This is a genomic window from Inquilinus limosus DSM 16000, from assembly GCF_000423185.1.
Lineage (GTDB): Bacteria > Pseudomonadota > Alphaproteobacteria > DSM-16000 > Inquilinaceae > Inquilinus > Inquilinus limosus.
Genome location: NZ_AUHM01000009.1, coordinates 1 through 223025 on the forward strand (window position 1 = coordinate 1; position 223025 = coordinate 223025).

Consider the following 223025-nt stretch of genomic DNA (forward strand, 5'->3'; position numbering starts at 1 on the left):
CCGAGGACGAGGTGCTGGACGTGCAGCTCGACACCCTGTCGGCCGGGGAGTTCGTGCGGGAGGTCTGCCGCTGGCTCGGCCGCCGGCTGGACCCGAGCCGGCTGCCGCAGGGCTGGGACGATGTCGCCAAGGCCAATGACAACGCCTCCGGCAGTCCGCCCGACGCTGGCACGGACATCACTGCTGTGAATCCTGACACCGGGCACGGCTGGCCTGAACCGCCGGACGAGTCCGACGACGGCCGCCCGCCGTCCGGGCCCCGGAAGCTGGACAGCAGTTGAGCGCCGATGCTGCCGGGAACCGCTATCCGAAACATATAGCCGTCATGGCGAGCCCCGCAGGGGCGTAGCTATCCAGTGGCACCGTCCTCTGGATCACCACGACGCTGCGCGCCTCGCGATGACGAGGAGGTCGCCATCAAGGCGCATTGCAAGTCCTGGCGCTACAAAAAAGCCCGGCCTCTCGCGAAGCCGGGCTCGTCGTCATGGCCGCATCGGCCACTCCGTGTCGGCTCAGGCTTCGCCGACCGTGTCCAGGATCGCGGCCGAGACCGCCTCGCCGGCGCTCTTGCCGCCCCAGAGGACGAATTGGAAGGCCGGGTAGAAGCGCTCGCATTCGGTCAGCGCAATGTCGACCAGGTCCTCCAGCTGCTCCTGGCTCGCGGCCTGGGCGCCGCGCAGCAGCGTGGTGTGCCGGAACATCGGCGTCTGCTCCTCGGAGTCGACATCGAAATGGCCGAGCCACATCCGCTCGTTGATGATGCCGAGCAGCTCCGCCACGTCGCGGCGCTTCTTCTCCGGCACCTTCAGGTCGAACTGGCAGGAGAACTGCATGGCGCTGATCTCCTCCTGCCAGAAGAAGAACAGGCGGTAGCTGCACCACCGGCCGGCGACCTCGGCCAGCATCTCCTCGGCGCTGGCGCGCTCGAAGCTCCAGTCGTTGGCGCTGACGATCTCCTCGAGCGTGTCGAGGGGGTTTTGGGTGAAGGCGGCTTCCTCGAAGGTCTGGGACGCTGTGGTCATGATCCTCCGCTCCCGTACCGCGGCGAGGCGCATCTATGGCCCTCGCTCTCGGCCAATACCCAACGTGTAGTGGTGTTGTCCATTACAGCCTTTCCAAGACAACGGTCGCACAAGGGGTTGTTGGGCGCAATCCGATATGCACCGCCGTCACGATAAAAGTTGTGGATGATTTGTGACGAAAATCAGTCCGCTGCCTTGGCGCGGGGCCTGCGGCCCTTCGGCGCAGGGGCCCCGGCCGGTGATGCCGGCACGGCCGCTTTGGCCTTGCGGGCAGGCTGGGCCGCAGCCGCAGGGGCAGCAGCGGGCTCCGGCGCCGCCGGCTTGGCCGCGGCCTCCAGCGCCGCCACCCGGGCGGCCAGCAGTTCTTGCTCCTCGCGGGCCCGCTGGGCCAGGGCGCGGACGATCTCGAACTCCTCGCGGGTGACCACGTCGAGGCGCGACAGGACATGCTCGAACTGCTCGCGCAGGCGGGTCCTCGCCTCCTCGCGGACGCCGGCGACGGCACCGAAGGCTCCGGTCGCGACGCGGACCAGATCGTCGATCAGCTTGGTGTCGAAGGGCATCGCAGGCGGCTTTCAGCAAAGGTCGTCATCATCGGGCAATATGGCGGCCGGCCCCCCGCGTTGCAACGCCCTGGACCGCGCGCCTATAAGGGCACGCTTCGCCCCCCGAACGGGAACAGAGATGGGTTGGTTCGATCCGGTCGCCCTGCAGATCGGCCCTGTCGCGATCCGCTGGTACGCCCTCGCCTACATCGCCGGCTTCCTCCTGGGCTGGCGCTACGCCCTGTGGCTGACCCGCCGCACCACGCTGCCGCCCGACCGTCTGGCGCTGGACGACTTCCTGACCTGGGCGGTGGTCGGCACCATCCTGGGCGGCCGGCTCGGCTATGTCCTGTTCTACAATCTCGACGAATATCTGAAGGAGCCGCTGTCGATCCTGGAGATCTGGCACGGCGGCATGTCCTTCCACGGCGGGTTCCTCGGAGTCACCGCCGCGATCATCCTGTTCGCCTGGCGGCGCGGCTTCTCGCCCCTGCTGCTGGGCGACGTGGTCGCCGCGGCCGCGCCGATCGGCCTGTTCTTCGGCCGCATCGCCAATTTCGTGAACAGCGAGCTGTGGGGCCGCGTCACCGACGTGCCCTGGGGCATGGTCTTCCCCAATGCCGGGCCGGAGCCGCGCCATCCGAGCCAGCTCTACGAGGCGGGGCTGGAGGGGCTGCTGCTGTTCCTGATCCTGCTGCCGCTGGCGGCGAATCCGCGGATCCGGGCGAAGCCAGGCCTGGTGCTGGGCGTCTTCGCCATCGGCTACGGCCTCTCGCGCTTCCTGGTCGAGTTCGTGCGCCAGCCGGACGCCCAGCTCGGCTTCCTCTGGCTCGGCGCCACCATGGGGCAGCTGCTGTCGCTGCCGATGATCGCCGCCGGCATCGTCGTGGTGCTGTGGGCCGCCCGGCGGCCGGCGGTCGAGGCCCCTGCCCCGTCGCCGACCGCGACGTGACCGCGCTGCTCGACCTGCTGCGCCGCCGCATCGCCGTCGACGGGCCGCTGACGGTGGCGCAGTACATGGCCGAGGCGCTGGGCCATCCCCGGCACGGCTACTACGTCAAGCAGGACCCGCTGGGCGCGGCCGGCGACTTCACCACCGCGCCGGAGATCAGCCAGATCTTCGGCGAGCTGATCGGGCTGTGGTGCGCCGATCTGTGGCAGCGGATGGGCGCGCCCGGCCCGGTGCTGCTGGTGGAGCTCGGCCCCGGCCGCGGCACGCTGATGCAGGACGCGCTGCGCGCCATCCGCCGTGCCGCGCCTGCCTTCCGCGCCGCGCTGCGGCTGCATCTGGTCGAAACCAGCCCGGCCCTGCGCGCGGCCCAGGCGGCGCGGCTGGCCGATGCGGCTCCCGCTTGGCTCGACCGGCTGGCCGACCTGCCGGACGGGCCGGCGCTGGTGGTCGCCAACGAGTTCTTCGACGCTCTGCCGATCCGGCAGTGGCAGCGCGGGGCCAAGGACTGGCACGAGCGGCTGATCGGCTGGGACGAGGAATCGGGCCGGCTGCGCTGGGAACTCTCGGCCCGCGCCGATCCGGGCCTGGCCCTGATCCCCGAGGCGGTGCGGGACGCGCCGGAAGGGTCGATCGCCGAAGCCTGCCCGGCCGGGCTGTCGCACGCCGCCCTGCTCGGTCGCCGCCTGGCGCAACAGGGCGGCGCCGCGCTGATCGTCGATTACGGCCCGGCCCGCAGCGCGCCGGGCGACAGCTTCCAGGCGGTGCGCCGCCACGCCTTCGCCGACCCGCTGGAGGCGCCGGGCGAGGCCGACCTGACCGCCCATGTCGATTTCCAGCCCCTGGCCGAGGCCGCGACCCAGGCCGGCGCCGAGGCCCATGGGCCGGTGCCCCAGGGCGCGTTCCTCGAGGCGCTCGGTCTGCGCGCCCGCGCGGCTCAGCTGAAGGCGGCTTCCCCGGCGCGGGCCGCCGAGATCGACGCCGCGGTCGGGCGGCTGGCCGGCCCGGAGCAGATGGGCACGCTGTTCAAGGCGCTGGCCCTGACCGCACCCGGCCTCGGCACGCCGGCGGGATTTCCCTGATCCGGCCGGCGATGCTATTCCGTCCCCATCCGCATCGGCCGGAGCCCGCACCGTGATCACCATCGACGCCCTGTCCGCCCTGCCCGGCATCGGTCACGGCTTCTTCCCGCGCACCGGCGGCGTCAGCGAGGGCATCTTCGCCTCGCGCAACTGCGGCTTCGGCTCCGGCGACCGGCGCGAGGCCGTCGCCGAGAACCGCGACCGCTGCCGGCGCGAGCTGGGACAGGCCGAGGCGCTGCTGACCGTCCATCAGGTGCACAGCCCCCGGGTGGCCACGGTCACCGGGCCGTGGACGCCGGAGACGGCGCCGCAGGCCGACGCCATGGTGACCGACCGGCCGGGCCTGGCGCTGGGCATCCTGACCGCCGACTGCGCGCCGATCCTGTTCGCGGATGCCGAGGCCGGGGTGGTCGGCGCCGCCCATGCCGGCTGGAAGGGCGCGCTGGCCGGCGTCACCGATGCCACCATCGCCGCCATGCGGGCGCTCGGCGCGGAGCCGGAGCGGATCTCCGCCGCCATCGGCCCCTGCATCGGCCCGAGCAGCTACGAGGTCGGCCCCGAGTTCCGCGACCGCTTCCTGGCCGAAGACCCGGACAGCGCGGGCTTCTTCCACACTCCCCGCAACGGCGCCGAGCCGCGCCCGCATTTCGACCTGCCGGGCTATGTCGCCCGGCGCCTGCGCCGGGCCGGGCTGCGCGACGTCACGGTCACGGGGCTCGACACTCTGGGGCGGGAGGACCTGTTCTTCAGCTATCGCCGCACCACCTTGAGGAAGGAGCAGGATTACGGCCGGCAGATCTCGGCCATCCTGCTGACGGGCTGACGGAGATGCCGCATCTGATCACTCTGTTCCTGTTCATCATCGTGGCGCTGCTCGGCGGCTGCGTGCTCCTGATGGTGATGTGACAATTCGGGGTCAGGATTGCGTGAAGTCCGTTTACACCCCGAAGCGCGCGGGATATACGCAGCCGCATCCGGCCCCGGCCACCGCCCGAGACCACCGAGCCGCCCCCCATGAAGATCATCGCCTGCAACAGCAATCGCCCGCTCTGCGAGGCGATCGCCGCCTATTTGCAAATCCCGCTGACCAAGGCCCAGATCCGGCGCTTCGCCGACATGGAGGTCTTCGTCGAGATTCTCGAGAACGTCCGCGGCGAGGACGTGTTCGTGATCCAGCCGACCAGCTTCCCGGCCAATGACAACCTGATGGAGATGCTGGTCACCATCGACGCGCTGCGCCGCGGCTCGGCCCGCCGGATCACCGCGGTGATGCCCTATTACGGCTATGCCCGTCAGGACCGGAAGACCGGCCCGCGCACGCCGATCTCGGCCAAGCTGGTGGCCAACCTGATCACCCGCGCCGGCGCCGACCGGGTGCTGACCCTCGACCTGCATGCCGGGCAGATCCAGGGCTTCTTCGACATCCCGCTCGACAACCTGGTGGCCGCGCCGGTGTTCGTGAAGGACATCCGCAGCCGCTTCCCCAGCGACAACCTGGTCATCGTCTCGCCCGATGTCGGCGGCGTGGTCCGCGCCCGGTCGGTGGCGCAGCGCCTGGACGCCGACCTCGCCATCATCGACAAGCGGCGCGAGCGCGCCGGCGTGTCCGAGGTGATGAACGTGATCGGCGACATCGACGGCCGCCGCTGCATCCTGATCGACGACATCGCCGACAGCGCCGGCACGCTGTGCAACGCCGCCGTCGCGCTGATGGAACGCGGCGCTTCCGAGGTCTTCGCCTATATCAGCCACGGCGTGCTGTCGGGAGGCGCCGTCGCCCGGGTCGGCGCCTCGCCGCTCAAGGAGATGGTGACGACCGACAGCATCCTGGCGACCGAGGCGGTGCGCCTCAGCCACAACATCCGCCAGCTGACCATCGCCCCGCTGATGGCCGAGGCGATCCTGCGCATCGCCGAGGAGAAGTCGGTCTCCAGCCTGTTCCAGTAAGGCATTCCTCGGTCCGGTCCCCTGCTATACTCCGCCGTCACGGCGACAGGCAGCAGGGCCGGCATGACCGCCACAGCAGAGCTTCCGCCCTTCTTCGACCCGGCCCGGGCCGGGGACTGGTCGTATCGGCCGGACATCGCCGGGCTGCGCGCCGCGGCCGAGGCGTGGCTCAGCCGGGTGAAGCCGGCCGAAAGCGGCCGCATCGACCTGCTGCTGATCGACCTGCAGCGCGATTTCTGCCTGCCGGAAGGCGCACTCTATGTCGGCGGACGGTCCGGACGCGGCGCGGTCGAGGACACGGCCCGGATCGCCGCCTTCATCCATCGCAACCTCGGCGCCATCGACCGGATCGTCCCGACCTTCGACACCCACACGCCGCTGCAGATCTTCCACCGCTCGTTCTGGGTCGATGCCGGCGGCCGCCCGCCGGAGCCGTTCACCGTCATCACCGAGGAGGCGCTGGCCGGCGGCGCTCTGCGGCCAAGCCCCGGCGTGCCGGCGCTGCTGCCCTCCGACGTCGCGGCGGAGGGCGCGGCCTGGGTGGAGCGGCAGCTCAGGCACTACATCCGCAGCCTGGAGCGGCAAGGCCGCAACGCCCTGATCATCTGGCCCGACCACTGCCTGATCGGGTCGGAGGGCCATGCCATGCCGGGGCTGGTCCAGGAGGCGTGGCTGTTCCATGCCATGCTGCGCGGCGCGCCGACGCCCGTGATCGTCAAGGGCGACGATCCCTGGAGCGAGAGCTATTCCGCCTTCGCGCCGGAGGTGCCGGACCGCTGGGACGGCGGGCGGCTGGTGAAGCCGCAGGACGATTCGGCGCTGCTGGAGCTGCTGCGCGCCGACCGGATCGTCGTGGCCGGCCAGGCCTCGAGCCACTGTGTGCGCTGGTCGGTCGACGACCTCCTCGGCCGGATGCGGGCGCTCGACCCCGCCCTGCCGCGCCGGGTCTATGTCCTGAGCGACTGCATGTCGGCCGTGGTCGGCCTGGATGCGGAGGGCCGGCCGATCCCGGCGCTGGACTTCACGCCGCATGCCGAGGAGGCCTTCGCCCGCTGGGCGGAGCTCGGCGTCCATATCGTCGAGTCCGCCCAGCCGATGGCGGAGTGGCCGCGCTGATGCGTCAGGCGGCCGGCGCCAGCCCGCCCGTCACCGCCTTGAGCCCGAGCCGGTCCAGGAGCTGCGCATCGCGATCCACGCCGGGATTGGCCGTGGTCAACAGCACATCGCCGAGGAAGATCGAGTTGGCGCCGGCGAGGAAGCACAGCGCCTGCATCTCGTCGCTCATGTACTGCCGGCCGGCGGAAAGGCGCAGCACGCTGCGCGGCAACAAGATCCGCGCCACCGCCACCAGCCGGACGAAGTCGATCGGGTCGGGCTTCGCCGCCATGGCCATGACCGGCGTGCCCGGCACCTCGTTCCACAGATTCAGCGGCACGCTCTCCGGATGCGGGTCCAGCCCGGCCAGGAGCAGCAGCATGCCCAGCCGGTCGTCCACCGTCTCGCCCATGCCGACGATGCCGCCGCAGCAGACCTTGATGCCGGCGGCGCGGACATGGCCCAGCGTCTCCAGCCGGTCCTGCAGCGTCCTTGTGGTGATGATCCGGCCGTAGAACTCGGGCGAGGTGTCGACGTTGTGGCTGTAGTAGTCGAGCCCCGCCGCCTTCAGCCGGTCCGCCTGCGGCCGGGTCAGCATGCCGAGCGTGACGCAGGTGGACAGGCCGAGCGCCTTGACTCCCGCGATCATCTCGCAGACCCGGTCGAGGTCGCGGTCCTTCGGGCTGCGCCAGGCCGCCCCCATGCAGAAGCGCCCGGCCCCGCCGGCCTTGGCCTGAGCCGCGCGCTCCACGACCGCCTTCGGGTCCATGAGCCGCGTGGCCTTGACCCCGGTGTCGTGGCGGGCGCTCTGCGAGCAATAGCCGCAATCCTCCGGGCACCCTCCCGTCTTGATGCTGAGCAGGCTGGCGGTCTCGACCGCCGCCGGGTCGAAGCTCTCGCGGTGGATGAGCTGTGCTTGGTGCAGCAACTCCGGGAACGGCAGGCTGTACAGCGCCTCGGCCCGCGTCCGGTCGAACCGGACGGCGGGCTTCGCACGGGAGTCGACGGCGGCCGCCGTCACGCGGCCCTCCGCAGGCGGCGCAGGGCGATGGTCACGGCCGCGGCCAGCAGGACCTTCAGCACGTCACCGGCCAGGAAGGGCGCGACGCCGGCGGCAATGACGGCCTGCCAGCCGGTGAACTGCGCCAGCCAGAGGCAGCCGAGCAGATAGATCACGCCCAGCCCGGCCAGCATCGGCACGGCGGTGCCGATCAGCCCGCCGGGGCGGCGCCGGATCCACTCGCCGGCCAGGAAGGCGGCGACGGCGAAGCCGAGCAGATAGCCGCCGGTCGGGCCGACGAGCGGCGCCAGCCCGGCACTGCCGCCGGCGAGGACCGGCAGGCCGACCGCCGCCTCCGCCAGATAGGCCACGACCATCGCGGCCGCCAGCCGCCCGCCGGCCAGCCCGGCCAGCAGGAAGGTGGCGCAGACCTGCATGGTCATCGGCACCGGCCAGAACGGGATCGTGATCTGGGCGCTGAGCGCCATCAGCAGGCTGCCGCCGATGATCGCGGCGGGGATGCGCCAGCCGGCGAGGGCGGGAACGGACAGCGACGCTTCAACCGAAGGCTTCATCACAGACTCCTAAATTATAGATAATCTCTAACAGGCGATCTATGATCACCGATGCAGCCGAGCTTAATCGCTCGTTCGGGCGAATTCACCGCTTAATCCAATAGATAATCTATGACCAAGATGCCAAAAACCGACACCACCCCGCAGACCATCGCCGACCGGATCGCCAGCATCCTGGCCGAGCGGATCGTGACCGGCGAGCTGCCGCCGGACGCGCCGCTGCGTCAGGACCACGTCGCCCATGAGTTCGGATCGAGCCATGTGCCGGTCCGCGAGGCGTTTCAGCGCCTACAGGCCCAGGGCCTCGCGGTCAGCGAGCCGCGGCGCGGCATGCGCGTGGCGCCGCTGGACGAGCGGTCGATGCGCGAGGTTGTGGAGATCCGGGCGGCGCTGGAGGTGCTGGCGCTGCGGCACGCGGCCCGCCGGCTGACGCCGGCGCAGATCGAGCGGATCGCGGAGGCCGTCGCCGCGGGCGACCGGGCGCAATCCTTCGCCGAATGGGAGGCGGCCAACCGGACCTTCCATCGCGAGCTGGTGGCCGCCTGCCGCATGCCGCGCCTGCTGGCGATGCTGGAGGAGCTGCAGCTCGCCAATTCGCGCTTCGCCTTCGCGGCGACCCGGTCGGCGGTGTGGCAGCCGCGCTCGAACCAGGACCACCGCCAGATCCTGGAGGCGCTGCGGCGCGGAGCCGTCGATCAGGCGGTCGCACTGCTGGGTCGGCACATCCAGACCTTGGAGCGCATCGGCGGCGGTCCCGCCGAGATCCCGGAACCAGCCACAGCCGCCAGCCGGACGACCGCCCCCCGCTGACGGGCGGTCAGGCTCGGCGCCGCCGGCGGCCCTCGCGCTCGCCGCCGCCTTCGGCCGGGCGGCCGGACTGGGCCTTGACCGGACCCAGCAGCCGCTCGACGGTCTCGATGTCCGGCACCGGGCCGCGGGCTGTGTCGTTCACCGCTGCGACCATGGCCCGGATGTGCTCGGGCGTGGTGCCGCAGCAGCCGCCGATGATGCGGGCGCCGGCATCGCGCGCCAGCACGGCGTAGGACGCCATGATCTCCGGCGTGCCGTCATAGACGATGGCGCCCTCGCGGTACTGCGGGATGCCGCAATTGCCCTTCGCGACGATGATGTCGTCGGCCTCCGCCGCGCGCACCAGGCCGAGGATGCTGTCCAAAAGCTGGGCCGGGCCGATGCCGCAATTGGCGCCGAAGGCGCTGGGCCGGCAGGCGCAGTTGCGGCCATGGGTGATCGCCGCCTCGGGCGTCAGCCCCATCATGGTCCGGCCATTGGTGTCGAAGGTCATGGTCGAGACGATCGGCAGGCCGGTGCGCGACGCGCCCTCGATCGCCGCCGCGATCTCCTCCGCCGCCGAGATGGTCTCGATCCACAGCACGTCGACGCCGCCCTCGGCCAGCGCCTCGGCCTGTTCGGCGAAGGCGGCGACACCCTCCTCGTGGCTCAGCACGCCGACCGGCTGGAAGATGTCGCCGGTCGGCCCCATCGAGCCGGCGACGACGATCGGGCGGTCGAACTCCTCCGCCACCGCGCGGGCAATCCGGGCGCCGGCGACATTCAGCTCGCGCACCCGGCCCTGGGCGCTGTGCAGCGCCAGGCGCCGCGCGTTGCCGCCGAAAGTGTTGGTCAGCAGGATGTCGGAGCCGGCTTGGGCGAAGCCGCGATGCACCGCCTGTACCCGTTCCGGCCGCTCGATATTCCACAGCTCTGGGCTGTCCCCGGTCTCCAGCCCCTGGGCGAACAGGCCGGTTCCCATGCCGCCGTCGGCGAACAGGATCGGCTTGGCGGCGAGAAGATCGTGGAAACGGGTGCTGGACATGGCCGGACCTTCTGAAAAACCGCGGCAACGACGGAACGGTACCGCCGGGCCGACGCGAACACCACTTAAATATAAGGATATCGTTATGAATTTATATCTCGCCCGCGACGCCGGCCGGCTCGGCCCCGCCGCGCTGCGAGTCGTTCGTCGTTGCCTTCGCCCGCGCCCGGGATGAGAAGCGAAGCGGAAGCCGGGATGGAGGCGATGAATGAAGGACTTCTCGGAGCTGACGGAGCGCGAGCTGCTGGCGCTGGCGATCTCGCTGGAGGAGGAGGACGCGCGGATCTACGGCGATTTCGCCGAGGGCCTCGCCGCGGATTTCCCGGCTTCGGCGGCGGTCTTCCGCGGCATGGGGCGCGAGGAGGATGGACATCGCCACCGTCTGCTCGACCTCTACAAGGCGCGGTTCGGCGACCACATCCCGCTGATCAACCGCCATGTGGTCCGCGGCTTCATCCGCCGCAAGCCGGTGTGGCTGTCACGGCCGCTGTCGCTGGACACGGTGCGCAAGCAGGCCGAGGCGATGGAGGCGGAGACGCGGCGCTTCTACGAGCGCGCCGCCAGCCGCGCCACGGACGCCTCGATCCGCCAGCTGCTGGGCGACCTGGCGGCGGAGGAACGGCGCCATGAGCACGTCGCCGAGCAGCTGGAGGCCAAGCACGTCCCGGCCAAGGTGCAAGAGCGCGAGGACGAGGACGAGCGGCGCCTGTTCGTGCTTCAGGTCGTGCAGCCGGGCCTGGCCGGGCTGATGGACGGGTCGGTCTCCACCCTGGCCCCGCTGTTCGCCGCGGCCTTCGCGACGCATGACAGCTTCGACACCTTCCTGGTCGGCCTCGCCGCCTCGGTCGGGGCCGGCATCAGCATGGGTTTCGCCGAGGCGCTGTCGGACGACGGCAGCCTGACCGGCCGCGGCCGGCCCTGGATGCGCGGGCTGGTCTGCGGCGGCATGACCACGCTCGGCGGCCTCGGCCACACCCTGCCCTATCTGATCCCGGAGTTCCGCATCGCCACGGCGGTCGCGGTCGCCGTGGTGGCGGTGGAACTGGCGGCGATCTCCTGGGTCCGCCACCGTTTCATGGACACGCCGCTGCTCGCGTCCACCTTCCAGGTCGTGGTCGGCGGATTGCTGGTGTTCCTGACCGGGATCCTGATCGGCAGCGCCTAGTCGCTCGGTGCCCCGCCCTCCTCCTTCCGCTTCGCGACGAAGGCGTCGAGCTCCTCGGCGATGGCGGGGTCGAGCGGCGGCGGCTCGTATTCCGCGAGAATGCGCTTGTACAGTTGGTGCGCCCTCTGGGTGGCGTCCGGCGCCCCCACCTCCTGCCAGCTCTCGAAGTTGCGCCAATCGGACAGGATCGGCGCGTAGAAGGCAGTCTCGTAGCGGGCCAGGGTGTGCTGCGCTCCGAAGAAATGGCCGCCCGGCCCGACCTCGCGGATCGCGTCCAGGCCAAGCGTGTCGTCGTCGACCACCAGCGGCTTCAGGAACTCGACCATGGTCTGCACCAGCTCGGCATCGACGATCATCTTCTCGAAGCTGGCCCGCAGCCCGCCTTCGAGCCAGCCGAGGCTGTGCATGATCATGTTGGCGTGGCCCTGCACCGCCGCCCACAGCGACACCATGCTTTCATAGGTCGCCTGCACGTCGACCGCGTTCGAAGCATTGGTGTTGGAGGACCGGTACGGCAGGCCGTAACGCCGGGCGAGCTGACCGCCGGCCAATGCCGCCTTGGCGTATTCCGGCGTGCCGAAGGCCGGGGCCCCCGACTTCATGTCGACGTTCGAGGTGAAGCCGCCATACATCACCGGTGCCCCGGGCCTGACCAGCTGGATCAGGGCGATGGTGGCCAGCGCCTCGGCGTTCTGCTGCGCCAGCGCCCCCGCCAGCGTCGCCGGTGCCATGGCACCGGAGAGGGTGAACGGCGTGACGGTGACGATCTGGCCTGCCTTCGCCATCTCGATCAGGCCCTCGATCATCGGCCCGTCCAGGCGCAGCGGCGAGGAAGTGTTGACGACGGTGAACAGGCTGGGCTCGCGCTCCAGCTGCTCGCGGCCGACGCCGCGGACAATGCGGACGATCTCGATGCCGTCGCGCATCCGCACCCGACCCAGCGCATAGGCGTGAAAAGGCTTGTCGGACAGGGTGACGAAGGCGCGCAGCGCCTCGAGATGCCGGGTCGCGGGATGCAGATCGACGGGCTCGACCGGATAGCCGCCGAAGATGTGCATCGCATTCAGCGCCTGGCCGAGGCGCAGCAGGTTGCAGTAGTCGCGGTAGTTTCCGACCCGCCGCCCGCCCTCGATGTCGGAGACGTTGGGGGCGGAGCCGACCGAGGCGAAGACGATCGAGCGGCCGCCGATCCGGACGTTCCGCTCCGGGTTGCGCGCATGGAAGGTATAGGCCGAGGGCGCCTTCGCCACGGCCCCGAGCACCAGGCCGCGGTCGAAGCGGACGCGGCGGCTGCCCGGGGTGGTCTCGGCTCCGGCCCGGCGCAGGATCTCGATCGCCTCGTCGTGCAGGAAGTCCATCCCGATCTCTTCCAGGATGGTCAGCGAGGCGTCGTGGATGCGCTCGATCTGGTCCGGCCGCAGCACCTCGACCGGCGGCATCGGATTCTCGACGAGCTGCCAGGGGAGCTGATGGAGCCCGCCCGCGCCGTCGCGGCGGCGGCGGGGGGTGGTACGGCTGCGGCTCATCCTGACCTCGTCTCGACCTCGGGCGAATCCTCGCGCTCAACCGTGGCACAGCAGGACGACCGAAGCGCCGCCCGGATTCGCCGTGCAGCAGCCTCGGCGCGACATGTGACATGAGGCACGACGGCGGCCACAATCCTGCGATAGTATGCGAGCGGATCTCAATTGCGATCGTATTTTCGTGGAGGATTGAATGCCCCGACTGCTGGAGCCCGGCGATCCCGCGCCGCTCTTCGTGGTCCCGACGCCGCAACGGCCGGATTTCCGCTTCGACACTGTGGCCGGACGTTACATCGTTCTCAGCTTCTTCGGTTCGGCCGGCGATGCCCAGTCGGCGCGGCTCCTGTCGACGATCGCGGCCGAGATCGGGCCGTTCAACGACGCCCATGCCGCCTTCTTCGGCGTCAGCCAGGACCGGAACGACGCCCAGCCGGGGCGGCTGCCGACCCGGGTCCCGGGGCTGCGCCACTTCTACGATTTCGACCGCAAGATCAGCACGACCTACGGCGCCGAACAGCGCAAGGTCAGCTATGTGCTGTCGCCCGGCCTGCGCGTGCTTGCCCGCTTCCCGATCGAGGACGGGGCCCAGCACGCCAGGATCCTGGCGGAGTTCGTCAGCAAGCTGCCGCCGCTGACCAGGCTGGGCACGGCCACGCCCGGCGCGCCGGTGCTGCTGGTGCCGTATCTGTTCGAGCCGGAGTTCTGCCGCGCCCTGATCGACTACTACAAGAAGGTCGGCGGCGAGGAGAGCGGCTTCATGCAGACCCTGCCGGACGGCCGCACCGCCGCCGCGGTCGACCATGCGCACAAGAAGCGCAAGGATGCGACGATCGAGGACGAGACGCTGCGCCTGGGCATGAAGGCCCGGATCGAGCGGCGCCTGGTGCCGGAGATCAGGAAGGTCTTCCAGTTCAACGCCACGCGGATCGAACGCTACATCGTCGCCTGCTACGATTCCGGCGAGGGCGGCTATTTCCGCGCCCATCGCGACAACACGACCAAGGGCACGGCGCATCGCCGCTTCGCCGTAACCATCAACCTGAACGCCGAGGAGTTCGAGGGCGGCGAGCTGCGTTTCCCGGAATACGACCGCCACAGCTATAAGGCGCCGACCGGCGGCGCGATTGTGTTCTCCTGCTCGCTGCTGCACGAGGCGCTGCCGGTGACCAAGGGCACGCGCTACTGCACCCTGCCCTTCCTCTATGACGAGGAGGGCGCCAGGATCCGCGAGCAGAACCTGTCCTATTTCGCCGACGAGAAGCTGCGCGGCGAGCTGGAGCGCAACCTGCTCGGCAAGGAGGCGACGGCCGCCGGCTGAGACACCGGACGGATCGGCCGCTTCGGCGGCCGATCCCGAACGGACGGCCACCGCGATCGGCCCGCGGGATCGGGCCTTCGCGACGACAATGAGGCTCTGTGGCCTTGCGCCTCATTCGCCCAGGCAGCCCGGCGGGGCCTGCATCAGCCCGACGCCATAGACCGAGTCACGGCCTGGCGCGCCGAGATCCTGGGCCCGCGCCGCCAGGCCGCGCAGCGCGGCCCTCTCTCCATCCATCGACTGCGGATCGGCGGCCAGCGCGGCGACCACGAAGGGAACCGCGAAGGATGTGCCGGTGACCAGGCGGGTGCTGCCGGACGCATCGGTCACAGGCACCCGAACCCCGGGCGCCGCCACGTCGACATAGGCGCCGCGATTGGCCGCCGCATAAACCGCCCGGTGGTGATCGACCGCCGTCACCGCCACCACCTCCGGCAGGGCCGCCGGATAGGCCGGCGGCGCGCCGGGCCCGTCATTGCCGGCCGCCGCCACCAGCACCAGCCCCGCGCGGGACGATCGGCGGACCGCCTCGGCCAGGATCGCGTTCTCGCGGCCGGCGAAGCTCAGGGCCACCACCTTCACGCGCTGCGCCACCATCCAGTCGAGGGCGAGGGCCACGGCGACGACGCTGGCCACGTCGCCGTTCGCGTCGCCGGGCTCGAAGGCGTCGGCGGCACGCAGCCGGGCCCGCGGCAGGAGGGCCGGGGTCCGGCCGCCGCCGGCCAGCAGCGCGGCCACGGCATCGCCATGGCCATGATCCTCGGGTCCCGAGGACGAGAAATCCGCCGACACCAGCCATCGCCCCAGAGCCCGGCGCATGTCGGGGGACAGCCCGGTGTCGATCATGCCGACCGCGACGCCGTCGCTGCACATGGCGAGGTCGTCCCGCCAGCCGATCAAGGATCGGGCGAAGTCGAGCGGCGGCAGCGCCACCGTGCCGGAGGGCCGGTACAGATGGTGCAGATCCAGCAGCAGGTCGGGGAAGCGCCGCTGCAGCACGGACCGGGCCGTCTCGGGCGTCATGCCGCCCGGAATGCGCAGGCGGATCAGCAGCAGGTCCAGCTGCCGCAGCGGCCGCTCGTCGATCGGCCGGAAGCCGATCCGCCGCAGCTCCGGCAGATGCGACCGGGCCGCATCCTCGACCACCACGATCTCGTCGGCGACGATGTCGTGACCGCCGTCCTGGCGCGACGGCCGCGATGCCGGCGGACGGCCGGCCGCGTCGTCGCGATCGTCGGCATCGTCATCGCGATCATCGTCCGCGCCGCTGTCGTCGTCGCCGTCGTCATCCCCTCCCCCGCCGTCATCGTCCCCGCCGCCATCGTCGTCCCCGCCTCCGTCATCGCCACCCCCGTCATCGCCGCCGCTGTCGCCGCCGCTGTCGCCGCCGTCGTCATCCGCCCGGGCCGACCAGTCGAAGGCCGGGCCGAGGTCCGGGACCAGGAGACGCGGCAGCTCCGTCGCCAGCAGGGCCACGGCAACCAGAAACGCGGCGCGGATCATCGGTCGCCGCCCGGAGCGGCCGGCAGGGTCAGGACCGCCCAGGCGCCGTCGGCGCCGCGGCAGGCAACGCCATCCTCCGCCGCGGGGGACAGGATGCGGAAGGCACGGCAATGGGCGGGGAAGCCGGGATCCACCGGCCCGATGATGCGGATCTGCCGATCGCCCGCCGCCACCGTGCCGCCGTCGGGCCCGGTCTCCAGCGCCTGCAGCAGCGCCGCGGCCGCGGCCTCGTCTGCCGTGTCCAGTGCCGGACCGCCGGCGGTCCGGACGACGCCCGGCTCGTCGTTGCGGGGGATCATGATGCCGAGGCCGAAGGCGACCACAGCGGCCAGGACGGCGACGGCCACGCCGCGCCAGCCGGCCAGGCCGAGCCATCGCGCCAGGTCGAAGGCTCGCCCGGCCGGCCGGGTCGCACCCGGCTGCGCCAGGGCCGCGAGCCCGGGCGGTAGCGGGGCGGCCATCGCCTCGGCATAGGCACCGCGGGCGGCCTGCCCGCCGAGTTGCATCAGCCGGGCGGTCTCCGCCGCCACGGGGTCCTCGCGCAGGATCGCCTCGACCCGCGCCGCCTCCTCCGCCGGCAGTTCGCCGTCGAGATAGGCGACGATCAGGGCGTCATCCCAGGATTTCGACCGGTCGTCCGCCATCACCTTTCCCCTGTTCTCCTGTACCGTCCAGCGCCCGCCCGAGGGCCAGACGCGCCCGCGCCAGCCGGCTCATCACCGTGCCGATCGGGATCTCCAGGATCTCTGCCGCCTCGCGATAAGAGGCCCCGTCGATCGAGACCAGCAGCAGCACGCTGCGCTGGTCCTCCGGCAGCGCGGCGATGGCCCGTTCCACCGTGCCCAGCGCCAGCCGCGCCTCGCCGGCATGGCCGCGCCCGTCCGGCACCGCCGCGAGGGCTTCGTCGTCCGCCTCGGTGCGCCGCGTCCGGCGCTGGCGCAGCCGATCGACCCAGGTGGTCTGGACGATCCGGAACAACCAGCTGTCCAGCCTTGTGCCCGGCGTGAACTGATGCGACCGGGCCAGCGCCTTCTCACACGCCGCCTGCACCAGATCGTCGCCTTCATCCCGCGACCCCGCCAGGCCCCAGGCGAAGCGCCGAAGCCGCGGCAGATGGGCCGCGAGGTTGGACCGAACCTCATCCCCCACGCTGTCTCTTCCCCTTCTCGACACCGGAACAACGGCCGGGGCCGGTTCCTATTCCCCTGCCCCCATCTATGGCGGCAGGCGGACTTTCATCCCAGGACGCCGTCATGACCCCGACGCCTAACCGGCAGGCCAGGACCGATGTTCCTGCATGGCTTGCCTCTGGCCTTGCCGCCCCGGGCGTCGTTAGCTTCCCCGCATCGTTCGGCACGACGCGCTTCGGAGACGGCCATGCAGCCCCTCGACACCATGATGACAGACGACCTCCGTGCCTTCCGGCGTCAGGCGGGGGACCGGCACGCCGCCTTCCGCGCCCGCGGGCTGAAGCTGGACAGCAGCCGGGGCAATCCGTCGCCGGAGCAGCTCGATCTCTCGAATGCGCTGCTGTCCCTGCCCGGACCGGACGGATTCCGGTCGGCGGAGGGCAGCGACGGACGCAACTATCCCGGCGACATGCGCGGACTGCCGGAGGCGCGGGCCCTGTTCGCACCGATGCTGGGCGCCCCGGCCGAGCAGGTGCTGGTCGGTGGGAATTCCAGCCTGCGGCTGATGCACGACCTGATCGTCTTCGCCCTGCTGCACGGCCTACCGGACGGCGAGAAGCCCTGGGCCGCACAGGCCCCGGTCACCTTCCTGTGCCCGGTTCCCGGCTACGACCGGCATTTCGCGATCTGCGAAAGCTTCGGCATCCGCATGGTCCCGGTGCCGCTGACCGGGCACGGGCCGGACATGGACGTCGTCGAGCGGCTGGCGGCCGAGGACCCGTCGGTCAAGGGCATGTGGTGCGTGCCGAAATACAGCAACCCGACGGCCGAGACCTATTCGCCGGAGACGGTGGAGAGGCTGGCGGCGATGCGCACCGCGGCCTCCGACTTCCGGCTGTTCTGGGACAACGCCTATGCCGTGCACCATCTGACCGAACGGCCGCATGCGCTGGCGAACATCCTGGAGGCCTGCGCCCGGCATGGGCACGGCAACCGGCCCTTCGTCTTCGGCTCGACCTCGAAGATCACCTTCGCCGGCGGCGGCCTGGCGCTGTTCGCGAGCTCGGCCGCCAACATGGACTGGACGCGGAGGCATCTGGGCCGCCAGTCGATCGGCCCGGACAAGGTGAACCAGCTGCGCCATGTCCGGCTGCTGCGCGACGACGCCGGCATCGCCGCGCATATGGAGCGGCACCGGCAGATCATCGCACCGAAGTTCCAGCGCGTGCAGGCGGTGTTCGCCGAGCTTCTCGGCGGCGCCGGCGTGGCCCGCTGGAGCGAGCCCGAGGGCGGCTACTTCATCAGCCTCGACGTGCGCCGCGGCTGCGCCAAGCGGGCCGTGGCCCTGGCGCAGGAGGCCGGGGTGACGATGGTGCCGGCGGGCGCGACCTTCCCCTATGGCCGCGACCCGGACGACCGCAACATCCGCATCGCCCCGACCTTCCCGTCGATCGAGAATGTCGGCCTGGCGGCGGAAGGCGTGGCGCTGTCGGTGCTGGTGGCAGCCAGCGAGGCGATTCTGGCCGAACGCGAGGCCGGCGGCGGCCACTGACGAGGGGCCTCATGCCCCCTTCCCTCACGATCGAGCGTTCGGCCGGGGCTGGATCCTGCCGAACTCCTCGACGATGAAGTCGATGAAGGCGCGGACCTTCGGGACGAGGTACCGCCTGGACGGGTAGATGGCGTAGACCGGGGTCTCGACCGTCGACCAGCCGTCCAGAACCGCGGAGAGGGTCCCGCGGGCGAGATCGTCGGCCACGTAGTGGCGGGGCACGAGGCTGAGGCCGAAACCGGCGAGCAGCGCGTCGCGCACGGCGATGCTCGACGTGACCTTGTACCGGCCGTCGACCGGCACCCGGACGGACCGCCCGTCCCTTCGGAACTCCCAGTCGCCGGCGTGGCCGGAGAGGGTGAACTGGATGCACTCGTGCCGGCCGAGGTCATCCGGCTCCCGGGGAACACCCCGGCGGCGAAAATAGTCCGGCGCCCCGCAGACGACGTGCTCGATCGTGAAGATCCGCCGCGCCACCAGGCTCGACTCCTCCAGACTGTCGCTGCCCCGGATCGCGACGTCGTACCCCTCCTTCACGATGTCGACCCGGCGGTCGTCCAGGTTCAGGTCGAGCGAGAGCTCCGGATATCTCGCCAGGAAGGCCGGGATCGCCGGCGACAGGGTGAGGAGCGTGAAGGAGACGGGAGCGGCCACGCGCAGCAGCCCGCCCGGCTTGTTCTGCAACGCGCTGAGCGACCGGTCGGCGTCCTCGATATCGTCGAGGATGCGGCGGATCTGCTGGTAGTAGATCGACCCGGCCTCGGTCAGGCTCATCCGGCGCGTGGTCCGATTCAGAAGCCGCGCCTGGACGTGCCGCTCCAGCTCGCCGATGTTCTTGCTGATCGCGGCCGGGGAGAGCTGCAGGGCCTTGGCGGCCCGGGCGAAGCTCTCCAGCTCCACCACCTTCCGGAACACCCGAAGCGCGACCATGTGGTCCATAGCATTCACTCTTGGTAGCGAGTGTCGCCACTATTCCAGTCATTATCTCGCACGGGTGAAGTTAGTACGCTATCGGCGACGAGAGGCCGTGGGCCTCCCATTCGCGTGAGACATCCGTGACCATCATCCCTATTGCCCAGAAGGACGCGACAGCGAATGCCGGCCAGGCGGCGGCGATCCTGACGACCGCCATCGCGCCGGCCATCTGGGGCAGCACCTATTACGTCACCACCGCGTTCCTGCCGCACGGCTACCCGCTGACGGTCGCGATGCTGCGCGCCCTGCCCGCCGGGCTGCTGCTGCTCGCCTTCGTCCGGACCTTGCCGACCGGCATCTGGTGGGGCCGCTCCTTCATTCTCGGCGCCCTCAACTTCTCGTTCTTCTGGGCCATGCTGTTCGTCTCGGCCTACCGCCTGCCGGGCGGGGTCGCGGCCACGGTCGGGGCAATCCAACCGCTGATCGTGATCGCGCTGGCGCGCCTGGTGCTCGGCAGGGCGGTGCGGCCGCTCGCCGTCGCGGCCGGCATCGCCGGCGTGATCGGCATCGCGCTTCTGGTGCTGACGCCGAAGGCGGCGCTGGACCCGATCGGCATCGCGGCCGGCATCGCCGGCGCGGCCTCGATGGCCTGCGGCACGGTGCTGACACGCCACTGGCGGCCGCCCGTCGGCAACCTGACCTTCACCGCGTGGCAGCTGACGGCCGGCGGCATCCTGCTGGTCCCGGCGGCGCTGTGGCTCGAGCCGTCCCTGCCTGCCCTGACCATAGCCAATGTGCTCGGCATGGCCTGGCTCGGCCTGATCGGGGCCGCGCTGACCTACATTCTTTGGTTCCGCGGACTGGCGCGAATCGAGCCGAGCGCGGCCGCCTCGCTCGGCTTCCTCAGCCCTCTGGTCGCGACGCTGCTGGGCTGGCTGCTGCTGGACCAGAGCCTGACGCCGCTGCAACTGGGCGGCTTCGTCCTGGTGGTCGCCAGCGTCTGGCTCAGCCAGCGGGCCGCCATGGCCCCCTAGGGGCAGCGGATCGCCGACAGCCCGCCGCGCCCCTCCTCCGCCACCGGCTCGAACTCGCCGGTCTCCGGGTTGCGCACCAGCAGGCGGCCGGAGGCGACGCCGAAATAGGCACCGTGCAGCTTCAGCTTGCCGCGCTCGACCAGGGTCGCGACGCACGGAAAGGTCATCAGGTTCTGCAGGCTCAGCTCGACCGAGGCGAATTCCAGCCGGCGCAGATAGTCGTCGCCGTCCTCCGGCCTGCGGGGGCCGAGGCTCTCCGCCGCCGGGGCGATCTGCGACATCCAGCGGCCGATGAAGTCGCCGGGCGACAGCGGCTCCTGCTCGTCGGCGAAGGCGCGGATGCCGCCGCAATGGGCATGGCCCAGCACCACGATGTGCTTCACGCGGAGCGCCTGGACCCCGAATTCCAGCGCCGCGCTGGTGCCGTGCTGGAACTCCCGGTCCGGCTCGTAGCGCGGCACGATATTGGCGACGTTGCGCACCACCAGCAGCTCGCCGGGCGCAGCATCGAAGATGACCTCCGGCGACACCCGCGAATCGACGCAGCCGACGATCATGATCTCCGGGCGCTGGCCCTTCTCCGCCAGCATCTCGTAGCGGCTGCGCTCGGCGGCGAACCGGCCGCTGAGAAAGGCGCGATAGCCTTCGGTAAGCCGTTCGGGAAACATCACCGCTCTCACATCAACATCGCCGCGACAACGAATGCGGCAGAGGTGTGGCAATAGCAAACGGAGCCGCCCGCGCCAATACCGGCCGCATCCGCGGATCGCGGTTGGATCGGCTTCGGGTCTGCTCTAAGCAGGATGGGCCATTGTTCACGGGGTGAGATCACGGTGCGGATGGAATGCTGACGCTGGAGCGCATCTGCCGACGCTTCGGGACCGTCCAGGCGCTGGACGACGTCTCGCTCTCGATCGCGCACGGGGAGATCGTCTGCCTGGTCGGCCGGTCCGGCTGCGGCAAGTCCTCGCTGCTGCGGATCATCGCCGGGGTCGACGCCCCGGACAGCGGCCGGATCCTGCTGGACGGCGTCGAGATCGCGGGACCGGGCGGCTTCATCGAACCCGAGGACCGCAACGTCGGCTTCATGTTTCAGGACTATGCGCTGTTCCCGCACCTGACGGTCGAGGAGAACGTCGCCTTCGGCCTGAAGCGGCTGCCGCGCGAAGCGGCGCGCGCCCGGGCGACGGAAGTGATCGGCCGCATCGGCATCCAGGCGCTGGCCGGCCGTTATCCGCACACGCTGTCGGGCGGCGAGCAGCAGCGCGTGGCCCTGGCGCGGGCCCTGGCCCCAAAGCCCGTCATCCTGCTGATGGACGAGCCCTTCTCCAACCTCGACCGCGGGCTGCGCGAGCAGGTACGCGACGAGACCATCGCGACGCTGCGGGCCCTCGGCACGACGGCGATCATGGTGACGCATGATCCGGAAGAAGCCCTGTCCGCCGGCGACCGCGTCGTGCTGATGCAGAAGGGCCGGGTCGTGCAGGTCGGCACCGGCTACGAGATATACGACCATCCCAATTCGCTCTACGCCGCCGAGTTCCTGTGCCCGCTCAACCGGATCGCCGGCACCGTCCGCGACGGCCGGGTCGAGACTCCGCTCGGGGCATTCCCGGCCCGACCGGGCCTGCCCGAAGGCAGCCCGGCCGTGGCCTGCATCCGCCCGCAGGCCCTGTCCCTGGCGAAGCCGGGCGAGGGCCTGCCGGGGCGCATCGTGAGTTGCTCGTTCCTCGGCGAGATCGAGCAGCTGTCGATCCGGATGGAAGGCGTTCCCGACCTCCTGCGCCTGCGTACCACCGGCCGGATCGAGCTGAAGCCGGGCGAGCCGGTCGGCCTCGTCGTCGATCCGGGCGGCGTCATGGTGTTCGCCGCCGAGTGAAACCTAGCGGCTTGACGGCGCGAACTCATATATGCTGGAGCAAATGCGTCTTGGTTGCAGCTGATATGCAGCTAATGCGTCTTGGTCGCATCCAGTCCGACCAGGCGATAGAAGGGGGTTCCGCATCATGAAGGACGTTTCCATGTTCCGGCTCGCGCTCCTGACCGGCATTGCCGCCGTGATCGGCGGCGCCGGTGCCGCCGCAGCCGAGGTGAACATCTACACGACGCGGGAGCCGGGGCTGATCCAGCCGCTGCTCGACGCCTACACCGCCAAGAGCGGCGTCAAGGTGAACACCGTGTTCCTCAAGGACGGCCTCGCCGAGCGCGTCGCGGCGGAAGGGACCAGCTCGCCCGCCGACCTGCTGATGGCGGTCGATGCCGGCAACCTGGCCGATCTGGTGGAGAAGGGCGTCACCCAGCCGATCGAGTCGAGCGACCTGACCGCCGCGGTGCCCGCCCCCCTGCGCGATCCCGGCAACCACTGGGTCGCCCTGTCGGTGCGCGCCCGCGTGCTCTACGCCGACAAGGACCTCGACCTGACCGCCTTCAACTACGAGGACCTGGCCGACCCGAAGTGGAAGGGCAAGGTCTGCATCCGCTCCGGCCAGCACCCTTACAACACCGCGCTCTTCGCCGACTACATCGCGCATTACGGCGTCGAGAAGACGGAAGCCTGGCTGACGGGGGTCAAGGCCAACCTGGCCCGCAAGGCCGGGGGCGGCGACCGCGACGTGGCCAAAGACATCCTCGGCGGCATCTGCGACATCGGCATCGCCAACTCCTACTATGTCGGGCTGATGCGCTCCGGCAAGGGCGGCGAGGAGCAGGTCGCCTGGGGCAATGCGATCAAGGTGATCCTGCCGACCTTCAAGGACGGCGGCACCCAGGTCAACATCAGCGGCGCTGCGCTCGCCAAGAACTCGCCGAACAAGGCCGAGGCGGTGAAGCTGTTGGAGTATCTGGTGTCCGACGAGGCCCAGAAGATCTACGCCCAGGCCAATTTCGAGTATCCGGTGAAGGCCGGCGCCGAGGCCGATCCGATCATCGCGTCCTTCGGCGAGCTGAAGGTCGACTCCATCCCGCTGACGGAGATCGTCAAGCACCGCAAGCAGGCGAGCGAGCTGGCCGAGAAGGTCGGCTTCGACAGCTGATGCAGGATCCGGGCGCGGGCGAACCCGCGCCCGGATCACTCCGATGGTATCGCAAATCGTCCTGCGCCAGCCCCCCGCCCCAGCCATCGACCGGCGCCACCCCGGGCGGCGCTGGCTGTCGGCGGCTGCCGTCATCGGCGGGCTCGCCGCCATGCCGGTCCTCGCCCTGGCCTGGGAGGCGCTGCAGGGGTCAGGCGGGCTCTGGTCGCATCTCTTCGCCCATGTGCTGCCGCCGGCCCTCGGCCAGACGGTGACGCTCCTGCTCGGCGTCGGCATTCTCGTCACCGTGATCGGCACCTCGACCGCCTGGCTGGTCACGGCCTACGACTTCCCGGGCCGCCGGCAGCTCGAATGGGCGCTGCTGCTGCCGCTGGCGGTGCCGACCTACATCATCGCCTACGCCTATCTCGACATTCTCCACCCGCTCGGCGTGGTGCAGGGGGCGATCCGGGCGATCCTGGGCTATTCCAGCCCGCGCGAGTTCCGCCTGCCCGACATCCGGTCGATGGCCGGCTGCATCGTGCTGCTGGGCTTCGTGCTGTACCCCTATGTCTACATCACCACCCGGGCGATGTTCCTGACCCAGGCGGCCAATCTGGTCGAGGCCTCGCGCACGCTCGGCACCCGGCGCGGCCAGGTGTTCCGGCGGGTGGCCCTGCCGCTGGCGCGGCCCGCCATCGCGGTCGGCGTCAGCCTGGCGCTGATGGAGGCACTGAACGATGTCGGCGCGTCCGAGTTCCTGGGGGTCCGCACGCTGACCATCTCGGTCTACACGACCTGGGTGACGCGCTCCGACCTGCCCGGCGCGGCGCAGATCGCGCTCGCCATGCTCGTGCTGGTGATCGCCCTGGTGATGATCGAGCGCTGGGCGCGCCGCCGGCAGCGCTACTGGACGGCGGCCCAGCGCACGCGCAGCTTCACCCCGCACCGGCTCGCTCCCCTGCCCGGCCTCGCCGCCTTCGGCCTCGGCCTGGTTCCGATCCTGATCGGCTTCGCCGCCCCGGCGCTCTACCTCGCGGTCGAGGCCTGGAAGCGGTTCCGCTTCAACGGGGTCTCCGACCGGCTCCTGTCCGAGGCGCTCAACACCGTGGCCCTGTCGGCGGTCGCGACGATCGCGGTGCTGCTGTTCGGTGTGATCGTCGCCTATACGGCGCGGTCCCGGCCAGGCCGCGTGGCGGCGGCGCTGCAGCGTCTCGCCACCGTGGGCTACGCCATGCCGGGCACGGTGATCGCCATCGGCATCCTGGTCCCGGTCGCCGCCCTCGACCAGGTGATCGACCGGACCGCTGCCGCGTGGCTCGGCATGTCCACGGGGCTGCTGCTGATCGGGTCCGGTGCGGCGCTGATCTACGCCTACGTGGCGCGGTTCCTGGCGATCTCCACCGGCGCGGTCGAGGCCGGTTTCAGCCGCATCCCGCGATCCTTCGACCATGCCGCGCGCAGCCTGGGGCAGACCGTGACCGGGACCTTCCGGCACGTGCATCTGCCGCTGTCCAAGGCCGCGCTCGCGGCGGCCGGCCTTCTGGTGTTCGTCGACTGCATGAAGGAGCTGCCGGCGACGCTGCTGCTCCGCCCCCTCAATGTCGAGACGCTGGCGACGCATCTCTATGGCGAGGCGGCACGCGGGACCTATGAGGAGGCGGCGATCGCCGCCCTCGCGATCGTCGTGGTCGGGATCCTGCCGGTCGTCCTGCTGGCGCGGATCGGCCGGCCGAGCACGTAGCGCCTCCAGCTCAGCCGCGCCGACGCCGGCGCCGGCCTCCTTCAGCGTCGCCGCCCTCGATCACCTTCGGGGCCGGCAGGTCGACCACGGCGGCGAGGTTCGGAAAGGCGGCGGTCTTGTGCGGCAGCGCCATCGCCTCGACGAAGTGCTGCTGGAACATCGGCTCGACCGCGGTCTCGATCTTCTCGACCCGGCGCACCACCTGCTCGATCTCGGCCCGCGCCGTGCGATTGACCAGCGCGATGCGAGCGCCGGTGCCCGCGGCGTTGCCGCCCGCGACCACCTTGGTCAGGTCGCAATCCGGGATCAGCCCCAGCACCATCGCGTATTTGACGTCGATATGGCTGCCGAAGGCGCCGGCCAGGGTGATGCGGTCGACATGGTCGACGCCCAGCTTGTCCATCAGCAGGCGCACGCCGGCATAAAGTGCCGCCTTGGCCAGCTGGATGGCGCGGACGTCGTTCTGGGTGACCCGCAGCTCGCGCTCGCCATCGCGGTGCAGGACGTAGCTGAAGGTGCGGCCGTCGGCGACGATACGGTCGCTGCGCGCCGCCATGCTGCCGTCGATCACCCCGTCCTGCGTGATGACGCCGGCCAGGAACAGCTCGGCCAGCACCTCGATGATGCCGGAGCCGCAGATGCCGGTGACGCCGGTTCGCCGCACCTTCTGGGCGAAGCCCTCCTCGTCCGACCACAGCTCGCAGCCGATGACGCGGAAGCGCGGCTCCAGCGTGTCGCGGTCGATCCGCACCCGCTCGATCGCCCCCGGCGCGGCGCGCTGGCCCGACGAGATCTGCGCGCCCTCGAAGGCCGGTCCGGTGGGGCTGGAGCAGGCCAGGAGGCGGTCCTTGTTGCCCAGCACGATCTCGGCATTGGTGCCGACATCGACGATCAGCCGCAGGTCGTCCGACTTGTGCGGCTCCTCCGACAGGATCACGGCCGCGGTGTCGGCGCCGACATGGCCGGCGATGCAGGGCAGCGCATAGACCCGGGCGTTGGGATGGACCTTCAGGTCGATCTCGGTGGCCCAGATGTTGATCGCCTGGTCGGTCGCCAGGGCGAAGGGCGCGCCGCCCAGCTCGATCGGGTCGATGCCCAGCACCAGGTGATGCATGATCGGGTTGCCGACCAGCGTCACCTCCAGCACGTCCTCGACCTCCAGCCCCGCCTGGGCGGTGACCCGGCCGGCCAGCTCGTTCAGCGCGCCGCGCACCGCCTCGGTCAGCGCCTTGTCGCCGCCCGGGTTCATCATGATGTAGCTGACCCGGCTCATCAGATCCTCCCCGAAGCGGATCTGCGGGTTCATGGCGCCGCCGGAGGCGACGACCTCGCCGGTCTCGATGTCGCAGAGATGGCAGGCGATGGTGGTGGAGCCGACGTCGTAGGCCAAGCCGTAGATCTTGTCGCGGAAGCCGGGCCAGACGGCGAGAAGGCGCTTCACCCGCTGCTCGCGGACCGCCACGGTGCAGGTCCAGCCGCCTTCCCGAAGGGCCTTCTGCAGCCGCTGCACCACCCGCAGGTCGCAGTCGAGACCGGTGATGCCCCACTGCTCGGCCAGCGCCTCCTCCAGCCGACGCAGGTCGCCGGAAGGGTCATGCATGTCGGGCTCACGCACCTCGACATAGTAGAGCTTGACCGGCGGATCGACCTCGATGACGCGGTGCTCGGCATCCTTGCGGACGACCTGCTTGTGCACCTGGCTCTCGGGCGGCACGTCGACGACGAGATCGCCTTGGATCAGGGTCTGGCAGGACAGGCGCCGTCCCGGCTTCAGCGCGCGCTTCTCGGCATAGCGCAGCTCCGCCGCCCCGACCTCCGAGGCATGGGCGGGCCGGGATTCGATGCCGTGCTTGGCGAATTGGCCGTCGCCGATCTCGACCTGGCAGCGGCCGCAGATCGACCGACCGCCGCAGACGCTGTCGACATCGACGCCCAGCGACCGCGCCGCCTGCAGCAGCGGCGTGCCCAGCGGAAAGCGGCCGCGCCGGCCGGACGGGGTGAAGACGACCAGTGCCGTCTCCACGGTCTCGTGGTTGGGCGTTCCTGGGCCGGCGGGCTGTCCGGCATCGATCATGTTCATCGCCAAACCGTCACCCTCGCGGCGTCCCGGCCGAGACCCCGCACCGTCACATCACTGCGCCGCCATCGCCCGGCGCCGGCGCCCCTCGCGACCGCCGCGGGCACCGGCCGCCTCGGCGCCCTCGGCCGCCGGCTCGCGATATTTGCGAATCCAACGGGCGCAGTGCGGATCATGGCCCATCATCACGTCGCCGCCGAGCACCGCCTGCAGGCTTTCGGCGTGCAGCGGGTTGGTGATCGCCGAGGTCATGCCGGCGCCGATCGCCATGGTCAGGAAGGCGGCGTTCAGCCCGTGCCGGTTCGGCATGCCGAAGCTGATGTTGGAGGCGCCGCAGGTGGTGTTGACCTTCAGCTCCTCGCGCAGCCGGCGGATCAGCGAGAAGACCTGGCGGCCGGCGGTGTTGATGGCGCCGATCGGCATCACCAGCGGGTCGACCACGATGTCGGCATAGGAGATGCCGTGGTCGCGCGCCCGCTCGACGATCTTCTTGGCGACGGCGAAGCGGACGTCGGGATCCTCGGAGATGCCGGTCTCGTCGTTGGAGATGGCGACGACGGCCGCGCCGTATTTCTTCACCAGCGGCAGCACGGCCTCCAGCCGCTCCTCCTCGCCGGTCACCGAATTGACCAGGGCCTTGCCCTTGTAGACCGAGAGCCCGGCCTCCAGGGCCGCGACGATGGAGCTGTCGATCGACAGCGGCACGTCGGTGATCGACTGCACCAGCTGGATGCATTCGGCCAGGATGCGCGGCTCGTCCGCCAGCGGGATGCCGGCATTGACATCCAGCATCTGGGCCCCGGCCTCGACCTGGGCGATGGCGTCGGACTGGACCCGGCTGTAGTCGCCGTTCTTCATCTCCTCGGCCAGCAGCTTGCGGCCGGTCGGGTTGATCCGTTCGCCGATGATGACGAAGGGCCGCTCGAAACCGATGGCGATCTCCCTGGTCGCCGAGCTCACCACTGTGTCCGTCATGCCCTGTCCGCCTTCGGATGCTGGGGTTTCCTGGGATCGAGGCTAGGAGGAACGCCCCCGCCGGGATCGTCTTGCAGCGGCATCGCCTGCCGCAGGCGCGTCAGGGCGCGACGCCACCGGACTCGACCAGGGCGCGCAGCCGGGCATCGTCGTACTCGGCCTCGATCCGCGCCGCCGCCGCCTCGGCCTCGGCCTGCAGGTCGTCGCCGCACTCGACCGGCTCCGACTTCTTCCATTCCTCGAGATAGCTGTCGGCGTCACGCGCCTTGCCGCGCATGGCGGCGCGGTCGATGGCGTCCTGGAAGCGCTGCGACAGCAGCACCTTGGCCTGGTCGCGCCGGCCGGCCTTGGCGATCACCTGGCTCGGGATGTCGCGCCAGGAAACGATGATGAGCTGCGGCATAAGATCTCTCGGTCAGTGAACGTTCAGGCGGAAGCCGCCACGAACTGTGCGAATTCGCCATAGCCCGTGAACCGGTACTCATAGGCCAACCCCAGCCGCTCCGCCGCGGCCCTCGCCCGGGACTGCAGGGCCGGATCCTCGGTCTGGGCCAGATAGACCAGACGGCGGTAGTGACCGAAGATCATCGGCAGCAGCTCCGGGTGGTGGTCCAGCCCCATGCCCTCGACGATCAGCGCCTGGAAGTGGCGGACGAGATAGTCGGTGAGGAAGAAGCTGCCCGGCTCCTCCTCCATCAGCCGGTCGAAATCGGCCGCGCCGGCGAAGAAGGCGTAGCAGTGCGGGCCGCCGATCCGCTCCGCCCCCTCCTCCGCCAGCACCCGGTCGATGGCGCCGCCGGTGCCGCAATCGGCATAGGCGATCCGGATCCGGCTCCAGCCCAAAGCCCGGGCGGTGCGGATACGCTGTCGCAGCCGGTCGGCGATGCGTTCCGGCCGGTTGTGCAGGATGGCGGGCAGGCAGGTAACGGCGACGCGGTCCGCGATGCCGTTGGCGCGGATCACGGCCAGCGTCTCGCGCGCCAACGCCCCACAGGCGATCAGCAGCGTGCGGCCGGGGCCGGGGGCGACCCCGGCCACGCCGAGCCGGTCGGGCCTCAGGCCGTCGCGCTCTTCGCCTGGTTGTGCTTGCGCCGCATGAAGTCCTTGGCCGTCTCCACCGCCACCGCCGCGTCGCGGCAGTAGGCGTCGGCGCCGATTTCTCGTGCGAATTCCTCGTTCAGGGGTGCGCCGCCGACGAGCACCACGTAGTCGTCGCGGATCCCCTGCTCCTTCAACGTGTCGATCACCACCTTCATATAGGGCATCGTCGTCGTCAGCAGCGCCGACATGCCGACGATGTCGGGCTGATGCTCCTCGATCGCCTTCAGGTAGTTCTCGACCGGGTTGTTGATGCCGAGGTCGATGACCTCGAAACCAGCGCCTTCCATCATCATCGACACCAGGTTCTTGCCGATATCGTGGATGTCGCCCTTGACCGTGCCGATCACCATCTTGCCGACCTTGGGCGCGCCGGTCTCAGCCAGCAGCGGCCGCAGCACGCCCATGCCGCGCTTCATGGCGTTGGCGGCCAGCAGCACCTCGGGCACGAACAGGATGCCGTCGCGGAAGTCGATGCCGACGATGCGCATGCCCTCGACCAGCGCCTTGGTCAGCACGTCGTAGGGGGCCCAGCCGCGGCCGAGCAGGATGTTGACGCCCTCGACGATCTCGTCGGCGAGGCCGTCATAGAGGTCGTCCCACATCTGCTCGACGAGCTCTTCGTCGTTCAGCGCGTTCAGGTCGATATCGTCATCCGCCATGGGAGCCCTCGATCGCCGGCTGCATTCCTGATGAGCCACGGCTCGCATTAACCGGGATGCCGGCCGCTGCCGCTAGCCTGGAACCGACCCCGACTGCGAAGCCGGCGACACGTCACGGCGGTCCGGCGGCATCGTCGCGCTTGCCAGCGGTCCCCGCCCCCCGGATGATGCGCTTCCCTCCGGCCGCACGGTTGCCATGGACCTCCAGGACTCGATCGTCACCTTCCTCCGCCACTTCCCGCGGACGGATGACACCACCCTGATCATCCTCAAGGGCCATCTGCTGATCGAGGAGGAGATCAACAACCTGCTGCAGGAGATGCTGCCCAACCCGGAGGCGCTGGACGGTCTGCAGCTCAACTTCTTCACCAAGGCCCAGTTCGCCCGCGCCCTGATCAAGAACGAGATGCTGGACAGTCTGCTGGATGCGGCGGAGAAGCTGAACCGCCTGCGCAACCGGCTGGCGCACAATCTGGCGCCGGAGGGGGTCGAGGCCGCGATCCGCGATTTCGTCACCCCCGCCGACGGCCGGATCCTGGGTGGAGAGACCGCGCCGGACCAGCAGCTCAAGCGCCGCATCGCCTATCTCTGCGGCCAGCTGCTGCGCTTCCGCACCGAATACCGCACCGCCCGGCAGATCCTGAAGACCAGGGTCGGTGCCGCCAAGCCAAAGACCAAGCGGTCCCGAGCTTAGCCATGCCGAACTGGCGCAACCGCGGCGGCGGGAGGCGCGACCCGGAACGGGTCGAGCGGGCCGTGAAGGCGGACAGGCTGCGGCGCGACCGTCGCGCCAAGGCCGCCCTCGAGGCTGAGGAAGCCGAGCGCAACACCCTGGCGATCGGCCTCCTGGCCGAGGAGATCGCCGACCGCGACGCCGCCGCAACCGGGCAGGAAGCCGATCCCATTCCCAAACGCCCCGCGCCGCGGGATACTGGGTGAATGCGGATCGACATCTTCTTCGACGTGGTCTGCCCCTGGTGCTACATCGGCAAGCACCGGCTGCAGCGTGCGCTGTCGATCCGGCCGCTGCCGGGGCTTGAAGTCCGCTGGCAGCCGTTCCAGCTCAATCCGGAGATGCCGAAGCAGGGCGTCGACCGGCAGAGCTACATGATCGCCAAGTTCGGCGGGCGCGAACGGATGCGGCAGATCAATGCCGTAGTCGCCGAGGCTGCCGGCAAGGAAGGCCTGCCCCTGAACCAGAGCGCGATCCGCCGCACCCCGAACACGGTCGAGGCACACCGGCTGATCCGCCATGCCGGCGAGCTGGGTGAGGCCGACCGCATGGTCGATGCTCTGTTCGCCGCCTATTTCGTCCACGGCCTGGACGTCGGGGACCGCGAGACCCTGGTCGACATCGCGGAGGATCTCGGCTTCGAGCGCCGCCGCGTGACCGGGGTTCTGGCCAGCGAGATCGGCATCACCGAGATCCAAGCGGCTGACCTCAGGGCCCGGCAACTCGGCATCCAGGCCGTGCCCTGCTTCGTCTTCGACGGCCGCTACGCCGTCTCCGGCGCCCAGGAGCCGAGCGCCTTCCTGCCGCTGCTCGACCTCGCCCGAGAGCACGCCGTCTCCGCCCCGCTGTCGGAGCGGGCTTAGGCTCTACCCCGCCAAATCCGCCAGGCGCTGCACCAGCTTGCGGGCGCCGCTGACGCGGTCCTGCGGTGTCTCCCAGCCGCGGGTGTAGACCAACTTCTGATCGGGCCGGACCTTGATCGCCCCGGCCATGCGCTGGATGAAGCCGATCAGCTTGTCCGGACGGGCGAACTGGTTGTCGCGGAAGCCGATCACCGCGCCCTTCGGCCCGGCATCCAGCCGCTCCACTCCGGCGGCGCGGCAGAGGCGCTTGATCGCCACCAGCTCCAGCAGATTCTCGACCTCCTCCGGCAGGGCGCCGAAGCGGTCGATCAGCTCGGCGGCGAAGCCGTCCAGCTCCGCCTGCCCTTCCAGCGCCGAGATCCGGCGATAGAGGTCGAGCCGGACCTGCAGATCGGCGACATAGGTCTCCGGGATCAGCACCGGCACGCCGAGATTGATCTGCGGCGTCCAGCTCTCGGCCACTTCGTCAACCGTGCTGACGCCAGCGCGGGCGGCACGCACCGCCTCCTCCAGCATCTGCTGGTACAGCTCGGCCCCGACCTCGCGGATGTGTCCCGACTGCTCCTCGCCCAAGAGGTTGCCGGCGCCGCGGATGTCCATGTCGTGGCTGGCCAGGGTGAAGCCGGCCCCCAGCGTGTCCAGCGTCTCGATCACGTGCAGCCGCTGCTGCGCCGTCTTGCTCAGCGGCTTGCGCGGCGCGTAGGTGAGATAGGCGTAGCCACGCAGCTTCGACCGGCCGATGCGGCCGCGCAGCTGGTACAGCTGGGCCAGGCCGAACAGGTCGGCACGGTGGATCACCATGGTGTTGGCGGAGGGCACGTCGAGGCCGGATTCGACGATCGCCGTGGCCAGCAGCACGTCGAACTGGCCGTCGTAGAAGGCGCTCATCACCTCCTCGAGCTGGCTCGCCGGCATCTGGCCGTGGGCGACGGCGATCTTCACCTCGGGCACCAGCTCCAGCAAGGTCTGGTGCACCTCGCCCAGATCCTCGATCCGCGGGCAGACATAGTAGGTCTGGCCGCCGCGGAAATGTTCGCGCAGCACGGCCTCGCGGATGATCACCGGGTCGAAGGGCAGGACGAAGGTGCGCACCGCCAGCCGGTCGATCGGCGGGGTGGTGATCAGCGACAGCTCGCGCACGCCCGACAGCGACATCTGCAGCGTGCGCGGGATCGGCGTCGCGGTCAGGGTCAGCACGTGCACGTCCTCGCGCAGCGCCTTCAGCTTCTCCTTCTGCTTGACGCCGAAATGCTGCTCCTCGTCGACGATGACGAGGCCGAGATTCTTGAACGACACCTGCTTCGACAGGATAGCGTGGGTGCCGACGACGATGTCCATGGTGCCGGCCGCGAGCTCGTCCCGCACCAGCTTCGCGTCCTTCGGCGTGACCATGCGCGACAGCTGCGCGACGCGCAGCGGCAGGCCTTTGAAGCGCTCGGAGAAGGTGCGGAAATGCTGCCGGGCCAGCAGCGTGGTCGGCACCACCACCGCCACCTGCACGCCGTTGGCGGCGGCGGCGAAGGCGGCGCGCAGCGCCACCTCGGTCTTGCCGAAGCCGACATCGCCGCAGACCAGCCGGTCCATCGGCCGGCCCGCCTGCAGGTCGTCCAGCACCTCGTCGATGGCGCGCTGCTGGTCCTCGGTCTCGGCATAGGGGAAGCGGGCGGCGAACTCCTCGTACAGCCCTTCGGGCGGCGGCAGCGCGGCCGTGGTGCGCAGGGCGCGGGCGGCGGCGATGCGCATCAGCTCCTCCGCCATGTCCTTCAGCCGCTTCTTGACCCGGGCCTTGCGCGCCTGCCAGCCGGCACCGCCCAGCTTGTCGAGCTGCACCGCCATGTCGGCGGAGCCGTAACGCGACAGCACCTCGATGTTCTCGACCGGGACGAACAGCTTGTCGCCGCCGTCATAGACGATGCGCAGGCAGTCATGCGCCGCGCCGCCGACGGTCAGCGTCTCCAGCCCCTCGTAGCGGCCGATGCCGTGGTCCTGGTGGACCACGATGTCGCCCGCCGCCAGGGCCGAGACCTCGGCGATGAACTGCTCGGACTTGCGGCGCTTCTTCTGCGGCCGGGTCAGCCGGTCGCCGAGGATGTCCTGCTCGGTGATGACTGCGAGATCGGGCGCGGCGAAGCCGTGCTCCAGCGGCAGCACCACCATGACCGCGCTGGCCGGATTGATCTTCTCCACCCCGGCCCAGCTCTCGGCCACGGCGAAATCAGCCTTGCCCTGCTCCGACAGCATCGAGCGCAGCCGGTCTCGGGCGCCGGGGGTGTAGCCGGCGATCAGCACCCGCTTGCCGGCCGCCTTCAATTCGCCGATGTGCTGGCGCACCGCGGCATAGAGATTGACCTCCGGATTGCCGCGGGCCTCGGCGAAGTCGTGGCCGCGGCGGCCGCCGGCGTCCGTGCCGCCTTCCGGCGGGGCGAAGGGCGAGAAGTCGGCCACCGGCCGGCCCGCCAGGCAGGCATCCCACTCCGTGGCGTCGAGATAGAGGCGCTCGGGCGGGATCGGGCGGTAGGGCGGCGTCTTGGCCTTCTTCTGCGCCGCCTGATGGGTCTGCCGCGCCTCATAGAAATCGGCGATCTGAGCCAGGCGCTGGTCGCGTGCCTGCTCGAGCTGGTGGTCGAGCGTGACCGAAGCGTCGGGCAGGTAGTCGAAGACCGTGTCGAGATGGTCGTGGAACAGTGGCAGCCAGTGCTCCATCCCGGCCTGCTTGCGGCCGGCGGACACGGCCTCGTACAGCGGGTCGTCGTCATTGATGGCGCCGAACAGCTCGCGATAGCCGCTGCGGAACCGGGCGATCGAGGCAGGATCGAGGAACACCTCACCCATCGGCTTCAGCGTGATCCGCTCGACCTCGCCGGTGGTCCGCTGTGACATCGGGTCGAAGCGGCGGATCTTCTCCAGCTCGTCACCGAACAGGTCGAGCCGCAGCGGCTCCTCCGTCCCCGGCGGGAACAGGTCGACGATGCCGCCGCGGATGGCGAATTCGCCCGGCTCGCGCACCGTCTGCGCCCGGACATAGCCGTTGCGCGCGAGGAATCCCTGCAGTGCGTCGAGGTCGACGCGCTGGCCCGGGGCCACCGACAGGCTGGCCTCGGCGAAGGCGTCGCGCGGCGGCACCCGCTGCATCGCGGCGCCGATCGTGGTCAGCACCACGAAGGGCCGGCCGGGTTCCCGCGGCGCCAGCAGGCGCGTCAGCGCATCGACGCGCTCCGCCACCGTCTCCGGATTCGGCGAGACGCGGTCATAGGGCAGACAGTCCCAGGGCGGCAGGACTACGACCGGCAGGTCGGGCGCGAAGAAGGCCAGCGCCGCCTCCAGCGCCGGCAGCCGCGCGTCGTCGCTGGCCACGTGCAGCAGGCCCTTGTCGCCTGCCTTGCGCGCCAGCTCGGCGATCAGGCGCGCATCCTGGCCGTGCGGCACGCCGCCGATGGCGCGGTGCTGCGCGGCGGTTCGGGCGGCGACGGGTTCGGCCAGGGCGCTCATCCGCGACCCCGCGCCCGGGCATAGTCGATCAGCAGCCGCATGACGTCGCTGTCGGCCTCGGGCGGCACTGATGCCCGCTCCGTCACCCAGTCCCACAGATCGGGATCGTTGTTCTCCAGCAGCTCGCCGTAACGGGCCAGCTGGTCCGTGTCGAGTCGGTCCAGCACGGCATCGGCGAAGCCGCCGAGCAGCAGGTCGGCTTCACGGGTGCCGCGATGCCAGCTGCGGAAGCGCAGGCGACGGCGCAGCGGTGCAGCGGCATCGCTATCGAACGGCTCGGTCATTGGCTTAAGGTGCGTGTCCACGTGAGCCCCCATATAGACCCGAGCCTTGCGTCCGCAAATCCTCTTCCCGCTCTTTGCTGCCATCGAATCCCTGCACGGCATCGGCCCGAAGACCGCCCGACTGGTCGAAAGGCTGGCCGGGCCGAAGGCGCTGGACCTGCTGTGGCACCTGCCCAGCGGGGTGGTCGACCGGCGCCGACAGGTGACGCTGCGCGAGGCCCAGGCCGGCAGCATCGTCACCCTGACCCTCAGGATCGACGGCCATATCCGCGGCTCCTCCGCCCGCGCACCGCACCGGGTTCGGGCCTCGGATCCAACCGGAACGATCGACCTCGTCTTCTTCCACGCCCGGCCCGACTGGCTGGCGACGACCTTCCCGGTCGGCCAGACCCGCATCGTCTCCGGCCGGATCGAGCAGTTCCAGGGCAGCCTGCAGATGCCGCATCCCGACCGCGTCGGCACGCTCGAGGAGCGCGAGGCGATCGCGGTGATCGAGCCGATCTATCCGCTGACCGCCGGGCTGCAGCCGCGCACTTTGGCCAAGGTGATCGCCGATGCGGTCGCCCGGGCACCGGACCTGCCGGAATGGCAGGACGCCGCCTGGCTGCAGCGCCGCGGCTGGGCCGGCTGGCGGGAGTCGCTGCGCCGCGCCCATGCGCCGGAGGATGCGGCCGACCTGCTGCCCGTCGCTCCGGCCCGGCAGCGCCTGGCCTATGACGAGCTGCTGGCCAACCAGCTGGCTCTGGCGCTGTTCCGCCGCTCCACCCGCCAGCGCCCCGGCCGGCCGACCACCGGCGACGGGTCGCTTCGGACCCAGGTCGAGGCCGCCCTGCCCTTCGCCCTGACCAACGCCCAGCGCCTGGCCCTGGCCGAGATCTATGCCGACATGGCGGCGCCGACCCGGATGCTGCGGCTGCTGCAGGGCGATGTGGGCAGCGGCAAGACCGTGGTCGCCCTGATGGCCATGCTGGCGGCGGTGGAGGATGGCCGCCAGGCGGCGCTGCTGGCCCCGACCGAGATCCTGGCGCGGCAGCATCGCGAGACCCTGGCGGCGCTGCTGCAGCCGGTCGGACTGGACCCCGGCCTGCTGACCGGCCGCGACAAGGGCAAGGCAAGGAAGGAGACGCTGGCCGGCCTGGCGGACGGGTCGATCCGCATCGCCGTCGGCACCCACGCGCTGTTCCAGGAGAGCGTCGAATTCGCCGACCTGGCCGTGGCGGTGATCGACGAGCAGCACCGCTTCGGCGTGCATCAGCGTCTGCAGCTCTCGGCCAAGGGCCAGGGCGTCGACGTGCTGGTGATGACGGCGACGCCGATCCCGCGCACGCTGCAGCTGACCGCTTATGGCGACATGGAGGTGTCGAAGCTGACCGAAAAGCCGCCGGGGCGTACGCCGGTCGACACCCGCGCCGTCTCGGCTGAGCGGATCGACGAGGTGGTGGCCGGCATCGGCCGGCATCTCGCAGGCGGCGGCAAGGCCTATTGGGTGTGCCCGCTGGTCGAGGAATCGGAGACGAGCGACCTGGCTGCCGCCACCGACCGCTTCGACGACCTGCGCCGCATGTTCGGCGAGAAGGTCGGCCTCGTGCACGGCAAGATGAAGGCGGCGGAGAAGGATGCGGTGATGGCCGGCTTCGCCGAGGGCGGCATCGACCTGCTGGTCGCGACCACGGTGATCGAGGTCGGCGTCAACGTGCCTGCGGCGACGGTGATGGTGATCGAGCATGCCGAACGCTTCGGCCTGGCCCAGCTGCATCAGCTGCGCGGCCGGGTCGGGCGCGGCGACGCGGCGTCGCGCTGCATCCTGCTCTATTCGCCGCCGCTGTCGGAGACGGCGCGGCAGCGCCTGGCGACGATCCGCGAGACCGAGGACGGATTCCGCATCGCCGAGGAGGATCTGCGCCTGCGCGGCGCCGGCGAGGTGCTGGGCACGCGGCAGAGCGGCCTGCCCGAGTTCCGCGTCGCCGATATCGACTCACAAGGCGACCTGCTGGCCGCGGCGCGCGACGACGTCGCGCTGATCCTGAACAAGGACCCGGAGCTGGAGGGCCCGCGTGGCCAGGCGCTGCGCACCCTGCTGTACCTGTTCGAGCACGACAGCAGCGCGAAATACCTGCGGGCGGGTTAGCCGCGCTCGTCCTCCCCATCCGGCCGGCGGTTGAAGTGGCCGAGCAGGTCCATCGGCAGCGGGAAGACCACGGTCGAGGAGCGTTCGCCGGCGATGTCGTGCAGCGCCGCGAAGTAGCGCAGCTGCATCGCCTGCGGCTCGCGGGCCAGGGCCCGTCCGGCCTCGACCAGCTTCTCGGCGGCCTGCTGCTCACCCTCGGCGTTGATCACCTTGGCCCGGCGCAGCCGCTCCGCCTCCGCCTGCTTGGCGATCGCCCGGATCATGCTGTCGTTGAGGTCGACATGCTTGATCTCGACATTGGTGACCTTGATGCCCCAGGCATCGGTCTGCTGGTCTAGGATCTCCTGGATGTCGGCGTTGAGCCGGTCGCGTTCGGCCAGCATCTCGTCGAGATCGTGCTTGCCCAGTACCGAGCGCAGCGTGGTCTGCGCCAGCTGGCTGGTCGCCGACATGAAGTCCTCGACCGCGATGATCGCCCGCTCCGGGTCGACGATGCGGAAATAGAGCACGGCGTTGACCTTGACCGAGACGTTGTCGCGCGAGATCACGTCCTGGGTCGGCACGTCCTGGACAACCACCCGCAGGTCGACCCGCACCATCTGCTGTACGACCGGGATGAGCAGGACCAGCCCCGGTCCCTTCACCCCGGTGAAGCGGCCGAGGGTGAAGACCACGCCGCGCTGATATTCGCGCAGGATCCGGATCGCTGCGGCGATGAAGACCACCACCAGAACCGCCAGCAGGACGTAGGCCACATTGTCGAGGATGGTCATCGTCGCTCTCCATCCCGAGGTTCGGCCCGGCGCCGGACCAGGAGCGTCAGCCCGCGGACGCCTGTGACCTCCACCGTCTCGCCCGGACCGAAGCCGGCTTCGCCGCGGGCCTGCCAGCGTTCACCGCGGGCGAACACATGACCCGTGTCACCCTTCCAGTCGATGATCCGCGCCGGCAATCTCTGCATCGCCTGGGCGCCGACCCTGGCCGGACGCCGCCGGACCAGCCAGAGATGGCGGCCGACCGTGAAAACCAGCCCGGCCATCATCGCGATGGCGATGCCGATGACCGGCCAGGAGAGCTGGTACCCAGGTCCCTGGATCCGCAGCAGCATGGCGGCGCCGAGCAGGAAAGAGACGACGCCGCCCAGGCCGAGGACGACGGTGGGGTTGAAGGCCTCGACCACCAGGAAGGCGATGCCGAGCAGCATCAGCGCCAGGCCGGTGTAGTCGATCGGCAGCATGTCGAGGGCGTAGAAGCCGAGCACCAGGCAGAGCGCGCCGATGACGCCCGGGGCGACGGCGCCGGGGCTGCTGAATTCGAAGATCAGGCCGTAGACGCCGATCAGCATCAGGATGATCGCGACATTGGGGTCGGTGATGACGGACAGCAGCCGGATCAGCCAGCCGGGCTCGATCGTCTCGATCGCGAGGTTTTTGGTCTCGAGGCGCCTATGGCTTCCGTCGGACATGGTGACGCTGCGGCCGTCGATCCGCTCCAGGAGATCGGCCGGATCGCGGGCGACGAGGTCGATCACCCCGGCCGCGAGCGCGGCATTGGCCGACAGGCTGGCCGCCTCGCGGACCGCCTTCTCCGCCCATTCGGCATTGCGGCCGCGCAGCTCCGCCAGGCTGCGGATGAAGGCGACGGCGTCATTCGTCACCTTCGCCATCATCGCGTCGCCGGCTCCGCCCTTGTCCTCGTCGCCCGGGCCGGGCGCCCCCGGCAGCCCGGGCGGCGCGCCGCCGATCTGCACCGGCGTGGCGGCGCCGAGATTGGTGCCCGGCGCCATCGCCGCCACATGCGTGGCATAGAGGATGTAGGTGCCGGCGCTGGCGGCATGGGCGCCCGACGGCGCGACGAAGCCGGCGACCGGCACCGGTGAGGCCAGCACCTCGGCGATGATCTCGCGCATGCTGGTGGCGAGGCCGCCGGGCGTGTCGAGGCGCAGGACGACGACCCCGGCCTGCCGCTCCGCCGCTTCCGCCACGGCATCGTGCAGGTGACGTGCCGTGGCCGGGCCGATCGGCCCATCGATCGTGATCACCAGCGCGGGTCCGGACGGCACAGACCCGGCCGCGCCATCCTCCGCGGCCGCGGGGCTGGAGGCGGCGATCACACCGGCGACGAGAACCGCCGCAAACAGGGCCGCACGCGACACGCTCACGCTTCCGAGCTCCCTTCGAAAAGATATGGGAGCTCCGGGGCCATCCGGCCATGGGCGCGTCCTTGAGTCGGGCCACGGGTCGAGAGTGCGGTTTGGGCTCGTCTGTTGCCTCGAAATGTCGGACGATACCCTTTGGGAACCGAACGCATCAGCAAGCCAGGCGCCGACCGGGCGGATGCACGGAGCAGCGAAGGGGAAACGGCCATGACCGACATTGCCGAACGGCAAACCGCGACATTCGACGATCCCTATCACCTCACGCCCGACGGCATACGGGAGCCGCCGGTGGGCTGGGGTGCCAGCCTGAAGCACCTCGGGCCCGGTCTGATCCTCTCGGCCTCGATCGTCGGGTCGGGGGAGCTCGTCGCCACCACCACCCTCGGCGCACAAGTCGGCTTCGCCCTGCTCTGGATGGTGATCTTCTCGACCTTCGTGAAAGTGGCCGTGCAGGTCGAGCTGGCGCGCTGGACCATCTCCACCGGCCAGCCGGCCCTGACCGGCTACAACAAGGTGCCGCCGGCGGTCGGGCGCATCGGCTGGGTCAACCTACTGTGGGTCGTCATGGCGCTGTCGAAGATCCTGCAGGTCGGCGGCGTCCTGGGCGGTACCGCGCTGGCCTTCTCGATCCTGCTGCCGCTGGGCGGCGACCCGCTCGGCGCCACGTCGCTCGGGATCTGGACGGCGCTGCTGGTCTGCGTCTCGATCGCCCTGCTCTATTCCAACAACTACAACCTGATCGAGCGCGGCGCGGTGCTGCTGGTCGTGGTCTTCTCCTTCGTCACGGTGGTGATCGCGCTCGGCCTGCCCTTCACGCCCTATCCCTATGCCGCCGGCGATCTGGCGACCGGGCTGGCCCTGACCATCCCGGCCGGGGCCGTGGGCGCCGCGATCGCCATGTTCGGCATCACCGGCGTCGGCGCCGACGAGCTGACCTTCTACACCTATTGGTGCGTCGAGAAGGGCTATGCCCGGTCGGTCGGCCCCAATGACGGCAGCGAGGCCTGGAAGCGCCGCGCCCGGGGCTGGATCAGCGTGATGTACAAGGACGCCTTCCTGTCCTGGTGCATCTACACCTTCTCGACCATCGCCTTCTACATCATGGGCGCCGCGGTGCTGAACCCGCAGGGGCTGGTGCCGGCCGGCAACGAGATGATCACCACGGTATCGCGCATGTACACCGACACGCTCGGCGAATGGGCTGGGTTCCTGTTCCTGATCGGCGCGATCGCGGTGCTGGGCTCGACCCTGTGGGCCTCGATCCCGAGCTGGTCGCGGATGTATGTCAACCTGCTCGCCGTCATCGGCGCGGTGGACTGGCACGACACGCGGCAGCGGACGCGCTGGATCCGCATCTTCACCGTAGCGCTGCCGATCATCTGGGGGCTGGCCTACATGACCGTGCAGTCGCCGGTGCTGATGATCCAGATCGGCGGCGTGGCGACCGGCATCTTCCTGCTCGCGGCGGTGGTGGCGGTCTGGTACCTGCGGCGCTCCGAAACCGATCCCGACCTCTATGGCGGGGCGGCGTTCAACGCGCTGCTGGTGGTCAGCAGCATCGCGATCGTGCTGCTGGGGATCTATACCGGCGCGAATGTGCTGGGCATCAAGCTGGCCTGAAACCTGCCCCGGGGTGCGCGCATCGCACCCCGGGGCCGAATCGGGCATTGCGCTTCGTCCCGGATCGGGCCAGGAAAGCGGCAATGGAGATCATCGATCCGGCCGCCAAGATCCGCCTTGCCGATGACGGCCCCGACTTCGTGCCGCGGCCGCATCAGCTCGAGGCGCGCGACGCCATCCTGGCCGCACGCGCCCAGGGCCGGCCGGGCTTCCTCCTGGGCGACCTGACCGGGCTGGGCAAGACCCTGTCCGCCTGGCTCGCGGTCGCGGCGATGCCGGAGGACGAGGTGCTGGTGGTCTGCCCGAAGGGCGCCGTGCCGCAATGGCGCCGGACCATCGCCCGCTCCGGCACCGCGGCGAAGCGGGTGACGCTGATCAACTTCGAGAAGACCAAGTCGCTGCTGGCGCCGCCGCTGGTCAGCACCAAGCGGTCGACGCGGGCCAAGAACAACGAGCTGGCGAAGCACGGCACGCCGAAGCGGACCTGGCCGATCGTGGTGATCGACGAGGCGCACCGCATCCGCAACCCGAACTCGCAGCAGGGCCTCGTCTGCCGGCAGATGGCCGCGGCCTCCGTGTTCACGATCTATATGAGCGCGACCGCCGGCCAGGCGCCGCACGAGCTGTCCTATCTCGGCCGGCTGATGGCCGAGGCCGCGGGCGGCGGCACCGGCGACCTCGACGGCTTCCGCACCCTGATGAAGCGGCTGCGCATCGGCCGGGCCAAGGGCCGCTGGAAGAATTGGAGCTGGGACCCGAACCCGGAGGACCGCCGGGTGATGGCCGACCTCCTGTACAGGGGCCCCAGGGCGATCGGGCTGCGCCGCCGGCCGGAGGATATCGCCGGCTGGCCGGAGGTGCAGCGCGAGCTGGCGCCGACCGCTCTGGATGTCCCGGCCCGGCGGCTCTACGAGGCGACCTGGCGCGAGTTCCGGCGCGAGCTCGGCCTGGCCGGCGGCAGCACCCGCCGCGCCACCGGCTGGGCCGCCGATCTGCGCTTCCGCCAGAAGGCCAGCCTGCTGCGCATCGCTGGCACCGCCGATTTCTGCGAGGACCTGCTGGCCAACGGACAGCAGGTCGCCGTCTCCGTCGCCTTCCTGGAGACCAGCGCCATGCTGGCCGAGACGCTGCGCGGCCGCGGCTGGTCGGTCGGCGAGATCAACGGCACGCAGTCGGGCGATGCCAACGAGGATGTCCGGATCGCCTTCCAGACCGGCCGGCTGGACGCCGTGCTGTTCACGGTGACGGAGTCGATCTCGCTGCATCGCGGCGAGCTGCCGGGCGGCGAGCGCGACCGATCGCTGGTGGTGCACGACATGCGCCACAGCGCCATCCAGCTGCAGCAGATCGAGGGGCGCTGCCATCGCGACGGCGAGCGCGCCGTGATCTACTATGCCTATGCCGAGGGCACGGTGGAGGAGACGGTCGCCGCCACGGTGATCGCCCGCATGGCGTCGATGGAAGGCATGGCCGGTGACGACACCGTCCTCCTCGACGCCATCGCCGCGGTGGTCGAGACCGCGGCGATGCGGCGTGACGCAGCCTGACCGTCGCGGCTACCAGAGGTTCTTGCCGTCGATCACCTGGACCGGCACCGCGTCCAGGTCGAAGTCATCGAGCAGCCGGGCGTTGATGCTGATCTTGGGATTGCTGAAATCCGGCTGGCCGGTGCTGAAGTCCGGCGTCTCCGTGTAGGTGCCGCAGCCGCAGATCGCGCAGTGGTGATGCTGGATGGTGTAGCTGCGCCACTGATAGGTCGACACCCGGTCGCGTGCCGTCAGCAGCCTGAATTGGGCGGCCGGGTAGTAGGCCCAAAGTGCGCCGCGCTTGGCGCAGAAGGAGCAGGTGCAGCGGGTGACGCTCTCCGGCGCGGTCGGCACCTCGAACTGCGTCGCGCCGCAATGGCAGCTTCCTTTGACCGGCATGGCGTTTCCCCTCGTCGAACCGGCGGCCGATTGCCAGCCTGCCAGTGTCGCCGAGATCGGGCATCCTACGCCACAGCCCGCCGCTCCTGTTGCGATGGCGCGGCGGCCCCGGCCCCGATCACCCCGGTCAGCATCTCGACGGCATCGACCATACGGTCGGTAGCCTCCAGGAAAGCCATGATCACCGGCCGATCCGCCTCCGGCTGGCCGGCGGGGTCGAGCAGCTCGGCCAGCGCCCGATGCCGGGCCGGCAGGTCGGGCGTGACGGCCGGCGGCCGGTGGTCGCGCAACGCGGCGGCGAGCTCGCCCAGCGCCGCGGCGACGGCATGGCCGAAAGACCCGATCGCAGCATGCTTCGCCAGCGCTGCCCCGCCGTGGTCGTGCAACGCGCTCTCCAGCGCCATGCCGGCGCGCAGGATGCGGTTGGCGTTGGCGAAGATCGCCTCGGCCCGCGCCGGCTGGCCGGGATCGGCCGGCTCGATCCGCAGCCGCTCGACCGAGGCCTGGGCATTCACCCGGGCGGCACGGGCGGCAGCGCGGGCATCGGCCTGGGCCTTCGGGTCGGCGTCCAGGAGCGCCTTCAGATAGGCGGCGTAGGCGTCGAGCATGGCGGCGATCACCGGCCGCTCCCGCCCCCGCTCCCAGGTCGGCCACAGGAGATAGGCGGCCAGCGCCAGCAGGCTGCCCAGTACGGTGGCGACACCACGGTCCAGCAGGGTGTGGCCGGCAGGCTGCCCGGCCAGGCCGAGCAGCAGCACGACCACGGCGGTCAGCAGCGACACCGCCAGGCCGTAATGCACCGGCGCCAGGTAGCGGAAGCCGAAATAGAGCGGTGCGATCAAGAGCGCCTGGGCCAGCGGATGGTCGAACACGAGATAGACCACCGCCGAGGCCACCAGCAGGCCGGCCAGGGTGCCGAACATGCGCAGCAGGCCGAAGCTGACGGTGCCGCCGAAATCCGGCTTCAGCACGATCACCACCGTCATGGCGATCCAGTAGTACTGCGGCAGGCCGACGGCACGGCCCAGCGCCTCCGCCGCCACCACGCAGGCCGTGCAGCGCAGCGCATGGCGGCCGGCGGCCGAGGACAGCGACAGGTTGGCGCGCAGCGTCGCCAGCGGCGCGCCGGGGCGCAGTGCCGGAGGCTGCAGGGCGTCGCGCTCGGCCGCTCGCCGGTCGCCACGGGCGCCGGCCTCGGCGGTGTTGCGGATCGCGGCGCGCAGGGCGCCGGCCAAGCCGATCGCCCGCGCCTCCGCCAGGTGCAGGCGCGACCGCAGGAGCGGATCATGCGTCGCGTGACGGGCGTCGCGCAGCCCGGCCAGCGCCGCCTCGAAGCCCTTCAGCGCCGCCCCGCCTTCCATCGGCCGGCCTTGGCGCAGCGCCATGCCGAGGCCGCGCAGCACCACCGCCGCCTGGCGCATCACCGCGGGCAGCACCGGGTCGTCGACCTGTCCGCGCAGATCGGACAGGGCCAGCAGCTCGAGCCGGATGCGCTCGGCCAGGCCGAGCAGCACCCGAAACGCCTCCACCCCGCGGATCCGGGCGACGCCGCTGCGGGCCAGCAACTGCTGCGCCTCGCCCAGGGAATCGGCCAGCGGCATGAATTCGGTATCCTCCGGCATCGCGCGCGCGATCTCCGACAGCATGCGGTAGACCGAGGCCAGCGCATCGCGCTCCGGCTGATAAATCCTGAGCGGCCAGGCGGCGACGGAAAGCAGCGTCGCCAGCAGGCCGCCGGCGAGGAACAGGCCGGAAGCTGCCCAGGGATCGAATCCGTGGCCGGCGGTGCCGGCGGTCACCACCAGCACGATCAGGATCGCGGTGCCGCCCTGCGTCGCCACCGGGCCGAGCGCCACCAGCATGGCGAGGAGGAAGGCCGATGCCGCGAGCACCGGCAGGAAGGGCAGCCATTGCGTGCCGAGCGAGAAGCCGGCCAGCGCGGCGAGCCCGGCGCCGAGCGAGATCAGCAGCATGCGGCGCAAGCGCAGCGCATGCGGCCCCGGCGCGTCCGAGGTGACGACGTTGAGAGCGCCGCCGGCGACGGCGAGGCCGACATCGGTCTGGCCGAACAGCACGCCGAGGATCACCGGCAATGCCACGGCCAGCGCGTTGCGCAACGCCACCGGCCAGGGAATGGTGGCACGGTTCCATTGCACCAGTGCCGCGAGGAGCGGCGATCGTCGGCGGGCTTCCGTCTCCATCACCGCCATGCCGCCCCTGATGCCTCAACGATCATTCATCCGCCTGCATCGATTCGCCCCCGGGGGACATGATGCCCGCCGATGCTTCACGGCGTCGACCGTCGATCCGGTCCCGGTGGACATCGATTCTTCATCGCGACGCAACAGATCCGTCATCTCCGGCTCCTATCATCCGCGCGCCGCGAGACGCAGCGGAACCGGACACCGGCCGCGGCACCAGAGCTCGCTTTTCGACACATCCGATTGCCGCCGCTCGTCGGACCTCCGATGCGCGGGTGCTTTGCCATGACGTGCGGCGATCGGCAGCAGCAAAGGAGCCGACCGTGCGGGTGATCCAGATCACCGATACCCATCTGAGTCCCGGCAAGCGCCACTTCGCGTCGAACTGGGCGCCGCTGGCGGAGTGGCTGCAGGCCGCCCGGCCGGACCTGGTGGTCCACACCGGCGACCTCAGCGTCGACGGGGCGGATGTCGAGGCCGATCTGGAGCATTGCGCCGAGCTGCTGCGCGCCCTGCCCTTCCCGGTGCTGTCGGTGCCCGGCAACCACGATGTCGGTGATTTGCCCGGCACCCGCCAGCCGGCCAATCGCGAGCGGCTGGAGCGCTGGCGTCGCATCGTCGGGCCGGACCGCTGGGTGCACGACCAGCCCGGCTGGCGCCTGGTCGGGCTGAACAGCCAGGTCATCGGCAGCGGCGACGAGGAAGAGGCGGAACAGTTCGCCTGGCTCGAAGGCGTGCTGCAGGCCTGCGAGGGCCGCGGCGTCGTGATCTTCACCCACAAGCCGGTCTTCGTCGACCGGCCGGATGAGGGTGATACCGGTTATTGGAGCATCCGCCCGGCGCCGCGCCGCCGGCTGCTGGAGCTGTTCGAGCGGCACGGCGTGGCCCTGGTCGCCAGCGGCCACCTGCACCGCGCCTGGACCGGCGCCCAGGCCGGCACGCGCTATGTCTGGGGCCCCTCCTCCGGCTTCGTCGTCGGGCCGATGGAGCGCGACATGCCTGGCGACCGGATCCTCGGCGCCGTCATCCACACGCTGGACGAGACCGCGTCGAGCGAGATCGTGGAGCTGCCGGAGCTGCGGCCTTTCGTGATCGACGACGTGATCCACGAGGTCTATCCGCGCCACCAGCCCGCCGAGGCCGCCTCGTGACCGGGCTGGCGCTGCGCCGCATCAGCAAGGCGTTCGGCGGCAACCGCATCCTGCAGGACGTCACCATCGAGGCGGCCCCGGGCGAGTTCATCGCCCTGGTCGGACCGTCCGGCTGCGGCAAGACCACCCTGCTGCGCATCGCCGCCGGGCTGGAGCATGCCGACACCGGATCGGTGCAGCTGGGCGACCGCGACATCACCGCGCTGCGCCCGGCGGCGCGCGACATCGCCATGGTGTTCCAGTCGTACGCGCTGTACCCGCATCTGACCGCCGGGCAGAACATCGCCGTGCCGCTGGCGATGCGGCGCCTGTCGACGGCCCAGCGCCTGCCCTTCATCGGCACCCTGATGCCCGGCCAGCGCGCCCTGCGCGCGGAGATCCAGGCCCAGATGCGCGAGACCGCGGCCAGCCTGAAGATCGACCATCTGCTGGACCGCAAGCCGGGCCAGATGTCAGGCGGGCAGCGACAGCGCGTGGCCTTGGCCCGCGCGCTGGTACGCCGGCCCGCCGCCTTCCTGATGGACGAGCCCCTGTCGAATCTCGACGCCAACCTGCGGGTCCACACCCGCGGCGAGATCGTCGAACTGCACCGCCGCGCCAGCGTCACCACGCTCTACGTCACCCATGACCAGTCCGAGGCGCTGAGCATGGCCGACCGGGTGGCGGTGATGATGGGCGGCCGGCTGCTGCAACTGGACAGCCCGGCAAAGGTCTATGCCGACCCGGCGCATGTCGAAGTCGCTCAGTTCATCGGCAGCCCGCGGATCAACCTGCTGCCCGCGGTTCTGGACGAGGCGCGCGCCGCCCGCATCGGCGGCCGGGTCCTGGTCGACGGCGTCGAGGCCGCGCCCGGCACGGCGGTGACGCTGGGGGTGCGGCCGGAGGCGCTGCGCTTCCTGATGCCGGGCCAGCCCGGCCTCACGGCGACGGTGCGCCGGCTGGAATTCCTGGGCTCCGAGCTGCTGGTCTTCCTGACCCTGGCCGAGGGCGCCGAGCTGGTCGCCAAGACCGCCCCGGCCCTGGCGGCCGAGCTAGCGCCCGGTGCCTCGGTCACCCTGGCGGTGGATGCGGCCGATGTCCTGGTCTTCGGCCCGGAGGGCGGCCGCCTGACGGTGGCGGCCACGCCGTTGCGGATCGCCGCCCATGGCTGATCTCGTTCTCGACGACGGCACCGCCCGCCGGGCCGCCCGGGCCGCGGCGCGGACGGAAGGCTTCGCCGCCTGGCGCCTGTCCGCCCCGGCGGTGCTGCTTATGGCGGCGCTGATCCTGGCCCCGACCCTGGCGGTGCTGGGCTTCAGCCTGACCGATTTCGAGCTCGGTTATGACGGCGTGCAGTTCATCGGCTTCGACAACTACGCCGAGCTACTGGGCGACCGCACCTTCCTGATCTCGCTGAAGAACACCGCGGTCTACACCGCCATCGTCACCCCGGCCTCGGTGCTGCTCGGCCTCGGCGTCGCGCTGCTGATCGAGGCAGAGACGCGCGGCCGCGCGCTGTTCCGCACTGTCTACTTCCTGCCCGTCGCCTCGCTGCTGGTGGCCATGGCCACGGTCTGGCAGTACCTGCTGCATCCCAGCATCGGCCCGGTGAACGAGTTGCTGCGCCTCTTCGGCATCACCGGTCCGAACTGGCTGGGCGACAGCAAGACCGTGCTGCTGAGCCTGGCCCTGATCGGGGTGTGGCAGTCGGTCGGCTTCAACATGGTGCTGTTCCTGGCCGGGCTGACCGCGATCCCGCGCGAGCTGTACGCCGCCGCCGAGATCGACGGCGCCGCCAGCGCCTGGGACCGGTTCCGGCTGGTCACCTGGCCGATGCTGGGGCCGACCACGCTGTTCGTGATCACCATCAGCGTGGTCAATGCGGTGAAGGTGTTCGAGAGCGTCGGCACCCTGACCCAGGGCGGTCCGAACAAGGCGTCGGAGGTCCTGCTCTGGACCATCTACCAGGAAGGCTTCGTCTATCTCCGGGTCGGCTACGCCTCGGCGATGACGGTGGTGTTCCTGGCAGTATTGGTGGTGCTGATGCTGCTGCAGTACCGCGTCCTCGACCGCCGGGTGCACTACGCATGATCGGCAGGCCCTGGACCCTTTTGCGGATCGTGCGCCTGGTCCTGCTGTCGGCCGGCGCCCTGGTCTTCGTCGCGCCCTATCTGTGGATGCTGTCGGTCGCGCTGAAGCCGCAGGACGAGATCTTCTCCTCCTCCCTGTCGCTGCTGCCGCAGCGCTGGGCACTGGTCGAGAACTTCACCAAGGCGCTGACCCGGGTGCCGATGGCGCAGATCCTGCTGAATGGTGTGATCGTCTGCGGCCTGATCCTGGTGCTGCAGGTGCTGGTGGCCGTGCCTTGCGCCTACGCCATGGCCAAGCTGCGCTTCCGCGGATCGCGGGCCATGGTCACGATGATCATGCTGGGCCTCCTGGTGCCGATCCACGCCATCGCCCTGCCGATCTACGTCGCGCTGTCGGCCACCGGCACGCTGAACACCTATGTCGCGCTGGTGGCGCCCTTCACCATCTCGGTGTTCGGCATCTTCCTGTTCCTGCAGTTCTTCCGGGCGATGCCGGACGACCTGATCGCCGCGGCCCGGCTGGACGGGATGTCGGAGCTGGCGATCGTCTGGCGCGTGATCGTGCCGAACGCCTGGCCGGCGATCACCGCCTTCGCGATCTTCTCGGTCGTCGCCCATTGGAACGACCTGTTCTGGCCGCTGATCGTGGTCAGCGACACCGGGATGGCGACGCCGCCGCTGGGCCTGCTGTTCTTCCGCGCCGCCGAAGCCGGCGACGACTACGGCGCTCTGATGGCGGCGACGGTGGTCGTCACCCTGCCGCTGGTCGCCGCCTTCCTGGCCGCCCAGCGCCGCTTCATCGAAGGCATCACCCTGACCGGGCTGAAGGGCTGACCCGGTCGCATTTCTTCCAGAGAGGGGCAAACGTGAGACTGATCCGAACCGCGCTGGCGGGCATGGCGCTGGCGGCCGCGATGACCGGCGCCGCGCAGGCCGAGACCACCCTGACCGTCCACTACCCGATGCCGGGCTTCTTCAAGGACGTGATGGACACGATCTCGCAGAAGTTCATGGCCGAGCATCCGGACATCAAGATCGTCTTCGCCAGCCCGTCGCCGACCTATGAGGACGGGCTGCAGCAGATCCTGCGCCAGGCCGGTACCGCGGAGATGCCGGACATCACCTTCATCGGCCTGAACCGGCTGCGGGTGGTGGCGGAGCGCGGCATCTCGGTCGACCTCAAGCCCTTCATCGAGAAGGACGGCCACATGGCCGAGCAGGGCTTCAGCGACCACATCCTGGGCCTGGCCCAGTTCGGCGGGCAGCAGGCCGGGCTGGCCTTCGCCACCTCGAACCCGATCATGTACTACAACGCCGACCTGGTGCGGAAAGCCGGCGGCGACCCGGACACGCCGCCCAAGACCTGGGACGAGGTCCTGGCGCTCGGCGCCAAGATCAAGGCGCTGGGCGACGGCGTCGACGGCATCGACTTCCGCTGGCAGGGCGACGACTGGATGTTCAGCGCCCTCCTGTTCGGTGCCGGCGGCGAGATGCTGTCGCCGGACGAGAAGAAGGTCGCCTTCGACGGGCAGGAGGGGCTGGCCGCCTTCACCCTGGTCCAGCGCATGGTGACGGAGGGCGGCATGCCGGTCTTCACCAAGTCGGCCGGCGAGCAGGCCTTCGTCGCCGGCAAGGTCGGCTTCGCCTTCCAGACCACCGGCGCGCTGCGCAACACCATCAAGAATGTCGGCGATAAGTTCGAGCTGCGCACGGCGCCGATCCCGCTGCTGGACCCGGCCAAGGGCCAGCTGCCGACCGGCGGCAACGCGGCGGTGATGCTGACCCGCGACCCGGCCAAGCAGGAGGCGGCGTGGGAGTTCATCAAGTTCGCCGCCGGCCCCTATGGCGCCTCGGTGGTGGTGCCGGGCACCGGCTATGTCCCGAACAACGAGCTGGCGGCGAAGTCGCCCGAATATCTCGGCGACTTCTATGCCAAGAACCCGCTGTTCCGCGCCGGGCTGGAGCAGATGCCGAAGATGCGGCCCTGGTACGCCTTCCCCGGCAGCAACGGCGTGAAGGTGACCCAGACCATCGTCGACAACCTGTCGCGGGTGGTGGAGCAGAGCGCGACGCCGGAGGAGGCCCTGGCCGACGCCGCCGACGAGGTGCAGAAGCTGCTGCCGCGGCGCTGAACGGCCTGCACTCCATCTCGAATCGCCGCTAAACAGAGAAGGGGCCGAACACCCGTCCGGCCCCTTCCGCTTTTGGGGTCAGTGCCCATGTCCGCCGACGACATCGCCTGGAGAGTGGAGGAAGCCTGCCAGAACGCCTGGCCCTCGCCGCGGCAGGTGCTGCTGGGCGGCTGGCTGCTGCGGGCCTCCGGCGGCGCCACGCGACGCACCAACTCGGTGAATCCACTGCGAAGCGGGTCACATGACCCGAGCGGGATCATCGCCGCGGCCGAGAGCATCTATCGCGGCCTCGGCCGGCCGGCCATTTTCCGGGTCCCGTCGATCGCCGCGGACATGGACGGCCCGCTGGAGCGGCAGGGCTATGCCGCCGAGACCGAGACCACCACCCTGCTGGCGGATCTGGCCGATCATCGGCCGCGAGACTGCGCGAAGATCGAATTGACGGACCAGCCTGGCGAGGACTGGCTCGCGCTGCGGTCCGACCCGGCTGATCCCGTCTTCCGCTGCATGCTCGACAGTATCGTCCTGCCGAAGGTCTTCGCGGCCTGCCGGATCGACGGCCAAGTGGTGGCGAAGGCCTACGGCGTCGTGCATGACAGGCTGCTGGTGGTGGAATCCGTCGCCACCCATCCCGAGCATCGGCAACGCGGATATGGTTCGCGGACCGTCGGCCATCTGATGGATTGGGCCCTGACCCAGGGCGCCGGAGGCGCCTGCCTGCAGGTGGTGGCCGACAACACACCGGCCCTGGCGCTCTACGCGTCGCTCGGTTTCCGCACGGAGCTGTATCGCTATCACTACCGCAGCAAGGACACGGCCGGCTGACCAGACGCCGAACCTGACCTCTTCGTCATCGCGAGGAGCGAAGCGACGTGGCGATCCAGCGGCTCGATCTCTGGATGGCCACGCCCCTTCGGGGCTCGCCATGACGGTTCTGGGTTTCGGGCGGGTGGCATACGGGCACCACCCGCACTCTCTTCAGATCTTCGCCACGAGTTCCGCCAGCTGGTCGGCGCACTGGCCCCAGCCTTCGTGGAAGCCCATCTTCTCGTGCTCCTCTCGGTCGGCAACGGTCCAGTGCAGCGCCCGGGCCGTGTAGCGGGTCTTCCCGCCCTCGTCCTCGAAGGTGATGATGCCGGTGAAGAACGGCTTCTCCGACGGTTCCCAGGCCTTGGTATAGGCGTCGGTGAAGACCAGCCTCTCGTTCTTGATGATCTCGAGATAGACGCCCCGGTTCGGGAACTCGTTGCCCTCCGGGCTGCGCATCACGATCAGGTTGGAGCCGCCCGGACGCAGATCGACCTCGATCACCGGGGTGGTCCAGGGCCGCGGTACGAACCACTGCTTCATCAGCTCGGGCTCGGTCCAGGCGCGGAACAGCTTCTCGCGAGGCGCGTCGATCAGGCGGGTCAGGACGAGCTCGCGGTCGGAGGCGGGGGTGGCGGTCACGGAGGATCTCCTGGTTTGAGCGTTTGATGCCCCAAGGACGGGCCCCCCGCCGCGGTTCCGACACGGCCTCGAAAAAATTTGTGCCGGCTCAGCCGGCGGCACGGACCGCCAGGAAGGCCTCGCGCAGCCGTTCGGCGACGGTCGGGCCGCTGCGCCGGCGCGGCTGGCCGAGATGGGTGCTGCGCAGATCGTCCATGAACTCGTCCCATAGCGCCGGCCCGCCCTCCTCCAGCAGCTGGGCGCGGATCGACAGGTCGCGGGTGGCCGGCATGTGGCGGCGGCCCCAGGCGCCCATATGGGCCAACAGCGGCACCAGCTGGATCGCCTTCTCGGTCAGGCTGTAGATCGCCTTCTGCTTGTGGCTCTCATCGTCGGTGCGGGTCAGGAACCCGGCCTCGGTCAGGCGCTTCAGCCGGTCGGCCAGGATGTTGGAGGCGATCCCCTCCTCCGACTGGGTCAGCAGCTCCCGGAAGTGCCGCCGGTCGCCGAACATGATGTCTCGGATCACCAGCAGGCTCCAGCGGTCGCCCAAGGCTTCGAGGGTCAGATTGATCGGACAGCCGGATCGCGGTTCGCTGCTCATTCGGGGTCGCTCCTTTTCCGCTTGCAATATGCAATCAGAATGGATAGAACGCAACCAGTTGCTGTATACAATCAGATAAAAGCAACCCGGAGGACACCCATGCGCAAGGCCATCCTGTCGATGTTCATCAGCCTGGACGGCTACATCAACGGGCCGAAGGGGGAGTTCGTGCCGCCGCAATGGTCGGACGACCTGGCGACGCACTGGTCCGGCTATGCCCTGGAGCGGGCCGGGCACCTGCTCTACGGCCGGGTCAACTTCCTGTTCAACAAGACGTTCTGGGAGCCGGCGGCGATCGACCCGAGCAGCCCGGCGGCCGGCATTCCCTGGGCCCAGGTGATGAACCGGCTGCCCAAGACCGTGTTCTCGACCACGCTGACCGGCGATCCCGGCTGGAACGGCACGGTGGTGCGCGACGACCTGGAGAGTGCCATCGCGCGGCTGAAGGCGGAGGGCGAGGGAGACCTGTTCATGTTCGGCGGCGCCGGCATCGCCCAGAGCTTCGTCGCCCGCGACCTGTTCGACGAGTACCGGCTGATGGTGACGCCGACCCTGTTCGGCGACGGCAAGCGGCTGTTCGAACCGGGCTTCGACCGCATCGACCTCGAGCTGATCGAGACCCGGCCGCTCGACACCGGCGCCGTGATCCTGCACTACCGGCGAGAGCGCGGCTGAGCCTTCCTACGGGATGAGCACGATCTTGCCGGTGCTCTTGCGATCCTCCAGCGCCCGGTGCGCCTCGGCGGCCTGGTCCAGACGATAGCGGCCGCCCTGGACTACCCGCAGCGCGCCGGACGCGGCCAGGGCGAACAGCTCCGCCAGATCGGCCCGCAGGCCGTCGGGCGTCAGCAGCGGCAGCAGAGCGAAACCCCTCAGGGACTGGTTCCCGAGGATCATGTTTTCCAGATCGGCCGCCCCGAGCTCGAACCGGCCCAGCGCGCCGAACACCAGCTCGCCACCCGGCGCCAACGCGTCGAGGCAGGCCCCGGTCACGGCGCCCCCGACCGTATCGTAGGCGATGTCAACGCCCGCACCGCCGGTCGCGTCGTGGACCTGGGCGGCCCAGCCGGGCTCGCCATAATCGATGCATAGATCCGCCCCGAGGCTGCGGGCGACATCCAGCTTCGCCCGCCCGCCCGCCGCAGCGATCACCCGCTCCGCGCCGGCACGCCGAGCCAACTGCAGCAGCAGCGAGCCGACGCCGCCGGCCGCGGCGGTGACCAGCACCGTTCGCCCGCGAGGCGGACTCCGCCGAACCAGATGCAGCGCCGACAGGCCCTGCACCAGCAGCGCCGCGGAATCCTCGAAGGACAGACCGTCGGGCAGCGGCACGACGGAGACGGCGTCGACGGAGACGTACTCGACATAGCCGCCGGTGGGCCGGCCGATCGCGAACATCGGCACCGCGACCCGCGCATCGATCAGCGCCACATCGCCCCCTTCCCCCACCGCCTCGACCTCTCCCGCCACCTCGACACCCGGGACCATCGGCAGCTCGGGCGTCACGGCATAGAGGTTCCGGCGCAGCAGCGTCTCGAAATAGTTCACCCCGGCGGCGCGCACCCGGACCAGCACCTCGCCGGGACCGGGCCGCGGGGTTGGAAGATCAACAACTTCAAGCACCTCGGGCCCGCCGAAGCGGCTGAACTGGACGGCTTTCATGACCTCACCTGGCGTTGGACAGCGTGAGGCGCCTTTTGCCAGTATGCCGCCTGGCGGCTCTACACACCCTTTCGTTCCATACTGACCAGAAGGTGACCATGGCCGAGACGATCAAGCGGTTGCCGGTGCTGCCGGTGGAACGCGCCTTCAAGGTGATCGGCGGCCGTTGGAAGGCGGTCATCCTCTACCACCTGTTCGACGGCCCTCGGCGGCTGTCGCAGCTCAAGCGGTCACTGCCCGAGATCAGCCAGAAGGTGCTGATCCAGCAGCTGCGCGAGATGGAGGAGCATGGCCTGGTCCATCGCGAGATCTTCCGCCAGGTGCCGCCACGGGTGGATTATTCGGCCACGGCGCTGGGGCTGAGCCTGGAACCGGTGCTGCGCGCGCTGTGCGACTGGGGCCAACGCCACGCCGCCGCGCTGGACGAGCTGGACCGCCTGGCCGAATGCCGCCTGCGGCCCGCGCAGCCCGCGGATGCCTCGTCCGCGGCCTAATCGGCCGGCAGCGCCCCGCGCTCGAGATGCGAGCTGAGCACGATATAGCTGCGCGTGCCCTGGACGCCGGGGATGTCGTAGATCACTCGCAGCAGGTCCTCCAGCCCCTGGGCGTCCTGCGTCCGCACCTTCAGCAGGACGCAGGTGTCGCCGGTGACGGTGTGGATCTCCTCCACATCCGGCAGTTTCGACAGGGCGAGCATCTCCGGAGTCTTGCCCCAGCCGGTCGTGTTGACATGGATGAAGGCCAGAATCGGCTTGCCGAGCTTGCGCCCGTCCAGCGCCGCCACAGTGGCCTTGATCACCCCGTCGCGCTTCAGCCGCTTCACCCGCTCATGCACCGCCGGCGGCGACAGGTTCAGCGCCCGGCCGAGTTCGGCGTAGCTGAGCGTCGCATCGGTCGCGAGCAGCCCTAACAGCTTTCGGTCGACGGCGTCGACGGAGGGGTCTTCGGCAGACCGGCGCCGAACCGCTTTCGTATTTTCGATGACCACGAGAATCGCCCTTTTTGACCGAACCAGGTTCGGCGATTATCGCCTCATGCCCGAACATCATCAACATCAGGCCGCTGTTTCGGTGCAGACCTCGATTCTGACCGCCGGCATCGCCGTGGTCGGCTCGAACTCGCTGGTGCTGAGTCCGATCCTGGGCGACGTCGCCACGGCGATGGCGGCGACGCCGGTGGCCGTGTCGCGCGCCATCGCCGCTTATGGCGGGGCGACCGCACTGTCGGCCTTCCTGCTGGCGCCGCAGATCGACCGCATCGGCCCGCGCCGAGCGCTGCTCGGCGGCATGATCGGGCTGGCTATGGCGACGCTGCTCTCCGCCTTTGCCGTGCATTGGCTGATGCTGGCAGCGGCCCAGGCGTTGGCCGGGCTCGGCGCGGGGGTGATTCTGCCCTCGATCTACACCCTGGCGACCACCATTGCGCCGCCGGGCCGGGAATCGCGGGTGCTGGGCCGGGTGCTGACCGGCTGGTCGATCTCGCTGGTGGCCGGAGTGCCGGCCGCGGCCCTGGTGGCAGAGACGATGGGCTGGCGCGCGGTCTTCCTGCTGCTGGCCGGCCTGGCGGTCCTGGCCCTGTTCGGCACCGCCCGGCTGCCGGCACCGCCGACTCGCCCCCGGGGGGCACGGCCGGGGCTGGGAGCGCTGGTCGCCCCCCTCGCCTATCCCGGCGTGCCGGCGCTGCTGGCGATCTGCCTCGGCTTCATGGCTGCCTTCTACGGCGTCTACGCCTTCCTCGGCGACCATGTGCGGGCTGCGCTGGGCCTCACGGCCGGCCAGGCCGGGCTGATCGTGCTGACCTACGGCATCGGCTTCGGCGCCGCCAGCCTGGGCGACGGGCTGGTCGACCGGCTGGGACCGCGCCGGCTGTTCCCGATGGTGCTGCTGGCGGTGGCGGCGATCTATGTGCTGATGCTGCTGGCCACGCACAGCTTCACCGCGATCGCCGCGCTGGCCGGGCTGTGGGGCTTCGCCAATCATTTCGGGCTGAACATCCTGGTGCTGCTGCTGTCCCGGGCGAAGCCGGAGGCCCGCGGTGCCGTGCTGGGGCTGAACAGCGCCGTCACCTATCTCGGCACCCTGACCGGCACCGGCCTGGCTGGGATCGGCTATGCTGCCGCCGGCTTCCCGCCGCTGGCGACGGGCGCGGCCGCCGCCTGCCTCGCCGCCGCCCTTGTCGCCGCGACGGTCCTGCGGCCGCGGCGGATCACCGGCCCTGCGGCATCCTGACCTGCTCCGCGAGCGCAACGCGGCGGCCGCCCTTTCCGAACAGCCTGGACGGACCAGTTTCCCTGGTCTGACCCTGAGCGGGATGGCCCCGCGGAGGTAGAGCATGCCCAGGCTCGCGGGGCTGGCCACGGCCGTGCCCCGACACGTGATCACCCAGGCCGAGGCGCGCGACGGCGCACGGCGCGTCTTCGCGGCACGGCCGGAGCTGTTCGAGCGTATGGCTCCGATCTACGACGCGGCCGGAATCGATACCCGCCGTTCCGCCGTGCCGCTGGACTGGTACTTCGCCCCGCATGACTGGCACGACCGCAGCGCGGTGTTCCTCGACACGGCGCTCGACCTGCTGGAGGACGCGGCAAGGCGCTGCCTGGACGAAGGCGGCATCGGCGCCGGCGAGGTCGACGCCATCGTCACCATCTGCTCGACCGGCATCGCCACGCCCAGCCTCGACGCGCGCTTGATGGAGCGGCTGCCGTTCCGGCCGGACGCGGTGCGGCTGCCGGTGTTCGGCCTCGGCTGCGCCGGTGGGGTGCTGGGCCTCGCCCGGGCCGCGGCCTTGTCGCGCGCGCTCAACGGCACGGTGCTGCTGCTGGTGGTGGAGCTGTGCGGCCCGACCTTCCGCCGCGGCGACCTGACCAAGAGCAACGTCGTCGCCACCGCGCTGTTCGGCGACGGCGCCGCCGCTGTGCTGATCCGGCCGGAGGATGGCGTGCCCGCCCTCGGCCCGACCGGCGAGCACCGCTGGCCCGGCACCCTTGACGTGATGGGCTGGTCGGTCGAAGCCGACGGCCTCGGCGTGATCTTCTCGCGCGACATTCCGGCCCTGGTGCGACGCGACATGCGGCCGGCGGCGGAGGCCTTCCTCGCCCGCCACGGGCTCGGCCTCGGCGATCTTTCCGGCTTTGTGTTCCACCCCGGCGGCACCAAGGTGGTCGAGGCGCTGCGCGATGCCTTCGACCTGCCGGAGACGGCGATGGCGGCCGAACGGGCGGTGCTGCGCCGCTACGGCAACATGTCGGCGGTGACGGTGCTGTTCGTGCTGGCGGAAAAGCGCCGGTCGATGACCGGGCGCTGGCTGCTGAGCGCGCTGGGCCCCGGCTTCTGCGCCGGCTTCGCCGTGCTGGACTGCGGCTGATGCTGGGCTGGGCGCAATGGGTGGCGCTGCTGGTGGCGGCGCAGCGCCTGGGCGAACTGGCCTATGCCCGCCGAAACGAGGCGCGGCTGCGCGCGCAAGGCGCGGTCGAGAGCGGCGCCCGGCACTATCCGCTGTTCATCCTGCTGCACGGCGGCTGGCTGCTGGCGATCTTCCTGCTGGTTCCGGCGGACCAGGCTCCGGCTTGGCTGCTGCTGTCGCTGTTCCTGCTGCTGCAAGCTGGACGGGTCTGGGTGGTGGCGACGCTGGGGCCGTACTGGACCACGCGGGTGCTGAGCCTGCCTGGCGCCCCGCTGGTGCGCCGCGGCCCCTATCGCTGGCTGCGGCACCCCAATTATCTCATCGTCACCGCCGAGATCGCGGTGCTGCCGCTGGTCTTCGATGCCTGGGTGATCGCGATCGTCTTCTCGCTCGCCAATGCGCTGCTGCTGCGTCACCGCATCGGCATCGAGGAGCAGGCGCTAACCGGGCGGGGCTGAGACGGGACGCCGCAGCCCGGGGAACGATCCGTCCGCCCGATGGTTCGGTCCATCAGGCGCCTTCAACAACAGCATTCCGGGGTCATGGCCGAGGCATCCCTTCGCAGCCAGCAGCAATACTTTCCCGCCCTCACCGCACTGCGTGGCATCGCCGCGCTCTGCGTCGTTCTGTTCCACTATTCGGTCGGATCCTTCCCGAACCTGCACCCGACCGATCTGACCTTCTTCTTCGGCAAGAGCTATCTCTTCGTCGACCTGTTCTTCGCGCTCAGCGGCTTCATTCTGATGCATGTCTATGGGCGCAGCTTCGCCGACGGGCCGTCCGCGGCGAAGCTAGGCCCCTTCCTGCGGGCCCGGTTCGCGCGGCTGTACCCGCTGCACCTGGTCGTGCTGGGCGGCTTCGTTCTGCTGGAGCTGGTGAAGCTCGCGGTCGACCGCTCGGGCCTCGACGCCTTCGGCGGCTCCCACACCCTCGCCACCCTGCCGGGCAGCCTGCTGCTGCTGAACGCGGCCGGAATCTACGACACCATCACCTGGAACGGGCCGTCCTGGTCGATCAGCGCCGAATGGATCGTCGGCCTCGCCTTCCCGTTGCTGGTGCCGGTGGTCGCCCGGCTGCGCCCGGCCGGGCTGCTCCTGCTGTACGTGGCAACCCTGGTCGGCTTCGCCCTGCTTTCGGCCGGGCCGCAGCTCGATCTCGACCTGACCAGTGACTGGGGCGTGCCGCGCTGCTTTCTCGGCTTCATCGGCGGCATGATCCTCCACCGCGTCTGGCAGAACGGCGCCCCGGGATGGATGGCGACAGACATCGCGGCATTGACGGTCGCCGCAGCCATCGTTCTGGCCATGCATCTGAACATGCGCGGCGTCTTCGTGGTGCCGTTGTTCGGCCTCCTGATCCTCTGCCTGGCGCAGAACACGGCGCGGGCGGGCCGGGCGCTGGGCAGCCGTCTGATGATCTTCCTCGGCGACATCTCCTACGCCGTCTACCTGGCCCAGATGCTGCTGCTCGACAGCGTGCATCTGGGCTGGCGCTTGGCCACCGGGCACGAGCTGAAGGATGCGGGGTTCTCCGCGGCGCAGTCGGTGGCGGTCATCGCCGCGATGGTCGCGGCGCTGTTGCCGCTCGCGGTCCTGCTCCACCGCTGGGTCGAGGTTCCGGCGCGCGATCGGCTCCGCCGGGCCGCCCCGGGACGTGCGCTGCGCCCCGCCTTCGGCCGGTCGGGCTGATTAACCCAGAATGGGCTCTGGCGGGCGCGGCCCGCCGGCCCTATCCTGGCGCGTTTTCTAGAACGAGACGCACCCGTGCCTGTCAACGACGCCCGCCCCCTCGACGGGATCGACCTCCTCGCGGTCGCTCCGGCCGCCCTGCGCGCCGAGCTGCAGAAGCAGTGCCGCTGGCAGCGCTTCGCGCCGCATGAGCAGATCATCGACCGGAACGACGATCCCGATCACGTCTACTTCCTGGTCGAAGGCAGGGTCCGGGTGGTGATCTATTCCGCCTCCGGCCGCGAGATCACCTTCGACGATCTCCCGACCGGCGCCGTGTTCGGCGAGTTGTCGGCGCTGGACAAGGCACCGCGCTCGGCGAACGTCATGGCGTTGACCGAGGCCACCGTCGCCGCCCTGCCCACCGCCGTCTTCCGCAGCGCCGTGACCGAGCACCCGGCCCTGGCGCTGGCCCTGATGGTGCATCTGGTCGGCATGGTCCGCCGTGCCAATGAGCGGATCATGGAGCTAAGCACGCTCGGCGCCAACAACCGGGTGCACGCCGAGTTGCTGCGCCTGGCCCTGCACGGCGCCCAGCCGGACGGCACCGCGACGATCCGGCCGATCCCGGTGCATTCCGACATCGCCAGCCGGGTCAGCACCACCCGCGAGACCGTGGCCCGGGTGCTGAGCGACCTGGCCCGGTCGGGCATCGTGGTGCGCGCGGCCGACCATCTGCATATCGCCGACCTGAACCGCCTGGAGCGGCTGGTGGAGGATGTCCGTGGCGAATGGTGACGGCGGCGGCAGCGATCGGGGCCAGAACCGCTGGACCACGCTGAAGGTCAAGCCGGTCTACGAGAATCCCTGGATCAAGGTCGACGAGCATGATGTCCTGACCCCCGCCGGCACGCCGGGGATCTACGGCGTCGTCACCTACAAGAACCTGGCGATCGGCGTGGTGCCGATCGATCACCGAGGCCGGGTCACCCTGGTCGGGCAGTATCGCTACGCCCCCGGCGTCTACAGCTGGGAGATCCCGGAGGGCGGCGGCGACCCGCAGGTGCCGCCGATCCTGTCGGCGCAGCGCGAGCTGCGCGAGGAGACCGGGCTGGAGGCGGCGCATTGGCACGATCTCCTGAGCATGCACCTGTCGAACAGCGTCTCGACGGAGATCGCCCGCCTGTTCGTCGCCTGGGGGCTGACCGAGGGCGAGGCCGAGCCGGAGGAGACGGAGGACCTGGCGCTGCGCACGGTGCCGCTGGCCGAGGCCTTCGCCATGGTCGCCGACGGCCGGATCACCGATTCGCTGACCGTCGCCGCGCTGCTGCGGCTGCAGGTGATGGTGCTGAGCGGCACCCTGCCCGCCGGCCTGGCCGAGATCCTGCGGCGGGCCGAGACCGTCGGATGATCGACCGGCAACCGAAGCATCAACGAAGCATCATCGTCCTGTCACGCTCCCCGTCCTAGGGTCGGCGCCCTCCATGGACGCGAGGGACGATCGATGATCCGCATGACCGGTGCTCCAGCCCTGCTTCTCGCCGCCGGCCTCCTGTCGGTCCCGGCCTGGGCGGACGAACCGAAGCCGCACCCGGTCGAGGCGGTCGCCTCCTTCCCCGCGGCGGAGGCGCGGCAGGCCGTGGCGGTGGATGCCGACTCCTTCTACGCGATCAACAGCCGGGCGATCGCTCGCTACGACAAGAAGACCGGTGCCCGAATCGCCGTCTGGAGCGAGGCCAAGGACGGGCCGATCGTCCATCTCGACAGCGGCGTGGTCGTCGACGGCAAGCTCTACACCGCCCACTCGAACTACCCGGAATGGCCGATGACCAGCTCGGTCGAGATCTGGGACGCGGCGACGCTGAAGCATGTCGGCACGCACAGCTTCGGCATCGACCGCGGCTCGCTGACCTGGATCGACTATCACGACGGAGTCTGGTGGGGCGCCTTCGCCAACTACAACCGGGTGTTCGACCGCAGTCCGCTCGCCTATGGCAACAAATACAACACCCAGATCGTCCGCTTCGACGCCGACTGGCGCGTCGCCGAAGCCTGGGTGCTGCCGCCGGAGCTTCTGGAGAAGTTCGGCGACATGAGCAATTCCGGCGGTTCCTGGGGGCCGGACGGACGGCTCTGGATCACCGGCCATGACGAGCCGGAGGCCTATGCCCTGGCGCTGCCGGAGGCGGGCTCCGTGCTGCGCTGGGTCGGCACCGCGCCGCTCGACATCGCCGGCCAGGGCATCGCCTGGGACCGCACGCAGCAGAACGTCATCTGGGGCGTGGTCCGCGACAGGCAGAAGGGCGAGAACCGCGTCACCGCCGCCCGCGTGCAGCTGCCATAGCCATTACCACGCCCGGCGCTGGCCCATGAGCTGGGTCGGCCCGACCGGGCGCGGCGCCCGTTCCGCCCGCGGCGAGTGGTTGAACAGGGCCCGGTAGCATTTGGCGAAATGCGAGGCCGAGGCGAAGCCGCAGGCCACCGCCACCTCCAGCACCGGCATCGAGGTCTGCGCCAGCAGGATCTGCGCGTGCTTCAGCCGCGCCTCGAGATAGTACTGCGACGGGGTGCAGTTCAGATAGATCCGGAACAGCCGCTCCAGCTGCCGGGTCGACAGCCCGGCGGCGCGGGCCAACGAAGCCCGCGGCAGCGGCTCCGCCAGATTGGCCTCGATCTCGGCGATGGCGGCCAGCAGCTTCGGGTGGCTGACGCCGAGCCGCTCGCGCAGTTCCATCCGCTGCGGCGCATGGCCCTGGCGCGGCCGGGCGTGCAGGAACTGCTCCGCCACCTGGTTGGCGAGGTCGATGCCGTGGGCCTGGGCAATCAGGTAATGGGTCAAGTCCAGCGATGCCGTGCCGCCGGCCGAGGTGAAACGGTCGCGGTCGATCTCGAACAGCCGCCCGGTGACGTCGAGCTTCGGGAACGTCTCGGTGAAGGCGCTGAGATTCTCCCAGTGGATGGTGCAGCGATAACCGTCGAGGAGCCCGGCCCAGGCGAGATGATAGGTGCCGGTCGAGACCGCGCCGATCCGCGAGCCGCGCCGGGCCATGCGCCGCAGCCAGGCCAGGATGCGCTCGTCGCGCCCGTTCTGCGGGTCCAGCCCGGCGACCACGACCACCATGGTGAAGGAATCGTCCGGACCGATCGCGCCCTGGGCCATCAGGACGCCGCCGTTGCTGGCCGCGACCGGCTCGCCGTCGGCCGAGAGCAGCCGCCATTCGTACAGCGTGCGCCGCGCCACCCAGTTGGCGGCCCGGAACGGCTCCAGCACCGCTGAGAGAGCCATCATCGAGAAGTTCGGCACCAGGAGGAACCCCACCCGCTGCGGCGGCTCGGTCATCGGATCGTCGGGCATTCCTGGTCTTCTGCGCTTCCCGCGGTTTCCGGCATCCGGCCACAGCGCGGCGGCGGGCGCAACCCCCGCACCCGTTGGGTCAGCTGCGATCCCGATCGCGCGGGCGGGCCCGCAGGATCAGGAGGACGAAGCCGCCGATCAGCAGCAGCGCGGCGGCTGCGGCACCGGCAGCGACCCGGATGGCGCGGCCGCCGTCGCTTCCGGCCAGGTCGCCGGTGATGGCGAAGCTCCAGACGCCGATTCCGATCAGGAACACGGTGATGGCGATCAGCAGGGCGATGCGCATGAGTCGGCGGCTGCAATGCTCTCGAAGAAGGCCGGCCGACATCCTGCCAGGATCGACGTCGGCCGGTCGAGAGCCCTGCAGCCCGGCCGCGCACACCGCGCCGGGCTGCAGGGGAACGCTCAGGCGAGATCGAACAGCAGGATCTCCGCCTCGGTCTCAGCGGTGATCCGAAGGCCGGACTCGTCCTCGACCGCGGCGCCGTCGCCTTCCCGCATCTCGTGCCCGTCGAGCAGGACGACCCCGCGGGTCAGCTGTGCGAAGGCGGCCCGTCCCGGCGCGATCGGATGCTCCACCGTCTCGCCGGCAGCGAGCCGAGCGAGATGGACCCGGGCGTCCTGGTGGATCTTCAGGACGCCGTCGCCGCCCTCGGGCCCCGCCACCAGCCGGAGCCCGCGCACGGCCTCGCCCTCGAAGCTGGCCTGCTCGTAGCCGGGCGCGAGGCCGCGGCGGTCCGGATGGATCCAGATCTGCAGCAGGTGCAGCGGCTCCGTGGCCGAGGCGTTCGTCTCGGCGTGGGTGATGCCGGTGCCGGCGGTCATGCGCTGCAGGTCGCCCGCCCGGATCACCGCGGTATTGCCGAGGCTGTCGCGGTGCTCGACCGCGCCCTCCAGCACATAGGTCAGGATCTCCATCTCGGCATGGGGATGGGCCGGAAAGCCGGCGCCTGGGACGATCCGGTCCTCGTTCAGCACGCGCAGCGACCGGAATCCCATCCGCGCCGGGTCGTGGAACCGGCCGAAGGAGAAGGTGTGGCGCGCCTCGATCAGGCCGGTCTCGGTGCGGCCCCGGGCCATGCGGTCGTGCAGCGTGATCATGGCGATCTCCTGTCCGGTGGTGATGCCGGGAAGATCGGGACGGCCCGTCATGCGCGAAAGCGCCGGATCAGGAAACCCGGCGTTCGGCCGGGGCGAACGACAGCCCCTGCTCCCAGGGCGCGGCCTCGCCGCAGCTCTCGGCCAGGTGGTCGATCAATGCCCGCACCCGGCGCGACAGGTGCCGGGTCTGCGGATACAGCGCATGGATCACGTCGGCCACCGGCTCGGCGTCCAACGCCACCGGCAGCAGCCGGCCCTGGCGCAGGGCGTCGGCGATGATGAAGGTCGGCAGCACGGCGAGACCGAGCCCGGCGATCGCCGCATCCCGCGCCGCCTCGCCGTTGTTGACGCTGATCCGGCTGCGCATCGCCACGCTGCGCGGCGGCCCACCGGCGGCGAAGGGCTCGAACTGCCACAGCCAGGTGGACGGCACCTCGGCATGGCCGATCGCCTCGTGCTGCGGCAGCTCCGCCAGGCTCCGCGGCAGCCCGACCGCCGCGGCGTAACCCGGGCTGGCGCAGACCACGCGCCGGCTGGCGGCGAGGCGCCGGGCGATCAGCGCCGAATCGCGCGGCCGGGTGATGCGGATGGCGAGGTCGTAGCCTTGCCCCGCCAGGTCGACCATGCGGTCGTCGAGGTCGAGGGTCAGAGTCAGCCGCGGGTGCCTGCGGGCGAAGTCGAACAGCGCCGGGCCGAGATAGAGCGTGCCGAAGCTCATCGGCGCCGCGACGCGCAGCGAGCCGCGCAGGTCGCCGTCGCTCTCCGCCACCTCCTCCGCCGCCTCGTCGAGCTGGCGCAGGATGGCGCGGCCGCGCTCGTAGAAGGCGAGGCCGCGATCGGTCGGCAGCACCCGCCGGGTCGAGCGCTGCAGCAACGCCCCGCCCAGCGCGGCCTCGAGGTCGCTGACCCGCTTGCTGACTACGGATTTCGACAGGTTCAGCCGCCGCGCCGCGGCGCTGATGCTGCCGCTGTCGACCACCTGCAGGAAGGTGGAGATGTCGTCGAGCCGGTACCGCATCGTTCGATCATAGCGAACGGCGGTTTCGGGGAAAGCCGCATTCTCCCCGCCGGTCATCGGTCCGATCTTGGCGGCAGAGCGTGGCGCCGATCCCGGCGCCCCGAAACGGAGATGACGATGGCGACCAACAACAGCACCGGCCTCGCCCGCCCCCGCGGCGTGACCCGCACCCTGCGGGGCCGCCCGGCCAGCGACGGCGCCGGGGTGAAGCTGACCCGCGTGATCGGCCAGCCCGGGCTGCCCGACCTCGACCCCTTTCTGATGCTGGACGAGTTCCGCTCCGACGATGCGGCCGACTACCTGGCCGGCTTCCCGGACCATCCGCATCGCGGCTTCGAGACCGTGACCTACATGCTGGCCGGCCGCATGCGGCATGGCGACAACAAGGGCAATGTCGGCCTGCTCGGCCCCGGCAGCGTGCAGTGGATGACCGCCGGTCGCGGCATCGTGCATTCCGAGATGCCGGAGCAGGAGGACGGGCTGATGTGGGGCTTCCAGCTCTGGGTCAACCTGCCGGCGGCGGAGAAGATGACGGCGCCGCGCTATCAGGACATCCCGGCCGCTTCGGTGCCCGAGGTGGAGGCGGCGCCCGGCGCCAGGATCCGCGTCATCGCCGGCCGCTTCGGCGGCACCGCGGGCGCGGTCGAGGGCGGCACCACCGAGCCGGTGTATCTCGATGTCCATCTGGAGCCCGGCGCCGCGGTCGACGTGCCGCTGCCGGAGGGCCATGCCGGCTTCGCCTATGTCTATCAGGGCGCGGCCGGGATCGGCGGCGAGGCGCTGGAACGCGGCACCCTCGGCGTGCTCGGCGCCGGCGACGGCGTGCGCGCGGCGGCCGCGGGCGGCCCGACCCGGCTGCTGATCGTCGCCGGCAAGCCGCTGCGCGAGCCGGTGGCGAAATACGGCCCCTTCGTCATGAACACGGAGGCGCAGATCGTCGAGGCGATCGAAGACTTCCGCGCCGGGCGCTTCTGAGCGGTCGACGGGGCGGGGCGGCACGTGCTGCCCCGCCCTCGCCCCCTCGATCGGGATGCGCCCTTTCGTCGGCATCCCGCAACGCCGTCCTTGACCGGCCCTCAGTTTCCGGCAATGATGCATTAAATATTATTCATTACTGAATTCCCTATGAAAGAAATCGAAGAGATAAAGCCGTTGACCAGCGCCCGTGGCATTGCAGCATTTATCGTCGTTCTATTCCATTTACAATCAACGATCAATGAACTCTGCGATCGCGGAATCCTGCCGATCAGCTTCAGATCAGACCACATCGCAATCATATCCGACGGCTATATCGCCGTGGATTTCTTTTTCGTGCTCAGCGGCTTCATCATCACGCGAGCCAACCGGTATCTGTTCGAAGGCAGCCTTCGCCGGGCCGACTATGGATATTTCCTGACAAAGCGGCTGGGTCGCCTGTTCGCGCTCAATGTGGTCACGCTGCTGATCCTGCTTCCGCTCGAGTTTCTCAAGTATTTCATCGACATCGGCAACACGCCGCCCTTCTCCGAAACCAACACCGTCGGCGCCTGGTTCGAGAACGTGTTCCTGGTTCAGGTCTGGTTCTTCGGCCATGGCCCGAGTTGGAACACGATCGCCTGGTCGATCAGCGCCGAATGGGCGGCCTATATCCTGTTCCCTGCCCTGTTCGTCGTCCTGATCCGCTGCCCCGCAGCGGTGCTGTCCCTGGTGGTCGGCACAGCGATCGCGGGCCTGGCCTGGCTCGAATCGATCAGTCCGTCCGGCACGCTGGGCCTGACCGAGGAGGACGGTGCGGTGATGCGCTGCCTCTGCGGCTTCGTCCTCGGCATGGTCACCGAGCAGGCGTCGCAAGCGGCGCCGGTCCGCCGCGCGGCGCCCTGGCTGGGATCGGGTCTCAGCGTCATCCTCGCGACCCTGGCCATGGTGGCCGTGATCATTTTCGGCGAGGCCGACTGGGGGGCGAGCCCGATCTTCTGCTATCTCGTCCTGGCCCTCTCGGTCGCCGGCCCGGGCCCCGCCGCGGTGATGTCGGCCAGGCCGGTGCATCTGATGGGGGTCTGGTCCTTCGCCCTCTACATGACCCATTTCATCGTGCTGCGGGTCTACAAGGTTGCGGCGCTCTGGATCTTCGGCCGCTGGCCGTCGTCCCCGGAATGGGTGATCGCGAGCCTGGCCATCGCTTTGGCCGTCTGCATCGTCGTGGCCTGGGCGGCGCATCGGTGGATCGAGAAGCCCGGATACCGATGGATGCGGCAATGGGCGGAGCGGATCCGCCGGTCCGGCCCGCCCTCCGATCCGGCGCCGGTGGCGACCCCCGCGGCCTGAGAGGCCTCAGAGGCCGTTTGGAAATGCGCTGGCGTTAGTCGGCTGGTGGTGGTTTCGAGAACCGGAGCGCAGCGGACATGAAGGTCCGTGAGCACCGGAAGCCCAGAAACCGCCATCAGACGGCCACGCCAGTAGCATTTCCAAACGGCCTCTCACCGCCAGCCGCAATGGCGTTGGCCATAGTCGACGACCGGCGCCAGCCGGGCCGCATAGTCGGCCTCGGCCAGGTTCTGGGTCAGGTGCGGGATGCGGATGACGTCGAGCTTGGCCTCGTGCAGCAGCGTCGCCACGCCCTGGGCGGCCAGGCCGGCCTGGCGGATCGCGTCCGTCACCGCCTGCAGCACGCTGTCGCCCCAGCCGTCGCCGCCGGCCCCGTCCGGCAGCTCGGCGCCGACCAGGCGCACCACCCGGCTCGGATGCAGGCGCACGCCGCCCTGCCCCGCCCTGCCGGCCGATGCCACCTGGTACCAGCCGGGCTCGCCGAAGCCGGGCGACAGCACGTCGCGGTCGATCTCGCCGGGCGCGATCTCCCAGCGATGCATGACGTGCAGGTAGCGCAAGGCCCCGCGGCCGAGCGGCGGCAGCGGCCGGGCCGGATCGTCGTCGCCCGCGCCCAGCACCAGCGCCGCGCCGCCGTACAGCCGGGCCAGGCGCAGCGCCCGCGCCACCTTGCGCTGGACGGCCAGCCGCGCCTCCTCCGCCTCGATCGCCGCGATCTGCTCCGGCGCGGCGTGCCAGCGCCGCCATTCCCGGGTCATGTCGAAGGGCGGCACGTCGACCACCTTGCGGGCGATCCAGTCGCCGCGATAAGCGGCATCGAGCTGCCCGCGGTCCTGTGCGACCAGCACGAAACGGTCATGCGCCAGCTTGTCCTTGGGGGTGAACAGCCCGGCGACGAGGTTGGTCAGCGTGTCCAGGATCAAGTCCGGCCTCCCGGGGCCATCGGCCCGGCTGTCGTTTCACCTCTCCCGCTTGCGAGTTCTTTTCAGAAATCCAAACACCGTCATTGCGAGCGCAGCGAAGCAATCCAGGGCGGTTCGCACCGGCCCCTGGATTGCTTCGTCGGCTTCGCCTCCTCGCAATGACGATGAGGGTGGATGTTCTGAAAAGGTCTCGCTGGCGGGAGACCTCTTCGAAATGGTCTCTGAATGACCGCGAAGGCCGGCAGCAGGCGCCGGCCGAAATAAGGAGTCCTCCTCCCGTTTCGGGAGGGCTGCGAGCCGACTGCGGCTGCGCATGAAAACCCGCCGCGGCGGTGCCGGGCGGGCGCAACTGTCTGACGATGCCTGAACTATGCCACGCGGCGCGGCGTCACGTCAAGAACAAAAAGAGAACATAACTTCGCAAGACGAAGAGGCCCGCCGGCATCGCGGGCCTCGAAGAGGCGCGGTGTCAATCCAGGCGCCGCCGGCCCGGGATCGCCGCAGCGCTGCGCGCCTCGCGATGACGGAAAGGCAAAACGGCTAGTTTGACGCTGTGGCCTTGCCGAATGATCCCGTTTCATCATAGCGCCACACAGCACCTCCGCACGCCGTGCGGCTGTGCAGTTGATCCTTCGCGCTGGCAACAGCGACGGTCGGCTGGATGTTCCGATAGGGTGTGAGCTCGGCTTCCTCCGCCAGAGTCACGATCTCGAAATTGCGCTCCGCCCCGGTTGACGCCGTCACGCCGATGACGCCGCGGCTCAAAAGAGACGACGTCGGCGCCTCGAAGACCTTGTCTGTGCCGACAAGGCTATTGCTGCGCCAGATCTCGAGTGTTTCACCCGTCTCGGGCGCGGATGACAGGATCTGACTGCCTTCCCGCGGCAACAGCCGGTAGGCGACGACCCAATGGTATGAGGCTCTATCGCGGCTTGCGGAGAGGACTCGCATTTGATGCACCGCAGCTCCGGTCGCCGGTTTCTTCCATCTGATGATGTCCCCGCCCTGAATGGACGCCGCTATGTTGTCCAAGAGAAAGTAACTGGCCGTATGTGCACGAAGCGCATTGTATGACATCGTGATGCGACCGGTTGCGCGCGCCGCATCGTCCGCGAATTCCAGGAAGGTCCCGGTGGCGGTCTTGAATGTCTGGTCCGGTTGGCACCAGCCTTCGACATGGCCATTCTGGCCCAGCAGAACGCCGCCTCGCCACCGCCCCTGCAAGTATAGGGATTGGCACAGGAGCTTGCTGTACGGCCCGCACTCGACGGCGAAGGCGCCTTGATCGGTGTCGCCATTCGCATAGCGTTCCCGGCTCCCCTCGATGAAAATTGCTCCGGCACTGAGGAAGCCGTGATCGAGGGTGATGGCCGGGCCGCGGCATGCCTGGGCGCGGAAATCCGAGACGTGGCTGTCATCGCCGGACAGTTCCCGTGACGTCCACGCATTCGCTACCGAGAGCGCGAAGAAGTGCGCGATGGTCATGCCGGTCAGGCATGGGTAGTACTGGGCGAGGCGGTCGTATTGGAACGTGGTGTTGCCGATGTCTTGCGGTGCCGACGGCCCGTGTGTCGGGGCCGGGCCGTAGGCGGCAATATCCGATACCGCCCGGTAGACACGCCAAATCCCCCCAGACAGGTAGCGCCGAAGCTCGTTGGCCTTGACCGCTTCTGCCTGGCTCCATTGCGGAATCGGATCATCGTTCTGATGGTTCTGGATGTATTCCCAGTTGTCCACCGTGTTTGCCACATAGGGGATGGGGGCTCCCGGCTTCCCGTCTCCCGTCGCCGCCGTGCAGCGGAAGACCCGTCCGCCCGAGATCACCAGGGCGCCTGCCTGGTAGGAGGCGTTTCGGTCGAATTCGACCGGGCCGTATTGGTTGCTCCCCCGTGCCGGCGAGTAGACGCCATATTCCAGGCCATGCACCTCGAGGCTCTGCCAGCAGGTATTGGAACCACCGCGGCCGCCGACCCCATTGATGCTGACCAGTCGGCCTTCATAGGGGACGAGGTAGTCAGCGGACTCGCTCTGGGCAGTGGAATAGAAATTTCGGCTGGACCCGATGGCGCAGAGATCGCCCAGGGTCTCCCCGCCAGCCTTTTTGATCCGAACGCTGCCGGTGACGGTTCCGAATTTCGCGCCGCGCAGGTCGAACGCCACCGTCTTTACGGACGGGTAGCCGGTGAGGTCCCGGATCGGATTGTAGGAGCCTGCGGCGCAAAGGATGTCGCAATCGGCACGGATGGTGATCGGGTAGTCCCATTGGATCGATTTCTTGATCAGAAACCGACCCACGAGATCGAGACAATGATTGCCCCGGCCGGCGGCGGCGATCGCGGCGTTGATGGCGTCGCTGTCATCGGTCGCGCCATCGCCCTTCGCGCCGAACCAGTACGGGCTGACTGCTCCATCGAAGACGCGGTGCCATCGTCCGGCAGCGCTTGGATCGGTGATGCTGGAGGGTCGTACAACAATTCCTGAATCGGGCATCGCGGTCGAGTCGGCGCGCCAGGAGAAGGTGCCGCCTCCCTTGTCCGAGGGGTTGTCTCGGCCGCGGAGGAAGATGGCGGGCGGCGTGGTGTTGCCGTCTGTAGGGGGCGCTGCCTTCTGGAGATCGACAAGGGTGTTTACCGACGTCATCCCATTGATTGCCATGCGAATATTCCTTTCGGGCTGTCAGGTCGCCGGCCGATCGACGTGTTCAGGATCAAGTCTGGCCTTTCCGGGCCATGGGCCTGGCTGTCGTCTTGCCTCAGCCCCTCTCGCGGGAGGGTCACCGGCCGACGGCGGCTGCGCATGAAAAACCCGCCGCGGCGATACCGGGCGGGCGCAACTGTCTGACGATACCTGAACTATGCCACGCGACGCGGCGTCACGTCAAGAACAAAAAGCGAACACAACACGGCGAACGGAAGAGCCCCGACCTTGTGGGCCTCGAAAGGCACGCCGGTCCGACCGGGCCGCCCTCGGAGCGCGACACCGCCGACCTGCATGATCTTGCAGCTAGACGGGCGGCGGCTTTCGCCGCCTGTGTTTCCGGCGCGGGATCGTCCCGGGGGGCGCAGATGGGCATCTTCTCCGTGTGGCCGTATTTCGTTCTCATGGCCGCCGTCTGGCTGGCGCTGGCGACCCCGGCCTTCCACGCCGCGGACGAGCCCCTCCGGCACGACCGGCGGACGGCGACCCTCGACGGTCTGCGGGGCTTCCTCGCGATGAGCGTCTTCGCGCACCACCTGGTCATCACCCACCGGTACATCGAGACGGGACTTTGGGAGCTGCCGGCTTCGGGCTTCTACACCCTGCTCGGACAGGCCGGCGTCATGCTCTTCTTCATGATCACCGGCTTCCTGTTCTGGGGGAAGCTGCTCGACGGCAAAGGCCGCCCGGACTGGACGGCGCTCTATATCGGCCGCCTCTTCCGCATCGGCCCGATGTATCTCCTCGCCGTCGGCGTGATGCTCGTCATCGTCGCCTGGCGGACCGGGTTCACGCTCCGGGAGCCGGCCTGGACCGTCGCGGCGGCCGTGCTGCAATGGCTGGCGTTCGGCATCGTCCCGCTGCAGCCCGACGTCAACGGCTATCCCCGCACCGGGCTGATCCTGGCGGGGGTGACCTGGACGATCTTCGTCGAATGGCTGTTCTACGGGTCGTTGCGGCTGATGGCCGGCGTCGCCCGAGGGGCCCGGCCCCAGCGGTTCGCCGGCGGCGGCCTCCTGCTCTGCCTGGTCGTCCTGGCGATCGCGTCCTGGTCGGCCGACATCTCGTTCGCCCATCCGACGCCGGGGCTGCTGATTGCCACCCTGGCCACGATCCTCGCCGCATTCTTCTCCGGCATGGCGGCGGCATGCCTGGTCCGGCGCGAGGCCCGGCCGCGCGTGCCGGAACGGGCGGCCTCGCTGCTGGCCGTGGCGTGCCTGGGCACGGTGTTCCTGGCTTTCGGCGACATGATCGGCCCGGTCCAGATCATCCTGGTGTCGGTCCTCTTTTACCTCATCTGCGACGGCTGCACCTTGTTCGGCCTGCTGTCGACGCGCCCCGCCCGGCGCATGAGCGAGATCAGCTACAGCATCTATCTGCTGCAGGGCCTGGTGCTGACCCTCGTCTTCGCGCTGCCGCCGGTCCGGGACTTCGCCATGGCGGACCCGGTCCGGTACTGGCTGGTCGGCGGCCTGTGCGCGCTGCTGCTCGTCGCCGCCTCGGCGGTGACCTATCGCTGGGTCGAAACGCCGGGAATCGCGCTGGGGCGTCAGCTGCGATCCCGGCTGGCGGGCTGGCCCCGGGTCGCGGACGGCCCGCGCGGCGCGACCAGCCCGTAGCGGGCCGCCCGCGCCGGCGGTCTTCATCCGACCCATCTCAGGCTGCTGTCATAGCTGCCGTACTGCTTCCTCTGGCCTTCGAGGGCGTAGCGCAGGGCGTCGATGGCGTGGTTCTCGCGGTCCTCCAGCTCGGGCAGGGTCTCGCCGGTCTTCGGATCGGTGCGCCAGGAGAACAGCGCCAGCTCGTCGATCAGGTGCCGGCAGCGCGGATGCACCAGGATGTCGCAGCTCTTCAGGAACTCAACGCCCTCCTTGACCGACCCGCCGCCCTTCGCCGCCGCCCGCAGCCTGGGGAAGCCGTGCCGCTGCATGTAGCTGATCGTCTCCGGCCGGGCGCCGTCGGCCACGATCGGCCAGCGCCGCGCCTCCGGCACCGTGTCGAACAGCGCCGGCGTCCGGTCGATCTCGCACCCCACCCGGTAGGCCTCGTGGTCGACATAGAGCGTCCGGCCCTTGAGGAAGCAGCGCACCAGCACCGTCGGGTCGCGGGCGAAGCCCCAATCGGCGCCGAACAGGAACCGGGCGTCGGCCGGCGTCTCGAACGCCTCGACCCGCCAGTTGCGGAACACCCGCGCCTCGCTGACCCGCCGGTACCCGCCCAGCCAGACATGCTGGTACTTGTCCGGGTCGCGCTCGCGGTCCCATTCCATCTCGGCCTGCAGCACCTTCGGGAAATGCGGGTTGGCCGACCAGTTGGCCTCGATCAGCACCGTGCCGGGCGGCGCCGGGCCGCCGCGGAACAGCTGGTCGACCGGATCGTCCGGCCGGGTCGGGTTCCAGGAGAACCACAGCTCCGACCCCGTCTTGCGGATGGTCGGGCGCAGCAACTCCAGGCTCCGCTTCGACAGCGACTGGGCCTCCTCGACCCAGGCGATGTCGTAGCCCTCCAACGACTTGATCGACTCGGCCGTGTGGTTCTGCATGCCCTGGAAGATGATCCGGCCGCCGCCCGGCGTCAGGATGCGGTCGGCCTGGACGGTGAAGGCCGGGCCCAGGCCCAGCGCCTGGATCTTGTCCTCGAGCAGCCGCTTGACCGACTGGTCGAGCGAGCGCTGCACCTCGCGGATGCACACCGCCCGCACCGGCGCCGCCTCGACGCAGCGCCGCACCAAGAGCTCGGCGAAGACATGCGACTTGCCCGACCCGCGGCCGCCATGGACGGCCTTGTAGCGCGACGGCTGCAGCAGGTCCGCGAAGGCCGGCGCCAGCTCCAGCGGCGGCGGGGCCGGCGCCCGCAGCATGGGCCGGATCTCGGGCTCGGGCGGCAGGCGCTGCAGCCGCTCCCGATGCCGCAGCAGCTCCGCCTGTTCCTCGGGGTCGGGTTTGCGCTCCCCGCGGCCGTCGAGGACGACCAGGGTCTTGTTCGACAGCGTCGCGACCGCATCCGTCGCCACGAGCCGCCGCCGCAGCCGCCGCCGCTCGTCCAGGCGAAGGGCGAAGATCAGGAGCCAGGGCTTCAGCAGCAGCTTCGAAGCCCGGTCCTTCGCCTGGGATGCCGCATACTTCGCCCGGCGCGCCGCTTCGGCGCCGTTGCCGCAGTCGAGCAGATGGCGGACGAAACGGCGTTGCTTCCAGTTCAGCTTCAACCGACTCCGTGCCATGCCGCCCCCCGGGACACACCGAAACGAAAGCGCCCGCCGCGGCGGTGCCGGGCGGGCGCAACTGTCTGACTGTGCCTGAACTATGCCACGCGACGCGGCGTCACGTCAAGAACAAAAAGCGAACACCGAAAGCGGTTGTCGCCGGGATCGAGCCGCATCGGTCGCTCACTGCGACGGCAGGCGGAAGAGTCGCCGGACGGAGTTGCTGCCCCCGTCACTACTGCCTCCGCCGCTGCTGCCTCTGCCGATGCTGCCCCGATTGCCCCGGTCCCCATCGTCCGATTGCGGCGGAAGGCGGAACAGCCGCCGGACGTCGTTGCGATCGTCGTCTCTATCCCGTCTATCCCGGCGCCGATCATCGTCATCATCCCGATCCCGGTCGCGGCGCCAGCGGCGATATCGGTCGCGGTCGTCGTCGTCCCAGTCGCGATGACGGTAGCGGTATCGATCGCGGTAGTAGTAGTCATCGTCGTACCAGCCGTATCCCGACCCGTAGTAGCCGGGATAGCCGCCATAGCCGTAGCCGTCCGTCTGGCATGCGGCGATGAGCGGCGCGGACGCCGAGACCGCCACCGTCAGAAGCATCGCCCGGGCAAAGCTGGTCAATGCCGAACTCCGCGTTGTTGCCCCGAATCAACGCGCGAGACGGGGAAAACGATCCGTCGCCCGTGGTGGCTCCGCCGGAATGCCTCCGCCGCCTGCCGGGTGTCTCGCACCTCACACCCTTCCCTCGACCAGGTCGTCGCGGCCGGTCAGGCGGTAGTGGTCGGCCAGCGTCTTCAGCCCGTCCTCCAGCACGCCCATCACCTTGTCGCGGATGCGGCCCTGCCGGACGGCGATGGCGGAGACGTCCTGCTCGTGGCAGCACACCGCCTCGACCACCGCCCCGACATGGGGCCCGAGGCAGCGCAGCGCCGCCTTGTAGGCCCGCAGCGCCTCGAGCTGCACCTCGTTCGGGGCCAGCACCATGCCGGTGCCGCGGATCCCGGGCGGCAGCCCGCCGTCGCGGTCCTGCACGCCGAGGACCCCGATCTCGAACTGGCCGCGCAGCCGCTGCCCGGCCGAATGCATCCGCGGGGAGATCGTGCCGCGGGCGGCCAGCCGGTCGATCGGCGCCTGCACCAGGCGCCCGACCGGGGCGCCGATCGCGGTGCCGGTCGGCCGGTCGACGATTCCCGCCGCATGCCGGGCCCGCTCCGGCGTCTCCCGCAGGGCGGCGCCCCGCCCGACCGCGATCGTCCTGCCGCGCCCGTTCCTGTGTCGCGTCATCATTCCCCTCTGCTGGTCTCGGAACGCCGCGATGACGGGCGCGGGCAGCCGGCCCGCCGCCGCCGTCTCGGCCTGGAACAACTTCCCGGGTCGCCCGCTTGCACTAGAGGGAACACCCGGAGGTCGCATGTCGGAGTCCCCACGCCAGGCCGAGGCGATCCACGCCTGGCTGCGCATCTATCTCATCAACTGGCAGGAGGGTTACCGCCCCTCCGAGCTGGAGGTGGGGTGGATCGCCCGCGCCATGCGGATCGCGCGCGACCGCGGCAGCCTGGGCCGGATCCACGACTGCGTGATGGCCGCGATCACGCGCCGGACGCCGGCGGAGCCGCCCGAGCCCTACGGGCTGGAGCAGTTCCGCCGCGATTTCGCGGCTTTCTGCGAAGCCTATATCGGCAATCGCGCCGCCGCCCGCCTTTGAGACCGACGAGCCCGTGATCGGACTTGCAAGAGAACCGTCATTGCGAGGAGGCGAAGCCGACGAAGCAATCCAGGGGCCGGCGCGAGCTGCCCTGGATTGCTTCGCTGCGCTCGCAATGACGATCTCTTCTCGCGCTCGCGGTATGGGAGATCGCGTTCCCCTACCACGCCGCCATCATCGCCGCGGCACATCCCGTCGGCGAATGCGGCGGCGGCGGACCGATCCGGACGAACGGGCCGCGCGGCTCGGGCTGTTCGTGCCGGGCGAATTCGCGGCGCCGCACCGCGGCATCGTAGCTGGCGGCGCTCGCCTTCGTCGGCCGTGGCCAGCTCGCGCGCTCGGCCTGCCGCCGGGACTGCGCCTCGGATAGATCCCGGATCTGCTCCGGACTCAGCCGGCGCGGGCGGCGCACCGTGCGCTGGCCGGTGCCGGGGATCTCGAAGACGCGCCGGCGGCCGCGGCCGATGACCATGATCCGTCCGGCACATTCCAGCCGCCGCAGCTCGTAGCTGATCAGGCCCGGATTCTGACCGATGCCGTGGCCGGCGGCCTGCAGCGCCGCGGTCAGCTCGGCGGTCGAGGGCGTCGGCGCCCCTTCCGCCGCGACGGCGGCGATGACGGCGAACAGCGTCCGGGTCCGGCCGCTGAGCGGGATCGGGAAGCCGCCGCACATCAGGCGTCCGTCCCCGGCACCGGCGCCGCCGCCGGGTTGACGAAGGCGAAGCCGGATCCGGTCGCCAGCACGCAGGCGGTGCCGCCGGCCCGGATGCCCAGCACGGTGAAGCTGGCGCCGTCGGTCGAGGCCAGGATCTCGATGACGACGCCGCGGTCGGACAGCATCCGCGCCACCGGCGCCTCGTGATAGCGCTCGTTCAGGGCCGCGGCGACGATCTCATAGGGGGCGCAAGGGCTCTCCGCCTGGGCGGCGGCCGGGGCCGGCAGGACGGCGGACACGGCGAGGCCGAGGCCGGCCATCGGGCCGGCAAACGCGGATGCAAAGGACATTGCGAGACTCCGAGGGGGAGCGGTCAGCCGGGCCGCCACGGTCCGTTGCGGAGGGGATCAGCCGGCGCCGCTGAGCCGCAGCAGCGCCGCGGTGAGGCCAAGCAAGATCAGCAGGGCCAGAAGGTCGAGGAATCGGGGAATCATCCGGCTCAGCCTCCGGACGGCTTGAAAATGGATTCGATACATGAAGAGATAATTCCCCATTTCGGGGAATTAAGTCAAGTCGAATTTCCCCAAAATGGGGAATGACAAACCAGATCCGATCCGCCATGATCCCCGAAATGGGGAACGGACTGAAGCAGCTGCGTCAGACACGGGGCTGGACGCATGAGCAGGCGGCGGAGGCCATGGGCGTCTCGCGCGGCCAGTTCATCAAGCTCGAACGCGGCGAGCGGCGGCTGACCGCCGACTATATCCGGCTGGCGGCCGAGGCCTTCGGCACCAGCGAGCTGGAGGTGATGGGCACGCCCCGCACCGTGCGGCTGGTCGGCAAGGTCGGCGCCGGAGCCGAGGTGCATCTGTTCGACGGCGACACCTCGTCGGAGCAGATCGACGAGGTCGAGGCCCCGCCCGGTGCCGACGACGCGACGGTGGCGGTGATCGTCGAAGGCGATTCGATGTTCCCGCGCTATCTCGAGCGCGAGACGATCTATTATCGCCGCGCCGACGCCACCGGCGACCCGGTCAGCCTGATCGGACGCGAGGTCGTGGTCCGCCTGGCCGACGGCCGCACCTTCGTCAAGGTGCTGCGCCGCGGCTCCAGCCCCGGCTATTTCACCCTCGACAGCTACAACGCCCCGCCGATGGAGGATGTGGTGATCGAATGGGTGGTGCCGGTGAAATGGGTGAAGCGGGACTGACCGCCGCGCGCTGTGGTGACGACATGATTCCTGAACGATTGTGATCAAAAACTTATCAATATAGATCATATGTGACCAACGCGCATCTCCTGTCCAGGCGATGCCGCCCACCCCATTTCGCGGCAGGTTAACCCGCTATGTCCGGCCGGTTGCCGGGCGTCATGAATGTCGGATTGGGGGAGATCATCATGCCGGTGCGGAAATGGGGCAGCGAGCAGGTCGTCGGGGTCACGGCCGCCGCCAGCGCGGTGCGGGGGTTCGATGTCGCGGGCCTCCCCGACGGCGGCTATGTCGTGGTGTGGGAGGACACCAACTCGCCTCGCCAGGTGCTGGCCCAGCGCTTCGACGCGCTCGGCAAGCCGGTCGGCGCCGAGATCGTGGTCACCAGCGACGGGCCCGGCACGGTCTATTCCGAACCGCAGGTCGCGGCGCGGTCGGATGGCGGCTTCTCCGTCAGCTTCACCAGTTCCAACGGCAGCGGCAATGCCTGGGTGAACCACTATGCGGCCGACGGCGCCTTCATGAGCGGGCAGGGCTTCATCAACGGCGCCGTCGAGGAGAGCCAGGGGGCGATCACCTCGTTCCAAACCGGCGTCCGTTCCGTCTTCCAGGCCGGCGGCGACATCCGCATCGGCGCCGCCATCGTCAATGACGATGCGACGGCCGGCGTCCAGGAAGGGCCGTCGATCGCCGAGATCGCCGACGGCACCCGCTACGTCGTCACCTGGGTCGACCACGATGGCGGTCACAACTACCGGTATCGGGTGTTCGAATCGAACGGCACCGCCGTCACCGCCTCGCTCCAGGTCAACAACACGCCCGGCGTCGGCACGGCGAGCAACGACCCGGCCGTCGTGATCGGCCTGGCCAATGGCGGCTTCGTCATCGCCTGGTACGAATTCTCGACCGCGCTGCAGGACCGGCAGGGCGTCAGCATCCACGCCCAGATCTACGACAGCGCCGGTGGGCAGGTCGGCAACGAGTTCGTGGTCAACGCGATGTTCAAGAACCATCAGGCCTTCCCCGACCTGGTCGCCCTGCCGGATGGTGGCTTCGTCGCCGTCTGGTCCGATTCCTCCCTGGGCGCCAACAGCGGCGACTACAACATCGTCGGCCAGCGCTTCGACGCCTTCGGCGCCCGCGTCGGCACGCAGTTCACCGTCAACACCACCACCGACGGCGCGAACGGCGAGTTCTATCCCCATATCTCGGCGCTGGCTGACGGCCGGCTGGTGGTGGTCTGGCGGGGACCCAGCGAGCTCCGGACCCAGATCATCGACCCGCGCGACGGGGTGGTGACCGGCGATGAGGACGCCGACACGCTCTACGGCCACGACCTCGTCGGCGACGAGATCAACGGTCTCGGCGGCGACGATGCGGTCAACGGCCTCAACGGCGATGACGGGCTCTATGGCGGCGACGGCAACGATGTGCTCCGCGGCGGCGCCGGGGCCGACCTGCTGGACGGCGGCGCCGGCACCGACACCGCCAGCTACTACACCGGCTCGGTCGGGGTCGTGGTCGGCCTGGTCAGCGGCATCGGCAGCGGCGGCGAGGCCCAGGGCGACATGCTGGTCGGGATCGAGAACATCTCCGGCAGCCAGGGCAACGACAGCCTGGTCGGCCACAGCGGCGCCAACACGCTGCAGGGCTGGAACGGCAACGACGTGCTCACCGGGGCGGGCGGCAAGGACCTGCTGACCGGCGGCGGCGGGGCCGACCGCTTCGTCTACGGCAGCGTGGCGCAGAGCCCGGTCGGGGCCGGCGCCGACGTGATCACTGATTTCAGCCACGCCCAGGGCGACAGGGTCGACCTGGCGGCGGTCGACGCCAGCACCGGCGCCGCCGGCGACCAGGCCTTCACCTTCATCGGCACCGCGGCCTACACCGGCGTCGCGGGGCAGCTGCGCTACTCGATCAGCGGCAACGTCACCACCATCGCCGGCGACGTCAACGGCGACGGCACCTCGGACTTCCACATCCAGCTCACCGGCAGCATCGCCCTGATGGGGGGCGACCTCGTGCTCTGACCGGGACGCGGCCGGCCGCCACGCCGGAAGGCGGGGCAGGTTACCCGCCTCCCGGCAGGCGCGCATCCTCCGTTCGACCGACGCCGCCGGGGCCGGCCCCGGGCAGACTGAGAGCTGGGCGCCGCCGGCCCCGACCAGGGAAGGAGAACGATCATGGCCGTCGTCAACGGAACCGCAGGAAACGATGTGATTCATCTCACCGACGACGGGGTGGTGGCCCCGCCCGGCTACAGCGACATCCCCCAGGCGACCAACGCAGACGACACGTTGCGGGGATACGGCGGCGCCGACGTCATCTATGGGGGCGACGGCGCCGACCTGATCGACGGCGGCGATGGCAACGATGTCATGGTGGGGGGCCTTGGCGCGGACACGCTCGTCGGCGGCGCCGGTTTCGACATCGTCAGCTACAGCGGCGCCGTCTTCTCGGTCAGCGTCGATCTCACCACCGGTCGCGGCTCCGTCGGCGGGGCCGAGGTCGACACGATCGCCGGCGTCGAAAGCGTCCACGGCGGAACCCTATCCGACAGCCTGAGCGGGTCCGCGGCGGCCGACACGCTCGCCGGCCTCGGCGGCGGCGACTATCTCTACGGTCGGGACGGCAGCGACTCGCTTCGCGGGGATGCCGGCAACGACCGGCTCTACGGCGAAAGCGGCAATGACGGCCTCTATGGCGGCGACGGCGACGACGTCCTGGAAGGCGGTGCCGGGGCGGATCGGATCGATGGCGGCCTCGGCACGGATGAGGTCGAGTATTACTACTCCCGTGCCGTCACCGTGGATCTCAGCACTGGACGCGGCGTCGGCGGCGACGCCCAGGGCGACGTGATCTCCGGTGTCGAGAATGTCCTGGGCACGAAGAGTTATGACGACATCCTCTCCGGCTCGACCTTTTCCAACCACCTCAGCGGGTCCGGGGGAAACGACATCCTCAGCGGCCTCGGCGGCGGCGATACTCTCTGGGGCGGTACCGGCGACGATATCCTCCGCGGCGGCGCCGGCGCCGATGCCCTCGAGGGCGGCAGCGAGATCGACCTCGTCAGCTATTACGGCGCCACCGCCGCGGTGACGGTCGATCTGGCCTTCGGCGTCGGCGATGGCGGCGAAGCCGAAGGCGATACCTTCTCCGGCATCGAGAACGTCAATGGCGGCAAGGCCGGGGACTGGATCACCGGCAGCGCCGTCGCCAATGCCCTGAAGGGCTATGAGGGCGATGACCGGCTCCGCGGCTACGACGGCAACGACACGCTCGTCGGCGATGCCGGCGACGATTTCCTTCAGGGTGGCGCCGGGGCAGACCGGCTCGACGGCGGCGCCGGCATCGACACCATCGACTACAACGGCAACGCCTGGGTGACGGTCGATCTCGGCACCGGCGCCTGCAGCGGCGGCGAGGCCCAGGGTGACGTCATCTCCGGTATCGAGAACGTCCGGGGGACCGGCGGTTACAATGACATCCTGACCGGCTCCGCGGTCGCCAATCGTCTCGAAGGCTTCGGGGGAAACGACACCCTCAGCGGCCTCGGCGGCGCCGACACGCTGATCGGCGGCGATGGCGACGACGCGCTCCGCGGTGGCGATGGCGACGATTTCCTCCATGTCGGCCCCGGCACGGATGTGATGGATGGCGGCGCCGGCCACGACACCATGGTGTTCGACAGGGCGATGGTCGCCGACTGGCAGTCGGGCGTGCTCGACGCCGACATCGGCGCGGATCCCTGGTCGAACTGGGAGGCGATCCAGGGCTCCGACGGCGACGACCGGATCCGCACCAACAGCTGGGGCTTCGCGGTCGAGCTGCGCGGCGGCGCCGGCAACGACGTGCTCGCCACCGGGGTCGGCGGCGTCGTCGGCGACACGCTGTCGGGCGAGGCCGGCAACGACCAGCTCAACGGCGGCGCCGGCGACGACGTGCTCCGCGGTGGCGCCGGGGCGGATGTGCTGGAGGGCGCCGCCGGCAGCGACACCGCCAGCTACTACGGCGGCGCGGTCGGGGTCGTGGTCAGCCTCCTCACCGGCACGGGCAGCGGCGGCGAGTCGCAAGGCGACATCCTGTCCGGGATCGAGAACCTCTCCGGCAGCCACGGCAGCGATCGCCTGGTCGGGAATGACGGCGCCAATATCCTGCAGGGCTGGGCCGGCAACGACGTGCTCACCGGCGGCCGCGGCCGGGACGTCCTCACCGGCGGCACCGGCGCCGACCGCTTCGTCTATGCCGGCACGATCCACAGCCCGACCGGGGCCGGCGCCGACCGGATCACCGATTTCAGCCACGCCCAGGGCGACCGCATCGACCTGTCCCTGATCGACGCCAACGCCGCGGCCGCCGGCAACCAGGGCTTCAGCTTCATCGGCGCTGCGCTCTACACCGGCGTCGCCGGCCAGCTGCGCTATGCCGTGACGAATGGCGTCACCACCATCGCCGGCGACCTCAACGGCGACCGCGTCTCCGATTTTCACATCCAGCTCACCGGCGGCATCGCCCTGGTGGCGGGCGACTTCGTGCTGTAGCGCCGGCGGGAAAGGATGGCGACCCCGGCTGGACTCGAACCAGCGACCGTCCGCTTAGAAGGCGGGTGCTCTATCCAACTGAGCTACGGGGCCGTATCCGCCTATCGCGGCCGCGGACGGAAATTGTCGGCGTAGTTGCGCGGCACCACGCGCCGCTCGTGCTCGGGCAGGACGGAATAGGCGAGATGCTTGCGCTCGGCGAAGGCGATCGCCTCCTCCTTCGTCGGGAAGGTGAGCTGCACCTGGTTCAGCGTGTCGCCCGAGGCGACCCAGCCCATCAGCGGCTCCGGCCGGCGCGGCGTCGCCAGCTCGTATTCCAGGACCCAGTCATGGACCTTGCCCCGGCCGCTCTGCATCGCGGATTTGGAACGACGATAGATGCGCGCCTGCATGCCTCGGCCGACCCTCTGACTAGTCCTCGCAACACCGCTCTCGGCGGGATGGTCGGGGCGGAGAGATTCGAACTCCCGACATCCTGCTCCCAAAGCAGGCGCGCTACCAGACTGCGCTACGCCCCGAACACCGCAGATTTCCTAGAGATTTCCCCTTGCCTTGGCAAGCGCAATCTCCCCGCCTTCCACCGCAACCTACGCTGTCAGCGGCGTGACGATGTCGGCATGCACCACGATGTCGAAGGTGACCGCCGCACCGTTCACCACCGAAGGCGACCAGTACAGAAACGGCGCCTTCAGCAGCGCCGGCGCCGGCAGCAGTTGCAGAAACCGGCCGTCGTCGGTCAGCGCCTGGAAGCCGCCGCGCTGCGGTACCACCGCGATCCCGGCCTTGCCCGGCAGGGTGTAGAGGCCGGCCAGAAGTTGGGCCGACGGCGTGCCGCGCGCATGGCAGGCGATGATGCTGCGGACCAGGAACTCGCGCCCGCCGCGCAGCGGGATCGCCTGGTCCTCCATGCTGTTGCCGTCGGCCCCCATCAGCAGCACGGCGCGCGGCTCGAGGCTGAAGGTCGGCGGTCCCCCAAGCCCGTCCGGGTTGCGCAGCCCGATCGGCGCCACCGCCACCAGCGCGCCGCCGAACAGCTGCCCCTGATTGTGCCGGACGAAGCCGTTGCCCTCGACCGCGGGCGCGGCCGCCCCGGTCTCTCCCGAGCCGATGAACATCCCCTGCCCTCCTCTCACCAGCGAAGGATGGCGCCATCGGCGTCGAGCCGCGGGCGCAGATCGGCATAGGGCACCAGCCCCGCCGGCCGGCCGCTCTCGATCGCGATCGCCGCCAGCACGCCGCAGCTGTGCGACACCAGCATCCAGGTCGGCTCCATCCGCTACGACATGAAGCCGGCGCGCGAGAATGAGGCCGCCACCGGCACGATCAGGTTGGTCACCTGGCCGGGCTGGGGCAGCACCGCCCGCAGCGGGATCTGATAGATGATGACATTCGCCATGGCGTCCTCGCTGATGGTGGTTGGTTGGCGAAACCGTCGCACCCCGCGGGCAGCGCAACCCTTGTGCGCCGGGCCCGGGTCGCGTATCGATGCGCGCGACGATCCAGAGATCTCCTGCCGTCGGACCGGCCCCGCAGCGATGCGGTGGCCGCCCTGCTGCATTTCAGAAGGTCGGGATTCCCATCAGGAGCAGTGTCCGCCACGGCTCGAAACAAGGGTCTTGTGCGACATGCCTTTCTCCTCCGCCCCCGCCAGCCTGCTGCGCGCCCTGTCCGAGCGCGGCTACGCCGAGCCGACCCCGGTCCAGGCCGCGGTGCTGCAGCCCGACAGTGCCGGGCGCGACCTGCTGGTCTCGGCCCAGACCGGATCCGGCAAGACCGTGGCCTACGGCCTGGCGCTCGGCGGGACGCTGCTCGGGGATGCCGACCGTCTGGGGCCGGGCGGGGCGCCGATCGCCCTGGTGATCGCCCCGACCCGTGAGCTGGCGCTGCAGGTGCAACGCGAGCTGGATTGGCTGTACCAGCCGGCGGGAGCCCGCGTCCTCGCCTGCGTCGGCGGCATGGACGCCCGTCGCGAGCAGCGCCTGCTCGCCGCCGGCTGCCACATCGTCGTCGGCACGCCCGGGCGGCTGCGCGACCATATCGAGCGCGGCCAGCTCGACCTCTCCGCGCTGCGCGCCGTGGTGCTGGACGAGGCCGACGAGATGCTCGATCTCGGCTTCCGCGAGGATCTCGAGGCGATCCTCGACGCTGCCCCGGCGGAGCGCCGGACCCTGCTGTTCTCGGCCACGCTGCCGAAAGAGATCACCGCCCTCGCCCGGCGCTACCAGAGCGACGCCCTGCGCATCGCGATGTCGTCGCGCGATGAGCCGCATCGCGACATCGAGTACCGCGCCATGCCGGTCGCGCCGCACGAGGCGGAACGTGCCGTGGTCAACATCCTTCGCTTCTTCGAGGCGCGCGGTGCCATCGTGTTCTGCTCGACCCGCGAGGCGGTACGCCGCCTGCAGGGCAACCTGCTGGAGCGCGGCTTTGCCGTCGCGGCGCTGTCGGGCGAGCTGAGCCAGGTCGAGCGCAACCGGGCTCTGCAGGCGCTGCGCGACGGCCGGGCGCGGGTCTGCGTCGCCACCGATGTCGCGGCGCGCGGGCTCGACCTGCCGGATCTCGGCCTGGTCATCCATGCCGAGCTGCCGCGTGACCGCGAGGTGCTGCTGCACCGCAGCGGCCGCACCGGCCGGGCCGGCCGCAAGGGCGTCTGCGTCCTGCTGGTGCCGTACAACCGCCGCCACCAGGCCGAACGGCTGCTCGGCGCCGCGCGGGTCGAGGCGGCCTGGTCGCCGCCGCCGGCGGCGGACGAGATCCGTGCCCGCGATCAGGCACGGCTGGCCCAGGAGACGATTCTGGCCGAGCCGGCGACGGAAGAGGATCTTGCGGGCGCCCGTGCCCTGCTGGCCGAGCGCAGCCCGGAGGATCTCGCCATCGCCCTGGTCCGTCTGCATCGAAGCCTCCTTCCCGCTCCCGAGGAGCTGTCGCCGCCGCCCGAACGGCGGCCCGCCTCGGCCGATCGGCGTCCGCCCCGTCCCACCCGGGAGGACGGCGACGGATCGGTCTGGTTCCGGATGAATGTCGGCCGCGCCAACAACGCCGATCCGCGCTGGCTGCTGCCCTTCCTGTGCCGCCGCGGCCATGTCACCAAGGCCGAGATCGGCCGGATCGAGATCGCCGAGCGGCAGAGCCGGGTCGAGATCGCCCGCCACGCCGCCGGCCGCTTCGCGTCCTCGATCCGCCGGCCGGACGCCCAGGACCGGCACATCCGGATCGAGGAGGACCGTCCCAACCGTCCGACCCCGAGCCGCACGGCCCCGCGAGCGAAGCCGCCACGGCCCTGATCGCCGGGCCAACGCCGCGACCGCCCGGGCCTGCTGGCGGCCCGCAGCGCCACGGTCTGGACGACGGTGGCCGACACCCTCCTCTCCGAGAGCTGAGCGGCATCCGGGACAAAGCGCCGCCGCCGTCACGGCTCCTTCTTCCGCTTGCCGTAGAGGCGGTCCGCCTCGTTCACGATCGCCTGACGGATCCAGTCGTCCTCGACATCCTCCGGCCGGATCACCGCCACGCCCTGGCCGTGCCAGGCCTCGGCCCGCATCCGCTGCAGCCGCTCCGGGTCGGTCGGCGGGCGCGGCTGGTGGCGCGACAGGAAGCTGCGCGGCTCGACCATCACGCGCTCCTCGCCGCCTCGGCCTCGCGGCCGCCGGCGACCAGCAGGGCCGGCCTGCCGCTGCGCAGGGCCAGTGCCGCGGCGATCACCGCCTGCAGCCGGCGGCTGTGCTCGACCAGCACGACCAGGTCGTCAACCAGTTGCGCCAGCGCTTCGGCCGGCAGCGCCGCGACGGCGGCGATCGGCATACCCTCGATCTGGTCGAGGGTCGGCAAGGTGCTCATGTCGCTCTCCAAGGCAGGACGGGATGGTGGGGTCACGGCTGCTCCTCCCGGACGTGCAGCCGGACCAGCAGCGTGTAGTCGAGGCCGGCGATGCCCCGCCGGGCCGCAGCGGCGACCAGGCGGGGCCAGAAGCGCACCGGGATCGACCGGCGCACCCGCATCATCCGCAGATGCTGCGGCGTGACGCCGAGATCGGCCGAGAGCTGGCCCAGCCGCGGCCAGCGGGTGAACAGGTCGTCGAAGCTCGTGATCGTCTCGCTCATGACTTGACGATACGTTTCGTAGCGAGTTAACGCAATACGAAACGAATTGTCATCAGGTTACAAAACGTGCTAAATGCCGTGCATGCTGCAACCCCATCAACGCCTGGTGCTGGCGCGGACGAAGGCCGGATATGAGACTGCGGCGGATGCCGCCCGGGCCTTCGGCTGGAGCCCGATCACCTACCGCGCCCACGAATCCGGGCTGCGCGGCCTGCGCCGCGACGCCGCCGGGCGCTACGCCGCCGCCTTCGGCGTGTCCGAGGCCTGGCTCCTCACCGGCGAGGGGGCGCCGGCGGGCCTGCGCCCGATGGTGCCGGTGGTGGGCTATGTCGGCGCCGGGGCCGAGATCCATCTGTTCGAGGGCGACCAGTCGACCGACCGGATTGACGAGGCCGACGCCCCGCCCGCGGCCGACGAGCACACAGTCGCCGTCATCGTCCGCGGCGATTCGATGGCGCCGGTTTTCCGCGACAGCGACGTGATCTATTACCGCAACGTCCGGGCCGACCCGGAGCAGTTGATCGGCCGCGAATGCGTGATCCGCCTGGCCGACGGCCGGACCTTCGTCAAGATCCTGATGCGCGGCAGCGCCCCAGGCTTCTTCACCCTGTTCAGCTACAACGCCCCCCTGATCTCCGATGTCGCGATCGAATGGGCGGTGCCGGTCAAATGGGTGATGCGCGACTAGGCGCGAGATACGATATGTATTGACTCACGAAATAAGGATACGTAACGTATTCATCGGCTCCGTACGAGCCGCTTTCCTCCCTGACCTCGCCGGGGCCCTTCGGGTCCCGGCCTTTTTGCATCGGCGGCCGGCCTGACCAAACGGTCAGGATCGGCCTTGCCTCCTCCCTTGATCCGTCCCACTCTGGCGCCAACAGGGAACAAGGCACGCGACAAGAGGAGAGCGCCGGCCATGACGATCGCACTCAAGGGCGGCACGGTGGTGAACGCCGACCGCAGCTTCCGCGCCGATGTGATCTGCGACGACGGCAAGATCGTCGCGGTGGGCCCGGATCTCGACGCCCCGACCGGCGCCCGGGTGATCGACGCCTCGGGCAGCTACCTGCTGCCGGGCGGGATCGATCCGCACACCCATATGCAGCTCCCGTTCATGGGCACGGTGGCGGCCGACGACTACTACACCGGCACCGCCGCGGCGCTGTCCGGCGGCACCACCATGATCATCGACTTCTGCATCCCGAACCCGCAGCAGAGCCTGATCGACGGCTATCGGCAGTGGCGCGAATGGGGCGAGAAGGCCTGCGCCGACTGGTCGCTGCACGTCGCCATCACCTGGTGGTCCGACCAGGTGCGGGAGGAGATGGGCACGCTGGTGGCCGAGCACGGCGTCAACAGCTTCAAGCATTTCATGGCGTACAAGCACGCCCTGATGGTCGATGACGACGTGCTGATGCACAGCTTCAGCCGCTGCCGCGAGCTCGGCGCCCTGCCGATGGTGCATGCCGAGAACGGCGACATCGTCTGGTTGCTGCAGAAGACGCTGCTCGAGGCCGGCATCACCGGGCCGGAGGGCCACGCCCTGTCGCGCCCGCCCGAGGTCGAGGGCGAGGCCGCCAACCGCGCCATCATGATCGCCGGCACCGCCGGAGTGCCGCTCTACATCGTCCACACCTCCTGCCGCGAGGCGCATGAGGCGATCGCCCGCGCCCGCGCCAACGGCCAGCGGGTCTATGGCGAGCCGCTGATCCAGCATCTGACGCTGGACGAGAGCGAGTACCGCAACAAGGACTGGGCCTATGCTGCCGCCCGGGTGATGAGCCCGCCCTTCCGCTCCAAGGACCACCAGAAGTCGCTGTGGGACGGGCTGATCGCCGGCAGCCTGCAGGTGGTCGCCACCGACCACTGCGCCTTCAAGGCCGAGCAGAAGCGGATGGGGATCGACGACTTCACCCGCATCCCGAACGGCACCGGCGGCATCGAGGACCGCATGGCGGTGCTGTGGACCCATGGCGTCAACACCGGCCGGCTGACCCCGAACGAGTTCGTCGCCGTCACCTCCGCCAATGCCGCCAGGATCTTCAACATCTACCCGCGGAAGGGCGTGATCGCGCCCGGCGCCGACGCCGACGTCGTGGTCTGGGATCCGGCGGCGACCAAGACCATCAGCGCCGCCACTCAGCATTCGAACATCGAGGTCAACGTGTTCGAGGGGATGGCGGTGCGCGGCCTGCCCGCCATCACCATCAGCCAGGGCAAGGTGGTGTGGGAGAACAACGAGCTGAAGGTGCAGCGCGGCGAGGGCCGCTTCGTGCCGCGGCCCGGCACCTCTCCGGTGTTCGAGGCGATGAAGATCCGCAACGAGCTGCGCCGGCCGGTGCCGGTGAAGCGCGACCCCAGCGTGCATGTGACGCCATGAGCATCGGCCTCGACGACAGGCTGCAGCGCTACCTGCTCGACGCCTCGCTGCGCGAGCCGGAGATCCTGGCACGGCTGCGGCAGGAGACGCGGCGGGCCGTGGCCGATCGGGCCGGGATGCAGATCACGCCGGAGCAGGGCCAGTTCATGGGCCTGCTGGCCCGGCTGATCGGCGCCCGGCGGCTGGTCGAGATCGGCACCTTCACCGGCTACAGCGCGCTGGCGGTGATGCTGGCGCTGCCGCCGGAAGCGCGCCTCCTGTGCTGCGACGTCAGCGCCGAATGGACCGGGATCGCCCGCCGCTACTGGCAGGAGGCCGGCGTCGCCGACCGGATCGAGCTGCGCCTGCAGCCGGCCCTCGACACGATCGGAGAGCTGACGCGCGCAGACTGGGTGGGGACCGTCGACATGATCTTCGTCGACGCCGACAAGGACAACTACCCGGCCTATGTCGAGGCGGCGATCGGGCTGCTGCGCCCGGGCGGGCTGCTGCTGGTCGACAACGCGCTGTGGAGCGGCCGGGTGGCGGATCCGTCCGACCGCACGCCGGGCACCGAGGCGATCCGCCGCGTCAACGCGATGCTGCGCGACGACCCCCGGGTCGATTTCTCGCTGGTGCCGATCGGCGACGGCGTGGCGATGGCGCGGAAGCGGGAACCGGACGAGGGCTGAGCCCCTCCCCTACAGCACCCCCGCCGACAGCTTCCGCACCACCTCGGCCTGGCGGTGGGTGTCGGTCTTGGCGAAGATGCTCTTCAGCTGGCTGCGGACGGTCAGCGGCGAGACGCCGTCGACCGCGGCGATCTCGGTCGGGGTCAGGCCCTCGATCAGCCGCCGGGCCACACGCAGCTCGGCCGCGGTCAGGCCATAGGCGGCGCGGGCGCTCTCGATCCGTGCCGCGGCCGAGGAGACCGCCGGATCCTCGATCAGCACCAGCACCGCGGCGCCGGTGAAGAACACCTGCGCCGAGGAAGGGTCCAGCGGGACGAAGCGGACCCGCAGCGGCGGCCGCTCGCCGGTGCGCCGCAGCAGCTGCGTGTCGAGCAGGCGGAGCGAGACGCCCGGCCGGATCGTGCCCAGCGCCCGGTCGAGCGCTGCGGTGACATCGGACGAGGCGAAGCGCAGCCTGCCCTCGCTATCCTGCCCGACGGCATCGCCGTCGGCGATCAGGGCGTCCGCCAGCCGGTTGCAGTGGCGGATCCGCCGGTCCGCCGCCACCAGGATCAGGCCGATGCCGAGCAGGTCGAGCACGGAGAGCCCGCCATGCAGGGCGGCGCCGGCCTGGGGCGATCGGCGGTAATAGGCGAAGACCCGGCGCAGATGCGGCGCCAGCTGAGCCAGAAGCGCGCGGGCGGCGTCGGCCGTGGCATCGTCCGTCTCCGCCCCCAGCACGCTGAGCATGAAGTTGCAGCGCTCCTCTTTGTAGACGGTGACCCCGACGGCGGTGCCGAGGCCGTGCGGGCGCAGATAGTCGGCATAGAATTCAGTCCGCAGCAGGTCGCCGCGCGGCAGCATCTGCTCCGCCCGCACCGCCAGCCCGACCGGCCGGTGCGCCGCCGCCCGCATCCACGGATTCACCCGGCTGTAATGGCTGCCATAAGCGAGGGCCGCATCGGCCGAGAAGCCCGCATTCAGCGAAAACGCGCCGCCGCCGGTGTCGAGGTCATGGAAGAACAGCACCGCCTTGCCGTTCGGCAGGCAGGCCGCGACCTCCTGCAGGAACAGTTCCCATCCAATCTCGCCGACCAGCGCCGCATAGATTCGGTCGATCAGGACGGCCGCACGATCCGACCCATCCAAATCCGGTGTCCCCCCGCCGGATGTTGCGATGCAAAACATAACATCGGTCGGGAGCGTGGCGGAATTCCGGCCGAGCCATATACTCCGTTTGGGTGAGCCTCGGTTCCTAGCTTGCGGCCGCAGTCTTCACCGACCCGGCCGACCAGCCGCCGCCCAGCGCCCGATAGAGGGCGACCGCCGCCTGCAGCCGCTCCGATTTGGCCTGGACCAGCTGGTCGCGGGCCGAGAAGTAGCTCTGCTGCGCGTTCAGCACGGTCAGCAGGTCGACCGCCCCGGCCCGGTACTGCGCGTCGGACAGGCGGAACGCCTCGCGCGCCTGGGCGACCACCTCCTGCTGCGCCCGGTAGGCCAGCTCGCTCTGGCGCGTCGCGATCAGCGCGTTCTCGACGTCGCCGAAGGCGGTCAGCACGGTCTTCACATAGGTCTGCGCCAGCTCCTGGTACTGCGCCTGGCTCAACTCGATCTCGCCGCGCAGGGCGCCGCCCTCGAAGATCGGCTGGGTCAGCGAGGCGGCCAGGCTGTAGAGCGTGCTGGCGGAGTTGAACAGCGTGCCCAGCGCCGCGCTCTGGAACCCGCCCTGGCCGGTCAGCTGGATCGACGGGAACAGCTGCGCCTTCGCCTCCTTGACGTTGAACCGGGCGGCGGCGAGTTGCGCGTCGGCGTTCTGGATGTCCGGGCGGCGATCCAGCAGCGTGGACGGCAGCCCCGGCGCCACCGCCGGGATATCGAGCTCGTCGAGCGATTGGCGTTCGAGCGACAGCCGCTGCGGCGGCTCGCCGAGCAAGAGGGCCAGCGCGGTCTCCGACTGCTGGCGCTGCTGCTCCAGCGGCGGGGTCGAGGCCTTCTGCTGCGCCACCACGGTGCGCTGCTGCGCCACATCGAGGGCCGAGGCGGCGCCCGCCCGCTCCTGCGCCAGCACCACGTCCAGCACCTGTTGGGCGTTGGCCAGGTTGTCGCGCGCGATCGCCAGCCGGTCCTGGAACTCCAGGACCTGGATGTAGGTGGTGGCGGTGCTGGACGTGACGGTCAGGGCGACCGTGTCGCGGTCGTAGCGGCTGGCCAGCGCCGAGGCCTGCGCCGATTGCAGCACCGCCCGGTTTCGGCCCCAGAGGTCGATCTCGTAGCTGGCCGAGAGACCGGCCGAGAGCTGGTCCGTCACCGTCCGGCTCGAACCGCCGAAGCTGCTGCTGCGCTCCGGCGACACCGAATGCGAGGCGTCACCGGTGGCGCCGATGCTCGGCAGCAGCGGCGCGCCGGCGATCCGGGCCTGGGCGTCGGCCTGGAGCACCCGGGCGACGGCGGCGCCGATGTCCTGGTTGTTCTGCTGCGCGGTGCGGATCAGCCGGTCGAGCTGGGGCGAGCCGAAGGCGCGCCACCAGGTGGTGTCCGGCCAGGAGGTGCCGGCCGGCCCCTCCGCCTTCCAGCCGCCGGGGATGTCGAGGGCGGGCTTCTGATCCTCCGGCCCGGCGGCGCAGCCGGCGAGCAGGGCGACGGCGAGGGCCGCCGCAAGACGGCGTTGGACACAAGGCAGAGGCGGCATGGTCACTCGGCGGAGAGGGCGACAACGGGGTCAAGGGTGGCGGCCTTGCGCGCCGGCATGTAGCCGAAGATCAGGCCGGTCAGGAAGGCGCAGCCGAAGGCCAGCAGCACCGGCCCGGGCGAGAACAGGATCGGCGTGCCGAGGGCGCGCAGCGCCGCCGCCACGGACAGGCCGCCGACCACCCCGATGGCACCGCCGATCGCCGAGACCACCACGGATTCGGTGATGAACTGCTGCAGGATGTCGCGCATCCGGGCTCCGGTGGCCATCCGGACCCCGATCTCCCGCGTCCGTTCGGTGACGCTGACCAGCATGATGTTCATCACCCCGATGCCGCCGACCAGAAGCGAGATGGCGGCGACCGAGCCGAGCAGGATGGTCAGCGTGTTCTGGGTCGCCGAGACGGTCTCGAGCAGCGACGACATGTTGCGGATCTGCACGTCCGGGCGGCGGTGCCGCTCCTCCAGCAGTGCCTGAACCTGCGCCTGGGTGTCGTCGATCCGGTCCGTGTCCTCGACCTGCACCGTGATCGAGCGGACGAAGCGCTTGCCGAACACCCGCAGGCTGCCGGTCGACAGCGGCATGAAGGCGATGTCGTCCTGGTCGGCGCCGTAGGGCGTCGCGCCCTTCGGCTCCATCAGCCCGATCACCTGAAACGGGATGTTGTTGACCAGGACATAGCGGCCCAGCGGGTCGACGCCCTCCGGGAACAGGATCCGGGCCGCGGTCTGGCCCAGCACGATCACCGGGGCGTAGCTGGCCTGGTCCGCCGGCGAGACGAAGCTGCCGCGCTCGACCGGCCAGTTGCGCGCCTTGGTGAAGTCCGGCGTCGTCGCATCGGCCTGGGTCTGGTAGTCGGTGTTGCCGTAGCGCAGCGTGACGGTGCCGGTCAGCTCGGGTACCGCGGCGGCGACATTGGGCAGCTTGGCCAGGGCCTCGGCGTCCTGCGGCACCAGGGTCGCGATCACGCCATCGGCGGTGCGGTTGTTGCTCTGCGCCGGCCGGATCAGCAGCAGGTCGGTGCCCATCGCCGAGATCCGGTCGACCACCGACTGCTTCGCCCCGTCGCCGATCGCCAGCATGGCGATCACGGCGCCGACGCCGATGACGATGCCGAGCAGGGTCAGAATGGTGCGGAACAGGTTGGCGCGCAGGGCCCTCAGCGCCATCTTCACCGCCTCCGTCATGTCGGCGACGCCGAGCGCGCCGGCATCACCGCCATGCGCCGCGTCCGGCCCGGCCGTGAGCGCTGCCGGCCCCCGCGCGCCGCTGTCGCCGACGATGTGCCCGTCGCGGATCTCGATCAGCCGGTTCGCATGCTCGGCGACCGCTCGGTCATGGGTGATCAGGATGACGGTCCGGCCGGCCTCGTTCATCCGGCGCAGCAGCGCCATCACCTCGGCGCCGCTGCGGCTGTCCAGGGCGCCGGTCGGCTCGTCGGCCAGGATCACCCGACCGCCATTCATCAGCGCCCGGGCGATCGAGACGCGCTGCTGCTGGCCGCCCGACAGCTGGTTCGGCCGGTGGTCGGTGCGGTCGGCGAGGCCGAGCGAGACCAGCAGCTGTTCCGCCCGCTGCCGCCGCTCGGCGGCGGGGATGCCGGCATAGATCGCCGGCACCTCGACATTCTCGGCCGCGGTCGCCGACGGGATCAGGTTGTAGCTCTGGAAGATGAAGCCGAAGGTCTCGCGCCGCAGATGCGCCAGGGCATCGCCGTCCAGCGTCGCCACGTCGACGCCGTCGACCGTGTAGGTGCCGCTGGTCGGCCGGTCGAGGCAGCCGAGGATGTTCATCAGCGTCGACTTGCCGGAGCCCGAGGCGCCCATGATGGCGACGAACTCGCCGGCATGGATGTCCAGCGAGATGCCGTGCAGCACCTCGACCGCCAGGTCGCCGTTGACGTAGGTCTTGGTGACGTCGCGCAACGACACCAGCGGCCGGGTGGCGGCCTGGCCGGATGTTCCGTAGACCGGCTCGCGGATGTCCATCACAGCCTCGGGGTCCGCACCGGCCCGGATTGCGGCGCGGCGTTCGGCCTCCGGCTGCCGGTGATCACCTGCTCGCCCGGTTCCAGCCCGCTCAGGATCTCCGCCTGCGCCCGGTTGGTGACGCCGACCGTCACGGTGCGGGTCTCGACCGTGCCGCTCGGATGCAGCACCCGGACGGTGGCCCGTCCCGGCGCGGCCGAGGAGGTGCCGGGGGACAGGTTGGACAGCGCCGTCATCGGCACCAGCAGCGTGTCCTGCGCCGCGGCGGAGACGAAGAACACCTGCGCCGTCATCTGCGTCATCAGCACGCCGTCCTGGTTCGGCACGTCGAACAGCGCGTTGTAGAGCACGACGTTGTTGACCACCTCCGGCGTCGGCTGGATCTGCCGCAGTGTCCCGTACCAGCGCTTGTCGGGCATGCCCAGGGTGGTGAAGTAGGCGGTCATGCCCAGGCGCAGGCGGCTGACATCGGCCTCCGAGACCTGGGCCTCGACGGTCATGGTCGTCAGGTCGGCGACCTGGACGATGATCGGCGCCGACTGGTTGGCGTTCAGGGTCTGGCCCTTGCGCGCCGACTGCGACACCACCGTGCCGTCGATCGGCGCGTAGATCTTGGTGTAGCCGAGATTGGCCTCGTCGCCCTTCAGCGTCGACTGGATCTGGCGGGTCTGGGCGTCGATGGCGTCGAGCTGGGCCTGGGCCGCGGCGAGGGCCGCCTCGGCCACCTGCACCGCGTCGTCGCTGGTGGCGCGCGACGCCTTCAGGTTGCGCTGCCGCTCGGCCTGCTGTCGGGCCAGCAGCAGTTGCGCCTCCTTCTCCGCCCGCTGGGCGGCGAGGTTGGCGAGGTTCGCCCGGTCGGCTTCGACCCGGGACTGGTAGACGGTCGGATCGATCTCGGCCAGCAGATCGCCGGTCTTCACCCGGTCGCCGATCGCGACATGCAGGGTCCTGAGCTGGCCGGAGACCTGGGTGCCGACATCGACGTAGCTGACCGGCTGCAGCGTGCCCAGCGCGGTGATCGCGTCCTCGATGTCGCCGCGCTCGACCGCGGCGGTGAGCCAGAGCTGATCGGGCGCGACCGCCCGGCCCCAACGGTACCAGGCCCCGCCGGCCACGGTCAGGCCCAGGACAAGCAGCGCCAGCAGCAGCAGGCGCCGGCGGGGCTTCCGGCCACGTGTGGTCCGGGCCGGCCCGGGCATGGGCGGCGGCACCGTCTGCCGCAGCCTCGGCTCGATCTCAGTCCTGGTATCCGGCATTCCCCTCGACCCACAATCGTGTCGCCCCTTCACGGCCCGGGCGGCGAATTCCGGCGCGGGGCCATCGCCATATGGCTGGTCTGGCCGAAGCGTGCCGATTATATCGTTTCCTCGGCCTCCCGGCTCCAGGCTCCGATACGATCTTCTCCGACACGGCTTTCGAGGCAGGCATGGCCCGTGCGGCTGCCGTCGCGCTATCCGGCATTCTCCTGACGGCCCCGGCCCTGGCGGCGCCGGCCTCTTGCGGCCCGCGCGACGTGGTGGTCGACTATCTGGCGCGTGCCTTCCAGGAGACGCCGGCCGGCGCCGGCACCGCCAATGCCGGCGGGCGGGTCGAGCTGTTCACGGCGCCGCGGGGGCGGAGCTGGACCCTGATCTACACCGGGCCCGACGGGCAGTCCTGCATGATCGCCGCCGGCCGCGGCTGGTCCCCTCCCCCGCCGGGTCCGGACGAGGAGACCACCAAGCCGCGCTGACGGCCTCAGCCCTTTGTCGTCGCGATCAGCGGATGGACCACCCGGTCGCCCGGCCGGATGTCGAGGAAGCGGGCGATGCCGCCGTTCAGCTCCAGCACCGCCTTGGCCGGCCCGTCCGAGCTGCGGGGGTCCAGGGTCTGAGGCGCCGCCTTCTCGACGATGTTGGCGATGGTGCCGTCGGCCCGGATGAAGATCATGTCCAGCGGGATCAGCGTGTTCTTCATCCAGAAGGCCTGTGGTTCCTCCCGGTCGAACACGAACAGCATGCCGGCGTCCGGCGCCATGCTCTCGCGGAACATCAGGCCGCGCTGCTGCTGCTCCGGCGTCAGCGCCAGCTCGACCGTGAAGTGGTAGCGCTTGCCGGCCGCGGTCTCGATGGCCAGGTCCTTGGCCTGGGCCGGCGACGCCTCCTGCGCCCGCACGGGGCCGGCGGCGAACAGCAGCAGGGCGAGGGCGGCGAGGAGAGTCTTCATCGGTCGTCCCGTTGTCAGGGTTCCATCACGGCACGGATCACGGCCTCGACCTCCGGCCGCACCGGGCCCGGCCGCGGCGGGTCGTCCAGCCGGTCGAACCAAGCGGGCTCGGGCGGGGTGCCGCGGCGGCGCGACCAGGACAGGCCGGCCAGCACCGCCTTGGATGCCACCGTCAGCGGCGCGGTCGGATCGAGGCCGTTGAGCACGGCCCAGACCCCGGCCCAGCAGCGTCCGACGGTCCAGGGATTATAGCCCCCTCCCCCCAGCACCAGGAGGCGCGGTGTGACCTCGCGCACCGCCGCCACCACGTCCCACAGCGCGCGGTTGGAGAGCGACAGGCGGCTCAGCGGATCATCGTGCAGCGCGTCGGCGCCGCATTGCAGCACCACGACCTGCGGCCGGAACCGCTCGACCAGCGGCAGCAGCGCCCGGTCGCGCACCGCCGCCATCTCGTCGTCGTTCAGCTCGCGCGGCATCGGCAGGTTGCGGGCGTTGCCGCCACCGCGGTCCTCGACCACGCCGGTGAAGGGCCAGCGCCGCGCCTCGTGCACCGAGACGGTCAGCACCCTTGCGTCGCCGGCGAAGGCGTCCTGCACCCCGTCGCCGTGATGGGCGTCGACGTCGAGATAGGCGATGCGGTCGACGCCACGGTCGAGCAGGTCGAGGATCGCCAGCACCGGGTCGTTGAAGTAGCAGAAGCCGGAGGCCCGGTCGGGCCGGCCGTGATGCAGCCCGCCGGCCGGGCTGTAGACCACCGCGCCCTCGGCCACGAGGCCGGCGCCGAGGACAGAGGAGCCGCAGGCCGTCGCCGGGCGGCGGAACACCTCGGCGAAGATCGGGTTCTCGACCCCGCCGAGATTGTGCCGCTGCCGACGCGCCGGATCGAGGTCCTGGTCGCGTTCGGCATCCTGCACCGCGGTCACATAGTCCGAGTGGTGGAACCGGATCAGGGCCTCGGCCCCGGCCAGCGGCCCGTCGCGGTACTGGCCGTCGGCCAGCCAGCCCTGCGCCCGGATCAGGTCGAGCGCGGTCGAGACGCGCGGGATGGCGAGCGGATGCCTCGGCCCGTAGCTGGAATGCCGATAGAGCTCGCTGCCGATCAGGATCGGCCGCGCCGCCGCCATCCCGCTCAGGCGCCCTTGCCCGCCGGGGTGCCGTCCGCCGGGGCCGCCGGCGGCGCCTTCTTGCGGAACAGCTTGTCCTCGCCCAGGAACAGCAGGATCGGCGCCGCGATGAAGATCGAGGAGGTGGTGGCGACCACGACCCCGATCAGGATGACGACGGCGAATTCCTGCAGGTTCTCGCCGCTCCAGATCGCCAGCGGCAGGCAGGCCAGGAAGGTGGCCAGCGAGGTGCCGATCGTGCGGTTCAGCGTCTGGTTGATCGACAGGTCGATCAGCTCCCTCAGCGGCATCGACTTGTACAGGCGCAGGTTCTCGCGCACGCGGTCATAGACCACGACCTTGTCGTTCACCGAATAGCCGAGGACGGTGAGCAGCGCCGCGATCGAGGTCAGGTTGAACTGCATGCCGGTGACGGCATAGACCCCGACCATCTTGGTGACGTCGAGGATCATGGTGACCACGGCGCCGACGCCGAACTGCCATTCGAAGCGGAACCAGATGTAGAACAGCATGGCGACGAGGGCGAGGCCGAGCGCCAGCATGCCGTTCTGGAACAGCTCGCCCGAGACCGTGCCGCCGACGGAATCGACGCTGCGGATCTCTGTCCCCGGCACCGTGTCGGTCAGCGTCTTCTTGACCGTGTCGACCGCCGCCTGCTGCTGCTGTTCGGTCGGCTGCGCCTCCATCCGGATCAGCACGTCGTTCGGCGAGCCGAACTGCTGGAGCTGGACCTGGCCGAGGCCGAGATCGTCGAGGGCGGTGCGCAGCTGCCCGAAATCCGCGACCTGCGGCGTCTGGATCTGGATGGCGATGCCGCCCTTGAAGTCGACGCCGTAGTTCAGCCCCGGATAGAAGAACAGCACGACAGAGGCGATGCTGAGGAAGGCCGAGGTGGCGAGGCCGGCGATGCGGCCCCGCATGAACGGGATCTTGGTGTCGTCCGGGACGAGACGGAGCCAGAACATCACGCTTTCCTCAGCACGGGCAGGACGGTGGGACGCTTGCGGCGGATCCAGGTGACCATCATCAGCCGCACCAGCACCACGGCGGTGAACATCGAGGTCAGGATGCCGATCCCGGTGGTGACGGCGAAGCCGCGCACCGGCCCCGTGGTCAGCGTGTACAGGATCGCCATCTTGATCAGCGAAGTGATGTTGGCGTCGAAGATCGTGGCGAAGGCCCGGCTGAAGCCCGCATCCATCGCCGAGAAGGGCGACCGCCCGCGTTTCGTCTCCTCGTACAATCGTTCGTTGATCAGGATGTTGGCGTCGACCGACATGCCGAGGGTCAGCAGCATGCCGGCGATGCCGGGCAGCGTCAGCGTCGCCTCCAGCAGCGACAGCACCGCCACGGTCAGAACCAGGTTCATGACCAGGGCGATGTTGGCGAACAGGCCGAACAGCCCATAGGCCAGCAGCATGTAGGTGACGACCAGAACGAAGCCGACCGCCACGGCGATGATGCCGGCTTCGATGGCGTCGGCGCCGAGGTCGGGGCCGACCGTCCGCTCCTCGACGATGGTCAGCGGCGCCGGCAGCGCGCCGGCGCGCAGCAGCACGGCCAAGTCGTTGGCGCTCTGGGCGGTGAAGTTGCCGCTGATCTGGCCCCGGCCGCCCAGGATCGGCTCGTTGATGTTCGGATAGGTAATGACCTTGTCGTCGAGCACGATGGCGAAGGGCTTGCCGACATTGGTCTGGGTGACCTGGCCGAAGCGGCGGGCGCCGGCACTGTCGAACTCGAAGTTCACCACCCACTGCCCGGTCTGCGGGTTGGTGCCGGCGCGGGCGTCGGTCAGGTTGGCGCCGTCGACCTCGATCCGCTTGCGCACGGCGATCGAGGTACGCTCGCCGGGCCGCGGGTTCTCGATCGGCAGGATCTCGGTGTCCGGCGGCACCGGCTGGCCTGGCTGGTAGTCCAGATTGACCAGGTGGAAGGTCATCTTCGCCGTCTGGCCCAGCAGGCGACGGATGCGGTCGGGGTTCTGCTCGCCCGGCAGCTGCAGCAGGATGCGGCTGCTGCCTTGGCGCGAGATCAGCGGCTCGCGGGTGCCGCTCTCGTCGACGCGGCGGCGGACGATCTCAATCGACTGCTCGACCGCCCGGGCCTCGCGGTCGCGCAGCCCCACCTCGGTCAGGCTCAGGCTGGCCTTGCCGTCGGAGCCGACGGTGATGTCGAGGTCGCGCTGGCCGCCGGCCAGCGGGTCGACGGTGCCGGTCGTCAGGTTCTCGGCCAGCAGCGTGCGCACCCGGTCGGCCTGGCTGGGATCGGTCAGCGTGAAATTGACCGAACGGCCGTTCACCGAAAGGTCGCTGTAGGCGATGTTCTCGCGCCGCAGCAGGCTGCGGATCGAATCCTGCATGTTGGAAAGGCGGCCGTCGATCACCGCCTTCATGTCGACCTCCAGCAGGAGGTAGGACCCGCCCCTGAGGTCGAGTCCGAGATTCATCTGCCGCGCCGGCACCCAGGACGGCAGCGCGTCGAGCGTGCTGCGCGGCAGGATGTTCGGCAGGCTCAGGATCACGCCGAGGAGGCACACCACCAGGATGGTGACCTTCTTCCACGGGGCGAAATACATCATCGACGGCAAGCTCTCACAATTCGGTCGGTTCGGGCTGGCCCGGCCGAGACGTCATGGGATCCGGACCGGCGCGCCGGACCGCAGGGCGCGCACGGTACAATGGGCGCGGCCGTTTAGCCATGGCGAAGTGGCGACCCTATGGCAGCGGCGTCGACAAGCCGCGCCAGATGCTCCGCCACGGCCGGCGACACGTATTCTATCAGAAGATCGGGGCCGAGGGCGGCGGTCGCGATCGGCCGCCAGTCCCGGGTGGCGGCGGCGCTGCCCGGGAAGGCGATGCGGTTGCGTTCGCCGCCGCCGATCGTGGGCGCGATGAAGACATGGGCCAGGTCGACCCGCCCGGCCTCGAGCAGCAGGCCGAGCAGGCGCGGACCGCCTTCGACCATGACCGATCCGACCGGCCGGCCCAGCCGCGCCACCATGGCCGGCCCGGCCAGGGCATCGAACAGCGTGTCGACCGGCGGCCCGTCCGGCAGGGCCAGCATCGCGGCCGAGGGCGGCAGCAGCGCCTCCAGCGCCGCCGCCCGCCGCGCCGCGGAGGCGGCCAGCAGGAACACGGTCGGCGCGTCGGCGGAGAGCAGCCCGGACTTCCAGTGCTCGCGCCGTTCCGGCAACGCCGCCAGCGCCCGGCCGTTCGGGTCGTAGACCAGGCGCAAGGGATGGCGGTGCCGGTCGCCGGCGGCGTCGCGCACGGTCAGGGCGGGATCGTCGGCCAGAACGGTGCCGGCGCCGACCATGATGGCGTCGTATTTCTGGCGCAGCCAATGCGTGTGGGCGCGCGCCGCCTTGCCGGTCAGCCAGCGCTCGGCGCCGTCGTCATAGGCCAGCTGGCCGTCCAGCGTCTGTGCCCATTTTGCCGCCACCAGCGGGCGGCCCAGCCGCTGCCGCAGCAGGAAGGGCGCGTGCCAGGCCGCAGCCTCCGGCGCCAGGGTCCCGACGCTGACGGCGACGCCGGCCGCCTGCAGCCGGGCCAAGCCGACCCCGTTGACCAGCGGGAACGGGTCGCGCAGCGCCACCACGCAGCGCGCCAAGCCCAGCGAGGCCAGGAGATCGGCGCAGGGCGGCTGACGGCCGTGATGGCTGCAAGGCTCGAGCGTGACATAGGCGGTGGCGCCGCGGAAGGCCGAGCGGTCGGCCACTGCTTCGACCGCGACGCGTTCGGCGTGGCGCTCTCCGATCCGCTCGGTGGCGCCGCGCGAGATGACGCGGCCGTCGCGGACGATGACGCAGCCGACCACCGGGTTCGGGTCCGACAGCCCGTTATGGGTCATCGCCGTCCGCAGCGTCTCCAGCATCCAGGCTTCGTCCTCGCCCGCCACCCGGGCGGGGGGAGCGGCATCGCGCAGCGGTTCCGGCAGCGTGTCGCGGAGGACACCGCCGAAACCGAAGCCCGGCTGCAGGCAGGGCGCGACCGGCAGGGTCAAGGCTTGCCCGGGCGCCGCAGCCCGGCAGCCAAGGGCACCACCTCCGCCTGGCCTGAAACCTCCGGTAGATCAATGCGATGCGCGTGCTTCCTGACCTTGGCCTCGAGGTACTGGATGTTGTGCTCGGTGACGAAGACGCCGGTCGGGACGATCTCGGCGATCTCGATCCCGGCGGCCTCGAGCTGCTTCGCCTTGTCGGGGTTGTTGGTCAGCAGCCGGATCCGCTTGACCCCGAGCGCCAGCAGCATCTGCGCCGCTGGGGTGAAGTCGCGCATGTCGTGCGGGAAGTTCAGCCGTTCATTGGCCTCGTAGGTGTCGAGCCCCTGGTCCTGCAGCACATAGGCGTCGAGCTTGGCGTAGAGGCCGATGCCGCGCCCCTCCTGCCGCAGATAGAGAACAAAACCGCCCTCTTTTCCAATGCGATGCAGGGCGTCGTTCAACTGCGGGCCGCAATCGCAGCGCTGCGAGCCGAAGACGTCGCCGGTCAGGCATTCGGAGTGGACGCGCACCAGCGGCGGGTCGCGGCCTTCGGGGCCGAGGGCGATGGCGAAATGCTCGCCGCCATCGGCGAAGCCGCTGAAGGTGTGGAACACGCCCTTCGCCTTCCCGTCCAGGATCGGGATGGTGACGGTGGTGCGGATCTCGACCCGCGGCGGGTTGACCGGTGCCTGCATCGAATACCCCGACGGCCGCGCCGCGACCGACCTCGTGAAACCGTGGGCCACAATATCGGTGGGCGGCTGCGTTATTCCCAGCCCCCGAAGCGGAGGGCGGCCATGCGGCAGGCGACGGGCGGAGCTACGTCTGCAGCGCCCGGATCTCGTGCACCGCGGCGATCCGGGACCCGTCCCAATGATAGGACAGGTGCCGCTCCTGCAGCACCGGGGTCAGCACGCTGCGCGGCCGGAACACGGCGGCGCAGTGCCCGCCGGCATGGCGGACGCTGTCGTAGGCGATGCCGTAGGAGCCCTCGCCGCGCAGCCGCCGCCCCAGCGCCTTCCCGGCGGAATAGTCGACCGGGTCGTAGACGCCGGGCAGTTCGGCGCCCAGGCCGCGGATGTCGTGCAGGTCGCCCGACAGGCTGTTGATCAGCACCCGCATGTCGATCGTGGTCGCCGGCGTCGCCGTCGCCGCGAAGAAGCGGGCGCGGTGATAGCTGGTCTCCGCCACCGCCGTCTCCAGCGCCGCGGCGCCGTAATAGGCGCCGTAGGTGCCGTCGGTGAAGCGGCTGCCGTCCGGATGCAGATGGGTGAAGGGCGCCATGATGAAGCTGGTGCCCGGGCCGCTCATCCGCTCCTCCAGCGGCACCAGCGAGATCTGCCCGACCTGGTCGCGCAGCCGGTCGTTGGTGCGGGATTCGAGCTCGATCAGCAGTTCCCAATCCTCGGGCGGCGCCACCCGCTCGAACAGGTCGACCGGCGGATAGCGGCTCGGGATGATACGCCAGCATTCGGGCCATTCGACCCGATGCACCGGAATGGTCAGCCCCAACCGCCGCGCTCCGCATCCAGGTAGCGGCGGACCACGAACAGGTCGGCGACGTTGCCCGACAGCATTCGGTCGAGGGCCGAGCGCCCGCCGAAGGGCGAAGCCGCGTTCGGCCGCCGTACCCAGTCATCAGCCAGCCTGGCGTCCTTGAACAGGATCTGCAGCGCCCGGTAGATGCCGAGGACGTAGGAGATCCGCTCCATCGTGTCGGCCGAGGGATGGCCGGCCGCGCCGGCCTTCCAGCGATAGAAGGTCGCCTTGGACGGGCGGCCCAGCAGCACGCGCTTCTCCTCGTCCTTCAGCCCCCAGGCCTCGGCGATGTTGAAGAAGGCGCTCAGGCCGGCCTTGGCCAGCCGCCCTTCGGCGTCGCGCGGCGCCACCGCCGCCCCCTGTGCCACCATCGAACCGCTCCTCTCTCTGATCTCGATTGAGACTTCTTATGTCTTTTGAGACAAATATAGTCGGATACCGGTCCGGCGACAAGTCCCCGTCGCATCAACGCGGCAGCCCGCCCTCGCGTTGCACGCCGATTGACGCCGCCCGCCGGCCATGTCTCTACTGAAGCCATGAGCGCGATCCGTTCGATCATCACCGCGACCACCAAAACGACCACCGCCACAGGCGGGTCGTGCGGAGGTCGCGTGCGCTGATCGGATAGCGCCTCTGATCCCCAAAGGGCCCCGCCGGCAACGGACGGGGCCCTTGGTCTTTCGGGGTCTCCCTGCGCCGGCCCAACGCAACGGAGACTTCCATGGACGACATCGATCACCGCAGCCTCGGCAACCGCCTGGACCTGTTCCATCAGCAGGAGGACGGCCCCGGCATGGTCTTCTGGCATCCGCGCGGCTGGGCGCTGTACCGCCTGGTCGAGGACCATGTCCGAAGGCGCATGGCCCGGGCCGGCTATCGCGAGGTGCGGACACCGCAACTGCTGGCCCGCGGCCTGTGGAACCGCAGCGGCCATTGGCAGAAATTCGGCGCCCAGATGTTCGCGGTGGCCGATGAGGGCCGGATCATGGCGCTGAAGCCGATGAGCTGCCCCGGGCACGTCCAGATCTTCAACAAGCGCGTGCGCTCCTATCGCGAGCTGCCGATCCGCTATTTCGAGTTCGGCGCCGTGCACCGCAACGAGCCCTCCGGCGCGCTGCAGGGGCTGATGCGGGCCCGCGGCTTCGTCCAGGACGACGCCCATGTGTTCTGCCTGCCCGACCAGGTCGAGGCGGAGGTGGCGCGGTTCTGCGGCCTCCTGCGGCGGATCTACGCCGATTTCGGCTTCGACCGCTTCGACGTCGCCTTCGCCACACGGCCGGCGCAGCGGGCCGGATCGGACGAGGTCTGGGACCGCGCCGAGGCGGCGCTGGCGGAGGCGGCGCGGCAGGCCGGGCTCGACTTCGAGACCCTGCCCGGCGAGGGCGCCTTCTACGGCCCGAAGCTGGAGTTCCACCTGCGCGACAGCCGCGGCCGGCGCTGGCAGTGCGGCGTCATCCAGCTCGACCTGGTGATGCCGGAGCGGCTGGGCGCCGCCTATGTCGACGCTCAAGGCAACCAAGCCATGCCGGTGATGCTGCACCATGCGGTGCTGGGCAGCCTGGAGCGCTTCATCGGCATCCTGCTCGAGCACCATGAGGGCAAGCTGCCCCTGTGGCTGGCGCCTGAGCAGCTGGTGGTCGCGTCGATCGGCGCCAATGACGTGGTCCCGGCCTGCCGGGTGGCGGAGGCTTTCGAGGCCGCGGGGCTGCGCGTCGCCCTCGACGCCCGGCCGGAGCGGCTGTCGCGCAAGATCGTCGACGCCCATGGCGACGGGGTGCCGGTGCTGGCCGCGATCGGCGCGCGCGAGGCGCGCGACGGGACCGTGGCGCTGCGCTTCCGCGACGGCCGGCAGGAGTCGCTGCCCCTGGCCGCCGCGATCGCCCGGCTGAGCGCCGAGGCGCAGTCACCGGCGGAAGCCCCTGCCCTTGCCGCCTGATCATCCGGGGCGCGGCGGTTTATGCTTTGCCGCGCCCCGCTTCGGCGCCAAGCTTCGTCCGTTCCGGGACGATCCCCATCGTCGAGACATCCGATGGCCAGCCCCTCCCTGGCGGCGCAGGGCGGCCGCCTGCACCGCATCCTGCATCATCTCGGCCAGGAGTTCCGCCACGTCCTGCCGCCGACCCTGTTCTTCCTGGTCGGGTTCAACCTCATCCTGTTCACGCAATACCTGGCGTTGGCCGAATACCTCACCCGGTCGATCAACTTCGTGGTCGCGACCACGGCGGCGCTGGTGGTCGGCAAGGCGGTGCTGGTCGCCGACAAGATGCCGTTCCTGCGCCGCTTCGACACCGCGCCGCTGATCCAGCCGATCCTGTTCAAGACCTTCGTCTACTGGACCTTCGTCCTCATCGCCCGGCTGATCGAGGCCTTCATCCACCATATCGTCGACACCGGCCGGCCCGGCGGTTTCGGCGCTGCCCTGGCGGAGCAGTTCTCCTGGCACCGCTTCCTCTTCATCCAGATCTGGATCCTGGTTCTGTTCCTGATCTACACGACGGCCGCCGAGCTGAACGACCTGTTCGGCGACGGCGAGCTGGCTCGGATCCTGTTCCGGCATCGCTCGTCCGATCTCAAGCAGACACGGCGGCAGCGTATCCGCGCCCTGGTGCGGCTGAGCCACCTGACCGAGGATCAGCCGACCTCCGCCTTGCGCGACCCCGCCACCCCGGCCCATCGCGAACTCGTCGGGCTGATCGAGCAGTTGGCACGGGACACCGGCGCGCGCCGCGGCAGGACCGGCGAATAGGAACGGCCGGCCTCGCCCCGCCCGCGACCGTTCATCGCGGGTGGAGGGCCGCGCCGCCCGCGCTATCCTGCCGACGGACCCGACCGAGACGACAGAGATGGCACGACGGCTTGCATTGGCGCTGATCCTCCCGGCCGTCGCGGCCCTCGTGCTTCCACCATCGACGGCCTCGGGCCGGGCGTCCGGCACGGATGTCGAGGCGACGCTGACCGTCGACGGCGCGGCTCGGAGCTATGTCCTGCACCTGCCGCCCGCCGCGGCGGGACGCGAACCACTGCCTCTGGTCGTGGTGCTGCATGGCGGCGGCGCCAACGCCGCCAGCGCCATCGAGCTGACCGGTTTCAGCGCCGAGGCCGATGCGGAGGGCTTCATCGTCGCCTACCCGAACGGCACCGGCCGCGCGAAGCCGACCGCCGCGACCGCCGGCCAGTTCAGCTGGAACGCCGGCGACTGCTGCGGCGCGGCGATGCGGCGGGACGCGGACGACGTCGGCTTCCTGCGCTCCCTGGTGTCGACGATCGAGCAGGAGCGCGCGGTCGACCGCCACCGCATCTACGCCGCCGGCTTCTCCGCCGGAGGCATGATGGCCTATCGCCTGGCCTGCGAGGCCGGCGACATCTTCGCCGGCGTGGCCGTGGTCTCGGGCGCGATCCTGGTGCCGTCCTGCACGCCGACCCGTCCCGTCTCCCTGATCCACATCCACGGCACAGACGACGAGGCGGTCCCGTTCGACGGCACGGCGGAGCGCGAGAGCTACGCCCGCGCCAAGTTCCCGCCGGTGCGGGACTCGGTCGCCTTCTGGGCCGCCTTCGACGGTTGCCGGACGAAACCGGTCACGCGGGACTCGGTGGCGGGAATCAAGGCGGAGGACTACCCGGACTGCAAGGCGGGAACCGCGGTGCGGTTCGATGTGGTCGAAGGCGGCATCCACGCCTGGCCGGACGGGGCGGACACGCCCGGATTCGCCGCCACGCCGCGGATCTGGCGCTTCTTCGCGGATCATCCGCGGCTGTAGCAAGGATCAGCCCGGCAGGCCGAGCTCCCGGCGCAGCCCGGCGGCTGTCTCCTCGCCCGTGGAGATCGGGGCATCCTCCAGCCGGGAGGCCGACCGGATCGACAGCGCATTGGTCAGCAGCAGCGCCTCCGTCCGCCGCAGGTCTTCGACCGATAGCGGCCGTTCCACCGCCCCCAGCCGCGTCAGCACCTCGGCCCGCATGATGCCGGGCAGCACCCCCTCCGCCGCCGGCGGCGTCGCCCAGACGCCGCCGATCCGGGCGAAGAGGTTGGCGATGGTGGTCTCGGCCACCCGGCCGGCGGTGTTCAGCATCACCGCGTCGTCCGCCCCACGCTCCGCCGCTTCGCGCCGGGCCAGCACCGCGTCGAGGTAGTTCAGCGACTTGATCCGGCTGAGCGGCGAGGCCTGGTTGCGGCAGGTGCCGCGGGCGACGACCAGCGCCACTGGCGTCTGCAGCGGCAGCCCGGCATGGCCGGCGATCAGCACGGTCGGCGCCGGCGAGGCCGGGGGCAGCACACCGCGCGGGCTGGCGCCGCGGCTGACCGTCAGGCGCAGCGCACCGCTCTCGATCCGTTCGGCCGTGATCACCGCGGCGCAGGCTTCGACCAGGGTGGCGTCATCGAAGCGCGGCGGGATGCCCAGAACGGCACGGCCCGCGGCCAGGCGCGCCAGATGCCGGTCCAGCCAGACCGCGGCGCCGTCCAGTACCCGGATGGTCTCGAACAGCCCGTCGCCGAGGGTGAAGCCGCGATCGGCCGGATCGATCCGCGCCGCCTCCGGCGCCAGCAGCTCTCCGTTCAGCCAGGGCATCAGCCGGGCCCCGCCAGGGCCTGCAGCAGCGGCCGGACCTTCACCATGGCCTCGTCATATTCCGCATCCGGATCGGAGTCGTAGACGATGCCGCCGCCCGCCTGGGCCGCGACCTGCCCCTGCGCCCCGCACAGCGTGCGGATGACGATGCTGGAGTCCATCGACCCGTCGAAGCCGAGATGGACGATCGAGCCGCAATAGGGCCCGCGCCGCGCCGGCTCGAGCTCTCGGATGATCTCCATCGCCCGGATCTTCGGCGCGCCGGTGATCGAGCCGCCGGGGAAGCAGGCACGCAGCAGGTCGACCGCACTTCGACCCGTCGCCAGGCGCCCCTCGACCACCGACACCAGGTGGTGCACCCGCGGGAAGGTCTCGAGGCCGCACAGCACAGGCACCCGCACGCTGCCGACAGCGCAGACCTTCGACAGGTCGTTGCGCAGCAGGTCGACGATCATCAGGTTCTCGGCCCGGTCCTTCGTGCTGGCCTGCAGCTCCGCCGCCAGCGCCGCATCCGCCGCCGGATCGACGCCGCGCGGCCGGGTGCCCTTGATCGGCCGGGTCTCGACCCGGCCCGCCGCATCGACGGACAGGAACCGCTCCGGCGAGGCGCTGGCGATCCACCGCCCTTCCCCGAGATCGAGGAAGGCGGCGAAGGGCGCGGGCGAGAAGGCGCGCAGGCGGCGATGCAGGGTGAAGGGGTCGAGCCCGTCCGGCAGGTCGGCCAGGAAGCGCTGGGTCAGGTTGGCCTGATAGATGTCGCCGGCGGCGATCCAGTCGCGGATCCGCCGGACGCCGTCGCGATGGACGTCCGCCGGCATCTCCGACCGCCAGACGCCGCGGAGCGTGACGTCGGGCGGCGGCAGCGGCGGGGCGCCGGCGATCGCGGCGGCGAGGTCGTCGGCCCGCGCTTCCGCCCGGCTGCGGCACGCCGCGGGATCCTCCTCCGGCCAGCCGGCCGACAGCACCCAGCCTCGCCGCTCCACCACGTCGAAGACGGCGACGCAGTCGTAGAGGCCGAAAGCGATGTCCGGCAGGTCGAGCCCAACGGGCTGCGGCGCCGGCATGCGGTCGGCGAAGCGTCCGGCCTCGTAGCCAAGAAAGCCGATCGCGCCGGGCCCGAGCGGCGGCCGCTCCGGATCGGGCTCGATGCGGTAGCGGGCCAGCAGGGCGGAGATCGAGTCGAAGGGATCGGCCGGAGCCTCCGCGGCGCCGACCTCGAACCACCGGAACGGGTCGGCCGCGACCAGCGACCAGCGCCCGCGGGTGCCGTCGACCAGGGCGGAATCGAGCAGCACCGGCCGGGGCCGGCGGCGGATGGCAGCGAAGGCCTCGACCGGATCACGCCAGGGGATCGGCCGGCACAGGACCTGCGGCATGGCGATCGGCGACAAAGGGAACGGAGTGGCCAAGCTGTGGTTCACGTATCGAGCGGGCTCCGGCAACAGCGCAGCCCGAAGCTAGCACGCTGCGGGTCGGCACACATCCGGCCGCCCCGCCTTCGGGAGGCATTCATGGAACTGGTTTCCCGCGTGGCCTTCTTTCTCGTCAGCGTCATCCTGATGCTTCTGGCGGCCGGGCTGACCGGCTACGCGATCTACTCGGTGGTGATCACCTTCCAGACGCCGCACGCCGCGACCGACACGGCGATGCTGGACGTCATCGGCTATCTGATCATCGCCACCGCCGTCTTCGACGTCGCCAAGTACCTGCTGGAGGAGGAGGTCGCGCGGGGCCAGGAGCGGCGCCGCGCCTCCGAGGTCCGCAAGAGCCTGACCAAGTTCATCTCGACCATGATCATCGCCGTGTTCCTTGAAGCCCTGGTGGTGATCTTCAAGGTGGCGCGTGACGACGTGAACCTGCTGCTGTACCCGACCATCCTGATCGTGGCCGGCACCGGCATGATGCTGGGCCTCGGCCTGTTCCAGCGGCTCAGCGCCTCGGTCGAACGCGACATCGAGCGCGGGGCGGTCGACGACAGCGACGACGACGAGGATGAAAAGGCACGCCGCCGGCGGCCGAAGCCGTCCCTGCCCTGAACCCGATCGTCAGATCCCGGAGCCCGCCATCGTGTCCGGCCCGGGCCGGGCGCTGCCGTCCGGGCGCAGCCGCAGCAGCCATTCGCGGCCGACCTTGACCATCGGCTTGCCGTCGTATTCGACGATGTCGGCGGTGGCGTAGGTCTCGCTCCACCGCTCCGGCAGGAAGCTGCCGGTGCCGACCACGTCGATCGGCGCGCGGGCCAGCGCCATCACCCGGCACTTGGCCGGGCTGAAGCCGCTGGACACCACGATCCGCACCTTGCCGAAGCCGGCCTCGTCCAGCTTGTCGCGCAGATGGTGGATCGCCGCGGCCGAGACGCCGGTGCCGATCAGGTGGCGCAGTTCCTCCTCGCTGCGGTAGCCGCGCACCGCCTCGGGCACGTGCCGCTCCAGAACCGCGTAGGATTCGCCGGGCCCCAGCCCTTCCATGTAGCGGCCGCCGCCGGTATCGATGCGGACCGACAGCCTGCCGGCCGACGCCATCTCCGGGAAGCGGCGGCAGACCTCGAGCGCGTCGCTGACCTCGCGGGCGAAGTAGTCGACCAGCACGGTCAGCGGCTCGTCCGGGAACACCTCGTGGAACATCTCGGCCGCGCGCACGGTCGAACCGGCATAGCCGATCAGGGCGTGCGGCATGGTGCCGAGGCCGGAGGTCTGGCCGAAGAAATGTGCGGTGGCGTCGGTGGCGTTGCCGACGAAGCCCTTGGCATCGTGCTTGCGCCTGGCCCGGGCCGAGCCGACGCTGGCGGCATAGGCCATCAGCTCCGCCATCTCGGTGCCGGCGCAGTGCCGCGCATCCATCGCCAGGAAGGCCGCACGGGGCAGTTCGGCGCACATGGTGTAGGCGTTGTAGGCGGCGACGCAGGCGGGTCCGAGCTTCTGCAGCAGCACGGTCTCGCAATCGACCAGATGGCGCAGCGGCCCGGTGATGTAGAGCATCGGCTCGCCGGAACCGACCCACTTCCCCTCGGCGTAGCGCAGGTCGATCTCGACCGTGAAGCCGCGCTCCTGCGCCACCTGCCGCAGCCAGTCGACCGCCAGGCGCGGGGCCGAGACCACCGGCCGGCGCAGGAACACCGCATAGGTGACGCGGGTGTCGCCGAAGCGCTCCACGATCCCCTTGGTCCGCAGGAAATACTTGTCGGTCCAGCGCGACAGATCGTCGACCGAAGGGGTCATGGACGCCGTTCCCTTGGAAGATCGGCGGGCCGGCCCGCCGGGGTTGCTGTTCCGCCGCCGCGGCACGACGGGCCGCGTGTCCCTATTCCGCCGCCGCGGCCCGGCGGGCCGCATCCTGGGCGCTGCGCTCCTGCTTCAGCTTCTCGGCGATCAGGAAGGCCAGCTCGAGCGACTGGCTGGCGTTCAGCCGCGGGTCGACCGCGGTCTGGTAGCGCAGCGACAGCGCTTCGTCGGTGATGGCCTGGGCGCCGCCGGTGCATTCGGTGACGTCCTGGCCGGTCATCTCGAAATGCACGCCGCCCGGATGGGTGCCCTCGGCCCGGTGCACGTCGAAGAAGTCGCGCACCTCGAACAGGATCCGGTCGAAGGGGCGGGTCTTGTAGCCGGAGGGCGAGGTGATGGTGTTGCCGTGCATCGGGTCGCAGGCCCAGACCACGGCGCGCCCCTCCTCCCGCACCCGGCGCAGCAGCGGCGGCAGCTTCTCCGCCACCTTGTCGGCGCCCATGCGCACGATCAGGGTCAGCCGCCCGGCCTCGTTGTCCGGGTTCAGCGCATCGATCAGCCGGATCAGGTCGTCGGGGGCCAGCGACGGGCCGCATTTCAGGCCCAGCGGGTTCTTCACCCCGCGCAGGAACTCGACATGCGCGCCGTCGGCCTGGCGGGTGCGGTCGCCGATCCACAGCAGATGGGCGGAGACGTCGTACCAGTCGCCGGTGGTGCTGTCGATCCGGGTCAGCGCCTGCTCATAGGGCAGCAGCAGCGCCTCGTGGCTGGTGTAGAAATCGGTCTCGCGGATCGCCGGCGTGGTCTCGGCGGTGACGCCGCAGGCGGCCATGAACTCCAACGCCTCGTCGATCCGGGTGGCGAAGGCCTCGTAGCGCTCGCCCCAGGGCGACCGGGTGACGAAGCCCAGGTTCCACTGGTGCACCTTGTGCAGGTCGGCATAGCCGCCCTGGGCGAAGGCGCGCAGCAGGTTCAGCGTGGCGGCGGACTGGTTGTAGGCCTGCACCATGCGGGCCGGGTCGGGCACGCGCGAGGCCTCGTCGAATTCGACGCCGTTGACGATGTCGCCGCGGTAGGAGGGCAGCGAGACGCCGTCGATTGTCTCCATGTCGGCGGAGCGCGGCTTGGCGAACTGCCCGGCCATGCGGCCGACCTTCACCACCGGCATGCCGGCGCCGAAGGTCAGGATGACCGCCATCTGCAGCAGCACGCGGAAGGTGTCGCGGATCTTGTCGGGGTGGAACTCGACGAAGCTCTCGGCGCAGTCGCCGCCCTGCAGCAGGAAGGCCTGGCCTTCGGCGACACGGCCGAGCGACGCCTTCAGCGAACGGGCCTCACCGGCGAAGACCAGCGGCGGATATTTCGACAGGGTCTGCTCCGCCGCCGCCAGCCTGGCCGCGTCGGGATATTGCGGCATCTGCTTCGCCGGCCTGCTGCGCCAGGACTCCGGGGTCCACCGATCGGCCATCACCGTACACTCCGCACCTTGGGACCCGCCGCACTCTCCCCGCGCGCGGGACCGGATGTGAGGCTATACGCCTGCCCATCCGGTATTTCCAGCGTCGCAGCGCAGCCCTCCCATGACAAGGACCGCTACGCGGGCTTGTCCGCGGCCAGCAGCAGGAAGGGCGGCCGGCGCCGTTGCAGCGCGAGCTCCGGCCGCGCCTGCAGCGCCGCCGGCTCGGCCTCGGGCTCCTCCAATCGCGCCAGGGTCAGCCCGGCGTCGATCAGGCCGTTCACATAGCCGGCGACGGTGCGGTGGTATTTGACCACGCCGTCGACGAACCAGCGCGTGTCGCGCCGGCCCTCCTCGCCGTAGCGATCGACCGGCCAGTGCAGTTCCGTGCCGGCCTCATCGCGATGCCATTGGCCGCTGCCCAGCGCCGTGCAGATCGGATGCTCGACCGAGAAGGCGAAGCGACCGCCGGGCGCCAGCGCGGCGGCGATCTTCCGGACGGCGGCCGGATAGTCGGCGACATAGTGCAGGGCCAGCGAGGAGACGGCCAGATCGAACGCCCCCTTCTCCACCGCCAACGTCTCGATGGCGGCGTGCTCATACCGGACGGCCGGGTCCTCGGTCCGCCGCTTGGCCTCCGCCAGCATCTTCGCCGACACGTCGATCGCCAGCACGGAGGCCGCCCCGCGCGCCCGGGCGGCGCGGGCGAAGTCGCCGAAGCCGCAGCCGAGATCGAGGATGCGCAGGCCCGCCAGCGAAGCCGGCAGCAGCCGCGCCAGCGCCGGCTGCTCCAGCACCGTGTTCAGCCCGCTCTCCGTCTCGCGCAGCGCGGCGTAGCCGGCGAAGAAGGTCGGGTCGTCGTAGATGTTCTGCGGCGCGTCGGTCATTGCGCCAGCCCCGGGCTGGCCGGACGCTCGACCTTGCTGCGCATGGTCACGAACTCTTCCGCCGCGGTCGGATGGATGCCGATGGTGGCGTCGAACTGCGCCTTGGTGGCGCCGCAGACGAGCGCGATCGCCAGGCCCTGGACGATCTCCGGCGCGTCCGGCCCGACCATGTGGCAACCCAGCACCCGGTCGGTGGCCTGGTCGACCACCAGCTTCATCAGCGTCCGCTCCTCGCGGCCCGACAGGGTGTGGCGCATCGGCCGGAACACCGCGCGATAGATGTCGACCTCGCCATGGCGCTGCCGCGCCTGCTCCTCGGTCAGCCCGACCGTGCCGATCGGCGGGTTCGAGAACACCGCGGTCGGCACATTCTCGTAGGACGGCACCCGCGGCCGGTTGCCGAACAGCGTGTCGGCCAGCGCATGCCCCTCGGCGATCGCCACCGGCGTCAGGTTCAGCCGGTCGGTGACGTCGCCCAGCGCATAGATGTTGGACACGCTGGTCCGGTAGTGCTCGTCGACGACGATGGCGCCGTCGGCGTCGAGCGCGACCCCGACCGTCTCCAGCCCCAGCCCCGCCGTGTTCGGCCTGCGGCCGGTGGCGTACATCACCCCGTCGGCGGCGATCACCTCGCCGCTGCTCAGCGACACCGCCAGGGCATTGCCGACCTTGGCGATGCCCTCGACCTCGCAGCCGAGGCGCAGATTGAGCCCGGCCTTGCCCATCTCGGCGGCGAGGTGGACCCGCAGGTCGTCGTCGAAGCCGCGCAGCACCATGTCGCGGCGATGCACCAGCGTCACCTCGGCGCCGAGGCCGTGGAAGATGCCGGCGAACTCCACCGCGATATAGCCGCCGCCGACGATCACCACGCGCTGGGGCATCCGCTCCAGATGGAACGCCTCGTTCGAGGTGAAGGCATGCTCGCGGACCCCCGGCTTGTCCGGCAGCACCGGCCAGCCGCCGGTCGCGACCAGGATGCGGTCGGCGGTGACGCGCTGGCCGCCGACCTCGATCGTGTGAGGGTCGACCAGCACCGCGCGGGCGTCGAACATGGTGGCGCCGGCATTGGTCAGCAGGTTGCGATAGATGCCGTTCAGCCGCCCGATCTCGGCATCCTTGCGGGCGATCAGCGTGGCCCAGTCATGCGTCGCGGCCGGCACGGTCCAGCCGAAGCCGGCGGCGTCCTCGAAATCGGCGGAGAAATGCGCCGCCATGGCCAGCAGCTTCTTCGGCACGCAGCCGACATTGACGCAGGTTCCGCCCCAGTAGCGTTCCTCGGCGATGCCGACCCGGGCGCCGTGCTGCGCCGCGATGCGGGCCGAGCGCACGCCGCCCGAGCCGCCGCCGATGACGAAATAGTCGAAGTCCATGCTGGCCATGATCGGTTCCACGGCTACGGGCAAAGGCGGCGCGCACCGCGACCGGCCGCGCCTTGTGGCTCATATGGGCATTTGCACCGCGAATGCCGCCGAGGCAAGGCCGATGCCGGCCATGCCTGCTACGGCCGGACCATGCGGAACAGCAGCTTGTGCTCCGCCCCGTAGGTCACGGCGTCGATCAGCTTGGGGTAATAGCGCCGGTCCTTGCCGGCCGGCACGAAGCCGTCATAGCCGAATTTCTTGACCGAGACCGCGAAACCGGCGGCGGCGAAGGCCTCGGCATAGTCGTCGGGCGACCGGTCCTGCACCGGCGCGTTGGTGGTGCCGCCGATCAGCTCGCGCCAGCGCGGCCACAGCGGGCTGTCGGTGTGGCAGCCGGTCACCGCGTAGTAGACGCCGCCGGGGCGCAGCGCCTGGACCATCTGCGCCGCGTGGCCGGCGATGTCGGGCAGCAGGTAGATGACCTCGTAGCTGAAGGCGATGTCGAAGCGCCCGGCCCAGGGCGACAGGTCGGTCGCCACGCGATGCTCGACCGGCAGGTCGCCCTTGGCGGCCTCGGCCGCGGCGATCGAGTCGGTGGCGATGTCGACGCCGAGCCCCCAGCGGAACGGGCGCCGCGCGTGCAGCAGCTGCAGGAAGCCGCCGCGGTTGCAGCCGAAGTCGAGCACGTCGCGGCCGGCCAGATCGGTTTCCGGCACCAGGCCGATGAAATGCTCCCAATAGGGCCGATGGCCATCCGCCATGGCGGCTTCGCGCGCAGGATCGGCGTGCCAGGTGGCGTAGCTCGCCCGGGTGCTCATGCGAATCTCCTGAGTCCGATGACGCGCCGGACCATAGCCGAGGCGGAGCGCGATGTCCGCCTCGGTTCGGATCTCAGCGTCCCGGCCGCAGCACCTTGGTGCCGCCGTCCGCCTGGCCGATGATCGCCTGCTCGGCGCCGCCGAGGAACAGCCCGGTCTCCACCACGCCGGCGACCGACTTGATCGCCCGCTGCAGCCCGTCGGGATCGCGGATCGGCGCGAAGCCGCCGCAGTCCAGGACCAGGTTGCCGCCGTCGGTGCGCACCACGGCGCCGTCGCGCCGGCGCAGCACCGGGGCGCCGCCGAGCGCCGTCAGGCGCCGGGCCGTCGCCTCCCATCCGAACTCCGTCACCTCGACCGGCAGCGGCGCCCTCTCGCCCAGCACATCGACGATCTTCGAGGCGTCGGCCACGGCGATGAAGCGGGCCGAGGCCTCGGCCACGATCTTCTCGCGCAGCAGCGCCCCGCCCAGGCCCTTGATCAGGCGCAGCGTGCCGCGCTCGACCTCGTCCGCCCCGTCGATGCAGAGGTCCAGCGCCTCGGTCGCGGCGAAGTCGGTCAGCGGGATGCCGAGCGCGCGGGCCTGCTCGGCCGTCTGCTCCGAGGTCGGGATGCCGACGACGCGCAGCCCTTCCTCCCGGATGCGGCGGCCCAGCGCCTCCAGCACCCAGCGGACGGTCGACCCGGTGCCGAGGCCGAGCCGCATGTCGTCCTCGACCAGCGCTGCCGCGGCCTCGCCCGCGGCGCGCTTGCCCTGCTCCTGCGGCGACAGGGTCCCGGTCACCGGTTCAGCCCGCCCATGCACATGTATTTGACCTCGAGATAGTCCTCGATGCCGTAATGCGAGCCTTCGCGGCCGAGGCCGCTCTCCTTCAACCCGCCGAAGGGCGCGACGGCGGTTGAGATGATGCCCTCGTTGATGCCGACGATGCCGTATTCCAGCGCCTCCCCGACCCGCCAGATCCGGCCGATGTCGCGGCTGTAGAAGTACGAGGCCAGGCCGAATTCGGTGTCGTTGGCCATCCGGATCGCCTCCTCCTCCGTCTTGAACCGGAACAGCGGCGCCAGCGGGCCGAAGGTCTCCTCCCGCGCCACCTTCATCTCCGGCGTCACGTCGGTCAGGATCGTCGGCTCGAAGAAGGTGCCGCCGAGGGCGTGGCGCTTGCCGCCGAAGGCGATGCGCGCGCCCTTCTGCACGGCATCGGCGATGTGCTCCTCCACCTTCTCGACCGCCTTCATGTTGATCAGCGGCCCCTGCTGCGCGCCCTCGGCCATGCCGTCGGCGACCTTCAGCTTGCCGACGGCCTCGGCCAGCTTGGCGGCGAAGGCGTCGTAGACGCCGTCCTGCACCAGGATGCGGTTGGCGCAGACGCAGGTCTGGCCGGTGTTGCGGTACTTGGACGCGATCGCCCCCTGCACCGCGGCATCGAGGTCGGCGTCGTCGAAGACGATGAAGGGGGCGTTGCCACCCAGCTCCATCGACACCTTCTTCACCGTCGAGGCGGATTGCTGGATCAGCAGCTTGCCGATCTCGGTCGAGCCGGTGAAGGTCACCTTGCGCACGATCGGGCTCGACGTCATCTCGCCGCCGATCTCGCCGGCGCTGCCGGTGACGACCGAGAACACCCCGGCCGGAAGGCCGGCGCGTTCCCCGAGCTCGGCCAGCGCCAGGGCCGAATAGGGCGTCTCGCTGGCCGGCTTGACCACCATGGTGCAGCCGGCGGCCAGCGCCGCGCCGGCCTTGCGGGTGATCATCGCCGCCGGGAAGTTCCACGGGGTGATCGCGGCGCAGACCCCGACCGGCTGCTTGATCACCACGATCCGCCGGTCGCCGGCCGGGGCCGGGATGGTGTCGCCGTAGATCCGCTTGCCCTCCTCGGCGAACCATTCGACGAAGCTGGCGGCATAGGCGATCTCGCCGCGGCTCTCCGCCAGCGGCTTGCCCTGCTCCGCCGTCATCAGCTTCGCCAGATCCTCCTGATTCGCCATCATCAGCTCGAACCAGCGCCGCAGGATGGTCGCGCGCTCCTGCGCCGTCTTGGCGCGCCAGGCCGGCCAGGCCTTGTCGGCGGCGCCGATGGCGCGGCGGGTCTCGGCGGCGCCGGCCCGCGGCACGGTGCCCAGCCTGGCGCCGTCCGCCGGGTTGGTGACCTCGATCACCCGCCCGTCATCGGCGTTGACCCAGCCGCCGTCGATGTAGCATTGCTGGCGGAACAGCTTCGAGTCGGTGAGCTGCATCGGTTCCGGTCTCCCTCTTCTCGGCGTATCCGGCCGTCTGGTCCCGAAAGGAGGTTGTAGCGCGGCCGGCTGAGGGCTGCCAGGGCACCGGGAAGTCTGCTATGCGCGGGACGCGGGGCTTGCCGCTTCGCCGCAAGGTCCAAAACCGGAACATCACCGGGATTTGTCGGACGTTGAAGATGTTAGCAGCCGCTTCGCTTCCCTTCCCTTAAATAGTCTTACCAATCAATTGAACCACTCGACTTTCCAGCATCGTGTTCAAGGGCAGCCGAATAGGCAAGCGGAACGACCTATGCACTCCAGAAAAGTCGAATAATTTTTTTACGCCCTCCCGCAATACATGATCCGCGACGGCTCCTGTATTGGCGCTGCAAAGGCGGCAGGAATCCGGCGGAAACGTGTCATTTCTGCTTGGCGGGAATATTTCAGAATGTTACTAGACGTCCTTGCCGGTGAGGGGGCGATGACTGGGGTCATCGGACGAGCCGGACGGAAGGGCGCTGCATCCGATTGGAGCGCCGAGGGAGCGAGTGAAGTCCGGTTGAACAGCGCAGGGGGGACGGGCCAGTGATGACCCGCGACACTGACTATGACCTTAGAAGCAGAACTCAGAATCGGGCCAGGCGCCCACTCAGTACCCTCACTGCAAGTCTGTTGACGCTCGTCTGCAGCGTCGCCCTTCTCAGCGAGCCCGCACACGCCGCATCGCGCACGACGCGCGAGCTGAATGCTGCCGCGGCTGCCGCCGCGGGCCAGCCCAGCGCCCAGGTCGAAGGCGCCGTCCGCAACGCCGTGACGAACGGCCAGGCAGCGGCCAGCCCGGCCCCGGCCGCCGAAAAGCCCGCCAGAGAGCGGAAGACGGCCGCCGCCCCGGCGCCGCGCCGGGCCAGAGCCGCCGCTCCCGCAGCGGCCGACGCCCCGATCCCGCGCGCTCAGCTCACCGCCCGCAACGTCGCCGAGCAGCGGCAGATCCAGCGCGTCGCCGCGCTGAAGGCCCAGCACCGCCGCTGGTCCTGCGTGCCCTTCGCCCGTGAGCTGACCGGCTTCAACATCTCCGGCGACGCTTGGCGCTGGTGGGATGCCGCCGCCGGCCGCTACAACCGCGGCCGCATGCCGGTCGTCGGCTCCGTCCTCGTGCTGAAGCGCAGCGGGGCGATGCGGCGCGGGCATGTCGCGGTGGTGCGCCGGGTGGTCAGCTCGCGCGAGATCATCGTCGACCAGGCCAACTGGGCGCCGCGCGGCCGGGTGAACGAGCCGACCCGGGTGATCGACGTGTCGCCGAAGAACGACTGGAGCCAGACCCGCTTCTGGCACCAGCCGACCGGCCAGATGGGGACGAGGGTCAATCCGACCTACGGCTTCATCTACGCGCCGAACACCCAGGTCGCCGAACGCGCCGACTGACAGACGTTCTCCGCTTCCACCTGTTCAGCCAGGCCCGTCCGCCCCCGGACGGGCCTTTGTCTTTCGTCGCTCACCTTTTCATCATACTCCTGCTCGTATTCAGAAATACTTGAGCACCGCGCCTCCGGTCGAAGCGCTCTCTCTATTTGAAATGCGGAACCATTGCCGGGCGGCGATATACAAAATTGTAACTACCTCCTCCCCGGACGGGCTCCTATTTCTAACCGTGCAAAGCGCCGCCGGTTGCCGTGTCTATCCGGCCGCGACCAAATGTTCCTATCGAGCGCGATGACATCGTGAGCACCGAGGCGGTCCGATCCGCATCCGTCATGAAAGCCCCCGTTGCCACGGGGAAGCAGCGCGGTGCCGGCGCGGCGCAGGCTGGGACGGAGATGCGCCCCGCGTCACTCGACCGGGCCGCGTGGGTTCCGGCCTTTCTCGGCGCCGGATTCGTGGCCTGGACCCTGCTGCCGGCCTGGCTCGCCGGCAATCTGCATCCGGACACGCTCGAAGGGCTGTATTGGGGACAGCACTGGCTGTGGGGCTATCACAAGCATCCGCCGCTGGCCGCCTGGTCCGCGGAGCTGGTCCACGCCGTCTTCGGCAGCGCCGACTGGGCTTATTACGCGCTGAGCCAGGCTTTCATCGCCGCCGCCGCCGCCGGCATCTGGCTGCTGACCCGGGACGTCGCCGGGCGCCGCTCCGCGCCGGTCGCTGCGGTGCTGCTGGTCCTGACGCACTACACCACCTATGCCGCGCCGCGCTTCAACCCGAACGTGGCGCAATTCGCCTTCTGGGCCTGGACGATGGCGCTGTTCTGGCGGGCGCAGACCCGCCAACGCACGGTCTGGTGGATCCTGACCGGGCTCGCCGCTGGGCTGGGGGTCCTGTCGAAATATTCGATGGCCGTGCTGCCGGCCACGCTTCTCGCCTATCTGCTGCTGTCGCCCTCGGGCCGCCGGCACTTCGCCCGGCCGGGCCTCTATCTCGGGCTGGCGGTCTTCCTGCTGGTGATCGCACCGCATCTGCTGTGGCTGGTCCGGAACGATTTCGTCACCCTCGGCTACCTCGCCGAACGAAGCGACGAGACCCTGACCGGCCCGGCGGGCCATCTCACCGCCCCTCTCGCCTTCCTGGCCGACCAAGCCTTCGCCGTCGCCCCGATGCTGGTGGCGGCGGCGATCGGCCTCGCCGTCCTGGGACGGGGGCGGATCGCGCCCCTCCTCCGCCTCGCCGGCCAGCGGCTGCGCTCCCCGGCCGGGCTGTACCTCGCCTTCATCTATCTCGTTCCGATCGCGGTTCTCGCCGTCGCCTCCGCCGTCACCGGCATCCGCATCCGGACGATGTGGGGCATGAGCCTCGTGCTGGCCGCGCCGCCGCTGCTGGCGCTGCTGCTGCCGGCGCTCGCCGCCTCCGGCCCGTCGGGCGCGCGCTTCCGCACCGCCGCCCTGGCGCTGGCGCCGATCTTCGCGATCGCCTTCACCGGGCTGATGCTGATCAAGCCCGGCCTGTCCGGCGTGCCGAACATCATGAATCTCGACGGGCCGGCTTTGTCGGCGGCGGCTGAGGCGCTCTGGCGGAACAGCCAGGCCGGGGCGGCGGAGACCGTGATCGGCACGATCCCGGAAGCCGGGACCGTCTCGCTCTATGCCGCCTCGCGGCCGCAGGTCTTCGAGGACGCCGATCCGGCGCTGTCGCCCTGGGTCGACCCGGCCCGCCTGCTGCGCACCGGCGCCCTCTACGCCTCCCGGCGCCGGCCCGAGCCGGGCCGGCCGATCGCCGGCCTGTGCCCGCAGGACGTCACCGAATACGCTTGGCCGGCGCGGACGGCGCTGGGAACACCGCTCGAAAGCCGCACCGTCTGGCTGGCCGTGCTGCCCGGCCGATCTGCCCCGGCCGTCACCTGCCCCGTGGGATGAGGGCTGCGATGAATCACACCGTCCGGACCAACCCGCGTCGCCTGTCCATCGTCGTGCCGCTCTACAACGAGGCGGATTCGGTGGCGACGCTGCACCGGCAGCTCGAGACCCTGGCCGCCCGGCTGGACGAGGCCCACGGTCTGGCGGTCGAGGTGATCTATGTCGACGACGGCAGCCGCGACGGCAGCGCCGGCGTGATCGCCGGTTTGCCGGACGGCCAGGTGCGGGTGGAGTTGATCCGCCTCAGCCGCAACTTCGGCAAGGAGGCGGCGCTGACCGCCGGCCTCGACGCCGCGATGGGCGACGCCGTGGTGTTCATGGATTCGGACGGCCAGCACCCGCCGGAGCTGATCGACACCTTCGTCCGCCACTGGCTGATCGATGGCGACGACATCGTCTACGCCGTGCGCCGCCGGCGGCAGGAGGGGCCGGTCTACCGCCTGCTGGTCAAGTCCTTCTACGGGCTGATGAATTCCGGCAACGCCTTCCGCATCACGCCGGATGCGGCCGATTTCCGCCTCCTGTCGGCTCAGGCGGCGGAGGCGCTGCGCGGCCTCAGGGAGCGCGGCCGGTTCTTCAAGGGCCTGTCGGTCTGGGTCGGGTTCCGGCAGCGCCGGATCGACTATCAGCCGGCGGAGCGCATCGGCGGCACCACCAAATGGTCGTTCTGGAAGCTGCTGCTGCTGTCGCTCAACGGCGTGACGTCGTTCAGCCGCATGCCGCTCCGGATCTCGACGCTGCTGGGCTTCGCCATGGCCCTCGCCGCCTTCGCCTACGGGCTGTGGATCACCACGGTCTGCCTGGCCAAGGGCGTAGCCCTGCCCGGCGTGCCCGGCGTGATCGACATCCTGGTGCTGATCGGCGGCGTGCTGCTGATCAATCTCGGCATCCTCGGCGAATATCTCGGCCAGATCCTCGACGAGGTGAAGGACCGCCCCCTCTATGTCGTCGCCGAGCATGTGCGGCGGGACCGTGTGGAAGAGCTGCCCCATGTCCTCCAGACGTATCACGCTGGTCGCCGATGACTACGGCCTGGCGCCCGGCGTCTCGCTGGCGATCCGCCAGCTCCTCTCGGCGGGAAGCCTGTCCGGCACGAGCTGTCTGACGGTCGGGGCGTCCTGGCCCGAGGCGGCGGAGCTGCTGCGCGGCCTTCCCGCCGATGCCGGGCCGATCGAGGTCGGCCTGCATCTGTGCCTCACCGGCCCCTTCGCCCCGCTGTCGCCGCAGCTGCGCGTCGATGCCGGCTGGTACCGCTTCCCCAGCCTCGCCGCCCTGGCCCGGCTGAGCTTCGGCCGTCGGCTGCCGCAGGGCGCCCTGTCGGCCGAGATCGAGGCGCAATACGCCGCCTTCGTCGCCGCCTTCGGCCGGGCACCCGACTTCATCGACGGGCACCAGCACGTCCACCTCCTGCCCGGGATCGCGGAGACCCTGGCGTTGACGCTGCGCTCGGCCGCGATCCGCCCGCGCTGGATCCGGCGCTGCGGCGACCGGCCGTGGCGGATCCTGCGCCGCCCTTTTGCCTCGAAATCCCTCGCTCTCCAGGCCCTGAGCCTGCGGTCCGACGCCCTGCTCGAGCCGGTCTCCGAGCGGCGGAACGACAGCTTCTGCGGGGTCTACGACTTCGCCGACCGCGACTATGCCGCGCTGTTCGAGCGCTGGCTCGAGACCGTGCCGGACCGGGCCGTGATCATGTGCCATCCCGGCGTGGTCGACGCGCGGCTCGCCGCCCTCGACCCGGTGCTCTGGCCGCGCGAGGCCGAATACCGATACTTCGCCGGAACGGAGTTCCGCCGCGCGCTGCAGCGGCACGGCGTGGCGCTGGCCCCCTTCTGCGCGCCGGCGGCGGCGAATGCGCCCGGCGCCGCCGCGGAGGCTCCCTTCCGCCGGCAAATCGGCTAGACTCGCCGGGTTCTCATCCGCAGATCCCGAATGGCCATGCCCTCCTTCGACATCGTCTCCAAGACCGACCTCACCGAAGTCGACAACGCCATCGCCGGCGTGACCCGCGAGGTGGCGCAGCGCTTCGACTTCAAGGGGTCGAAATGCTCGATCGAGCGCAGCGACAACACGCTGACGATCCTGGCCGACGACGACCTGAAGCTGAAGCAGATGCACGAGCTGCTGCGCGGCTATTTCGCCCGGCGCAAGCTCGATGCCGGCGCGCTCGACTTCAAGACGCCGGAGAAGGCCTCGGGCAACATGGTGCGGCAGGAGGTGGTGGTGAAGCAGGGCATCGACCGCGACCTGGCCAAGACCATCATCAAGGCGATCAAGGACAGCAAGCAGAAGGTCCAGGCCGCGATCCAGGGTGATGAGCTGCGGGTCAGCGGCAAGAAGATCGACGACCTGCAGGCCACCATCGCCCTGGTCCGCGGCCTGAAGATCGAGCAACCGCTGCAGTATCTGAACTTCCGGGACTGACGCCGGAGCTGGGGCGCCAATCCCCGCGGAGAGATCGGCGCCGGCCCGGTCAGAGCACGAAGTCGGCCGCTGTCAGGGTGAGGGTCCCCTGCACCAGGATGGCGAAGTCGGCGACCTTGTCGCCGCTCACGTCGCCCTCGACCAGCAGGTCGTCGCCCGCGGCGGTGAAGCGCACCTCCGCCCCCACCCCGGTGAAGGGATCGGTGCCGATGAAGCTGAAGGTGCTGTTCCCGTTCGCGGCGTTGCCGTCCGCATCGATCTGGCTGAGGTCGATCCTGTCCCACTCCAGGCTGTTGAAGTCCTGGATCGTGTCGCGGCCGGACACGTCGACGGTGCTGTCGCCGACCGCCTGGTAGGCGAACAGGTCCGCACCGGCTCCGCCGTTCAGCACATCGGCTCCGCCGGCCCCGGTCAGCCGGTCGTTGCTGTCCTCCCCGGACAGCATGTTGGCGCCGCTGTTGCCGGTCAGGGTGTCGCCGCGGGCGGAGCCGACCAGGTTCTCGACGCCGACCAGGACGTCCCCCTGGGCATCGCCGAAGCGGGCCATGCCGGTGCCGAGATCGATCGTGACGCCCAGGCTCGAATGCGCGTAGCTGACGGTATCGACGCCGTCGCCGCCATCGAGGCGGTCCGCGCCGAGGCCGCCGTCAAGAACATCGCCCCCCGCACCGCCCCGCAGCACATCCGCCCCACCGCCACCGGCCAGCGAATCATTGCCGATTTCGCCCCAGAGCCCGTTGTCGGCGCCGTCACCGGTCAGCAGGTCGTCATGACTGCTGCCGACCACGTTCTCGATGCCGGACAGCGTGTCCCCGGCGGCCGAGCCGCCGGTGCCGGTACCGGACTGCAGATCGACCTGCACCCCGGCCGCGCTGTCGCCGTAAACGGCCGTATCGATCCCGGCGCCGCCGATGAGCTGATCCGCCCCGGCGCGTCCTGTCAGGTAGTCATTTCCGACACCGCCGTCAAAGCGATCGTTTCCGGCGCCCCCGGTCAGGGAGTCGGCGAAGGCGCTGCCGACCACCCGGTTGACATTGGTGAGGGTGTCGCCATCCGCATCGCCGCCCAAGGCCACGCCACTGGCGAGGCTGAGGGTGATGCCAACAGCATTCTCAACATAGGAAACGGTCGCCAGATGGGCACCGTCGAAATGATCGGCGCCGGCACCGCCGATCAGGAGGGCGGTCGCGGTCGTTCCGATAAGCATGTCGGCACCGTCCTCTCCTCTGAGAACATCGTTCCCCAAGCCGCTGGTCAGGGTGTCGTCTCCGGCACCGCCCGACAGCAGATCGTCGCCGCTGCCGCCGTTCAGCGTGTCCTTGCCGGCCCCGCCGGTGAGAACGTCGTTCCCCGCCCCGCCATCGAGCCGATTGTCGCCGCTGCTTCCTGTCAGCTGATCGTTGCCGCTGCCGCCGGCCGCGTTCTCGATGCTGATATAGGTGTCACCGCCGGTTCCCAGCCCGAGCTCGAGATCGACCTGCACGGCGGCAATGAGATCCCCGTAATCGACCGTGTCGCTGCCGTCGCCGCCGTCGATGGTATCGCCGCCGCCGGAACCGCTCAGCCGGTCGTCCCCGGCCAATCCCTCCAGGTGGTTGGCAATCCCGATGCCGTTATTTCCGGTCAGACGGATGACGTCGTTGAAGTTGCTGCCGATGGCGTTCTCGAGCGAGGTGATGTTGGAGCCGGAGCCGTCGAACTGGGCCCCTGACGTCCGGCTCGCGAAGCTGACCGTATCGTCGCCGCTGCCCCCGAACAGGTAGCTAACCCCCGACCCGCTATCGAGCCGGAACAGGTCGTCGCCGTCGCCGCCATCCATGACATAGACAGAGATGTTCGCGGCGATCACGTCGTCGCCGCCATAGCCGTAGATGTACGGAGTCCCGCCCAGATCGACGAGGATCTCGTTATAGCCTGGATAGGAACCCGACGCGCCCGGCGAGTGGATAAAGTCACTCCCCTCCGTTCCATAGTAATTTGGCACGATATCCTCCATATATTATCGAAATGAGAGCGATACTATCAGCCCATCCGGCCAAATCAAGAATAGAGCTTCTAAAATATTATTACGCCACGCAGTTTGGATATTTCAGATTGGGCCGTAATAAAGCAACCGCTCCGGATCCCTCAACCGCCCTGGCGAATCGAGGAAAGAGGTCCATCGAGGCGCAACCGATTGACGCGCGGAGCGTTGTCTCCCGACAGTGCATTGGCTCGTTTGGGCCTGGAGAGACCGATGAACCGCTCGTCCCTTCTTGTCGTCACCCTGGCTGCGGCCGTCACCCTCACCGCCTGCGGTACGACCAGAGAAACCGCCACGCCCACGCAACCGTCTGCCCCCATTGCCAGCGCCATCGTCACCGGCACCGCGACCTATCGAGAGCGCATCGCCCTGCCGGCCGATGCGGAGCTGATCGTACAGCTGCTCGACGTCTCGCTGGCCGACGCGCCGTCGACGGTGATCGCCGAGCAGCGCATCGCCCCGGTCCGCGTGCCGGTGTCCTTCACCCTGTCCTACGACCCGGCGAAGATCGATCAGAGCCACGTCTACGCCGTCTCGGCCAGGGTCGAGCGCGGCGGCCAGCTGCTGTTCGTCACCGATACCCGCCACCCGGTGCTGACCCAGGGGGGCGGCAGCAACGTCGAGATCACGATGGTGCGGGCGCAATCGCGCTAGCGTCGCCCGATCAGGCCTTCTGCCGGTCGCGCCACAGCGCATAGAGGTCGAGGCCGTCCGGCCGCACCGGCAGGTGGCGGATGGCCATCGCCTGGTCGGCCAGGGGCTTGGCCAGCTCGGCATAGACCCCGGCGGTGGACAGGCCGTAGGGCGCCCCGTCCTCGTTCGAATAGGCGTAGTACACCGCCGTGACGCCGGTCATGGTCATGGCGGCGAGGCACATCGGGCAGGGATGGCCGCTGGCGTAGACGGTGCAGCCGTCGAGCCGGAGGCCGCCGAGCCTGCGACTCGCCGCCCGGATCGCCTGCAGCTCGGCATGCGCCGTGGGGTCGCCTGTGGCGCCCATCTGGTTCACCCCGGTGGCGATCACGATGTCGTCCCGCACCACGACCGCGCCGAAGGGCCGGCCGCCCTCGTCCTCGACATTGCGGCGGGCGAGCTCGATCGCCTGGGCGAGGAAGCGTTCATGCATCGTCATCGTCTCACAGCCCTCCTGCCGGCAGTCCCCTCCGGGTCTCGGCGATGCGGGCCAGGATAGCATCGACGGTCCCGTCGACGGTCATCGCCGAGCTGTCGAGCCACAGCCCGACCGCGGCGTGTCGGCGCGCATTCCCCTATCCAGATCAGCAGGCGTCCAGGCGCCATACCCTGTCTTCGCCCGACCTGTCTCACGCTCGGCCACCGCCTCGGGCGACGGGCACAGCACGACGATGCCGAAGGACCGGCCGCGCAGCAGCCCCGAAATGACGTCCTGCCAGATCACGGCGAAGCCGGCCTCGGCATAGCGCTCGGCCACCATCGCCGCCAGCTCGTACCGAAGGTCGAGCTGGCGCAGCGCCTCGGCCGGCAGGTCGGGCGTCACCTCGACCCGGCCGGAGACGACCATGCGCCGGAACACGTCGCCGCGCAGATGCACCGCGCGCGGCAGCCGCTCGGCCAGGGCCTGCGCCACGGTCGACTTGCCCGCCGCCATGATGCCGGTGACGACGAGGATGTCGGGCATTTCGGCATGCGTGGCCATGGCGGGCAAAGCTCCCGGGCTTGCTTGCAGCCCTCAGGCCCGGCCGCTGCACTCCCGCACCAGCAGGGTCTGGAACCAGTCGTCCTTCAGCAGGAAGTTGAGGTTCTTGGCGATGGCGTCGTCCACCGCGCGGTCCACCGACTGGCCGCGGGCGACGGTGAAGGTGGTGCCGAAGGCCTGGTCGAACTCGACAGTGTTGCCGACGGTCAGGACGTAGCGGATGTCGACGCCGTAATGCTCCTCCGCCCCTGCCCGGTCGACCTTGAAGTCGCGTATCGTGCCGTCGAGCACGCAGCGCGCCGAGTTCAGCCCGGCGCCGGCGCGGCGCAGCTCGGCCTTCAGCGCGTTGGTGACGTAGCCCGACACGTCGCGGACGCTGCCCTGCGGCGCCACCCCGCCGCGCGGCTGGTAGCCCATCGGATTGACCGCGATCGATCCGGTCAGATGTGTCGTGGTCCGCGGCTGATAGCCGGTGCGCGGCCCCGGCCCCGGCGGCTGCACGGCGCAGGCGGCGACCAGGAAAGCGAGGGCGAGCGGCAGGCGACGCGGCATTCAGGGGCTCCGATGATTCCAACGGGGCCCGAGCGCCCCGCCCCGACATAGCCTCGCCGCCGCCGCAGGGTCAATCCGATGCCGGCGCCGCCGGCCTCGCCGCGGGCTCAGCGGAAGCCGGTCACCCGGTGCGGCACATAGGGCGCCTCCAGCGCCGCGATCTCCTCCGCCGTCAGCTGCAGGGACAGCGCGGCCACGGCGTCATCGAGATGCTCGATCTTGGTGGCGCCGACGATCGGGGCCGTGATCCCCGGCTGCTGCAGCACCCAGGCCAGCGCCACCTGGGCCCGCGGCACGCCGCGCGCCCGGGCAACCGCGGCCACCGCCTCCACCACCTCGCGGTCGGCCTCGGCGGTCGCGGCATAGAGCGTCTTGCCGAACTCGTCGGTCTCCGACCGGGCACTGGTCTCGTCCCAGTCGCGGGTCAGCCGGCCGCGGGCCAGCGGGCTCCAGGGAATCACGCCGACCCCCTCGGCCCGGCACAGCGGCAGCATCTCCCGCTCCTCCTCGCGGTACAGCAGGTTGACGTAGTTCTGCATCGAGACGAAGCGGGTCCAGCCGTGGCGGTCGGCCAGGTACAGCGCCTTGGCGAACTGCCAGGCGTGCATCGAGGACGCGCCGATGTAGCGGGCCTTGCCGGCCTTGACCACGTCGTGCAGCGCCTCCAGCGTCTCCTCGATCGGCGTCTCCGGATCCCAGCGGTGGATCTGGTAGAGATCGACATAGTCGGTGCCGAGGCGGCGCAGGCTGTTGTCGATCTCGCTCAGGATCGCCTTGCGCGACAGGCCGGCGCCGTTCGGCCCCGGCCGCATCCGGCCGTGCACCTTGGTCGCCAGCACGATCTCGTCGCGCCGGGCATATTCCTTCAGCGCCCGGCCGACGATCTCCTCGCTGCTGCCGTCCGAATAGACATTGGCCGTGTCGAAGAAGTTGATGCCGAGGTCCAGCGCCTTGCGGATGAAGAGCCGGCTCTCCGCCTCGCCCAGCGTCCAGGGATGGGTGCCGCGCCCGGGGTCGCCATAGCTCATGCAGCCGAGGCAAAGACGCGACACTTCGAGGCCGGTCCGGCCCAGTCTCGTATAGTCCATGATCTCGTTCCGTCTGGCGGGGGCCGCCGGCGATGGCCGGACGGCAGGGGGTCCGCGGCCCGATAGGGGCGGCCTTCGCAGTCTAAGGCGACAGGACGTGGCCGGGGAAGCCGTCAGCGCGGGTCGCGGCCCAGCGCCGCAGCGAGGCATCTCTCAGCCGCCGCCGATTCTCTTCAACGAATTTTAGAAAAATCGGACAAATCCAAAGAGACCAATCGTTTCCGAGATGCTCTTCAAAGGGAAATTTGGAAAAAGGAATTGATGAAATTTTCCGGTCAAACAAAGGCACGGGAATATGTATTGCGCCTCTGCTTCACTTGTAGGCTGAATTCCGACGATGTGCCTTTCCGGAGAGAAGAAGGCACCGTCCAACAACTGTGGGGGCAAACGCATGTCAGACACGATCCAAGGAGCTGTCCTGTCCGCCGGGGACGATCCGCTGCTCGACCTGCAGTGGCACCTCAAGGGGCCCGAGGCGAACGGCGCCAATGTCGAGGCGGTGTGGGCGGACTACACCGGCGAGGGCGTCAGGATCGCCATCCATGACGACGGCATCCAGCTCGACCATCCGGATCTCGCGCCCAACATCGACCGCTCGCTGTCGATCTACGCGGTGACCGGCGAGGAGGCGCCGAACTATGTGCCGTCCTCGGTCGACAACCACGGCACCGGCGTCGCCGGCGTCGCGGCGGCGGCCGGCGACAACGGGCTCGGCGGCCGCGGCGCCGCCTATGAGGCGACGCTCGTCGCCATCCACGATCCGACGATCGCCGGCGTGCCGACGCTGGCCGCGATCGTCAATGCCCGCAACCACGCCGCCGAGCACGCCGACATCATCAACGGCAGCTGGGGCTATGCCGACGACTACGACAACGGTGTGCTGCGCGACAATTTCGACGATCCGTATTTCGCCCCGGCCCGGGACGCGACGATCAACGCGGCGGAGAACGGGCGCGGCGGGCTCGGCACCATCATCGTCCAGGCCGCGGGCAACGGCCGCGAGGACGACGACAACACCAACTATCACTCCTTCGACAACAACCGCTACACGATCTCCGTCGCCGCGGTCGCCGACGACGGCAAGACCTCCTGGTACAGCAACCCGGGCGCCACGATCCTCGTGGCGGCGCCGAGCAGCGGCCTGACCGGCACCAACGAGCGCATCGTCACCACCGACCGCACCGGGGACGACGGCTACGGAGCCGGCGACTACCAGGGCGTCAACGACGTGCGCGGCTTCGGCGGCACCTCCTCGGCGGCGCCGCTGGTGTCGGGGATCGTCGCCCTGATCCTCGAGGCGAACCCCGATCTCGGCTGGCGCGACGTGCAGGAGATCCTGGCGATCTCGGCCCGGCAGTCGGATCCGGACGAGGCGATCCAGGTCAACGGCGCCGGCAACTGGAACGGCGGCGGCTACACCGTCAGCCACGACTACGGCTTCGGCACGGTCGATGCGCTGGCCGCGGTCAGGCTGGCCGAGACCTGGGGCGCGGCCCACACCAGCCACAACGAGGTGAAGGTCGAGAAGACCGTCACCCTCGGCCAGGCCGGCACCATCGCCGACGATCCGGCGGCGCCGCTGGTCTCCACCGCCGTGATCAGCCAGGGCATCGACATCGACCGCGCCGAGGTCACGGTCGAGCTGACGCATGCGGAGATGGGCGATCTGAAGATCGAGCTGGTCTCGCCGGACGGCACCTCGAGCCTGCTGCTGGACACGCCGACGACGGCCGCCGACTTCATCACCGATCTGCACTTCACCTTCGGCAGCACGCTGCTGCGCGGCGAGACCGGCCAGGGCACCTGGACGCTGCGGGTCACCGACACGGAAGGCAACGACAAGACCGGCCTGCTCGAATCCTGGACCCTGAAGCTGTATGGCGACGCGCTGTCGGCCGACGACACCTACTACTACACCAACGACTTCGCCAAACTGACCGCGACATCCCGCCTGACGCTGTCGGACACGGATGGCGGCAGCGATACGATCAACGCCGCCGCCCTGTCGACGGCGAGCGACATCGACCTCGGGGCCGGCAAGGCCAGCCTCGCCGGCAAGTCGGTGACATTCGCCGCGGGGTCGATCGAGAATGCCTTCGGCGGCGATCTGGACGACCGGCTGGTCGGCAGCGCCGCGGCGAACCAGCTGCATGGCGGGCGCGGCGGCGACACGCTGATCGGCCGGGCCGGCGACGATGCGCTTCACGGCGACAACGGCAATGACGTGCTTCGCGGCGGCGCCGGGGCCGACACCCTGCATGGCGGCGCCGGAATCGATCTCGCCAGCTATTTCGACAGCGCGGCGGGCGTGAGCGTCAACCTGGCCACCGGCGCCGCCCGCGGCGGCGATGCGCAAGGCGACCTGCTGGTCAGCATCGAGAACGTCAGCGGCAGCCGGTTCGACGACACCCTCGTCGGCGGCGATGGGACCAACACCCTGTTCGGCCGCGACGGCGACGACGTGCTCAACGGCGGCGGCGGCCGGGACAGCCTGCAGGGCGAAGCCGGCGCCGACCGCTTCGTCCTCTCGTCGGTGCTGGACAGCGGGATCGGCGCGACTGCCGACCGGATCGGGGATTTCAGCCACGACCAGGGCGATCGCATCGATCTGAGGCTGATCGACGCCAACACCCTGGTCTCCGGTGATCAGGCCTTCACCTTCATCGGCACCGACCTGTACTCGCACACGGCGGGAGAGCTGCGCTTCGCCGTCAATGCGCATGGCAGCGGCACCGTCACGATCGCCGGCGACATCGATGGTGACGGCGTATCCAATTTCCACATTGTGCTCAGCGGCGTGATCGGCTTGGCCGCCGCCGATCTCCTGCTCTGATCTCCAACTATCGCGAGGCTGCGGAGGGCCGCTCTTCGGAGCGGCCCTTCTGCCGTTCGGCGCGTTTCCAAGGAACTCACGTCCGGTTGCGATGTTGGTACGATGCCGGCGTCGCGCGCGGCCCGAGACTCCGGCATTCGTTCGGGCCTTCTCTCTTCCGCCTCTATCCCGCGGCTGCCGCCGCGTTCGACTGCGTCAATCGCATCAGGGGGCCTGCCATGTCTCCTCAAGACCTGACGGTGAAGCTCGACGCCGACATGCCGCAGCTCAGGGTCCTCGATCCCGAGCTGCTCGACTACATTCAGCGGCGCCAGGTCGACGATGTCATCTATCCGGCCGGTGCCAGGATCATCGCGGAGGGGGAGCCCGATCCGCCGCTCTACACAGTGACCAGCGGCTGGGCGATGCGCTTCAAGTCGTTGCAGGACGGGCGGAGGCAGATCCTGTCCTTCGTCATGCCGGGCGACGTGATCGGCTTCCAGGCCCAGTTCTTCGACAGCGCGGTCACCTCGATCGAAGCGATCACCGAGGTTTCGCTCTGTGTGATCCCGCATGACGACATCTCCCGCCTGCACGAAACCCATCCGGAGATCGCCCTGCGGTTCGCGGCGCTGACCGCGGACCAGAAGCGGGTCATGGAGGAGCAGCTGCTGTCGCTGGGCCAGCGCACGGCGCCGGAACGGGTGGCGGCACTGATCCTGGACCTGTATGGCCGGGCCGAGGCGCGCGAGATGGTGCGTGACGGCAGCATGCCGTTCCCGCTGACCCAGCAGCACATCGCCGATGCGCTCGGCATCTCGCTGGTGCACGCCAACCGGACACTGACACGGCTGCAGCGCGACAGGCTGTTCCGGATCCGGGGCCGCCGGCTGCAGATGCTGGATGCGCCGGCCTTGGAGAAAATGGCGCAGAAGCCCGCGAACTGAGCGTCACGCAGCCTCGGCGGCCGGCGGGACATAAGCCATCCGGGCGGCGCGGACCTGGTGGTGATGCTCGTCGGCCCAGCGCACCAGCGCGTTCAGCGGCTCCATCAGCGACCGGCCCAGCGGCGTCAGCGCGTAGTCGACGCGCGGCGGGATGGTCGGATGCACCGTGCGCGACACCAGGCCGTCCTGCTCCAGCCGGCGCAGCGTCTGCGCCAGCATGCGCTGGGAGATGTCGCCGATCTCGCGCTTGACCGCGGTGAAGCGCTTCACCCCCGGCGCCAGCGTCTGCAGCACCAGCAGGCTCCAGCGGTCGCCGATACGGTCCAGCACGTCCCGGACCGGACAGGGATGGAACGCCCCGTCCACCATCTTGCGCGCCACCATCATCCTTTCCTTCCCATCGCCGTGACAAGGCCAAGGCAGTATACTATCGGAACCGAGACCCTGATCGGAACCATGGGCTTGTCATGGACGGCGCGGCCTGCCGGATCGGGCCGGGCGCCAGTCGCGCCGACGATCCGGCGGCCGCCGGGCGAAGCCTGACGAATCGGCCTTAAATTAAGGATTTTTCATTGGGAACCCGGCTTCGCTGCGGCCTATTCCCATGGCGTGAGCCCACAACAAGGGAGCTTGGACCATGGCGAACAGCCAGACTCCGCACCGGGGTGGCGCCGGCAACTTCGCCTACAATCGGGAGCGTGCGGCGGCGGCCGGCCGCAAGGGCGGCCAGATGAGCAGCGGCAATTTCGCCCATGACCCGGCGCGTGCGGCGGAGGCCGGCCGGAAGGGCGGCCAGCACAGCGGCGGCAACTTCAAGAACGATCCGGCGCGCGCAGCGGCGGCCGGCCGCAAGGGCGGCCAGGAGAGCGGCGGCAACTTCGCCCATGATCGCGAGCGTGCGGCGGAAGCGGGCCGGAAAGGTGGTCTGTCCGGCCACGGACCGCATTGACGCCTCCCCGTTGAGCTCGCTCCATCCGGGCAGGCTCGGGCCTGCCCTTCCTTTTTGCCTGCGGCGTCCGGCCGGCCCGCCCTTGAGCAGCGGCAGCCGGCCGGCCGCACCGCCGTGCCTCAGGCGGCCTGCGGATGTGCATGCCGGGCCGCCGCGGTGTTGATCGCGGTCTTGGCCAGCTTGGTCAGCTTCTCATCGGTCGCCTTCTCCTCCGCCAGCGTCTCCAGCAGCAGGTTCAGGGCCTGGTCGTGCTTCATCGCCTTGGCCCAGGTGCTGACGGTGCCGTAGGCCGCGATCTCGTAGTGCTCGACCTTCTGCGCCGCTGCGATCAGCGCGGCGTCCAGCGCATCGGGCTCCAGCCCCATTTCCGTCAGCTCCTGCGCCTCGGCCAGCAGCCCTTCCATCGCCTCGCATTTGTGACCGCGCGACGACACGTCGAGGCTCTCGAACACGCTGTCCAGACGCTCGACCTGGGTCTTGGTCTCCTCGAGGTGCTGCTCGAACCCCTGCTTCAGCTCCGGGTGGCTGGCGGCGCGCGCCAGCTTCGGCAGCGCCCGGGTGAGCTGCCGCTCGGCGTTGTAGATGTCCCTGAGCTCGTTGACAAACAGATCATGCAGCGTCTTCGTCGCCATGGCCGGCCTCGCTGTGGCTGATGAGGGATGAACGGCCGCCGGGTCGCCCGGCGGCCGTCTTCCCCAAGCCAATGGCGGCGATCGGCCCGCGGTTCCACGGCCGCGGGCGACGCGATGCGTCAGGCCAGGAGCGGCATCATCGCCGCCACCAGCGGGTGGCGGACGATGTCGGCGGTGGTCAGGCGGACGACGGCGACGCCGTCCAGCGGCTCCAGCCGCCGCGCCGCCTCCTCCAGCCCCGACAGGCCGGGCAGCAGGTCGGTCTGGTCGGGGTCGCCGGTGATCACCATGGTCGAGTGCCAGCCGAGGCGGGTCAGCAGCATCTTCAGCTGCTGGAAGGTCATGTTCTGCGCCTCGTCGACGATGACGAAGCTGCGCGAGATGGTGCGGCCGCGCATATAGGCCAGCGGCGCGATCTCGACGATCCCCTCCTTGGTCATCTGGCGCACCTGCTTGGCGCCGAGACGGTCGGACAGCGCGTCGTAGATCGGGCGCATCCAGGGGTCCATCTTCTCGTTGATGTCGCCGGGCAGGTAGCCGAGGCTCTCGCCCGCCTCCACCACCGGCCGGGTGATGACGATGCGGCTGATCCGCTCGGCGGTCAGCGCCTCGACCGCCTTCGACACGGCGAGATAGGTCTTGCCGGTGCCGGCGGGGCCGAGCGCGAGGGTCATGGCGTGGCCGTCGATCGCCTTCATCAGCGCTTCCTGATTGGCGGTCCGCGGCTTGACCGTCTTCAGGTAGCTCTGCTCCCGGAAATCATCGTCGTAGCCCTCGCTGATGGCGACGACACGGGCACTGGAGGCGTTGCGTTTGGCCATGGAACGTCGTCCTTTGCTCTCGCTTGCATCCTCGAACAGCGGATCCCAGCCGCCGCCCCCTTCACCGGGAGATCTCATTCGCCGGAACCCTCCGTCGGGTCGGGTGGAACAGGACAGGTCGGATCGGATGGGTCAAAAACGACAAACGCCCCTGCGAAGGGGCGTTCGAACGAGCGTCGATGCTGAGTCTGCCCCTGGTCGGAGCCGGGAAGCGGATGGTGATGCCAGGCTGCTGCCCGTCGCATGTCGCCTTTCCGATCACTGACGACGGCAATCACGTCGCCAGGAATGAGAGTCGCACCAACCTTCGTGCTGCACCAGCGAAAAGAAGAGGCGACACGGAAAATTCATACCAATTATGGCCTGCTTGCGCCGGGGATGCGGCTAAATCTAGCGGCTACTACTAAAAGATGCATCGACTTGCGTGGCCATGTCGATGAAGGCGCGCGCCGCCGGCGAGGTCTCGTCGCGGCGCCAGGTCAGCCACATGGTGGTGACGGCGCCCGGGTCGGACAGCCGGCGGAACACCACGCCCTCGACCTGGATCCGCTGCAGCGAGGCCGGCAGCAGCGACACGCCGAGCCCGGCCGCGACCAGGCCGACGATGGTGGAGACCTCGCGCGCCTCCTGCCCCAGCCGCGGGCTGAAGCCGGCGTCGCGGCACAGGCCGATCATCTGGTCGTAGAGGCTGGTGCCCTGGTCGCGCGGATAGCAGACGAAGGATTCCTCGGCCAGCTCGGCCAAAGCCAGCGGCGCCGGCGCGCCCGCGGCCAGCGGATGATCGGTGCGCAAAACCGCCACCAGCGGGTCGCGGAACAGCTCACGCACCTCGATCTCCTCCGGCACCGGCGGGAAGGTCGGGTTGCGCAGGAAGCCGATCTGCAGCCGCCGCTCCGCCAGCGCCTCGATCTGCTGCCGCGTCGGCATCTCCTGCAGCTCCAGATGCACGTCCGGATGGCTGCGGCGGAAGGCGAAGATCGTCTGCGGGATCAGCGTGGTGAAGGGGGCGGAGGCGGTGAAGGCGATGCGGATCTCGCCGATCTCGCCGCGCTGCGCCCGGCGCGCCACCTCCGCCGCACGGTCGGCGGCGGCCAGCACCGTCCGCGCCTGCTCCAGGAACAGCCGGCCGACCTCGGTCAGCGCCACCCGGCGGTTGCTGCGCTCGAACAGCCGGGCGCCCAGCTCCTCCTCCAGCGCCTGGATCTGCTGGCTCAAAGGCGGCTGGGAGATGCCGAGCCGCGCTGCCGCCCGGCCGAAATGCAGCTCCTCGGCCAGGGCCACGACGTAGCGCAGGTGCCTCAGTTCCATTATTCGCTAAAGCTATCAAACATGCCGCCGAACATATTGGACACTATCAATCGGCGAGACCATGTTTTCTGCGAAGGCCGGGCGCCTTCCCTTCCGCAGGCCCGGCCGGAGAGATCCCGTGACGTCATCTGTCCAGTCGCTGCCGCGTCCCGCCTCCCCCTCGATCGCCCGTGCCGTCCCGGCCGGCACGGTCGCGGCCGAGGATCTCGTCGCCTATATCGAGCACGGCACCGCCGCGTTCCACCGCACCAACCTGGCGCTGTTCGCCGCCGGCTTCGCCACCTTCGCCCTGCTCTACTGCGTGCAGCCGCTGATGCCGGTCTTCGCCGAGACCTACGGTGTCGGCGCGGCCGAGAGCAGCCTGTCGCTGTCGCTGACCACCGGCACGCTGGCCTTCGCCATGCTGGTGGCCAGCGCCCTGTCCGAGGCGTGGGGCCGCAAGCCGGTGATGGTCGCGTCGCTGTTCGCCTCGGCGGTGCTGACCGTGCTGGCCGCGCTGATGCCGTCCTGGCACGGGCTGCTGGTCCTGCGGGCGCTGATGGGGTTGACGCTCAGCGGCCTCCCGGCCGTCGCCATGGCCTATGTCAGCGAGGAGATGCATCCGCGCTCGGTCGGGCTGGCCATGGGGCTGTTCATCGGCGGCAGCGCCCTGGGCGGACTCGGCGGGCGCCTGATCGCCGGCGTGCTGACCGACCTCGCCTCCTGGCGGCTCGGGCTCGGCGTGGTCGGGCTGACCGGCCTGGTCTGCGCCGTGCTGTTCTGGCGCAGCCTGCCGCCCTCGGCGCATTTCACCCCCCGGCCGCTGCGGCCGCGGGCCCTGCTCGCCGCCTTCGCCGAGCATCTGCGCGATCCGGGGCTGCGCTGGCTGTTCCTCGAAGGCTTCCTGCTGATGGGCGCCTTCGTCACGCTCTACAACTACACCGGCTTCCGGCTGCTGGCGCCGCCCTTCGGGCTGAGCCAGACCGCCGTGGCGGCGATCTTCGTGGTCTATCTGGTCGGCATCGGCGCCTCGGTCTGGGTCGGCCATCTCGCCGGCGTGCTCGGCCGCCGCAAGGTGTTCTGGGCCCCGATCGCGCTGATGCTGGCCGGCATCGCCCTGACCCGCGGCGATGCGCTGTGGGCGATCGTCGCCGGCGTCGCGGTGCTGACCTTCGGCTTCTTCGGCGCCCATTCGGTGGCCAGCAGCTGGGTCGGCCGCCGGGCGCTGCAGGCCCGCGCCCAGGCCTCCTCGCTGTACCTGTTCTTCTACTATCTCGGCTCCAGCGTCGCCGGCTCGCTCGGCGGCATCGCCTGGGCCGGCTGGGGCTGGCCCGGCGTCACCCTGATGATCGGCGTCCTGGCCCTGGCGGCGCTGCTGATCGCGCTCCGCCTCATCGTCCTGCCGCCGCGTCAGCCCTGAGCGGCGCCGAGGCCATCCAGCAGATAGAGGCGGGTCAGCCGCCGCAGCTCGGCCACGGCCGCGGCGCGCGGCTTCAGCCCCGGCTCGACGCTGAGCGCGGCCGCCGCCTTCATCTGCAGCAGCACGACGACCGCCATGGCCATGGCCTGATCCGGCGCCAGGCCGGGGGCTCGGCGGGCGAGAATCCGGGCCACGCTCGCGCGCAGGGAGTCGCGCAGTGTCGACGGCTGGGTCGCGGCGTCCCGCCGGGCCTCGATCAGCGCCAGCACCGCTGCGCGCTCTTCCCTCAGCCCGACCAGCAGGTCGATCAGCGCATCCGCCAGGGCCGGAATCGACAGATCCGCCGCCTGCGCCTCGATCGCCTGCAGCCCTGCCAGCACCTGCTCGCCGTAGCCGGCGAGCAGGACATCGGCCAGCGCCTCCTTGCTCGGGAAGAACTGGTAGAGCGACCCGATCGCCGCCCCGGCCCGGGCGGCGACCTCGGTCATCGTCGTCGCCTCATAGCCCCTCTCGGCGAAGACGGCCGTCGCCGCCCGCAGCAGCGCGGCGACGCGGTCGCGGCCCCGCTGCCGCCGCGGCTCACGTATGGCGACGGCATCGGCGGTTGACTTTTGTGAGGACATACTCATAAAACTATTCGTGAGGCTATCCTCATATTTTCACAGATGCCCGCTCCCCGTCCATCCGTCGGCTCGCGGCCGGCATCAGCGGAGCGCGCCTGCCCGAAAGGCGACAGCGATGGCAAGTCTCGACCCGCGCAGCACCGCGCTGGTGCTGATCGATCTGCAGAACGGCATCCTCGGCATGCCGCTCGCGCCCCGCAGCGGGGCGGAGGTGCTGGCGACGGCGAAAGCCCTGGCCGCGCGCTTCCGCGCCGCCGGCGCCCCAGTGGTGCCGGTCCGCGTCGGCTGGGCCGCCGATTACGCCGACGCACCGCGGCAGCCGGTCGACCGGCCGATGCCCCGCCCGCCAGGCGGCCTGCCGGCGGGCTGGAGCGACCTCGCCGAGGGCGTGGCCGAGCCGGGCGACATCCTCATCACCAAGCGGCAATGGGGCGCCTTCACCGGCACCGAGCTCGACCTGCAGCTGCGCCGGCGCAGCGTCACGACCATCGTGCTGGCCGGCATCGCCACCAATTTCGGCGTCGAATCCACCGCCCGCAATGCCTGGGAGCTGAACTACTCCGTCGTCTTCGCCGAGGATGCGATGACCAGCCTGTCGGCGGAGATGCACAGCTTCGCGGTCGAGTCTATCCTGCCCCGCATCGGAATCGTCTCCCAAGCCGCGGACATCGTGCTCGGCCGGCCCTGAGGCGGAAAGCGAGGCTGCAGTGGTTTCCATGAACGGGCCGGCGGTGCCGGTCCTGGCCAGGCTGCCGCGTGCCGGGCAATGGGCCCTGCTGCTGGCGGCCTCGATGGCTTTCGCCGCGCTGCTGGAGGCCGCCGACCTGCCCGCGGCCCTGCTGCTGGGGCCGATGATCGCCGGCATCCTGGTCGGGGTCGGCGGCGGCACCATCCGGGTGCCGCGCCGACCCTATTTCGGCGCCCAGGCGATCATCGGCTGCCTGATCGCCGCCGCGATCACGCCGACGATCCTGGTGTCCTTCCTGCAGGACTGGCCGCTGTTCCTGGGGGTCGTGCTGTCGACGCTGCTCGCCAGCAGCGTGCTGGGCTGGCTGATGAGCCGCTGGCAGGTGCTGCCCGGGACCACCGGCGTCTGGGGCTCCTCCCCCGGCGCCGCGACCGCCATGGTGCTGATGGCGGAGGCGTTCGGCGCCGATGCCCGGCTGGTCGCCTTCATGCAGTATCTGCGCGTCGTCTGCGTCGCCACCGCCGCCTCGCTGATCGCCCGCTTCTGGGTCGAGACCGGCGCCGCCGGACCGCCGGCGATCGTCTGGTTTCCGCCGCTCGACGCCGGCCCCTTCGCCGTGACGCTGGCGCTCGCCGGGCTCGGCGCCGTGGCCGGGCGGTTCCTGCGCATTCCCGCCGGCCCGATGCTGGTGCCGCTGGTGGTCGGGGCGGTGCTGCACGCGCTCGGCCTGATCGAGATCGAGCTGCCGGAATGGCTGCTCGCCATCGCCTATGCCCTGGTCGGCTGGAACATCGGCCTGGGCTTCACCCGTCCGGTCCTGCTGCATGCCGCCCGCGCGCTGCCGCAGATCCTGCTGTCGATCCTGGTGCTGATCGCCTTCTGCGGCGGCCTGGCCTGTGTGCTGGTGCGGACGCTCGGGGTCGACCCGCTGACCGCCTATCTCGCGACCAGCCCCGGCGGCATGGATTCGATCGCCATCATCGCCGCCTCCAGCGATGTCGACCTGCCCTTCGTGATGGCGCTGCAGACCGTGCGCTTCTTCCTGGTGGTGCTGCTGGGCCCATCGGTGGCGCGCTTCATCGCCCGGCGGTCCCCGCACGCCTCTTAAAGGGTCATCCGGCCGCCGCTTTCAGCCGGCCCAGCTCCTCCAGGAACCGCTCCGCCGCCAGGTCGGGGGCCCAGGGCTCCCAGGGCGTGCCGCCATAGACCGGCTGCAGCGGATCGTCCTCGATCGGGCGGAACCGGATCTTCAGCACCCGCGAGACCTCGTCGCCGGTCCAGCCGACGACATGGATCGCCTCGCTGGCCGCGGCGACGCGGTCGGCCCGCTTGTGGAAGGCCTTCTGCTCCGCCGTCCAGCGCGGCAGGCCGTAGCGCTGGAACACCACATCCTCGAGCCGCGCTGTCAGGGCACGGAACTCCTCACCCAGGAACGGCTTGATCACCGACAGCGGGTCGAAGCCGAGCAGCCCTTCATCGGCGTCGTGCAGCAGCTCGCGCAACTCGGCCAAAGGTGACAGCGGGGCCGGCGCCCAGGCGCGGCAGAGGGCCAGCACGGCGAGCGAATGCTGTGCGACCGAGAGCGGCAGCGGCCAGGCCGAATGCCCGCCCCAGCGATAGGTGCGGGCGAGACCCAGCGCCAGGTCGCGGTCGTCCCAGTCGAACGGGGTGGGGTTGAGCAGGTCCAGCCGCTTGCCCGACGGCAGCCGGACCCAGGCCCGCGCCATCGTCGTCCGTCCTTCCCAGCGCATTCAGGCCACCCGCCTCACGGTCCGTCGCACCCGGACGATGTCCCGTCTGCATCGAGCCGCAGCCGCCGGCCGGCGACGTCGAGATCCGCGAAATTCGATGGTGCCGGAGCGAAGTTGCCTTCGCGCATCGCCTCCACCAGCCCCGGGCAGTGGCCCGGTTCCAGTCGGCCAATCAGGTCCCAGCGGCCCCCCTGCTCCCGATAGGCGGTGATCATGCCGGTGGTCGCCAACAGGATCTCCGCGGTCCCGTCGCCCGTGAGGTCGCCGAAGAACGCCTCGCACGAGGCCTTCGCGGTCAGGCAGCCCGGCAGCGCCCATTCATGACTCCAGTCCTGGCGGAGAAAGTTGTCCGGCAGCGTCCGGCCGTAGGGCCACACCCTGATGTTGTCCTGGCGGATCTCGGGAGTGACCGCGACCGTTGCGCGGGCGCGACGATGGTCCCGCTGCTGCGCCTCGGCCGCCAGATCGCCGGCTGCGCCGCCCCGTGCCGCCAGCCGCTCCAGGGCCGCGACGCCGTAACGACCACCATCGAAGCGCAGGAAGTCATAGTCGAATTCGGTCGCCGGCACGGTTCCGTTCTCCAGCCGCCGCAACTGGTCGGCAACGGACAGCCGCGCGGGATCGGCCAACGGCGTCAACAGGGCCAGCACCACCACGATTGTCGCAACGCCCGCGGCGATGTTGGTCGGCTCCAGCCCCTTGAGCCAGGGTGCGGCCCGCAGTGCGGCCGCGGCATAGCCCAGCGCGTAACAGGCGCCGACCAGGACGCCGGCGACGCCGATGACACGCTCGGGCGTCAGACCATGCTGGTCGATCCTGAGCCAGATCCCGTGGGCGGCCAGCCCGATCAGGGGAACCAACAGGATGGCTGCCAGCCGGCCGCTCCAGCGCAGCGGTCCCGGCGGCCGCCGGTCCGGCTGGCCGTCCTGATAGGCGGCGTTGATCAGGACGATCAGGGTCGCGGCGGCGCCCAGCAGAGAGGCCGTAGCGCGTCCCGTGCGCCATAGCGGCTCGAGGCCTGTGAAGGGCAAGGCCAGCAGGAAGGCCGCCGCCAGGGCGGTCAGCAGGGGCAGAAGCCATGCCAACAGGGTCAGGGCGACGGTGCGGATGCCGCGGATCAGCCCCGCCCGCACGTCGGTCAGGTGGATCGCCGCAGCGGCCATCACCGTGCTCGCCGGAAAGGCGAACCACCATTCCCCGATGATGTCACGCACTTGCCCAATGCCGATTGCATCGAACAGGGCCGCGCCGAGGTGAAGCACCAGCCAGAACACACCGACGAAGGCAGCGGTCAGCGCCAGCTGGACGCCGTGCTTCCAGGCGATCTCGAAATAGCGCGGATAGGGCGCGACGACCCGACGTTCGGCGTCCCCGGCGGCGATCAGGTGGTGGGCGATGAACAGGATCGCCGCCGCGAAGACCCAGAGGCCGAAGGACGGCCACGGTCCCCCGCGGCCTTCGATCGCCCGGTCGATGTCGTGGACGCCCAACCCGGCGAGGATCAGCGCCGCGACGACCGCCCAAGCCAGCAGCGTCCAAAACCGGAAGGCCCCGAAGCCGATGATGGCGATCAGCGGCACATAGGCGACCACCAGCGCGGCCGCGGCGAAGGCGGATCGCGCCTGAGCCACCCAGACCCGGTCGTCGGCGACCTGCCATAGAAGATACAGCGCCACGCCCTGCAGCAGGCCGATGAACAACCGCGTGGCGCCGGCGACCTGCATGTCGTTCGCATCGTCCGGCCGGGAATCACTCATTCTCACCCCCGCCGCGACTGTGGCCTGCGGCTCATCCGGGGGCAAGACGCCACGTCATCGTGCCGGCAGACGAGCGAAAGCCGGCGGGCCGCATCGGCGGCCGCCGGTTCGATCGATCGAGAAACCGTGCCCGGAAAAGGCTAGAGCTTGATGCCGCCCGGCTGCGACTGACGCGGCGCCCAGTTGCGCACGACGGAGCTGGCCGGACCGTAGCGGCGGGCGAATTCAGCCTGCGACAGGCGCAGCCCGCGGCACAGCATCTCGGCCCGCAACGCCGCCTGCACGCGCGACGGGCGGGGAACGGCGGGCGTGGGGACTTCGGCCGAGCGGCCCATCTCCGCGATCTCCCTCATCGGGACCACAGCGCCGGTGTCGTTCGCGGCCTTGGGCGGAAGGGGGGCTAGCTCGTGATCATCCGCCCGAAGCGGGGCCGGACTCGTCCTGGGACGCCTGCGGTGCTGACCAGCCATGGCGGTTCCTCCAGCGGCTTTTGTCGTTGCGGCGCTTGGCAGCCCCGAAGGCCTGCCGCGTGCCGTGGTTCTCGCAGGAGAAGATCGATCACTGCATGTTCATCGGCGATGCGATGATCTGTGAAGCGCATCGGCATCGGGGACGGATGCCAAACCGACAAACACACGGGCCAGCGAGGCTATCGGCAAATCGTGCTCAACGCCCTCGCAGTCGATCTCCGACCTGCAGGGTGGGCACTCTGCGCCAGCGGTGACGCCCCGACAAGGAAAATCATCAAGGGCGACATAATATTACATTCCTATGACGCACCAAGCTCTGAACCGTCGAACATATGTTCAAGGCGCCATCGACTTGAACACCAGAGCCACTTCTGCCGGGACCAGCAGCCGCCACTTGCCTTCCGCCAGATCATCGAGGCCGAGCCCGCCGATGGCTGTCCGGTGCAGCGCCTCGACATGGTTGCCGACCGCCGCGAACATGCGCCGGACCTGATGATAACGGCCCTCGGTCACGGTCAGCCGGGCCCGGCGCGGCCCCAGCGGCTGCAGCACCGCCGGTTCCAGCGGCGTCGTCTCCGACCGCAGCATCAGCGTGCCCGAGGCGAAGGCCGCCGCTTCCTGCCCCGTCAGATCGCGCGCCAGCGTGGCCTCGTAGACCTTCGGGATCCGGCTCTTCGGCGAGATGATCCGGTGCAGCAGCGGGCCGTCGTCGGTCAGCAGCAGCAGGCCGGTGGTGTCGCGGTCCAGCCGCCCGACCGGGGCGATGATCGGATTGCGCAGGCGAAAGCGCGGCGGCAGCAGATCATAGACCACCCGCCCCGGATCGCTGGTCGAGCAGGTGTATCCGGCCGGCTTGTTCAGCATCAGCACGGCACCTGGCGGCGGGTCGAGCGGCCGGCCGTCGACCCGGACCGCCTCGTGGTCGGGCTGGGCCTCGGCGGACAGTGGCCGGCCTTCGGTGTCGGTGACGCGGCCGTCGCGCAGCATCGCTTCCACCTGCTTGCGGCTGCCATAGCCGAGATTGGCGAGGCGGCGGACCAGCTTCATCGAATGCCCTTCGCCGCCTCGATCACCTTGTAGGCGCCGTCGTCGGCGACGCGGCGGACCATCGTGAAGGCCTGCTCCAGCACCGCCTCATAGGGCAGGTGCCGGTTCGCCACCAGCCACAGCCGGCCCTTCGGCCGCATCGCCGCCGCCGCGGCGGCGATGAAGGCGCGGCCGAGATCGTGCCGGTCGGCCCGCCCGCCCTCGTGGAAGGGCGGGTTGGTGACGACGAAGTGGTAGCGCCGGTCCCGGGGCAGCCCGGCCGCGACGTCATGCCAGAGGAAGCCGAGCTCGGCCCGGCCGGAATAGGGCTCCAGGTTGCGCCGCGCCAGCTCCAGCGCCCTCGCCTCCGCCTCGTAGAGGTCAAGTGCCGTCACCTCCGGGCAGCGGTCCAGGACCTCTGCCGCAAGATAACCGAAGCCGGCGCCGAGATCGGCGCCCCGTCCTTTCAGATCCGCCGGCAGATGCGCGGCGAGGAGGGCCGAGCCGGCGTCGATGCGGTCCCAGGCGAACAGGCCCGGGCGGCTGAGGAAGCGGCCGCCGGCCACCGGCCGCGGTTCGTCAAGCGCCGCCCATTCGGCCCGCAGCGCCGGATCTCCGGCCCCGGCCCGCGCCCAGAACACGCGGCAGCGGTTCTTCGACAGGCTCTCGACCGGGCCGGCCAGCCGCGCCAGATCCTCCTCGACCGAGCGGGCTCCGTCGGTGTTGGCCAGGCTGGCCACGACCATGCCGCCCGGCCGGGCCCGGTCCAGCGCCCGGGCCAGCAGCGCCCGTGCCGACTCGCGCTGCCGCGGCGGCAGCACCAGCACCAGCGGGAACCGGCCTTCGACGCCGGCCGAGACCGCGAGCCCCGCCTGCTCCAACGCCGCAGCCTGGGGCCGAAAACTCTGTTCGCAGGTCAGGGCCGGCGAGGCGAATTCAGCCAGCGCCGCCCCGGCGCGGGCGCCGAGGAACAGTGCCCGGCCATCCTCGGGCCAGGCCAGGGCCCCGGTCCGGAACGGCAGGAACAGGGTGTCGAGGGCGGGATCGTCGGTCATGCCGGCCCTCCCTGGCATATCGACGCCGAAAACGGAAGCGTCAGCCGCCGCGCGAGGCGCTGCCCAGTAGTTGGGCGGGCCGGCGCAGCGCCGGGTCGAAGGGGTTGAGGCGCGGCCCGATCGCCGCCGCCTCACGCTTCAGGATCTCGACCACCGTCGGCAGCCGGTCCTCGCCCAGCCGCTCCGAGATCGTGCCGATGCTGAGCGCGGCCACCGCCCGGCCGTCGCGGTCGAGGATCGGCACGGCGACGCCGCCCATGCCCGGGAAGACGAAGTCGCGCCGGGCGGCGAACCCGGTGTCGCGTACCTTCGCCATCTCGGTCCGCAGATAGACCTCGTCCATCATGAAGCTCTGACCGATCAGGCGCGGGACGTTGAAGCGGATCACCTCCTCACGCTCCGCCTCCGGCAGGAAGGCCAGGATCACCAGCGCCCCCTGCCCGACGCCGAGCGGCACCCGGCCGCCGATGTCGCCGGTGAAGGAGCGGATCGGGAACGGCCCCTCGCAGCGGTCGAGGCACAGCGCGTCGAAGCCGCTGCGCACCAAGAGGAACACGGTGTCGCCGAGCATGGCGGAGAGGCGCTGCAGCACCGGCCGGCACAGGTCGCGCAGGTTGCCGGGATTTCCGGCCCGCGCCGCCAAAGCGAAGAACTCGATGCCGAGGCGGTAGAGCCGGCTGCGCCCATCCTGCTCGACCATCCCCTCCGCCTGCAGCGCCTGCAGCAGCCGGTGCACGGTCGCCTGGGTCAGGCCGGTGGCCTCGGCGACGCGGATCAGCTTCGCCCCCTCCCCGCCCGCCTCGGCCAGGGCCCTCAGAACGGCGAAGCCGCGCTGCAGGCTCTTGCCCGGGGCTTCGCTCTCCTTCGCCATTTCCGGAAACTCCAGATCGATTCCAACGCCTGCGATTCCGATATATGGAATCGATATGAGAATACTCGACATAAAACGGAATGTCTCCTTGACTCTCCGCTTTGAAAGGGTGTTCTGAAAAGATGCGCCGGCGCCTTTCGTTCCACGGAAGCCAAGACCGGCGGGGCCGATGCGCGGCAGCGCTGAACGGCCGGACATCGACAGGGATGCCAGGGAGCCGGCAGTGACCTTTCTCCGTCTCGAGCGGATCTCGAAGCTCTATGGCGACGTCGCCGCGGTCGCCGATCTCGATCTGACCGTGGAGCGCGGCGAGTTCGTGTCGCTGCTCGGCCCCTCCGGCTGCGGCAAGACCACGACGCTGCAGATGATCGCCGGCTTCGTGCCGGCCACGACCGGTCGGATCGTGCTGGACGGGCAGGACCTGACCCGGGTGAAGCCGAACCGCCGCGGCCTGGGCGTGGTGTTCCAGTCCTATGCCCTGTTCCCGCACATGACAGTGGCCGACAACGTCGCCTTCGGCCTGGAGATGCGCGGCGTCGCCCGGCCGGAGCGGGCGAAGCGGGTGGAGGAGGCGCTGGCTCTGGTCCATCTCGACCACCTCGCGGGCCGCTATCCGCGGGCCCTGTCGGGCGGACAGCGGCAGCGCGTCGCCCTGGCCCGCGCCCTGGTGATCGAGCCGCCGGTGCTGCTCCTGGACGAGCCGCTGTCCAACCTGGACGCCAAGCTGCGCGAGGCGATGCAGTTCGAGCTGCGCCAGATCCAGCGCCGCACCGGCACCACCACGATCATGGTCACCCACGACCAGGCCGAGGCGCTGTCGATCAGCGACCGGGTGGTGGTGATGGAGCGCGGCCGCATCACCCAGATCGACCAGCCCTACCGGATGTACGAGCATCCGCGCAGCCGCTTCATCTCCGACTTCGTCGGCAAGGCCAACCTGCTGGACGGGGTGGTGGCCCAGGCCGGCGCCACCGCACGGGTGACGGTCGGCGCCGCGACGCTGGAGGTGCCGGGCGACGGGCTGGCCGCCGGCGCCCGCGTGCTGCTGTGCCTGCGGCCGGAAAAGCTGGCGCTGGGCGCGCCCGGCACCGGCCGGCTGCCCGGCACGGTGTCGCGCCGCTACTTCCTGGGCAGCCAATGGCTGTACCACCTGGACAGCCCGGCCGGCGAGCTGCTGGCCGCGGCGCCCAACCTGGGCGGCGAGCCGCTGGCCGAGGGCGCCCGGGCCGGCATCGACTGGGCGCCGGGCATGGTTCGGGTGCTGCGCGACGCCGAGGCCGTCCGATGAGCGCGACGGCCGGCGGGCGGCTGGCGCCCGCGGCGATGGTGCTGCCGGCGACGATCCTGTTCGCCGGGCTGGTGCTGGCGCCGCTGGCGCTGACCCTGATCCTGTCCTTCCGCGTCTACGACCACGCCACCGGCGTGCAGGACGCGCTGACGGTCGGCCAGTACCTGACGGTGCTGACCGACCCCTACTACTACGAGATCTTCCTGCGCACCTTCCGCCTCTCGGCCCTGACCACGCTGATCTGCATCGTGGTCGGCGCGCCCGAGGCCTATGTGCTGAGCCGCATGCGCAGCCCGTGGCGGTCGATCTTCCTGCTGGTGGTGCTGGCGCCTCTCCTGGTCTCGGTGGTGGTCCGCGCCTTCGGCTGGAGCATGCTGCTGGGTCCCACGGGGCTGGTGAACGAGGCGCTGATCGCCCTCGGCATCGGCCGCGTCCGGCTGCTCTACACCGAGACCGCGGTGATGGTGGCGCTGGTCCACATCATGCTGCCCTTCATGGTCATCCCGGTCTGGACCTCGCTGCAGAAGCTGGACCCGGCGACCGAGCAGGCGGCGCTGTCCCTCGGCGCGTCGCACGCCACCGTGCTGCGCCGGGTGGTGCTGCCGCAGATCCTGCCCGGCCTCCTGTCCGGCAGCCTGATCGTGTTCGGCCTCGCCGCCAGCTCCTTCGCCATCCCCGGCCTGCTCGGCGGCCGGCGCCTGAAGATGGTCGCGACCGTGGTCTACGACGAATACCTGAGCTCGCTGAACTGGCCCTTGGGCGCCGCCATCGCGGTGATCCTGCTGGTCGCCAACCTGGCCATCATGCTCGGCTGCAACCGGATCGTCGAAGGACGGTACCGGCAGACCCTCGGGTGAGGCCCAGATGTCCCGCAACGGCCCCCTCGCCCTCGTCTTCCACGCTCTGGTCGTGATCTTCATGCTGGCGCCGCTGGCGATCGTCTGCCTGGTCGCCTTCACGCCGGAGAGCACGCTGAGCCTGCCGACCGCCGGCGCCTCGCTGCGCTGGTTCGAGGCGGTGTTCGACCATCCGGACTTCCTGCAGTCCTTCTGGAACAGCCTGTGGCTGGCGACCCTGTCGGCGACGCTGTCGACCGCGATCGCCGTGCCGGCCGGCATCGCCACCACCCGCTACGCCTTCCGCGGCCGCGACGCGCTGAACGCGCTGTTCCTGTCGCCGCTGCTGATCCCGCATCTGGTGCTGGGCGTGGCGCTGCTGCAGCTGTTCTCGCAGATGGGCGCCGCCGGCAGCTTCTTCTGGCTGGTGCTGGCGCACAGCGTGGTGATCACGCCCTATGCGCTGCGGCTGGTGATCGCCGCCCTGGTCGGCTTCGACCGGTCGACCGAGCAGGCGGCGGCGTCGCTGGGCGCAAGCGCCTTCACCGTCTTCCGCCGCATCACCCTGCCGATGATCCTGCCCGGCGTCGCCGGCGGCTGGCTGCTGGCCTTCATCAACAGCTTCGACGAGCTGACGATGTCGATCTTCGTCACCTCACCCGCCACCGTCACCCTGCCGGTGCGGATGTACATGTACGCGACGGAATCGATCGACCCGATGATGGCCGCGGTGTCGGCCCTGATGGTCGCCGTCACCGCCGTCGCCATGGTCGTGCTCGACCGCATCTACGGCCTCGACCGCATCCTGGTCGGCCGCCAGTGACCGGATCCTCCCGATGCCCATCCTGACCCGCCTGGCCGAGACCGGCCGGCCCGAGATCCGCTTCCGCCTGGACGGGCGCCCGGCCACGGCCCTGGCCGGCGACACGGTGCTGACCGCCATCCTGACCGCGGCCGACCGACTGCGGCGATCGGAGTTCGGCGGCCGCCCCCGTGCCGGCTTCTGTCTGATGGGCGCCTGCCAGGATTGCTGGGTGGCGACCGAGGACGGGCAGCGCTTCCGCGCCTGCTCCACCTTCATCGCCGAAGGCATGCGGCTGGTCACCGGCCCGGGAGAGGCGGCATGAGCGGCGGGCCCGTCATCGTCGGCGCCGGCCCGGCCGGCATCCGCGCCGCCCAGGCCCTCGCGGCCGCCGGGCTGCGGCCGGCGCTGGTGGATGAGGCGACGAAGGGTGGCGGCCAGATCTACCGCCGTCAGCCGGACGGCTTCACCCGCGACGCCAGGACCCTCTACGGCACCGAGGCGGCCAAGGCCGAGGCGCTGCACCGGACCATCGACGGATTGGCCATCGACCACCGGCCGAACACCCTGGTCTGGAACATCGAGGCCGGGGCGCTGGACCTGCTGCGCGACGGGCGCACCGAGCGTCTGCCCTACAGCCACCTGATCCTGGCCACCGGCGCGACCGACCGGATCCTGCCGATCCCCGGCTGGACCCTGCCCGGCGCCTACAGCCTGGGCGCGGCGCAGGTGGCGCTGAAGTATCAGGGCTGCGGCATCGGCCGGCGCGTCGCCTTCATCGGCACCGGCCCGCTGCTGCCGCTGGTCGCCTCGCAGTACCTGAAGGCCGGTGCGGAGGTCGTCGCGGTGCTCGACACCGCCCGGACGGCCGACAAGCTGGCCGCCCTGCCCGGCCTGCTGCGCGGCCCGGCCGTCCTGGCCAAGGGCCTGCGCCTGGTGGCGGCGCTGAAGGCCGGCGGCGTGCCGATGCGCTACGGCGCCCGGCCGCTGCGCATCCTGGGGACCGACCGGGTCGAGGGCCTAGTCTGGCACGACGGCGAGCGCGAGCGGCGGATCGACTGCGACGCCGTCGCCTTCGGCACTGGCCTGCGGTCTGAGACCCAGCTGGCCGACCTGGCCGGCTGCCGCTTCCGCTTCGACCCGTTGAACCGCGCCTGGCTGCCGGAGCGCGACGCCGCCGGCCGCAGCAGCGTGCCCGGCGTCTATCTGGCCGGCGACGGCGCCGGCATCGCCGGAGCGGATGCGGCCGAGCTGGCCGGCGAGCGCGCGGCCCTGGCCCTGCTGGAGGATCTGGGCCGGCCGGTCGACCGCACCCGCGCGGCGCGGCTGGAGGCGAAGCTGGCCGCGATCGGCCGGTTCCGCCGGGGGCTGGAACGCGCCTTCCCCTTCCCCGCCGGCTGGGCCTCCCGGGCGCCGGACGATCTCGTGGTCTGCCGCTGCGAGGAGGTGTCGGCCGGCACGCTGCGCGCCACCGCCACCCGCTGGAACACGCCGGAGCTGAACCGGCTGAAGGCGCTGTGCCGGGTCGGCATGGGCCGCTGCCAGGGCCGGATGTGCGGCGCCGCCGCGGCGGAGATCCTGGCCGCCTATCGCGGCGTGCCGGTCGAGGCGGTGGGGCGGCTGCGCGGCCAGGCCCCGGTCAAGCCGATCCCGGTCGCGATCGGGGACGCGCCGGAGGAAGCGGCGTGATGAGAGCTGTTACTCGTTGCGCATCCTCCGTTGCCTCTCCCGCTTGCGGGAGAGGTCGGGCTCGCGCAGCGAGACCGGGTGAGGGCGGCTCGGCCGCGACGCCAGGGCCAGCGTTTCAAGACCTGGCGGATCATGTGCTCGCTCGCGCCACAGCCGGGCTTTCGGCCAGGCCGCGATCCCCTCACCCGGACATCCTTCGGATGTCCGACCTCTCCCGCAAGCGGGAGAGGCAATCCGTTCGTATGCCCACCTGCGGCATCGCCGGAGCCGCCGCATGACCGTCACCGAGCGCATCGACACCGATGTCGCCATCATCGGCGGCGGCATCGTCGGCGCCGCCGCGGCCCTGGCGCTGCAGCGCATGGGCATGAAGGTGCTGCTGCTGGAGCGCGGCTTCTGCGGCGCCCAGGCCAGCGGCGTGAACTATGGCGGTGTGCGGCGCCAGGGCCGGCCGCCGGAGCAGATCCCGCTGGCGCAGCGGGCGCATGCGATCTGGCAGCGCCTGCCGGAAGTGATCGGCATCGACGGCGAATACATCCGCTCCGGCCACCTCAAGCTGGCGCGCAGCGAGGCCGACCTGGCGTCGCTGGAGGCTTATCAGGACCGGGTGCGCGACCTCGGCCTCGGGCTCGAGATCGTCGCCGGCAACGCCTTCCGTACCCGCTGGCCCTGGCTGGGCGACCGCGCCATCGCCGGGTCCTGGTGCCCGGGTGACGGGCATGCCAATCCGCGACTGGTGTCACCCGGCTTCGCCCGCGCCGCGCGCAAGGCCGGCGTCGACATCCGCGAGCAGGCCGTGGTGCAGGAGGCGGTGCGCGACGGCGACGGCTTCCGCCTGCTGGCCGGCGACGGGCTGGAGGTGCGGTCGCGCATCCTGCTGAACTGCGCCGGCGCCTGGTCCGGCCGCTTCGCCGCCGCCTTCGGCGAGCCGGTGCCGCTGGTCTCGGCCCATCCGAACATGGCGGTAACCGAGCCGCTGCCGCGCTTCATGGACGTCAATGTCGGGGTCGAGGGCGGCGGCATCTATGCCCGCCAGGTCGAGCGCGGCAACTGCGTGATGGGCGGCGGCCGCGGCGTCGCGCTGGACGCCGACCGCACCCGGCCCGGCCGCAGCGCCATCGGATCGCTGCTGCGCCAGGCGGCGGAGCTGTTCCCGGCCCTGCGCGGCGCCCAGGTGATCCGGTTCTGGAGCGGGGTCGAGGGCGACACGCCCGACCGCAACCCGGTGCTGGGGCCGAGCCGCACCACCCCCGGGCTGATCCACGGCTTCGGCTTCTCCGGCGCCGGCTTCCAGATCGGCCCGGCGGTCGGCGAGGTGCTGGCCGAGCTGGCGCGCGACGGCCGCAGCACTACGCCGATCGAGGCCTTCGACATTGGCCGCTTCGCCGGAACGGCGGCGGCCGCCTGAGCATCAACAACCGAAAACAGGAGAGAGCGACATGAACGGACGGACCACGACGGCGCTGCTGGCCACCACCGCGCTGCTGGCCTCGGGCGCGGCGATGGCGGAGACCAAGACCCTCTATGTCGGCATGAACGGCGGCGACATGGAGAAGGCCTACACCCAGCACGTCTTCCCCGAATTCGAGAAGGCGAACGACGTCAAGGTCGTGGTCGTCCCCGGCACCTCCTCCGAGGTGCTGGCCAAGCTGCAGGCGGCCAAGGACAATCCGCAGATGCACCTGGCTTTCCTGGACGACGGCGTCATGGTCCGCGCCATCGGCATGGGGCTGTGCCAGAAGACCGAGACCGCGCCGGTGATGGCCGACCTGTACCCCGCCGCGCGGATCAAGGACGACATGGCGCTGGGCGTGACCCTGACCGTCACCGGCCTCGCCTACAACACCAGGCTGTTCGAGCAGGAGGGCTGGGCCGCCCCGACCTCGTGGATGGACCTGGCCGACCCGAAATTCGAGGGCAAGGTCGTGTTCCAGTCGCTGTCCAGCAGCACCTACGGGCTGCACGGCTTCCTGATGTTCAACCGCATCCAGGGCGGCAGCGAGGAGAATGTCGATCCGGGCTTCGCGAAATGGGGCGAGACCGTCGGCCCGAACGTGCTGGAATACATCCCCAGCTCGGCCAAGCTGTCGGAGATGGTGCAGACCGACGAGGCGGCGGTCTTCCCGCTGACGCCGACCGCCGTCGCCAGCTTCAAGGACAAGGGCATCCCGGTCGCCTATGCCCAGCCGAAGGAAGGCGCGGTGGTGCTGATGGTCGCCGAATGCGTCGTCGCCGGGAATTCCGAGCCGGCGCTGGCGCAGAAGCTGGCGCAGTACCTGCTGACGCCGGAGGCGCAGGCCAAGGCGCTGCAATACGGCAACCAGATCCCGTCCAACGCCAAGGTCGACGGCCCGACGCCGGAGTCGGCGGCGATGGTGAAGGAGATGCGCGGCTATCTGGAGCACGCGGTCACGGTCGACTGGGACGAGATCAACGCCCACCGGCCGGAGTGGAACGACCGCTGGAACCGGACGGTGGAGCGGTAGGAGACCGTCGGACGCTTCACACCCTCCCATCCCGGGAGTGATGCCGGAAGCAATCCGTGGGGCGGGAGCTGCCCGGCGTCAGCGCGGCCCCGGTCCCTCACGACACCTGGTTCGGCGCACCCGAACGAACAGCCCCGGGGAGGCCCCCGGGGCGCGTCGCATCTGGATCGGGGAGCCCTCAGGCGCCGCCGATCTCGCCGGTCAGCCAGTACTTCACCCGCGCCGGATGGTCGGCGATGTACTTCTCGACCGCCTGCTCGTAGGAGGTGTCCTGGGCGTCGGCCATCGCCGCCTCGAGCTCCTTCAGCGGCAGGTGCATGCGCATCAGGAACTCCGCGACCTGGGGATGGTCGGCCTGGAAGCCCTTGCGCGAGAGGACGTAGATCCGCTCGACCCCGCCCATCGCGCCTTCCGGATCGTTCAGGTAGCGCAGATCGTACTTGCCGAACATCCAGTGCGGGCTCCAGCCGGTCACGACGATCCACTCCTTCCGGCGGATCGCACGGTCGAGCGCCGCGACCATCGCCGCATCGCTGGCCGAGACCAGCTCGTAATCATCGAGATCGTAGGTGTCGATCGCCTCCTCCGACAGCCGCATGAGCCCGGCCCCGGGGTCGATGCCCTGGATCTTGCCGCCCAGCTTCTCGCGGACGTCGTCCTTGGCGAGATCGGCGATCGAGGCGACCTGGTCCTCGGGCACATAGGACGGCACCACCCAGCCGAGCTTGGCGTCGGTGTAGAGGACGCCGAGCGTGACCACGTCCTCGCCCACGCGCTTGAAGTAGTCGGCATGGGTCTGCGGCAGCCACGCCATCATCATGACGTCGATGTCGCCCTTGGCCACGCCCTGGTATTGCGGCGCGATGTCGGTCTGCACCAGCTCCACCGGTGTCTTGTATTTGTCGGTGATCAGCTTCTGGGCCAGTTTGGTGACGAACTCCGCATCGGACCAGGCCGTCCAGCCGATCTTGATCGGAGTCTGGTCCTGGGCGTTCGCCGGGAGGCCGATGCCGGCGGTCAACGCCGCCGCCAGGGCCAGTCTCGCGAATGCCTTCAGCATGACATCTCCTTGTTCTCTGGGGTGGTTCGGTCCCGGGACAGCCGGGCCGTCAGCGGCCCGCGGGCGCCGCGGTGGCGCCGCCTTCGGCCGGCGCCCGGCGGCTGCGGCTGAAGAGTGCCCGCAGGCCGCTGGAGGCCTTCGGACCGCCGACGCTCTGGGTGATGCGGTCCAGGATGACGGCCAGGGCGACGACGGCGATGCCGCCCTCGAAGCCCAGCCCGACATCGAGCCGCTGGATGCCGGTCAGGACGGTGTTGCCCAGCCCGCCGGCGCCGATCATCGAGGCGATCACCACCATGGACAGCGCCAGCATCACGGTCTGGTTGACGCCGGCCATGATCGACGGCAGGGCGTTCGGGATCTGCACCTTGAACAGCAGCTGCCGGTCCGTGCAGCCGAAGGCCAGGCCTGCCTCGATGAACTCCTGGTTCACCTGCCGGATGCCGAGATCGGTCAGCCGCACCACCGGCGGCATCGAGAAGATCACGGTGGCGATCGTGCCCGGCACGGCACCCAGGCCGAAGAACATGGCGGCCGGGATCAGATAGACGAAGGCCGGCATGGTCTGCATCAGGTCGAGCACCGGCCGCGCCACCGCCCGGACGAGGTTGCTGCGCGCCATGGCGATGCCGAGCGGGATGCCGACCGTCACGGCGAAAGCCGTCGCCGCGAGCACCAGCGCCAGAGTCTCCATCGTCGACTTCCACAGCCCCATGCCCATGATCACGGCCAGCGCCGCCGCGGCGAACACGGCGAAGCGCCAGCCGACGCGCCAGAGGGCCAGCAGCACGATGACCAGAGCCGCTATCTCGGGGGGCAGGACCAGCAGCGCCGCCTTGATGCTGTCCGCGACGAAGCCGATGGCGGCGGAGATGACGTCCAGCGCCGGCGCGAAATGGTCCAGCACGTAGTCGACGGCGGTGTTGGCGACGTCGTCGATTCCCAGATCGAATTCCATGGTTCAACTCGTCCGGTCCAGGGCCATCAGCAGGGTGGCCTTCGTGATTGCGCCGTGATAGCGCCCGCCCTCCCCGACGACGGGCACCGGCCACCGGCTCTCCGCGACGCGGCCCAGCACCTGGGTCAGCGGCACATCCGGCGCGATCGGGGCGACATTCGGGAGGAAGGCGCCGTGATAGGGGTCCCGGGCATCGCGGCGCAGGGCCGCGGTCAGCGATTCGACGCTCACCATCCCCTGGTAGCGCTTGGTGCGGTCGGTCACGACGGCGATCTCCCGATCGTGCCGCCGCAGCCGCTCCAGCGCCGCGTTCACGTTCACTCCCGGCCGCTCGATCAGGGTGATCTGGGTCTGCCGTGCGATATCACCCGCGGTGAAGACCTGGGTCACGTCGACGCCGCGGAAGAACGACCGCACATAGTCGTTGGCGGGCTTCATGACGATCTCTTCCGGCGTGCCGACCTGCACCACCACGCCGTCCTGCATGATCGCGATCCGGTCGCCGATCCGCATCGCCTCGTCCAGGTCGTGGCTGACGAAGACGATCGTCCGGGAATGCTCGGCCTGCAGGCGCAGCAGTTCGTCCTGCATCTCGGCCCGGATCAGCGGGTCGAGGGCGGAGAAGGCCTCGTCCATGAGCAGGATGGTGGGTTCGGAGGCCAGCGCCCGGGCCAGCCCGACGCGCTGCTTCATCCCGCCCGACAGCTCGGATGGCAGGCTGTCGGCATAGCGGTCCAGCCCGACCGCTGCCAGCGCTTCCCGCGCCTTTCGATGCCGCTCCGCCTCGCCGACGCCGGCCACTTCGAGGCCGAAGGCGGTGTTGTCCAGCACGGTGCGCTTGGGCAGCAGGGCGAAGGTCTGGAACACCATGCTCATGTCGCGACGCCGCAGCGCGATGAGGTCGCGCTTCGACATCTGCGTCACATCCTGACCGTCGATCACGATGCAGCCGATCGTCGGCTCGATCAGGCGGTTGATCAGGCGCAGCAGGGTCGACTTGCCGGATCCGGACAGACCCATGACGACGAAGATCTCGCCTTCGCGGATCTCGAAGCGGGCGTCGTTCACCCCGACGGTGCAGCCGGTTCGGCCGCGGATCTCGCTCTTGTCCCGACCCGCCTCGACCAGGGGGATCGCCTCGGCGACGCGCGCCCCGAAGATCTTGTAGACGCCCTCGAGCGTGATCTTCGGCACAGCACCAGGCATGGCGCCGCCCTCGGCGACGGCGGCGCCCGACTCAGTCATTTCATCGATCATGCCGAGGTTCGTAAAGCATCATCCCGAAGAACGCAACCCATCCATCAGAATTCTTTTGATCGTGTTAATATTTATTTAAGCACTTTGAATTCCATCGAGATCCACTTGAAATCGAATACTCATTATTTTCGCGTCTTGCTGAGGGAAATTGCTGCATAAAGTTAAAGATTTTCAATTTTCAGCATCTGGTATCCCGCAAATACGGCGCAGACGGATTTGACCAATTGGAGCGGAGGCGAGCGCGCGCATCAGCTGCGCGAGGTGCTGGTGCGCAGACCCGGCGCCCAGCGCGGAGGTCAGGGCGCCGGGCGGAACGCCGGGCTACCCGATCCTGGAGGCGGCCAGAACGCCGCTCACCAAGCCGGAAGCCGTCCCCTGCTGGGCATCGCGGCTGCCGGCCTTCGTGACATCGATGATCTGTTCGCCGAGCGTCTTGCCGGGCTGGACGGAGTCCGGAACCTTTTTTTGCAGTGCGGCAAGTCCTTGGACGGATAGCCTTACGTCGAGTGCCTCTGTGATCTCTTTCGGGCGGTCGTTGTAGTAATTCGTGACAGTCAGCAAGCCGCTCTGCTCAAGCCAGCAAATTGTGTTGTATGCCAACTCCGTTCTCGGCGACTCTTCGCCGTCAAGCAGCCCGATATCATCAAAATCAATGTCGACTGGATTGGGGAAGGCCCCATACAGCAATGCGAAGATCTTTAGCGCAATAGTGTTGAAGTGGTCGATGTGCAGATCAGCCGTCACTGTCCCGTTCTCTCCATCTGTAGCAAGGCGACACCCGCGATGAGACGACCTTCATCGCCCCCCTCACGTGCGACACGGGGAAGGGTATGAAGCGCCTCAGCGACATGCGGGACATTTGCGAGAACAATGCCGACTACGCCGCGCGCCGCCTGGACGAGTGCATCTTCGCGATACCGCCAGTCTAGTTCATCGAGGAGGCGAAGGAAATCTGCTCGGACACCTGCGCGAAGGCAGCGGCGTGCCTGGCCACGCGAATCGCCGACGGCTTGCAGGCTTTCGCGGCGATCGGCGCAAGGCGCAGATCGCGCGGAAGCCACCTTCGGCGGTCTCGCCATCGTCTCCCGTTCCCGGATGGAGGATGGGTCCGCGCGGACCGGCCTTCTCCGAGATTCGGCCCTCGGCCGGTCAGGCGACACCCGCGGCGTAGTGGAGCGCGATGCTCGCGGCCGAGCAGACCGCCAGCGTCCACATCACGCCGAGCCTGAAGCGGAACAGGCAGAGGCCGGCGACCGCCGCCAGCGCCAAGGCCCAGAGATCGAGGCTGTCCGGCACCGGTGCGGCGAAGGACATCCCCAGTCCCTGGATCGGGACGGTCTGGCGGAACAGGGCGTGCAGCGCGAACCAGACCGCCAGGTTGGCCACCACGCCGACGATGGCCGCCGTGACGGCGGAGAGGGCGCCGGACAGCTTGCGGTTCTCCTGCAGCCGCTCGATGAGCGGCGCGCCGAGGAAGACGAACATGAAGCACGGCAGGAAGGTGACCCAGACGGTCAGCACCGATGCGATCACGCCGCCGGGGACGCCCGAGAGGCTGCCCGGCGCGCGATAGCCGGCGAGGAAGCCGACGAACTGCAGCACCAGGATCAGCGGCCCGGGCGTCGTCTCGGCGAGGCCGAGGCCGGTCAGCATCTCGGATGCATTGAGCCAGTGATAGCCCTGGACCGCCTCCTGCGCGACATAGGCCAGCACCGCGTAGGCGCCGCCGAAGGTCACGACCGCCATCTTCGAGAAGAACCACGCGACATCGGCGTAGGCCCCGCCGACCGGCAGCAGGGCCGCCACCGGCAGCAGCCAGAGCGCGGCGGAGACGAGGCCCGCGATGCGCGCGCTGCGGGCGAAGCGCCCGGCCCGCCCCGGATCGGCGGCGAGCACGGCATCGAGCAGCGCTGGCGGCCCGTCCGTGGCCCTGCCATGCACCCCGCCGACGAAGTGGCCGGGCGCCGCGGCCCCGATCAGGCCGGCCACGAGCACGACGACCGGAAACGGGACGTCGAACAGGAACAGCGCGGCGAAGGAGGCGCCGGCCAGCGCCCAGGCCACGCCGCCCTTCAAGGCCCGGCGCCCGATCCGCAGCACGGCCTCGATCACGAGCAGCAGGACGGCGCTCTTCAGCCCGTAAAGCAGCGCGGCGATCACCGGGACCGTGCCGAGCGTGGCGTAGACCGCCGACAGCGCCAGCATGACGACGGCGCCGGGAACGACGAACAGCATGCCGGCGATGACGCCGCCGACCGGCCCGTGCATCAGCCAGCCGAGATAGACGGCGAGCTGCTGCGCCTCGGGCCCGGGCAGCAGGTTGCAGAAGTTCAGGGCGTGCAGGAAGCGCCGGTCGCTCACCCAGTTGCGGTCGTCGACGACCTCGCGATGCAGCAGCGCGATCTGGCCGGCGGGGCCGCCGAAGGACAGGCAGCCGATCCTGAGCCAGACGCGGGTGGCCTCGCCGAGCGACGGCAGCGGCGGGACCGCGGCCGGGGCGCCGATGGCCTCCTCCGCGCTCGCGGCGTCGTGGTCCGGCGTCGGCATCCTCTCGACCATCGGCGGCTCCCCGCGGATCACCCGCGCTTTGTCCGGAAGTACTGGTAGAGGTTGTCGAAGATCGGCGCGCCCTGGGCGATCCGCTGCTCGTCGCCCTGGTTCGCCATGGCGACGCCGGCGATCAGATGGGCGATGCCGGTCGCCTCCTCGCGCCCGAACTTGCCGTCCTTCAGGTCGATGTCGTGGACGATCTCGGCGATCGCCTGCAGCGCCGGATCGGTCAGGCCGGCTCGGCCCAGCAGCACCTCGAAGCTGCAGCGGTCGCCCTCATGGGTGATCTCGCCCTCGAACATGTCGAAGCGCAGCTCGCCCGGATTTGGAACGTAGCCTTTGCCCGGCACGAAGCGGATCACCGCGTCGGGGTCGATGAAGCGGCGGATCAGCCAGGCGCAGGCGATGCGGTCGACATGCACGCCCTGGCGCGTCACCCAGACCCGCCCGACGAGGCCCGTCGCGGCTTGCGGCTGTTCCTCGGTCATCCCGTTGTCCTCCCTGATCCGGGCTTCGAGTGCCGCGACCAGGCTCTCGGCGGAGAGGCGGCCGGTGGCTCCGAAGAAGTCGATCGTCGCGATCTCCGTGAGCCGCTTGCGCAGGCGCCTGACCTGCGCAGGCAGCTCGGCGACCTCATCCTGGGTGGCGGCCCTGTCCAGCTTGGCCGAAAGGTCACGCGCCTCCTTGGTCAGCGCCTCGTAGTCCTCGTCCCGTGCGGCGTCGAACAGCGCCCGCACCTGGCCGTCGGTGAGGCCGTCGACCAGCCGCGCCTCGCACACCATGGCCTCGCCGCCGCCCTCGACGATTTCCTTCAGGAGCCACTCGAAGTCCTCCTGCGTCTCGGCGTTCGCCGGCAGGGCGTAGACGGTGTTCTTCACGGCGACGGCGCCGATGCCCTGCAGCCGACGCCAGATCTTCACCCGGAAATAGGCCGGCTTGGTCGGCAGCTGATGGATCAGCAGCAGCCACCGCTGCTCGGCCGCATGCGCGTCATCGGTCATATGCGTACCGTATCATCGATCCATATAAATGCAACACTTGTATCATTTTCGAATCGGGCGTAGCGTTCCGGCCCTGATCGATGTGCCGCAGTGGAGGACGCCATGCCGCACCGGATCGTGCCCCTGCCGTTCAAGCCGCCCCGCCTCGACGGCCTTTCCGAACGGCTGCTGGCCAGCCATTACGAGAACAACTACGGCGGCGCGGTCCGCCGCCTGAACGCGATCGAGACCCGACTCCGGGGCCTCGACTGGGCCACGGCGCCGGTGTTCGAGATCAACGGGCTGAAGCGGGAGGAACTGGTCGCCGCCAATTCCATGATCCTGCACGAGGTCTATTTCGACGGGCTCGGCGGATCCGGCGATGCCGAGGGCGAGCTCGCCGCGACGCTGGAGCGTGACTTCGGCAGCGTCGCCGCCTGGCGCGCGGCCTTCGCGGCCTGCGCCAAGGCCCAGGCGGGTGGTTCCGGCTGGGCCCTGCTGAGCTGGTCGGATCGGCACGGCCGGCTGGTGATCCAGTGGGCGGCCGACCACACGCATTGCCTGGCCGGCGGTGTGCCGATCCTGGCTCTCGACATGTACGAACACGCCTATCACCTCGACTTCGGCGCCAAGGCCGGCGCCTATGTCGACGCCTTCATGCGGAACATCCACTGGCAGCGGGTCGCCGCGCGCTTCGGCCGCGCGACCAGGCGGCAGCCCGAGGCGCCCGCCGGCCCGGGCGACGGCGGCGAGCTGTCGATCGCGCCCGAGGATCTGCGGACGCGGCTGGAGCGGGGCGAGGACCTCGTCCTGCTCGACGTCTGCCTGGCCGAGGACCTGGCGAAGCGCGGCGACATGCTGCCGGGCGCCCGGATCCGCGCGCCGGAGCGGATCGCCGAATGGGCGGGCGAGCTGCCGCGGGACAGGCCGGTGATCGCCTATTGCGTCTACGGCTTCCAGGTCAGCGGCGATGCCGTCGCGGAGCTGCGCCGGCGCGGCTTCGACGCCCGCAACCTCGCCGGCGGCATCGCCGCCTGGCATGCGATCGGCGGGCCGACGGTCCCGCTGGCCGCGAGCGAAGGGAGATGACGATGAAATGGGTCACGCGCGAACACCCGAAGATCGACCGGATCGCCTGCCCCTGGCTGGTCGCCCGGTTCATCGACAAGGAGCCGGAGTTCCTCTACGTGCCGCCCGACAAGGTGCTGGACACGGCCCGGGAGACCGGCGCCATTCCCTATGACGTGCCCGATGTCGAGCTCAGCCATGTCGGCGAGAAGTGCAGCTTCGACGCCTTCCTGGAGAAGTACCGGCTCGACGACCCGGCGCTGCGGCAGCTCGCCGTGATCGTCCGCGGCGCCGACACCTCGCGGCACGACCTGACGCCGCAATCGGCCGGGCTGTTCGCCATCTCGCTCGGCCTGTCCGCCAACTTCCCCGACGACCACGAGATGCTGCGTCACGGGCTGGTCGTCTACGACGCGCTGTACAGGTGGTGCCGGGACCTCCAGGCCGAGACGCACAACTGGAAGCCGAAGGCCTGAGGCCAGGATCAGGCCGAGGGGCGCTTCGCGATGACGGCCCGGGAGGCTTCCTCCGGACTCAGCCCCAGCGCCCGGAGGAAGAACGCCTGCAGCTCGGCCACCAGCCCGGCCACATCGGCGGTGCGGCCCTCGGCGATGGCGTGGTCGACGCCGCCGTGGAAGGCGTAGAACAGCAGCACCGCCGTCATCTCCGCATCGGCCACCGCCCAGGCGCCGGCCGCGGCGCCGTCGCGCAGCAGCTCGACCAGGCCGCGGACCGGTTCCATATGGCCGTCGACGCGGCGCTGGCGCGGCAGGAAGTCGGGCGTGTGGAACAGCACGTCGTGCAGTTCCACCTGGTCGAGATAGCCGCGCACGCCGCCCTCCAGCCAGGCGGCGAGCCGGCCGGACCAGTCGGCGGGGTCGAGCTTCGCCTGGGCCGAGGCGATGCGGGCGCTGAACCGTTCGGAGAAGCGCTCGCGCAGCGCCTCGACCAGCGCCTCCTTGCTGGTGAAGTAGAGATAGAAGGTGCCCTTGGCCACGTCGGCCGCGGCGACGATGTCGTCGATGCTGGTGCCGGCGATGCCCTTCCTCAGCACCAGCGCCTCTCCGGCGTCCAGCAGCTCGCGCCGGCGCACCTCGGACGGCTTGGTCCGCGGCCGGGCCGCCTTTGCCTCGGCCGCGGCCGGCCGGCGTCTGCGCGTCTGCGTTTCGATCATCGCCGCACTCTGCGTCGATCGGGCGGCGGGATGCAACCGTGAGAGGGCCGGCGCCCTCCTCCGCAGCCTCGCCCTTGCGCGCCGATAGCGGTCCATGTTACCGGTCACATCAATAAGAAGGACAAATCGACCACTGGCCGCAGGGAGGGCCGACATCATGCTTGCCATCGATCGCATCCGCCCGACCGTTCCGCGCATCCGGCCCTGCCGATGACGTGGTCCGTGGCCTGCCGCGCCACCGCGCGGCCCTGCCCCGCCGCCCGTTCCGCCGCGGCCCGGACGCGCCCGGGGGTGCGGCGCCGCCGGCGGACCGCCCCGCGCGAGGCGGCCGCGCGGCCGATCGAGAGCCAAGCCATGCCCAAGCGTTCCCTCCGGCCGACCATGCGGGACGTCGCCCGTCTCGCCGGGGTCTCGCCGATGACCGTGTCCCGGGTGCAGGCCGGCAGCAGCCGGGTGGCGCCGGAGACGCGCGACCGCATCCGCCGGGCGATCGAGCAGCTCGGCTATGTCGACGACAAGGTCGCGGCCGCCCTGTCGTCGCGCCGCACCGGCTTCATCGCGACGCTGGTGCCGACCATCACCAACTCCAACTTCGCCGACACCGCGCACGCGCTGTCGGAGGTGCTGCGCCGGACCGGGTACCAGCTGCTGATCGGCTACACCCTCTACCGCATGAGCGAGGAGGAGGCGCTGGTCCGCACGATGCTGGAGCGCCGGCCCGAGGCGATCGTGCTGGCCGGCATGAACCACACCGAGGCGGCGTGCGCCATGCTGCGCAGCGCCGGCATCCCGGTGATCGAGATCTGGGACTGCGGCGCGGCCGACCCGATCGATCGGGCCGTCGGCTTCTCCAACATCGAGGCCGGCCGGGCCGCGGCGCGGCACCTGATCGCGCTGGGGCATCGCCGGATCGGCGGCATCGGCCCGGCGATCGACGGGGATTCCCGCGACTTCCGCGGCGGCGCCCGCCTGACCGGCTTCGCCGAGGCGCTGCGCGAGGCCGGGCTGCCGACCGATGCCATGGTCCATCGCGGCCAGGTGCCGCTGTCCTTCGCTGGCGGCGCCGCCGCCATGGCCCAGCTGCTCGACACCGCCGGGCCGATCGACGCCGTGTTCGCGGTCTCGGACCTCGCCGCCGTCGGCGCGCTGATGGAATGCCACCGCCGCGGCATCGCCGTGCCCGGGCAGGTCTCGATCCTGGGCTTCGGCGATTTCGAGATCGGCGCACAATGCGTGCCGGCGCTGTCCACCGTGCGGATCGATGCCGCCGGCATCGGCCACCGGGTCGGCGAGCTGCTGCTGCGCATCCTGGCCCCCGAGGACGACGCCCCGGCGCCGCCGCGGGTGATCGATGTCGGCTTCGAGATCGTCGAACGGGGCTCCACCGCCAGACGGCCGCGCCCCGGCTGACACCCCCGCTTCCAGCCGTTCGGAAGCCACCAGCAAGACGGCGCAAGCCGCGCCACCCCATTCCTCAGCTCTGGGAGAAGTTTCATGCCCAAGATCGGTCTCCGCCATCTCACGGCGGGTTGTGCCCTGGCCCTCGGCCTCGCCGCTGTCGCGCCCGCCCAGGCGCAGGACACCCTCACCGTCTGGGCCACCAAGGGGTTCTACAAGGGCGAGGACGACGCCCTGCTGGGCCTCGTCGACCGGTTCCAGAAGGCGACCGGCGTCAAGGTGGACCTGTCGCTGTATTCGACCGAGGACTGCATCGTGAAGTCGGTCGCCGCGGTCGAGGCCGGCACGCCGCCCGATGTCGGCTACTGCACCACCTTCGACTTCCGCACCACCGGCCAGTGGGCCTATGAGGGCCGGCTGGAGGACGTCAGCGACGTCATCGACCCGATCAAGGACCAGTTCCAGCCCGACGCGCTGTCCACCACCTTCCTGACGAACGGCAAGACCGGGCAGAAGGCCTACTACGCCTTCCCGATCGAACGCCAGACGATGCACATCTTCTACTGGAAGGACATGCTGCAGGACGCCGGCTTCAGCGAGGCCGACATCCCGACCACCTGGAACGAGTACTGGGACTTCTGGTGCGACAAGGTGCAGGCCGGCCTGCGCAAGAAGGGCAAGCGCATCTACGCCATCGGCCATCCGATGAGCGTCGCCGCCTCCGACACCTTCTTCAGCTTCCTGACCTGGGCCAACGCCTACAACGTCAAGATCGTCGACGAGAACGGCAAGATCGTGCTCGACCAGCCGGAGAACCGGGCGGCGATGATCGAGGCGGTGAAGAGCTACAGCTCGATCTTCAGCCGCGGCTGCACCCCGCCCTCCTCGGTCAACTGGCTCGACACAGACAACAACGTCAACTTCCACAACAAGACCACAGTCCTAACCCACAACGCGACGATCTCGATTCCCAGCAAGCATCTGGACGATTCGACCAACCCGTCGCTGAGCGAGGAGCAGCGGGCCCAGGCGAAGAAGAACTACGAGGAGAACATCCGCACCTCGCTGTTCCCGAAGAAGCCCGACGGCGGCACGCTGCCGAACCTGGCGGCGACCAAGACCGCGGTGATCTTCGCCGATTCCAAGAACAAGGCCCGGGCCAAGGAGTTCATGGCCTTCATGATGAAGGACGAGAACCTGACGCCCTTCGTCGAGGGCTCGGTCGGGCGCTGGTACCCGGTCACCAAGTCCGGCGCCGCCCGGCCGTTCTGGACCGACGGCAGCGACCCGCATCGCGCCGTGGTGTCGAAGCAGTTCACCGAGGGAACCGTGCCCTTCCCCTTCGTCTACAATTACCATTTTACCACGGTGAATGCGGAGAACGTCTGGGCCAAGGCGCTGAACCGCGTGGTCCAGGACGGGGTCTCGCCCGATCAGGCGGTTGATGAGATGATCGCCCGGATCAAGGAAATCGCGGGTTAGGACCGACCTGCCGGCCCGGCCCGCGCGCAGCCGCCGCGCGGGCCGGGCCGCAGCCCTTCTCAGAGAGGACTTAGCCGATGACCGCGACCACGATCCATGCGATCCCGGCCGCCGCCGGCGGCAGCCATCGCCGCACCTGGGCGACCTGGGGGGCGATCCTGCTCATCCCCTACATCGCCGTGTTCCTGGTGCTGGTGGCCTATCCGGTCGGCTACGGCCTCTATCTCGGCGCCAACCCGGACAGCTATCGGCGCCTGTTCGCCGACCCGATCTTCCTGACCGCGGCGGTGAACACGGTCCTGTTCCTGCTGATCGCGGTCAATGTGAAGATGCTGATCGCGCTCGGCCTGTCCGGCTTCTTCGCGGTGCCGCGCTGGTGGATCCGGCTGCTGCTGGTGCTGTTCATCCTGCCCTGGGCGGTGCCGTCGATCCCGACCATCCTGTCCTTCCGGGTCATGCTCAATCCCGAGACGGGCATGATCAACCAGCAGTTGTTCCGGCTGTTCGGCATCTTCGAGGGGCCGCCCTGGCTGACCGACCCGTGGCTGGCCTTCTTCGGCGCCGTCGCGGTCCATATCTGGAAGTCGCTGCCGTTCTGGACCCTGATCCTGCTGACCGGGCGCCTCGCCATCTCGCGCGACCTGTACGAGGCCGCGGCGGTCGACGGCGCCTCGCGCTGGCAGCGCTTCCGCTTCGTCACCTGGCCGTCGGTGGCGGCGCTCTACGTCACCTCGACCATCCTGTCGACGATCTGGACGCTGGGCGACTTCAACAGCGTCTACCTCCTGACCGGCGGCGGCCCGAACGACAGCACCCAGGTGCTGGCCACGCTCGGCATCCGCTACCTGCGCAACAACAACCTCGACCTCGGCGTCGCCTCGATCATCGTCGCCATGCCGCTGGTCCTGCCGCTGGTCTTCGTCATGGTGAAGCGCCTGTCCAAGGGAGGCGAGGCATGAAGCGCTGGTTCAATGAAGCGGTTCTGGTCCTGATCGCCATCCCGGTGGTGCTGTGGACCGTGGTGCCGCTGTACCACCTGTTCGTCCTGGCGATCTCGCCGCAGGACGCGGTCCTGGCCGGCGATCTGTGGCCGGAGAACCCGACCTTCTCCAACTTCCTGACCGTGTTCCGGCAGCAGCACTACTATCTCAGCAATTTCTGGCTGCAGCTCGGCAACAGCTTCTTCATCGCGGTCACCACCGGGATCGCGACCCTGTTCGTCGCCACCTGCGCCGCCTTCGCCATCAGCCGGCTGCGGGCGCGGGGCGGCCGCCAGGTGATGAACCTGGCGCTGGCCACCTATCTGATCCCGGCCGCCTTCCTGGCGGTGCCGATGTACAAGACGATGGGCTCCTACGGGCTGCTGGACACCCAGACCGCGCTGATCCTGGCGATGATCGCGCTGGCCTCGCCCTACGCCATCTGGGTGCTGAAGCAGGCCTCGGACAAGCTGCCGCGCGAGCTGGACGAGGCGGCGATCATGGACGGCGCCAAGCCGATGCAGATCTTCCGCATGGTCTATCTGCCGCTGATGCGCCCGTCCCTGGTGGCGATCGGCATCTATGCGCTGCTCCTGGCCTGGAACGAGTACCTCTACGCCTTCCTGCTGCTGTCGAGCGAACGGGCGGCGCCGCTGTCGGTCGGGCTGGGCCTGTTCCTGTCGGCCGACGATTCCCCCTGGAACCTCTTGATGGCGACCGGGCTGATCTACGCCGTGCCGCCCGCGGTGATCTACTACGTCTTCCGCAACGCCATGACCAGCGGCCTGACGGCGGGCGCGGTCAAAGGCTGACCGAACGGTCGGCCAAAGAAAAAGGGCGGCTCCGGCCGCCCTTTTCCGTTCCGTGAGAAGGCTGGCCTTACTTCGGCGTCGCCTCGGTCATGATCTGCTGCCGCGCCACGGCCAGCAGCGCATCCATCTTCTTGCGCAGCCGGTGGTCGGACAGGTCGACGTCGTGGATCTTCAGGTCGGCATAGACCTTGTCGTGCACGTCCTCGTCGGTCTGCTTCTCGAAGTCGGACATGATGACCTCCTTCGCATAGGACTCGGCGTCGGCGCCGGTCAGGCCCATCAGCTCGGCCGCCCACAGCCCCAGCAGCTTGTTGCGCCGGTTCTGGATCCGGAACAGCAGCTCCTGGTCGTGCTGGAACTCCGCCTCGAACGCCTGGGTCCGCGAGTCGAACGTGGTCATGCCGAATTCCCTTTCAGTGCCCGCCGGTTCGGTGTCCGCCGGCGTGGGCGCGCCTCATGGGCAGGATATAGCGTCTCCGGCCGTCACGGTCACGCCCGGAGGCGGACGGGAGCGCGCAATTGTTTACCGGAGCCGCGCTTGCTATATGTGCGCGGGCGTGGACGGCCTTTCCGGGACGTCCCGACCCTTTTTGCTGTTGGCATCACCGTTCCATGGACGTTCCCACATGAGCCGCCGCAGGCGCATCTACGAAGGCAAGGCCAAGGTCCTGTACGAGGGACCGGAGCCGGGCACGATCGTCCAGTACTTCAAGGACGATGCGACCGCGCACAACGGCCAGAAGAAGGCGGTGATCTCCGGCAAGGGGGTGCTGAACAACCGCATCTCCGAATACCTGATGACCCGGCTGTCCGAGATCGGCGTGCCGACGCATTTCATGCGCCGCCTGAACATGCGCGAGCAGCTGATCCACGAGGTCGAGATCATCCCGCTCGAGGTGGTGGTGCGCAACATCGCCGCCGGCTCGTTCTCCAAGCGCTTCAACGTGCCCGAGGGCACGCCGCTGCCGCGCTCGATCATCGAGTATTATCTGAAGTCGGACGAGCTCAACGACCCGATGGTGTCGGAGGAGCACATCACCGCCTTCGGCTGGGCCAACGCCCAGGACCTGGACGACATCGTCTCGCTGTCGCTGCGGGTGAACGACTACCTCACCGGCCTGTTCCTCGGCATCGGCCTCAAGCTGGTCGACTTCAAGCTCGAATTCGGCCGCCTGTACGACGAGAACGACGAGATGCGGATCGTCCTGGCCGACGAGATCAGCCCGGACAACTGCCGCCTGTGGGACGTGCAGACCAACGAGAAATTCGATAAGGATCGCTTCCGCCAGGATCTCGGCGGCGTCCTCGAGGCCTATCAGGAAGTGGCCCGGCGCCTCGGCATCCTGCCGGAGGGAAGTGTCGTCGACATCCGCGAGAGCCAGGTCGCCCCATGAAAGCGCGCATCCATGTCATGCTGAAGCCCGGCGTCCTGGACACCCAGGGCAAGGCGATCGGCCATTCCCTGCAGGGCCTGGGCTTCGACGAGGTCGGCGAGGTGCGGCAGGGCAAGGTGATCGAGGTCGAGATCGCCGCCGCCGATGCCGAGCAGGCCAAGGCGCGCCTCGACGAGATGTGCCGCAAGCTGCTGGCCAATCCGGTCACCGAGAGCTACACGATCGACTTGGTGGCCTGAGCCAGCCCCTCCTCTTTTGTCATTGCCGGGCTTGACCCGGCAATCCAGAGAGCGTCGAGACCTTCTGGATGCCCGGGTCAAGCCCGGGCATGACAGCAATGGGGATTGAGGCTGTGCCCTACATCCCTCACCCGACCGCCGCGGCCTGCGCCTCGAGATGCGCCGTCAGCCCCTCCGGCAGCTTCAGCCGCGCCGCCAGGTCGTCGAGATAGGCCTTCTCGCGCGGGTCGTCCGGATCGATCGCCAGGCGCGAGGCCAGCCAGATCTCCGCCGCCTGCTCCGGCGTCGCCGCCAGGGCCGCGATCGCCGCGACGTCGAGCGGCTTGGCCAGCTCGTCCATCACGAAGGCCTTTTCCTCGGTGTCGAGGTTGAGCTGGCCGATGCGGTCGAACAGCGCCCGCTGCTCCGTCGCGTCGATATGGCCGTCGGCCTTGGCCGCTGCGATCATCGCCCGCACCACGGCAACGCGGGCGTCACCCCCACCTGCGGCGCTCTGCGTCTCCAGGTCGAACGGGCTGCGCGGCGGCGGCAGGGGAATGGGCTGCTGCGCCGGCGGCTGGGCCGGGGCCGGCGCCCGGTTGGCCGACCAGTCCTGCCAGGCCTTGTAGGCGAGGCCGCCCAGCACCGCCGCGCCGCCATAACCCAGCGCCTTGCCGCCGAACTTGCGGAACTTCTTCGAGCCGAGGAGCAGGCCGATCACCCCGCCGCCAACGGCGCCCGTCGCCAGCGTCCCGAGATTGCCGGGCAGGCCCGGGCCCTTGCCGCCGGGCCCGCCGGGCCGCTTGGCACCGCCGCCCAGGAAGTCCTCGAACAGCTTCTTCGGGTCGATCACGTGCCTCTCCTTCGATCATTGCGTCGGATGGCAGATGGTCCGGCCGGGACGGCCCGACAAGGCCCGGGCGGAGCTCAACCGGCCGGTCGCGGCGGCGCGACCGGTTCCAGCGGCGCCGGGACGGTCTCGGCCGCGGCGGCGACGATCCAGTCACGGAAGGCCCGGACGATCGGTCGGCGCAGCGCCCGCGTCGTGGCGACGAAGTGGTAGCTGGCCTGGTTGTGCACGGAGAGATCGAGCGGCCGCACCAGCCGCCCCGCCGCCAGGTCGTCGGCCACCAGGGAGAACACGACGAGCGCCACCCCCTGCCCTTCGACCGCCGCCTGGATGGTCAGGGAGGAATCGCTGACCCGCGGCCCGCGCACCCAGTCGACATCCTGCATGCCGACCGCCCGCAGCCAGTCGCGCCAGGGCGCCAGGGACTGGTCGTGCAGCAGCGTCTGCCGGCGCAGGTCGTCGAGCGTGCGCAGCCCCGGCGGACCGTCGCGCAGCGCCGGGCTGCAGACCGGGAAGCTGTCCTCCGCGAACAGCCGGTCGCACGCCAGCCCCTCCCAGCCGCCCTGCCCCCAGCGGACGGCGCAATCCGCCTCGCCGCCCTCGAGATCCACCCGGTGGAGCGACGCCGTGACGTTGACGTCGATGTCGGGATGCGCCGCGGTGAAGCCCGGCAGGCGTGCCGTCAGCCACTTCGCGGCGAAGGACGGGGTGGTGCTGACCGTCAGCACGCCGGTCGCCCGGCCGGGCGCGATCTGCGCCGTAGCGTCGGCGATGCCGGCCAGGGCGGCGCTGACCAGCGGCAGGTAGATGCGGCCGGCCTCGGTCAGCTCCAGGCTGTTCTCGCGGCGGTGGAACAGCCTGACCGACAGCCAGTCCTCCAGCCGGCGCACCTGCTGGCTGACCGCGGCCTGGGTCACCGACAGCTCGGCCGCGGCACGGGTGAAGCTGCGATGCCGCGCCGCCGCCTCGAAGGCCCGCACCCCGTTCAGCGGCGGCAACCGCCAACCCATTCCGCCCCCTCAGGCCAAGTTTTTGTTGGGCTAGGGCCAGACTATCCCGTTTGCGGCCGCGGCCGCCAGGACCGATCTTGAAGACACGGGTCGACCCCTGATCCCACCCTCGATCAGGACCGTATCATGACCAGCTGCTGCATCGACGAACGCCGTGCGCCACCGCGCAAGCGGCCCTCCCCCATCCTGTCCCTGCTCCGCCGCGTCGCGGCCCTGCCGGCGCTGTGGTGCGCCCGGATCGAGGCGCGCACCCGGATGCAGCGCATGGACGACGAGACCCTGACCGATCTCGGCCTCCGCCGCGATCAGGTCGAGACCATGCGCCGCAAGCCGTTCTGGCGGGAGTGAGGTTCACGCCGCCGGCAGCGCCACCGACACTTCCGGCGCCCCCTCGGCCTCCGCCGCCACGGCGAACAGCCAGTCGCGGAAGGCCCGCACCAGCGGGCGGTTGAGGGCGTTCGGCGGCGCCACGAAGTAGTAGGCGTTGTCGCTCTTGAGCGAGAGCTGGAACGGGCGCACCAGCCGGCCGGCGCGCAGGTCGTCCATCACCAGCACCCGCTGCGCCAGCGCCACCCCCTGCCCCTCGATCGCCATCTGGATCAGCAGCGCCGAATCCTGCGTCCGCGGGCCGCGAACCCAGCCGAGATCCTCCATCCCCGCCGCCCGCAGCCAGTGCTTCCACTGCACCAGCGTCTCGTCGTGCAGCAGCCGGAAGCGGCGCAGATCCTCCAGGGTGCGCAGCCCGGCCTCGACCAGCGCCGGGCTGCAGACCGGGAAGGTGTTCTCGGAGAACAGCTTCTCCGCCACCACCCCTTCCCAGGCGCCACGGCCGAGCCGGATGGCGCAATCGACATTGTCCCGGGCGAAGTCGACGATCCGGGATTCGGCGTCGAGATTGACGTCGATCTCCGGATGCTGCTCAGTGAACAGGGGCATCCGCGACACCAGCCACTTGCGGATGAAGGACGGCATGGAGGAGACCGTCAGGATGCCGGAATGCGGCGGCGGCCGGATGCGGGCCGTGGCCTCGGCGATGGCGTCGAACGCGTCGCGCAGCACCGGCAGGTAGCTGCGGCCCACCTCGGTCAGCTCCAGCCCGCCCTCGGTGCGGTTGAACAGCTTGGCGCCGAGCCAATCCTCCAGCCGGCGCACCTGCTGGCTGACCGCGGCCTGGGTGACGGCCAGCTCCTCGGCGGCACGGGTGAAGCTTTCGTGGCGGGCCGCGGCCTCGAAGGCGCGGGCACCGTTCAGCGGCGGCAGGCGGCGGCGCATGGCTCCCCCTCGTCGGATCCAGTCGATAGATTCTCTTATAACACCCACGAGAATATCCTGTTTGCGGTTTGTTCTCCAGAATCCGATCCTCAAGGCATTCCCGATGACCGACCGAACGCCCCGACGGAAGGGAAGATGCCATGACGACCGCCTGCACCGACCGCGCCGCGATCCAGCATCGCGCCACCTTGCCGACCGGCCGCTCCGGCCTGCGCGCCCTGATCGGCGCCGCCGCGGCCGCGCTGGGCGCCCGCCGCGGCGCCCGCCTGCCGGCGGAGACGCTCGATGATCACATGCTGCGCGACATCGGCCTCGATGCTCCGGCGGCCGTCAGCGACCCGCGCGACCTGCTGCTGCGCCTTTGATCTGCAGCCTCCCTGCGACTGGCCCCTGCTGGATCCGGATCCGCCCGTGCGGATCCGGTTTTTTCTGGCCTCCGGCCCTGCCGCCCGACACGGCCCCGAGGCCGCGACGCCGCGCATGACAGCACAGCCCGCGGCGCCCTTGCCAAGCCCCGGCGGGACCGCTACATCCCGCCCATGCAAGCCGCCGTCATCGTCTTCCCGGGATCGAACGCCGACCGAGACCTCGCCGTGGCACTCTCCCACGCGACCGGACGGCCGACCCATATGGTCTGGCACCGCGACACCGAGCTGCCGCCCGTCGACCTGATCGCCATCCCCGGCGGCTTCTCCTACGGCGACTATCTCCGCTCCGGCGCCATGGCGGCGCAGTCGCCGATCATGGGCGCGATCCGGCAGGCGGTGGCCCGCGGCGTGCCGACCGTCGGCATCTGCAACGGCTTCCAGATCCTGACCGAGGCGGGACTTCTGCCCGGCGCCCTGCTGCGCAATGCCGGGCTGAAATTCGTCTCCCGCACCGTGGCGATGCGGGTCGAGACCTCGAACAGCCCGTTCACCCGCGGCTATAACGCCGGGCAGACGGTGCGCATCCCGATCCAGCACCATGACGGCTGCTACTTCGCTGACCCGGACACGCTGAAGCGGCTGGAGGACGAGGACCGCGTCGCCTTCCGCTACATCGCGGACGAGGACGGCCGCGGCAATCCGAACGGCAGCCTGAACGACATCGCCGGCATCCTGTCCGAGAACCGGCGGGTGCTCGGCATGATGCCCCATCCCGAGCGCGCGTCGGAGCCGGAGCACGGCAACACCGACGGCCGCGCCATGTTCGAAGGCCTGGCGCAGATCCTTTCATGACCGCACCGTCCAACGCCCCTCAGGAACCCGAAGTCACCCAGGCGCTGGCGGCGGAGTTCGGCCTGACCGCCGACGAATTCGCCCTGACCCAGCAGATCATGGGCCGGATGCCGACGCTGACCGAGCTCGGCATCTTCTCGGTGATGTGGTCGGAGCACTGCTCCTACAAATCCTCCCGCCGCTGGCTGAAGCAGCTGCCGACCACCGCCCCCTGGGTGATCTGCGGCCCCGGCGAGAATGCCGGCGTGATCGACATCGGCGACGGCCAGGCCGCCATCTTCAAGATGGAGAGCCACAACCACCCGAGCTTCATCGAGCCGTACCAGGGCGCCGCGACCGGCGTCGGCGGCATCCTGCGCGACGTGTTCACCATGGGCGCGCGGCCGGTGGCGAACATGAACGCGCTGCGCTTCGGCAGCCCGGACCATCCGAAGACCCGGCACCTGGTGGCGGGCGTGGTCGCCGGCATCGGCGGCTACGGCAACTGCGTCGGCGTGCCGACGGTGGGCGGCGAGACCAATTTCCACCCGTCCTACAACGGCAACATCCTGGTCAACGCCATGACCGTGGGCGTGGCCCGGACGGACAAGATCTTCTATTCGGCCGCCGGCGGCATCGGCAACCCGGTGGTCTATGTCGGCTCCAAGACCGGGCGCGACGGCATCCACGGCGCCACCATGGCCTCGGCCGAGTTCGACGAGGCGTCGGAGGAGAAGCGCCCGACCGTGCAGGTCGGCGACCCCTTCACCGAGAAGCTGCTGATCGAGGCCTGCCTGGAGCTGATGGCGACCGACGCCATCGTCGCCATCCAGGATATGGGCGCGGCCGGCCTCACCTCCTCCTCGGTCGAGATGGCCGGCAAGGGCGGCTGCGGCATCGAGCTGGACCTCGACCGCGTGCCGCAGCGCGAGACCGGCATGGTCCCCTACGAGATCATGCTGTCGGAAAGCCAGGAGCGGATGCTGATGGTGCTGAAGCCCGGCCGCGAGGCCGAGGCCGAGGCGATCTTCCGCAAATGGGAGCTGGACTTCGCGGTGATCGGCCGCGTCACCGACACCGGCCGCCTGGTCATCAAGATGCACGGCATGGTCTGGGCCGACATGCCGGTGGCGGAGCTGGTCGACGCCTCGCCGAACTACGCCCGGCCCTGGGAGCCGACACCGAAGCAGCCGGAGATCCCGGCGGCGTCCCTGCCCCTGCCGGAGGCGCCCGAGGCGGTGCTGACGCGCCTCCTGGCCTGCCCCGACCTCGCCTCCAAGCGCTGGATCTGGGAGCAGTATGACAGCCAGGTGGGGGCCGACACCGTCGCCCTGTCCGGCCAGGCCGATGCGGCGCTGGTGCGGGTGCATGGCACCGGCAAGCTCCTGGCCATCACCACCGACTGCACGCCGCGCTACTGCTTCGCCGACCCCGAGGCCGGCGGCGCCCAGGCCGTCGCCGAGGCGTGGCGGAACCTGACCGCCACCGGCGCCAAACCGCTCGCGATCACCGACAACATGAACTTCGGCAACCCCGAGAAGCCGCGGATCATGGGCCAGTTCGTCGGCTGCATCCAGGGCATGAAGGCCGCCTGCGAAGCGCTTGATTTCCCGGTCGTTTCCGGCAACGTCTCGCTCTACAACGAGACCTCCGGAGAGGCCATCCTGCCGACCCCGGCGATCGGCGGCGTCGGGCTGATCGAGGCCGGCGGTCGCCATGTCCGGCTCGGCTTCAGGAACGCCGGCGAAGCCATTGTCCTGATTGGCGAAACCAAGGGCCATCTCGGTGCGTCGCTGTATGCCCGCGAGATCCACGGCCGCGAGGACGGCGCGCCGCCGCCGGTCGACCTGGCAGCCGAGCGCCGCAACGGCGACCTGGTGCGGGCGCTGATCCAGGATGGCTCGGCGACCGCCTGCCACGACCTGTCCGATGGCGGCCTCTATATCGCCCTGGCGGAGATGGCGATGGCCGGCCGGATCGGCGCCGAGATCGACCTGCCGGCCCAGGCCGAGCTGCTGTTCGGCGAGGACCAGGGCCGCTATCTGGTGACCACGGCCGACGGCGAGGCGCTGCTGGCGCGGGCCCGGGCCGCCGGCGTTCCGGCGCGGATCATCGGCCGCACCGGCGGCGACGTGTTGAAGCGCAAGGACGGCGGGGCCATATCCGTGGCTGAGCTGCGCCGCGTCAACGAGGCGTGGTTGCCGGACTACATGACGGACATCGTGCAGGCGGGAGAGGCGTAGAGATGGCGATGGACCCGGCGGAGATCGTCCGCCTGATCAAGGAGGGGCTGCCCGGCGCCGAAGTGCGGATCGAGGATCTGCGCGGCGACGGCGACCACTACGCCGCCTATGTCACCAGCCCCGCCTTCACCGGCAAGAGCCGCGTGCAGCAGCATCAGATGGTCTATCAGGCCTTGGGCGGCCGGATGGGCAACGAGCTGCACGCGCTGATGCTGCACACCTCCGCCGCCGAAGCCTGACCCTCACCGCAAGCGAGTTCCCCATGGACAATCCCGTCTTCGAGCGCATCCGCGGCGACATCGCCGGCACCGACGTCGTCGTCTACATGAAGGGCACCCCGGTCTTCCCGCAATGCGGCTTCTCCGCCGCTGTGGTGCAGGTGCTGACCCATCTCGGCGTGCCGTTCAAGGGCATCGACGTCCTGACCGACCCGGGTCTGCGCCAGGGCATCAAGGACTTCTCGAACTGGCCGACCATCCCGCAGGTCTACGTCAAGGGCGAGTTCGTCGGCGGCTGCGACATCATCCGCGAGATGTTCCAGACCGGCGAGCTGCAGGAGCTGCTGGAGAGCAAGGGCATCGCCGTCGCCGCCCAGGGCTGACGCGGGCCCTCGGATCATCTGAGCCGGACAGGAATGCCCGCCCCTTCCGGGGCGGGCATTGTCATGTTGATCCGACATCGTCGCTGGCTACAGCACGAAGTCGGCGGCCGCCAGGGCGACGGCGCCGGTCAGGGTGATATGGAAGTCGGTGACCTTGTCGCCGTTGAGGTCGCCGGCGATGGTGGTGACGCCACCGGAGACGGCGTAGCGGAGCTGGCCGGCGACGCCGGTGTAGAGCCCGGTGCCGATGAAGGTGAAGGCCTGGTTTCCGGCCGCGCCAGCATTGGCGTCGATCGCCGACAGGTCGATGCGGTCGCCCTGGGCGTGGCTGAAATCGGTGATCCGGTCGGCCCCGGCACCGGTCGGGCTGTGCGTCGTGCTGCCATACACGAAACGATCGGTCCCCAGCCCACCAGTCAGCGTATCCTTGCCGTCGCCGCCCGTGAGCACGTCGTTGCCGTTCCAGCCCTGCAACACGTTGGCCCCGGCGTTCCCGACCAGGCTGTCATTGCCCTGGCTGCCGCTGACGTTCTCGATATTGTACAGGGTGTCGCCCTGGGCGTCGCCGCCGATGCCGGCGCCGGTCGTCAGGTTGACCACGACCCCGACCGAACCGGTGTAGTAGCTGGCGGTATCGGTGCCGGCGCCGCCATCGAGATAATCGGCCCCCGCATCCCCCCGCAGGACGTCGTTGTCCGCCCCGCCATAGAGCCAGTCGTTGCCGGCGTCGCCGCTGATGGTGTCGTTGCCGGCGTCGCCATAGAGGCTCTCGGAATCGACCGATCCGATCAGGATGTCGACGCCGTCGCCACCCGACCCGTAATCGCTGCCGCCACCATTGGTCTCGATCCGGTCGTCGCCCGCGCCGCCATACATGTAGTCCCGGCCGGCGCCGCCGCGGAGGATGTCGTTGCCGTCATTCCCCGACAGGCTGTCGTCGCCGGTGCTGCCGCCGAGCGTGTCGTTGGCGGCCCCGCCCGTGAGGTTGTCGTTGCCGCCCGCCCCGTTCAGGACATCCGTGCCGTCACCGCCATGGATGGCATCGTTGCCGGTGCCGCCGGCAATGCTGTCATTGCCCGTCCCGGCGTAGTAGGTCATCGCCTCCATGTTGATCGCCCGGCTGCCGTCGCTGCCGGCGGCGCCGTTCAGGACAAAGGTGACACCGACCGTGGTGGTGCTGCGGTCGACATAGAGCGTGTCGATGCCGGCGCCGCCATCGACGACGTCGATCCCGATGCCGGTGCTGATGTAGTCGTCGCCGTCACCGCCGCTGATCGCATCGTTGTCGGCGCCGCCATAGAGCGAATCATTGCCGGCATAGCCGTAGATCGTGTCGTTGCCGGCGTCGCCGTACAGGCTGTCCGCATCGGCCGACCCGACCATGGTGTCCTTGCCGTCGCCGCCCGAGCCGTAGTCGCCGCCACCGCCGCCGGTCTCGATCCGGTCGTCGCCGGCGTTGCCATACAGGTAATCCCGGCCGGCGAGGCCGCGAAGGATGTCGTTGCCGTCGTTCCCGGACAGGCTGTCGTCGCCATCGCCGCCGCCGAGCGTGTCGTTGGCGGCACCCCCGTTGAGGTTGTCATTGCCCGCTGCCCCGTTCAGGACATCGGTCCCGTCGCCTCCATGGATGGCGTCGTTGCCGCCGGCCCCGGTGATGGTGTCGTTGCCCGACCCGGCATAGTAGGTCATCGTCTCCATGTTGATCGCCCGGCTGCCATCGCTGCCGGCGGCGCCGTTCAGGACGAAGGTGACCCCGACGGTGGCGGTGCTGCGGTCGACATAGAGCGTGTCCGTGCCGGTGCCGCCGTCGACGACATCGGCGCCGATGCCGGTGGCGATATAGTCGTCGCCATCGCCGCCGCTGATCGCATCGCTGTCGGCGCCGCCATAGAGCGAATCATTGCCGGCATAGCCGTAGATCGTGTCGTTTCCGGCATCGCCGTACAGGGTGTCGGCATCGGCCGACCCGACCATAGTGTCCTTGCCGTCGCCGCCCGAGCCGTAGTCGCCGCCACCGCCCCCGGTCTCGATCCGGTCGTCGCCGATGCCGCCATACAGGTAATCCCGGCCGGCGAGGCCGCGAAGGATGTCGTTGCCGTCGTTCCCGGACAGGCTGTCGTCGCCATCGCCGCCGCCGAGCGTGTCGTTGGCGGCACCCCCGTTGAGGTTGTCATTGCCCGCTGCCCCGTTCAGGACATCGGTCCCGTCATAGCCGTAGATCGTGTCGTTGCCGCCGGCCCCGGTGATGGTGTCGTTGCCCGACCCGGCATAGTAGGTCATCAGCTCCATGTTGATCGCCCGGCTGCCGTCGCTTCCGGCGGCGCCGTTCAGGGTGAAGCTGACGCCCGTGGCTGTGGTGCTGCGGTCGACATAGAGCGTGTCGGTTCCGGCGCCGCCATCGACGATGTCGATCCCGATGCCGGTGGCGATGTAGTCGTCGCCGTCACCGCCGCCGAGGTTGTCGTTGCCGGCACCGCCATAGAGCGTGTCGTTGCCGGCCGCCCCGGTGATGACGTCGTTGCCGGCGTCGCCGTACAGGCTTTCGGCGTCGGCCGACCCGATCAGGGTGTCGTTGCCGTCACCGCCCGAGCCGTAATCGCCGCCACCGCCCCCGGTCTCGATCCGGTCGTCACCATCGCCGCCATACATGTAGTCCCGGCCGACGCCGCCACGGAGAATATCGTTGCCCGCGTATCCCTGCAGGGTGTCGTCCCCCGCAAGGCCGTCGATCGTGTCGGCACCGGCGGTCCCGTTCAGGGAGTCGTTGCCGGGAGTTCCTGGAATGATCGCCATCGTGACTATGCCTTCTGTTCAAACACCACGATCTCCAGGCCGGCTCCGACACGCTGCCATGCCCGCAAGGCCGAAGCCTCGGGCGGACACCGGCGGTCACCGAGCCTGAAAAGGAACGCTCAGCCTGCCGTGGCGCGGCGTGTTCGGCATCAGCCGAACGGAGGGTGCGCGGTGTCGCGCGGATGTGTATGATGTTCGGCCTTTTTTGCCGATTCGAAGCGGCTTACGCGGGGCGCAGCAGCGGCTTCACCAGGCCGTGGATCACGGCGGAGGGAACGGCGCCCGGCGTCGCCCGCAGCATCCGTTCATAGCGCTCATAGTCGTCGAGCGCCCCGGCCATGTCGGCCTGGGCCAGCCGGCCGCGGATCAGTGCCTCATGGATCCGGGCCGAGTCCGGATAGAGATCGAGCGCGTGCAGATACAGGGCCCGGGCGCGGCCGGGATCGCTCCGCTGCTCATGCCGACGGCCGAGATGCAGTGCCAGGTCGAGGAACCGGTCGCGCAGGCGGTTGGCGGCCGGCAGCGACCATGCGGCATCGGCCCCACGCGGCGCCACCGGACCGGGGAAGTCGAAGATCAGGTGGTCGAGGTCCGGCCCGGCACCGTCGGCGGCGGCAGCCTGGCGGAGGCGAAGCTCCCAATCGTCCAGATCGACCCAGACCTTGTCCGGCGCCAGGCGCAGCCGGCCTTCGCGCTGCAGCACCAGATCGGCCCGCCCGAGCAGCCGGCGCAGCCGGTGCAGCGCCTGCTCGCAGGCGGCCCGCGCCCGATCCCCGTCGGCGTCCGGCCAGAACCAGTCCTGCAGCTCCTCGATGCCGCAGCTATGGTCCCGGGCCAGCGCCAGGGCCCACAGGATGTCGAGCGACCGCGTGGGCGGCTTCGGCCCGGGATCCAGCGGCCCTTCCTCCCGGTCGAGACGGAACCCGCCCAGGACATGGATGCGCAGCGCCCAGGGCCAACGCGTCGGCCGGCGCTGCGGCGGCGGCAACCGGCGCTGCCCGATCAGCGAGCGGCAGAACTCGGTCTCGACGCCCTCGTCGAGCGCTCCGGCACAGAGCTCCGCCAGAAGCAGCGGCAGGTTCGGCAGGACCGCCGACCAGCCTGTGGCCCGCAGGACCCCGATGGCCTCCCGGAGCCGTTCGGGATACCCGGCCTGTCCGGCCCGTTTCGCCTCCAAGCTCCGCGCGATCAGCACACAGGCTTCCGTGCGCCGCGCCACGGCGCCGTCGAACAGGGGCAGGCGCGCCTCCAGGAACGCGGCCGCCTCCGCCGGCTTGCCGTCGGCCAGCAGCACCTGGAACAGGGTGATGAAATGCGGCCAGCGCTCGATCGGCGGCTCGTCCGCCGCCTCGATCGCGGTCATGAAGCGGTCGCAGGCCCGGTACGCCTCGGGGAGATTGCCCTGCCGGGTGTGCATCGCGGCCTGGCAGTCCGCCACCACGGCGACCTGGGTCGTGTAGCGGCTGTCCGCGATCTGCGCCAGGCGGTCGACCAACCCGGCGAACTCCTCCCAGTCGTTGCGCAGCTTCCTCTGCAATTGCAGGTGGTAGAGGGCGCCGAACTCGACCCCGCGCAGCGCCTCGCGCTCGCCGATGGCGATGGCCGCGCGCAGGGCCTGCTCCGCCTCGGCATAGGGGAAACCACGCCGGGCATAGGGGAAGTAGTAGCGTCCCCGGACCGCACCGAAATCGACCAGCCAAAGGCCGAGCACCCAGGGCGACACGGCGGGGTCACGCAGATCCTCCGCCACGCTGTCGACGGCGGTCTCGAACAGCTCCGCATTGCCGGTCGAGCCGGCATAGGAGATCAGGATCTGGCTGGCATGCAGGCGCGAGGTCGGCGAATCGCCGGCCCGGCGCGTCGCCAGCCGCGCAACCAGATCCTCCACCAACCGACCCGCCGCCTGCATACCGCGGCGATAGTCGTCGGCATAGACGCAGGCCCGCAGCAGCCCGACCCGGACCAGCAGATGCTCGTCGGCCGGAAGGTCCGGCAGCCCCGCGTCCAGCAGCGCGAAGGCGCGCCGGGTCCAGTCGGCCAGCCCGTGATGCGTGCGCCAGCTGTCGGTCTTGACCAGGACCGCGCGCGCCACGGCGAGGCAGCGGCCGCGCGCATCGCCGTCGCGGGCGAAGGCGTCCCACGCCCGCGACAGCCATGCCTCCGCCGTCCCGTCGTCCGGCATCGCGGCGACACCCGCCCAGTAGCACAGCCAGCCGTCGAACGCGTCGTCGGGAAGCCGCGCGCACCAATCGGCGAAGGTGGCGCGGCGGCCCTGGGCCAGAACGGCCTCGGCATGGCCGGTCATCAGCCCGCGGGCAAGCTCCCAGGCCCGGCCCTGGAGGGCGAGGTCGATGGCGTCCTCGATGCGCCCGGCGTCGCTGAGCACCGTCGCGGCCCGGATCCGCAGCCGAGCCTGCTCCTCCTCCGGCATGCGCCGGGCGAAGCGGTCGTGCAGGAAGCTGCGCAGCAGGTCGTGCAGAGTGAAGACGGCCTGGGCGGTATCGCCGCGCGCGACCAGAAGCTGCCGCCGGTGCAGGCGTTCCAGAAGGCTGCGCGCCTGATCGGAGTCCGCCATCGCCCTGGCCAGGCCGGCGGTGATCTCGGGCAGCAGGTTCAGCTTCAGCAGCATGTCCTGCTCGGCCGCCGGCAGCGTCTCGAACAGCTGGGCCCCGAGCACGTCGAACATCGCGTCCTCGCGGCCCTGCAGCGGGTCCGCCGCCATGGCCTCGATCCGGGCATCGGCAGCGATTCCCGATTCCGCCAGCAGCACCAGCCCGGCGGCCCAGCCCCGCGCCGCGCTGACATCGAGGGCCGACGCGGTGCGAAGCAGATGAGCGGTGACGAGGTCGCGCGCCTCCTCGTCCGAGAAGGCGAGATCGGCCTGGTCGATCACGGCGAGGCGGCCGTCGCGCCGCAGACCGGCGAGCTCGGCCGGCGGCAGGATGCGGGCCAGGCAGAGGCAGCGCAGCGTCTGCGGCAGCTCTTGCAGCAGGATCGTCAGCACGCCCCGGAAACCGGGCGCGTCGGCGGCATGCAGATCGTCGAGCACCAGCAGCGTGCCGGGCCGCAGCCGGGCGAAGAGGGCCCGCAGGAACCGGCGAGCAAAGGCCTCGGGCTGGTCGGCATACTCCGGCCCGAACACCGGCAGGCGTCGGGCCAGGCCCGCCGGCAGGGCCTGGCCGAGGAAGTGGAAGAAGGCGGCGATGTCCTGGTCGCCGTCGTCGACGCGATACCAGAGATGCGGTTCCCGGCGGTCCTGCAGATAGTCGACGGCGGCCGTGGTCTTGCCGTAGCCCGCCGGCGCGGCCAGCCAGCAGCAGCAGCCGCCGCGCAGCCCCCGGTCGATGGCATCGAGAATGCGGGGCCGCCGAACGATATGGCTCGGCCGCGGCGTGATCAGCTTTACGGCGATCGGCGAAGCCGCCATGACGCTCTCCCCCGCGGCATTCTAGCAGATTCTTGTCCGATGAATGACAGCCGACCGCTTGCCGGCCCCGGCCATGCCGAGCCCTGGACCCAGGCATGACGAGGAGGGGCGGGCAGCAACGCCCCACTCCGGTCCAGAATGGGCCAACCGCCCCGCGACCGACCGGGGCGGACATCGTTTCGTGGCCAGGAGGATGCCCGTGGTGTCGACAGCCGAGCAGGATCGGAAGGCCCGAGGCATGCCTCCCGACCTGGCCGACGAACTGCTGATCGACGCCGAGGTCGACGACGTCCCGGCGCCGCCGACGCCGCTCAAGGCCGGATGGCTGCTGGTCGTCAGCCTGGTTCTGATCGCGCTCAACCTGCGCCCGGCGCTGTCCAGCCTGGGGCCGGTCCTGAAGGAGATCATCGCCGATACCGGCATCTCCGCCGGCGGCGCCAGCCTGCTGACCACGGCGCCGGTGGTGTGCCTCGGCCTGTTCGGCGTTCTGGCCCCGCGGATCAGCCGGCGGCTCGGCACCGAGCGGGCGGTGCTGGCGCTGCTGCTGGTGCTGGCGGTCGGCACCGCGCTGCGCGGCCTGGGCACGCCCCCTGCCCTGCTGCTGGGCGCCATCCTGGCCGGGGCCGGCATCGGCGTCACCAACGTGCTGCTGCCCGGCATCGTCAAGCGCGACTTCCCGGACAAGGCGCCGCTGATGACCGGGGTCTACACCATGGCGCTGTGCGCCGGCGCCGCCGTCGCCGCCGGCAGCACCCTGCCGCTCGCCCGCGCCGCCGATGGGTCCTGGGCCGCGGCCCTGGCCTTCTGGGCCGTGCCCGCGGTGATCGCGGCGCTGGTCTGGCTGACCCAGATCCCACCCCGCCGAGGCCCGGCCGCCCATGCCGGCTTCACCGTGCGCGGCCTGTGGACCGACCCGCTGGCCTGGCAGGTGACGCTGTTCATGGGGCTGCAATCCTCTCTGGCCTACAGCGTCTTCGGCTGGCTGGCCCCGATCCTGCGCGACCGGGGCATCGAGGGCGTGACCGCCGGGATCATGGTCTCGGTCTCGATCATGGTGCAGGTCGCGGCCGCCCTGGTGGCGCCGTCGCTGGCGACCCGCGGCCGCGACCAGCGGCTGGCTGCGCTGCTGTGCATGGCGTTCTCGCTCGTCGGGTTCCTGGGCTGCATCTTCGCGCCGCTCGGCACCGTCTGGCTCTGGATCGTGCTGCTCGGCATCGGCCAGGGTGCCGCCTTCGCCGTGGCGCTGACGCTGGTGGTGCTGCGCACGCCGGACGCCCATGTCGCGGCCCACCTCTCCTCGATGTCGCAGGGCGTGGGCTACACGCTGGCGTCCGGCGGACCGCTGCTGATCGGCCTCTTGCACGACTGGACCGGCGGCTGGGCGGCGGCGGGGCTGTTCGTGCTCGCCATCGGCACCGCCGCCGCCCTCGCCGGCCTCGGCGCCGGCCGGGCCCTGCAGGTCGGGGCCCGGGCCGTCGCGCGCTGATTCGAGCCCGGCCGGCCATCCGCGGAACCTCGCGGCTGATCTCGATGTTCCCGACGCATGGACGGAGCGTCGGAAGTGTCCGCGCCTGCCGTCGAGCCGATGCTTCCCGGCAGGACGCCGGCTGATCCATCGAGGCAGCCGGGCGGGCTCCATACGCTGTGCGATCTGGTCGCATCGCTTCCCGGACATGAGCGACAGCCCGCGCTTCTCGCCTTCCACCGGAAGGGCATGGAAACGTTGTCCTATGCCGATCTGAGCGATCGGATCGACATGGTCGCGCGCCGCCTGGTCCGGGCGGGAGTCGGCAAGGGCGACAGGGTCGCCCTGTCCGCGGACAACCGCCCCGAATGGATCGCGGCCTGCCTGGCCGTGATCAGGATCGGCGCCGTGATCGTGCCGATCGATCCGCAACTCGGGGACGACACCTTCAAGCACGTCCTGAACGACAGCGGCGCCAGGACGATCATCCTCGCGGCCGCGGGCGAGGAACGGGTGCGGATGCTCGGGGGCGTCGCCGAGCCGACCTTCATCCGCCTGGACGATGCGGAAGGCGGGCAGGATCGGGGACGGGGTCCGAGCGGTGAGGCCGAAACGCGCCCCGTGGAGCCGGAGGATCCCGCGTGCCTGTTCTACACCTCCGGCACGACCGGACCGCCGAAGGGCGTCCCGCTCACCCATGCCAATATCGCCTTCCAGCTCAACGCCGTCGTTGCGGCCGGTCTGGTCCGGCCCGGGGACCGGGTTCTGCTGCCGCTGCCCCTGCATCATGTCTACCCCTTCGTGCTCGCCATGCTGGCGCCGCTCGCGCTCGGCCTTCCGATCGTGATGCCGCGTGCCCTGACCGGACCGCAGGTGGCGAAGGCGATGCACGACGGCGGGGTGACGCTGATCATGGGCGTGCCCCGACTGTACCGCGCCTTCGACGCCAACCTCCGGGCCCGGTTCGAGGCGCGCGGGCGGATCGCCGCCGGGGTGTTCCGGGCCGGCACGGCGGGGGCCACATGGCTGCGCCGCCGCTTCGGCCTGCGTCCGGGCAAGCTGCTGCGGCCGCTGCATCGGCGGATCGCCCCGAAGCTGCGCCTGCTCGTCTCCGGCGGGGCGGCGCTCGATGCCGGGCTGGCGCTGCGGCTGGAAGGTCTCGGATGGCGGGTCGCGACCGGTTACGGCCTGACCGAGACCTCGCCCATGCTCACATGGAACCTTCCGGACGAAGGCAGGCTCGAAAGCGCCGGCAGGCCGGTGCCCGGAGTCGAACTCCGCATCGCACCCGTGCGGACGGACGATGAGGAGGCCGCGCCGGACGCTGCCGAGGGGCGCGAATACGGAGAGATCCTGGCGCGCGGCCCCGGCGTCTTCGCCGGCTATCGCAACCTGCCGGACAAGACCCGGGAGGCGTTCACCGACGACGGATGGTTCCGGACCGGCGATCTCGGGTTCCTCGACGGCGACGGCTATCTCCACATCGTCGGCCGGGTCTCGACGATGATCGTCACCGAGGGCGGCAAGAACATCCAGCCCGAGGCCGTCGAGGACGCCTATGCCGCGAGTCCGGAGATCCGGGAGATCGGCGTGCTGCAGAAGGACGGACGCCTGGTGGCCGTGATCCTGCCCGAGAGCGGCAGGATCGGCCGCGGCGAGCAGGCCAGGCAGGCCCTCGACGCGGCGCTGCGCGCCCGGTCGCGACAGCTGCCTTCGTATCAGCGCCTGTCGGACTATGCAGTGACCAACGAGCCGCTGCCGCGGACCCGCCTCGGAAAGCCGCGCCGTCATCTGCTGGAAGCCCGCTTCGACCGGGCCAAGCAAGGCAAGGAGGACGAGACGGCCACGGCCAAGGCTGCGCCGATCCGGCCCGAGGAGATGTCCACCGACGATCGGGCGCTGCTTCGGGACCGCGCCGCGCGGGACGTCTGGACCTGGTTGGCGGAACGATACGCCGACCGGCGCCTGACGCCGGACAGCAGCCCGCAACTGGATCTGGGCATCGATTCCCTGGAATGGCTGACCCTGTCGCTGGAGATCGGGCAGCGGGTCGGCGTCGACCTGACCGAGGAGGCGATCACCCGGATCGAGACCATCCGCGATCTGCTGCGCGAGGTCGCCGAGGCCGCGGCGGCGGGCGAGACCTTCGAAGCCTCGATCCTGGACGATCCCGAAGCCCATCTGAACGACGAGCAGAAGCGCTGGCTCGAGCCCCTGGGGCCACGGCAGGCGCGCATCGCGGACGGAGTCTACGTCCTCAACCGGGGGATCATGCGCCTGTTCTACCGGCTGCACGTCGAGGGGCGAGAGCGCCTGCCGGAGGGACAAGCCGTGTTCACGCCGACGCATGGCAGCCTGCTCGACCCGTTCGCGATCGCCGCTGCCCTCGACCGCCGGCGCCTCGCCCGCACCTTCTGGGCCGGCGATGCGGATTGGGCGTTCGGAAACGCCGTCGTCCGGTCGTTCAGCCGGCTGGCGCAGGCCGTGCCGATCCACGCCGAGCGCGGATTCATGTCCGGGATGGCGCTCGGCGCCGCGGTGCTGAAGCGCGGCGACAGCCTGATCTGGTTTCCCGAGGGCCAGCGGGCACGGCAGCCCGGGGTCCAGGACTTCATGCCGGGCATCGGGCTGCTCCTGGAGCGATTTCCCGTTCCGGTCGTTCCGGTGGCGATCCACGGGGCGCACGAGGCGTTCCCGCCCGGCCGCGCCCTCCCGCGGCCCGGCCGGGTCAAGCTGGTGTTCGGGGATACCCTCGATCCCGCGATGCTCGACACGGAGGGGACCGGCAACCGGGCGTCGCGCCGGATCACCGATGCCCTGCATCGCCGGGTCGAGGAGCTCTACCAGCGAACGCGCCCAGGCGGCCCGGCCTCCTGATCGACCTGTCGCCAGCCGGCCGCAGGGCAGCCATGTCGGCCGGCGCTTCGCCGCGGCCCGGCCCGCCGGCTATCGTCGGGCCCGAGTCACATCCGGGACGATCATGGCCGTCGACGTTTCTTCCAGCCGCAGCCGCGCCGGCCTCGGGGCCGGCGCGGCGCTGGGCGCGTTCCTGATCTGGGGCTTCGCGCCGCTCTACTTCAAGGCGGTCGAGCATATCGGCGCCTGGCAGATCGTGGCGCACCGCATCCTGTGGAGCGTCGTCATCCTGGGCCTGCTGCTGCTGGCCCTGGGGCGGCTGCACGAGATCCGCGACGTGGCGCGCAGCCGCCGCCGCTTCCTGACCTATTGCGCCACCACCGCCCTGGTCACCACCAACTGGAGCGTCTTCATCTGGGCGGTGCTGAACGGCTATCTGGTGCAGTCGGCGCTCGGCTACTACCTCAGCCCGCTGGTCAACGTGCTGCTCGGCGTCGCCTTCCTGGGCGAGCGGCTGGGCCGGATGCAGGTGGTCGCCGTCGGCCTAGCCGCGGCCGGCGTCCTGATCTCGGTGATCGGCGCCGGCGAGATCCCCTGGATCGCGCTGGTCCTGGCCTCGACCTGGGGCTTCTACGGGCTGATCCGCAAGCGCGAGAAGATCGACCCCTTCGTCGGGCTGATGGTCGAGACCGGCTTCCTGCTGCCGGTCTGCCTGGCCTATCTGCTGTGGCTGTGGAGCCAGGGCGCGGGCGCCTTCGGCCCGGTCATGGCCGGCGGCGAAGGCTGGGCCATGTCGGTGGCGCTGATGGCCTCCGGCGTGATCACCGGCCTGCCGATCGTGCTGTACATGATCGGGGCGCGGCACCTGCCCCTGTCGACCGTCGGGCTGCTGCAGTACCTGGCGCCGAGCATCAACCTGGTCCTGGCCACGCTGGTGTTCGAGGAGCCGCTGCGGCCGGCCACGCTGGTGACCTTCGCCTTCATCTGGGCCGGCCTCGCCCTGTTCACCGTCGACGCCACCCGGCGGGCGAGGCTGCCGGTGGCCACGCGCCACGGTGTCGGCTGAGAGCCTGAAACGAAAAGGGGCGCCCGAGGGCGCCCCTTCCGCTTGTCGACAGCCGGCTGGATCAGCGGCTGTAGAACTCGACCACCAAGTTCGGCTCCATCTGGACCGGGTACGGCACGTCGGCCAGGGCCGGGGTGCGCACCAGCTTGCCCTTGAAGGCGCCGTGGTCGACCTCGATGTAGTCCGGCACCTCGCGCTCGGCGGAAGCGATGGCGCCCAGGATCAGCGCCAGCTCACGCGACTTCTGCTTGACCTCGATCACGTCGCCCTCCTTGACCTGGTAGGAGGGGATGTTGAGGCGCTTGCCGTTCACCAGGATGTGGCCGTGGTTGACGATCTGGCGGGCGGCGAACACGGTCGGCACGAACTTCATCCGGTACACGACGGTGTCCAGGCGGCGCTCCAGCAGGCCGATCAGGTTCTCGCCGGTGTCGCCCTTGCGGCGCACGGCCTCTTCGAACAGGCGGCGGAACTGCTTCTCGCCGATGTTGCCGTAGTAGCCCTTCAGCTTCTGCTTCGACATCAGCTGGGTGCCGAAATCGGTAGGCTTCTTGCGCCGCTGGCCGTGCTGGCCCGGGCCGTATTCGCGGTTGTTCAGGGGGCTCTTCGGACGGCCCCAGAGGTTGACGCCGAGACGGCGGTCGATCTTGTGCTTCGAATTCAGGCGCTTGCTCACGCGCGCGATCCTTCTCTCATGTTGTCCCGGTAGGCCCTGCCGACGGCAGGGCGGGGCGCCGGCTCACGCACCGGACCCGCATTCCCGGGAATGGAAGCGGTGAAGAACGCGATTTCCCGCCGAAAGTCAAGCCCGAAGGCCTTTCATCCCGGCAGATAGTGGATATGCGGCCGGCCGTGATGCGGCGACCGCTCGACATGGGCGCGCACGCCGAACACCTCGCGGATGCGGGGCCCGGTCAGCACCTCCTCCGGCGCGCCGGCGCAGACCACCCGTCCCTGCTGCAGCAGGGCGACGGTATCGCAGAACATGGCGGCCAGGTTGAGGTCGTGCAGGGCGACGATGCTGGTCGCCGGCAGCCGGCCGACCAGGGCCAGGATCTCCAGCTGATGCTGCACGTCGAGATGGTTGGTCGGCTCGTCCAACAGCAGCTCGGTCGGCGTCTGGGCCAGGGCGCGAGCGATCTGCGCCCGCTGCCGCTCCCCGCCCGACAACGTGTGCCAGGGCTGGTGGCGCCGGCCCTCCAGCCCGACCCGGCACAGCGCCTCCTCCACCGCCGCGTCGTCGCGCGCGGTCCAGGGCGACAGCGGGCCGCGATGCGGCGTGCGGCCGAGCCGGACAATGTCGAGCACCGTCACCTGGGCCTCGGTCGCCGCCTGCTGCTCGACCAGCGCGATGCGGCGGGCGATGGCGGCGCGCGGCAGGCCGGCGATGTCGGCGCCGCCCAGCGTGATCACGCCGCTGTCCACCCGCCGCAGGCGGCAGATCAGGCGGAGAAGCGTGGACTTGCCGGCCCCGTTCGGGCCCAGGAGGCCCAGCATCCGGCCGGGCGCCGCCTGCAGCGTGACGCCGTCGACGATCATCCGCCCGCCCGCGCCCCAGCGCACGTCATGTGCCGCGATCGTCATGCCGCCCGCCTCGCCCGGTAGAGCAGGACGGCGAAGGCCGGGGCGCCGAACAGGGCGGTGACCACGCCGATCGGCAGGACCTGCTGCGGGATGAGGGTGCGCGAGACGATGTCGGCCAGCACCATGAAGATGGCGCCGATCATCGCCGCTGCCGGCAACAGCCTTGCATGGCCGGGTCCGACCAGGAAGCGCGCCGCATGCGGGATGACCAGGCCGACGAAGCCGACCGACCCGACGATGCTGACCATGGTCGCGGTCATCGCCGCGGTCGCGGCGAACAGCACCACGCGCACCCGCGTCACCGCAATGCCGAGCGACGCGGCGGCATCCGCCCCGAAGGTGAAGGCATCGAGCGCGCGGGCGTGCAGGAGGCAGAGGACGAAGCCGAGCGCCGCGACCGGGGCCGCGACCTGCACGTCCGGCCAGCGCACCCCGCCGAGGCTGCCGAGCAGCCAGAACATCACGCCGCGCGCCTGCTCGGCATTGGCCGAGGTGGTGACGATGGTGGAGGTCACGGCGTTGAACAGCTGCGACCCGGCAACGCCGGCCAGGATGATGCGGTCGGTGCCGCCCCCGGCCCCGGCCGCCAGCAGCGACACCAGGGCGAAGGCGAGGACGGCGCCGATGAAGGCGCCGCCGGACAGCGAGACGGCGCCGCCGCCGAAGCCCGCGATCATCACCGCGACGGCGCCGGTCGACGCCCCGGCCGAGATGCCGAGGACGTAGGGCTCGGCCAACGGATTGCGCAGCAGCGCCTGCAGGATCGCGCCGGACAAGGCCAGCGCTGCGCCGCAGCAGGCCGCCACCAGGGCGCGACTGAGCCGGTAGTCCCAGATCACCCCTTCCTGGATCGGGCTAAGTGCGAAGCCGGTGCCGAGCAGCCGGTTGGCCACGGCCTGGACAGTCGTGGCGAGCGGGATCGGCATCTCGCCGATCGACACGGCGAGGGCGATGGCCGCGGCCAGCGCCGCCAGGGACAGGAGGGCCAGCAGGGCGCGGACGCCCCAGCCGCCGCCGAGGAGCGGCCTCATCCCCCGAGCCCGAAGCTCTTGATGGCGCGGGCCAGCGCCTCGATGCCGTCGACGGCGCGGATCGAGGGCTGCATGGCCTGCACATCCATCGGCACGAAGCGCTTCTGCTTCACCGCCTCCAGCCGGCCGGTCACCGGGTCGGTCTCCAGGAAGTTCAGCTTCACCGCGGTGCCGTCGGCCGGGTAGCGGCGGCGGCTCATCTCCGCCATCACGATGATCGCGGGATCGGCGGCGGCGATCCGTTCCCAGCTCACCAGCGGCCACTCCTCCTCCGTGGTGATGACGTTGCGGGCGCCGAGCTGCTGCAGGATGTAGGCCGGCACACCGTTCCTCCCGGCGACGAAGGCCTCGCCGTCCACCTCCTTGCTGGAGAACCAGAACACCACCGGCACGTTCTCGGCCCGCAGCCCCGCCACCGAGGCGATGGCGGCGGCCTCGCGCTTCTCGAGCTCGGCGACCAGCGCCTCACTGCGGTCGGCGACATCGAAGATCCGCGCCAGGTCCCGGATCTCCTGATAGACGAGGTCCATGGTGAACAGCTGCTTGCGGACGCCGTCGCCGCCGCCGGAATTGTCCTTGGCGACGCAGTCGGCCGGCGAGACGTAGGTCGGGATGCCGAGAGCGGCGAACTGCTCGCGCGTGCCGACCGAGCCCTGCGGCCCGACATGCCATTCGAACTGTGCGGTCACCAGCTCCGGCTCCTGCTCCACCACGGATTCGAAGCTGGGGTCGTTGTCGGCCAGGCGCTTGATCCTGTCGTTCGCCGCCTCGTAGCCCTTCAGCACCGGGCCGAACCAGACGGCGGTGCCGACGATGCGGTCGGCCAGGCCGAGCGACAGCAGGATCTCGGTGCTGCTCTGGCCGATCGCCACGGCCCGCCGCGGGGCGTGGCCGAAGGTGACGTCGACGCCGCAGTTGCGGATGGTCAGCGGGTACCGCGTCGGCCCGGCCGAGGCGGCCGGCGACAGGACGAAGGACAGCAGCCCGGCCAGAGCCAGGGCACGCCGATGGAAGGAACGGATGACCGTCACGGATGCCTCCTGCCCGGGCCACCCCGCCCGGAAATGGATTGCGCGGCGACGGCAGGTCTCCTGGCTCGCGGATCATGGCTTCGCGTCGGCCTTCCCACCCGCACCGCGGGCAGTGGCATGGCCCTTGAGGGGCCGCGAGGACGCTCGGCGATCCGCTGACAGTTGCGGGGGCAGCCACGGATTCCGCCCCCATGCGCTTGATTGGGGGCGCCACCGTGTTCCCTTTTGATCCCGTGCGGGAACCGTCGCCGGAATGTGTATCAGCGGCGCCGAGAGCCGGTCAATCGAGCGGATATCCCCGGCGGAGCCATCGGGTGAAGCGGTGAGTCCTCCTATTGTCATGCCCAGAATGAGCCGGCCGATCGCGAGATCGGCGGTTCGGGTTTCGAAGCCGCTGCGCTTGCCCTATCATCGGCCGGTTTCTCCGCCACAGCGTGTCGATGCCGAACCCGCCGAAAGTTCCTCCGGTTGCCGGGCCGCCGCCCGCCCTCACCGAAAGCGCCCGCGCGGTCCTGCGGACCGTGTCGACCTCCGGGCCGATCACCCGGCCGCAGCTGGGCGCCCTCCTCGCCTTCTCCAAACCGACCATGTCGGCCGCCGTCGGCGAGCTCGAAGCGCACGGTCTGGTCGCGTCCCAGGGCATCACCAAGGGCCCGACCGGCCGGACCGCCGTCACCTACGGCCTCGGGCCCCAGGCCGGTACCGTCATCGGCGTCGATGCGGGCACCACCCACACCCATGCGATCGCGGCCGGGCTGGACGGGCGGCCAATTGCCGAGGCCGACCTGCCCTCATCGGAGATCGAAGGCGCGGTGGAGCAGGTGCTGGACCGCGTCCGCCGGGACGGGCCGCTGCGGGCGATCGCCGTGGCGGTGCCGACGATCGTCTCCTCAGCCCTGGCGCCGCGCGGCCGGGGCAAGGACCTCCCGACCATCGCACAGCGCCTGCAAGATCGCTTCCGCGTGCCGATCCTGCTGGAGAACAACGTCAACTGCGCCGCCCTGGCGGAGCTGCGCGAAGGCACGGCCCAGGGACGGGCGTCATTCATCTACCTGCAGGTCGGGGTCAAGATCGGCCTCGGCATCATCATCGACGGCCGGCTGTTCCGCGGCTTCAACGGCGCGGCCGGCGAAGTCGGGCGCCTGCCCTTTCCCTGGTCGGCGACGGAGACGCCAAGGCTGGAGGCGCTGGAGGAGTATCTGGGTTCGGCGAGCCTGGTCGCCCGTTGCGCCCGCGACTGGCCGGCCGAGGAGGGCGCGCCGCCGAAGAGCGCCGAGGAGCTGTTCGCGCGGGCCGCGATCTCGGCACATGCGCGCACCTGCATCGACCGGCACGCCGCCGATATCGGCCGGCTGGTGGCCGCCTGTGTCGGAGTGCTCGATCCGGGTCTGGCCGTGCTGGGCGGCGGCGTCGGCCAGAACGAGCTGATGGTGGAGCAGATCGCCCGCACGGTCGCGGAGCTGACCTGGCCGACCGAGATCGCGGTCAGCCGGCTGACCCGGAGGGCCACGGTGCTCGGCGCCGTCGGGCTGGCGGCGGATTACAGCCTCGGTACGCTGCTGGGCGAGGACCGGCGCCCGGCCTTCTCGCTGCTGCCTGCGGCCGACGGGGCGGAGGAGCCGCGGCCCGCCCGCCGCATGGCGCGGGCAGCGGGCGGGCCGCGCTGACCCGGGTCAGGCTGCCTTCAGGGGCAGCTTGGTGTCGGTCTGCCGGTAACGGAAGTTGCATTCCGGCAGGCCGGCCGCTTCGGCGAGGTCGGCGATCAGCAGTTGCGCCGGGATGGCCTGCAGGATCGCGCCCGGCAGCCCAGTCCCGGGCACCGGGATCACCACCAGGTTCTTCGCCTCGGCCACGTCGCGCCGTGCGGTGACCAGGACCGACGGGATCCCGAAGCCCGCGAGATCCTGCGCCAGCTTCACCTCCCGCCCGTCACCGAACAGGATTACGCCGCTGCGAGGGTCGTTCGGCTCCATCGGACCGTGCAGGAAGTTCAGCGTGTCCCAGCCTTGCGCCGCGACGCGCACGGCCTCGCGGATCAGAAGCGCGGCGTAGCCGGCGGTGCCGAAGGCGATGCCGGCGCCGACGCAGTCGATGGCGATGCGGCCAGCCAGCAGCGCCGACGCCTTCGCCACCGGCTCGGTCACGGCGGCGAGCACCTCCTCGGCCGTCGCCGGCAGCGCCGCCCAATCGGCACCCGAGGAACGGCCGGCCCGGTCCGCCAGCAGGCCGATCGCCTGCAGCGCGCAGATATAGCTGGTGGTGTTCGGGCCGCTGTCTGGGCCGCTCGCCGTCGCGATCATGGTCCGCGCGATCTCGCCCAGCGGCGTCGCGGCCGCATTGGCGATGCCGAAGGTCGCGGCCTGCGGCCGGACCCGGATCGCCTGAGCGGGCTCGACGCTGCGTCCGGAAGCGGAGATCGCGACATAGGCGTCGGCCGCGTCGATCGCCGGGTCGTAGAGGTCGGTGCCGGGCAGCGCGAAGGCCCGGATGCCCTGGCCGCGCATCGCCGCGGCACCGGCCTCGGCCGCGTAGAGGCTGGCGCCGATGCCGACCAGGGCGACAGTTCCCCGCCGCAACGGCGCCAGATCCGCCCGCTCCAGCGTCCCGGCCACGGCCTGCCGGCTCGCCTCCAGCGCCTTCGGCTGCAGGGCGATGCCATCGCGGTAACTGACTCTGTCTGTCATGGGTCTGGTCCGTTGCAGTCGGGGAAAGGCAGCTCAGTCGAGCTTCATGTAATCGGCCCAGCGGGCCGCATCGTTGACGGTGATGGTCGAGACGGCGTTCTGGCTGAGGCCCCACTTCTCGAAGATCTTCCCGTAGGTGCCGTCGTCGATCATCTTCTGCAGCGTGGCCTTGATCGCGTCGCGCAGCTCCGGGTTGTTCTTGCCGACCAGGATGCCCTGGTAGCCCACGGCGTATTTGGCGGTTTCCACCAGTTCCAGCTTCTTGCCGGTCTGCGGCTGATGGGCCAGCGTGTAGGCGGCCACCCCGACCGTATCGAGCGAGACGTCGAGGCGCCCGCTGCGCATCGCCACCTTGGCCTGGTCGTTCGACGGGAACTGCAGCACCTCCAGCGGCTTGTCGGCCGGGCACAGCTCCTTCTGCTTGTCGAGCAGCTGCAGCGGGATCGAGCCCTGCACCGCGCCGGCGCGCAGGCCGCAGATGTCGCTGATTTTCTTGATGTTGTGCGGGTTGCCCTCGAGCACGATCAGCCCGGTGCCCTCGAGCGTGTAGTCGATGATGTCGAGGATCTTCTCGCGTTCGACGAAATCGCCGAAGGCCGACATGCCGAGGTCGAAGCGACCGGCCTGGATCGCCGGGATGATGCTGGCGAACTGGGCGGGGGAGAAGGTGAACTTCACCCCCAGCCGCGCCGCCATCTCGGCGGCCAGGTCCTGCTCCAGCCCGATCAGCGTCGTGTTGTCGGCGTCGTAGAAGTCGTAGGGCGGCTGCTGCGGGTCGGTGCCGACCCGGATCTCGCCCGACTGGCGGATCGATTCCGGCAGCATCGCCCGTAGCGCGGGGTCGACCTCGGCCGCCTGGGCCGCGTCGGCGCCGAGGATTGCGGCGGCGGCCAGAACGAAGAGTCTGCTCATCATTGTCTCACTCCCTGTTTGCGTTGCACGGTTCGTCTCCCGGCGACGGTCAGCGGACCCGCCGCAGGAAGGCCTGGGCGCGCTGGTGCCGCGGGCGGTCCAGCACCTCGGCGGCCGTCCCCTCCTCCACCACCACGCCCTGGTCCATGAAGATCACCCGGTCCGCGACCTCGCGGGCGAAGCCCAGCTCATGGGTGACGACCAGCATCGTCATGCCCTCGGCGGCCAGGCGCTTCATCACCGCCAGCACCTCGCCGACCAGTTCCGGGTCGAGGGCCGAGGTCGGCTCGTCGAACAGCATCAGCTTCGGACGCATGGCCAGCGCCCGGGCGATCGCCACACGCTGCTGCTGGCCACCCGACAATTGCTGCGGATAGGCCTGAGCCTTATCGCTGAGATCGACCATCTCCAGCAGCGCCCGGGCGCGGGCGACGACGTCCTGGCGCGGCTCGCCGCGGATCAGCACCGGCGCCTGGACGATGTTCTCCAGCACGTCGAGATGCGGGAACAGGTTGAAGCGCTGGAACACCATACCGATGTCGCGGCGCTGGCGGGCCAGCTCGGCGGCCTTCAGCTCGTACAGGCGATCGCCGTGGCGGCGGTAGCCGATCAGCTCACCATCGACCAGGATCTCGCCGCCGCTGACCTTCTCCAGATGGTTGATGCAGCGCAGGAAGGTCGACTTGCCGCTGCCCGACGGGCCCAGCATGCAGGCGACCTCGCCCTTCCGGATGGTCAGGTCGATGCCCGACAGCACATGCAGGTTGTCGAAGGCCTTGCGAACGCCGATCGCCTCGACCATCGGCCGCGCCGCCTCCTGTCCGACGGCGCCCATCAGCCCTGCCTCCCCGCCGCGCCGAGGATCCGGCGAGCCTTCGACGGTCCGCGGTCGCTGCGGGCGAGGCGCCGCTCGATCCAGGCCTGGCCGAGGGAGGCGGCCGTGGTCAGCACCAGGTACCAGATGCTGGCAACGATCAGCAGCTCGATGATCAGGAAGTTCTTGGCGTAGATGTTCTGGACCCGCGTCAGCAGGTCCTGCGCTGCCACCACCGAGACCAGCGAGGTGGTCTTCAGCATCGAGATGGTTTGGTTGCCGATCGGCGGGATGATGACGCGCAGCGCCTGCGGCAGAACGATCCGGGTCAGTGTCTGAAACGGGGTGTAGCCGAGCGCCGTCGCCGCCTCGGTCTGCCCCTTGTCGACGGCCAGGAGGCCGCCGCGGACGATCTCCGCCACATAGGCGGATTCGTTCAGGCTGAGCGCCAGGAGGGCCGCCGTGAAGGCCGAGATCAGCGTGTTGGTCTCGACATGCAGCGGCCCGATGTCGACGGCCGGGATGAACAGCTGGATGTTGAACCAGAAGATGATCTGCACCAGCAGCGGCGTGCCGCGGAAGAACCAGATGTAGAAGGCGGCGAAGCCGGACAGGATCGGGTTCGACGCCAGCCGCATCATCGCCAGCACGATCCCGGCCAGGATGCTGATCGCCATGGCGAGGACGGTGAACACCAGGGTCAGCTGGATGCCGTCCAGGATCGTCGGGTCGAACAGATAGGTCCCGATCGCGTCCCACTGCACGTTCCGGCTGCTGGCGACCAGGGCGGCGAAGCCCAGCACGACGGCCATCAGCAGGGTGGCGCCGAGCCGCTGGCCCCAGTATCGCGCCGGGATGATCCGCAGCCCCGAGGGACTCGGCATGCGCCCGACGGGCGCCGCGTCAGTCGCTGTCATCGCATCCTCCGATCGCTGTCGGGCAGGACGGCCGCCGTCATCCCCGGCCGCGGCAGCTGCGGCGGGAGATCGCCTCGGATCAGGGCTTCGGCCAGGCGAATCGCCCCGAAAGCCGGTGGGGTGGTCAGGAGCGTCACGGTCCAGCCGGGCACCTGCTCGGCCACCGCCGCCTCGAAGGCCCGCATCAGCCGCGGCTGGCGCGTGATGACGCCGCCGCCGGCGACCACGCAGCCGCCTTTCGCCCCGCGATTCACCAGCCGCCGGACCAGGAGCGCCAGGGACCGGCCGCCGGCCTCGATGACGCTCCGGGCGAGCTCCGACCCGCCCTCGGCGGCGGCGAACAGGGCGGGAGCATGACGGCCGATCCCGGCGGCGCTGCCCTCGGCCGCCAAGGTCTTGCCGAGCCGCACCGGGTCGTCGATGTCGAGGATCCCGAGCAGCGCCTGCGCCAACGGGTCCAGGGGCTGGCCTCGGTCCAGCGCGTCCCGCACCGCCCGGGCGGCGTCCCGCACCAGGCCGCTGGCGCTGCCTTCGTCGCCGAGGAACCAGCCCCAGCCCCCGGCCGTCAGCATGGTGCCGTCGGGCAGACGGGCGACGGCGATCGAACCGGTGCCGGCGATGACGGAGATTCCCATGGCTCGGCCGGCCGCCGGCAGCAGCAGCTCGGAATCGTTGAGGACGAGGACCGCGCCGCCCGTCCGGACCGCGATCAGATCCTGGAACGCCCGGCATTGATCGGTGCTGTCGCAGCCATGCGCGCCGACCACGATGGCGGCCGGTTCGGCGCCGCGCGCCGCGTCGCGGACCATGGCGACAAGCGCCGCCGCATCCTCCTCGGGGAGATGGCGACGCCAGCCCCCGGTCATGCCGATCCGGTCGGCCAGGGTGATGCCGTCCCGCGCCACGACCAGCTGCGTCTTGGTACCCCCGATATCGACGCCGACAACGATATCGCTTGCCACCATGCCTCCCACGGCTTCGCTCAATGCGAGTTAGTTAACCTAACTAACTCGAAGGCGCAATGGTCTTCCACTCAGGTGAAGCTTATCGAGCGGCATGTAAGTCTTCGAACGGCGGCGGCGCCCTGGCCGTTTCGACACATCTTACGATATATCTTGAAACCGATCGCTGGATGACGTATCTTAAGATATATCGTTAACCAAACGGAGCGAGTCCGATGTTCGGACGTCATCATCGCGGCCACCGCGGCGAATGCGGCGGCGACGACATGTGGGCCATGGGCCGCGGCCGGGGCGGCCGGTGGGGCCATGGGTTCGGCGGCGGCTTTGGCGGCCGCGGCTTCGGGGGCTTCGGCGGCGGCGACCTGATGCGTGCCGGCCGGATGCTGGCCCAGGGCGACCTGCGCCTCCTGGCGCTGGCCCTGATCGAGGAGCAGCCGCGCCACGGCTACGAGATCATCAAGCTGCTGGAGGAGAAGACCGGCGGCTGGTACAGCCCAAGCCCCGGCACGGTCTACCCGACCCTGACCTATCTCGAGGAGGCCGGCTACGTCACGGTCGAGGCCGAGGGCAGCAAGAAGCTGTACCGGATCACCGACGAGGGCCGCGCCTATCTCGACGCCAATCGCGGCATCGTCGACGCCGTGCTGGGCCGGCTGGCCGCGGCCGGCGAGAAGATGGCCTGGGTCAACAAGATGATGGGCGGCGAGCGCGAACGCGAGCGGTCGAGCCGGATGCCGTCGCTGGTGATCGCGGCCCTCGACAATCTGCGCGAGGCGGCGGAGCAGCGGCTGCAGGCCGGCGCCGACCCCGAGGTCGAGACCCGGATCGTCGAGATCCTGGCGCGGGCCGCAGCCGAGATCCGGCGCGGCTGAGGGCGGCATGAGCCCCGCCCTCCCCGCCCCGGCCTCTTCGCCGGAGACGCTGACGCTGGGCGACGTCCAGCTGCGCGCCGCCCTGGCCGACGTGCTGCGCCAGTTCGGCTACCGGCTGCTCCGCGCCCGGATGGAGCTGGAGGTCGAGAAGCTGCATCCGGAGGCGCCGCTGGCCGAGCCCGGGCCGACGGTCATAGCCCGGGAAGCGCCGCCAGCTCGGCATCGGTGAACAGCCGGGACCGGGTCAGGAACCGGACGTCGCGGCCGTTCTCCAGCGAGAACATGCCGCCCCGCCCGGGAACCACGTCGATGATCAGCTGGGTGTGGCGCCAGTACTCGAATTGCGGCCGGCTGATGTAGAACGAGGCGCCGCCGATCTCGCCCAGCAGCACGTCGGCATCGCCGACCAGGAACTCGCCGGCCGGAAAGCACATCGGCGAGGAGCCGTCGCAGCAGCCGCCGGACTGGTGGAACAGGACCGGGCCGTGCGCCTCGCGCAGCTGGCCGATCAGCTCGAGCGCCGCCGGCGTGGCGAGCACGCGCGGCACGGGATCGTGGGTCATTGCGGGTTCCGGCGAGACGGTGCCCCGGCAAACCGGGGCACCGGTTGCATCATCAGAAGAAGCCCAGGGCCTTCGGGCTGTAGCTGACCAGCAGGTTCTTGGTCTGCTGGTAGTGGTCCAGCATCATCCGGTGCGTCTCGCGCCCGATGCCGGACTGCTTGTAGCCGCCGAAGGCCGCATGGGCCGGATAGGCGTGGTAGCAGTTGGTCCACACCCGGCCCGCCTGGATCGTCCGGCCGAAGCGGTAGGCGCGGCTGCCGTCGCGGGTCCAGACCCCGGCGCCGAGGCCGTACAGCGTGTCGTTGGCGATCGCCAATGCCTCCTCCTCGGTCCTGAAGGTCGTGACCGAGACCACCGGGCCGAAGATCTCCTCCTGGAAGATCCGCATCCCGTTGTGGCCGCGGAACACCGTCGGCTTGACGTAATAGCCGCCGGCCAGGTCGCCGCTGAGGATGGCGCGGCTGCCACCGGCCAGAACCTCGGCCCCCTCCTGCCGGCCGATGTCGATGTAGCTGAGGATCTTCTCCAGCTGCTCGCCCGAGGCCTGGGCGCCGATCATGGTCTGCGGGTCGAGCGGGTCGCCCTGCCGGATCGCCGCGACCCGGGCCAGCGCCTTCTCCATGAAGCGGTCATAGACCGACTCCTGGATCAGCGCCCGGCTGGGGCAGGTGCAGACCTCGCCCTGGTTCAGCGCAAACATGACGAAGCCCTCGACCGCCTTGTCGAGGAAGTCGTCATCCTCGGCGCAGACATCGGCGAAGAAGATGTTCGGCGACTTGCCGCCGAGCTCCAGCGTCACCGGGATCAGGTTCTGGCTGGCGTATTGCATGATCAGCCGGCCGGTCGTGGTCTCGCCGGTGAAGGCGATCTTGGCGATGCGGGGGCTGGAGGCCAGCGGCTTGCCGGCCTCGAGGCCGAAGCCGTTGACGATGTTCAGCACGCCGGCCGGCAGCAGGTCGGCCACCAGCTCGGCCCAGACCAGGATGCCGGCGGGGGTCTGCTCGGCCGGCTTCAGCACGACGCAGTTGCCGGCCGCCAGCGCCGGGGCCAGCTTCCACGCCGCCATCAGGATCGGGAAGTTCCACGGGATGATCTGGCCGACGACGCCGAGCGGCTCGTGGAAATGATAGGCGACGGTGTCGTGGTCGATCTCGCCGATCGACCCCTCCTGCGCCCGGATGCAGCCCGCGAAGTAACGGAAATGGTCGATCGCCAGCGGGATGTCGGCGGCCCGTGTCTCGCGGATCGGCTTGCCGTTGTCCCAGGTCTCCGCCTGGGCCAGGGTCTCGAGATTGGCCTCCATCCGGTCGGCGACGGCGTTCAGGATGCGGGCGCGCTCCGCCGGCGGGGTGCGGCCCCAGGCCTTCTTCGCGGCATGGGCGGCGTCGAGCGCCAGCTCGATATCCGCCGCGGTCGACCGGGGCACCTCGCAGATCGGCCGGCCGTTGATCGGCGAGAGATTGTCGAAATAGCGGCCCTCGACCGGCTCGACCCAGCGGCCGCCGATGAAGTTGCCGTACCGGGCCTTGAAGGGCGAGTGCGCCTCCCGGGCCAGGGGTCCGATCTTGTTCATGGGGTCCTCCCTTGTGTTGGATGACCCTTCTCCCTGCATCGCGCATGCCAGCTTCGGCGGCGCGGCTGATAAGCCTTTGAAAGAACGGAAATGTCGGCCCGCCGGCAGGCTCCCGTCGTCGGACTGCCTCCGTGCCCGGCCCATGCGGGTGTATGATCATGCGACAGAACAGCGACAGGTGTCGCAGATTGCGACACTTTGGGAGGAGACCATGGCGACTGCGCAGACGGTCCTGACCGCCCGCCGTCATTTCATCGACGGCGGCGTTCCGCCAGGCGACATGGTCCCGCCCCCGATCCTGCGGTCCTGGGAGCGCTGCGCCACGCTGGGGCTGGAGATGCGGGCACGGCCGCGGGTCGAGCCGATCGCCGGCCGGGCGATGCGCGAGCTGCGGGAACGGTGCGAGGCGCTGCGGCGGATCTGTCGGCCCGAGATCGAAGCGCTGCACGCCGATGCCCAGGCCACCGACAGCATCGTCATCCTGACCGATGCCGACGGCCTCGTGATCGACACGGTCGGCAGTGCCGATTTCGCCGAGCAGGCGGCGCGGGTGGCGCTGCGGCCGGGCGTGCCCTGGCGCGAGGACGCCACCGGCACCAATGCGATCGGCACGGCGCTGATCGAACGCCGACCGATCGCCGTCCACGGCGCCGAGCACTTCTTCGAGATGCACCGGATCCTGAGCTGCGCCGCGATGCCGATCCTGGATCCGCAGGGCCGGCTGATCGGGGCGCTCGACCTGTCCGGCCATGCGGCGGGCGACCACCGCCATGCGCTGGGGCTGGTCCGGCTCGCGGTCGACCAGATCGAGCACCGGCTGTTCGACCAGGGCTTCCAGGACCATGAGGTGATCCGCATCCATCGCGACCCGGCGCTGCTGGGCACCGCGCGGGAGGGCATCCTGGCCTTCGCCGACCGCCGCCTCGTCGCCGCCAACCGCTATGGGCTGGAGCAGCTCGGCCTCGACTGGTCGGCGCTGGGCGCGCGCCGCTTCGAGGAGATCTTCGAGACCGGCTTCGCCCGGCAGGCCAGCGCCGGCTATCTGCGGACGCAGGCCGGGGCGCTGCTGCGCGGCGAGCGCCGGCCGGCCGCTTCCCTCCCCGCCCCGGCGCCGCGGCCACGCCCGGCCCCTTCGCTGACGCCGCGGATTCCGACGCCGATCTTCGACGCCGCGACGACGGCGTCGCTCGGCCGCGCCGTCCGCCTTCTCGACGCGCAGATCCCGGTGCTGCTGCAGGGCGAGACCGGCACCGGCAAGGAGGTGTTCGCCCGCGCCGTCCACGCCGCCGGCGCGCGCGCCGCCGCCCCGTTCGTCGCCGTGAACTGCGCCGCGCTGCCGGAAGGGCTGATCGAGGCCGAGCTGTTCGGCTATGAGGAAGGCGCCTTCACCGGGGCCCGGCGCCGCGGCGCCAAGGGGCTGCTGCGGGAGGCCGATGGCGGCGTGCTGTTCCTCGACGAGATCGGCGACATGCCGCTGCCGCTGCAGGCCCGGCTGCTGCGGGTGCTGCAGGACCGCGCCGTCATGCCGCTCGGCGGCGGTGCGCCGGTGCCGGTCGATTTCGCCTTGATCTGCGCCACCCACCGGCCGCTGCCGCGGCTGGTCGAGGCCGGCGGCTTCCGACAGGACCTGTATTTCCGGATCGCACAGTACACGGTGGAGCTTCCACCGCTGCGGCAGCTGCCGGACCGGGCCGGAATCGTCCGCAGCCTGTGGCGCGAGCTCGGCGGGCCGGATGCGGGCGTGGCCCTGACGCCCGCCTGCGAGGAGCGGCTGGCGGGCTATGACTGGCCGGGCAATTTCCGTCAGCTCACCGGCACGCTGCGGGCGCTGCTGGCGCTGGCGGAACCGGGCTGTCCGATCGACATCGACGCGCTGCCGCCGGACGTGCGGGCGCCGCCGCCGGCATCCGCGCCGGACGGGGAACATCTCGACGCCATCACCCGAAGCGCGATGCGGGCCGCCCTGGAGGCCAGCGGCGGCAACGTCTCGCGCGCGGCGCGCCGGCTCGGCATTCACCGCAGCACCTTGTATCGCCGCCTGCTCGGCGAGGGCGGAAAGCCGCACTGATCGCGGTCAGCCCTTCCGTTTCGGCCGGATGAACAGGCGCGCCAGGCGGATCGCGCGGGGCACCGTCCTGGGCCGCAGCAGCCGCGGGTCGTAGCCGGCGAGGCGCCGATCGTTCTCGGCCAGGCAGATGTCCATCAGCTCGGCCGGATCGACCTCTTCGCTGGCCATGGACCGGGCGCCCTTGACGGTGAAGTTGACGTCGTTCTCCTGGCTCGTGCTCATGTCGCGGGCGAGGCCGATCCGCTCGCGGACCACGAAGGCCCAGACCGACAGGGTCTTCAGGAAGAAATAGGGCCGCCGCCACCAGGGCATGGCGCGGCGATGCCAGGCGAGCCAGTTGACGAAGAACAGGATGTGCCGCGCCTCCTCCTGGATCACCGGCTCGAAGGTCTCCACCAACGCCTCGGGAAAGTAGCCGGAGCGGCGCGCCAGCTCGAACAGGCCGAAGGCGAAGAAGCTGTCGACGCATTCGCTGATGCCGGTGGTCATGAAGGCCCGCTCCGGGTCCTTCGGCTCGACGTATTCCGGCTCGGGCTTCAGCGCGATGCCGTAGAAGGCGACGAGATGGGACAGCACCTCCTTGTGCCGGCCCTCCTCGAAGGCCATCAGCTCCACCGCCTCGCGCACCGCCGGATCCTGCACGGTGCGGGCGAAGCTGCGGATGCGCATCTTGGCCCGGCCCTCGGTCTGCACCGCCGTGTCCCAGATCGGCAGGGTGATCAGGCGCTGCCGCGCCTCCGGGTCCAGCACCGGCCAGGGGATCACCGCCGGCTTGTAGGGGTTGAAGGTCTCGCGCATCACCCGGCTGAGCATCCGCTTGTGGCGGTCGGAGCCGGCTGGGGCGGCCCCCTCCTCCTCGAAGCGCCAGCGGCGGGCGGCGGTATCCGCGGCGGCGACGGCTTCGGGCGTGGCGGCGGCAGCGGCGATCGGCAATTCATCCATCGAAATCACCTGGGTTCGGCATCGGCGATCCGTCCCCCAAGCGGCCACCGGTCTGCCATAGGCGTGGTCTCCGAATGATCGCCGCAGCCGCTTCGCTGTTCAATGCGACAGCGTATTCCGCGGGCATGCTAGGCTCCGACGATGACATTGCGGTTTCTCTTCGACGGGCCGGAGGATGCCCGCACCACCATCCTGCTGGCCCATGGCGCCGGCGCGCCGATGGATTCGGCCTCGATGACCGGGGCCGCGCAGGCGCTGGGACAGGCCGGGTTCCGGGTGGCGCGGTTCGAATTCGCCTATATGGCGGCCCGGCGCGACGGCCAGCGCAAGCCGCCGCCGCGCGCCGAGAGCGTGATCCCGGAATACCGGGCCGCGGTCGAGGCCCTCGGCATCGCGGGGCCGCTGATCATCGGCGGCAAGTCGATGGGCGGGCGCGTCGCCTCCATGATCGCGGACGAGCTGCACGCGGAAGGCCGCATCGCCGGGCTGCTGTGCCTGGGCTATCCGTTCCATCCGCCGGGCAAGCCGGCGCAGCTGCGCACCGCGCATCTCGCCGGGCTGAAGGCACCGACACTGATCTGCCAGGGCACGCGCGACGAGTTCGGCACCCGCGACGAGGTCGCCGGCTACGCCTTGTCCGACCGGATCGAGCTGCTGTGGCTGGAGGACGGCGACCACGACCTGAAGCCGCGCAAGAGCGTCTCCGGCTTCACCGCCGCCGACCATCTGCGGACGGTCGCCGGGACGGTGGCGGCCTGGGCGGACCGGATCACGCGGCTGGCCGGGTGACTATTCCCCGCCCGGTCCCTTCCGCCGCCCGGACAGGGCGACGATCATGCCGTGCAGCGTCCGCACCTCCTGCTCCGAAAGCCGGGCGCGCTGCAGGAAGGCGCGGATGTTGCGCTGCATGCTGGGCTTCTTCTCCGGCACCCGGAAGAAGTTGCCGGCGTCCAGCGCCTGCTCCAGATGCTCGAACAGGTTGACCAGCTGCTCCTTGCTCGCCGGCGGCGCCTCCTCCTCGTAGTCCAGGCGCCGCTCCGGCGTCGCGTCGCCGGCGGTGAACCATTCGTAGGACACGAGCAGCACCGCCTGGGCCAGGTTGAGCGAGGAGAAGGCGGGGTTCAGCGGCACGTTGAGCACGGCGTCGGCCAGAGCGACGTCGTCATTGGTCATACCGGTGCGCTCCGGCCCGAACAGGATGCCGCAGCCGGTGCCGGCGGCGTGGTGGGCCCGCATCTCCACCGCCGCCCGGCGCGGCGTCACCACCGGCTTGAGCTGGTCGCGCAGCCGCGCCGTGGTGGCGTAGACGGCGCCGAGATCGGCGATCGCATCCTCGGTGCGCTCGAACACCCGGACATTGTCGAGCACGGCATCGGCGCCGGAGGCGGTCGGCACCGCCTTCGGGTTGGGCCAGCCGTCGCGCGGCCGCACCAGGCGCAGATCGGTCAGGCCGCAATTCAGCATCGCCCGCGCCGCAGTGCCGATGTTCTCGCCCATCTGCGGCTCGATCAGGATGATCGCCGGGCCGCCCAGCCGCGGATCCCGTGTCTGATCGGTGCCGGCCATCAGTGCAGCGCGTCGACGCCGGAGCGCAGCAGCTTGTAGGTGAAGCTGTCGCCCAGCGCCTCGAATGAGGCGTCGATGACGTTAGTCGACACGCCGATCGTCGACCAGCGCGTGCCGTCGGCATCCTCGGTCTCGATCATCACGCGCGGCATGGCGCCGGTGCCTTCGTTCGACCGCAGGATGCGGACCTTGAAGTCGACCAGCCGCAGCGGCTTCAGACCGGGATAGATCGGCTCCAGCGCCTTGCGCATAGCGTTGTCGAGCGCATTGACCGGGCCGTTGCCGAAGGAGACCTCGTGCAGGGTCCTGGCCCCGACGCGGACCAGCACCGTGGCTTCGGATTCCTGCACCACCTCGCCGCGGGCGTTGAAGCGCCGCTCATCGACCACGGTGAAGCGGTCCATGGCGAAGAAGGCCGGCACCTGGCCCAGCATGCGCCGGGCCAGCAGCTCGAAGCTGGCGGCGGCGGTGTCGTAGGAATAGCCCTCGAACTCGCGCTGCTTCACCAGATCGACCAGCCGCTCGACATTGCGGTCCTTCGGGTCGATGGCGACGCCGATCTCGGCCAGCCGCGCCAGGATGTTCGCCCGCCCGGCCTGGTCGGAGACGACGAGGTGACGGCGGTTGCCCACCCGCTCCGGCGCCACATGCTCGTAGGAGCGCGGATCCTTGGCGATGGCGGAGACGTGCAGCCCGCCCTTGTGGGCGAAGGCGCGGCCGCCGACATAGGGTGCGCTCGAGAGCGGCGCGCGGTTCAGCCGCTCGTCGAACCAGTGGCTGAGATCGGTCAGCGAGGCCAGGCCGGCCTCGGTCACCCCCGTCTCGAAGCCCATCTTCAGCATCAGGGTCGGGATCAGGGTGATCAGATTGGCGTTGCCGCAGCGCTCGCCCAGGCCGTTCAGCGTGCCTTGGACCTGGCGCACCCCGGCCCGCACCGCCGCCAGCGAGTTGGCGACGGCGTTGCCGGTGTCGTCATGGGCGTGGATGCCGAGGCGGTCGCCCGGGATGTGCCGGGCGACGGCGGCGACGATCTCGCTCACCTCGTGCGGCAGGGCGCCGCCATTGGTGTCGCACAGAACCACCCAGCGCGCCCCGGCCTCGAACGCCGCTTTGGCGCAGGCCAGGGCATAGTCCGGATTGGCCTTCCAGCCGTCGAAGAAATGCTCGCAGTCGAAGCCGACCTCGCGGCCGCGGCCGACAACCTCGGCGACGCTGTCGCGGATCAGCTCGAGATTCTCCTCGCGCGGGATGCCGAGCGCGACGTCGACATGGAAGTCCCAGGTCTTGCCGACGAGCGAGATCGCCGGCACGTCGCTGTTGACCAGCGCCGACAGGCCGGGGTCGTTGGCGGCGCTGCGCCCCGGCCGCCGGGTCATGCCGAAGGCGGTGAAGCGGGCCTGGGCTAGCTTCGGCGGATCGCGGAACAGCGCATCGTCCGTCGGGTTGGCGCCCGGCCAGCCGCCCTCGACATAGTCGATGCCGAGGGCGTCGAGCTTCTTGGCGATGGCGATCTTGTCTGCCACCGAGAAGTCGACGCCCTGGGTCTGCGCCCCGTCGCGCAGCGTGGTGTCGAACAGCCAGATCCGTTCGTTCATCGCCTCACCCCACCCGGCGCCACAGGGTGCGGTCCGGCTTGTCCTCCAGCGCGATGCCGGCGGCCGTGAGCTGATCACGGATGCGGTCGGCCTCGGCGAAGTTCTTCGCCGCCCGCGCCGCCCGGCGCTCGGCCACCAGCGCCTCGATCTCGGCGTCGCTCAGCCCCGCCGCCGTCTTCGGCCGCCAGCGGAACCAGTCCTCCGGCGACCGCTCCAGGAGGCCGAGCAGCGCGCCGCCGGCCAGCAGCTCGCCCTTGAGGCGCGCCTGCACCCCCGGATCGCCCGCCTTGTTCAGGGCGCCGGCCAAGTCGTGCAGGGCGGCCAGGGCCTGCGGCGTGTTGAGGTCGTCCTCCAGCGCGCTCCGCACCACGTGCAGCGCGTCCTCCGGCGGCTCGACGGCCTCGATCGCCTCGACCGAGCGCAGCGCGCCGTACAGCCGGTCCAGCGCCGCCCGGGCCTGCCGCACCCCGTCCTTGGTGAAGTCGAAGGGCTGGCGGTAGTGGCCGGACAGCAGCGTGTAGCGCAGCGCCTCGCCCGGGAACTCCTCCAGCAGGTCGTGCGGCGTGTAGAAATTGCCGAGCGACTTCGACATCTTCTCGCCTTCGGCCATGACGAAGCCGTTGTGCAGCCAGTAGCGCGCCATCATCGGCGTGCCGTGGGCGCAGCGGCTCTGCGCGATCTCGTTCTCGTGATGCGGGAAGATCAGGTCGACGCCGCCGGCATGGATGTCGAACTCCTCGCCGAGATGGCTCGCGGCCATGGCGGAGCACTCGATGTGCCAGCCCGGCCGGCCGCGGCCCCAGGGGCTGTCCCAGCCCGGCTGGTCGTCGGTCGACGGCTTCCACAGCACGAAATCGGCCGGGTCCCGCTTGTAGGGCGCGACCTCGACCCGGGCGCCGTCGATCAGCTCGTCGCGGTTGCGGCGCGAGAGCTGGCCGTAATCCGGCATCGACGGCACGTTGAACAGGACGTGGCCGTCGGCGGCATAGGCATGGCCCTTGTCCACCAGCGTGCCGATCATCTCCAGCATCTGCGGGATGTGCTCGGTCGCCCGAGGCTGGACGTCCGGGATCAGCGCCCCCAGCGCCGCCATGTCCTCGAGGAAGGCCTGGGTGGTGCGCCGGGTCAGGTTCTCGATCGGCTCGCCATTGGCGTTCGCCCGCTCGATGATCTTGTCCTCGACATCGGTGATGTTGCGGACATAGGTCACCCGCGGATACAGCGACCGCAGCAGCCGGTACAGCACGTCGAAGACAACGATCGGCCGGGCGTTGCCGATATGGGCATAGTCGTAGACCGTCGGGCCGCAGACATACATCCGCACATGGCTCGGTTCGATCGGGACGAAGGCCTCCTTCGTCCGGGTGAGCGTGTTGTGCAGGGTCAGCGTCACGGTCGCAATCCTGGGGTCGGGCCCGGTCGGGCCGGTTCGGTCGGACCGCGACGATTACCAGATCGGGACCACGCCGTCCAAGGCTTGAGGCCGCAGGGCTGCCCGCTCAGCGGCGCTTGCCGAACCAGCCCTTGCGCTGCGGCACCACCGGGGTGCCGGCCATCAGCGGCGGCCCGGCGGGGGCGCCGTCAGGCTCCTCGAGCTGCGCCGTCAGAGACGGGCGATGGGCGCGGGCCGCCGTCGAGGGCCGCGGCGGCTCCGCCACCGCCGGGCCCAGCCGGCCGGCGCGGGCCGGTTCAGCCGGGGTCCCGACGCGCAGGCGCGGCGCCGGCTCCGCCGGACGCGCCTGGACGGGTGCAGGCTCCGGGCGAAGCGTCGGGGCGGCCGCACGGCCGGCCGGCGTCGCCGCAGCCGGGCGGACCTCGACCCGCGCCGGCGCCGGACGACCGAGCGCGGCGGAATCGACGAAACGGTCGCATTCCGACTGGAACACCGGATCCATGCGGCTGCCGGGGCCGATGGCGATCACCTGCTTGCCGTGGCGGCGCAGGCTGCGGACCAGCGGCAGGAGGGCCGCGCTGCCCGTCACCAGCACCACGGTGTCGATGCCGCGTTCCAGCAGCCCCAGTTCCATGGCGTCGACCACGAGGCGCAGCGAGGCCGCGTCGCGGCCCGGCTCGGTCTCGGTGGTCTGCACCTGGTCGAAGCCGTGGCGATGAGCCACGCTGCGCAGGTCCGACAGCGCCGCCCAGTCGGCATAGGCGATGCGGCGGGCGGGGCGGCAGACGGTGCCGAGCGCACCGAGGATGCGGGTGAGGTCCTCCGGCCCATCATCAGCGGACGCGGCGCCGGGCAGGGACGCGACATCGAGGAAGACTGCGGCCACCGGCAGCACCGGGGTGTCCTGAACAGGCAGAGTCTCGTCGGTCATTCCGGCTTCTTACTCCCGACCGCGGGTCGGCGCCAAGGGGGGCAAGGACAAGTTTTAGCCAAGTTTTAGGATGGTGGGGCGCTCACGCCACACGGCCGGAGAGCCGGGCCAGCGCCCGCTCCCGCCCGATCAGCGGCAAGAGGCCGCGCAGCTCCGGGCCGTGGTCCCGGCCGGTCAGGGCCAGTCGCAGGGTCAGGAACAGCGGCTTGCCCTTGACCCCGGTGCGCTCGCGCACCGCCGCGGTCCATTCGCCCCAGGTGGCGTCGCCCCAGGGCTCGGACGGCAGCAGTTCGGCCGCGGCGGACAGCAGCGCCGCGTCGGCGACGACCGGCGTGACCGGCCCGGTGACGACCCGCCACCAGTCGGCCGTGTCCTCGAGCCGCTGCAGGTTCGGGCGCAGCACCGCCCAGGCGGCCTCGTCGACGGCGCCGAGGCCGAGCGCCGCCAACCGGCCGCGCACCGCGGCGAAGGGTGTCTCGTGCAGGATGCGGCTATTGAGCCGCTCGAGCTCGGCCGGATCGAAGCGCGGGATGGTGCGGGAGAACTTGGCGAAGTCGAATTCGGCGACGAGCTGGTCGAGCGAGAGCCGCGGCTCGATCGGGTCGGAGGTGCCGAGCTTCGCCAGCAGGCTGGTCACCGCCATCGGCTCGATCCCCTGCTCCCGCAGGCTGCACAGCGACAGGCTGCCCAGGCGCTTGGACAGGCCGTGACCCTCGGCATCGGCGATCAGCGAGGTGTGGGCATAGGCCGGCGGCGCGGCCCCCAGCGCCTCGGCGAGCTGGATGTGCATGGCGGTGTTGGCGACATGGTCCTCGCCGCGCACCACCAGGGTGACGCCCATATCGATGTCGTCGACCACCGAGCCGATATGGTAGAGCGGCCGCCCGTCCTCGCGCACCAGCACCGGGTCGGAGATGTCGCGGCCGTTGAAATGGACCCGGCCGCGGACCTTGTCGTCCCATTCGATCGGCGCATCCGCCATCTTGAAGCGCCAATGCGGTTGGTGCCCTTCGGCCTCGAGCCGGGCCCGGTCGGCCTCGGTCAGGGCCAGCGCGGCGCGGTCGTAGAGCGGCGGCAGGCCGCGGGCCAAGAGGCTCTTGCGCTTGAGCTCCAGTTCCTCCGCCGTCTCGTAGCAGGGATAGAGCCGGCCGGCCGCCTTCAGCCGGTCGAGCGCGTCCCGATAGCGGTCGGTGCGGTCGGACTGGCGGGCGAAGCCGTCCCAGTCGAGGCCGAGCCAGCGCAGATCCTGCTCGATCGCCGCGGCGAACTCGGCGCTGCCCCGCTCGGTGTCGGTGTCGTCGAGCCGCAGCAGGAAGCGGCCGCCCGAGGCGCGGGCGGCGAGCCAGCAGACCAGCGCGGTGCGGACGTTGCCGACATGCAGCAGGCCGGTCGGGCTGGGGGCGAAGCGGGTGACGATCGGGTCGGTCATGGCCGGGGGACATAGCACGATCCGCCCGGCAACGGAAAAGGCCCGGGACTCCGGGCCTTTCTATCTCGGGCGGCGTTTCGGATCAGGTGCCGGCGGCGATCACTCGTCGCCGCCGTCGCCGCTCTCCGATCCGCCGGCGGTCATCATGCGGTCGGAGACGAGGCCGGCATTGGCCCGGATCTTGGCCTCGACCGCCTTCGCCGTCTCGGGGTTGTCGCGCAGGAACAGCTTGGCGTTCTCGCGGCCCTGGCCGATGCGCTGGCCGTCATAGGAGAACCAGGCGCCCGATTTCTCCACCACCCCGGCCTGGACGCCGAGGTCGAGCAGTTCGCCGGTCTTCGACACGCCCTCGCCATACATGATGTCGAATTCGACGGCGCGGAACGGAGGCGCCATCTTGTTCTTCACCACCTTGACCCGGGTCTGGTTGCCGGTGACGGTCTCGCGGTCCTTGATCGCGCCGATGCGGCGGATGTCGAGCCGGATCGAGGAATAGAACTTCAGCGCGTTGCCGCCCGTCGTCGTCTCCGGATTGCCGAACATCACGCCGATCTTCAGGCGGATCTGGTTGATGAAGATGACGAGACAGTTGGACCGCGCGATCGAGCCGGTGAGCTTGCGCATCGCCTGGCTCATCAGCCGAGCCTGCAGGCCGGGCTGGTTGTCGCCCATCTCGCCCTCGAGCTCGGCCCGCGGCACCAGCGCCGCCACAGAATCGACCACCACCACGTCGATCGCGCCGGAGCGGACCAGCGTGTCGGTGATCTCCAGCGCCTGCTCGCCGGCATCGGGCTGGGAGATCAGCAGCTCGTCGATGTTGACGCCGAGCTTGCGGGCATAGGTCGGGTCGAGCGCGTGCTCGGCATCGACATAGGCGCAAGTGCCGCCGACCTTCTGCGCCTCAGCCACCGCATGCAGCGCCAACGTGGTCTTGCCGGAGCTTTCCGGCCCGTAGATCTCGACGATCCGGCCCTTCGGCAGGCCGCCGATGCCGAGCGCGATGTCGAGGCCGAGCGATCCGGTCGAGATCACCTCCGCCTCGATCTGGGGCCGGGCCCCGAGCTTCATCACCGAGCCCTTGCCGAAGGCCCGTTCGATCTGGGTCAGGGCGGCTTCCAGCGCCTTGGTCTTGTCCATCGGGGCTTTATCCACAACACGGAGAGTCGGGATCGACATCACCTGTCCTTTCCAGTTGCATGGCGCCATACGCCGCGTCAATGCAGCTCTTGTACACGTTTTGTTCACATCAGGCAAGAGCGGCAGTTCCACGGCCCTTCCGCGGCCGCACTTCGCAAGCAGGATCAATCGGCTTCGAGCTAAACACCAGGGCCGGGAGAACGAATCGATGCCGAAGGACGCCACGCTCGACCGCCACCTCGCCCGCATCCAGCGGGTGATCGACCACATCGCCGCCCATCTCGACGATCCGATCGATCTGGAGCGGCTGGCGGATGTAGCCTGCTTCTCGCCCCACCACTTCCACCGGGCCTACCGGTACCTGCTGGGCGAAACGGTGGCCGAGACGGTGTGCCGGCTGCGCCTGCACCGCGCCGCCGGCACGCTGCTGGACAGCGAGACCTCGGTGGCGCGCATTGCCCGCCGGGCGGGATACGGCAGCGCCGCCGCCTTCAGCCGCGCCTTCGCGGAGCGCTACGGCCAGCCGCCGGGCGCCTACCGCGGCACGCGCCGGTCGTTCCCCTTCGATTCACCCGAAGGAGAAGCCGTCATGCCCGACGTGACCTACCGCACCCTGGCGCCGATCCGGGCCGCCGCCATCCGCCACACCGGCCCTTACATGGAGATCGGCCGCGCCTTCGACCGCCTGATGGCCTGGGCCCGCGCCCGCCAGCTGCTGCGCCCCGGCGCGCGCAACCTCGGCATCTATCACGACGACCCGGCCGCGGTGCCGCCCGATGCCCTGCGCTCCGACGCCTGCCTGGAAGTGCCGGAGGGCATCGCGGGAGAAGGCGAAGTCACCACTCTGACCGTCGCCGGCGGGCCGCATGCGGTGCTGCGCCACATCGGTCCCTATGCCGAGCTGGAGCGGTCCTACGCCTGGCTGTACCGCACCTGGCTGCCGACCAGCGGCGCCGAACCGGCCGAGGCGCCGATCTTCGAGGAGTACCTCAACGACCCGCGCAGCACCCCGGCGGCGGAGCTGGTCACCGACATCCACCTGCCGATCCGGGCGATCCCGGAGGGGCGCGGCTGACCACAGCCCTCCCGAATCACGGCCGGGCCGGAGGCTCGGTCCGGCCCCTTCTAAAGCACGAAATCGCCGGCCGTGAGCGATGTCGCGCCGCTGACCGCGACCGTGAAATCGGCCATCCGATCGCCGTTGAGGTCTCCGGCGACGATCAAGGCCCCACCCTCGGCGAAAACCCTGAGTTGACCCGCCACACCGGTGAAGGCATCACCCCCAATGAAACTGAATGTCTGATTGCCCCCTGCATTGGCGTTGGCATCGACCTCGGACAGGTCGATCCGGTCGCTGCCGCGGGTGAAATCCATGATCCGGTCACGGGTACCGGCCGTGGCGCCGCTATCCGCAGCGGCTTCGAACAGGAACAGATCCCGGCCGGCCCCGCCATAGAGCGAGTCCGCCCCGGCACCGCCATCGAGGAAGTCGTCGCCGCCATTACCCCACAGCGTGTCGGCGCCGCCAGCGCCGTAGAGCGCGTTGCTGCCGGCATCGCCGCCGAGCAGATCGGTGAAGTCCGACCCGAACAGGTCCGAGATCTGGTTCAGCCGGTCGCCCTGCGCATCCCCGCCCGCGGCGGCCCCTGTGGCGAGGTCGACCGAGACCCCAGCTGAGGACCCGGCATACGAGGCCGCGTTGTAGCCGGCCCCGCCGGAGAGCGAGTCCGCCCCGGCGCCGCCGTTGAGGATGTCGTCACCGCCATTGCCCCTCAGCCTGTCGGCGCCGCCAGAGCCATAGAGCGCGTTGCTGCCGGCATCGCCGACGAGCAGATCGTTGAAGTCCGACCCGAACAGGTCCGAGATCTGATACAGCCGGTCGCCCTGCGCATCCCCACCTGCGGCCGCCCCCGTGGTGAGGTCGACCGTAACCCCAACCGAGGACCCGGCATAGGAGGCCATGTTGTTGCCGGCCCCGCCATAGAGCCAGTCCGCCCCGGCGCCGCCGTTGAGAAAGTCGTCGCCACCATTGCCCCACAGCTTGTCGACGCCGCCCTCCCCATAAAGCGCGTTGCTGCCGGCGTCGCCGCCGAGCAAATCGTTGAAGTCCGACCCGATCAGGTCCGAGATCTGGTACAGTTGGTCGCCCTGCGCATCCCCACCCGCGGCCGCCCCCGTGGCGAGGTTGACCGAGACCCCGGCCAAAGACCACGTATAGGAAGCCGCGTTGTTGCCGTCCCCGCCATAGAGCGAGTCCGCTCCGGCGCCTCCGTTCAGCAGGTCGTCACCGCCATTGCCCCACAGCTTGTCGGCGCCGGCATCGCCGTAGAGCGCGTTACCGCCGGCGTCGCCGCCGAGCAGATCGTTGAAGTCCGACCCGATCAGGTCCGAGATCTGGTCCAGCCGGTCGCCCTGCGCATCCCCGCCTTCGGCGGCCCCCGTGGCGAGGTTGACCGCGACTCCAGCCGAGGACCAGGCATAGGAGGCCGCATTGTTCCCGGCCCCGCCATAAAGCCAATCCGCCCCGGCGCCGCCGTTCAGCAAATCGTCTCCGCCATTGCCCCATAGCCTGTCGGCGCCATCTTCGCCATAGAGCGAGTTGCCGCCGGCGTCGCCGCCGAGCAGATCGTTGAAGTCCGACCCGATCAACTCAGAGATCTGGTACAGACGGTCGCCCTGTGCGTCCCCGCCTTCGGCCGCTCCCGTGGCGAGGTTGACCGCGACACCCGCCGAAGACCACTTGTAAGAGGCCGCGTTGTAGCCGGCCCCGCCGTAGAGCGTGTCCGCCCCGGCGCCGCCGTCGAGGAAGTCGTCGCCGCCGTTGCCCCACAACTTGTCGGCGCCGCCATTCCCGTAGAGCGAGTTGTCCTCGGCGTCGCCGCCCAGCAGATCGTCGAAGTCCGACCCGATCAGATCCGAGATCTGGTACAGCCGGTCGCCCTGCGCATCCCCGCCTTCGGCCGCTCCCGTGACGAGATTGACCGCGACACCCGCCGAAGACCCGACATAGGAGGCCGCGTTGTAGCCGGCCCCGCCATCGAGCGTGTCCGCCCCTGCACCGCCGCGGAGTGTATCGTTACCGCCGTCGCCCACCAGCGTGTCCGCACCGGCCCCCCCGGCCATCCAGTTGTCCCCAGCGTCGCCGCGCATCGTGTCGGCGAAATCCGACCCGATCAGATCGCTGATGCGGATCAGCGTGTCGCCGTCCGCGCCGCCATAGGCGCCCTTGCCGCTGGTCAGGTTGACGTAGACGCCCGCGGTCGAGCCGGCATAGGACACGGCGTTGACGCCGCCGCCACCGTCGAGGATGTCGGCACCGGCGCCACCATTCAACAGGTCGTCGCCGCCACCGCCCGAAAGCCGGTCGTTGCCGTCCAGGCCATACAGCCAGTTCTCACCGCCATCGCCGGTCAGCGTGTCGTTCCAGTCGCTGCCTTCGAGATCCTCGATCCCGGTCAGCGTATCACCTTGCGCCTCGCCCCCTGCGGCCGTGTGGCCGGCGAGGTTTACGGTCACACCTGCCGCGGAGGTGTAGTAGGAGGCGAGATCAAAACCATCGCCGCCATCCAGGATATCGGCGCCGGCGCCGCCGATCAGCAGGTCATCGCCGCCGAGTCCGGACAGTCGGTCGTCACCGTCCAAGCCATCCAGCCGATTGTCGCCAGCGTCACCGGTCAGCACATCGTTGAGTTTCGTTCCCGCCACCATGCTGCACCCCCTTAATGGTCAGAAGACAATGATTTTCGGAAAATTATCAGGAACACGGCAGATTCCGCCGCGACGGTCCGCTCCAGCATAGGACAGGAAGCTTGGGGTAAGAGGAAGATTAGCGCAAGAGCCTGTTGCACTCGCACCTGCCGGGGGGCGTTCCCCTCCGGGCAGGTGCGAATGGAGATCGTAGAGGCGGCCGATCAGAACGGATAGTAATCGCCGGTCGGCAGCCGGTTCACGGCCAAAGGCAACGAGGCGTTGGGTTTGCAGGTCACCGCCCGCTTCCAGCTCGGGGCGGCGGCGGTTGCATAGGAGCCTTCGGGCTGCGGGCCCGGGGCTTCCGCCGAGACCGGATTCGGGCCGGTCGGCACGCCGATCACCTCGAAGGACGGCACGCGCTGCGGCTGCTCGCCAGCCGCCACCGGAACGGCGGCGAAGGGGATGTAGGTGTCGTCCGACTGCGCCTCGACGGAGGGGCCTTCGGCCGCGCGCCGCGCGGCGCGGCGGTCGCGCGCCGAGGACACCGGGGCCATGGCCACGATCGGGCCCGGCAGCCGGGCCGCCGCGGCGGGCGGAACGGTGTAGGGCTGCCCCGGCTGGGCTGCGACAGCGGGGGCCGCACCCTGGGCCGCCGGCGTCAGCGGAACCGGCTGTCCCGGCGCCGCCGCTTCAGCCGGATAGCAGTTCGGCACCGGCAGGCACTGGAAGGTCGCGCCCTTGCGGCCGTCGACCACGTCCTCGGCCTTGAACACGGCCAGCCGGTTGAGCTGGGCGCATTGCGCATTGGCGTAGATGGCGGCCTGATCCGCACTGTTGATGAAGCCCGCATAGTCGACACGGGTCTCCTTCGGCGTCACCGGATCGATCCCGCAGCCCGAGACGGCGAGAACGGCGGCGAAAAGCGCAGCGCCACGAAGCATCGAATAACCTCGATCTGAAAGCCCCTCGGCGCCACCCTAGCACGAGCGGACGGCGTGGCGGAGACGAGAACGGCGTCTTGCCCAAAAAGAAGTAAAGACGAGAACGGCGCCTTTCGGCGCCGTATCGGTCAATCGTCGCGGTGGGTCCGCTCCAGCCGTTCGTGGCGCTCCTGCGCCTCGAGGCTCAGCGTCGCGGTCGGCCGGGCCTCCAACCGCTTGACGCCGATCGGCTCGCCCGTCTCCTCGCAGAACCCGTAGGTGCCGTCCTCGATCCGGCGCATCGCCGCGTCGATCTTGGAGAGGAGCTTGCGCTCGCGATCGCGGGTCCTGAGCTCGAGCGAGCGGTCGGTCTCGGCGGAGGCCCGGTCGGTCAGATCGGGCTCCTGGATGCCGCCGTCCTGCAGGCTGTTCAGGGTCGCATTGGATTCGGCGAGGAGGTCGGCCCGCCACTTCAGAAGCTTGCGCCGGAAATATTCCAGCATCATCGGATTCATGAAGTCTTCATCATCCGACGGCCGATAATCCGGGGGCAGAAGCATCGCTGTCATCGCAACAACCACTCACTGTCTGACGTGCCGGCCTTCTTCCGAGCCTGAGCGGCGCGGAGTATAGGGAGACGCAGGATCGGAAACAATCGAAACGATGCAAGGATCGAGTTTTGCAACTCGCTGTTTTTGTTGGCTTTTAACGAACACACAAGACCCGTCGCCCCCGGAGGCCGCTTCGCTTCGCGGCATCGGGGCGCCGCAACGCGCCCCGGCAGGGGGCCGATCGGCACAGTGCGGCATGCGGCGCCCTGATAACGCCGGACGGGGCGGGAACGCAAGGGGATCAGAGTGTGGCGAGACTCGGACCGGCCATGCGCGGAGCGAAGAACGCCGCGCCAGCGCCAGAGATCACCCCGCCGTCGCGGTGAAGCGCCATGCTCATGCTGCTCCGGCGCTTCGGACATCCGGCCCGGCTCCTCCCGGCGATGTTAACCTGGAAAAGCCCGACCTCCCGCGCAACACTGCTTCGGAAGCCGACCGCCGGGAGCCGCCGCTCGTGAGCACGTCCCTCACCACTCTTCCGATCGTCCTGGCCGCCCTCCTCGCCTCGGCCGGAGCTGCCTGGGCCAACGATTCGACGGCGGAGCTGGCCGCCGGCGGCCTCGTGCTGACGAAGACCGACGACATCGAGATGCGATCCGAGGACCTCTACGTCTCGGCGAAGGAGATCCGGGTCACCTACCGCTTCTTCAACCTGTCGACGCAGGACAGGACCGTGACGGTCGCCTTCCCGATGCCCGACGTCACGCTCGACTTCATCGACGGCCTGACAGCCGTGCCGCATCCCGGCACCGAGAACTTCCTCGATTTCTCGACCAAAGCCGACGGCGAGCCGGTGGCGACCGAGGTCGAGGTCAAGGCCTTCGCCAACGGAGTCGACCATACGGCGCTGCTGCGCAAGCTGGGCGTGCCGCTGTATCCCGATGCCGATTATGACGGCCTGACCGCCCTGCCGAAGGCGCAGCGGGACGAACTGATCGGACTCGGCCTCGCGGCCGTCAACGAGTTCGATTCCGGCAAGGGTTGGGAACAGCACGTCGTCCCGAGCTGGACGCTGAAGACCACCTACCACTTCCGGCAGACCTTCCCCGCCGGCCGCGAGGTGATGATCGAGCACCGCTACACGCCCGCCACAGGCGAGAGCGTGGGCTCGGTGATCGGCTCGTCCTATGCCGTCGGCAGCCCCGAATATGCGGACGACCTGCGCACCTACTGCATCGACCAGGGCTTCCTCGCCGCGGTCAAGCGGGCGCAGGCCAAGGCCGGCAAGGACGGCATGCCGTTCAGCGAACAGCGCGTCTCCTACATTCTGACGACCGGGGCCAACTGGGCGGCGCCGATCGGGGAGTTCCGGCTGGTGGTCGACAAGGGCGACGCCCGGAACCTCGTCAGCTTCTGCGCCGACGGGGTGAAGAAGATCTCGCCGACCCGGTTCGAGATGCGCAAGACCGACTTCACCCCGACCGCCGATCTGAACGTGCTGATCCTGCAGCCGATCGCGGCCCAGTGAGGTCCGGAGAGACTAAAGCCGCCAGAGCGCGCTGCGCCGTTCCAGCATCTTCCGCCGCTGCTCGGCTGGCAGCCTGGGCATGATCTCGAGCACCGTCCCCTCCACCACGTCGCGCAGCTCCTTGAACTTGTCGCGCATCGCCGCCAGCGCCGCCGCCGCCTTGTCGGGGTCGTAGGGATCGGCGGACAGCGCCTCGTTCGCAGCGGCACGCAGCCGACGCAACTCCTCCCACATGGCCTTGCCTTCGGCCCGGCGCTGATCCAACAGCTGCTCCAACTCGGCACGGCCGGGCTCCGGCAAGGTCGCGACGGCCTCGGCCAGCGCGGACGGGCCGGACCGCGAATCCGATCGCCACAGCCAGGTGCCGATCACGCCCAGCAACAGGAGGTTGAGCGCGAGCGAGGCGACGAAGGCCCAGCGCCAGGAGCGTGCAGTCACGGCGTTCCTCCGAAGGGCGACACGTCGTCGACCAGGGCATAGCCGAGGGTCGACGACCAGTCGTCGTCATTGGCCTGGACCGTCGGCACCATGGCGCCCAGATAGATGCCCACCACCAGCGCCGCGGCGAAGGCGATCGCCGGTCGCCAGGACAGGATCTCCGAAATCCAGCGGCGCGGCCGCGGAGCGGCGTCCAGGATGCGGCCGAGCAGCGCCGCCGAGGGCGGGGCCACCCGCAGGTCGTTGAGGGCCGCGGCCACGGCCCGGGCGTCGGCCATGGCGGATCGCGCCTTGGCCGACGCCGCCAGCAGCGCTTCCGCCTCGTCCCGCTCGGGCGCCGGCCAGCGGTCGATCACCGGGCCGTGCCGGTCGAGCAGATCGAGGAACCGATCGAGCGTCATCTCGGCCATGTCACACATCTCCCATCAGATCGGCCCGCTCCGCCGCCAAAGTCTGGCGGAGGGCGCGCCGGCCGCGTGCCAGCAGCGATTCCACCGCCTCGACCCCGACCCCGAGCGTCTCGCCGATCTCGCGATTGCCCTGGCCCTCGTAGTGGCTGAGCAGGATGGCGGCGCGCTGCCGCTCGGGCAGCTGGGCCAGCGCCTCGGCGACCCGGCGCGAGACCCGGACGCGCTGCATCCCGGCCTCGGCCCCGGCGGCGGGATCAGGCGGCTCCGGCACCGCGTCGAGCGCGACCGAAGGCTGCCGCCGCAGCCGGTCGATCGCCCGGTTGTAGGTGACGCGGGTGAGCCAGGTCGAAACCGTCGCGCTGCCGTCGGGCCGCCAGCGCCCGGCCTCCTTCCACAGGGCCAGGAAGGCGTCCTGGGCCACGTCCTCGGCATCGGCACGGCTGCCCAGCATGCGCTGGGCGAAGGCCAGCAGGCGTCCGAGATGCCGGTCGACCAGGCGGCGGCAGGCGGCGGCGTCTCCCGCCGCCACCGCCGCCACCAGGGCATCGTCGCTCTCGGCCACGCTTCAGTTGCGGTGGGTCTTGAGGTCATCGATCGACAAAGCACCCGTCTTGCCGGTGTCGCGGCGGTCGAAGCGGGCCAGAGACGGCGCCTCGAACTCGGCCGCGGTCACCTTGCCGTCCTTGTCGGCGTCGAGCTTGTCGAAACGCTGTTCCAGGCGGGGGCGGATCTTCGCGATCATGGCGTCGACATACTGCTCCTTGGTCAGCGCCCCGTCACCTGCCGTATCGAGCTCCTTGAACCGCGCCTCGGCCCAGGCCTGGACCTCCGTCCGCTCGACCTTGCCGTCCTTGTTGGTGTCGAGCTGGCGGAAGAAGCCACCGCGCCAGCCGCCATCGGGCGCGCCCTGGGTGGCCGCCATCGCGGTGCCGGCGACGAGGGCGAGCAGCGCGGAACCGACAATCCACTTCGTCTTCATGATGCTCTCGACATTGCGCACCGCCATGGGTGCCTGATGTCCCCTTCACGATGCAGCGCGCCGCTTCCGTCGCAGATCGGACCGCCGGACGCTTGCACGACTTCGGGACTTGGCCCACCTCTTGGTGCAGATGCCGATCCGCAACCGGGCGATGCCATGGCCGAATTCACCTTCCTGGACCGCGACGTCCTGCGCCTGACCGGCGAGGACCGGACCGCCTTCCTGCAGGGGCTGGTCTCCAACGACATGCGGAAGGTGGCGCCCGACCGCGCCGTCTTCGCCGCCTTCCTGACGCCGCAAGGCAAGTATCTGCACGACTTTCACGTGGTCGCGCTGGGCGATGCCTGGCTGATCGACTGCGAGGCCGGGCGCGGCGCCGACCTGCTGCGGCGGCTGCGCCTGTACAAGCTGCGCTCCAAGGTCGAGCTGGCCGAGGCGACCGCCGATTGGGCGGTGGCGGCGATCCCCGGCGAGGCCGGGCGGGCCGCGTTCGACCTGCCGGACGAAGCCGGGGCCGCGCGGCCCCTGGCCGACGGCGTCGCCCATGTCGACGCCCGGCTGGCGGCGCTGGGCGCCCGGGCGCTGCTGCCGAGGGCGACCGCGAAGGCCGCATTGGAAGGCCTCGGCCTGGCCGAGACCGGTCCGGAGGCCTGGGACCGGCTGCGCCTGTCGCTCGGCGTGCCGGACGGCAGCCGCGACCTGGTCCCGGAGAAGACGGTGCTGCTGGAGGCGAACTACGATTCGCTGAACGCCATCGCCTGGGACAAAGGCTGCTACATGGGCCAGGAACTGACCGCCCGCACCCGCTATCGCGGCCTGCTGAAGAAGCGGCTGGCCCCGGTGCAGCTGGACGGCCCGGCGCCGGAGCCCGGCACGCCAATCCTGCGCGACGGCCGCGAAGCCGGCGAGATGCGGTCGAGCCGCGACGGCATCGGCCTGGCGCTGCTGCGGCTGGAGGCGCTGGAGGGCGACGCCGGGCCGCTGCTGGCCGGCGATACGCCGGTCCGCCCGGCCAAGCCGGCCGGAAAGGCGGCCTGAACCTACACCGGACGAGGCTGGCGTTCTCGAGGTCCGGGGCCTGAGACGAGGCTGGTTCCGCCGGGACGGGATCTGCTCTAGGGTCGCGCCAACGACTTCCAGAGGACTCGCCCTGTGAGCACGCTCGATCAGGTTCTGTCGGCCGTCGATGCCGGCCTGGACTCCAGCCTCGACCGGCTGATGGCGTTCCTGCGCCAGCCCAGCATCTCGACCGATCCCGCCTTCAAGAACCAGTGCCGTGCCGCCGCCGAATGGCTGGCGGCCAGCCTGGGCGAGATCGGCTTCACCGCCGGGGTGCGGCCGACCCCCGGCCACCCGATGGTGGTCGGCCATGCGCCCGGCGCCGGAGCCGGGCCGTCGATCCTGTTCTACGGCCACTACGACGTCCAGCCGGTCGATCCGCTGGAGCTGTGGGACCATCCGCCCTTCGAACCGCGGATCGAGACCGGCGCCGACGGCGTGAAGCGCATCCGCGCCCGCGGCGCCTCCGACGACAAGGGCCAGCTTCTGACTTTTCTCGAGGCCTGCCGCGCCTGGAAGGCGGTGACCGGCTCCCTGCCCCTTCCGATCACTGTGTTCTGCGAGGGCGAGGAGGAATCGGGCAGCCCCAGCCTGAACCCGTTCCTGGAGGCCAACCGCCAGGAGCTGTCGAAGGATCTGGCGCTGGTCTGCGACACCGGCATGTGGGATCCGAGGACCCCGGCGATCACCACCAGCCTGCGCGGCATGGTTTACGAGCAGGTGACGATCACCGCGGCCAATCGCGACCTGCATTCCGGCATGTATGGCGGCTCCGCCCGCAACCCAATCCATGTGCTGGCGAGGATCCTGGCGGCGCTGCACGACGATGACGGCCGCGTCACCGTGCCCGGCTTCTATGACGGCGTGCCGGAGACGCCGACGCAGCTGAAGGCGCAGTGGCAGTCGATGGGCTTCGACGAGGCCGACTTCCTGGGCCAGGTCGGCCTGTCGGTCCCGGCCGGGGAGCGCGACCGCACGGCGCTGGAGCGGCTGTGGGCGCGGCCGACGTGCGAGGTCAACGGCATCTGGGGCGGCTATACCGGCGAGGGCGCCAAGACGGTGATCCCGTCCCAGGCCCATGCCAAGGTCTCGTTCCGGCTGGTCGGCGACCAGGATCCGGACAAGGTTCGGGCCGCGTTCCACGATTTCGTGCAGAAGCGGCTTCCGGCCGACTGCTCGGCCAAGTTCTGGTCGCGCGACGGCAGCCCGGCGCTGTCGCTGCCGATCGACAACCCGGCCCTCACCCGCGCCCGGGGTGCGCTGCAGGAGGAATGGGGCCGCCCTGCGATGCTGGTCGGCTCCGGCGGCTCGATCCCGGTGGTCGGATCGTTCAAGCGCCTGCTCGGAATGGATTCGCTGCTGGTCGGCTTCGCGCTGGACGACGACCGGGTGCACAGCCCGAACGAGAAATACGACCTGACCAGCTTCCACAAGGGCATCCGCTCCTGGGCCCGGATCCTGGCGGCGCTGGCGGAGAAGTAGGCCGCCACTCTACCCCAGGTGAAAGCTGGCCATGGCGGCGATCCGTCTCCGGTCGCCCGGGTGGCGGTCGCCGCCGCGGCACATGTGGCGCAGCCGGCGCAGCTCGGGCACGCCGCTGCTGCGCAGGTGGTCGAGCATCGCGGCGTGGCTGGAGGGCACGGTGATCGTCATCGGCCCTGCCGGCGCAAGGGCCGAGAGCATCGCGACCAGGGCCGCCGCGGTCTCCTGGTTCTCGGCCAGGACCGGGCCGATCCGGTCCGGATGGCGCAACCCGTAGCCGACCACCCGCCCGTCACGGCGGCAGACCGCGCCGTCGGGATGCTCGCGGAACAGCTCGCGGAGCCCGGTCGTGCGGTCGGCGCCGAACACCGCGGCGTCGTAGGCGGCGACGGCGGGCAGGTCCGCCTCCGCCATCGGCGCGAGGCCGGGCACCGGCGGCGCCTCGACCGGCCCCGGCGCCTCCAGAACCACCGAAGCGTCGACATCGACGAAGCCGAGCTTCTCGTAGAGCGGCGCGCCGGCGGGCGAGGCGTCGAGCAGGATGACGCGGCCGGCCGGCACCGGGGCCAGCGCCGCCTCGACGATGCGGCGGCCGAAGCCGCGCCCCTGCATCGCCGGGTCGGTGCCGACGATGCCGAGATAGGCCACCCGGCCGTAGTCGACCACCGCCGCCGCGGCACGCAGCGCGCCTTCGGCCTCCAGCACTTGGATCGCCGCATTCGGCATGCGGGACAGCCGGGCGACGGTCGGCCCGAAGCGCGGACTGCCGTAGGCCGCGGCCAGCAGCGCCGTCAGCGCCTCCGCCTCCTCCGGCCGCATCCGCCGGCAGATCGGCGTCATCCGACCGCCACCAGCACCGCGCCGCCGCCGATCAGCGCCACGCCGAGCCAGGCGACCCCGGACAGCGTCTCGCCCAGGAAGATCGCGCCGAACACCGCCACCAGCACGACGCTGAGCTTGTCGATCGGCGCCACCTGCCCCGCCTGGCCGAGCTTCAGCGCCCGGAAGTAGCAGAGCCAGGAGGCCCCGGTCGCCAGGCCGGACAGGACCAGAAAGGCCCAGGTCCGCCCGGAGATCGAGGAGGCCGGCTGGAACTGCCCGGTGACGGCAACGATGCCGCCGATCGCCAGCAGGATGACGACGGTGCGGATGAAGGTGGCGAGGTCGGAGCTGATCGCTTCGACCCCGACCTTGGCGAAGATCGCGGTCAGGGCGGCGAAGGCGGCGGACAGCAGCGCCCAGAACTGCCATGAGGAGAGAAGGCCGGATTTCATGCGGGTCGACTCGCTGCAGGAGCACCATGCCACCTTGGCCCCGATCCCGAGCGCAGCGGAAGGGGCCGCGGCGACGCGCCTGCCATGT

At 70.2% G+C, this 223025-nt stretch carries 217 protein-coding genes, 2 tRNA genes and 1 riboswitch; of the genes, 96 read left to right on the top strand and 123 right to left on the bottom strand.

Annotated elements, in window-relative coordinates; translation table 11 throughout:
* Positions 1–281, top strand: a 281-nt coding sequence (locus tag G537_RS44260) for a hypothetical protein (RefSeq protein WP_034851392.1), incomplete at its 5' end; no start/stop codon positions are given.
* A 231-nt stretch (positions 282–512) separates the two neighbouring features.
* Here G537_RS44260 and G537_RS0110965 read toward each other — a convergent pair.
* Together G537_RS0110965 and G537_RS37405 are read right to left on the bottom strand one after the other, a co-directional pair.
* A complete protein-coding gene (locus G537_RS0110965) occupies positions 513–1022 on the bottom strand; it encodes a type III secretion system chaperone family protein (protein ID WP_026870167.1) in 510 nt (169 codons plus the stop codon).
* A gap of 182 nt (positions 1023–1204) precedes the next feature.
* Positions 1205–1585 (bottom strand): accessory factor UbiK family protein, encoded by a 381-nt coding sequence (locus tag G537_RS37405; protein ID WP_064742115.1) that lies wholly within the window; start codon positions 1583–1585, stop codon positions 1205–1207.
* A 121-nt stretch (positions 1586–1706) separates the two neighbouring features.
* Here G537_RS37405 and lgt point away from each other — a divergent pair, with 121 nt between their 5' ends.
* From lgt to G537_RS0110995, 5 genes are all read left to right on the top strand, one after another.
* Entirely contained in the window at positions 1707–2519 is an 813-nt protein-coding gene (lgt, locus tag G537_RS0110975) for a prolipoprotein diacylglyceryl transferase (protein WP_026870168.1), read from the top strand.
* Entirely contained in the window at positions 2516–3598 is a 1083-nt protein-coding gene (locus G537_RS0110980) for a class I SAM-dependent methyltransferase (RefSeq protein WP_051248344.1), read from the top strand. Before lgt ends, G537_RS0110980 begins: the two co-directional genes overlap by 4 nt.
* Positions 3599–3650: 52 nt before the next feature.
* On the top strand, positions 3651–4421 hold the full coding sequence (gene pgeF / locus G537_RS0110985) for a peptidoglycan editing factor PgeF (RefSeq protein WP_026870170.1): 771 nt from the start codon (positions 3651–3653) through the stop codon (positions 4419–4421).
* A 191-nt stretch (positions 4422–4612) separates the two neighbouring features.
* On the top strand, positions 4613–5545 hold the full coding sequence (locus G537_RS0110990) for a ribose-phosphate pyrophosphokinase (RefSeq protein WP_026870171.1): 933 nt from the start codon (positions 4613–4615) through the stop codon (positions 5543–5545).
* Between the two features lie 63 nt (positions 5546–5608).
* The gene (locus tag G537_RS0110995) at positions 5609–6661 is read left to right on the top strand and encodes a cysteine hydrolase family protein (RefSeq protein WP_026870172.1); all 1053 of its coding nucleotides are present in this window, start codon (positions 5609–5611) and stop codon (positions 6659–6661) included.
* 4 nt (positions 6662–6665) lie between these two features.
* Here G537_RS0110995 and bioB read toward each other — a convergent pair whose 3' ends face one another.
* Entirely contained in the window at positions 6666–7661 is a 996-nt protein-coding gene (gene bioB / locus G537_RS0111000; RefSeq protein WP_026870173.1) for a biotin synthase BioB, read from the bottom strand.
* The gene (locus G537_RS0111005) at positions 7658–8215 is read right to left on the bottom strand and encodes a biotin transporter BioY (RefSeq protein ID WP_034851395.1); all 558 of its coding nucleotides are present in this window, start codon (positions 8213–8215) and stop codon (positions 7658–7660) included. Before G537_RS0111005 ends, bioB begins: the two co-directional genes overlap by 4 nt.
* Positions 8216–8326: 111 nt before the next feature.
* On the opposite strand from G537_RS0111005, the gene G537_RS37410 reads away from it, so the two are divergent.
* Complete coding sequence (locus tag G537_RS37410; protein ID WP_245578990.1) at positions 8327–9025, top strand: GntR family transcriptional regulator; 699 nt, start codon at positions 8327–8329, stop codon at positions 9023–9025.
* Positions 9026–9032: 7 nt separating this feature from the next.
* Here the strand turns inward: G537_RS37410 and bmt are convergent, their stop codons facing one another.
* Complete coding sequence (gene bmt, locus G537_RS0111015) at positions 9033–10049, bottom strand: betaine--homocysteine S-methyltransferase (protein WP_026870175.1); 1017 nt, start codon at positions 10047–10049, stop codon at positions 9033–9035.
* Between the two features lie 208 nt (positions 10050–10257).
* Between bmt and mbfA the strand changes: the two genes are divergently transcribed.
* Positions 10258–11214 carry an iron exporter MbfA gene (gene mbfA / locus G537_RS0111020; protein ID WP_026870176.1) on the top strand — a complete coding sequence of 319 codons (957 nt, stop codon included), beginning with the start codon at positions 10258–10260 and terminating at the stop codon, positions 11212–11214.
* Here the strand turns inward: mbfA and G537_RS37415 are convergent.
* Positions 11211–12740: a trimethylamine methyltransferase family protein gene (locus G537_RS37415; protein WP_051248301.1), complete on the bottom strand. Its 1530-nt coding sequence runs from the start codon at positions 12738–12740 to the stop codon at positions 11211–11213. The two genes, mbfA and G537_RS37415, sit on opposite strands and share 4 nt — an antisense overlap.
* A 190-nt stretch (positions 12741–12930) precedes the next feature.
* On the opposite strand from G537_RS37415, the gene G537_RS37420 reads away from it, so the two are divergent.
* Positions 12931–14055 carry a 2OG-Fe(II) oxygenase gene (locus tag G537_RS37420; RefSeq protein ID WP_034851397.1) on the top strand — a complete coding sequence of 375 codons (1125 nt, stop codon included), beginning with the start codon at positions 12931–12933 and terminating at the stop codon, positions 14053–14055.
* A gap of 111 nt (positions 14056–14166) precedes the next feature.
* Here G537_RS37420 and G537_RS37425 read toward each other — a convergent pair whose 3' ends face one another.
* Genes G537_RS37425 through G537_RS37430 form a run of 3 tightly spaced genes read right to left on the bottom strand, consistent with a single transcriptional unit; the run spans position 14167 to position 16707 of the window.
* Complete coding sequence (locus tag G537_RS37425) at positions 14167–15558, bottom strand: S8 family serine peptidase (RefSeq protein ID WP_051248302.1); 1392 nt, start codon at positions 15556–15558, stop codon at positions 14167–14169.
* Complete coding sequence (locus tag G537_RS0111040) at positions 15555–16202, bottom strand: anti-sigma factor family protein (RefSeq protein WP_026870177.1); 648 nt, start codon at positions 16200–16202, stop codon at positions 15555–15557. The genes G537_RS37425 and G537_RS0111040 overlap by 4 nt, the downstream gene beginning before the upstream one ends.
* Positions 16171–16707, bottom strand: a complete 537-nt coding sequence (locus G537_RS37430) for an RNA polymerase sigma factor (RefSeq protein WP_051248303.1) — start codon at positions 16705–16707, stop codon at positions 16171–16173. Before G537_RS37430 ends, G537_RS0111040 begins: the two co-directional genes overlap by 32 nt.
* A 228-nt stretch (positions 16708–16935) precedes the next feature.
* Between G537_RS37430 and G537_RS37435 the strand changes: the two genes are divergently transcribed.
* A complete protein-coding gene (locus G537_RS37435; RefSeq protein WP_034851399.1) occupies positions 16936–18240 on the top strand; it encodes an aspartate aminotransferase type Ic in 1305 nt (434 codons plus the stop codon).
* Positions 18241–18264: 24 nt separating this feature from the next.
* Here the strand turns inward: G537_RS37435 and G537_RS0111055 are convergent, their stop codons facing one another.
* On the bottom strand, positions 18265–19179 hold the full coding sequence (locus G537_RS0111055; protein WP_026870178.1) for a LysR family transcriptional regulator: 915 nt from the start codon (positions 19177–19179) through the stop codon (positions 18265–18267).
* A 116-nt stretch (positions 19180–19295) separates the two neighbouring features.
* Between G537_RS0111055 and G537_RS0111060 the strand changes: the two genes are divergently transcribed.
* Positions 19296–20189, top strand: a complete 894-nt coding sequence (locus G537_RS0111060; RefSeq protein WP_425402286.1) for an EamA family transporter — start codon at positions 19296–19298, stop codon at positions 20187–20189.
* On the opposite strand, the gene G537_RS37440 is transcribed toward G537_RS0111060, so the two are convergent.
* On the bottom strand, positions 20186–20857 hold the full coding sequence (locus tag G537_RS37440; protein WP_034851401.1) for a carbonic anhydrase: 672 nt from the start codon (positions 20855–20857) through the stop codon (positions 20186–20188). The two genes, G537_RS0111060 and G537_RS37440, sit on opposite strands and share 4 nt — an antisense overlap.
* A 176-nt stretch (positions 20858–21033) precedes the next feature.
* Here G537_RS37440 and G537_RS0111070 point away from each other — a divergent pair, with 176 nt between their 5' ends.
* The 3 genes from G537_RS0111070 (at position 21034) to G537_RS0111080 (ending at position 24944) form a co-directional block, all read left to right on the top strand.
* Positions 21034–22068 (top strand): ABC transporter ATP-binding protein, encoded by a 1035-nt coding sequence (locus tag G537_RS0111070; RefSeq protein ID WP_026870180.1) that lies wholly within the window; start codon positions 21034–21036, stop codon positions 22066–22068.
* A 142-nt stretch (positions 22069–22210) separates the two neighbouring features.
* Positions 22211–23221, top strand: a complete 1011-nt coding sequence (locus tag G537_RS0111075; protein WP_155888579.1) for a Fe(3+) ABC transporter substrate-binding protein — start codon at positions 22211–22213, stop codon at positions 23219–23221.
* Positions 23222–23264: 43 nt separating this feature from the next.
* On the top strand, positions 23265–24944 hold the full coding sequence (locus tag G537_RS0111080; protein ID WP_081688744.1) for an ABC transporter permease: 1680 nt from the start codon (positions 23265–23267) through the stop codon (positions 24942–24944).
* A gap of 10 nt (positions 24945–24954) precedes the next feature.
* Here the strand turns inward: G537_RS0111080 and G537_RS0111085 are convergent, their stop codons facing one another.
* From G537_RS0111085 to G537_RS0111105, 5 genes are all read right to left on the bottom strand, one after another.
* Positions 24955–27018 (bottom strand): ASKHA domain-containing protein, encoded by a 2064-nt coding sequence (locus G537_RS0111085; protein ID WP_051248348.1) that lies wholly within the window; start codon positions 27016–27018, stop codon positions 24955–24957.
* A gap of 57 nt (positions 27019–27075) precedes the next feature.
* Positions 27076–27996 (bottom strand): methyltetrahydrofolate cobalamin methyltransferase, encoded by a 921-nt coding sequence (locus G537_RS0111090; RefSeq protein WP_026870184.1) that lies wholly within the window; start codon positions 27994–27996, stop codon positions 27076–27078.
* A gap of 100 nt (positions 27997–28096) precedes the next feature.
* Entirely contained in the window at positions 28097–28399 is a 303-nt protein-coding gene (locus tag G537_RS0111095; RefSeq protein ID WP_026870185.1) for a virulence factor, read from the bottom strand.
* A 23-nt stretch (positions 28400–28422) separates the two neighbouring features.
* Positions 28423–29034 (bottom strand): DUF1638 domain-containing protein, encoded by a 612-nt coding sequence (locus G537_RS0111100; protein ID WP_026870186.1) that lies wholly within the window; start codon positions 29032–29034, stop codon positions 28423–28425.
* 17 nt (positions 29035–29051) lie between these two features.
* Positions 29052–29756 (bottom strand): corrinoid protein, encoded by a 705-nt coding sequence (locus G537_RS0111105; RefSeq protein WP_026870187.1) that lies wholly within the window; start codon positions 29754–29756, stop codon positions 29052–29054.
* 196 nt (positions 29757–29952) lie between these two features.
* Here G537_RS0111105 and G537_RS0111110 point away from each other — a divergent pair, with 196 nt between their 5' ends.
* From G537_RS0111110 to G537_RS0111120, 3 genes are read left to right on the top strand one after another with little or no spacing between them, the layout of a single operon-like run.
* On the top strand, positions 29953–30450 hold the full coding sequence (locus tag G537_RS0111110) for a hypothetical protein (protein WP_026870188.1): 498 nt from the start codon (positions 29953–29955) through the stop codon (positions 30448–30450).
* Between the two features lie 2 nt (positions 30451–30452).
* The gene (locus tag G537_RS0111115) at positions 30453–30695 is read left to right on the top strand and encodes a hypothetical protein (protein WP_026870189.1); all 243 of its coding nucleotides are present in this window, start codon (positions 30453–30455) and stop codon (positions 30693–30695) included.
* Entirely contained in the window at positions 30696–31352 is a 657-nt protein-coding gene (locus G537_RS0111120; protein WP_026870190.1) for a DsbA family oxidoreductase, read from the top strand.
* Between the two features lie 3 nt (positions 31353–31355).
* On the opposite strand, the gene mfd is transcribed toward G537_RS0111120, so the two are convergent.
* Entirely contained in the window at positions 31356–34841 is a 3486-nt protein-coding gene (gene mfd / locus G537_RS0111125; protein WP_026870191.1) for a transcription-repair coupling factor, read from the bottom strand.
* Positions 34838–35125 (bottom strand): FAD assembly factor SdhE, encoded by a 288-nt coding sequence (locus tag G537_RS0111130; RefSeq protein WP_026870192.1) that lies wholly within the window; start codon positions 35123–35125, stop codon positions 34838–34840. Before G537_RS0111130 ends, mfd begins: the two co-directional genes overlap by 4 nt.
* A gap of 46 nt (positions 35126–35171) precedes the next feature.
* Here G537_RS0111130 and recG point away from each other — a divergent pair, with 46 nt between their 5' ends.
* The gene (gene recG / locus G537_RS0111135) at positions 35172–37253 is read left to right on the top strand and encodes an ATP-dependent DNA helicase RecG (RefSeq protein ID WP_026870193.1); all 2082 of its coding nucleotides are present in this window, start codon (positions 35172–35174) and stop codon (positions 37251–37253) included.
* On the opposite strand, the gene G537_RS0111140 is transcribed toward recG, so the two are convergent.
* Positions 37250–38026, bottom strand: a complete 777-nt coding sequence (locus tag G537_RS0111140; protein ID WP_034851404.1) for a slipin family protein — start codon at positions 38024–38026, stop codon at positions 37250–37252. The two genes, recG and G537_RS0111140, sit on opposite strands and share 4 nt — an antisense overlap.
* Positions 38023–39414, bottom strand: coding sequence for an NfeD family protein (locus G537_RS0111145; protein WP_026870195.1), 1392 nt, complete (start codon positions 39412–39414; stop codon positions 38023–38025). The genes G537_RS0111140 and G537_RS0111145 overlap by 4 nt, the downstream gene beginning before the upstream one ends.
* Positions 39415–39618: 204 nt before the next feature.
* Here G537_RS0111145 and G537_RS0111150 point away from each other — a divergent pair, with 204 nt between their 5' ends.
* Positions 39619–41031 carry an Nramp family divalent metal transporter gene (locus G537_RS0111150; RefSeq protein WP_034851406.1) on the top strand — a complete coding sequence of 471 codons (1413 nt, stop codon included), beginning with the start codon at positions 39619–39621 and terminating at the stop codon, positions 41029–41031.
* Positions 41032–41114: 83 nt separating this feature from the next.
* Complete coding sequence (locus tag G537_RS0111155; RefSeq protein ID WP_051248304.1) at positions 41115–42578, top strand: DEAD/DEAH box helicase family protein; 1464 nt, start codon at positions 41115–41117, stop codon at positions 42576–42578.
* A 9-nt stretch (positions 42579–42587) separates the two neighbouring features.
* Here the strand turns inward: G537_RS0111155 and G537_RS0111160 are convergent, their stop codons facing one another.
* Together G537_RS0111160 and G537_RS0111165 are read right to left on the bottom strand one after the other, a co-directional pair.
* Positions 42588–42956, bottom strand: a complete 369-nt coding sequence (locus G537_RS0111160) for a GFA family protein (protein ID WP_026870198.1) — start codon at positions 42954–42956, stop codon at positions 42588–42590.
* A 65-nt stretch (positions 42957–43021) separates the two neighbouring features.
* Positions 43022–45157, bottom strand: a complete 2136-nt coding sequence (locus G537_RS0111165) for an FUSC family protein (protein WP_026870199.1) — start codon at positions 45155–45157, stop codon at positions 43022–43024.
* A gap of 323 nt (positions 45158–45480) precedes the next feature.
* On the opposite strand from G537_RS0111165, the gene G537_RS0111170 reads away from it, so the two are divergent.
* The 6 genes from G537_RS0111170 (at position 45481) to G537_RS0111195 (ending at position 51334) form a co-directional block, all read left to right on the top strand.
* On the top strand, positions 45481–46308 hold the full coding sequence (locus G537_RS0111170) for a metallophosphoesterase family protein (RefSeq protein ID WP_026870200.1): 828 nt from the start codon (positions 45481–45483) through the stop codon (positions 46306–46308).
* Positions 46305–47459: an ABC transporter ATP-binding protein gene (locus tag G537_RS0111175; protein WP_026870201.1), complete on the top strand. Its 1155-nt coding sequence runs from the start codon at positions 46305–46307 to the stop codon at positions 47457–47459. The genes G537_RS0111170 and G537_RS0111175 overlap by 4 nt, the downstream gene beginning before the upstream one ends.
* The gene (locus G537_RS0111180) at positions 47452–48378 is read left to right on the top strand and encodes a carbohydrate ABC transporter permease (protein WP_026870202.1); all 927 of its coding nucleotides are present in this window, start codon (positions 47452–47454) and stop codon (positions 48376–48378) included. The genes G537_RS0111175 and G537_RS0111180 overlap by 8 nt, the downstream gene beginning before the upstream one ends.
* The gene (locus G537_RS0111185; protein ID WP_034851408.1) at positions 48375–49211 is read left to right on the top strand and encodes a carbohydrate ABC transporter permease; all 837 of its coding nucleotides are present in this window, start codon (positions 48375–48377) and stop codon (positions 49209–49211) included. The genes G537_RS0111180 and G537_RS0111185 overlap by 4 nt, the downstream gene beginning before the upstream one ends.
* A 32-nt stretch (positions 49212–49243) precedes the next feature.
* Positions 49244–50509: an ABC transporter substrate-binding protein gene (locus tag G537_RS0111190; protein ID WP_026870204.1), complete on the top strand. Its 1266-nt coding sequence runs from the start codon at positions 49244–49246 to the stop codon at positions 50507–50509.
* 87 nt (positions 50510–50596) lie between these two features.
* Positions 50597–51334: a GNAT family N-acetyltransferase gene (locus G537_RS0111195; RefSeq protein WP_026870205.1), complete on the top strand. Its 738-nt coding sequence runs from the start codon at positions 50597–50599 to the stop codon at positions 51332–51334.
* Between the two features lie 153 nt (positions 51335–51487).
* Here G537_RS0111195 and G537_RS0111200 read toward each other — a convergent pair whose 3' ends face one another.
* Positions 51488–51958, bottom strand: coding sequence for an SRPBCC family protein (locus tag G537_RS0111200; RefSeq protein WP_026870206.1), 471 nt, complete (start codon positions 51956–51958; stop codon positions 51488–51490).
* A gap of 88 nt (positions 51959–52046) precedes the next feature.
* Positions 52047–52541: a winged helix-turn-helix transcriptional regulator gene (locus G537_RS0111205; RefSeq protein WP_026870207.1), complete on the bottom strand. Its 495-nt coding sequence runs from the start codon at positions 52539–52541 to the stop codon at positions 52047–52049.
* 99 nt (positions 52542–52640) lie between these two features.
* Here G537_RS0111205 and G537_RS0111210 point away from each other — a divergent pair, with 99 nt between their 5' ends.
* On the top strand, positions 52641–53216 hold the full coding sequence (locus G537_RS0111210; protein WP_026870208.1) for a dihydrofolate reductase family protein: 576 nt from the start codon (positions 52641–52643) through the stop codon (positions 53214–53216).
* A gap of 6 nt (positions 53217–53222) precedes the next feature.
* Here G537_RS0111210 and G537_RS0111215 read toward each other — a convergent pair whose 3' ends face one another.
* Entirely contained in the window at positions 53223–54203 is a 981-nt protein-coding gene (locus G537_RS0111215) for a quinone oxidoreductase family protein (RefSeq protein ID WP_026870209.1), read from the bottom strand.
* Between the two features lie 98 nt (positions 54204–54301).
* Here G537_RS0111215 and G537_RS0111220 point away from each other — a divergent pair, with 98 nt between their 5' ends.
* The gene (locus tag G537_RS0111220) at positions 54302–54697 is read left to right on the top strand and encodes a winged helix-turn-helix transcriptional regulator (RefSeq protein WP_026870210.1); all 396 of its coding nucleotides are present in this window, start codon (positions 54302–54304) and stop codon (positions 54695–54697) included.
* On the opposite strand, the gene G537_RS0111225 is transcribed toward G537_RS0111220, so the two are convergent.
* Entirely contained in the window at positions 54694–55191 is a 498-nt protein-coding gene (locus tag G537_RS0111225) for an Lrp/AsnC family transcriptional regulator (protein WP_034851410.1), read from the bottom strand. The genes G537_RS0111220 and G537_RS0111225 overlap by 4 nt on opposite strands.
* 82 nt (positions 55192–55273) lie before the next feature.
* Here G537_RS0111225 and G537_RS37445 point away from each other — a divergent pair, with 82 nt between their 5' ends.
* The 7 genes from G537_RS37445 (at position 55274) to G537_RS0111260 (ending at position 61616) form a co-directional block, all read left to right on the top strand.
* Positions 55274–56431 (top strand): MFS transporter, encoded by a 1158-nt coding sequence (locus G537_RS37445; RefSeq protein WP_211230357.1) that lies wholly within the window; start codon positions 55274–55276, stop codon positions 56429–56431.
* Between the two features lie 103 nt (positions 56432–56534).
* Positions 56535–57566, top strand: coding sequence for a type III polyketide synthase (locus G537_RS0111235; protein ID WP_026870212.1), 1032 nt, complete (start codon positions 56535–56537; stop codon positions 57564–57566).
* The gene (locus tag G537_RS0111240) at positions 57566–58063 is read left to right on the top strand and encodes an isoprenylcysteine carboxyl methyltransferase family protein (RefSeq protein ID WP_026870213.1); all 498 of its coding nucleotides are present in this window, start codon (positions 57566–57568) and stop codon (positions 58061–58063) included. The genes G537_RS0111235 and G537_RS0111240 overlap by 1 nt, the downstream gene beginning before the upstream one ends.
* A gap of 84 nt (positions 58064–58147) precedes the next feature.
* Entirely contained in the window at positions 58148–59293 is a 1146-nt protein-coding gene (locus G537_RS0111245) for an acyltransferase family protein (RefSeq protein ID WP_026870214.1), read from the top strand.
* 75 nt (positions 59294–59368) lie between these two features.
* Complete coding sequence (locus tag G537_RS0111250; RefSeq protein WP_026870215.1) at positions 59369–60070, top strand: Crp/Fnr family transcriptional regulator; 702 nt, start codon at positions 59369–59371, stop codon at positions 60068–60070.
* Complete coding sequence (locus G537_RS0111255) at positions 60057–60683, top strand: NUDIX domain-containing protein (RefSeq protein WP_245578992.1); 627 nt, start codon at positions 60057–60059, stop codon at positions 60681–60683. Before G537_RS0111250 ends, G537_RS0111255 begins: the two co-directional genes overlap by 14 nt.
* A gap of 102 nt (positions 60684–60785) precedes the next feature.
* A complete protein-coding gene (locus G537_RS0111260; protein WP_026870217.1) occupies positions 60786–61616 on the top strand; it encodes a hypothetical protein in 831 nt (276 codons plus the stop codon).
* Between the two features lie 3 nt (positions 61617–61619).
* On the opposite strand, the gene G537_RS37450 is transcribed toward G537_RS0111260, so the two are convergent.
* From G537_RS37450 to G537_RS0111280, 4 genes are all read right to left on the bottom strand, one after another.
* Positions 61620–62627 (bottom strand): GlxA family transcriptional regulator, encoded by a 1008-nt coding sequence (locus tag G537_RS37450; protein ID WP_051248306.1) that lies wholly within the window; start codon positions 62625–62627, stop codon positions 61620–61622.
* A gap of 79 nt (positions 62628–62706) precedes the next feature.
* Positions 62707–62913 carry a hypothetical protein gene (locus G537_RS0111270; protein WP_026870218.1) on the bottom strand — a complete coding sequence of 69 codons (207 nt, stop codon included), beginning with the start codon at positions 62911–62913 and terminating at the stop codon, positions 62707–62709.
* Positions 62914–63032: 119 nt separating this feature from the next.
* Positions 63033–63779: a pirin family protein gene (locus G537_RS0111275; RefSeq protein ID WP_245578993.1), complete on the bottom strand. Its 747-nt coding sequence runs from the start codon at positions 63777–63779 to the stop codon at positions 63033–63035.
* A gap of 16 nt (positions 63780–63795) precedes the next feature.
* A complete protein-coding gene (locus G537_RS0111280) occupies positions 63796–64746 on the bottom strand; it encodes a LysR family transcriptional regulator (protein WP_026870220.1) in 951 nt (316 codons plus the stop codon).
* A 117-nt stretch (positions 64747–64863) separates the two neighbouring features.
* On the opposite strand from G537_RS0111280, the gene G537_RS0111285 reads away from it, so the two are divergent.
* Positions 64864–65721 carry a pirin family protein gene (locus tag G537_RS0111285; protein ID WP_051248350.1) on the top strand — a complete coding sequence of 286 codons (858 nt, stop codon included), beginning with the start codon at positions 64864–64866 and terminating at the stop codon, positions 65719–65721.
* Positions 65722–65898: 177 nt separating this feature from the next.
* Entirely contained in the window at positions 65899–67050 is a 1152-nt protein-coding gene (locus G537_RS0111290; RefSeq protein ID WP_162146097.1) for an acyltransferase family protein, read from the top strand.
* A 152-nt stretch (positions 67051–67202) separates the two neighbouring features.
* On the opposite strand, the gene G537_RS37455 is transcribed toward G537_RS0111290, so the two are convergent.
* Complete coding sequence (locus G537_RS37455) at positions 67203–67973, bottom strand: anti-CBASS protein Acb1 family protein (RefSeq protein ID WP_051248307.1); 771 nt, start codon at positions 67971–67973, stop codon at positions 67203–67205.
* A gap of 540 nt (positions 67974–68513) precedes the next feature.
* The gene (locus G537_RS0111300; RefSeq protein ID WP_026870223.1) at positions 68514–70628 is read right to left on the bottom strand and encodes a hypothetical protein; all 2115 of its coding nucleotides are present in this window, start codon (positions 70626–70628) and stop codon (positions 68514–68516) included.
* A 410-nt stretch (positions 70629–71038) separates the two neighbouring features.
* On the opposite strand from G537_RS0111300, the gene G537_RS37460 reads away from it, so the two are divergent.
* Positions 71039–72289: an acyltransferase family protein gene (locus G537_RS37460; RefSeq protein WP_026870224.1), complete on the top strand. Its 1251-nt coding sequence runs from the start codon at positions 71039–71041 to the stop codon at positions 72287–72289.
* 23 nt (positions 72290–72312) lie between these two features.
* On the opposite strand, the gene G537_RS0111310 is transcribed toward G537_RS37460, so the two are convergent.
* From G537_RS0111310 to G537_RS0111320, 3 genes are all read right to left on the bottom strand, one after another.
* Positions 72313–73890 carry a PBSX family phage terminase large subunit gene (locus G537_RS0111310; protein WP_081688750.1) on the bottom strand — a complete coding sequence of 526 codons (1578 nt, stop codon included), beginning with the start codon at positions 73888–73890 and terminating at the stop codon, positions 72313–72315.
* A 165-nt stretch (positions 73891–74055) separates the two neighbouring features.
* Complete coding sequence (locus G537_RS37465) at positions 74056–74496, bottom strand: hypothetical protein (protein ID WP_155888581.1); 441 nt, start codon at positions 74494–74496, stop codon at positions 74056–74058.
* Between the two features lie 111 nt (positions 74497–74607).
* Positions 74608–75162, bottom strand: coding sequence for a DUF6456 domain-containing protein (locus G537_RS0111320; protein ID WP_026870226.1), 555 nt, complete (start codon positions 75160–75162; stop codon positions 74608–74610).
* 124 nt (positions 75163–75286) lie between these two features.
* Between G537_RS0111320 and G537_RS0111325 the strand changes: the two genes are divergently transcribed.
* Entirely contained in the window at positions 75287–75580 is a 294-nt protein-coding gene (locus tag G537_RS0111325) for a hypothetical protein (RefSeq protein WP_026870227.1), read from the top strand.
* A 160-nt stretch (positions 75581–75740) separates the two neighbouring features.
* Here the strand turns inward: G537_RS0111325 and G537_RS42005 are convergent, their stop codons facing one another.
* Both G537_RS42005 and G537_RS37470 read right to left on the bottom strand, forming a co-directional pair.
* Complete coding sequence (locus G537_RS42005) at positions 75741–76253, bottom strand: hypothetical protein (RefSeq protein ID WP_051248309.1); 513 nt, start codon at positions 76251–76253, stop codon at positions 75741–75743.
* On the bottom strand, positions 76253–76585 hold the full coding sequence (locus tag G537_RS37470; protein ID WP_155888582.1) for a hypothetical protein: 333 nt from the start codon (positions 76583–76585) through the stop codon (positions 76253–76255). Before G537_RS37470 ends, G537_RS42005 begins: the two co-directional genes overlap by 1 nt.
* 281 nt (positions 76586–76866) lie before the next feature.
* Between G537_RS37470 and G537_RS0111355 the strand changes: the two genes are divergently transcribed.
* From G537_RS0111355 to G537_RS0111365, 3 genes are all read left to right on the top strand, one after another.
* On the top strand, positions 76867–77445 hold the full coding sequence (locus tag G537_RS0111355) for a LexA family transcriptional regulator (protein WP_026870229.1): 579 nt from the start codon (positions 76867–76869) through the stop codon (positions 77443–77445).
* Between the two features lie 188 nt (positions 77446–77633).
* The gene (locus G537_RS42010; RefSeq protein WP_155888583.1) at positions 77634–79475 is read left to right on the top strand and encodes a calcium-binding protein; all 1842 of its coding nucleotides are present in this window, start codon (positions 77634–77636) and stop codon (positions 79473–79475) included.
* A 153-nt stretch (positions 79476–79628) separates the two neighbouring features.
* A complete protein-coding gene (locus G537_RS0111365; protein ID WP_026870230.1) occupies positions 79629–81986 on the top strand; it encodes a calcium-binding protein in 2358 nt (785 codons plus the stop codon).
* A 16-nt stretch (positions 81987–82002) separates the two neighbouring features.
* Here the strand turns inward: G537_RS0111365 and G537_RS0111370 are convergent.
* From G537_RS0111370 to G537_RS44990, 6 genes are all read right to left on the bottom strand, one after another.
* Positions 82003–82079: transfer RNA gene (locus tag G537_RS0111370), tRNA-Arg, on the bottom strand.
* A gap of 8 nt (positions 82080–82087) precedes the next feature.
* A complete protein-coding gene (locus G537_RS0111375; protein ID WP_026870231.1) occupies positions 82088–82378 on the bottom strand; it encodes an ETC complex I subunit in 291 nt (96 codons plus the stop codon).
* 49 nt (positions 82379–82427) lie between these two features.
* A tRNA-Pro gene (locus tag G537_RS0111380) sits at positions 82428–82504 on the bottom strand.
* A 69-nt stretch (positions 82505–82573) separates the two neighbouring features.
* Positions 82574–83101 (bottom strand): hypothetical protein, encoded by a 528-nt coding sequence (locus G537_RS0111385; protein WP_026870232.1) that lies wholly within the window; start codon positions 83099–83101, stop codon positions 82574–82576.
* 14 nt (positions 83102–83115) lie between these two features.
* On the bottom strand, positions 83116–83244 hold the full coding sequence (locus tag G537_RS45400) for a hypothetical protein (protein ID WP_281171460.1): 129 nt from the start codon (positions 83242–83244) through the stop codon (positions 83116–83118).
* Between the two features lie 18 nt (positions 83245–83262).
* Positions 83263–83382 (bottom strand): FAD-dependent oxidoreductase, encoded by a 120-nt coding sequence (locus G537_RS44990; RefSeq protein WP_245578994.1) that lies wholly within the window; start codon positions 83380–83382, stop codon positions 83263–83265.
* 229 nt (positions 83383–83611) lie between these two features.
* Between G537_RS44990 and G537_RS37480 the strand changes: the two genes are divergently transcribed.
* On the top strand, positions 83612–85270 hold the full coding sequence (locus G537_RS37480) for a DEAD/DEAH box helicase (RefSeq protein ID WP_051248312.1): 1659 nt from the start codon (positions 83612–83614) through the stop codon (positions 85268–85270).
* Positions 85271–85395: 125 nt separating this feature from the next.
* Here G537_RS37480 and G537_RS37485 read toward each other — a convergent pair whose 3' ends face one another.
* Genes G537_RS37485 through G537_RS0111415 form a run of 3 tightly spaced genes read right to left on the bottom strand, consistent with a single transcriptional unit; the run spans position 85396 to position 86086 of the window.
* A complete protein-coding gene (locus G537_RS37485; protein WP_034851414.1) occupies positions 85396–85599 on the bottom strand; it encodes a hypothetical protein in 204 nt (67 codons plus the stop codon).
* Positions 85599–85823: a hypothetical protein gene (locus tag G537_RS0111410; protein WP_026870233.1), complete on the bottom strand. Its 225-nt coding sequence runs from the start codon at positions 85821–85823 to the stop codon at positions 85599–85601. The genes G537_RS37485 and G537_RS0111410 overlap by 1 nt, the downstream gene beginning before the upstream one ends.
* 32 nt (positions 85824–85855) lie before the next feature.
* A complete protein-coding gene (locus G537_RS0111415) occupies positions 85856–86086 on the bottom strand; it encodes a hypothetical protein (RefSeq protein WP_026870234.1) in 231 nt (76 codons plus the stop codon).
* Between the two features lie 82 nt (positions 86087–86168).
* Here G537_RS0111415 and G537_RS0111420 point away from each other — a divergent pair, with 82 nt between their 5' ends.
* The 3 genes from G537_RS0111420 (at position 86169) to G537_RS0111430 (ending at position 89140) form a co-directional block, all read left to right on the top strand.
* Positions 86169–86774 (top strand): LexA family transcriptional regulator, encoded by a 606-nt coding sequence (locus G537_RS0111420; protein ID WP_034851478.1) that lies wholly within the window; start codon positions 86169–86171, stop codon positions 86772–86774.
* Positions 86775–87005: 231 nt separating this feature from the next.
* Positions 87006–88469 carry a dihydropyrimidinase gene (gene hydA, locus G537_RS0111425; RefSeq protein ID WP_026870236.1) on the top strand — a complete coding sequence of 488 codons (1464 nt, stop codon included), beginning with the start codon at positions 87006–87008 and terminating at the stop codon, positions 88467–88469.
* A complete protein-coding gene (locus G537_RS0111430; protein ID WP_026870237.1) occupies positions 88466–89140 on the top strand; it encodes an O-methyltransferase in 675 nt (224 codons plus the stop codon). The genes hydA and G537_RS0111430 overlap by 4 nt, the downstream gene beginning before the upstream one ends.
* Before the next feature lie 9 nt (positions 89141–89149).
* Here the strand turns inward: G537_RS0111430 and G537_RS0111435 are convergent, their stop codons facing one another.
* From G537_RS0111435 to G537_RS0111450, 4 genes are all read right to left on the bottom strand, one after another.
* On the bottom strand, positions 89150–90268 hold the full coding sequence (locus G537_RS0111435) for a helix-turn-helix transcriptional regulator (protein ID WP_026870238.1): 1119 nt from the start codon (positions 90266–90268) through the stop codon (positions 89150–89152).
* A 106-nt stretch (positions 90269–90374) separates the two neighbouring features.
* Positions 90375–91808 carry an efflux transporter outer membrane subunit gene (locus tag G537_RS37490; RefSeq protein WP_051248313.1) on the bottom strand — a complete coding sequence of 478 codons (1434 nt, stop codon included), beginning with the start codon at positions 91806–91808 and terminating at the stop codon, positions 90375–90377.
* A 2-nt stretch (positions 91809–91810) separates the two neighbouring features.
* The gene (locus G537_RS0111445) at positions 91811–93796 is read right to left on the bottom strand and encodes a MacB family efflux pump subunit (RefSeq protein ID WP_051248314.1); all 1986 of its coding nucleotides are present in this window, start codon (positions 93794–93796) and stop codon (positions 91811–91813) included.
* Positions 93796–95052 (bottom strand): efflux RND transporter periplasmic adaptor subunit, encoded by a 1257-nt coding sequence (locus G537_RS0111450; protein ID WP_081688752.1) that lies wholly within the window; start codon positions 95050–95052, stop codon positions 93796–93798. The genes G537_RS0111445 and G537_RS0111450 overlap by 1 nt, the downstream gene beginning before the upstream one ends.
* Before the next feature lie 170 nt (positions 95053–95222).
* Here G537_RS0111450 and G537_RS37495 point away from each other — a divergent pair, with 170 nt between their 5' ends.
* Positions 95223–95528 carry a hypothetical protein gene (locus tag G537_RS37495; protein ID WP_051248315.1) on the top strand — a complete coding sequence of 102 codons (306 nt, stop codon included), beginning with the start codon at positions 95223–95225 and terminating at the stop codon, positions 95526–95528.
* A gap of 5 nt (positions 95529–95533) precedes the next feature.
* Here G537_RS37495 and G537_RS0111460 read toward each other — a convergent pair whose 3' ends face one another.
* The 8 genes from G537_RS0111460 to G537_RS0111495 form a co-directional block, all read right to left on the bottom strand.
* A complete protein-coding gene (locus tag G537_RS0111460; protein WP_026870241.1) occupies positions 95534–96001 on the bottom strand; it encodes a DUF192 domain-containing protein in 468 nt (155 codons plus the stop codon).
* Between the two features lie 14 nt (positions 96002–96015).
* Positions 96016–97125 (bottom strand): acetoin utilization protein AcuC, encoded by a 1110-nt coding sequence (locus tag G537_RS37500; protein ID WP_034851415.1) that lies wholly within the window; start codon positions 97123–97125, stop codon positions 96016–96018.
* Positions 97126–97130: 5 nt separating this feature from the next.
* A complete protein-coding gene (gene secF, locus G537_RS44470; RefSeq protein ID WP_026870242.1) occupies positions 97131–98090 on the bottom strand; it encodes a protein translocase subunit SecF in 960 nt (319 codons plus the stop codon).
* Positions 98090–99703, bottom strand: a complete 1614-nt coding sequence (secD, locus tag G537_RS44475) for a protein translocase subunit SecD (protein WP_026870243.1) — start codon at positions 99701–99703, stop codon at positions 98090–98092. Before secD ends, secF begins: the two co-directional genes overlap by 1 nt.
* Positions 99704–99816: 113 nt before the next feature.
* Positions 99817–101127, bottom strand: coding sequence for a bifunctional diaminohydroxyphosphoribosylaminopyrimidine deaminase/5-amino-6-(5-phosphoribosylamino)uracil reductase RibD (gene ribD, locus G537_RS37505; RefSeq protein WP_051248316.1), 1311 nt, complete (start codon positions 101125–101127; stop codon positions 99817–99819).
* Positions 101124–101801 (bottom strand): GTP cyclohydrolase II, encoded by a 678-nt coding sequence (locus G537_RS37510; RefSeq protein ID WP_051248317.1) that lies wholly within the window; start codon positions 101799–101801, stop codon positions 101124–101126. Before G537_RS37510 ends, ribD begins: the two co-directional genes overlap by 4 nt.
* A 124-nt stretch (positions 101802–101925) precedes the next feature.
* Positions 101926–102618, bottom strand: coding sequence for an RES family NAD+ phosphorylase (locus G537_RS0111490; protein ID WP_211230358.1), 693 nt, complete (start codon positions 102616–102618; stop codon positions 101926–101928).
* Positions 102609–103016 carry an MbcA/ParS/Xre antitoxin family protein gene (locus G537_RS0111495; RefSeq protein WP_034851416.1) on the bottom strand — a complete coding sequence of 136 codons (408 nt, stop codon included), beginning with the start codon at positions 103014–103016 and terminating at the stop codon, positions 102609–102611. The genes G537_RS0111490 and G537_RS0111495 overlap by 10 nt, the downstream gene beginning before the upstream one ends.
* 350 nt (positions 103017–103366) lie before the next feature.
* On the opposite strand from G537_RS0111495, the gene thrS reads away from it, so the two are divergent.
* The 3 genes from thrS to G537_RS37520 all read left to right on the top strand — a co-directional run bounded on the left by thrS (position 103367) and on the right by G537_RS37520 (position 106406).
* A complete protein-coding gene (gene thrS, locus G537_RS37515; RefSeq protein WP_051248318.1) occupies positions 103367–104581 on the top strand; it encodes a threonine--tRNA ligase in 1215 nt (404 codons plus the stop codon).
* A gap of 93 nt (positions 104582–104674) precedes the next feature.
* Entirely contained in the window at positions 104675–105391 is a 717-nt protein-coding gene (locus tag G537_RS0111505) for a hypothetical protein (protein WP_026870246.1), read from the top strand.
* 97 nt (positions 105392–105488) lie between these two features.
* Positions 105489–106406: an extracellular catalytic domain type 1 short-chain-length polyhydroxyalkanoate depolymerase gene (locus G537_RS37520; protein ID WP_081688754.1), complete on the top strand. Its 918-nt coding sequence runs from the start codon at positions 105489–105491 to the stop codon at positions 106404–106406.
* A 6-nt stretch (positions 106407–106412) separates the two neighbouring features.
* On the opposite strand, the gene G537_RS0111515 is transcribed toward G537_RS37520, so the two are convergent.
* Together G537_RS0111515 and pabB are read right to left on the bottom strand one after the other, a co-directional pair.
* On the bottom strand, positions 106413–107216 hold the full coding sequence (locus tag G537_RS0111515) for an aminotransferase class IV (RefSeq protein WP_034851418.1): 804 nt from the start codon (positions 107214–107216) through the stop codon (positions 106413–106415).
* Entirely contained in the window at positions 107216–108637 is a 1422-nt protein-coding gene (gene pabB / locus G537_RS0111520) for an aminodeoxychorismate synthase component I (RefSeq protein WP_245578995.1), read from the bottom strand. The genes G537_RS0111515 and pabB overlap by 1 nt, the downstream gene beginning before the upstream one ends.
* Before the next feature lie 90 nt (positions 108638–108727).
* Here pabB and G537_RS37525 point away from each other — a divergent pair, with 90 nt between their 5' ends.
* Positions 108728–109252 carry a hypothetical protein gene (locus tag G537_RS37525; protein WP_034851420.1) on the top strand — a complete coding sequence of 175 codons (525 nt, stop codon included), beginning with the start codon at positions 108728–108730 and terminating at the stop codon, positions 109250–109252.
* Between the two features lie 9 nt (positions 109253–109261).
* On the opposite strand, the gene G537_RS37530 is transcribed toward G537_RS37525, so the two are convergent.
* From G537_RS37530 to gabD, 7 genes are all read right to left on the bottom strand, one after another.
* Complete coding sequence (locus G537_RS37530) at positions 109262–110434, bottom strand: nicotinate phosphoribosyltransferase (RefSeq protein ID WP_051248320.1); 1173 nt, start codon at positions 110432–110434, stop codon at positions 109262–109264.
* An 82-nt stretch (positions 110435–110516) separates the two neighbouring features.
* Positions 110517–111905: a class II 3-deoxy-7-phosphoheptulonate synthase gene (locus G537_RS0111535; protein WP_026870249.1), complete on the bottom strand. Its 1389-nt coding sequence runs from the start codon at positions 111903–111905 to the stop codon at positions 110517–110519.
* A gap of 125 nt (positions 111906–112030) precedes the next feature.
* Complete coding sequence (locus G537_RS0111540; RefSeq protein ID WP_026870250.1) at positions 112031–112780, bottom strand: class I SAM-dependent methyltransferase; 750 nt, start codon at positions 112778–112780, stop codon at positions 112031–112033.
* Positions 112777–114159, bottom strand: coding sequence for a glutathione-disulfide reductase (gene gor / locus G537_RS0111545; RefSeq protein ID WP_026870251.1), 1383 nt, complete (start codon positions 114157–114159; stop codon positions 112777–112779). Before gor ends, G537_RS0111540 begins: the two co-directional genes overlap by 4 nt.
* Before the next feature lie 119 nt (positions 114160–114278).
* Positions 114279–114959: a class I SAM-dependent methyltransferase gene (locus G537_RS0111550; protein ID WP_026870252.1), complete on the bottom strand. Its 681-nt coding sequence runs from the start codon at positions 114957–114959 to the stop codon at positions 114279–114281.
* Positions 114960–115032: 73 nt separating this feature from the next.
* Positions 115033–115743, bottom strand: a complete 711-nt coding sequence (gene rpiA, locus G537_RS0111555) for a ribose 5-phosphate isomerase A (protein ID WP_281171461.1) — start codon at positions 115741–115743, stop codon at positions 115033–115035.
* Positions 115740–117197, bottom strand: a complete 1458-nt coding sequence (gene gabD, locus G537_RS0111560) for an NADP-dependent succinate-semialdehyde dehydrogenase (RefSeq protein ID WP_026870254.1) — start codon at positions 117195–117197, stop codon at positions 115740–115742. The genes rpiA and gabD overlap by 4 nt, the downstream gene beginning before the upstream one ends.
* A 654-nt stretch (positions 117198–117851) precedes the next feature.
* On the opposite strand from gabD, the gene G537_RS44660 reads away from it, so the two are divergent.
* The 5 genes from G537_RS44660 (at position 117852) to G537_RS0111585 (ending at position 122941) form a co-directional block, all read left to right on the top strand.
* Entirely contained in the window at positions 117852–118601 is a 750-nt protein-coding gene (locus tag G537_RS44660; RefSeq protein WP_051248321.1) for a CHAP domain-containing protein, read from the top strand.
* Positions 118602–118930: 329 nt separating this feature from the next.
* The gene (locus tag G537_RS0111570) at positions 118931–120520 is read left to right on the top strand and encodes a glycosyltransferase family 39 protein (RefSeq protein WP_081688756.1); all 1590 of its coding nucleotides are present in this window, start codon (positions 118931–118933) and stop codon (positions 120518–120520) included.
* 8 nt (positions 120521–120528) lie between these two features.
* A complete protein-coding gene (locus G537_RS37540; protein WP_034851421.1) occupies positions 120529–121545 on the top strand; it encodes a glycosyltransferase family 2 protein in 1017 nt (338 codons plus the stop codon).
* Positions 121511–122419, top strand: coding sequence for a ChbG/HpnK family deacetylase (locus tag G537_RS37545; protein ID WP_051248323.1), 909 nt, complete (start codon positions 121511–121513; stop codon positions 122417–122419). Before G537_RS37540 ends, G537_RS37545 begins: the two co-directional genes overlap by 35 nt.
* 36 nt (positions 122420–122455) lie before the next feature.
* Positions 122456–122941 carry a YajQ family cyclic di-GMP-binding protein gene (locus G537_RS0111585; RefSeq protein WP_026870256.1) on the top strand — a complete coding sequence of 162 codons (486 nt, stop codon included), beginning with the start codon at positions 122456–122458 and terminating at the stop codon, positions 122939–122941.
* Between the two features lie 49 nt (positions 122942–122990).
* On the opposite strand, the gene G537_RS37550 is transcribed toward G537_RS0111585, so the two are convergent.
* Entirely contained in the window at positions 122991–124937 is a 1947-nt protein-coding gene (locus tag G537_RS37550; protein ID WP_051248324.1) for a calcium-binding protein, read from the bottom strand.
* Between the two features lie 240 nt (positions 124938–125177).
* Between G537_RS37550 and G537_RS0111595 the strand changes: the two genes are divergently transcribed.
* Positions 125178–125618, top strand: coding sequence for a YbaY family lipoprotein (locus G537_RS0111595; protein WP_026870257.1), 441 nt, complete (start codon positions 125178–125180; stop codon positions 125616–125618).
* 10 nt (positions 125619–125628) lie between these two features.
* Here G537_RS0111595 and G537_RS0111600 read toward each other — a convergent pair whose 3' ends face one another.
* The 4 genes from G537_RS0111600 to G537_RS0111615 all read right to left on the bottom strand — a co-directional run bounded on the left by G537_RS0111600 (position 125629) and on the right by G537_RS0111615 (position 128279).
* Positions 125629–126096 (bottom strand): nucleoside deaminase, encoded by a 468-nt coding sequence (locus tag G537_RS0111600; RefSeq protein ID WP_026870258.1) that lies wholly within the window; start codon positions 126094–126096, stop codon positions 125629–125631.
* Between the two features lie 81 nt (positions 126097–126177).
* Entirely contained in the window at positions 126178–126639 is a 462-nt protein-coding gene (locus G537_RS37555; RefSeq protein ID WP_211230359.1) for an AAA family ATPase, read from the bottom strand.
* Positions 126640–126672: 33 nt separating this feature from the next.
* Positions 126673–127191, bottom strand: coding sequence for a hypothetical protein (locus tag G537_RS0111610; RefSeq protein WP_026870259.1), 519 nt, complete (start codon positions 127189–127191; stop codon positions 126673–126675).
* A gap of 107 nt (positions 127192–127298) precedes the next feature.
* The gene (locus G537_RS0111615) at positions 127299–128279 is read right to left on the bottom strand and encodes an aldo/keto reductase (RefSeq protein WP_026870260.1); all 981 of its coding nucleotides are present in this window, start codon (positions 128277–128279) and stop codon (positions 127299–127301) included.
* A gap of 391 nt (positions 128280–128670) precedes the next feature.
* Here G537_RS0111615 and G537_RS37560 point away from each other — a divergent pair, with 391 nt between their 5' ends.
* Positions 128671–131112, top strand: coding sequence for a S8 family serine peptidase (locus G537_RS37560; RefSeq protein WP_051248325.1), 2442 nt, complete (start codon positions 128671–128673; stop codon positions 131110–131112).
* Between the two features lie 218 nt (positions 131113–131330).
* The gene (locus G537_RS0111625) at positions 131331–132038 is read left to right on the top strand and encodes a Crp/Fnr family transcriptional regulator (protein WP_064742117.1); all 708 of its coding nucleotides are present in this window, start codon (positions 131331–131333) and stop codon (positions 132036–132038) included.
* A gap of 3 nt (positions 132039–132041) precedes the next feature.
* Here G537_RS0111625 and G537_RS0111630 read toward each other — a convergent pair whose 3' ends face one another.
* A complete protein-coding gene (locus G537_RS0111630; protein WP_245578996.1) occupies positions 132042–132422 on the bottom strand; it encodes a winged helix-turn-helix transcriptional regulator in 381 nt (126 codons plus the stop codon).
* 253 nt (positions 132423–132675) lie between these two features.
* Between G537_RS0111630 and G537_RS0111635 the strand changes: the two genes are divergently transcribed.
* Positions 132676–132987: a con-10 family general stress protein gene (locus G537_RS0111635; protein ID WP_026870263.1), complete on the top strand. Its 312-nt coding sequence runs from the start codon at positions 132676–132678 to the stop codon at positions 132985–132987.
* A 119-nt stretch (positions 132988–133106) separates the two neighbouring features.
* On the opposite strand, the gene G537_RS0111640 is transcribed toward G537_RS0111635, so the two are convergent.
* From G537_RS0111640 to G537_RS0111650, 3 genes are all read right to left on the bottom strand, one after another.
* Positions 133107–133619 (bottom strand): YciE/YciF ferroxidase family protein, encoded by a 513-nt coding sequence (locus tag G537_RS0111640; RefSeq protein ID WP_026870264.1) that lies wholly within the window; start codon positions 133617–133619, stop codon positions 133107–133109.
* 119 nt (positions 133620–133738) lie between these two features.
* The gene (locus G537_RS0111645) at positions 133739–134440 is read right to left on the bottom strand and encodes a PhoH family protein (protein WP_026870265.1); all 702 of its coding nucleotides are present in this window, start codon (positions 134438–134440) and stop codon (positions 133739–133741) included.
* Positions 134441–134830: 390 nt separating this feature from the next.
* The gene (locus G537_RS0111650) at positions 134831–135748 is read right to left on the bottom strand and encodes a LysR family transcriptional regulator (protein WP_026870266.1); all 918 of its coding nucleotides are present in this window, start codon (positions 135746–135748) and stop codon (positions 134831–134833) included.
* A 118-nt stretch (positions 135749–135866) separates the two neighbouring features.
* Between G537_RS0111650 and G537_RS0111655 the strand changes: the two genes are divergently transcribed.
* On the top strand, positions 135867–137147 hold the full coding sequence (locus tag G537_RS0111655) for an MFS transporter (protein WP_342665203.1): 1281 nt from the start codon (positions 135867–135869) through the stop codon (positions 137145–137147).
* On the opposite strand, the gene G537_RS0111660 is transcribed toward G537_RS0111655, so the two are convergent.
* Positions 137138–137770 (bottom strand): TetR/AcrR family transcriptional regulator, encoded by a 633-nt coding sequence (locus G537_RS0111660; protein WP_026870268.1) that lies wholly within the window; start codon positions 137768–137770, stop codon positions 137138–137140. The genes G537_RS0111655 and G537_RS0111660 overlap by 10 nt on opposite strands.
* A 115-nt stretch (positions 137771–137885) precedes the next feature.
* Between G537_RS0111660 and G537_RS0111665 the strand changes: the two genes are divergently transcribed.
* On the top strand, positions 137886–138458 hold the full coding sequence (locus tag G537_RS0111665; protein WP_026870269.1) for a hydrolase: 573 nt from the start codon (positions 137886–137888) through the stop codon (positions 138456–138458).
* 28 nt (positions 138459–138486) lie between these two features.
* Entirely contained in the window at positions 138487–139566 is a 1080-nt protein-coding gene (locus G537_RS0111670; protein ID WP_026870270.1) for an AbrB family transcriptional regulator, read from the top strand.
* A 4-nt stretch (positions 139567–139570) separates the two neighbouring features.
* On the opposite strand, the gene G537_RS0111675 is transcribed toward G537_RS0111670, so the two are convergent.
* From G537_RS0111675 to G537_RS37565, 6 genes are all read right to left on the bottom strand, one after another.
* Positions 139571–140185, bottom strand: coding sequence for a phosphohydrolase (locus G537_RS0111675; RefSeq protein WP_026870271.1), 615 nt, complete (start codon positions 140183–140185; stop codon positions 139571–139573).
* Between the two features lie 38 nt (positions 140186–140223).
* Positions 140224–141966: a DUF4153 domain-containing protein gene (locus tag G537_RS0111680; protein ID WP_026870272.1), complete on the bottom strand. Its 1743-nt coding sequence runs from the start codon at positions 141964–141966 to the stop codon at positions 140224–140226.
* A 140-nt stretch (positions 141967–142106) separates the two neighbouring features.
* On the bottom strand, positions 142107–142328 hold the full coding sequence (locus G537_RS0111685) for a hypothetical protein (RefSeq protein WP_155888584.1): 222 nt from the start codon (positions 142326–142328) through the stop codon (positions 142107–142109).
* 444 nt (positions 142329–142772) lie between these two features.
* Entirely contained in the window at positions 142773–143483 is a 711-nt protein-coding gene (locus G537_RS0111690) for a pseudouridine synthase (protein ID WP_026870274.1), read from the bottom strand.
* Positions 143480–144517, bottom strand: coding sequence for a class I SAM-dependent methyltransferase (locus G537_RS0111695; RefSeq protein WP_026870275.1), 1038 nt, complete (start codon positions 144515–144517; stop codon positions 143480–143482). The genes G537_RS0111690 and G537_RS0111695 overlap by 4 nt, the downstream gene beginning before the upstream one ends.
* A gap of 40 nt (positions 144518–144557) precedes the next feature.
* Complete coding sequence (locus G537_RS37565; RefSeq protein WP_034851424.1) at positions 144558–145388, bottom strand: IclR family transcriptional regulator; 831 nt, start codon at positions 145386–145388, stop codon at positions 144558–144560.
* Positions 145389–145611: 223 nt separating this feature from the next.
* Between G537_RS37565 and G537_RS0111705 the strand changes: the two genes are divergently transcribed.
* From G537_RS0111705 to G537_RS0111735, 7 genes are all read left to right on the top strand, one after another.
* Positions 145612–146676, top strand: coding sequence for an ABC transporter ATP-binding protein (locus tag G537_RS0111705; RefSeq protein ID WP_026870276.1), 1065 nt, complete (start codon positions 145612–145614; stop codon positions 146674–146676).
* On the top strand, positions 146673–147533 hold the full coding sequence (locus G537_RS0111710) for an ABC transporter permease (protein WP_026870277.1): 861 nt from the start codon (positions 146673–146675) through the stop codon (positions 147531–147533). Before G537_RS0111705 ends, G537_RS0111710 begins: the two co-directional genes overlap by 4 nt.
* Positions 147534–147540: 7 nt before the next feature.
* Entirely contained in the window at positions 147541–148335 is a 795-nt protein-coding gene (locus G537_RS0111715) for an ABC transporter permease (protein WP_026870278.1), read from the top strand.
* A 13-nt stretch (positions 148336–148348) separates the two neighbouring features.
* Positions 148349–148639, top strand: a complete 291-nt coding sequence (locus G537_RS0111720) for a (2Fe-2S)-binding protein (RefSeq protein WP_026870279.1) — start codon at positions 148349–148351, stop codon at positions 148637–148639.
* Complete coding sequence (locus G537_RS0111725; RefSeq protein ID WP_026870280.1) at positions 148636–150003, top strand: FAD/NAD(P)-dependent oxidoreductase; 1368 nt, start codon at positions 148636–148638, stop codon at positions 150001–150003. The genes G537_RS0111720 and G537_RS0111725 overlap by 4 nt, the downstream gene beginning before the upstream one ends.
* Before the next feature lie 274 nt (positions 150004–150277).
* A complete protein-coding gene (locus G537_RS0111730) occupies positions 150278–151411 on the top strand; it encodes an NAD(P)/FAD-dependent oxidoreductase (RefSeq protein ID WP_026870281.1) in 1134 nt (377 codons plus the stop codon).
* A 31-nt stretch (positions 151412–151442) separates the two neighbouring features.
* Complete coding sequence (locus tag G537_RS0111735; RefSeq protein ID WP_026870282.1) at positions 151443–152489, top strand: ABC transporter substrate-binding protein; 1047 nt, start codon at positions 151443–151445, stop codon at positions 152487–152489.
* 178 nt (positions 152490–152667) lie between these two features.
* Here G537_RS0111735 and G537_RS0111740 read toward each other — a convergent pair whose 3' ends face one another.
* The 6 genes from G537_RS0111740 to G537_RS0111770 all read right to left on the bottom strand — a co-directional run bounded on the left by G537_RS0111740 (position 152668) and on the right by G537_RS0111770 (position 159315).
* The gene (locus G537_RS0111740) at positions 152668–153549 is read right to left on the bottom strand and encodes a glycine betaine ABC transporter substrate-binding protein (RefSeq protein WP_026870283.1); all 882 of its coding nucleotides are present in this window, start codon (positions 153547–153549) and stop codon (positions 152668–152670) included.
* 49 nt (positions 153550–153598) lie between these two features.
* Positions 153599–154507, bottom strand: coding sequence for an ABC transporter permease (locus tag G537_RS0111745; protein ID WP_026870284.1), 909 nt, complete (start codon positions 154505–154507; stop codon positions 153599–153601).
* Between the two features lie 3 nt (positions 154508–154510).
* Complete coding sequence (proV, locus tag G537_RS0111750) at positions 154511–155752, bottom strand: glycine betaine/L-proline ABC transporter ATP-binding protein ProV (RefSeq protein ID WP_051248351.1); 1242 nt, start codon at positions 155750–155752, stop codon at positions 154511–154513.
* Positions 155753–156085: 333 nt separating this feature from the next.
* The gene (locus tag G537_RS0111755; RefSeq protein ID WP_026870286.1) at positions 156086–156508 is read right to left on the bottom strand and encodes a hypothetical protein; all 423 of its coding nucleotides are present in this window, start codon (positions 156506–156508) and stop codon (positions 156086–156088) included.
* Between the two features lie 405 nt (positions 156509–156913).
* On the bottom strand, positions 156914–158323 hold the full coding sequence (gene chrA / locus G537_RS0111765; RefSeq protein WP_245578997.1) for a chromate efflux transporter: 1410 nt from the start codon (positions 158321–158323) through the stop codon (positions 156914–156916).
* 17 nt (positions 158324–158340) lie between these two features.
* Positions 158341–159315, bottom strand: a complete 975-nt coding sequence (locus G537_RS0111770; RefSeq protein WP_026870288.1) for a chromate resistance protein ChrB domain-containing protein — start codon at positions 159313–159315, stop codon at positions 158341–158343.
* A gap of 102 nt (positions 159316–159417) precedes the next feature.
* On the opposite strand from G537_RS0111770, the gene G537_RS0111775 reads away from it, so the two are divergent.
* Entirely contained in the window at positions 159418–160383 is a 966-nt protein-coding gene (locus G537_RS0111775; RefSeq protein ID WP_026870289.1) for a Fe-Mn family superoxide dismutase, read from the top strand.
* Positions 160384–160385: 2 nt separating this feature from the next.
* Entirely contained in the window at positions 160386–160838 is a 453-nt protein-coding gene (locus G537_RS0111780) for a chromate resistance protein ChrB domain-containing protein (protein ID WP_026870290.1), read from the top strand.
* An 8-nt stretch (positions 160839–160846) separates the two neighbouring features.
* On the opposite strand, the gene G537_RS37570 is transcribed toward G537_RS0111780, so the two are convergent.
* The gene (locus G537_RS37570) at positions 160847–161536 is read right to left on the bottom strand and encodes a TetR/AcrR family transcriptional regulator (protein WP_051248328.1); all 690 of its coding nucleotides are present in this window, start codon (positions 161534–161536) and stop codon (positions 160847–160849) included.
* A 354-nt stretch (positions 161537–161890) separates the two neighbouring features.
* Here G537_RS37570 and G537_RS0111790 point away from each other — a divergent pair, with 354 nt between their 5' ends.
* From G537_RS0111790 to G537_RS0111805, 4 genes are all read left to right on the top strand, one after another.
* Entirely contained in the window at positions 161891–162946 is a 1056-nt protein-coding gene (locus G537_RS0111790; RefSeq protein WP_211230360.1) for a LacI family DNA-binding transcriptional regulator, read from the top strand.
* A gap of 84 nt (positions 162947–163030) precedes the next feature.
* Positions 163031–164416: an ABC transporter substrate-binding protein gene (locus tag G537_RS0111795; RefSeq protein ID WP_026870292.1), complete on the top strand. Its 1386-nt coding sequence runs from the start codon at positions 163031–163033 to the stop codon at positions 164414–164416.
* 77 nt (positions 164417–164493) lie between these two features.
* The gene (locus G537_RS0111800; RefSeq protein WP_026870293.1) at positions 164494–165375 is read left to right on the top strand and encodes a carbohydrate ABC transporter permease; all 882 of its coding nucleotides are present in this window, start codon (positions 164494–164496) and stop codon (positions 165373–165375) included.
* Complete coding sequence (locus tag G537_RS0111805; RefSeq protein ID WP_026870294.1) at positions 165372–166208, top strand: carbohydrate ABC transporter permease; 837 nt, start codon at positions 165372–165374, stop codon at positions 166206–166208. The genes G537_RS0111800 and G537_RS0111805 overlap by 4 nt, the downstream gene beginning before the upstream one ends.
* Positions 166209–166275: 67 nt before the next feature.
* Here the strand turns inward: G537_RS0111805 and G537_RS0111810 are convergent, their stop codons facing one another.
* Positions 166276–166608, bottom strand: coding sequence for a DUF1476 domain-containing protein (locus tag G537_RS0111810; RefSeq protein ID WP_026870295.1), 333 nt, complete (start codon positions 166606–166608; stop codon positions 166276–166278).
* Between the two features lie 226 nt (positions 166609–166834).
* Between G537_RS0111810 and purC the strand changes: the two genes are divergently transcribed.
* Both purC and purS read left to right on the top strand, forming a co-directional pair.
* Positions 166835–167602 (top strand): phosphoribosylaminoimidazolesuccinocarboxamide synthase, encoded by a 768-nt coding sequence (gene purC, locus G537_RS0111815; RefSeq protein WP_026870296.1) that lies wholly within the window; start codon positions 166835–166837, stop codon positions 167600–167602.
* Positions 167599–167841, top strand: a complete 243-nt coding sequence (gene purS / locus G537_RS0111820) for a phosphoribosylformylglycinamidine synthase subunit PurS (protein ID WP_026870297.1) — start codon at positions 167599–167601, stop codon at positions 167839–167841. The genes purC and purS overlap by 4 nt, the downstream gene beginning before the upstream one ends.
* 127 nt (positions 167842–167968) lie before the next feature.
* On the opposite strand, the gene G537_RS0111825 is transcribed toward purS, so the two are convergent.
* Positions 167969–168673, bottom strand: coding sequence for a tellurite resistance TerB family protein (locus G537_RS0111825; RefSeq protein ID WP_026870298.1), 705 nt, complete (start codon positions 168671–168673; stop codon positions 167969–167971).
* 74 nt (positions 168674–168747) lie between these two features.
* A complete protein-coding gene (gcvA, locus tag G537_RS0111830) occupies positions 168748–169680 on the bottom strand; it encodes a transcriptional regulator GcvA (RefSeq protein WP_026870299.1) in 933 nt (310 codons plus the stop codon).
* 126 nt (positions 169681–169806) lie between these two features.
* Between gcvA and G537_RS37575 the strand changes: the two genes are divergently transcribed.
* Positions 169807–170028 (top strand): DUF1127 domain-containing protein, encoded by a 222-nt coding sequence (locus G537_RS37575; RefSeq protein ID WP_034851427.1) that lies wholly within the window; start codon positions 169807–169809, stop codon positions 170026–170028.
* Positions 170029–170031: 3 nt separating this feature from the next.
* On the opposite strand, the gene G537_RS37580 is transcribed toward G537_RS37575, so the two are convergent.
* Positions 170032–170952: a transcriptional regulator GcvA gene (locus tag G537_RS37580; protein WP_051248329.1), complete on the bottom strand. Its 921-nt coding sequence runs from the start codon at positions 170950–170952 to the stop codon at positions 170032–170034.
* Positions 170953–171092: 140 nt separating this feature from the next.
* On the opposite strand from G537_RS37580, the gene G537_RS0111845 reads away from it, so the two are divergent.
* The 5 genes from G537_RS0111845 (at position 171093) to grxD (ending at position 174995) form a co-directional block, all read left to right on the top strand.
* Entirely contained in the window at positions 171093–171317 is a 225-nt protein-coding gene (locus G537_RS0111845) for a hypothetical protein (protein WP_026870300.1), read from the top strand.
* Positions 171318–171491: 174 nt separating this feature from the next.
* Positions 171492–172172, top strand: coding sequence for a phosphoribosylformylglycinamidine synthase subunit PurQ (purQ, locus tag G537_RS0111850; RefSeq protein WP_026870301.1), 681 nt, complete (start codon positions 171492–171494; stop codon positions 172170–172172).
* Complete coding sequence (purL, locus tag G537_RS0111855; RefSeq protein WP_026870302.1) at positions 172169–174394, top strand: phosphoribosylformylglycinamidine synthase subunit PurL; 2226 nt, start codon at positions 172169–172171, stop codon at positions 174392–174394. Before purQ ends, purL begins: the two co-directional genes overlap by 4 nt.
* A 2-nt stretch (positions 174395–174396) precedes the next feature.
* The gene (locus G537_RS0111860; protein WP_026870303.1) at positions 174397–174633 is read left to right on the top strand and encodes a BolA family protein; all 237 of its coding nucleotides are present in this window, start codon (positions 174397–174399) and stop codon (positions 174631–174633) included.
* Between the two features lie 23 nt (positions 174634–174656).
* Positions 174657–174995 (top strand): Grx4 family monothiol glutaredoxin, encoded by a 339-nt coding sequence (grxD, locus tag G537_RS0111865; protein WP_026870304.1) that lies wholly within the window; start codon positions 174657–174659, stop codon positions 174993–174995.
* Between the two features lie 87 nt (positions 174996–175082).
* Here grxD and G537_RS37585 read toward each other — a convergent pair whose 3' ends face one another.
* Positions 175083–177788, bottom strand: a complete 2706-nt coding sequence (locus tag G537_RS37585) for a calcium-binding protein (RefSeq protein ID WP_051248330.1) — start codon at positions 177786–177788, stop codon at positions 175083–175085.
* A gap of 223 nt (positions 177789–178011) precedes the next feature.
* Positions 178012–181215, bottom strand: coding sequence for an AfsR/SARP family transcriptional regulator (locus G537_RS0111875; RefSeq protein ID WP_026870305.1), 3204 nt, complete (start codon positions 181213–181215; stop codon positions 178012–178014).
* 238 nt (positions 181216–181453) lie between these two features.
* Here G537_RS0111875 and G537_RS0111880 point away from each other — a divergent pair, with 238 nt between their 5' ends.
* From G537_RS0111880 to rarD, 3 genes are all read left to right on the top strand, one after another.
* The gene (locus G537_RS0111880; protein WP_026870306.1) at positions 181454–182701 is read left to right on the top strand and encodes a CynX/NimT family MFS transporter; all 1248 of its coding nucleotides are present in this window, start codon (positions 181454–181456) and stop codon (positions 182699–182701) included.
* Between the two features lie 99 nt (positions 182702–182800).
* Positions 182801–185557 carry an AMP-binding protein gene (locus G537_RS37590; RefSeq protein WP_064742118.1) on the top strand — a complete coding sequence of 919 codons (2757 nt, stop codon included), beginning with the start codon at positions 182801–182803 and terminating at the stop codon, positions 185555–185557.
* Between the two features lie 103 nt (positions 185558–185660).
* Positions 185661–186602, top strand: a complete 942-nt coding sequence (rarD, locus tag G537_RS37595; RefSeq protein WP_034851429.1) for an EamA family transporter RarD — start codon at positions 185661–185663, stop codon at positions 186600–186602.
* 61 nt (positions 186603–186663) lie between these two features.
* On the opposite strand, the gene rpsD is transcribed toward rarD, so the two are convergent.
* The 4 genes from rpsD to G537_RS0111910 form a co-directional block, all read right to left on the bottom strand.
* Complete coding sequence (gene rpsD, locus G537_RS0111895) at positions 186664–187278, bottom strand: 30S ribosomal protein S4 (protein ID WP_026870307.1); 615 nt, start codon at positions 187276–187278, stop codon at positions 186664–186666.
* Between the two features lie 143 nt (positions 187279–187421).
* Positions 187422–188186 (bottom strand): ABC transporter ATP-binding protein, encoded by a 765-nt coding sequence (locus G537_RS0111900; protein WP_026870308.1) that lies wholly within the window; start codon positions 188184–188186, stop codon positions 187422–187424.
* The gene (locus G537_RS0111905; RefSeq protein ID WP_026870309.1) at positions 188183–189217 is read right to left on the bottom strand and encodes a FecCD family ABC transporter permease; all 1035 of its coding nucleotides are present in this window, start codon (positions 189215–189217) and stop codon (positions 188183–188185) included. The genes G537_RS0111900 and G537_RS0111905 overlap by 4 nt, the downstream gene beginning before the upstream one ends.
* Entirely contained in the window at positions 189214–190248 is a 1035-nt protein-coding gene (locus G537_RS0111910) for an ABC transporter substrate-binding protein (protein ID WP_034851430.1), read from the bottom strand. The genes G537_RS0111905 and G537_RS0111910 overlap by 4 nt, the downstream gene beginning before the upstream one ends.
* A 33-nt stretch (positions 190249–190281) precedes the next feature.
* A riboswitch (cobalamin riboswitch) is annotated at positions 190282–190510 on the bottom strand.
* Positions 190511–190688: 178 nt separating this feature from the next.
* Here G537_RS0111910 and G537_RS37600 point away from each other — a divergent pair.
* Positions 190689–191915, top strand: coding sequence for an ROK family transcriptional regulator (locus G537_RS37600; RefSeq protein WP_051248332.1), 1227 nt, complete (start codon positions 190689–190691; stop codon positions 191913–191915).
* A 6-nt stretch (positions 191916–191921) separates the two neighbouring features.
* Here the strand turns inward: G537_RS37600 and G537_RS0111920 are convergent, their stop codons facing one another.
* From G537_RS0111920 to G537_RS0111940, 5 genes are read right to left on the bottom strand one after another with little or no spacing between them, the layout of a single operon-like run.
* Complete coding sequence (locus G537_RS0111920; RefSeq protein WP_026870311.1) at positions 191922–192932, bottom strand: SIS domain-containing protein; 1011 nt, start codon at positions 192930–192932, stop codon at positions 191922–191924.
* A 33-nt stretch (positions 192933–192965) separates the two neighbouring features.
* A complete protein-coding gene (locus G537_RS0111925) occupies positions 192966–193847 on the bottom strand; it encodes an ABC transporter substrate-binding protein (RefSeq protein WP_026870312.1) in 882 nt (293 codons plus the stop codon).
* Positions 193848–193893: 46 nt separating this feature from the next.
* The gene (locus G537_RS0111930) at positions 193894–194679 is read right to left on the bottom strand and encodes an amino acid ABC transporter ATP-binding protein (RefSeq protein WP_026870313.1); all 786 of its coding nucleotides are present in this window, start codon (positions 194677–194679) and stop codon (positions 193894–193896) included.
* Positions 194679–195575 carry an amino acid ABC transporter permease gene (locus G537_RS37605; RefSeq protein ID WP_034851431.1) on the bottom strand — a complete coding sequence of 299 codons (897 nt, stop codon included), beginning with the start codon at positions 195573–195575 and terminating at the stop codon, positions 194679–194681. The genes G537_RS0111930 and G537_RS37605 overlap by 1 nt, the downstream gene beginning before the upstream one ends.
* Entirely contained in the window at positions 195572–196540 is a 969-nt protein-coding gene (locus tag G537_RS0111940) for an N-acetylglucosamine kinase (RefSeq protein WP_211230362.1), read from the bottom strand. Before G537_RS0111940 ends, G537_RS37605 begins: the two co-directional genes overlap by 4 nt.
* 212 nt (positions 196541–196752) lie before the next feature.
* Between G537_RS0111940 and G537_RS0111945 the strand changes: the two genes are divergently transcribed.
* Both G537_RS0111945 and G537_RS0111950 read left to right on the top strand, forming a co-directional pair.
* Positions 196753–197409 (top strand): PadR family transcriptional regulator, encoded by a 657-nt coding sequence (locus G537_RS0111945; RefSeq protein WP_034851433.1) that lies wholly within the window; start codon positions 196753–196755, stop codon positions 197407–197409.
* Positions 197410–197416: 7 nt separating this feature from the next.
* Entirely contained in the window at positions 197417–197638 is a 222-nt protein-coding gene (locus G537_RS0111950; protein WP_026870316.1) for a hypothetical protein, read from the top strand.
* Here the strand turns inward: G537_RS0111950 and G537_RS0111955 are convergent.
* Entirely contained in the window at positions 197601–197972 is a 372-nt protein-coding gene (locus G537_RS0111955; RefSeq protein WP_026870317.1) for a DUF779 domain-containing protein, read from the bottom strand. The two genes, G537_RS0111950 and G537_RS0111955, sit on opposite strands and share 38 nt — an antisense overlap.
* Positions 197973–198024: 52 nt before the next feature.
* Positions 198025–199545, bottom strand: coding sequence for an aldehyde dehydrogenase (gene adh, locus G537_RS0111960; protein WP_026870318.1), 1521 nt, complete (start codon positions 199543–199545; stop codon positions 198025–198027).
* Between the two features lie 211 nt (positions 199546–199756).
* Between adh and G537_RS0111965 the strand changes: the two genes are divergently transcribed.
* A complete protein-coding gene (locus G537_RS0111965) occupies positions 199757–201613 on the top strand; it encodes a sigma-54-dependent Fis family transcriptional regulator (RefSeq protein ID WP_026870319.1) in 1857 nt (618 codons plus the stop codon).
* A gap of 6 nt (positions 201614–201619) precedes the next feature.
* Here the strand turns inward: G537_RS0111965 and G537_RS0111970 are convergent, their stop codons facing one another.
* Positions 201620–202555 (bottom strand): aminomethyltransferase, encoded by a 936-nt coding sequence (locus G537_RS0111970; RefSeq protein WP_051248333.1) that lies wholly within the window; start codon positions 202553–202555, stop codon positions 201620–201622.
* A gap of 141 nt (positions 202556–202696) precedes the next feature.
* Here G537_RS0111970 and G537_RS0111975 point away from each other — a divergent pair, with 141 nt between their 5' ends.
* Positions 202697–203344 carry an alpha/beta hydrolase family protein gene (locus tag G537_RS0111975; protein WP_026870321.1) on the top strand — a complete coding sequence of 216 codons (648 nt, stop codon included), beginning with the start codon at positions 202697–202699 and terminating at the stop codon, positions 203342–203344.
* Here the strand turns inward: G537_RS0111975 and G537_RS0111980 are convergent, their stop codons facing one another.
* The 6 genes from G537_RS0111980 to recA all read right to left on the bottom strand — a co-directional run bounded on the left by G537_RS0111980 (position 203345) and on the right by recA (position 210645).
* A complete protein-coding gene (locus G537_RS0111980; protein WP_026870322.1) occupies positions 203345–204121 on the bottom strand; it encodes an RNA methyltransferase in 777 nt (258 codons plus the stop codon). It lies immediately after the preceding gene.
* Positions 204121–205716: a citramalate synthase gene (gene cimA / locus G537_RS0111985; RefSeq protein ID WP_026870323.1), complete on the bottom strand. Its 1596-nt coding sequence runs from the start codon at positions 205714–205716 to the stop codon at positions 204121–204123. Before cimA ends, G537_RS0111980 begins: the two co-directional genes overlap by 1 nt.
* A gap of 4 nt (positions 205717–205720) precedes the next feature.
* Positions 205721–207109, bottom strand: a complete 1389-nt coding sequence (gene cysS, locus G537_RS0111990; RefSeq protein ID WP_026870324.1) for a cysteine--tRNA ligase — start codon at positions 207107–207109, stop codon at positions 205721–205723.
* Between the two features lie 106 nt (positions 207110–207215).
* Positions 207216–208040, bottom strand: a complete 825-nt coding sequence (locus G537_RS0111995; RefSeq protein ID WP_026870325.1) for an NYN domain-containing protein — start codon at positions 208038–208040, stop codon at positions 207216–207218.
* Positions 208041–208122: 82 nt separating this feature from the next.
* Entirely contained in the window at positions 208123–209469 is a 1347-nt protein-coding gene (gene gltX, locus G537_RS0112000; protein ID WP_026870326.1) for a glutamate--tRNA ligase, read from the bottom strand.
* Between the two features lie 99 nt (positions 209470–209568).
* Positions 209569–210645: a recombinase RecA gene (recA, locus tag G537_RS0112005; protein ID WP_026870327.1), complete on the bottom strand. Its 1077-nt coding sequence runs from the start codon at positions 210643–210645 to the stop codon at positions 209569–209571.
* Between the two features lie 169 nt (positions 210646–210814).
* Between recA and G537_RS0112010 the strand changes: the two genes are divergently transcribed.
* Complete coding sequence (locus G537_RS0112010) at positions 210815–211681, top strand: AraC family transcriptional regulator (RefSeq protein ID WP_026870328.1); 867 nt, start codon at positions 210815–210817, stop codon at positions 211679–211681.
* A 50-nt stretch (positions 211682–211731) separates the two neighbouring features.
* On the opposite strand, the gene G537_RS0112015 is transcribed toward G537_RS0112010, so the two are convergent.
* The 3 genes from G537_RS0112015 to dksA all read right to left on the bottom strand — a co-directional run bounded on the left by G537_RS0112015 (position 211732) and on the right by dksA (position 215785).
* Complete coding sequence (locus G537_RS0112015) at positions 211732–214314, bottom strand: beta strand repeat-containing protein (protein WP_026870329.1); 2583 nt, start codon at positions 214312–214314, stop codon at positions 211732–211734.
* A 203-nt stretch (positions 214315–214517) separates the two neighbouring features.
* The gene (locus G537_RS0112020) at positions 214518–215237 is read right to left on the bottom strand and encodes a hypothetical protein (protein ID WP_026870330.1); all 720 of its coding nucleotides are present in this window, start codon (positions 215235–215237) and stop codon (positions 214518–214520) included.
* A 128-nt stretch (positions 215238–215365) separates the two neighbouring features.
* Positions 215366–215785, bottom strand: a complete 420-nt coding sequence (gene dksA / locus G537_RS0112025) for an RNA polymerase-binding protein DksA (protein ID WP_026870331.1) — start codon at positions 215783–215785, stop codon at positions 215366–215368.
* 496 nt (positions 215786–216281) lie between these two features.
* Here dksA and G537_RS0112035 point away from each other — a divergent pair, with 496 nt between their 5' ends.
* Positions 216282–217295: a DUF4424 domain-containing protein gene (locus tag G537_RS0112035; protein ID WP_211230363.1), complete on the top strand. Its 1014-nt coding sequence runs from the start codon at positions 216282–216284 to the stop codon at positions 217293–217295.
* A gap of 12 nt (positions 217296–217307) precedes the next feature.
* Here the strand turns inward: G537_RS0112035 and G537_RS0112040 are convergent, their stop codons facing one another.
* Genes G537_RS0112040 through G537_RS37615 form a run of 4 tightly spaced genes read right to left on the bottom strand, consistent with a single transcriptional unit; the run spans position 217308 to position 219149 of the window.
* Positions 217308–217733, bottom strand: a complete 426-nt coding sequence (locus tag G537_RS0112040) for a periplasmic heavy metal sensor (RefSeq protein ID WP_026870333.1) — start codon at positions 217731–217733, stop codon at positions 217308–217310.
* Complete coding sequence (locus G537_RS42020; RefSeq protein WP_051248334.1) at positions 217730–218143, bottom strand: hypothetical protein; 414 nt, start codon at positions 218141–218143, stop codon at positions 217730–217732. Before G537_RS42020 ends, G537_RS0112040 begins: the two co-directional genes overlap by 4 nt.
* A 1-nt stretch (position 218144) precedes the next feature.
* On the bottom strand, positions 218145–218705 hold the full coding sequence (locus G537_RS0112050) for an RNA polymerase sigma factor (RefSeq protein ID WP_026870334.1): 561 nt from the start codon (positions 218703–218705) through the stop codon (positions 218145–218147).
* A gap of 3 nt (positions 218706–218708) precedes the next feature.
* The gene (locus G537_RS37615) at positions 218709–219149 is read right to left on the bottom strand and encodes an EF-hand domain-containing protein (RefSeq protein ID WP_051248335.1); all 441 of its coding nucleotides are present in this window, start codon (positions 219147–219149) and stop codon (positions 218709–218711) included.
* Positions 219150–219278: 129 nt separating this feature from the next.
* Between G537_RS37615 and ygfZ the strand changes: the two genes are divergently transcribed.
* Positions 219279–220160, top strand: a complete 882-nt coding sequence (ygfZ, locus tag G537_RS0112060; RefSeq protein WP_026870335.1) for a CAF17-like 4Fe-4S cluster assembly/insertion protein YgfZ — start codon at positions 219279–219281, stop codon at positions 220158–220160.
* Between the two features lie 114 nt (positions 220161–220274).
* Positions 220275–221663, top strand: a complete 1389-nt coding sequence (locus tag G537_RS0112065) for a dipeptidase (RefSeq protein ID WP_026870336.1) — start codon at positions 220275–220277, stop codon at positions 221661–221663.
* Between the two features lie 9 nt (positions 221664–221672).
* On the opposite strand, the gene G537_RS42025 is transcribed toward G537_RS0112065, so the two are convergent.
* Positions 221673–222503 carry a GNAT family N-acetyltransferase gene (locus G537_RS42025; RefSeq protein ID WP_155888585.1) on the bottom strand — a complete coding sequence of 277 codons (831 nt, stop codon included), beginning with the start codon at positions 222501–222503 and terminating at the stop codon, positions 221673–221675.
* Positions 222500–222937 carry an EamA family transporter gene (locus tag G537_RS0112075; protein WP_026870337.1) on the bottom strand — a complete coding sequence of 146 codons (438 nt, stop codon included), beginning with the start codon at positions 222935–222937 and terminating at the stop codon, positions 222500–222502. Before G537_RS0112075 ends, G537_RS42025 begins: the two co-directional genes overlap by 4 nt.
* Between the last annotated feature and the right edge of the window lie 88 nt (positions 222938–223025).

Coding starts and splice junctions, on each gene's coding strand:
- G537_RS0110965 (WP_026870167.1), bottom strand. CDS start 1,022: ATGACCACAGCGTCCCAGACCTTCGAGGAAGCCGCCTTCACCCAAAAC.
- G537_RS37405 (WP_064742115.1), bottom strand. CDS start 1,585: ATGCCCTTCGACACCAAGCTGATCGACGATCTGGTCCGCGTCGCGACC.
- lgt (WP_026870168.1), top strand. CDS start 1,707: ATGGGTTGGTTCGATCCGGTCGCCCTGCAGATCGGCCCTGTCGCGATC.
- G537_RS0110990 (WP_026870171.1), top strand. CDS start 4,613: ATGAAGATCATCGCCTGCAACAGCAATCGCCCGCTCTGCGAGGCGATC.
- G537_RS0110995 (WP_026870172.1), top strand. CDS start 5,609: ATGACCGCCACAGCAGAGCTTCCGCCCTTCTTCGACCCGGCCCGGGCC.
- G537_RS0111005 (WP_034851395.1), bottom strand. CDS start 8,215: ATGAAGCCTTCGGTTGAAGCGTCGCTGTCCGTTCCCGCCCTCGCCGGC.
- G537_RS37410 (WP_245578990.1), top strand. CDS start 8,327: ATGACCAAGATGCCAAAAACCGACACCACCCCGCAGACCATCGCCGAC.
- bmt (WP_026870175.1), bottom strand. CDS start 10,049: ATGTCCAGCACCCGTTTCCACGATCTTCTCGCCGCCAAGCCGATCCTG.
- mbfA (WP_026870176.1), top strand. CDS start 10,258: ATGAAGGACTTCTCGGAGCTGACGGAGCGCGAGCTGCTGGCGCTGGCG.
- G537_RS37415 (WP_051248301.1), bottom strand. CDS start 12,740: ATGAGCCGCAGCCGTACCACCCCCCGCCGCCGCCGCGACGGCGCGGGC.
- G537_RS37420 (WP_034851397.1), top strand. CDS start 12,931: ATGCCCCGACTGCTGGAGCCCGGCGATCCCGCGCCGCTCTTCGTGGTC.
- G537_RS37425 (WP_051248302.1), bottom strand. CDS start 15,558: ATGATCCGCGCCGCGTTTCTGGTTGCCGTGGCCCTGCTGGCGACGGAG.
- G537_RS0111040 (WP_026870177.1), bottom strand. CDS start 16,202: ATGGCGGACGACCGGTCGAAATCCTGGGATGACGCCCTGATCGTCGCC.
- G537_RS37435 (WP_034851399.1), top strand. CDS start 16,936: ATGCAGCCCCTCGACACCATGATGACAGACGACCTCCGTGCCTTCCGG.
- G537_RS0111055 (WP_026870178.1), bottom strand. CDS start 19,179: ATGGACCACATGGTCGCGCTTCGGGTGTTCCGGAAGGTGGTGGAGCTG.
- G537_RS37440 (WP_034851401.1), bottom strand. CDS start 20,857: ATGTTTCCCGAACGGCTTACCGAAGGCTATCGCGCCTTTCTCAGCGGC.
- G537_RS0111070 (WP_026870180.1), top strand. CDS start 21,034: ATGCTGACGCTGGAGCGCATCTGCCGACGCTTCGGGACCGTCCAGGCG.
- G537_RS0111075 (WP_155888579.1), top strand. CDS start 22,211: ATGTTCCGGCTCGCGCTCCTGACCGGCATTGCCGCCGTGATCGGCGGC.
- G537_RS0111080 (WP_081688744.1), top strand. CDS start 23,265: ATGGTATCGCAAATCGTCCTGCGCCAGCCCCCCGCCCCAGCCATCGAC.
- G537_RS0111085 (WP_051248348.1), bottom strand. CDS start 27,018: ATGATCGATGCCGGACAGCCCGCCGGCCCAGGAACGCCCAACCACGAG.
- G537_RS0111090 (WP_026870184.1), bottom strand. CDS start 27,996: ATGACGGACACAGTGGTGAGCTCGGCGACCAGGGAGATCGCCATCGGT.
- G537_RS0111095 (WP_026870185.1), bottom strand. CDS start 28,399: ATGCCGCAGCTCATCATCGTTTCCTGGCGCGACATCCCGAGCCAGGTG.
- G537_RS0111105 (WP_026870187.1), bottom strand. CDS start 29,756: ATGGCGGATGACGATATCGACCTGAACGCGCTGAACGACGAAGAGCTC.
- G537_RS0111110 (WP_026870188.1), top strand. CDS start 29,953: ATGGACCTCCAGGACTCGATCGTCACCTTCCTCCGCCACTTCCCGCGG.
- G537_RS0111115 (WP_026870189.1), top strand. CDS start 30,453: ATGCCGAACTGGCGCAACCGCGGCGGCGGGAGGCGCGACCCGGAACGG.
- G537_RS0111120 (WP_026870190.1), top strand. CDS start 30,696: ATGCGGATCGACATCTTCTTCGACGTGGTCTGCCCCTGGTGCTACATC.
- mfd (WP_026870191.1), bottom strand. CDS start 34,841: ATGAGCGCCCTGGCCGAACCCGTCGCCGCCCGAACCGCCGCGCAGCAC.
- G537_RS0111130 (WP_026870192.1), bottom strand. CDS start 35,125: ATGACCGAGCCGTTCGATAGCGATGCCGCTGCACCGCTGCGCCGTCGC.
- G537_RS0111140 (WP_034851404.1), bottom strand. CDS start 38,026: ATGACCATCCTCGACAATGTGGCCTACGTCCTGCTGGCGGTTCTGGTG.
- G537_RS0111150 (WP_034851406.1), top strand. CDS start 39,619: ATGACCGACATTGCCGAACGGCAAACCGCGACATTCGACGATCCCTAT.
- G537_RS0111155 (WP_051248304.1), top strand. CDS start 41,115: ATGGAGATCATCGATCCGGCCGCCAAGATCCGCCTTGCCGATGACGGC.
- G537_RS0111160 (WP_026870198.1), bottom strand. CDS start 42,956: ATGCCGGTCAAAGGAAGCTGCCATTGCGGCGCGACGCAGTTCGAGGTG.
- G537_RS0111165 (WP_026870199.1), bottom strand. CDS start 45,157: ATGGAGACGGAAGCCCGCCGACGATCGCCGCTCCTCGCGGCACTGGTG.
- G537_RS0111180 (WP_026870202.1), top strand. CDS start 47,452: ATGGCTGATCTCGTTCTCGACGACGGCACCGCCCGCCGGGCCGCCCGG.
- G537_RS0111185 (WP_034851408.1), top strand. CDS start 48,375: ATGATCGGCAGGCCCTGGACCCTTTTGCGGATCGTGCGCCTGGTCCTG.
- G537_RS0111195 (WP_026870205.1), top strand. CDS start 50,597: ATGTCCGCCGACGACATCGCCTGGAGAGTGGAGGAAGCCTGCCAGAAC.
- G537_RS0111205 (WP_026870207.1), bottom strand. CDS start 52,541: ATGAGCAGCGAACCGCGATCCGGCTGTCCGATCAATCTGACCCTCGAA.
- G537_RS0111210 (WP_026870208.1), top strand. CDS start 52,641: ATGCGCAAGGCCATCCTGTCGATGTTCATCAGCCTGGACGGCTACATC.
- G537_RS0111215 (WP_026870209.1), bottom strand. CDS start 54,203: ATGAAAGCCGTCCAGTTCAGCCGCTTCGGCGGGCCCGAGGTGCTTGAA.
- G537_RS0111220 (WP_026870210.1), top strand. CDS start 54,302: ATGGCCGAGACGATCAAGCGGTTGCCGGTGCTGCCGGTGGAACGCGCC.
- G537_RS0111235 (WP_026870212.1), top strand. CDS start 56,535: ATGCCCAGGCTCGCGGGGCTGGCCACGGCCGTGCCCCGACACGTGATC.
- G537_RS0111240 (WP_026870213.1), top strand. CDS start 57,566: ATGCTGGGCTGGGCGCAATGGGTGGCGCTGCTGGTGGCGGCGCAGCGC.
- G537_RS0111245 (WP_026870214.1), top strand. CDS start 58,148: ATGGCCGAGGCATCCCTTCGCAGCCAGCAGCAATACTTTCCCGCCCTC.
- G537_RS0111260 (WP_026870217.1), top strand. CDS start 60,786: ATGACCGGTGCTCCAGCCCTGCTTCTCGCCGCCGGCCTCCTGTCGGTC.
- G537_RS37450 (WP_051248306.1), bottom strand. CDS start 62,627: ATGCCCGACGATCCGATGACCGAGCCGCCGCAGCGGGTGGGGTTCCTC.
- G537_RS0111270 (WP_026870218.1), bottom strand. CDS start 62,913: ATGCGCATCGCCCTGCTGATCGCCATCACCGTGTTCCTGATCGGAATC.
- G537_RS0111275 (WP_245578993.1), bottom strand. CDS start 63,779: ATGACGGGCCGTCCCGATCTTCCCGGCATCACCACCGGACAGGAGATC.
- G537_RS0111280 (WP_026870220.1), bottom strand. CDS start 64,746: ATGCGGTACCGGCTCGACGACATCTCCACCTTCCTGCAGGTGGTCGAC.
- G537_RS0111285 (WP_051248350.1), top strand. CDS start 64,864: ATGGCGACCAACAACAGCACCGGCCTCGCCCGCCCCCGCGGCGTGACC.
- G537_RS0111300 (WP_026870223.1), bottom strand. CDS start 70,628: ATGGCAATCAATGGGATGACGTCGGTAAACACCCTTGTCGATCTCCAG.
- G537_RS37460 (WP_026870224.1), top strand. CDS start 71,039: ATGGGCATCTTCTCCGTGTGGCCGTATTTCGTTCTCATGGCCGCCGTC.
- G537_RS0111310 (WP_081688750.1), bottom strand. CDS start 73,890: ATGGCACGGAGTCGGTTGAAGCTGAACTGGAAGCAACGCCGTTTCGTC.
- G537_RS0111320 (WP_026870226.1), bottom strand. CDS start 75,162: ATGATGACGCGACACAGGAACGGGCGCGGCAGGACGATCGCGGTCGGG.
- G537_RS0111325 (WP_026870227.1), top strand. CDS start 75,287: ATGTCGGAGTCCCCACGCCAGGCCGAGGCGATCCACGCCTGGCTGCGC.
- G537_RS42005 (WP_051248309.1), bottom strand. CDS start 76,253: ATGTGCGGCGGCTTCCCGATCCCGCTCAGCGGCCGGACCCGGACGCTG.
- G537_RS37470 (WP_155888582.1), bottom strand. CDS start 76,585: ATGTCCTTTGCATCCGCGTTTGCCGGCCCGATGGCCGGCCTCGGCCTC.
- G537_RS0111355 (WP_026870229.1), top strand. CDS start 76,867: ATGGGGAACGGACTGAAGCAGCTGCGTCAGACACGGGGCTGGACGCAT.
- G537_RS42010 (WP_155888583.1), top strand. CDS start 77,634: ATGCCGGTGCGGAAATGGGGCAGCGAGCAGGTCGTCGGGGTCACGGCC.
- G537_RS0111365 (WP_026870230.1), top strand. CDS start 79,629: ATGGCCGTCGTCAACGGAACCGCAGGAAACGATGTGATTCATCTCACC.
- G537_RS0111375 (WP_026870231.1), bottom strand. CDS start 82,378: ATGCAGGCGCGCATCTATCGTCGTTCCAAATCCGCGATGCAGAGCGGC.
- G537_RS0111385 (WP_026870232.1), bottom strand. CDS start 83,101: ATGTTCATCGGCTCGGGAGAGACCGGGGCGGCCGCGCCCGCGGTCGAG.
- G537_RS45400 (WP_281171460.1), bottom strand. CDS start 83,244: ATGCTGGTGTCGCACAGCTGCGGCGTGCTGGCGGCGATCGCGATCGAG.
- G537_RS44990 (WP_245578994.1), bottom strand. CDS start 83,382: ATGGCGAATGTCATCATCTATCAGATCCCGCTGCGGGCGGTGCTGCCC.
- G537_RS37480 (WP_051248312.1), top strand. CDS start 83,612: ATGCCTTTCTCCTCCGCCCCCGCCAGCCTGCTGCGCGCCCTGTCCGAG.
- G537_RS37485 (WP_034851414.1), bottom strand. CDS start 85,599: ATGGTCGAGCCGCGCAGCTTCCTGTCGCGCCACCAGCCGCGCCCGCCG.
- G537_RS0111410 (WP_026870233.1), bottom strand. CDS start 85,823: ATGAGCACCTTGCCGACCCTCGACCAGATCGAGGGTATGCCGATCGCC.
- G537_RS0111415 (WP_026870234.1), bottom strand. CDS start 86,086: ATGAGCGAGACGATCACGAGCTTCGACGACCTGTTCACCCGCTGGCCG.
- G537_RS0111420 (WP_034851478.1), top strand. CDS start 86,169: ATGCTGCAACCCCATCAACGCCTGGTGCTGGCGCGGACGAAGGCCGGA.
- hydA (WP_026870236.1), top strand. CDS start 87,006: ATGACGATCGCACTCAAGGGCGGCACGGTGGTGAACGCCGACCGCAGC.
- G537_RS0111430 (WP_026870237.1), top strand. CDS start 88,466: ATGAGCATCGGCCTCGACGACAGGCTGCAGCGCTACCTGCTCGACGCC.
- G537_RS37490 (WP_051248313.1), bottom strand. CDS start 91,808: ATGCCGCCTCTGCCTTGTGTCCAACGCCGTCTTGCGGCGGCCCTCGCC.
- G537_RS0111445 (WP_051248314.1), bottom strand. CDS start 93,796: ATGGACATCCGCGAGCCGGTCTACGGAACATCCGGCCAGGCCGCCACC.
- G537_RS0111450 (WP_081688752.1), bottom strand. CDS start 95,052: ATGCCGGATACCAGGACTGAGATCGAGCCGAGGCTGCGGCAGACGGTG.
- G537_RS37495 (WP_051248315.1), top strand. CDS start 95,223: ATGGCCCGTGCGGCTGCCGTCGCGCTATCCGGCATTCTCCTGACGGCC.
- G537_RS0111460 (WP_026870241.1), bottom strand. CDS start 96,001: ATGAAGACTCTCCTCGCCGCCCTCGCCCTGCTGCTGTTCGCCGCCGGC.
- G537_RS37500 (WP_034851415.1), bottom strand. CDS start 97,125: ATGGCGGCGGCGCGGCCGATCCTGATCGGCAGCGAGCTCTATCGGCAT.
- secF (WP_026870242.1), bottom strand. CDS start 98,090: ATGTTCTGGCTCCGTCTCGTCCCGGACGACACCAAGATCCCGTTCATG.
- secD (WP_026870243.1), bottom strand. CDS start 99,703: ATGATGTATTTCGCCCCGTGGAAGAAGGTCACCATCCTGGTGGTGTGC.
- G537_RS37510 (WP_051248317.1), bottom strand. CDS start 101,801: ATGCAGGCACCGGTCAACCCGCCGCGGGTCGAGATCCGCACCACCGTC.
- G537_RS0111495 (WP_034851416.1), bottom strand. CDS start 103,016: ATGGTGGCACAGGGGGCGGCGGTGGCGCCGCGCGACGCCGAAGGGCGG.
- thrS (WP_051248318.1), top strand. CDS start 103,367: ATGGACGACATCGATCACCGCAGCCTCGGCAACCGCCTGGACCTGTTC.
- G537_RS0111505 (WP_026870246.1), top strand. CDS start 104,675: ATGGCCAGCCCCTCCCTGGCGGCGCAGGGCGGCCGCCTGCACCGCATC.
- G537_RS37520 (WP_081688754.1), top strand. CDS start 105,489: ATGGCACGACGGCTTGCATTGGCGCTGATCCTCCCGGCCGTCGCGGCC.
- G537_RS0111515 (WP_034851418.1), bottom strand. CDS start 107,216: ATGCCCTGGCTGAACGGAGAGCTGCTGGCGCCGGAGGCGGCGCGGATC.
- G537_RS37525 (WP_034851420.1), top strand. CDS start 108,728: ATGGAACTGGTTTCCCGCGTGGCCTTCTTTCTCGTCAGCGTCATCCTG.
- G537_RS37530 (WP_051248320.1), bottom strand. CDS start 110,434: ATGACCCCTTCGGTCGACGATCTGTCGCGCTGGACCGACAAGTATTTC.
- G537_RS0111535 (WP_026870249.1), bottom strand. CDS start 111,905: ATGGCCGATCGGTGGACCCCGGAGTCCTGGCGCAGCAGGCCGGCGAAG.
- G537_RS0111540 (WP_026870250.1), bottom strand. CDS start 112,780: ATGACCGACGCGCCGCAGAACATCTACGACGACCCGACCTTCTTCGCC.
- gor (WP_026870251.1), bottom strand. CDS start 114,159: ATGGCCAGCATGGACTTCGACTATTTCGTCATCGGCGGCGGCTCGGGC.
- G537_RS0111550 (WP_026870252.1), bottom strand. CDS start 114,959: ATGAGCACCCGGGCGAGCTACGCCACCTGGCACGCCGATCCTGCGCGC.
- gabD (WP_026870254.1), bottom strand. CDS start 117,197: ATGCAGCTCACCGACTCGAAGCTGTTCCGCCAGCAATGCTACATCGAC.
- G537_RS0111570 (WP_081688756.1), top strand. CDS start 118,931: ATGAAAGCCCCCGTTGCCACGGGGAAGCAGCGCGGTGCCGGCGCGGCG.
- G537_RS37540 (WP_034851421.1), top strand. CDS start 120,529: ATGAATCACACCGTCCGGACCAACCCGCGTCGCCTGTCCATCGTCGTG.
- G537_RS37545 (WP_051248323.1), top strand. CDS start 121,511: ATGTCCTCCAGACGTATCACGCTGGTCGCCGATGACTACGGCCTGGCG.
- G537_RS0111585 (WP_026870256.1), top strand. CDS start 122,456: ATGCCCTCCTTCGACATCGTCTCCAAGACCGACCTCACCGAAGTCGAC.
- G537_RS37550 (WP_051248324.1), bottom strand. CDS start 124,937: ATGGAGGATATCGTGCCAAATTACTATGGAACGGAGGGGAGTGACTTT.
- G537_RS0111595 (WP_026870257.1), top strand. CDS start 125,178: ATGAACCGCTCGTCCCTTCTTGTCGTCACCCTGGCTGCGGCCGTCACC.
- G537_RS0111600 (WP_026870258.1), bottom strand. CDS start 126,096: ATGACGATGCATGAACGCTTCCTCGCCCAGGCGATCGAGCTCGCCCGC.
- G537_RS37555 (WP_211230359.1), bottom strand. CDS start 126,639: ATGGCCACGCATGCCGAAATGCCCGACATCCTCGTCGTCACCGGCATC.
- G537_RS0111610 (WP_026870259.1), bottom strand. CDS start 127,191: ATGCCGCGTCGCCTGCCGCTCGCCCTCGCTTTCCTGGTCGCCGCCTGC.
- G537_RS0111615 (WP_026870260.1), bottom strand. CDS start 128,279: ATGGACTATACGAGACTGGGCCGGACCGGCCTCGAAGTGTCGCGTCTT.
- G537_RS37560 (WP_051248325.1), top strand. CDS start 128,671: ATGTCAGACACGATCCAAGGAGCTGTCCTGTCCGCCGGGGACGATCCG.
- G537_RS0111625 (WP_064742117.1), top strand. CDS start 131,331: ATGTCTCCTCAAGACCTGACGGTGAAGCTCGACGCCGACATGCCGCAG.
- G537_RS0111630 (WP_245578996.1), bottom strand. CDS start 132,422: ATGGTGGCGCGCAAGATGGTGGACGGGGCGTTCCATCCCTGTCCGGTC.
- G537_RS0111635 (WP_026870263.1), top strand. CDS start 132,676: ATGGCGAACAGCCAGACTCCGCACCGGGGTGGCGCCGGCAACTTCGCC.
- G537_RS0111640 (WP_026870264.1), bottom strand. CDS start 133,619: ATGGCGACGAAGACGCTGCATGATCTGTTTGTCAACGAGCTCAGGGAC.
- G537_RS0111645 (WP_026870265.1), bottom strand. CDS start 134,440: ATGGCCAAACGCAACGCCTCCAGTGCCCGTGTCGTCGCCATCAGCGAG.
- G537_RS0111650 (WP_026870266.1), bottom strand. CDS start 135,748: ATGGAACTGAGGCACCTGCGCTACGTCGTGGCCCTGGCCGAGGAGCTG.
- G537_RS0111660 (WP_026870268.1), bottom strand. CDS start 137,770: ATGTCCTCACAAAAGTCAACCGCCGATGCCGTCGCCATACGTGAGCCG.
- G537_RS0111665 (WP_026870269.1), top strand. CDS start 137,886: ATGGCAAGTCTCGACCCGCGCAGCACCGCGCTGGTGCTGATCGATCTG.
- G537_RS0111670 (WP_026870270.1), top strand. CDS start 138,487: ATGAACGGGCCGGCGGTGCCGGTCCTGGCCAGGCTGCCGCGTGCCGGG.
- G537_RS0111675 (WP_026870271.1), bottom strand. CDS start 140,185: ATGGCGCGGGCCTGGGTCCGGCTGCCGTCGGGCAAGCGGCTGGACCTG.
- G537_RS0111680 (WP_026870272.1), bottom strand. CDS start 141,966: ATGAGTGATTCCCGGCCGGACGATGCGAACGACATGCAGGTCGCCGGC.
- G537_RS0111690 (WP_026870274.1), bottom strand. CDS start 143,483: ATGAAGCTGGTCCGCCGCCTCGCCAATCTCGGCTATGGCAGCCGCAAG.
- G537_RS0111695 (WP_026870275.1), bottom strand. CDS start 144,517: ATGACCGACGATCCCGCCCTCGACACCCTGTTCCTGCCGTTCCGGACC.
- G537_RS37565 (WP_034851424.1), bottom strand. CDS start 145,388: ATGGCGAAGGAGAGCGAAGCCCCGGGCAAGAGCCTGCAGCGCGGCTTC.
- G537_RS0111710 (WP_026870277.1), top strand. CDS start 146,673: ATGAGCGCGACGGCCGGCGGGCGGCTGGCGCCCGCGGCGATGGTGCTG.
- G537_RS0111715 (WP_026870278.1), top strand. CDS start 147,541: ATGTCCCGCAACGGCCCCCTCGCCCTCGTCTTCCACGCTCTGGTCGTG.
- G537_RS0111720 (WP_026870279.1), top strand. CDS start 148,349: ATGCCCATCCTGACCCGCCTGGCCGAGACCGGCCGGCCCGAGATCCGC.
- G537_RS0111725 (WP_026870280.1), top strand. CDS start 148,636: ATGAGCGGCGGGCCCGTCATCGTCGGCGCCGGCCCGGCCGGCATCCGC.
- G537_RS0111730 (WP_026870281.1), top strand. CDS start 150,278: ATGACCGTCACCGAGCGCATCGACACCGATGTCGCCATCATCGGCGGC.
- G537_RS0111735 (WP_026870282.1), top strand. CDS start 151,443: ATGAACGGACGGACCACGACGGCGCTGCTGGCCACCACCGCGCTGCTG.
- G537_RS0111740 (WP_026870283.1), bottom strand. CDS start 153,549: ATGCTGAAGGCATTCGCGAGACTGGCCCTGGCGGCGGCGTTGACCGCC.
- G537_RS0111745 (WP_026870284.1), bottom strand. CDS start 154,507: ATGGAATTCGATCTGGGAATCGACGACGTCGCCAACACCGCCGTCGAC.
- proV (WP_051248351.1), bottom strand. CDS start 155,752: ATGACTGAGTCGGGCGCCGCCGTCGCCGAGGGCGGCGCCATGCCTGGT.
- chrA (WP_245578997.1), bottom strand. CDS start 158,323: ATGGTCGAGAGGATGCCGACGCCGGACCACGACGCCGCGAGCGCGGAG.
- G537_RS0111770 (WP_026870288.1), bottom strand. CDS start 159,315: ATGACCGATGACGCGCATGCGGCCGAGCAGCGGTGGCTGCTGCTGATC.
- G537_RS0111775 (WP_026870289.1), top strand. CDS start 159,418: ATGCCGCACCGGATCGTGCCCCTGCCGTTCAAGCCGCCCCGCCTCGAC.
- G537_RS0111780 (WP_026870290.1), top strand. CDS start 160,386: ATGAAATGGGTCACGCGCGAACACCCGAAGATCGACCGGATCGCCTGC.
- G537_RS37570 (WP_051248328.1), bottom strand. CDS start 161,536: ATGATCGAAACGCAGACGCGCAGACGCCGGCCGGCCGCGGCCGAGGCA.
- G537_RS0111790 (WP_211230360.1), top strand. CDS start 161,891: ATGCCCAAGCGTTCCCTCCGGCCGACCATGCGGGACGTCGCCCGTCTC.
- G537_RS0111795 (WP_026870292.1), top strand. CDS start 163,031: ATGCCCAAGATCGGTCTCCGCCATCTCACGGCGGGTTGTGCCCTGGCC.
- G537_RS0111800 (WP_026870293.1), top strand. CDS start 164,494: ATGACCGCGACCACGATCCATGCGATCCCGGCCGCCGCCGGCGGCAGC.
- G537_RS0111805 (WP_026870294.1), top strand. CDS start 165,372: ATGAAGCGCTGGTTCAATGAAGCGGTTCTGGTCCTGATCGCCATCCCG.
- G537_RS0111810 (WP_026870295.1), bottom strand. CDS start 166,608: ATGACCACGTTCGACTCGCGGACCCAGGCGTTCGAGGCGGAGTTCCAG.
- purC (WP_026870296.1), top strand. CDS start 166,835: ATGAGCCGCCGCAGGCGCATCTACGAAGGCAAGGCCAAGGTCCTGTAC.
- purS (WP_026870297.1), top strand. CDS start 167,599: ATGAAAGCGCGCATCCATGTCATGCTGAAGCCCGGCGTCCTGGACACC.
- gcvA (WP_026870299.1), bottom strand. CDS start 169,680: ATGGGTTGGCGGTTGCCGCCGCTGAACGGGGTGCGGGCCTTCGAGGCG.
- G537_RS37575 (WP_034851427.1), top strand. CDS start 169,807: ATGACCAGCTGCTGCATCGACGAACGCCGTGCGCCACCGCGCAAGCGG.
- G537_RS37580 (WP_051248329.1), bottom strand. CDS start 170,952: ATGCGCCGCCGCCTGCCGCCGCTGAACGGTGCCCGCGCCTTCGAGGCC.
- G537_RS0111845 (WP_026870300.1), top strand. CDS start 171,093: ATGACGACCGCCTGCACCGACCGCGCCGCGATCCAGCATCGCGCCACC.
- purQ (WP_026870301.1), top strand. CDS start 171,492: ATGCAAGCCGCCGTCATCGTCTTCCCGGGATCGAACGCCGACCGAGAC.
- purL (WP_026870302.1), top strand. CDS start 172,169: ATGACCGCACCGTCCAACGCCCCTCAGGAACCCGAAGTCACCCAGGCG.
- G537_RS0111860 (WP_026870303.1), top strand. CDS start 174,397: ATGGCGATGGACCCGGCGGAGATCGTCCGCCTGATCAAGGAGGGGCTG.
- grxD (WP_026870304.1), top strand. CDS start 174,657: ATGGACAATCCCGTCTTCGAGCGCATCCGCGGCGACATCGCCGGCACC.
- G537_RS37585 (WP_051248330.1), bottom strand. CDS start 177,788: ATGGCGATCATTCCAGGAACTCCCGGCAACGACTCCCTGAACGGGACC.
- G537_RS0111875 (WP_026870305.1), bottom strand. CDS start 181,215: ATGGCGGCTTCGCCGATCGCCGTAAAGCTGATCACGCCGCGGCCGAGC.
- G537_RS0111880 (WP_026870306.1), top strand. CDS start 181,454: ATGCCTCCCGACCTGGCCGACGAACTGCTGATCGACGCCGAGGTCGAC.
- G537_RS37590 (WP_064742118.1), top strand. CDS start 182,801: ATGCTTCCCGGCAGGACGCCGGCTGATCCATCGAGGCAGCCGGGCGGG.
- rarD (WP_034851429.1), top strand. CDS start 185,661: ATGGCCGTCGACGTTTCTTCCAGCCGCAGCCGCGCCGGCCTCGGGGCC.
- G537_RS0111900 (WP_026870308.1), bottom strand. CDS start 188,186: ATGACGATCGCGGCACATGACGTGCGCTGGGGCGCGGGCGGGCGGATG.
- G537_RS0111905 (WP_026870309.1), bottom strand. CDS start 189,217: ATGAGGCCGCTCCTCGGCGGCGGCTGGGGCGTCCGCGCCCTGCTGGCC.
- G537_RS37600 (WP_051248332.1), top strand. CDS start 190,689: ATGCCGAACCCGCCGAAAGTTCCTCCGGTTGCCGGGCCGCCGCCCGCC.
- G537_RS0111920 (WP_026870311.1), bottom strand. CDS start 192,932: ATGACAGACAGAGTCAGTTACCGCGATGGCATCGCCCTGCAGCCGAAG.
- G537_RS0111925 (WP_026870312.1), bottom strand. CDS start 193,847: ATGATGAGCAGACTCTTCGTTCTGGCCGCCGCCGCAATCCTCGGCGCC.
- G537_RS0111930 (WP_026870313.1), bottom strand. CDS start 194,679: ATGGGCGCCGTCGGACAGGAGGCGGCGCGGCCGATGGTCGAGGCGATC.
- G537_RS37605 (WP_034851431.1), bottom strand. CDS start 195,575: ATGACAGCGACTGACGCGGCGCCCGTCGGGCGCATGCCGAGTCCCTCG.
- G537_RS0111940 (WP_211230362.1), bottom strand. CDS start 196,540: ATGGTGGCAAGCGATATCGTTGTCGGCGTCGATATCGGGGGTACCAAG.
- G537_RS0111945 (WP_034851433.1), top strand. CDS start 196,753: ATGTTCGGACGTCATCATCGCGGCCACCGCGGCGAATGCGGCGGCGAC.
- G537_RS0111950 (WP_026870316.1), top strand. CDS start 197,417: ATGAGCCCCGCCCTCCCCGCCCCGGCCTCTTCGCCGGAGACGCTGACG.
- G537_RS0111955 (WP_026870317.1), bottom strand. CDS start 197,972: ATGACCCACGATCCCGTGCCGCGCGTGCTCGCCACGCCGGCGGCGCTC.
- adh (WP_026870318.1), bottom strand. CDS start 199,545: ATGAACAAGATCGGACCCCTGGCCCGGGAGGCGCACTCGCCCTTCAAG.
- G537_RS0111965 (WP_026870319.1), top strand. CDS start 199,757: ATGGCGACTGCGCAGACGGTCCTGACCGCCCGCCGTCATTTCATCGAC.
- G537_RS0111970 (WP_051248333.1), bottom strand. CDS start 202,555: ATGGATGAATTGCCGATCGCCGCTGCCGCCGCCACGCCCGAAGCCGTC.
- G537_RS0111975 (WP_026870321.1), top strand. CDS start 202,697: ATGACATTGCGGTTTCTCTTCGACGGGCCGGAGGATGCCCGCACCACC.
- G537_RS0111980 (WP_026870322.1), bottom strand. CDS start 204,121: ATGGCCGGCACCGATCAGACACGGGATCCGCGGCTGGGCGGCCCGGCG.
- cimA (WP_026870323.1), bottom strand. CDS start 205,716: ATGAACGAACGGATCTGGCTGTTCGACACCACGCTGCGCGACGGGGCG.
- G537_RS0111995 (WP_026870325.1), bottom strand. CDS start 208,040: ATGACCGACGAGACTCTGCCTGTTCAGGACACCCCGGTGCTGCCGGTG.
- gltX (WP_026870326.1), bottom strand. CDS start 209,469: ATGACCGACCCGATCGTCACCCGCTTCGCCCCCAGCCCGACCGGCCTG.
- recA (WP_026870327.1), bottom strand. CDS start 210,645: ATGTCGATCCCGACTCTCCGTGTTGTGGATAAAGCCCCGATGGACAAG.
- G537_RS0112010 (WP_026870328.1), top strand. CDS start 210,815: ATGCCGAAGGACGCCACGCTCGACCGCCACCTCGCCCGCATCCAGCGG.
- G537_RS0112015 (WP_026870329.1), bottom strand. CDS start 214,314: ATGGTGGCGGGAACGAAACTCAACGATGTGCTGACCGGTGACGCTGGC.
- G537_RS0112020 (WP_026870330.1), bottom strand. CDS start 215,237: ATGCTTCGTGGCGCTGCGCTTTTCGCCGCCGTTCTCGCCGTCTCGGGC.
- dksA (WP_026870331.1), bottom strand. CDS start 215,785: ATGACAGCGATGCTTCTGCCCCCGGATTATCGGCCGTCGGATGATGAA.
- G537_RS42020 (WP_051248334.1), bottom strand. CDS start 218,143: ATGGCCGAGATGACGCTCGATCGGTTCCTCGATCTGCTCGACCGGCAC.
- G537_RS37615 (WP_051248335.1), bottom strand. CDS start 219,149: ATGGCGGTGCGCAATGTCGAGAGCATCATGAAGACGAAGTGGATTGTC.
- ygfZ (WP_026870335.1), top strand. CDS start 219,279: ATGGCCGAATTCACCTTCCTGGACCGCGACGTCCTGCGCCTGACCGGC.
- G537_RS42025 (WP_155888585.1), bottom strand. CDS start 222,503: ATGACGCCGATCTGCCGGCGGATGCGGCCGGAGGAGGCGGAGGCGCTG.
- G537_RS0112075 (WP_026870337.1), bottom strand. CDS start 222,937: ATGAAATCCGGCCTTCTCTCCTCATGGCAGTTCTGGGCGCTGCTGTCC.